A 223,038-nucleotide genomic window follows, 5' to 3' on the forward strand; every position below is an offset into this window, starting at 1 on the left:
CAAAGCGTCGCTCTAGCACTTGTTGCAATTGCCCAGCCTGCAGGGCCTCGCGCGCAATGCACAAGGCCACCCCAGGGCGCTGGCCAGCGTGCTGTGCGCAGACCTTGATACCGGGCGCCAGGGGCAGGTGAGCAGCAGCGCCACTCACCAGGTTGTCGAAAAATACCTGCCGTGGGGCGCCGGGCATATTCGGGGAACTCATCGTTCCAATGACACCGTCTGGTAGTCCGCCCGCTCACCGGAGGGGGCGGGCTCGACGCGCATCTGCGGCGGCCACCAGATCACCATCTTGTCCTTGCTCGATTGCGGGCGTGAGCACGAATCACCTTTGCACGTGGGCGTACAGCCGGTGAAGAGTATCGCTGCGCCAATCAGGATGACGCACAACAGTCGGTTTTTCATGGCGTGGCCTTCTGAGCTGGAGTGATCATGGAGGGGCGGGGCACGCTGAGGTGTTCATCTCTCACTACCGGGCGCATGGCGATGAATACTTCGGCTTCTTCACCCGGCTTGAGCCAGGCACGTGGCCACACGGTGACTGCCAGGGTCTGCGAGTTGCTGCATTCCTTTTCATCGATACGCACATTGCGTTTGAACTGGTTGCGCAACACCACCACCGCCACGTTGTATTCCGGGCCGGCGTACCACTGACTGCGGTCGGTGTTCAGCGCCAGCAAATCACGGGTGCTGCACAAGGTGTTCAGCGCCAGAGGCATCGGTGCCGCGCTGAAAGCCTTGGGGACTTCTCCACTGACCAAGCGCGCCAGCGTGGTGATGATGTCACTGCGTTTGATCACCGGCTGATGCGGTGAGTAGCGCCTGGCCAGTGGTGCAAGGGCGGCTTGCAACTCGGCCTGGTCGTCTTGTGGCAAGTAGCGCGACGGGTCGTCCTGGTCCCCGATGACGCGGGGTGTCAGGATAAACAAACGCTCACGGCGATTGTTGTGGCGTTCTGTCGAAGAGAACAGCGCCTTGCCCAGTAACGGAATATCCCCCAGCAGCGGGATTTTCTTTTGCTGGTCGGAACTGTCAGTGACATGAAAGCCGCCAACCACCAGCGAGCGCTTTTCCTGCATCACGGCCTGCGTGCTGACCTTGCCCCGGCGCACATCAGGGTGATTGGGGTCTCTGTCGGGATTGGTCTCGTCGAAATTACCGTCTTCTATATCGACCGCCAAATGGATCTGGTGAACACCACGTCCGGTCGTTACCCGAGGAACCACCTGAAGGCTGGTGCCTACGGTGACGGGCAGAATGGTTGCGTAATCTCTGCCGGGGGTGATGTATTGGGTACGGTTGAAGTCGATCACCGCTGGTTGGTTTTCCAGGGTGAGCACCGAGGGGTTCGAAACCATGGTAGCCAGCCCCTTGGCTTCCAGCGCGCGGATATCGGCGTAGAAACGGTCGCGGTTATCAATCGACAGCTGTGAGGAGGTGCCGGGCGCCATGTTGACGCCACCGCGGAAGCGGCTGTTCTGGAAACCCCAGTTCACCCCGAATTCACGCAATTGCGTACGTTCGATATCGAGAATGATCGCATCGATTTCGATCAACTTGCGCGCGACGTCGAGCTGGGTGATCAATTCGCGGTACATGGTTTGGCGTTCCGGCAAATCATAGATCAGCACGGCGTTATTGCGTACGTCGGCTTCGACTCGGATTCGGCTCGTGGATACCGGGGCCCGTGAGGTCAATGCAGGCATGGGAGCCATTTGACCTGTGGTGCCATTGGCGTCGAGCATTTGGCTCAGCAACGGATTGCCCAGCCGCGGCACATTGGGCGTAAGCGGCGCTGGCTGGGAGGCCGGACGTTGGGTCAAGCCTGTGAGCGCAGACGGGGAACGCGGTTCCAAAAGCCCTCGCAAGATGTTGGCGACGCCGGGAACGACGAGCTTTTCGCCGCGGTAATCCACTTGGCGGTCCGCCGCATTGGCGAACTTCAACGGGTAACTCAGTACGCTCTGTTTTTCATCCGGTGACCGGCGTTGGCTGCTGAATTGCTTGATCTGTTCGATATAGCGCTTGGGGCCGGAGACGAGCACGACACCGTCTTCCGGTAACTCACCCCAACCGAAACGGCTATCGAGCAGTCCGATATCGGTCAGCGCCTGCTTGAGGTCGGAAATCGTCTCTGACGAGACCTCCAGGCGCGCGGACTCCTGCTGGTCCAGCGTGCTGATGAACAGCGTGTTGTTGTAGAGAAACCACTGAAAACGATGCTCAACCCCGAGTCTGTCCAACAGTGACTGTGGGGTATTCGCGCGAATCTTGCCGTTGACGTCGCCTTCCAGCAGGCCTTCGATTTGCAGTTGCGTGCCGAATGTCTGGGCGAAGTCTTCGAGTACTTCCCGCAGCGGTTTGTGGTCGGCCTCATAGGCGTAGGCGGTGTTTTTCCATTCGGGGGGTATCGCGGCAAGGGCGTTGTGCGCCGGGGACAGCAAACAGGCGAGCGCTACCAGACTTGACCAGTTGAAACGTCTGGATGAAGTTTCACGCGAGTTAATGCGCAAGTCGCTGCGCTTGCAGATCGTGTTATGCATAGGTGTTTCCCTGTTTAGTGCAACAACGAACGTAGCCAGGTAGGTTTGAGTTGATGGATGGGTTTGTTCAGGCGCGCGACGGTGGCGCGCCAGGTATCGCGTTGGTTGAGCAGGCTCTCGATGCAGTGCAGCAGATGCTGTTCGTCGTGTGGGTTAGGCACGCAATGGATCAGCCAGAGGTCACCGCTGTCTGGTGACAGAGCGAGCGCACCTTGAAAGTGGGCCAGGCTGACGGCGCCCAGACGCATCCAGCTCACCAGCATTGATTCATTCCGGGAGTGTCGGGCCAGTTGAACGCTAAGCAGCAGGGTTCCCGAACAGTGACGCAGTACAACCGCTTCATCGTTCTCGAACAGCGTTAATTCCCCGGTGCCGTTCCTCAGGTATTCAGAAAACAGTTCTTTCAATTTACGGCACGCTATCCAGGCAGGACTTCAGTAGCATGTGCTTCACTCGGTTTTGCTCTTGGTAGACGTATTCGGAGGTGCGGTGTCGCTGTAAAAGATTGAAAAACAGCCCGATGTCTTCCTCCGAACCAGAGTTGTTTTCTGCTGCGTAGTTGTATTCCCTTTTAGTATGTCTGGCGTCGCTTAGAAGCCTGTCTTTGAAGCCGTCTAAATATTTCATAGAGGTATTCCATGAGGGGGTGTACCTCTTCTTGGTTTTTATTTCGAAATAGTTCCAGTTGTATTAAATTATTTTTAGGAACGCGTCTGCCTGCTTCTATCGTGCGAAAGGGGGGGATCCTGTCTGACGAGAGCACTGATCAAGGCTGTCCAGTCAATACGAAAGTCGCCCTCTTCGGTATTCAATATGAGGTTTTGAGGTTCAATCGTATTTTCCGCGCGCAACGTCCAGCAATTACCGCTGTCACTGTCTAGGCATTGCCTGACTGTCTCAAGCTCATGTGGGTTGCATAAAAGCGTTGCCTTAATTGCAGGCACATGGCACGCCAGCAGTTGCCTGATCAGAGCCTTAATACGTTGGGGGGCGGGTGTTTCTTCAAGTAGAAGGGAGATAGCCTGGTTGGCAATTGAGGTTGCGTATTGCTCGAGGTTGTCACACAAGGCTTGGCGCTCGGCTTCCCAGCGTTTGAGCTGTGCATCGGCACGTTGCCATATTTCCAGACTCGCTTTTTCCAGAAGCTGCTCACGTTGTTCATTGGCCTCCTGTAGTAACTGTCTGGCTCCCGCTTTTGCCTGCTCAACCACATTGTCGGCTTGGGTGTAACTTGCCAGGGTTTCGCAGGAGAGAAGGCTCCCCGGGAGCGCACGTGTTCCGCCAGGCGAGTTGATGATGCGGCGACATAACATCGTTATTCTCCATGCTCCCATGAATCAACAGGATTGCGGGTGCCATCCATGGCGCCAATACGCCACACGACAGCATGCCAGAGCGTATCAAGGCGGCTGTGCGAACCCTTGAGCGCCAATGGCATTTGCTCTAGATCAAGTACACGGTGGCGAGGAAAGCGCAGGCGGATTCGTTGCCAGGTCGCCGGAGGAATCCAGGCGCGTAGCAATTGCAATGGGTCGTTATCAGGCTGCACGATATCAAGTGGCAGAGCCTTGGATAGGCTGTTACACCACAGGTGATGATGCTCATCCAATGCTGTCGCATAGGCCGGGCGGCAAATGCCCTCAATCAACCCAATCGCCAGATCAAGTTGCTCCGCAGAAGCAGTCGCCAGTTGAATTAATGCAGGGTCAGGCATCGGAGGTAGGCATGGAGCAATACCGAAATGTGTCCCCGTAGCCACCTGCCCGCTGCGATGGAGTTGTATAAGTGCCGCGTAGTTATCGATGCTTTTCCAGTCTTCATGCGCATATAACCAGGGGGCGGCCCACCATTGGGCCCAGGCGAGATTACTCATTGCTGGAATGAGCAGTCATGCTGGAAGACACTTCATGTGTTTGAGCGCGCACGTCAGGCGTCGGCATAACTCGTTGCTTTCGCTTTTGCCAGAACATACCTCCCGATACCATGAACACCACTGCGAGCAGCGAAACAGTCACACAGATTCTCCAGAAACCGAGGTCATCTTCGGGAACCAGGAACGGCCCGAAGTAAGCCAAACGCTGTTGCTCCAGATAAGCTGTCGCCGGCACGAACACGACGGTCAATTTCTGCGAGTTGTCGACCGCTGTGGCCATGCCCGGTAAGCTGCTAGCAACCATCCTGCGAACACGCGCCCTGATGCTGTCTGGGTCAAGCCTAGGATCATGTTTGATGAACACTGACGCAGAGGCAGGTTGCACAGGCTCTCCAGGCGCGACGCGCTCAGGCAATACCACATGGACCCGGGCGACGATAACGCCGTCAATGTTCGATAAAGTTGTTTCAAGTTCTTGAGACAATGCATAGATATAGCGCGCTCTTTCTTCCAGCGGCGTTGAGATCACACCTTCTTTACGAAAGGTGTTACCCAGCGTAGTGCGTGCTGCCCGAGGGAGCCCTACGGCCTCCAGCGTTCGTACCGCACGCGCAATCTCGGTGGCGTTGACAACAACGATAACGCCATCTTTTGCCGGAACTTTAGTGGCGCGGATATGTTTGTCAGCCAGCTCCGCTACTACCTCGTTAGCCTCTTGCTCAGTTAGCTGACGATGAAGCTCGACCCGTTCACTACAGGCCTGCAGCAGGAGAGAGAGACATATAACCAATACAAACGGTAGCAGGTGATTCATTTTAACCTACTGAAGACTGCTGATTTTATCAATGCATTGTGCGGTTTTACCGACGGATTTTGACAGCATCTGCTGAAGTAGGAGCGCGTCGGAAAGTTGGCCCGGATATTTTCGAGCTTCATCCAGCTTATTCGGGCTGCTCAAGGCACGCAGGCTTCTAGTCATACGGTCCGTCACAGAACTTAGCTTGCCTGCTGCCTCGGAAAGTAAGTTTTGCGTAACGGTGCTACCCGTGGCGTGTTTCGAAAATGATGAAGCGGTTACGGCGGCGTTAAAAAAGTCAATATCCGTACTCAAGTCCGTTAATTTATGGTCTGTGAGGGACTCGGATAGAGAGTTGCGTTCAGTCTGCTTAATAATGCCTATCATAGTAGGATCCTGTAACGTCGAAACTAACGTTGAGGGGGCTTATCTCCGTGTTTGCTTAAAAAGCCTTCCCCGCCGGGGCCGTAGGAAGGCTTTTGTAAGTTGAAGCTATTAAACGTTGAGTTTGTCGGATGCTGCCTTGATACCCGAGGTATTTTGGTTTTCTGCACCCTTAAATGCGTTTTTTACACCATCTGCGCGTTTTTTTGCTTCTGCAGCTTCCAAGCCTTGGTCAGCATCTTGAGCAGACATTTGGCCACCGCCGTAGCCGCCCGAATAAGGTGAGTAGGATGATCCGCTAGGAATAGCCATAGTGTTCTCCGTAATTAATATGTGTAAGTGAAACAGCACGCCTTAAGAAAAAACTCTCCATCCGTAGTGCCGTTCCATCAATTATGTGGTTCAAGAAATGTATGCGTTCCACGCATCGCTGGAGGCTATGTTTCAATAAATGTATTGGTTTGTTTCCGGTGCGCTCAACCCAGTGACACTCCCAAGTGCTTTATGCGGTGATACAGGGTTCTTTTGGGAACGCCCAGTTCGGTTGCCGCACTGTCCACACAATGGCTATTTTGGCGCAGGCACTCTTCAATCAACGATTTTTCCATCTGATGCATGCGCGCCTTCAGGCCCATCTCTATTTCCTGTCGGGTGATCACGGTTGCTGAAAGCGGAGGCAGGCCCAATACAAAGCGCTTCGCCGTAGATCGAAGCTCGCGGACATTGCCCTTCCAGGGGTGGCACAGCAACTGCTGCAACAATTGGCTATCGGGAGGGGGAGGGTAGGCGAGTTTGAAATGATCAGCTTCTTGCTGAATCATGTGGAGGAACATAGGGATTATTCGCGCTCGTCGATCCCGCAAGGCTGGAAGGTGAATGCTGACGACATTCAAGCGGAAGTAGAGATCGCGTCGAAAAGTGCCTTGTTCGACCATCTCGTGCAAGACGCGTTGGGCAGATGCGATCACGCGCATATCCACCGGGATAAATCGGGTCGAGCCCAGACGCTCGACTCCACGGGATTCCAGCACGCGTAACAGCTTGGCTTGTAGCGTCAGTGGCATGCTATCGATTTCATCGAGGTATAAGGTGCCCAGATGGGCTGCTTCAACGAATCCAGCCCGGGACTGCATGGCCCCCGTATAGGCGCCGCTGTTTACGCCGAACAGCTGGCTCTCGGCAAGACTTTCCGGAATGGCGGCGCAGTTGACGGCAACGAAGTTTCCCTTACGCTGGGATAGGTAATGAATATGTTGTGCCAACGTATCTTTACCCGTCCCTGTTTCTCCCAATAGCAGAATATCTATATCCAAAGCGGCTGTGTTTTTTATAGTCGTTTCGATGCTCGGGCAATCAGAGAAAGTTATATCTTCTATAAGACTATTCTGATTGAGCGTCGACATATTATTTTGCTCCAGTGCGGTGGCCGCATGATGAGGGCTATCTCCATATGAACGCAGTTAAACAGGATTTTTTTATGTTGTCATGAACTGGCCAGAGCGATGGATGACGTGAAAGTTATACGTTTCAGCGAATAAAAAAGTTTCAAGTCTTGATGGGCGAGTTTCGCCATTTCAGGTGTAGGGAAAGTCTTAACGTTGCAAGGAAATATTCTAAAGAGGTGTTTTTGCAATGAGGCTTTTTATCGGGTGTCTTGCGTTTCGCTTTTAAAATTTATGAGCAAATGTATCACGTCATGACGTTTTTAATTTTTTCGTTAGCGAAATTCAAACGCCCACAAAAAAGCCGATGCAATGCATCGGCTTTTTATTCGCGGTATAAACCGCAGGTAACGCTTACACGTTGAAGCGGAAGTGCATCACATCGCCATCTTTTACGATGTATTCCTTGCCTTCCAAGCGCCACTTGCCCGCTTCCTTGGCACCGGCTTCACCCTTGAACTGAATGAAGTCGTTGTAGGCGATTACCTCGGCACGGATAAAACCTTTTTCGAAGTCGGTATGGATCACACCGGCAGCCTGCGGTGCGGTAGCACCGACCTTGACGGTCCAGGCGCGAACTTCTTCGACACCGGCGGTGAAGTAGGTCTGCAGGTTGAGCATCTCGTAGCCGGCGCGGATTACGCGGTTCAGGCCAGGCTCTTCCAGGCCCAGGGCCTCAAGGAACATGTCTTTTTCTTCGCCGTCGTCGAGTTCGGCTATTTCTGCTTCGATCTTGTTGCACACCGGAACAACGATGGCGCCTTCTTCGTCGGCAATGGCCTTGACCACATCAAGCAGTGGGTTGTTCTCGAAGCCATCTTCGGCGACGTTGGCAATGTACATCACTGGCTTGGTGGTCAGCAGGTGGAAGCCTTTGATTACGGCCTTCTCGTCAGCGCCCATGGTCTTCATCAGGCTGCGTGCCGGCTTGCCCAGGGTGAAGTGCGCGATCAACTGCTCCAGCAGGCCTTTCTGGACTACGGCGTCCTTGTCACCACCCTTGGCGTTGCGCGCGACTTTCTGCAGTTGCTTCTCGCAGCTGTCGAGGTCGGCAAAGATCAGTTCCAGGTCGATGATCTCGATGTCGCGTTTCGGGTCGACGCTGTTGGAGACGTGAATCACGTTCTCGTCTTCAAAGCAGCGGACCACGTGGGCGATGGCATCGGTTTCACGGATGTTGGCCAGGAACTTGTTGCCCAGGCCTTCACCTTTCGACGCGCCTGCGACCAGGCCGGCGATGTCGACGAATTCCATGGTGGTCGGCAGGATGCGCTTTGGATTGACGATGGCCGCCAGGGCGTCCAGGCGTGGATCCGGCATCGGCACGATACCGCTGTTGGGCTCGATGGTGCAGAAGGGGAAGTTCTCCGCTGCAATACCGGACTTGGTCAGGGCGTTGAACAGGGTGGATTTGCCGACGTTGGGCAAGCCGACGATGCCGCAATTGAATCCCATGGTGTTTCCCCTCGGTAAGAGTCAGGCCTTCTGGCTGTGCAGGTTTTTCATCGCGCGGTTCCATTCACCGGCGAAGATATCCGGCAGCACGCCGAGGGCAAAGTCGATGCTGGCATCGAGTTTTTCCTGTTCGGCGCGTGGCGCACGACCCAGGACGAAATTTGAAACCATACTGGCAACGCCTGGGTGGCCAATGCCGAGCCGCAGGCGGTAGAAATTATTCTGATTACCCAGCTGCGCGATGATGTCGCGCAGGCCGTTGTGCCCGCCGTGCCCACCGCCGAGCTTGAGCTTGGCGACACCGGGCGGCAGGTCCAATTCGTCATGGGCCACCAGGATTTCCTCGGGTTTGATCCGGAAGAACCCCGCAAGCGCCGCGACAGCCTGGCCGCTGCGGTTCATGTAGGTGGTGGGAATCAGCAGACGAACATCCTGACCCTGGTGCGAGAAGCGCCCGGTCAGGCCAAAATATTTGCGATCGGCCACCAGGTTCACACCTTGGGCGTGGGCGATGCGCTCAACAAAAAGGGCCCCCGCGTTATGCCGGGTCTGTTCGTATTCGGCGCCTGGATTTCCCAGGCCAACGATCAGTTTAATGGCAGTCACGACAGGGGCCCTTCCTTTGGAGTTGTGGATAACATCGCCGCAACCTGTGTGCGGCGAAAGTGGACGACAGAAGCTATTTACTCAAGAGTAAACGCCGCGTTATCGCCCGCTTTCTCGCTACGTTTCGGTCCGCGATGTTTCCTCAAGCTCCGGCAATACAGAGTGAATTACTCTGCAGCGCCTTCTTCAGCTTCTGGAGCAACGCGTGGAGCGTGAACGTTGGCAACAGCTTTGTCATCACCGTGAGCCAGTGCGACAAACTCAACGCCTTTAGGGGCTTTGAGGTCGGACAGGTGAACGATTGCGCCGACTTCCAGAGCCGACAGGTCGACTTCGATGAACTCAGGCAGGTCTTTCGGCAGGCAGGTCACTTCGATTTCGTTCAGGACGTGCGAGATCTCGCCGCCTTTCTTGACCGGAGCTTCTTCGCCAACAAAGTGCACAGGCACGATAGCGGTCAGTTTCTGGCCAGCTACAACGCGAACGAAGTCAGCGTGCATGATGAACTGCTTGGACGGGTGACGCTGCATCGCTTTAACGATGACGTTCTGCTTGGCGCCGTCGACGTTCAGTTCGATAACGTGGCTGTAGGCAGCTTCGTTTTCGAACAGCTTGGCGATTTCCTTGGCCAGGATGGTCACGGATTCAGCAGGCTTGTTGCCACCGTATACAACGGCTGGGATGTTGGCGGCGTGACGCAGGCGGCGGCTCGCACCTTTCCCCAGGTCAGTACGCGCTTGAGCGTTCAGAGTAAAGTCAGTCATTTTGTATCTCCAAAATAGCCATCATCGAGGGGCGTTTGCGACCAGCGCCGTACTCGACATGGGCAAAAAAGCCCCGCCCCAACAGAATGTCAGGGCGGGGCGCTTTTCGTCAGTGGGATGTGCCGAAGGTTTGACCCTTAGCGGAACATCGCGCTGATCGATTCTTCATTGCTGATGCGGCGGACCGCCTCGGCAACGACCGGTGCGATATCCAGTTGACGGATACGCGCACAGGCTTGAGCTGCGGCGGACAACGGGATGGTGTTAGTCACCACCAGTTCGTCCAACACGGAGTTCTCGATGTTCTCGATCGCTCGGCCCGACAGCACAGGGTGTGTGCAGTAGGCGAAGACTTTAGCCGCACCGTGCTCTTTCAAGGCTTTCGCCGCGTGGCACAGGGTGCCGGCGGTGTCGACCATGTCATCAACCAGAATACAGGTACGCCCTTCGACATCACCGATGATATGCATCACTTCAGAGTGATTGGCTTTCTCGCGGCGTTTGTCGATGATCCCGAGGTCCACGCCCAGGGATTTGGCAACAGCCCGTGCACGCACGACGCCACCAATGTCCGGGGACACGATCATCAGGTTTTCAAAGCGCTGGTCTTCGATGTCATCCACCAATACTGGGGAGCCGTAGATGTTATCTACCGGAATATCGAAGAACCCCTGGATTTGGTCAGCGTGCAGGTCAACCGTGAGCACACGGTCGATACCTACCACGGTGAGCATGTCAGCAACGACTTTCGCGCTGATAGCCACACGTGCGGAACGCGGACGGCGATCCTGACGGGCATAACCAAAGTAAGGGATTACAGCTGTGATTCGAGTCGCTGAGGAGCGGCGGAAGGCATCAGCCATCACGACGAGTTCCATCAGGTTATCGTTGGTCGGAGCGCAAGTCGGCTGAATAATGAAGACGTCTTTACCGCGGACGTTTTCATTGATCTCGGCTGTAATTTCGCCGTCGGAAAACTTACCGACAGAGATGTCACCGAGAGGGATATGCAGCTGACGTACGACACGTCGAGCCAGATCGGGGTTAGCATTCCCCGTAAAGACCATCATCTTGGACACGCGCAGTACCTAGAGGCTGAGGGTAACCTGGATGAGTATAGAAATGGCAGGGGCGGCTGGATTCGAACCAACGCATGGCAGGATCAAAACCTGCTGCCTTACCGCTTGGCGACGCCCCTGTATCTGTTGCAACGAGTGCCTAACACTCGGTTCCTTTAGAGCAGACTTTGCAGCTTGCGATGCAACATCGAAACGTTGCTTCCCTTTGCTACAAACCCTGTAAGGGTCTCTGTAAGAAGGGCCGAGACTTTATCAGCTTCAGCTTTGCTTGGGAAGCCCCCAAACACACAACTTCCAGTTCCGGTTAATTTTGCTTCGGTAAATTTACCTAGCAAATTCAAAGCGTTACGTACTTCTGGATAACGCCTTGCTACAACCGGTAAGCAGTCATTTCGACTGTTTCCCTTGGGAACGGGGCGCACTTTAATGGGAGGAGAGTTACGTGTCAACAGTGGATCTGAAAAAATTTCTGCTGTACTTACAGATACTTGCGGAACAAGCACGACATACCACGGCTCTTCGGGGTATTCGGGGGTGAGTTTTTCCCCTACGCCCTCGGCGAAAGCCGCGTGCCCACGCACGAAAACCGGGACGTCGGCGCCCAGCGTCAGGCCCAGCGCTGCCAGGCGATCATCGTCCCAGCCCAGTTGCCATAAATGATTCAGACCCAGCAATGTGGTGGCGGCATTCGAGCTGCCGCCACCGATTCCACCGCCCATGGGCAAAATTTTATCGATCCAGATATCGATGCCGAGCCGGCAACCGGATTGCTCCTGAAGTTTTTTCGCCGCCTTCACGATCAAGTTGCTGTCGTGAGGGACGCCTTCGAATTCGGTATGCAGCTTGATCACGCCATCGTCGCGCACGGCGAAGGTCAGTTCATCGCCGTAGTCGAGAAATTGAAACAGTGTCTGCAACTCGTGATAGCCGTCTTTGCGGCGACCGAGAATGTGCAGCATCAGATTGAGCTTGGCCGGGGAGGGCAGGGTCAATGTTTGTCCGGTCACGTTATTGCCCCAGCTTGCGCGGTTGCCAGTCCTTGATCACCAGCGTGACGTCAAGGTCGGTGCCGTGCAGCTTGATGCGCTCGGGCAGCCAATAGCCGCTTTGTTCCACATAGCTCAAATACTCCACCTGCCAGCCATCTTGTTCCAGCGTTGCCAGGCGGCTGTCGCCATTGAGGCTCAGGCGACTCTTGCTGTCAGGCGCGGGCAGACCGCGTACCCACCAGACCAGGTGAGACACCGGCAGCTTCCAGCCAATCTGTTCTTCCAGCAGCGCTTCCGGCGAGGTCGCTTCATAACGCCCCTGGTTGGCCACCTCGAGGCTGACTTGCCCCGGTCGACCCGTCAGGCGCGCCGCGCCACGTCCCAGCGGGCCGGACAGGCGAATATCGTAGTAATCCTGGCGTTGCAGCCAGAACAAGGTGCCGCTGCCGGAGTCCTTCGGCGCGCGAACCCCCACTTTGCCTTCGATCTGCCAGCCATCGATGCTGCTGAGCTGGTCCTTGTGCTGTTTCCACTGCGCCGGGTTGCCCTGGCCTTCAACGGATTCACGGGCGCCGAAACCCGCGCAACCGGCGAGCAGGGCGATAAAGCTGAAAACAACAATGTGGCGCAAGAACATAAGCTTAAAGGGTCTCGGATCCGGTCAGGCGTTTGATGGTGCCGCGCAGGATGGGGCTTTCGGGTTGTTCCTTGAGGAATTTTTCCCAGATCTGGCGGGCTTCGCGTTGTTTGCCATTGGCCCACAGCACTTCGCCCAGGTGAGCGGCGACTTCCTGATCGGGGAAGCGCTCCAGCGCCTGGCGCAGCAGGCGTTCGGCTTCGTCCAGGTTGCCCAGGCGGTAATTCACCCAGCCCAGGCTGTCGAGCACGGCCGGGTCTTCCGGGTTGAGCTTGTGAGCCTGTTCGATCAACACCTTGGCTTCGGCGTAACGCGTGGTGCGATCGGACAGCGTGTAGCCCAGCGCGTTGAGGGCCATGGCATTGTCCGGGTCGCGTTTGATGATCAGGCGCAGGTCTTTTTCCATCTGTGCCAGGTCATTGCGTTTTTCCGCCTGCATGGCGCGGGTATACAGCAGGTTCAAATCGTCGGGGAATTGCAACAAGGCTTGTTGCAGCAGTTTCCAGGCGCGCTCGCTCTGATTGTTGGCCGACAAGGTCTCGGCCTGGATCAGGTACAGCTGGATCGCATAGTCCGGCTCGGCATCGCGCGCAGCCGCCAGGCGCTTTTCCGCCTCGTCGGTGCGGCCGTTGCTCATCAGGATGTCGGCCTGGCGCAACTGGGCCGGGAGGTAGTCATTGCCGGGGCCGACTTGGGCGTATTCGAGCAGGGCAGCCTGCGGGTCGTTGCGCTCCTCGGCGATACGGCCGAGGTTCAGGTGCGCCGAGTCCACATGGCTTTCGCGCTGGATCAGCTCTTCCAGATAACCCTTGGCCTCGTCCCAGGCCTTGGCTTCCAGGCACACCAGTGCCAGGGAGTAGCGCAGTTCGTCATCGTCCGGGTATTGCTGGACCAGGCTGGCGAACTGCACTTTGGCGTCCTCCATGCGGTCCTGCTCTACCAGCATGCGCGCATAGGTCAGGCGCAGGCGCTTGTCTTCGGGATACTTCTTGATGCTTTTTTCCAGCAACGGAATCGCTTCCTTGCCGCGATTGAGGTTCTGCAGCAGGCGCGCGCGCAACAGGATCGGGGCGATTTCGCCTTCTTCCGGCGGATTCTGCTCCAGAAGTTTCAGCGCCGCGTCGGCTTCGTCATCCTGTTGCAGCAGCAAGGCCTTGCCGAAAATCAGCTGGCTGTTCTTCGGGTGTTTTTGCAGCAGGCGGTCGAAGCTCTTCATCAGGCCATCGCGCGTGTCCTGGTCAGTGTCGGCCGCCGACAGCGCGAGGAAGTCGAAATGGGTATCGCCCTTGCCCTGCAGCACCTTCTCCATATAGATCATGGAGTCGTCATAGCGCCCGGCGCGTGCCAGTTGAACGGCTGCCGCCCGCTGGGCTTCCAGATCGTCCGGTGCGTTTTTCGCCCAGATCAACGACGTATCCAGCGCAGCCTGGTCGGCACCCAAGTACTCGGCGATGCGGAACGCGCGCTCGGAAATCCCCGGATCCTGGGTGTTGATGGCCTGGGTCACGTAGTTATCCAGCGCAATATCGAAACGATTGCGCTGGCCGGCCAGCTCCGCGCTCAGCAGGCTGAACACCGTTTCTTCACTGAACGAGGAATAAACCTTAGGCTTTTCAGGGGCGGGGGTGCTGTCTTCCACCGGCGGCGTACCGTCCGGCGACACGGGTGCCATGGCCTGGCAGCCGCTGAGGAAGACAAAAGCAAGGAGCAACGCGGAAGATCTATTCATATAGGAAGAGGACGACTAACCTGCGGTCGGATCATCATGACACAAGCCTTCGGCCAAACATAACCGAGACTCAGCGGACGCCTTTCATAGGCACAACATATAGGGACAATAGACGACGGTGGTTGTTCTGAATCTATCGAAGTAGGACAATTGTCGGCTTCCCGACATCATCAGCGATATTGAATGGCCTTCCTCGCACTCGGTATTAACCACAAGACTGCCTCCGTAGACGTGCGCGAGCGCGTGGCGTTTACGCCGGAGCAGTTGGTTGAGGCCCTGCAGCAGCTCTGCCGGCTCACCGACAGTCGCGAAGCTGCGATCCTTTCGACCTGCAATCGCAGCGAGCTCTATATAGAGCAGGAACATCTTTCAGCGGATGTCGTACTGCGCTGGCTGGCCGATTTTCACCATTTGAGCCTCGATGACCTGCGTGCGTGTGCTTATGTGCACGAAGAAGATGCGGCAGTTCGTCACATGATGCGTGTGGCAGCCGGTCTCGATTCGCTGGTGCTGGGCGAACCGCAGATTCTCGGCCAGATGAAGTCCGCCTACGCCGTGGCGCGTGAGGCAGGCACCGTCGGCCCGCTGCTGGGCCGGTTGTTCCAGGCCACGTTCAACTCCGCCAAGCAAGTACGCACCGATACAGCCATCGGTGAAAACCCGGTGTCCGTGGCGTTTGCTGCCGTCAGCCTGGCCAAACAGATTTTCAGTGACTTGCAACGCAGCCAGGCGCTGCTGATCGGCGCCGGCGAGACCATCACCCTGGTCGCCCGTCACCTGCATGACCTGGGCGTGAAGCGCATCGTGGTCGCCAACCGTACCCTGGAGCGCGCAAGCATCCTCGCCGAGCAGTTCGGCGCCCATGCTGTGTTGCTATCGGATATCCCGGCCGAACTGGTGCGCAGCGATATCGTCATCAGCTCCACCGCCAGCCAGTTGCCGATTCTTGGCAAGGGCGCGGTCGAGAGCGCGTTGAAGCTGCGCAAGCACAAGCCGATCTTTATGGTGGATATCGCCGTTCCCCGCGATATCGAACCCGAAGTCGGCGAGTTGGACGACGTTTACCTCTATAGCGTCGACGATTTGCACGAAGTGGTCGCCGAAAACCTCAAGAGCCGCCAGGGCGCCGCCCAGGCCGCTGAAGAGATGGTCAGCACGGGCGCCGAAGATTTCATGGTGCGCCTGCGTGAATTGGCGGCGGTGGATGTGCTCAAGGCGTATCGTCAGCAGGGCGAGCGCTTGCGCGACGAGGAGCTGATCAAGGCTCAGCGTTTGTTGGCCAACGGCAGCAGCGCCGAAGAAGTGCTGATGCAACTGGCTCGCGGTCTCACCAACAAGCTGCTCCACGCACCCAGCGTACAATTGAAAAAGCTTACTGCCGAAGGCCGCCTCGATGCGCTGGCCATGGCCCAGGAACTCTTTGCCCTCGGTGAGGGCGCGTCAGATAGCTCTTCGGATAAAAAATCGCAATGAAAGCGTCACTGCTCAATAAACTGGACGTGCTCCAGGACCGTTTCGAAGAACTGACCGCTTTGCTCGGCGATGGCGAAGTCATCTCCGATCAAACCAAGTTCCGTGCCTATTCCAAGGAGTACGCCGACGTTGAGCCGGTGGTGGCTACCTACAAGAACCTGCTCAAAGTGCAGGCCGACCTTGAAGGCGCCCAGGCACTGCTTAAGGACAGCGACCCGGACATGCGCGAGATGGCCGTGGAAGAAGTTCGCGAAGCCAAGGAAAAACTCGCCGCGCTGGAAGGCGATCTGCAACGCATGCTGCTGCCCAAGGACCCGAACGACGGGCGTAATGTCTTCCTCGAAATCCGCGCCGGCACTGGCGGCGACGAGGCGGCGATCTTCTCCGGCGACCTGTTCCGCATGTATTCGCGTTACGCCGAGCGTCGCGGCTGGCGGGTGGAAATCCTGTCCGAGAACGAGGGCGAACACGGCGGCTATAAAGAAGTCATCGCGCGGGTTGAAGGCGATAACGTTTACGGCAAGCTCAAGTTCGAGTCTGGCGCGCACCGCGTACAACGCGTGCCGGCGACCGAGTCCCAAGGTCGTATCCACACTTCCGCGTGCACTGTCGCCGTGCTGCCCGAGCCGGACGAACAGGAGGCCATCGAGATCAATCCGGCGGACTTGCGCATCGATACCTACCGCTCGTCGGGCGCGGGTGGTCAGCACGTCAACAAGACCGACTCCGCCATCCGCATCACCCACTTGCCCTCGGGCATCGTGGTGGAGTGCCAGGAAGAACGTTCCCAGCACAAGAACCGCGCGCGGGCGATGTCGTGGCTGTCGGCCAAGCTCAACGACCAGCAGACCAGCGCCGCCGCCAACGCGATTGCCAGCGAGCGTAAGCTGTTGGTGGGTTCGGGCGATCGCTCCGAACGAATCCGTACCTACAACTTTGCCCAGGGCCGGGTCACCGACCATCGGGTCAACCTCACGCTTTACTCCCTGGACGAGATTCTTGCCGGTGGTGTCGACGCGGTGATCGAGCCGTTGCTCGCCGAATACCAGGCAGATCAACTCGCGGCGATAGGTGAATAAATGACCATCATCGCCAGCCTGCTGCGCGCCGCCGACCTGCCGGACTCGCCCACTGCGCGTCTGGATGCCGAATTGTTGCTGGCGGCGGCGTTGGGCAAGTCGCGCAGTTACCTGCACACCTGGCCGGAAAAAATCGTCACCAGCGAAGACGCGCTGACCTTTGCCGGTTTCCTGCAACGCCGTCGTGGCGGTGAGCCGGTGGCCTATATCCTTGGCCAGCAAGGCTTCTGGAAGTTGGACCTGGAGGTCGCGCCCCACACGCTGATCCCGCGCCCGGACACTGAATTGCTGGTGGAAGCCGCCCTGGAATTGTTAGCGGCCACACCCGCCAAGGTCCTCGACCTGGGCACCGGCAGCGGCGCCATCGCTTTGGCCCTGGCCAGCGAACGCCCGGCCTGGCAGGTCACCGCCGTCGACCGCGTGCTGGAAGCCGTGGCCTTGGCCGAGCGCAATCGCCAGCGGCTGCACCTCACTAACGCCACGGTGCTGAACAGCCATTGGTTCAGCGCGTTGCAAGGTCATACCTATGACCTGATCATCAGCAACCCGCCTTACATCGCCGCCAATGATCCGCACCTTGTGGCGGGCGATGTGCGCTTTGAACCGGCCAGTGCACTGGTGGCCGGCCATGATGGTTTGGACGACTTGCGCCTGATCATCAAACACGCTCCCGCTCACCTGAATGCCGGTGGGCGATTGCTGCTGGAGCATGGTTACGACCAGGCCCCCGCCGTGCGCGACCTGCTATTGAGTGAAGGTTTCGAAGACGTGCACAGCCGTATCGATCTCGGCGGTCACGAGCGCATTACCCTGGGACGCCGTCCGTGCTGACCGATCAGGAGCTGTTGCGCTATAGCCGACAGATTCTGTTGCAGCATGTCGACATTGACGGCCAATTGCGCCTGAAAAACAGCCGGGCGCTGATCATCGGCCTCGGTGGCCTGGGCGCACCCGTTGCGCTTTACCTGGCGGCAGCCGGTGTGGGCGAGTTGCACCTGGCGGACTTCGACACCGTCGACCTGACCAACCTGCAACGCCAGATCATCCATGACACCGACAGCGTCGGGCAGACCAAGGTTGATTCGGCCTTGCGCCGCCTGACGGCTATCAACCCCGAGATCAAGCTGATCGCCCACCGCACCGCCCTGGATGTTGATTCACTGGCAGCCGCGGTCGAAGCGGTGGACGTGGTGCTCGATTGCAGCGATAACTTCTCCACCCGCGAAGCGGTCAACGCGGCTTGCGTCGCGGCGGCTAAACCCTTGATCAGCGGTGCAGCCATTCGCCTTGAAGGGCAGCTGTCGGTATTCGACCCGCGTCGCGCCGAAAGCCCGTGCTACCACTGTTTATACGGGCACGGCAGCGATACCGAACTCACTTGCAGCGAAGCCGGCGTGGTCGGCCCGCTGGTGGGGCTGGTCGGCAGCCTGCAAGCGCTGGAAGCCTTGAAACTGCTGGCCGGGTTCGGTGAGCCGTTGGTGGGCCGCCTGTTGCTCATCGATGCCTTGACCACGCGCTTTCGCGAATTGCGCGTCAAGCGTGACCCCGGTTGTAGCGTCTGCGGGACTCAGCATGGTTAAGGGCGCGCCTATTGGTGTGTTCGACTCCGGTGTCGGCGGTTTGTCGGTATTGGACGAAATCCAGCAATTGTTGCCCCATGAGTCGTTGCTGTACGTGGCCGACTGCGGGCATATCCCCTATGGAGAGAAAACGCCCGCGTTCATTCGCGAGCGATCGCGGTTGGTTGCCGAGTTTTTCCGCGAAAAGGGCGCCAAGGCCTTTGTGATCGCTTGCAATACCGCGACGGTCGCGGCGGTTGCTGACTTGCGCCAGGATTATCCCGACTGGCCACTGGTGGGCATGGAGCCGGCCGTCAAACCGGCCGCCGCAGCGACCCGTAGTGGCGTGGTCGGCGTGCTTGCCACCACCGGTACCCTGCAAAGCGCCAAATTCGCGGCATTACTCGACCGTTTCGCGACGGATGTGCGGGTCATTACCCAACCCTGCCCAGGGCTGGTGGAACTGATTGAAACCGGCGACCTGAACAGCCCCGCCCTGCGCAAGATGTTGCAGGGATACATAGAGCCGCTGCTCAGCGCCGGCTGTGACACCATCATCCTTGGCTGCACCCACTACCCCTTCCTCAAGCCACTCCTGGCGCAGATGTTGCCTCCCAGCATCATCCTCATCGACACCGGCGCTGCCGTGGCCCGCCAGCTCAAGCGTTTGCTGGGCGAGCGCGACCTGTTGGCCGACGGCAAGCCTGAACCTGCACAGTTCTGGACCAGTGGCGATGTGTATCAGCTAAGAAATATCCTACCGACACTATGGAAATATCCGGGCGTTGTGCGAAGCTTTGGTGCGTGAAAATTTCGTGAAATTCCGGTGTTATCCACTGGAACTTCTGACTACACGCCAGCTTCTATAGCGAGATAGCCTGTACAAAACCATATAACTTCGTTCGGAAAGGATGTTTCTTATGAAGCGCTTGTTCTGTTTGGCTGCGATTGCGGCCGCAGTAGTGGGGCACTCTGTTTCAGCGCAGGCCGCTGGCCTGGAGTTGGGTGTGGGGGGCACCAGCGATTCGACCATGACCTATCGGCTGGGGCTGACATCGGACTGGGATAAAAGCTGGTGGCAGAGCGATACCGGTCGATTGACCGGTTACTGGAGCGGCGCCTACACCTATTGGGACGGAGACAAGCGCGCCAGCGTCAGCAGCCTGTCGTTCTCGCCGGTGTTCGTGTACGAGTTTGCCGGGGAAAAGATCAAGCCTTATATCGAAGCCGGGATTGGTGTTGCGGTGTTCTCGCGCACCAAAGTGGAAGACAACAACATCGGCCAGGCTTTCCAGTTCGAAGACCGTCTGGGTTTCGGCCTGCGCTTCGCGGGTGGGCATGAAGTGGGCATTCGTGCCACGCATTATTCCAACGCCGGCATCAGCAGCAATAACGATGGTGTAGAGAGTTACGCGCTGCATTACACCATGCCGCTGTAACCTTCAGGCCGTTGAGGATCCCCTGTGGGAGCGGGCTTGCTCGCGAAAGCGGTGTGTCAGTTGATACACCGCTTTCGCGAGCAAGCCCGCTCCCACATTTAGATCCCCGCTCATTTCATGATCAGCGATACGCCGTCGCAATCCCTTCGCGTTCGGTCAGGCACTCCGGCGCTCCCATCTCGAATTCCCGGCAGATCAGCGGCCGTCGCTCGTAGATCGTACACATCATCGTGTCCCGATCCAGCGCCGCGCACCAGCCGTCGTCCAGGCGCAGCATCACTTCGCCGCCCCAGTCATCGGTGTCGATATAGCGCTCCGGCACGCCGGTGTCGGTGATCAGCATGACCTCCAACTGACAGCAGCAAGCCGCGCAGGTCGAGCAGGTGACCGCGGGTTCGGTGATTTGGGTGTGGGGGATGTTCGTCATAGGGGGCAGTGTAAGGCAAGCGGGTGATACAGGTGTGAAACGACTGACAGGCGTCAGCGTGCCAATCGGTGCAACCCTACAAACACCACCGCCCACAGCAGCGCCAGGACAACCATCGTCGGCGCGAGGGCGAAGCCAAATTTCACCCCCGCCAATTGGCTGCCTGCAAAGTAGGAAAGCGGGCCGCCCACTGCGCCCAATATTGCCGCACGCCACCAGGGACGGGCGCTCCAGGCCAGGCAATGGCGCAATGTCGTCGCGAGCAACGCCCACAACAGGATCAACCAGAAGGGAATCAGCGGCCCCGGTTCCGTGAACTGGAACACGCCCAGCGCACGCAACGTGGTATCCAATAACGTGCCTACGACCGTTACGGCCAGGATCAGCTTGCCGTCGGCGGCCCACGAACTTATCCACAGCAGATGAATGGCAAGTACGGCCAGCCCGACCAGTAGCCACACGCTGTCACCGCCAAGCACACAAGCAAACCAGCCGCATTGAAACAGCACGGCATTGGACAGTGTCTTAAGCACTGAAACGACCGAGCAGCGGCGGGTTGATCGCGGATGGTTTGGCCAACAGCAATTGCGCGGTGCCGATGGTGCGTTCCATAAAACCGCCTTCGCAGTAGCACAGGTAAAACTCCCACAACCGCAGGAAGTATTCGTCGTAGCCCAATTCTGCCAGGCGGCCGTGCGCGCGGCGAAAATTCTCATGCCACAGGCGCAAGGTGCGCGCGTAGTGCAGGCCGAAATCTTCCATGTGCAGCAGGTTCATATCGGTGTCGCGGCTGACGATCTGCAGCATTTTTTGCACGCAGGGCAGGGCGCCGCCCGGGAAGATATAGCGCTGGATAAAGTCGACGTTGGTTTTGGCCTGCTCGTAGCGTTGGTCGCGAATGGTGATGGCTTGCAGCAACATCAGGCCGTCGCTCTTGAGCAGGTGCGCGCACTGTTTGAAGTAGGTTGGCAGGAAGCGATGACCCACCGCCTCGATCATCTCGATCGACACGAGCTTGTCGTACTGGCCCGTAAGGTCGCGGTAATCCTGTAACAGCAGCGTGACTTGATCCTGCAGCCCCAGGGCGACGATGCGTTTTTCAGTGTAGGCAAACTGCTCTTTGGACAAGGTCGTGGTGGTGACCTTGCAGCCATACTGCTGCGCCGCATACAGCGCCATGCTGCCCCAGCCGGTGCCGATTTCCAGCAGGTGGTCGCTGGGCTTGAGGGCGAGCTTCTGGCAGATGCGCTCCAGTTTATTCAGTTGCGCCTGTTCCAGGGTGTCGTCGGCGGTCAGGAATTGCGCCGCCGAGTACATCATGGTCGGGTCGAGGAACTCTTCGAACAGGTCATTGCCCAGGTCATAGTGGGCGGCAATGTTTTTCTGCGAGCCCTTGCGCGTATTGCGGTTGAGCCAGTGCAGGCCCTGGGTGAACGGACGTGTCAGGCGTGCCAGGCCACCTTCCATTGCATCGAGTACGTCGAGGTTACTGACCATCACGCGCACCACCGCCGTGAGGTCCGGGCTGCTCCAGTAACCGTGGATAAAGGCTTCTCCGGCACCGATGGAACCGTTGGCCGCCACCAGGCCCCACACGGCCGAATCCAGGATCTGGATCTCCCCCAACAGATGCGCTTCCCGTGCACCGAATACCTGGCGCTCGCCGTCCTCGATCACCACCAACTGACCATGGCGCAACTGGCTGAGTTGCCGCAGCACGGCCTTGCGCAGCAGCGCGGCGGTCATGCCGTTGACGTTCAGGCGATGGGTTTTGACCGATAAGCTAGGGGATTTCATGGCGGCGATCCTTGGTGTACCCGACTGCGGTGCGAGAGGCGCCATCGGCGGCCCGGTGGGAAAAAATCGGTGTGCGTTTGAGCAACAGGCGCAGGGCCTGCCAATAGATCGCGAGGCAGGTCTTGGCGGTCATCCAGGGAAAGCGCCACAAGTAGCGGTGCAGGCTGGTGCGGTTCAGCGTCTCTTTCTGCAGGCTCAAGGTGGCGTCGAAGACTTTCAATTCGCCCTGCCAATCGGCCATGTGCACGCCGAGTTTGGCGGCGGGCGGGCTGAAGCTCATGCGGTATTCCAGGTCGCGCGGCAAGAATGGTGACACATGGAAGGCCTTGGCGACGGCGAAGTGCTGGTGCTCATTCGCGTTCAGTGCCTGGGCCGGCAGCACGTAGTGATAACGCTCGCGCCACGGGGTGTTGGTCACTTCACACAGGATCGCGGCCAGACGTCCGTCGGCCTCGAAGCAGTAGAAGAAACTCACGGGATTAAAAGCCAGGCCCCAACTGCGGGCCTGGGTCAGTAGGCAGATAACGCCCTGGGGTGTACGCCCCAGTGCCTTGCCGACTTCCTGGCGCACGGCATCGCTCAAGCTCATGCCGGTGCGCGTCAATTCACGCAGGTAGTCCTGCTGGCGAAAACCGAAAGGCGCCAGGCGGCTGCGCCCGGCCAGGGGCGTAAGCCCGAGCACTTCGTGTTCCTCGCTCAGGTCCAGGTACAGCAGGCCGATGCGGTACCGAAAGGCGTGGGCCTTGGGCGCAAACCGGCGATGGGCAATCCAGCCGCTGTACAGGGCGCTGTTCACAGGGCTTCTCCAAACGCCTGGGCCACGTGCAGGGCGCTGACCACGCCGTCTTCGTGGAAACCGTTGGCCCAGTAGGCACCGCAGTAGAAGGTGTTGCGCACGCCGGATATTTCTTCCCGGCGTCCCTGGGCCGCCACTGCCGCCAGACTGTATTGCGGGTGGGCGTAGGTGTAGCGGGCAAGAATCTTCAGCGGGTTGATCATCGGCGTCTGGTTGAGGCTGACGCAAAACGTGGTGTCGCTGTCGATGCCTTGCAGGATGTTCATGTCATAGGTGACCGCCGCCTGCGTCTGACGGTTGGGGGTGAGCCGGTAGTTCCAGCTGGCCCAGGCCAATTGGCGGTCGGGTAACAGGCGCGTGTCGGTGTGCAGCACGACATCATTGTCGGCATAGGGCAGTGCGCCCAATATTTGCAGCTCGGACTCGCTGGGGTCGCCGAGCAACGCCAGCGCTTGGTCGCTGTGGCAGGCAAACACCACCTTGTCGAAGGCTTCGGTGCCGGCGGCACTGTGGACCACCACGCCCTCTTCATTGCGCTCCACCAGATGCACCGGGCAATCGAGGCGGATATGTTCGCGAAAGTTGCGGGTCAGGGGGTCGATATAGCTGCTTGAGCCACCCTCGATCACACACCACTGTGGCCGGTTGTTCACCGAGAGCAGCCCGTGATTCTTGAAAAAGCGCACAAAGAACTGCAGCGGAAATTTCAGCATGTCCACCAGCGACATCGACCAGATCGCGGCACCCATCGGCACGATGTAATGCAGGATGAACCGCGGGCCATAGCCTTTCGCTTCGAGGTAATCCCCCAGCGTCATGTCGGCGCTTATGCGTTGCTCTTGCAGGTCCAGCGGTGCCTCGCGATTGAAACGCAGGATGTCGCGCAACATGCCCCAGAACCCGGGCGACAGGATGTTGCTGCGCTGGGCAAACAGGCTGTTGATGTTGTTGCCGTTGTACTCGAACCGGGTGTTTTCGTCGCACACCGAAAAGCTCATTTCAGTGGGTTTGAACTTCACCCCGATCTGCCCTAACAGGCGGATGAAGTTCGGGTAGGTCCAGTCGTTGAACACGATAAAACCGGTGTCTATCGCGTAGCTTTTATCGTCGACGGTGACGTTGACCGTGTGGGTATGCCCGCCGATGCGGTTGCCCGCTTCGAACAGCGTGATTTCATGACGACGGCCGAGCAGGTAGGCACTGGTCAGCCCCGCGATGCCGCTGCCGATGATGGCGATCTTCATAGGTCGTCCTTCTTCGGCGGCGGGCTGCGCAACATGCGTTTACCGATGATCAGTTGTGCGCGGTTTGGCAGTTTCGACAGCGGCCACAGGGTGGCGATAAACAGGGCGGGAAAGGCAATTTCCAGCGGGCGTTTTTCCAGCTTGGCGAAGATGTGCCGCGCGGCTTTGTCCGCCGACCAACTGAGCGGCATGGGGAAGTCATTGCGTTCGGTCAGTGGCGTATCGACAAAGCCCGGACTGATCACGGTCACGTCGATATTTTCCGGCGACAGGCTGATGCGCAGGGACTCGAACAGGTAGCGCAAGCCAGCCTTGGAGGCGCCATAGGCTTCGGCGCGCGGCATTGGCAAGTAGGTCACGGCGCTGGCGACACCCACCAAGTGTGGCGTCTGCCCGGCGCGCAACAGCGGCAGGGCGGCTTCGATGCAATAACTGCTCGCCAGCAGGTTGGTACGAACCACGTGCTCGATGATCGATGAGTCGAACTGACGTGCGTCCACGTACTCGCAGGTGCCGGCATTGAGGATCACCGTGTCCAGCGAACCCCAGACCACGCCGATATGCTCGCCGATCTCGCGCACGGTCTGGCTGTTGGTCAGGTCGCCCGCCACCACCAGCACTTGGCCGGGGTAGCGTTGCGCGAGCGCTTCCAAAGGCCCTTTGGTGCGGGAACTGAGCGCCACATGGGCGCCGCTGTTGAGCAACTCCACGGCCAGTGCGGCACCGATACCACTGCTGGCGCCAGTCAGCCAATAACGGCGGGGCGGTGTCAGGCTCATCCCATTCTCCTTTTAAGCCAGCTGATGACGCTGCCCAGCACGGGCAAGTGTTCGTACAGCATGGCGCCGGCATCGAAATAGTCCCGGTGGCGGTACACCTTGTCGCGCCACATCAAGTGCGAGCAACCTTCCACCCGGATCACTTTGCCGTTGGCCAGGCGAGGGTGGCAAAAACTCATTTTCCAGCGCAAGTAACCTTCGCCTTCGGCGACCTGGTCGAAACTGTGGAAGTCAAAGCGCAGCTGGCTGACGTTGCTGTACAGATCGGCGAAGTAGCGGTGCAGGGCTGGCAAGCCATGGACTTCGTGCAGCGGGTCGGCGAAAGCAATGTCCTGGCTGTACAGGCTGTCGAGCAGGTGCAAGTTGTGCTTGTCCAGCGCGGTGAAGGCCTGGGCGAAGCGGCGCAGGAAGTCACTCATAGTCGCCCCCTGCGGCTTGGCGCGAGGGCAGGTTGCGGAAAGCGGCCAGCGCACGTTCACGGGATTTTTTCAGGTCGACGATCGAGCGCGGGTAGTCAGCCACGCCGAACAGGCCGCCGGCGGCTTCGGGGTTGTGCACGTCCTTTTTATTCAGCGCGGCCAGTTCCGGCAGCCAGTGCTTGATGAACACGCCTTCAGCGTCGAATTTCTCCGATTGGCTCAACGGGCTGAAAATCCGAAAGTATGGCGCGGAGTCGGTGCCGGTGGATGAACTCCACTGCCAGCCGCCGTTGTTCGCCGCCAGGTCGCCGTCGATCAGGTGGCGCATGAAAAAACGCTCGCCTTCGCGCCAGTCAATCAGCAGGTTCTTGGTCAGGAACATCGCCACCACCATGCGCAGGCGGTTATGCATCCAGCCGGTTTCCAGCAGTTGGCGCATGGCCGCATCGATGATCGGCAAGCCGGTGCGCGCTTCCTGCCAGGCGGCGAGGTCCTTGGGCGCGTTGCGCCAGGCCACGGCTTCGGTTTCCGGGCGGAACGCGCGGTGGCGCGACACCCGTGGGTAACCGACCAGGATGTGTTTGTAGAACTCGCGCCACAGCAATTCATTGATCCAGGTGATGGCGCCCAGGTCGCCACTTTCGAACTCGCCGCCGTTGGTTTGCAGCGCGGCATGCAGGCACTGTCGCGGCGAAACGACGCCCGCTGCAAGGTAGGCAGACAACTGGCTGGTACCGGGTTTCGCGGGGAAGTCGCGTTCGTCTTTGTAGTAGCTGATTTGCTGATCGGCGAAGGCATCGAGGCGCCGCCGGGCTTCGTCTTCACCGGCTGGCCAGAGGGCGCGCAGGCTGTCGCTGGGTGGGGCGAAACCTTCGACTGTGTTCGGGACGGGATCGCTTTTCAGCTTGAGCGGCGCCTGGGCCTTTGGCGCTGCAACCATGCGCGGCAGGGCGCTGTGCAGGCGGGTGTAGCAGACTTTACGGAACTGGCTGAACACCTGGAAATAAGTGCCGGTCTTGGTCAGTACACTGCCGGGTTGGAAGAACAGTTGATCGAGGTAGCGGTGGAACGTCACGCCATCGGCTTCCAAAGCCTTGTACACGGCAGCATCACGACGACTTTCGTGAATGCCATATTCTTCGTTGACGTGCACCGACTCCGCCGACAGCTCGCGGCACAGCTTGCTCAGTACGTCGGGCGCTTGGTCCCAAGTGGCTGCGGTGCGGATCAGCAGGGGAATATTCAGCGCGCCCAGCGTTTTGCTCAGGTCTTGCAGGTTGCGCAGCCAGAAGTCCACTTTGCACGGCGCATCATCGTGGGACTGCCATTGCTGCGGCGTGATCAGGTACACGGCCGCAATCGGGCCCCGCTGGCTCGCGGCGGCCAGAGCAGTGTTGTCGTGCAGGCGCAGGTCGGTGCGCAGCCAGATCAAATGCATTTAAACAAGTCCACGCTGGATCAGCAGTTGGTGGGCCGACAACGGATCTTCGGCGACGAACAATTCGGGGAGGTCATGGGGTAATACGGACAACTCGGCCTGGTGGATGCATACCGTTGGTCCGACAATCAACTTTGGGCAACTGACGCCACCCAGAAGTTTTGCGAACGCCGACAGATGGAGCGACTTGCTCGAATAGAGCAGCACCGCACGCGGTTGCAGGTGTTCCACCGCCAGGGCCAGCTCACCGGCGGGCAGCGGCCAGTCGAACACTTCCACCGGGCAGTCGGCGCTGCTGGCGAGCCAGGCGCTGAGCCACAGGTGCGGCTCCAGGGGCAGGTCGGATTGGTTGACCAACAGCAGCGGCGCACCATGCAGCTGACGATTATTGTGGTAGATGCGCGCGCCAAATTTGCTGCGCAGCCAGGACAGGAAAAACACCCGTTCCATCTGCGCGCCGAACTGGCCTTGCCAGCGTTGTTCCAGCTCCTGCAGCAACGGCAGCAGCAGTTGCTCGCACAGGGTGCGGGGCGGGTAGAGCGCCATGGCCTGGTTGAAGGCGTCATCCACCCGGCGCTCGGTCAATTCGCTGATGGCTTGCACCAGGTTCTGGCGCAGGCTGTGCCATTCGTTTTCGACGGCATCGGGAATGGCCTGGGCGGAGTCGATCAGGCCTTTGACCTGGCTGACCGGTACGCCGCGATTGAGCCAGGTGAGGATGGTGTGGATACGTTGTACATGCTCGGCGCTGAACAGCCGATGCCCCTTGGGTGTGCGCTGGGGCACGATGAGGCCGTAACGACGTTCCCAGGCGCGCAGGGTCACGGCGTTGACACCGGTCTGGCGCGCCACTTCGCGGATCGGCAGCCAGCCATCTTCGAGGGCTTGGGCGAAGTCTTCGCCGGGTTCGTCTAGCAGGGCAACTTTCATGGTCTAGATCGCATTTCGCAGGCTGAGGTTTTCCGGGTGCGGTTGCAGATAGGCCTGCTGCGCGATGTAGCGGTCCGGGTGTTGACGAAAGTGGTGCTTGAGCAGGGTCATCGGCACCACCAAAGGCACGATGCCGTGGCGGTATTGGCCGATGACGGTTTGCATTTCCTGCTTGTCGTCGGCGCTGATGGCCTGCTTGAGGTAACCGCTGATGTGTTGCAGCACATTGGTGTGGGTGCCACGGGTGGCGCACTTGGTCAGGCCGGTCATCAGCTCGCTGAAATAACCGCTGGCCAATTCATCCAGGTTGGCGTCCTTGGTCATGCTGCCCAGCAGGTGGCCGAGGCTTTTGTAATGCGCCGGACTGTGGGCCATCAACAAGTATTTGTAGCGCGAATGAAAGGCCAGCAGGCGGTGACGGGTCAGGCCTTCGGCCAGCAGTTGCTGCCAACTGGCGTACACGAATACGCGAGTCAGGAAGTTTTCACGCAGCACCGGGTCATTCAGCCGACCGTCTTCTTCCACCGGCAGATTGGGATGGCGGGCACAAAAGGCCTGGGCGTAGATACCGCGCCCGCCGCCGTCCACCGGAGTGCCATTTTCGCGGTACACCTTGACCCGCTCCAGGCCACAGGACGGCGACTTCTGCATGAAAATGTAGCCGCACAGGTCGGTGTGTTCCGCCGCCATCTGCTGGCCATAGTCGTCCAGCGGCTGGGTGACGTTCAGCTCGCGGTTCACCGTGCCGACGGCTTGCGGGTGAGCAGGGTCGCCCACCAGGCGGATGGGTTCGCGGGGAATGCCCAGGCCAATGGCGACTTCGGGGCACAGCGGCACAAAGTCGAAATAATCGGCGAGAGTCTGGCTGCACAGCAGGGATTGTTTATGGCCACCGTTGAAGCGCACGTTTTCGCCCAGCAGGCAGGCGCTGATGGCGATCTTCGGTTTGGTGATGCTGGACATAAACGAACCCTCGCAAGATTCCTGTACAAGGTTTTAATCTTGTACAACTAAATCCCATCATAGATTCGATGCTGTACAAGTCAAACTATTTGTACAAGTTTTGCGCGTTGGCTATTTCCAGCCGATTTTCCAGGCGTCGATATCCTGCAGGGTTTGCCAGGGCAGGCGTTCGCTGCGGTGGGTCATGACCGCTTGCAGTTCGATTTCCAGCACGGTGCCTTCATCATCACGAAACAATTCGGTGACCAGGAAGTGTTTTTCCTTGTTTCGGGGGCGCGCTGCTGTCCATTTTGACAGCAGCAGTTTTGCGGGATTGATGCGGTTCATTGCAGGTGTTCCATCAAGCGTCGCGCGGCTTCCTGGCCACTGAGCCATGCACCTTCTACCCGGCCCGACAGGCACCAGTCGCCACACACGTACAGGCCCAGATCGGCGTCGGCCAGTACGCCGAATTCATGACTGCTGGACGGTCGCGCATAGAGCCAGCGGTGCGCCAGGCTGAACGACGGCGCGGGCATGGCGCTGTGCAGCAGTTCGGCGAAAGCGCCGTGCAGGTGCTCGATCACCGCCTCCTTCGACAGGTCCAGATGGGCCCTGCTCCATGCGCTGGTGGCATGCAATACCCACGTGTCGAGGTGGGTGTCGCGCCCCGGTTTGCTGCGGTTGCGCGCGAGCCAATCGAGGGGGCTGTCCTGGACGAAGCAGCCCTCCATCGGCGTATCCAGGGGCTTGTCGAACGCCAGGGCGATGGCCCAGGTAGGGTCCATCTTCACGCCAGCGGCGGCACTGGCCAACTTGGGTGCGGCAGCCAGCAGGGCGGTGGCCTGGGGCGCTGGAGTGGCGATGATCACGTGACTGAACGGGCCGTGGTTTTCGCCGTCGGCATCCAGCAGGTTCCAGTGTTGTTTGCCCTGGAACACCTCGGTGATGCGGCAACCGAACTCCACCGGCAGGTCGTCGAGCAGCGCACGGGTGATCGCGCTCATGCGCGGCGTGCCGACCCAGCGGATCTGTTCATCGGGAGAGGGCGTGAGTTGGCCGGACTTGAAGTTGTACAGCTGGGGCTTCCATTGCTCGGCCCAGCCATTGCTTTGCCAGCGTTGCACTTCGTTGACGAAGCGCCGGTCACGGGCGGTGAAGTATTGCGCCCCCATGTCCAGAGAGCCGGCATCGCTGCGCTTGCTGGACATGCGGCCACCACTGCCGCGGCTTTTATCGAAGAGTTGTACGACGTGCCCCGCGTCTCGTAACGCTCGGGCGGCGGAGAGACCGGCGATGCCGGTGCCGATGATCGCGATGGGAACAGTCATGGGAGGCCTCGTTTTACCGTTGGTACAGACTACGCCGACACCAATAGCTGTACAATATTGTTTTTTGGTATAAGTTTTGGCTTACCTGTTCTTACGGCGTGACCTATGGTTAAAGCACAGGCTTAATCCAACGTTACGCCCGTTCAAATTGATCCCTGCTTATAAAATAGACCAGTGCGGGGCGGCGAACGTTACATGAGGAAGATCCCATGCACATTTTGCTGACCGGCGGTACTGGCCTGATCGGCCGCCAACTCTGCCAACACTGGCTTGCTCAAGGGCATCGACTGACGGTGTGGAGTCGTCATCCGGAACAGGTTGCCAAGCTGTGCGGCGCACAGGTAGCAGGCGTTGAACACCTGCAACAGGTTATCGGCCCGGTGGATGCCGTCATTAACCTGGCCGGCGCGCCCATTGCTGATCGTCCCTGGACCCACAAGCGCAAGGCGCTGCTGTGGAGCAGCCGCATCAGTCTGACTGAAACCTTGCTGGCGTGGCTTGAGGGGCTGGAGCAAAAACCTGCGGTGTTGATTTCCGGTTCAGCGGTGGGTTGGTACGGCGACGGCGGTGAGCGTGAGTTGACCGAAGCCAGCGGCCCGGTGCAGGACGATTTCCCCAGCCAGCTGTGCATTGCCTGGGAAGAAACTGCCCAGCGCGCCGAAGCCTTGGGGATTCGCGTCGTGTTGGTACGGACCGGTTTGGTGTTGTCGGCCGAGGGCGGCTTTTTGTCGCGGCTGTTGCTGCCGTTCAAACTGGCGCTGGGCGGGCCTATCGGCACTGGTCGGCAGTGGATGCCGTGGGTACATATCAAGGATCAAATCGCCCTGATTGATTTTCTTCTGCACAAGGCTGATGCCAGTGGTCCTTATAATGCCTGCGCGCCACACCCGGTACGCAATCGCGAGTTTGCGAAAACCCTGGGCCGGGTGCTGCACCGTCCGGCGTTCATGCCGATGCCGGCCTTTGCATTGAAGGTCGGCCTGGGTGAGTTGTCCGGCCTGTTGCTGGGTGGGCAGAAGGCAGTGCCCGAGCGCTTGTTGGCCGCCGGTTTCACCTTCCAGTTTACTGAGTTGCACGCGGCCCTGGATGACGTGTCCAGCCGCCTCTAAAGATAGGATGTTGCATGACGGATCACGCGTTGTTACTGGTCAATCTGGGTTCACCGGCGTCCACCTCGGTGGCCGATGTGCGCAGCTACCTCAATCAGTTCTTGATGGACCCTTATGTGATCGACCTGCCGTGGCCGGTGCGGCGCTTGCTGGTGTCACTGATCTTGATCAAGCGCCCCGAGCAGTCGGCCCACGCCTACGCGTCCATCTGGTGGGACGAGGGCTCGCCGCTGGTGGTGCTCAGTCGTCGCCTGCAACAGCAGATGACCGCACAGTGGACTCAAGGCCCGGTGGAATTGGCGATGCGCTACGGTGAGCCGTCCATTGAAACGGTGCTGACCCGCCTCGCCGCCCAGGGCATCCGTAAAGTCACCCTGGCGCCGCTGTACCCGCAGTTCGCGGACAGCACCGTGACCACGGTGATTGAGGAAGCCAAGCGCGTGGTGCGCGACAAAAAGCTCGATGTGCAATTCTCCATCCTGCAACCGTTCTACGATCAGCCCGAATACCTCGATGCCCTGGTAGCAAGCGCGCGGCCATACGTGGAACAGAATTACGACCACCTGCTGCTGAGTTTCCACGGCTTGCCTGAGCGCCACCTGACCAAGCTCGACCCTACCGGCCAGCATTGCTTCAAGGATGCCGACTGCTGCAAGAACGCGTCCGACGAGGTGCTTAAGACCTGCTATCGCGCGCAATGCTTCAGCGTCGCCCGTGATTTTGCCGCGCGACTGGGCTTGCCGGAAGATAAATGGTCGGTGTCGTTCCAATCGCGCCTGGGCCGCGCGAAGTGGATCGAACCCTACACCGAAGCGCGCCTGGAGGCATTGGCCCAGCAAGGCGTGAAAAAGCTGCTGGTGATGTGCCCGGCGTTCGTGGCCGATTGCATCGAGACGCTGGAGGAAATCGGCGATCGTGGGCTTGAGCAGTTCCGCGAAGCTGGGGGCGAGGAGTTGGTGCTGGTGCCGTGCCTCAATGATGATCCGCAATGGGCTAAGGCGCTGAATACTTTGTGCGAAAGAGCGCCAACGCAGCTATAACTCAAGCCGAGTGAAGATCGAAATGTGGGAGCGGGCTTGCTCGCGAATGCGGTGGATCAGTCAAATAATCAGTGACTGACAGACCGCACTCGCGAGCAAGCCCGCTCCCACATGGTTTACCGTGTTTACAGGTTAAGCGTCAGGCTGACCGTGAGATTGCGCGGCTCACCCGGATTGATCCAGTAATTGCTGTAGGACCGCTCGTAGTACTTCTCATCAAACAGGTTGTTCAAGTTCAAACCCACGGTGACATTCTCCGTGGCTTTGTAATGGGCCAGCAGATCAACCGTGTGGTACGCCGGCAGCTCGAAACCCGTGCCGGCCTCACCGGAGCGATCACCGACGTAGGTGATCGCTGCACCCAGGTCGGAGCCGCGCAACGCGCCGTCCTGGAATTCATACACCCCCAACAGACTGCCGCTGCGCTTGGCGACCCCGAGAATCCGGCTGCCGGCGGGAATGGTTTTATCGCCCTTGGTCACTTCGGCGTCGATGTAGGCAAACGCGCCGATCACCCTTATGGCATCGCTTACTTGCCCGCTCACTTGCAGGTCCAGACCCTGGCTGCGCGCTTTGCCCACGGCGCGGTTGAGATTGGTGGCCGGGTCCAGCGTCAATACGTTTTCCTTTTCGATATGGAACGCGGCGAGGGTTGCGCTGAGGCGGTCGTCGAACAGCTCGCTCTTGATCCCCACTTCATAGCCCACGCCTTCTTCCGGCTTGAAGGATTTGTTGTTGGCGTCCAGGCCACTGTTGGGCTTGAACGACGTGGAGGCGTTGGCGAACACCCCAACCTGCGGCGTGAGCTGATAGAGCAGGCCGGCGCGTTGAGTAAAGGCGTCGTGAGTCTGCTTGCTCTTGGCGTGGTTGCGGGTGAAGTCGTCGATGCTCTGCTCGAAATGCTCGAAGCGCACACCGACCATGCCGCGCAAGCGATCTGTGAAGATGATCTGGTCTTGCAGGTTCAGCGCGTGGCTTTTGGTCTGTTCGAAGAAGTCGGTGCCGGAGCGCGTGCCGTTGGGTTTGGGCTGGCCGTAAACCGGGTTGTAGATGTCAATGGCGTAGTCACGGCCGCCGATAGCTGTCACGCGTTCTTTCTTGCGGTAGTCCTCGTACTCGGTGCCGACCAGCAGTTCATGCTGCCAACTGCCAATGTCGAACAGCCCACGCAGCTCCAGCTGGGTAATGCTGTCGTGCCAACCCGTCGAGCGTTCGCGATAACGGCGGTTGATAGTGTGGCCGTCGGGGTTCAGTGCACGGTTTTCCGAAGCGTCGCCCCACAGGCTGCCTTGCTTGTAATGGCTGGCCAGGCGCAGTTTCCAGGCGTCGTTGAGGTGGTGTTCGAGGGTGGCCTGGAGGCGGTTGTTGTGGTTGTCGATATCGCCGTCGTTGGGTTCACCGAGGAAGGTGGAACGGGATAGGCCGGGGGCGTCGACGATGCCTCGGTCGAAGGTGGAGCTGTGACGGACGAATTCGCTTTCCACCAGCAGGCTGGTATCCGGGTCCAACTGCCAGCTGAACGAAGGCGCGACGAATACCCGCTTGCTCTGCACGTGGTCACGGAAGCTGTGGTTGTCTTCCACCGCCAGGTTGACCCGAGTCAGCACCTTGCCTTCGCTGTCCAGCGGGGTGTTCACGTCCACGGCGGTGCGATAGCGGTCCCAACTGCCCGCGCTGGTTTGCAAGGTAGTGAAGGCTTCAGGCTGAGGCTTCTTGGTGACGATGTTCACGGTGCCGCCGGGATCGCCACGCCCGTACAGGCTGGCGGCAGGGCCCTTGAGCACTTCGATGCGTTCAATGTTGGCCGCGTCCGGTGTGCTCGGGTAGCCACGGTTGGCGCTGAAGCCGTCCTGATAGAACTCCGACGTGGTGAAGCCGCGCACGCTGTATTCGTAGAGGGTCAGGCCGCCGAAGTTGTTCTGCTTGGACACGCCGCCGGCAAATTCCAGGGCGCGTTCCACGTTGGTGCTGCCCAGGTCTTTGAGCACCGTGGCGGGAATCACGCTGATGGATTGTGGGATGTCACGAATCGCCGTGTCGGTTTTTGTCGCACTGGCGGAACGGGTGGCGCGGTAACCTTTGACTGGGCTGGAGGCGGACTCGTAGGCGTCAGTGGTGACGCTGATGGTGTCGAGTTCCAGGGTATTTTCTTCGGCGTAGGCGGGGTCGAGCAGCAAACCCAAGGCCAGGCCAGCCAAGGGGGCGATTTTTCGAGACGGCATGATAGAGCATTCCAATAGCGATATTGAAACAATATAACATGACCGATGAGAATGGATCGCTCTGAAATATCAGCTTACAGGTGCCCTCGAATGGGCACCTGGGCAGCGAATTATTCCTCTTCCTTGACCGGCGCCGGCGGTGGGCGCAAACCGATTTCCGCCAGCAACTTGATCTCTTTGCCGTTGCGCATCACCTGTATTGCGACCTTGTCCGTGGGCTTGATCCGCGCCACCTGGTTCATCGACTTGCGGCCATCACCTGCCGGTTCGCCATTGATGCTGAGGATCACATCGCCCAATTGCAGGCCGGCTTTCTGCGCCGGACCATCGCGGAAGATTCCGGCGACCACGATGCCTGGGCGTCCGGTCAAGCCAAACGACTCGGCCAATTCCTTGGTCAACGGTTGCACTTCAATCCCCAGCCAGCCACGAATCACCTGACCGTGCTCGATGATCGACTTCATCACCTCCATCGCCAGCTTCACCGGAATCGCAAAACCGATGCCCTGTGAGCCGCCGGACTTGGAGAAAATCGCCGTGTTGATACCGGTCAGATTGCCATTGGCGTCCACCAGCGCACCGCCGGAGTTGCCGGGGTTGATCGCCGCGTCGGTCTGGATGAAATCTTCGTAGCTGTTCAGGCCCAACTGATTACGCCCAGTGGCGCTGATGATGCCCATGGTCACGGTCTGCCCGACGCCAAACGGGTTGCCGATGGCCAGCGCCACATCACCGACGCGCAAGCCATCGGAACGGCCGAGGGTAATGGCTGGCAGGCTTTTCAGGTCGATCTTCAGTACCGCGAGGTCGGTTTCCGGGTCGCTGCCCACCACGCGGGCCAAGGTTTCACGGCCGTCACGCAGGGCCACCACGATCTGGTCGGCGCCGGTGGTCACGTGGTTGTTGGTGAGAATGTAGCCTTCGGGGCTCATGATCACGCCCGAACCCAGGCTGGATTCCATGCGCCTCTGCTTGGGCCCGTTGTCGCCGAAATAGCGGCGGAACTGCGGGTCTTCAAACAGCGGGTGCGCCGGCTTGTTGATGACCTTGGTCGTGTACAGGTTGACCACCGCAGGGGCGGCGATGGTGACCGCATCGGCGTAAGTCACCGGGCCTTGTACCACCGCGCTGGTCTGCGGTGCCTGTTGCAGGTTCACATCCAGGCTGGGTAGGCCCACCAGCTCGGGGTAACGCTGAATAATCAGCATCGCGATCAGCACGCCAGCCAACAATGGCCATCCAAAAAAACGCAGCGCCTTGAGCATCAAGTTAGTCCTGACAGGTTGCAGGGGGCGAGAGAGCGCCCATAATGTCGCGCATTATACGAGGCTGTGACGCCTGCGAACGGGATATTTAGGAGTCTTTTATGGCCGTGCCCCTTACCACCCTCGTCGAGGAAGCGGACCGCTACCTCGGCAGTGCAAAAATTGCCGATTATTGCCCCAACGGCCTGCAGGTCGAGGGCCGCCCGCAGGTGATGCGCATCGTCAGTGGCGTGACCGCCAGCCAGGCCCTGCTGGACGCGGCCGTCGAGGCCCAGGCCGATCTGATCCTGGTGCACCACGGCTACTTCTGGAAAGGCGAAAACCCCTGCGTCACCGGCATGAAACAGCGCCGCCTCAAGACCCTGCTCAAGCACGACATCAGCCTGCTCGCCTACCACTTGCCGCTGGACCTGCACCCCGAGGTCGGCAATAACGTGCAACTCGCCCGTCAGCTGGATATCACGGTAGAAGGCCCGCTTGACCCGAGCAACCCCAAGGTCGTCGGTCTGGTCGGCTCCCTTGCCGAGCCCTTGTCGCCCCGCGATTTTGCCCGCCGCGTGCAGGAAGTCATGGGCCGCGAACCGCTATTGATCGAAGGCGGCGAGATGATCCGTCGCGTCGGCTGGTGCACGGGCGGTGGCCAGGGCTACATCGACCAGGCGATTGCCGCCGGCGTCGACCTGTACCTGAGCGGCGAAGCCTCCGAGCAGACCTTTCACAGCGCCCGCGAAAACGACGTCAGCTTCATCGCCGCCGGCCACCATGCCACTGAGCGCTATGGTGTACAGGCGCTGGGTGATTACCTGGCGCGGCGCTTCGCGTTGGAACATCTCTTCATCGATTGCCCCAATCCGATCTGAGCCTCACCACAGAAAGCCCAAACTTGGGGGCATATTCATATACCGTTTCGATCTAGTCCGCTCCCTGAATAGAAGCAGGTGCTGTGCTAGCATGCCTCGCTCGAACACGGCCCGCTGGCCGTCCATAAGATCGTTTTTCCGTGAGTAACCATGGTCGACAAACTGACGCATCTGAAACAGCTGGAGGCGGAAAGCATCCACATCATCCGCGAGGTCGCCGCCGAGTTCGACAACCCGGTGATGCTCTACTCAATCGGTAAAGACTCCGCCGTGATGCTGCACCTGGCACGCAAGGCCTTCTTCCCGGGCAAACTGCCGTTCCCTGTGATGCACGTCGACACCCGCTGGAAATTCCAGGAGATGTACCGGTTCCGCGACAAGATGGTCGAAGAACTGGGCCTGGACTTGATCACCCACGTGAACCCGGACGGCGTGGCGCAGGGCATTAACCCCTTCACCCACGGCAGCGCCAAGCACACCGACATCATGAAGACCGAAGGCCTCAAGCAGGCCCTGGACAAGCATGGTTTCGACGCAGCCTTCGGCGGTGCCCGTCGCGATGAAGAGAAATCCCGCGCCAAAGAGCGCGTGTACTCGTTCCGCGACAGCAAGCACCGCTGGGACCCGAAAAACCAGCGTCCCGAGCTGTGGAACGTCTACAACGGCAACGTCAACAAGGGTGAGTCCATCCGTGTGTTCCCGCTGTCCAACTGGACCGAGCTGGACATCTGGCAGTACATCTACCTGGAAGGCATCCCGATCGTGCCGCTGTACTTCGCCGCCGAACGCGAAGTGATCGAGAAGAACGGCACGTTGATCATGATCGACGACGACCGCATCCTTGAGCACTTGTCTGACGAAGACAAAGCCCGAATCGTCAAAAAGAAAGTACGTTTCCGTACCCTTGGCTGCTACCCGTTGACGGGCGCGGTGGAGTCCGAAGCCGAGACGCTGACGGACATCATTCAGGAAATGCTCCTGACGCGAACTTCCGAGCGCCAGGGCCGTGTCATCGACCACGATGGTGCCGGCTCGATGGAAGATAAAAAACGTCAAGGCTATTTCTAAGGGGCTGTCATGTCGCATCAATCTGATTTGATCAGCGAGGACATCCTCGCCTACCTGGGCCAGCACGAGCGCAAGGAAATGTTGCGCTTCCTGACCTGTGGCAACGTCGACGACGGCAAGAGCACCCTGATCGGGCGCCTGCTGCACGACTCCAAGATGATCTACGAAGATCACCTGGAAGCCATCACCCGCGATTCGAAGAAGTCCGGTACCACTGGCGACGATATCGACCTGGCGTTGCTCGTCGACGGCCTGCAGGCCGAGCGTGAGCAAGGCATCACCATCGACGTTGCTTACCGCTACTTCTCCACCGCCAAGCGCAAATTCATCATCGCCGACACCCCCGGCCATGAGCAGTACACCCGCAACATGGCCACCGGTGCGTCCACCTGTGACCTGGCGATCATCCTGATCGACGCCCGCTACGGCGTGCAGACCCAGACCCGTCGTCACAGCTTTATCGCCTCGTTGCTGGGCATCAAGCACATCGTGGTGGCCGTCAACAAGATGGACATCAATGGCTTTGACCAAAGCGTATTCGAGCAGATCAAGGCTGATTACCTGAAGTTCGCCGACGGTATCGCCTTCAAGCCAAGCACCCTGGCCTTTGTGCCGATGTCGGCGCTCAAGGGCGACAACGTGGTGAACAAGAGTGAGCGTTCGCCTTGGTACACCGGCCAGTCGCTGATGGAAATCCTCGAAACCGTCGAGATTGCCAACGACCGCAACTACACCGACCTACGTTTCCCGGTGCAGTACGTCAATCGCCCGAACCTGAACTTCCGCGGTTTTGCCGGCACCCTGGCCAGCGGCATCGTGCACAAGGGCGACGAAGTCGTGGTATTGCCGTCGGGCAAGAGCAGCCGGGTCAAGTCCATTGTCACCTTTGAGGGTGAGCTGGAGCACGCAGGCCCAGGCCAGGCCGTGACCCTGACCATGGAAGACGAGATCGACATCTCCCGTGGCGACTTGCTGGTGCACGCCGATAACGTGCCGCAAGTGACCGACGCCTTCGACGCCATGCTGGTGTGGATGGCTGAAGAACCGATGCTGCCGGGCAAGAAATACGACATCAAGCGCGCCACCAGCTACGTGCCGGGCTCCATCACCAGCATCGTGCACCGCGTGGATGTGAACACCCTGGCCGAAGGTCCGGCGAGTTCGCTGCAACTGAACGAAATTGGCCGAGTCAAGGTCAGCCTTGATGCCGCCATCGCCCTGGACGGCTACGACAGCAACCGCACCACCGGTGCGTTTATCGTCATCGACCGTTTGACCAACGGCACCGTGGCAGCCGGCATGATCATCGCGCCGCCTATCACCCACGGCAGCTCGGCGCAGCACGGCAATTTGGCTCACGTAGCCACCGAAGAACGCGCGCTGCGCTTCGGCCAGCAACCGGCCACCGTGCTGTTCACCGGCCTGTCGGGCGCCGGCAAGAGCACCTTGGCCTACGCGGTTGAGCGCAAGCTCTTCGACATGGGCCGTGCGGTGTTCGTACTGGATGGCCAGAACCTGCGTCACGACCTGAACAAGGGCTTGCCGCATGACCGTGCCGGCCGTACCGAGAACTGGCGTCGTGCCGCGCATGTGGCGCGTCAGTTCAACGAAGCGGGCCTGCTGACCCTGGCCGCGTTTGTGGCCCCGGATGCCGAAGGCCGCGAACAGGCTAAGGCGCTGATCGGCAGCGATCGCCTGCTGACGGTCTACGTGCAAGCGTCGCCGCTGGTGTGCGCCGAGCGTGATCCGCAAGGCTTGTACGCCGCCGGTGGGGATAACATCCCGGGCGAGTCCTTCCCGTATGACGTGCCGTTGAACGCCGACCTGGTGATCGACACCCAGGCACTGTCGCTGGAAGAAAGCGTCAAGCAAGTGCTGGAGCTGTTGCGTCAGCGCGGCGCGATCTAACCCTCGCGGCCATAAAAAAGCCCGCCACCGAGTGATCGGTGGCGGGCTTTTTTCATTCTCAAGATCAGACTCGGTCAAAAATGTGGGAGCGGGCTTGCTCGCGAATGCGGTGGATCAGCCAATACATCTGGCGACTGACAAACCGCCTTCGCGAGCAAGCCCGCTCCCACATGTTGATTACTGTTTGCCTGGGAAATCTTTGTGCAGTTTTTCCAGCAGGAGGTCCTTGTCTTCCCAAAGCTGGTTGATCCAGCCCTGAAACGCCAACCGATACGCCCCATCCTGCTCATAATTCTTGCCAATGAACTCGGCCGGAATCTGCACCTCTTCAAACTGCACAACCACGTCTTTCACATTCCCGCACAGTAAATCCCAGTAACCTGGGCGGCCAGCAGGGTAGTGGATGGTCACGTTGACCAGCGACTTCAACTGCTCACCCATCGCATCCAGCACAAACGCGATACCACCCGCTTTGGGCTTTAGCAGGTAGCGAAACGGCGAGTTCTGCTGGGCATGCTTGCCCGGCGTAAACCGCGTACCTTCGGCAAAGTTGAATATGCCCACCGGGTTGTCGCGAAATTTCGCACAGGTCTTGCGGGTGGTTTCCAGGTCCTTGCCTTTCTTCTCCGGGTGCTTTTCCAGGTAGGCCTTGGTGTAGCGCTTCATGAACGGAAAGCCCAGCGCCCACCATGCCAGGCCAATCACCGGCACCCAGATCAGCTCCTGCTTGAGGAAGAACTTCAGCGGACGGATCCGCCGGTTCAGCACGTATTGCAACACCATGATGTCGACCCAGCTCTGGTGGTTGCTGGTCACCAGATACGAGTGCTGATAGTCCAGCCCTTCGAGCCCGGTCAGGTGCCAGCGCGTGCGGCGTACCAGGTTCATCCAGCCCTTGTTGTTGGTGACCCAGGCTTCATGGGTGTGGTTCATCAGCCATTCGCTGAAGCGCTTGGCAAACGGCAGCGCCTTGAACAACGCGACGATAAACAGGAACGAACACAACAGGATCGTGTTGAGCGCCAACAACAGCGACGCAATCACCCCGCGCACGGCGGCAGGTAGGAAAGCCAGCATTTAAATATCCATAGGTCGGTTGGCGGCTTGGATCGCAGTGAGCGCGATGGTGTACACAATGTCATCCACCTGGGCGCCGCGTGGAAGGTCGTTGACCGGCTTGCGCAGGCCCTGGAGCATGGGCCCCAGGCTCACGCAATCAGCGCTGCGCTGCACGGCCTTGTGCGTGGTGTTGCCGGTGTTGAGGTCGGGGAACACAAATACGGTGGCCTTGCCGGCGACCTGGCTGTTGGGGGCCAGTTGTCGGGCTACGTTTTCGTTGGCGGCAGCGTCGTATTGCAGCGGGCCGTCGATCAACAGCGAGCTTTGCTGTTCGTGGGCGAGCAGGGTGGCTTCGCGGACTTTTTCCACTTCTTCACCGCTGGCCGAGTCACCACTGGAGTAGCTGATCATCGCCACACGCGGGGTGATGCCGAATGCAGCCGCTGAATCGGCGCTTTGCAGGGCAATTTCCGCCAATTCGGCCGCGCTGGGGTGCGGATTCATCACGCAGTCGCCGTACACCAGCACCTGCTCGGGGAACAGCATGAAGAACACCGACGACACCAGGGTGCAGCCCGGTGCCGTCTTGATCAACTGCAAGGCAGGGCGGATGGTGTTGGCGGTGGAGTGAATAACCCCGGAGACCAGGCCGTCCACTTCGTCCAGCGCAAGCATCATGGTGGCGATCACCACCGTGTCTTCCAGTTGCTGCTCGGCCATCGGCGCATTGAGGCTCTTGCTCTTGCGCAGGGCCACCATCGGTTCGACGTAGCGTTGGCGGATCAGGTCCGGATCGAGAATCTCCAGGCCTTCGGGCAGTTCGATACCCTGGGCGCGGGCGACCGCTTCCACGTCTGCCGGCTTGGCCAGCAGCACGCAACGGGCAATCCCCCGCGCTTGGCAGATGGCGGCCGCTTGCACGGTCAGCGGCTCGCTGCCTTCGGGCAGCACGATGCGCTTGTTGGCGGCCTGGGCGCGCTGGATCAACTGGTAGCGGAACACCGCCGGTGACAGGCGCATTTCCCGGGGTGTGCCGCAGCGTTGGTGCAACCAGCGCGCATCCAGGTGGCTGGCGACGAAATCGGTGATGATCTCCGCACGCTCGCGGTCATCGATGGGGATTTCTTTGTTCAGGCTATTGAGCTGGTTGGCGGTGTCGTAGGAGCCGGTGCTCACTGACAGCACCGGCAGCCCGGCCTGGAAGGCACCTCGGCACAACTCCATGATGCGCGGGTCGGGCAAGGTGTCACTGGTGAGCAACAGGCCGGCCAGCGGCACGCCGTTGATCGCCGCGAGGCTGACGGCGAGAATGATGTCGTCGCGGTCGCCGGGCGTCACCACCAGCACGCCGGGCTTGAGCAGCTCCACGGTGTTACGCATGGTGCGGGCGCAGATGATGATCTTGGTCATGCGCCGGGTTTCGTAGTCGCCAGCGTTGAGGATCTGCGCGCCCATCAGGTCGGCCACGTCGCGGGTGCGTGGCGCGTTGAGTTCCGGCTGATAGGGAATGCAGCCGAGCAGGCGGAAATCGCCGCTGCGTAACAGGGGTGAGTGTTCCTTGAGGCGCGCCGAGAAGGCTTCCATGCTTTCGTCGGTGCGCACCTTGTTGAGGATCACGCCGAGTACTTTCGGGTCTTTCGGGCCGCCGAACAGTTGGGCCTGCAATTCCACGCGGCCGGAGAGCTCGGTGAGCACTTCATTTTCCGGTGCTGAGACCAGGATCACTTCCGCATCCAGGCTCTTGGCCAGGTGCAGGTTGACCCGCGCCGCATAGCTGGCGCTGCGGGTCGGCACCATGCCTTCGACGATCAGCACGTCCTTGCCCACGGCGGCTTGCTGGTACAGCGTGATGATTTCTTCGAGCAGTTCATCGAGCTGGCCGTCGCCGAGCATGCGCTCCACGTGAGCCAGGCCCAGGGGCTGTGGCGGCTTGAGGCCGTGGGTGCGCGCCACCAGTTCGGTGGAACGCTCGGGGCCCGTATCGCCTGGGTGCGGTTGGGCAATCGGCTTGAAAAAGCCGACTTTCAGTCCGGCCCGCTCAAGGGTACGCACCAGCCCGAGGCTGATGGAGGTCAGACCCACACCAAAATCGGTGGGCGCGATAAAAAAAGTCTGCATGCGAATTCTCTGAAGGTGCATGGCTTCGGTGAGGTTCTATGATTGAACGTCTACCGGGAATCAGGCGCCAAGGTTATCGTTATTCGTGCGCTTGCGCACACCAGCCGCAGGCAAAGGGCTGGCCTATTTTTTCAAGGCGTTGCGCGGGGTCGAGCACCCAGGCGCGGGACTGCCAGGGTGGCTGGTGGCGCAGGTGCTGGGTGTGGCCGCAGGACAGCTCGGCGACCCAGTGCTGGTCGTCGTCCTGATGGAACCCGATGATGAAGGAAGCCGTTGATCGGCCCCGTCTGTCCGGGTTCTGTTCGCTTTCGGGCAAATCCTTGTTTAGACTTGTCCGTTCTTCATTCTTATGCAAAAGGTCTCGCCCCATGACGATCGCCGCTAACAAGGCTGTCTCCATCGACTATACCCTGACCAACGACGCTGGTGAGGTCATCGACAGCTCCGCCGGCGGCGCGCCGCTGGTCTACCTGCAAGGCGCAGGTAACATCATCCCAGGCCTGGAAAAGGCACTGGAAGGCAAGAGCGTCGGTGATGAGCTGACCGTTGCCGTAGAACCTGAAGATGCCTACGGCGAGTACTCGGCCGAACTGGTCAGCACCCTGAGCCGCAGCATGTTCGAAGGCGTTGACGAGCTGGAAGTGGGCATGCAGTTCCACGCTTCCGCGCCGGACGGCCAAATGCAGATCGTGACCATCCGTGATCTGGACGGCGACGATGTGACCGTCGACGGCAACCACCCGCTGGCTGGCCAGCGCCTGAACTTCCAAGTGAAGATCGTTGCCATCCGCGATGCTTCCCAGGAAGAAGTGGCGCACGGTCATGTTCACGGTGAAGGTGGTCATCACCATTGATCGTGGTTTGATCAATAGGTAGCAAAAACGCCCCGACTGGTTCGGGGCGTTTTTTTTGTCTTGAAAATACACTGCGGTCGAAATGTGGGAGCGGGCTTGCTCGCGAATGCAGTGGATCAGTCAATACATCTGGTAACTGACACTCCGCATTCGCGAGCAAGCCCGCTCCCACACAAACAAAAATGCCCCGGACCTTTCGGTACGGGGCATTTCTTAACTGTTTCGCAACCTGGGTTGCGTTGCAGTTGTTACCACTTAGGCTGCAGCAGGAACGCTCAGAGCCTTGATGTGGCCATTCAGGCGGCTCTTATGACGAGCGGCCTTGTTCTTGTGGATGATGCCTTTATCGGCCATGCGGTCGATAACTGGCACAGCCAGAACGTAAGCTGCTTGAGCTTTTTCAGCGTCTTTGGTGTCGATGGCTTTAACTACATTCTTGATGTAGGTACGAACCATGGAACGCAGGCTGGCGTTGTGGCTGCGACGCTTCTCAGCCTGTTTTGCACGTTTTTTGGCGGAAGGTGTGTTGGCCACCGTCGAGCTCCTCGAAAGACTTTTTAGGAAATAGCAAACAAAATAGGCCGCGAATCATGCCGATGACTTGATGGGTTGTCAAGAGCGGCTGATGCGAACTGCTGAGTGGTCGATCTGAAGAGGCGGGTGATTTATTTCCGGCGCTTGACCTGTAAACTCGCGAGCTTTGGCTCTGTGCTGTTGCAGGCGCGCAGTATCGCATAAGTGGGCGCTTTGTTCGCCTGCTCTTTATCTAAAGGCGCAAACTCTTTCAATGAATCTGCTCAAATCGCTGGCCGCTGTCAGCTCTATCACGATGATCTCCCGTGTTCTGGGGTTTGTGCGTGACACGTTGCTGGCGCGCATTTTTGGCGCGAGCATGGCCACGGACGCCTTCTTTATTGCGTTCAAATTGCCTAATCTGCTCCGACGGATCTTCGCCGAAGGCGCGTTTTCCCAGGCATTCGTGCCGATCCTGGCCGAATACAAGACCCAGCAGGGCGAGGAAGCCACCCGCACGTTCATTGCCTATGTCTCGGGCCTGTTGACCCTGGTACTGATGCTGGTGACCCTCCTCGGCATGCTCGCCGCGCCCTGGGTGATCTGGGCCACGGCCCCCGGCTTTGCCAATACCCCGGAAAAGTTCGCGCTGACCACGGATCTGCTGCGGGTGACCTTTCCTTATATATTGCTGATCTCCCTGTCATCCCTGGCCGGAGCGATCCTCAATACCTGGAACCGTTTCTCGGTGCCGGCCTTCGTGCCGACCCTGCTGAACGTCAGCATGATCATCTTCGCGCTGTTTCTTACCCCGTATTTCGATCCGCCGGTAATGGCCCTCGGTTGGGCCGTATTGGCGGGCGGCCTGGCGCAACTGCTCTATCAGCTGCCGCACCTGAAAAAGATCGGCATGCTCGTGTTGCCGCGCCTGAACCTCAAGGACACCGGCGTGTGGCGCGTGATGCGCAATATGTTGCCGGCGATCCTGGGCGTGTCGGTCAGTCAGATTTCGCTGATCATCAACACGGCGTTCGCCTCGTTGCTGGTGTCCGGCTCGGTGTCGTGGATGTACTACGCCGACCGCCTGATGGAGTTGCCGTCCGGCGTGCTGGGCGTGGCGCTGGGCACGATCCTGCTGCCGACCCTGGCGCGCACCTATGCCAGCAAGGATCGCCAGGAATACTCGCGTATCCTCGATTGGGGCCTGCGCCTGTGCTTTGTGCTGGTGCTGCCGTGTGCCCTGGCGCTGGGGATCCTGGCCGAGCCGTTGACCGTGGCGCTGTTCCAATACGGCCAGTTCGATGCCCATGACGCCTTGATGACGCAGCATGCGCTGATCGCCTACTCCGTCGGCCTGCTCGGCATTATCGTGATCAAAGTGCTGGCCCCCGGCTTCTATGCCCAGCAAAACATCCGTACGCCGGTCAAGATCGCGATTTTCACGCTGATCGTCACGCAATTGCTCAACCTGGTGTTCATCGGGCCGCTGGCGCACGCTGGCCTGGCCCTGGCCATCAGTGCCGGCGCATGCATCAATGCCGGATTGTTGTTTTACCAACTGCGTAAACAGCAAATGTTCCAGCCACAGCCAGGCTGGGGCCTGTTTGCCCTCAAGCTGCTGGTGGCGGTGGGGGTGATGTCGGCCGTGCTGCTGGGTTTGATGCACTTCATGCCGGCCTGGGACGAAGGCCATATGCTGGAGCGCTTCCTGCGCCTTGGCGTGCTGGTCGTTGCGGGCGTGGTGGTGTACTTCGGGATGTTGCTGGTGCAGGGCTTCCGCCTGCGGGATTTCAATCGCAAGTCCCTGGGTTAGAGAGTTTGCCGCGATAAAACCGTTGTTTTATCGATTCGATCCATTTGGCCTGTGCTGTTGCCTGTCGTCCGGGGCCGGGTGTGGTTATAATCGACCACTTTATGAGCAAGAAGCGCGTTATGCAGCTGGTTCGAGGTCTCCACAACCTGCGCCCCGAGCATCGGGGCTGCGTCGCCACTATTGGCAACTTTGACGGTGTTCACCGTGGCCACCAGGCTATCCTGGCTCGGCTGCGCGAGCGTGCGGTCGAGTTGGGCGTGCCCAGCTGCGTGGTGATTTTCGAGCCACAGCCGCGGGAATACTTCACCCCCGAGACTGCGCCAGCCCGGCTGGCCCGCCTGCGGGACAAGCTGCAATTGCTGGCGGAAGAGGGCGTGGACCGTGTCCTCTGCCTGGCTTTCAACCAGCGTTTGCAAAGCCTGAGCGCCGCCGAGTTTGTCGACCGTATCCTGGTCGATGGCCTGGGCGTGCAGCATTTGGAGGTGGGTGACGACTTCCGCTTTGGTTGCGACCGCGTCGGGGATTTCGATTTTCTGCAGCATGCGGGCGTCAACCAGGGTTTTACCGTCGAAGCCGCGCAAACCGTCGAACTGGACGGCCTGCGCGTGAGCAGTACCCAGGTGCGTAACGCCCTGGCCGCTGCCGACTTCGCCTTGGCCGAGCGTTTGCTCGGTCGCCCGTTCCGCATTGCCGGACGGGTCCTGCACGGCCAGAAGCTGGCGCGCCAATTGGGCACGCCAACCGCCAACGTGCAACTCAAGCGCCGTCGTGTGCCGCTGACCGGGGTTTACCTGGTGAGCGTCGACATCGACGGCCAATCGTGGCCGGGAGTCGCCAATATAGGTGTCAGGCCCACGGTTGCAGGTGATGGCAAGGCCCACCTGGAAGTACACCTGCTGGATTTTGCCGGTGATCTGTATGACCGGCGTTTGACGGTGGTTTTCCACCAAAAGCTGCGTGAAGAGCAGCGTTTCGCCTCCCTTGAGGCGTTGAAAACGGCGATCAATGCGGATGTCGCCGCCGCCCGTGCACTAGCCGCACCTAGCGCCCATCGCTAACCGAAGAGCCTTAAATGACCGACTATAAAGCCACGCTAAACCTTCCGGACACCGCCTTCCCAATGAAGGCCGGCCTGCCACAGCGCGAACCGCAGATCCTGCAGCGCTGGGACAGTATTGGCCTGTACGGAAAGTTGCGCGAAATTGGCAAGGATCGTCCGAAATTCGTCCTGCACGACGGCCCTCCTTATGCCAACGGCACGATTCACATCGGTCATGCGCTGAACAAGATTCTCAAGGACATGATCCTGCGCTCGAAGACCCTGTCGGGTTTCGACGCGCCGTATGTCCCGGGCTGGGACTGCCACGGCCTGCCAATCGAACACAAAGTCGAAGTGACCTACGGCAAGAACCTGGGCGCGGATAAAACCCGCGAACTGTGCCGCGCCTATGCTACCGAGCAGATCGAAGGGCAGAAGTCCGAATTCATCCGCCTGGGCGTGCTCGGCGAATGGGACAACCCGTACAAGACCATGAACTTCAAGAACGAGGCCGGTGAAATCCGTGCCTTGGCCGAGATCGTCAAGGGCGGTTTCGTGTTCAAGGGCCTCAAGCCCGTGAACTGGTGCTTCGACTGCGGTTCGGCCCTGGCCGAAGCGGAAGTCGAGTACGAAGACAAGAAGTCCTCGACCATCGACGTGGCTTTCCCGATCGCCGACGACACCAAGCTGGCCGAGGCCTTTGGCCTGGCAAGCCTGGGCAAGCCCGCGGCCATCGTGATCTGGACCACCACCCCGTGGACCATCCCGGCCAACCAGGCGTTGAACGTGCACCCGGAATTCACCTACGCCCTGGTGGACGTCGGTGATCGCCTGCTGGTGCTGGCCGAGGAAATGGTCGAGGCATGCCTTGCCCGCTACGAACTGCAAGGTTCGGTGATCGCGACCACCACCGGCTCTGCGCTGGAACTGATCAATTTCCGCCACCCGTTCTATGACCGTCTGTCGCCGGTGTACCTGGCTGACTACGTCGAACTGGGTTCGGGTACTGGCATTGTTCACTGCTCGCCGGCCTATGGCGTGGACGACTTTGTCATCTGCAAAAAATACGGCCTGGTCAACGACGACATCATCAACCCGGTGCAAAGCAACGGCGTCTACGTGCCTTCGCTGGAGTTCTTCGGCGGCCAGTTCATCTTCAAGGCCGACCAGCCGATCATCGACAAGCTGCGTGAAGTCGGTGCGCTGATGCAAACCGCCACCATCCAGCATAGTTACATGCACTGCTGGCGCCACAAGACCCCGCTGATCTACCGCGCCACCGCGCAGTGGTTCATCGGCATGGACAAAGAGCCGACCACCGGCGACACCTTGCGTGTACGCTCGCTCAAAGCCATCGAAGACACCCAGTTCGTCCCGGCCTGGGGCCAGGCACGCCTGCACTCGATGATCGCCAACCGCCCGGACTGGTGCATCTCCCGCCAGCGTAACTGGGGCGTGCCGATCCCGTTCTTCCTGAACAAGGAAAGCGGCGAGCTGCACCCACGCACCGTCGAACTGATGGAAGTCGTGGCCCAGCGTGTCGAACAGGAAGGCATCGAAGCCTGGTTCAAGCTGGACGCCGCCGAGCTGCTGGGCGATGAAGCGCCGCAGTACGACAAGATCAGCGACACCCTCGACGTCTGGTTCGACTCGGGTACCACCCACTGGCACGTGCTGCGCGGCTCGCACCCCATGGGTCACGAAACCGGCCCGCGTGCCGACCTGTACCTGGAAGGCTCGGACCAACACCGTGGCTGGTTCCACTCGTCGCTGCTGACCGGTTGCGCCATCGACAACCACGCGCCGTACCGCGAACTGCTGACCCACGGCTTCACCGTCGACGAGACGGGCCGCAAGATGTCCAAGTCGCTGAAGAACGTGATCGAGCCGAAAAAGATCAACGACACTCTGGGCGCCGACATCATGCGTCTTTGGGTCGCGTCGACCGACTATTCGGGCGAAATCGCCGTGTCGGACCAGATTCTGCAGCGCAGCGCCGATGCCTACCGCCGCATCCGTAACACCGCACGCTTCCTGCTGTCGAACCTGACCGGTTTCAACCCGGCCACCGACCTCCTGCCAGCCGAGGACATGCTCGCTCTGGACCGTTGGGCGGTGGACCGTACCCTGTTGCTGCAACGCGAGTTGCAGGAGCACTACGGCGAATACCGTTTCTGGAACGTCTACTCGAAGATCCACAACTTCTGCGTGCAGGAGCTGGGTGGCTTCTACCTCGACATCATCAAGGACCGCCAGTACACCACCGGCGCCAACAGCAAGGCCCGCCGTTCGGCGCAGACCGCGCTGTACCACATCTCCGAAGCGCTGGTGCGCTGGATCGCGCCGATCCTGGCCTTCACCGCCGACGAACTGTGGGAATACCTGCCGGGCGAGCGTAACGAGTCCGTGATGCTCAACACCTGGTACGAAGGCCTGACCGAACTGCCGGCCGACTTCGAACTGGGCCGCGAGTACTGGGAAGGTGTGATGGCCGTGAAGGTCGCGGTGAACAAGGAACTGGAAGTGCAGCGTGCGGCCAAGGCCGTCGGTGGCAACCTGCAAGCCGAAGTCACCTTGTTTGCCGAGGACGGCCTGACCGCGGACCTGGCCAAGCTGAGCAACGAACTGCGCTTCGTGCTGATTACTTCCACCGCAAGCCTGGCGCCATTCGCCCAGGCCCCGGCGGATGCGGTCGCCACCGAAGTACCTGGCCTCAAGCTCAAAGTGGTCAAGTCGGCCTTCCCTAAATGCGCCCGTTGCTGGCACTGCCGTGAAGACGTCGGCGTGAACCCTGAGCATCCGGAAATCTGTGGTCGCTGCGTCGACAACATCTCGGGTGCTGGTGAGGTTCGCCACTATGCCTAATGCAGCCAGTCGTTTTGGACGTCTGGGCTGGCTCGTATTGAGTGTGCTGGTCCTGGTCATCGACCAGGCCAGCAAGGCTCATTTCGAGGGCTCCCTGGAGATGTTCCAGCAGATCGTGGTGATCCCGGATTACTTCAGCTGGACCCTGGCCTACAACACCGGCGCCGCTTTCAGCTTCCTGGCGGATGGCGGCGGCTGGCAGCGCTGGCTGTTCGCCCTGATCGCCGTGGTGGTCAGTGCGGTGTTGGTGGTGTGGCTCAAGCGTCTCGGCCGCGATGACACCTGGCTGGCTATTGCGTTGGCCCTTGTGTTGGGCGGCGCGCTGGGCAACCTGTACGACCGCATTGCCCTGGGCCATGTGATCGACTTCATTCTGGTGCATTGGCAGAACCGCTGGTACTTCCCGGCGTTCAACTTTGCCGACAGCGCCATCACCGTCGGTGCGATCATGCTGGCGCTGGATATGTTCAAAAGCAAGAAAACCGGAGAGACCGTCAATGACTGATCAGGTATTGGCTGAGCAACGCATCGGCCAGAACACGGAAGTCACTTTGCATTTCGCATTGCGCCTGGAGAATGGCGACACGGTCGACAGCACATTCGACAAAGCACCGGCCACCTTCAAGGTCGGTGATGGCAACCTGCTGCCGGGCTTCGAAGCGGCCCTGTTCGGTTTCAAGGCTGGCGACAAGCGTACCCTGCAGATCCTGCCGGAAAACGCCTTTGGCCAGCCCAACCCGCAAAATGTGCAGATCATCCCGCGTTCGCAGTTCCAGGACATGGACCTGTCGGAAGGCTTGTTGGTGATCTTCAACGATGCGGCGAATACCGAACTGCCCGGTGTGGTGAAGACTTTCGATGACGCGCAAGTGACCATCGACTTCAACCACCCGTTGGCCGGTAAAACCTTGACCTTTGACGTTGAAATCATCGACGTTAAAGCGCTCTGACTGACTAAACCGGTTCCTGTGGGAGCTGGCATGCCTGTGATAGCGTCACCTCGGCGTACTTGATATACCGAGTCGTTTGCATCGCGGGCAAGCCCGGCTCCTACAGAGGCTTACTCTTACAGAGTTGAGTTGATCCAATTTCTTGCGCTGCAAGACACGAGGCACAGCATGCAAATCAAACTCGCCAACCCCCGTGGCTTCTGCGCCGGCGTGGACCGGGCGATCGAAATCGTCAACCGCGCCCTGGAAGTTTTCGGGCCGCCGATTTACGTGCGCCATGAAGTCGTCCACAACAAATTCGTGGTCGAAGACCTGCGCGCGCGTGGCGCCATCTTTGTCGAGGAACTGGACCAGGTGCCGGATGACGTGATCGTCATCTTCAGTGCCCACGGCGTTTCCCAGGCAGTACGTACCGAAGCGGCAGGCCGCGGCCTGAAAGTCTTCGATGCCACCTGCCCGCTGGTGACCAAGGTGCACATCGAAGTGGCGCGCTACAGCCGTGACGGACGAGAGTGCATCCTGATCGGCCATGCCGGTCACCCGGAAGTCGAAGGCACCATGGGTCAGTACGACGCCAGCAATGGCGGGGCAATTTACCTGGTGGAAGACGAAAAAGACGTCGCCAACCTGCAGGTACAGAACCCTGAGCGCCTGGCATTCGTGACCCAGACCACCTTGTCCATGGACGACACCAGCCGCGTGATCGACGCGCTGCGCGCGCGCTTCCCGGCCATCGGTGGGCCACGCAAGGACGACATCTGCTACGCCACCCAAAACCGACAGGACGCGGTCAAGCAACTGGCCGATGAATGCGATGTGGTCCTGGTTGTTGGCAGTCCTAACAGCTCCAACTCCAACCGCCTGCGTGAGTTGGCCGAGCGCATGGCAACCCCGGCGTACCTGATCGATGGCGCCGAAGACATGCAGCGCAGCTGGTTCGATGGCGTCGAGCGTATCGGTATCACGGCAGGCGCTTCCGCCCCGGAAGTGCTGGTGCGCGGCGTTATCCAGCAGTTGCATGCCTGGGGTGCCACCGGTGCGGATGAACTGGCTGGGCGTGAAGAGAACATCACCTTCTCCATGCCCAAGGAGCTACGGGTTCGCTCGCTGCTCTGAGTACCTGTGTGCCGGAGTCGCTCCGGCACAACGCCTGCTCGGCACGCTCGCTGCGCAGGCTGATGCGCCCGCTGGGTGCCAGTACCACCTGATACAGGCTCTGCGCCAGATCTGTGGCGCATACGTGCACGGTGCCAGCGCGAAAACCTCCGCCTGAAAAAACCGGTTCGCCCAATCCGCTGAAGCGCACCTGGTTTTTGACCGGCCCATTGCCGACGACCGTCACTCCACCATTGTCCTGATGCTCCAGCAGCACTGGGTTGTCGTCATCCAAATGGCCGCGCCCGCTCGCATCCACAATGACCCGCCAGCCCTGGCTCCAGCTGTTCTCACGCGCATGAATGACCACCGCCTGGTTACGGGCGATGGCTTCGGTGCGTGCGTAGCGCAGGCCTGCGGTCAAGGATTGCGCCGCGCCGTGTCGCTGCTGTGAGTCCAGCAACCCCTTGAAACCGGGGGTTGCCAGGCCGGCCAGGATGCCGCTCACGATCAACCCGAGCAGTAGTTCGATCAGGGTGAAACCTTGTTGGTGCATGTGTCGTCCCTCCTTGGGTTCAGGTGCAGTCCTAGGTATAGCGCCCAGTGCATTGCGCCGAATGATGGCCTTCATGTCCAAAGTATTTCCCTTTGTTCCAGGAGCAGCGCGAGCGAAAAACCGACGCTAGTCTTGGGCCGCACAGCAGGTTTCTCCTGCTTTTTTCGGACCTCGACATGGATGACGACGGTTATGCCTGCCTGCCCCAACACCGGTTTCCCCCAGGATCTGTCTCGGCACCAAATTGGCATGACGCTGATCGAGGTGCTGGTTGCCGTATTGATCCTCGCCATTGGCCTGTTGGGCACGGCGGTGATCCAGCTCAATGCGCTCAAGTACACCGACAGTTCCCGAATGACCAGCCAGGCCAGTTTCATTGCCTATGACATGCTTGACCGGATCCGCGCCAATTCTGCGGTCGACTACGCCTGGGGCCGGGCCGAGCGAGCCCCGGCCAGCAGCGCATCCGCCAGCGTGCGCGATCTGGACCTGCATGATTTCGAGGCCAATATCCTCGGCTTTGCCGGGGCCAGCGCCAAAGGCTCGGTGTCGGTCAGTGCGGGTGAGGTGACTGTCAGCATCAGTTGGGACGACAGCCGGGGCGCGAACAGGCCGGGCGCTCGGGAAACGTTCACCCTGACCAGCCGCATCAGCGATGAATCGAGGGGGGCGCAATGAGGCACCGTGTTCGGGGCTTCAGCCTGGTGGAAGTGCTGCTGGCGTTGGCTGTGGGCTTGGTATTGGTGCTTGGGGTCAGCCAGGTGGTGATTAGTTCCAGAGCCACCCATGCCAGCCAGCAGGCCGCAATGTTGCTGCAGGACGATGCGCGGTTCGTGCTGGGCAAGATCGTCCAGGACATTCGCCAGGCGGGCATGTTTGGCTGCCTGGCCACGGCGTTTATCGACGACGCTCCAGCAGCCTTTGATCAGCCTGTCAGTTGGAAGGCTGAGGCGGGTGTGAAGTCGCTGTCGCTGGTGACGGCGGATGTTGGTCAGCAGAGTGGCAAGCCTGACTGGACGGTGTTGTCCGATTGCACAGGAACCGCGCAGTCTTACGCCGGCAATGCGCCTGCGCCTGCCCCTGGACACATCAGGTTTGCGCTGCGCCAGATCACCTACACCTTCGAAGCGGGCCAATTGAGAGTGAGCACGCCTGCGGCGCCTGCCAAGGCGGTGTTGGTGGATAACGTGCAAGGGTTTGATATCAGCTTTGGCGTGGCCGCCAAACCGTCTTCCACGCAGGTGGCGCGCTACGACGCAAGCCCGGCGGACCTGTCCTTGATACGCAGCGTGCGCATCCTGATGACGCTGCGAGACCCGACCGAGCGCGTGAAGGATCAAACCTACAGCGTCGTGGCGGCACTTCGAAACCGTCTGGGGTAGGGCTGACATGATGCTTCAAAAGCCTATTCGTCTGCGGCAGGCCGGCATGGTGCTGCTGATCAGCCTGGTGGTGTTGTTGCTGTTGTCGCTGATCGGTCTGTCATCCATGCAAGGGGCGGTCAGCCAGCAAAAGGTCACCGCCAGTCTCTGGCACCGTAATCAATCGCTGCAAAGCGCCGAGAGTGGCTTGCGGCGTGGGGAGTCGGTGGTGCAGCGGTTATTTGCGACGCTGCCGCCGTGCCAGTCGATTGTCACCTGTGCACCGCCGGCCGCCGCCTATTCGGTGGTTGGGGCTGGGGTGGACCCTGTGTCGGGCATTACTTGGACTGCACTGGACGGCGGTCTATACGGCGTTCAAGCCCTGGGGGGCGCGGTGGGGCTGGCGCATTTACCACCACAAACCGTGGCCGACGTATATCGAGTGACGGCTGTCGGGTTGAGCGGCCAATTGCGCACGGTGCTGGAGAGCGTCTATGCGCATGTAGAAGAAGAGGGCGGCTCGCGTTTCCGGCGGGTGGCCTGGCGGCAACTTCAATAAGGAGCGTTGAAATGGGCATGGACAGGCGGGGTTTTACACTGATCGAGTTACTGATCGCCGTGGCCATCATCGCCGTGCTGGCCGGGATTGCTTACCCCGGCTATACCGGCCATATGAAAAAGGTCTATCGCGCTGAAATCGTCGCGTTATTGACCGACCAGGCTCAGCATCTGGAACGTTTTTATACGAGGAGCGGCACTTTTATTGATGCAAGCGGCGTCAGTGCGGGCAACGATCGCTATAGAATCACCGTAGCATTGAACCCTCAGGATTTCCAGCTGGTGGCTACGCCTGGCGTCGACTCGGTCATGACCGGCGACCTTTGCGGCGCGTTTAGCCTGACCAGCACCGGCGCGAGGACCAATCCGGGCGCTGCACCTGACATCTCGCGCAGGCAGTGCTGGGGGCAATGATGAGGGTGCGGGATGACTGGGCGCCAGGTGCGCTTGTTCCTATTTATCGGCTGGATCAAATGATGGCAGAGCAACAGCAGGTAGTGATTGTCGGTGGCGGGGTCATCGGCTTGTTGACGGCGTTCAACCTGGCGACCCAAGGGCAAGCAGTGGTGTTGCTGGAGCGCGCGGGGTTGGGGCAGGAGTCCTCCTGGGCGGGCGGCGGTATTGTCTCGCCGCTGTATCCGTGGCGCTACAGCCCCGCTGTCACTGCGCTGGCCCATTGGTCCCAGGACTTTTATCCACAGTTGGCGCAGCGCCTGTTTGCGCAGACCGGTGTTGACCCAGAGGTTCATACCACGGGCCTGTACTGGTTGGACCTGGACGATGAAGCCGAGGCCCTGGCCTGGGCTGCGCGCGAAGGCCGTCCATTGAGCAAAGTGGACGTGTCGGCCGCCCATGACGCCGTTCCGGTGTTGGGTGGCGGGTACGCCAATGCGATCTACATGGCTAACGTCGCCAATGTGCGCAACCCACGTCTGGTCAAATCCCTCAAGGCGGCATTGCTGACATTGCCCGGCGTGACCATTCACGAACAATGTGAAGTGACGGGGTTTTTGCTGGATGCGGGCAATGTAGTGGGGGTGAGCACTGCTGATGGGGCGATCTTCGGCGATCAGGTCGTACTGGCGGCCGGCGCCTGGAGCGGTGAACTGCTTGGTACGTTGGGCCTGTCGCTGCCGGTCGAACCGGTCAAGGGCCAGATGATCCTGTACAAATGCGCTTCGGATTTCCTGTCGAGCATGGTCCTGGCCAAGGGGCGTTACGCGATCCCCCGACGTGACGGGCACATCCTGATCGGCAGTACGCTGGAGCATGAAGGCTTCGATAAGACCCCCACTGAAACGGCGCTGGAAAGCCTCAAGGCCTCGGCGGTGGAGTTGATTCCCGCGCTGGCGGACGCCGAGGTGGTTGGGCATTGGGCCGGATTGCGCCCAGGTTCGCCGGAAGGTATTCCTTACATCGGCCAAGTGCCGGGCTTCAAGGGCTTGTGGCTCAACTGCGGCCATTACCGCAATGGCCTGGTGCTTGCGCCGGCGTCGTGCCAGTTGTTTACCGATCTGCTGCTGGAGCGTGCGCCGATCATCGACCCCGCGCCTTATGCGCCCGAAGGTCGGATCAACGCTGGATAGACTTCGGCCCTTGCTCCAAATGCGCCTGGGTGCAATACCACTCCTGGCGCGAGCTCAAGGCGCGATCCTGCGGCAGGTGCACGCCGCAGTGGGCGCAGCGCACCATCAGGGCAGCGTCAGGCTCGCTGGTGCGTTGCTGCTTGGCGGCCGGGCTTTTGAATTTGCGCCAGAACCATACTGCGGCGGCAATGACGGCAATCCAGAACAGTAGACGAAGCATGATGGGCAGTTTCTCGACAAGGAATGCGCCAGTTTAGCCAAGGACGTGCCAGGCGCACAGCGCAATAATACCGCCCACAAAAAAGGAGCCTCGAAAGGCTCCTTTTTGATGACGGCAGGTGCAATCAGTCGAACACACCGAAGGTCATGTAGCTGAACCACGAACGGTCCTGGTTGTTGCCCAGGGCCTGCGGTTCTTCCTCTTCGATCACGTCGCCGTTCTCGTCGTGGGGCTTGAGGTCCGAAGGAATGGCGTCCTTGGCGTCCTGGTACTGCTTGATCACGTCCTGGTTGGCGCGGGTTTCGCCCGGCGGCAGCGGTGGACGGGATTCGATCAGGCCCAGGGTGTACTTGCTCAGCCACGAACGGTTGTCGGCTTCGGCAACCTGAGGCACGAACTGGCCGTCCTTCAGGCTTGGGTGATCCGGGTAGTTGAGCTTCAAGGTTTCCAGGCTGGTGCTGGCCAGTTCGTCCAGGTGCAGACGCTGGTAAGCCTCGGTCATCACGGCCAGGCCGTCACCCACGGAGGGGGTTTCCTGGAAGTTCTCTACCACATAGCGACCACGGTTGGCGGCAGCTACGTAGGCCTGACGGGTCAGGTAGTAGTGAGCCACGTGGATCTCATAGGAAGCCAGCAGGTTGCGCAGGTAGATCATGCGCTGCTTGGCGTCGGGCGCGTAGCGGCTGTTCGGGTAGCGGCTGGTCAGCTGGGCGAACTCGTTGTAGGAGTCGCGGGCAGCGCCCGGGTCACGCTTGGTCATGTCCAGCGGCAGGAAGCGCGCCAGCAGGCCGACGTCCTGGTCGAACGAAGTCAGGCCCTTCATATAGTAGGCGTAGTCGACGTTCGGGTGCTGCGGATGCAGGCGAATGAAACGCTCGGCGGCGGACTTGGCAGCTTCCGGCTCGGCGTTCTTGTAGTTGGCGTAGATCAGCTCGAGCTGTGCCTGGTCGGCGTAGCGCCCGAACGGATAGCGCGACTCCAGTGCCTTCAGCTTGGCTGTGGCGCTGGTGAAGCTATTATTGTCCAGGTCTTTCTGAGCCAGTTGGTACAACTCGACTTCGCTCAGGTTTTCGTCGACGACTTCCTTTGTTGACGAGCAAGCAGCAGTCATGGCGAGGATGGCGATCAGCAGCAGGTGTTTCACTTGCATGGCGGCTTGCGTCCCTATGACGGCCGCTGTCTTGGGCGGGGCCGTCCTGTTATGATGAGCGCCCCGTTGAAAGCCTCGGGGCAAAAGACGCCGTATTTAACCACAAGCGCGCAGCCGAAACCAAAGGCTGTGCCACGCCTAGTCTGAGCATGTCCGATAAAATTGAACTTCGCGCAGAGGTGCCGTCCGAATTGGGCGGCCAACGCCTCGATCAAGTCGCCGCACAATTATTCGCTGAGCACTCGCGCTCGCGCCTTTCCGCCTGGATCAAAGACGGCCGCCTGACTGTGGATGGAGCGGTTATCCGCCCGCGAGACATAGTCCATGGCGGTGCGATTCTTGAGCTGACTGCCGAGCAGGAAGCCCAGGGAGAATGGGTCGCCCAGGACATCGAGCTGGATATCGTCTATGAAGACGACGACATCCTGGTCATCAACAAACCCGCAGGCCTGGTGGTTCACCCGGCCGCCGGGCACGCTGATGGCACTTTGCTCAATGCCTTGTTGCACCACGTGCCGGACATCATCAACGTCCCGCGCTGCGGCATCGTGCACCGTCTGGACAAGGACACCACCGGCTTGATGGTGGTGGCCAAGACCATTCAGGCGCAGACGCAGTTGGTCACACAATTGCAGAGCCGCAGCGTCAGCCGGATCTACGAGTGCATCGTGATCGGCGTGGTGGTGGCGGGCGGCAAGATCAACGCCCCGATCGGTCGCCATGGCCAGCAGCGCCAGCGTATGGCGGTAATGGAGGGCGGCAAGCAGGCCGTCAGCCACTACCGAGTGTTGGAGCGTTTCCGTTCCCACACCCATGTGCGGGTCAAGCTGGAAACCGGCCGTACTCACCAGATTCGCGTGCACATGGCGCACATCAACTTCCCGTTGGTCGGTGATCCTGCCTACGGTGGTCGCTTCCGTATTCCGCCGGCGGCCAGTGCAACCATGGTTGATTCGCTGAAAAACTTCCCACGCCAGGCACTGCATGCGCGCTTCCTGGAACTGGATCATCCGACGAGCGGTAAGCGGATGAGCTGGGAATCGCCTCTCCCGGACGACCTCGTCTGGTTGTTGTCGCTGCTCAAGCAGGATCGCGAGGCGTTTATCGGATGAGTGACTGGCTGATTCCTGACTGGCCTGCGCCGGCTCAGGTGAAAGCCTGCGTCACCACCCGTGCGGGCGGCGTCAGTCTGGCGCCGTTTGACAGCCTCAACCTGGGCGATCATGTCGAGGACAGCCTGGAGGCCGTCCTTGAGAATCGCCGTCGTCTGACTGAGGCCTTTTCTATTCAGCCGGCCTGGTTGCGCCAGGTTCATGGCGTGAACGTGGTCGAGGCTGATCCTGCGCGCATCGCCGAAGCCGATGGCAGTTGGACCAGCACCCCAGGCATCGCCTGCACCGCCATGACCGCCGATTGCCTGCCCGTGTTGTTCTGCAACCGCGCCGGCACTCGCGTGGCGGCGGCCCATGCCGGTTGGCGTGGCCTGGCGGCGGGTGTGCTGGAAGCCGCGTTCGAGAGCCTCGACACCGAACCAGACCAAGTATTGGTATGGCTGGGCCCGGCAATCGGTCCCCAAGCCTTTGAGGTCGGTCCGGAAGTGCGTGAAGCCTTCATGCTGCAGCTGCCGATCACCGCCGAAGCCTTTGTGCCCAGTCGTAACCCCGGCAAGTTCATGGCCGACATCTATAAGCTGGCCCGTCTGCGCCTGGCTGCACGCGGCGTCACGGCTGTTTATGGTGGAGGGTTGTGCACCGTGACCGACCCACGCTTCTTTTCCTACCGGCGCAGCCCTCGCACCGGTCGGTTTGCCTCCCTTATCTGGCTGGAACGCTAGACTCATCTGATCTGCGTCAACTCCCTGTCGCTTGAAACTCCCAGAATCCACCCCATCTATAAGGGTATCTGGCAGGTTTCTTCATTCAGGATGTTTTATAGCTCCGGCCTGCTCAAAAGGAAGGTGACTAATGCGTATTGATCGTTTAACCAGCAAATTACAGTTGGCACTGTCTGACTCTCAATCCCTGGCCGTGGGCCTCGACCACCCGGCCATCGAGCCTGCGCACTTGATGCAGGCGCTCCTGGAGCAGCAAGGTGGTTCTATCAAACCCTTGCTGATGCAGGTGGGCTTCGACGTCAACAGCCTGCGCAAGGAGTTGAGCAAAGAACTCGACCAACTGCCGAAAATCCAAAACCCGACCGGCGACGTGAATATGTCCCAGGACCTGGCGCGCCTGCTCAACCAGGCAGACCGTCTGGCCCAGCAGAAGGGCGACCAGTTCATCTCCAGCGAACTGGTGCTGCTCGCTGCCATGGACGAGAACAGCAAACTCGGCAAGTTGTTGCTGGGCCAGGGCGTGAGCAAGAAAGCCCTGGAAAATGCCATCAACAACCTGCGGGGCGGCGACGCGGTGAACGACCCCAACCATGAGGAGTCGCGCCAAGCCCTGGATAAATACACCGTCGACCTGACCAAGCGCGCCGAAGAGGGCAAGCTTGACCCGGTGATCGGCCGTGACGATGAAATCCGTCGCACCATCCAGGTGTTGCAGCGTCGTACCAAGAACAACCCGGTGCTGATCGGTGAGCCGGGCGTGGGTAAAACTGCGATTGCCGAAGGCCTGGCCCAGCGCATCATCAATGGTGAAGTGCCGGATGGCCTCAAAGGCAAGCGCCTGCTGTCCCTGGACATGGGGTCGCTGATTGCCGGTGCCAAGTTCCGAGGCGAGTTCGAAGAGCGCCTGAAATCCCTGCTCAATGAATTGTCGAAGCAGGAAGGGCAGATCATTCTGTTTATCGACGAGCTGCACACCATGGTCGGCGCCGGTAAAGGCGAGGGCTCCATGGACGCCGGCAACATGCTCAAGCCAGCCTTGGCGCGGGGTGAGCTGCACTGCGTCGGTGCTACCACGCTCAACGAATATCGCCAGTACATTGAAAAGGACGCGGCCCTTGAGCGTCGCTTCCAGAAAGTGCTGGTGGAAGAGCCGAGCGAAGAAGACACCATCGCGATCCTGCGTGGCCTGAAAGAGCGTTATGAGGTCCACCACAAGGTGGCCATCACCGACGGCGCGATCATTGCGGCGGCCAAATTGAGCCATCGCTACATCACTGACCGTCAGTTGCCTGACAAGGCCATCGACCTGATCGACGAGGCAGCCAGCCGCATCCGCATGGAGATCGACTCCAAGCCGGAAGTGCTCGACCGTCTGGATCGGCGCTTGATTCAACTGAAAGTCGAGTCCCAGGCCCTGAAGAAAGAAGAAGACGACGCGGCGAAGAAACGCCTGGAAAAACTCCAGGAAGAAATCGTCCGTCTGGAACGCGAGTATTCGGACCTGGAAGAAATCTGGACCTCGGAAAAAGCCGAAGTGCAGGGTTCGGCCCAGATCCAGCAAAAGATCGAGCAGTCCCGCCAGGAGCTGGAAGCCGCACGCCGTAAAGGCGACCTGAACCGTATGGCTGAGTTGCAGTACGGGGTGATCCCCGACCTGGAACGCAGCCTGCAAATGGTCGACCAGCACGGCAAGCCTGAGAACCAGTTGCTGCGCAGCAAGGTAACCGAGGAAGAAATTGCCGAAGTCGTTTCCAAATGGACCGGCATTCCCGTGTCGAAAATGCTCGAAGGCGAGCGCGACAAGTTGCTGAAGATGGAAAGCCTGTTGCACCAACGCGTAATCGGCCAGGAAGAGGCCGTGGTGGCGGTGTCCAACGCGGTACGGCGTTCGCGGGCCGGGTTGTCCGACCCGAACCGCCCGAGCGGCTCGTTCATGTTCCTCGGCCCGACCGGCGTGGGTAAGACCGAGCTGTGCAAGGCCTTGGCCGAATTCCTCTTTGATACTGAAGAGGCCATGGTGCGGATCGATATGTCCGAATTCATGGAGAAACATTCGGTGGCTCGCTTGATCGGCGCTCCACCAGGCTATGTGGGCTACGAGGAGGGCGGTTACCTGACCGAGGCTGTGCGGCGTAAGCCTTACTCGGTGATCCTGCTGGATGAGGTCGAGAAAGCGCACCCGGATGTGTTCAACATCCTGTTGCAAGTGCTGGAAGACGGCCGCCTGACGGACAGCCACGGGCGTACCGTGGACTTCCGCAACACGGTGATCGTGATGACGTCCAACCTGGGGTCGGCGCAGATCCAGGAGTTGGTGGGTGATCGTGAGGGCCAGCGCGCTGCCGTGATGGATGCGCTGACCAGCCACTTCCGCCCGGAATTCATCAACCGGGTCGACGAAGTGGTGATCTTTGAGCCGCTGGCACGTGATCAGATCGCGGGCATCACCGAGATCCAGTTGGGCCGCCTGCGTGGCCGCCTGGCCGAGCGCGAGCTGGACCTGGTATTGAGCAGCGAGGCGTTGGACAAGCTGATCGCGGTAGGTTACGACCCCGTGTATGGCGCACGGCCGCTGAAACGTGCGATCCAGCGGTGGATCGAAAACCCGCTGGCGCAGTTGATCCTGTCGGGCAGCTTCATGCCGGGCACCAGTGTCGAGGCGACCGTGGAAAACGACGAAATCGTCTTCCACTAAGCCCCGTCTGTTGGGTAATAAGAGAAGGCCCCGCATTGCGGGGCCTTTTTTTTCGATAGGGCGTTGAACTGTAAGGCAAAGGCTTGTAAAGTGCGCCCCGCAGCAACGTCAGCCCACGGGTTTCTTCTCCCCAAGAAGAAATCAGAAACAAGCGCAAATCATTGTCTTAAAAGCAATTTAAAGGGTTGACAGGGGTTTTTAAGATTGTAGAATAGCGCGCCTCAGACACATGAACGTAGCGATACGGACAAGTCGAAGAGAAGGTAGTAAGCAGTAACGTAGTACTTTGAAATATGTAGTTCCGTGATAGCTCAGTCGGTAGAGCAAATGACTGTTAATCATTGGGTCCCAGGTTCGAGTCCTGGTCACGGAGCCAATTTCAATATCGGGGTATAGCGCAGTCCGGTAGCGCGCCTGCTTTGGGAGCAGGATGTCGGGAGTTCGAATCCCCCTACCCCGACCATATTTGGGTCGTTAGCTCAGTTGGTAGAGCAGTTGGCTTTTAACCAATTGGTCGTAGGTTCGAATCCCACACGACCCACCATTTTTGAGACCAGTTAACGCTGGAATCGAATCTTAAGATCAGAGGCCAAAAGCGCTGATCGAAGAAGGCGACTGAAAGGTCGCCTTTTTATTACCGGGGTATAGCGCAGTCCGGTAGCGCGCCTGCTTTGGGAGCAGGATGTCAGGAGTTCGAATCCCCTTACCCCGACCATATTAAAAATCCTCGTATCGAAAGATACGGGGATTTTTTTTGTGCGCGAAAATCTTGACTCTCCGCCAGACAAATGTGGGAGCGGGCTTGCTCGCGAATGCAGTGGCTCAGTGTCAGATGTGCTGACTGATACACCGCATTCGCGAGCAAGCCCGCTCCCACATTTACCAGGTCCCACTCGGGACCGTGTTGTCAGTGGAGCTTGAGGCGTGGCTCGGTGCCTCGCCCGATCTTGCTCCCCAGCATCAGCATCGCCGTGCGAAAGAAGCCATACAGCGTCATCTGGTGCATGCGGTACAGCGACACATAGAACATCCGCGCCAGCCAACCTTCCAGCATCACGCTGCCGGTGAGGTTGCCCATCAAGTTACCCACCGCCGAGAAGCGCGACAGCGAGATCAGCGAGCCATAGTCGGTGTACTTGTAGCTCGGCAGGTCCTTGCCCTCGATGCGCAGCTTCAGCGACTTGGCCAGTAACGAGGCCTGCTGGTGAGCTGCCTGGGCCCGTGGTGGTACGTTGCGGTCGGTGCCCGGTTGCGGGCAGGCGGCGCAGTCGCCAAACGCGAAGATGTTCTCGTCGCGAGTGGTTTGCAGTGTCGGCAACACCTGCAGTTGATTGATGCGGTTGGTTTCCAGGCCATCGATATCCTTGAGGAAACCGGGTGCGCGAATACCGGCCGCCCATACCTTTAGGCTGGCCGGGATCACCTGGCCACTGGTGGTGATCAGTGCATCGGCCGTCACTTCACTGACCGCCGAATTGGTCAGCACGGTCACCCCGAGCTTCTCCAGGGTTTTGTGCACCGGCGCGCCGATACGCTCCGGCAGGGCAGGCAGCACTCGTGGGCCGGCTTCGATCAGGGTGATGTGCATGTTTTCCGGCTTGATGCGGTCCAGGCCATAGGCGGCCAGCTCATGGGCGGCGTTATGCAGTTCGGCGGCCAGTTCGACCCCGGTGGCACCTGCGCCGACGATGGCGACGCTGATTTTTTCTACCACGTCGGTCTGCCCGGCATGGGCGCGCAGGTAGTGGTTGAGCAACTGCTGGTGGAAGCGCTCGGCCTGCTTGCGGGTGTCGAGGAACAGGCAGTGCTGCGCGGCGCCCTCGGTACCGAAGTCATTGGTGGTGCTGCCGACCGCGATCACCAGGCTGTCATAGCCCAGCACGCGCGCAGGCACCAGCTCACGGCCTTCTTCGTCGAGGGTGGCGGCCAGCTGGATCTTCTTCTGTTCACGGTCGAGCCCGCTCATGCGCCCCAGTTGGAACTCGAAGTGGTTCCATTTGGCCTGGGCGACATAATTGAGTTCGTCTTCCGAAGAGTTCAGCGAACCGGCTGCCACTTCGTGCAGCAAGGGCTTCCAGATATGGGTCAGGTTGGTGTCCACCAGCGTGATGCTGGCAGTGCCGCGCTTACCCAGAGTCTTACCCAGGCGGGTAGCTAACTCCAGGCCGCCGGCGCCGCCGCCGACGATAATAATACGATGGGTCATGGGGATATCTCGCAAGGCTAAAAGAAATCGGAGCAGTTACCCCCGCGAGCGCCAGGCAGCTCATAGCGTCAGGTAACTCAAAAGTCGGCTCAGCAAGCCAAGGCCGATCACCACTATCAGCACCACACCCAGGAGCAGCCACGGCCGGAAAGGCTTGCGCTCGACTCGGTGTTGGGAGAGTTGGAGGTACTCTTCGACATGCTGTTGGTCATCGGGGTTCAGGCGGCTGGTCATAAAGGCCTCGTCAGGTAGACGTTGCAAAAGGGCGCCACGTTACAGTCCGGGGGCTCAGAGGCTGATGCCCACATCGAACACTATGCTGCGGCCCAGGTTGTTGCGCAAGAAATCCGGTGCATCCGGGTGGGCGAACAACACCCGTGCAAAGGTCGGCCCCACCAGCGACAGCGAGCGCCAGCCCTGGCGCAGGTATTCCGTCGGCGGCGGAAAATGACTGTTGAGGTCGAGCACTTCACGCTTGAGGCTGGTGAAGGCGACGATATCCAGCTCCCCCAGGTCCATCCCGCGCTCTTTGTAGTTATGGGCCTTCTTGCGCAGCGTGGGCGCCAGGCGCAGCAAGAACTCATGGGCCGGGATGCGTCGCGGCTTGGCCTCGCGCCGCACCAGTTGGCTCAGGGAGAACGCGCTGCGTCGGCGCAGCAATTCGTCGCGCCATTCGTCGTTCAGGCGGCGGCCCTCATCCAGTACAAAAAACACCTCGAAGCTGGCGTCGCGAAACAGCACGTCCGGCGGCTCTTGCCCGGCGGCGTGAAATTCTTCGGCACGGTAGGGCACGTTCAGGCCTTGCAGCAGGCGCTGGCAGACCCAACGCTCACGCTCCCATTTGCGGGCATTGGACAAGAATGCGTTGGCTTGTTCGGCCGCTACGGTCAGCAGGCGCAAGTAATCTGAGTCATCCATAGCTAGCAGCTTAGCGCCCAAATGATGACCGCAGGAAGTCCCGCTGCAAAAGCTCGGTGTAGACTGGGCACTCGAGCGTTCCACCGGGTAAGAGGAGTGTGCAGTGAAGATTCTAGCGGTGTTTTTGTTGGCTCTGTTGCCTGTGGGGGCCCAGGCGGTTGAAGTGGGCGAGCGCCTGGCCCCTTGGACCCTGCTGGATCAATTCGATCAGGCCTACACCCTGGATAACCAGGCGCAGGTCCTGCTCGTTGCGCGTGGCATGGACGCCGCCAAGCAGGTGGATGCAGCGCTGCAGGGCCAACCCAAAGGCTACCTTGAGGCACGACATGCCGTGTTTGTTGCCGATATCCAGCGCATGCCGCGCCTGATCGCCAAGCTGTTCGCGGTACCGGCCATGCAGTCCTACAACTACCGGGTCATGCTGGACCGTGACGCACGCATTGCGCCGCGTTATCCGGGGCCTGTGGATAAAGTGCTGTGGCTGCAACTGGATAACGGCAAGCTGGTCGCCGAGCACGCCTACAGTTCTGCCGCCGAACTGCGTCAGGCCCTGGAGCAGGTGAAGCCGTGATCAGCGCCGCGGTGTTGGCGCCGGCAACACTCGGGGCCGGCTGGCTGTTGTATGTGCCCCTGGTAGTCTGGGCCATCTTGCGTTCACCTTGGGTCGAACTGTTTGCCGACCGGCGGCGCCAGCATTTGCTGTTTGGCACTGTGTTCGCCTTGTTCATGCTGTGGCTGGTACGGCGGGATTTCGATACCGGCGTGTCCTACCACTTTATCGGCATGACCGCCGTGACCCTGTTGCTCGATTGGCCCCTGGCGATCGTGGGCGGTTTTGCCGCCCAGTTGGGCTTGATGGCGCTGGGACGCCAGGACCTCGCAGCCCTGGGCGTCAACGGCCTGCTGCTTATTGGGCTGCCGGTGCTGGTCACGGAAGCCTGCGCGTTGCTGGTCGAGCGGGCGCAACCGCGCAATCCCTTCGTGTATATCTTCTGCTCCGGTTTTTTCGCCGCCGCGCTGTCGGCTTTGCTCTGCCTGGTGGTCGGACTGGGGCTGTTGTGGTTCGACGGCCGTTTTGCCCTGCCGGAATGGCTGGAGGATTTTGTCGGCTACCTGTGGCTGATCATCTTTCCCGAAGCCTTCATCAACGGCATGGTTATCAGCGCGCTGGTGGTGTTTTGCCCGGAATGGCTGGAGACCTTCAACCGCACGCGCTACCTGTCCGCCCCCTGGAAGGACGACGATTCACAGCGTTGACCCAGATCAAATCCCACCCACCCAAGCAGGGCCATGCTCAGCGAAATTTTTCCAGGCAAGGCGGGAGCACGAATCATGAGTGTGTACGAGTGGGCACGGCAGGAATTGCGCAGAAGCCAGGACGCGGCACAGGAAATCGGTTTTGACCCGGGCCTGACCTTGCGTGCCATGCTCAGCGCGGTGGTGCAGCAGAGCAAGGGTGTGCGCAGTTTCGAAGACCTGGCCGACGAGCTGCAATACCTTGCAGAGAACCTCGACGACCAGCAGGAATACGCCTTTATGCGCCCTTAGTGGCGCGGTGGCAGGTCTTCGGAAAACAGCTCGTCTTCAGCGTCCGGGGCCACGGGGATCTTGTGTTCTTCAGCAGCCCAGGCGCCCAGGTCGATAAGCTTGCAGCGGTCCGAGCAGAACGGCCGGTTGAGGTTGGTCGCTTTCCATTCCACGGGTGCGCCGCAGGTTGGGCAGTCGACGGTCAAGGGTTGGCTCATGATCGGCCTCCACGCAAAGTAAGGTAAAAGTGGTGCAGTCGCTCGACCTCGCTGTGCAGCCAGGCAAGGTCCCGGTCATTGACCAGTACATCATCGGCATGGTTCAGGCGGTCTTCGCGGCTGGATTGAGCCTTGAGGATCGCCTGCACCTGTTGCTCGTTGATGCCGTCGCGCTGCAGGGTACGCTGAATCTGCAGCGACTGCGGCACATCGATCACCAGGATGCGCTGGGTCATGCTGTACTGGCCGGACTCGATCAGCAGCGGCGACACCAATATCGCGTAAGGCGACTTCGCGCGCGCCAGGTGGCTGCGAATCTCCTCGCCAATCAACGGGTGCAGCAAGGCTTCGAGCCAGCGGCGCTCTTCGGGTTCTTCAAAGATCAGCTTGCGCAGGGCGGCGCGGTTCAACTGGCCGTCGGGATGCAGCACGCCAGCACCGAAGTGCTCGGCGATGCGCGCCAGTGCCGGCCGTCCAGGCTCGACCACCCAGCGGGCGGCGTGATCGGCGTCCACCAGGTCGATGCCAAGGTCGATAAAGTGCTGGGCCGCGGCGCTTTTACCGCTGCCGATGCCACCAGTGAGGCCGAGAATCCAGGGTGTTGTAACAGGAGTGGTCATCTGAAACCGACAGACTGCAAATAGAAGTTGGTTATTTGACCACCCCAGAGCAATGCAATCCAGCCGGCAATCGCCAGATACGGACCAAATGGCATCGGTGCCGACGCGTGGGACTTGCGCAGGCGCATCAGGATCAAGCCCACGACCACACCCACCAGCGACGACATCAACAGGGTCATGGGCAGGATCTGCCAGCCCCCCCAGGCGCCGAGCAAGGCCAGCAGCTTGAAGTCGCCATGGCCCATGCCGTCCTTGCCGGTGACCAGCTTGAACAGCCAGAACACGCTCCACAGGCTCATGTACCCGATGACCGCACCCCACAAGGCCTCGGGCAGTGTCGTCAGCAGGCCGAACCCGTTGACGATCAGCCCCAGCCACAGCAGCGGCATCACTAGCACATCCGGCAACAGCTGATGGTCTGCATCGATCAGGCTCATCGCCAACAATCCCCAGCTCAGCACCAGCACTGCGCCCGCCTGCCAGCCAAAGCCGAAACGCCAGGCCACCCAGGCTGAGATCAATGCACACGCCAGTTCAGTGAGCGGATAACGGGCGCTGATCGCACCTTGGCAATGGGCGCAGCGGCCTCGCAGAAACAGGTAACTGAGCAGTGGGATATTTTCCCACGGACGTATCGGATGATTGCAGTGTGGGCAGCAGGAACTGGGGTGCATCAGGTTGTAGGTCGGGCCGGCAGGCTCAGCGGGCAAGCCGAGCACTTCGAGCGCCTGGGCCCGCCATTCCCGTTCGAGCATCGTTGGAAGGCGCCACACCAGCACGTTGAGAAAGCTGCCGACGATCAGGCCCAGCAGCGCCGCCAGCGCAACAAAAGCCCAGGGGGGGCCGGCCAACAGCAGGCTCAAAATGCGCTCCCCAACTGGAAGACTGGCAGGTACATGGCGATCACCAATGCGCCGACAATGCCTCCCAGGACCACCATGATCAGGGGCTCCATGAGGTGGGTGAGGTGATCGACCAGGTTGTCCACATCGGCCTCGTAATGGTTGGCGACCTTTTCCAGCATGCGGTCCAGTGTGCCCGACTCTTCGCCGATGGCTGTCATCTGGATCGCCATGCCGGGGAACAGGCCGCTGGTGAGCATGGATTGGTTCAATGGCATGCCAGTCGCTACATCGCGTCGCATCTGTTCGATTGCCCGTCTGAATGGCCCGGAACCGGCGGCACCGGCCACCGAATCCAGTGCCTGCAGTAACGGAACGCCGGCGGCAAACGTGGTGGACAGTGTGCGGGCGAAGCGGGCCACGGCGGATTTGCTCAGCAGTTTGCCTGCCACGGGCGCTTTCAACAAACAGCTGTCCAGCCATAGACGGAAATCCGCCAAGCGCCGATACGCTTCGCGCAGCCCCAGGCCTCCCGCAAGAAAGCCCAGCGCCACGGCCCACCAGGCTTTCTGCATGAACTCGGAAAGGCCGATGACCTGCAGGGTGAAACCCGGCAGCTTGCCGTCGACCCCGGCAAACAGGTTCTGGAACTGTGGCACGACGTGGACCAGCAGCACGCCGGTGACGAGGCTGGCGACCACCAGCACGGTGATCGGATAGGTCATGGCTTTTTTGATCCTCGTCTTTAGCTGCTCGCTCTTTTCCCGGTGGATCGCCACGCGCTCCAGCAAGGTTTCAAGTGCTCCGGCCTGTTCGCCGGCGGCCACCAGGTTGCAGTACAGCTCGTCGAAACAACGCGGCTGCTTGCGCAGCGCCTCGGCAAGGCTGGTGCCGGCTTCGATGGCCTGTTTCAACCCTTGCACAAGCTCACGCAAGGCGCGGTTGTCGAAGCCCTCAGCGATGATGTCGAAGGCCTGCAGCAGCGGAATACCGGCCTTCAGCAGGGTGGCCAGTTGGCGAGTGAACAGGGTGATGTCGGTTGATGTGATCGAGGCTGCCAGGCTCGACAGCACTGGGGATTTTTTGCGCACATGCCCTGGGCAGATGCCCTGTTTTCGCAACTGTGCCTTCACCAGGGCAGGGTTGTGTCCGGTGGTTTGCCCGGACACCCTGCGTCCTTTGCGGTTGATGCCTTCCCAGGCGTAGAGCGTTGAAGCGTTGTCCATGTCACGGTTCCGCACAGAGGTCGTCGAAGCTTTATAGCGTAGTCAGGTGACGGATTCTGACAGGCTGGCAGTGGCGGATAAAATGTCAGAATGTGCGTCTTGTGCGCGATTGAGCGCCTGCGGATGAGTACACTGGCGCCGCTGTACAACACGGGGCGCAGGACGCGCCTTGTCATGAGTTCTATCCTGGAGAGTGAATGTGAGACGTCAAAAAGGTTTTACCCTGATCGAGCTGTTGATCGTCGTGGCAATCATCGGCATTTTGGCCACCATCGGCCTGCCCATGTACACCACCCACCAAGCCAAGGCCAAGTTCACCGCCGGCCTGGCTGAAATTACCGCGTTGAAGCCTGGTTATGAAGACACCCTCAACCAGGGCACGGTCCCCACGCTGGCATTGATCGGCGGCACCAGCCCGACAGCCAACTGCAAGATTGACGTGACAGGGGACGTTGCCACGGGCGCGGGTTCCATCAGTTGCGAAATACTGGATGCCCCGGCACCGGTGCTCGGCAAGACCATCAGCCTGACACGCAATGCCACCACGGGTTGGACATGCACCACCACCGCTGACGCAAAATATGTCGCCAAAGGCTGCGGCGCCGACGGCGCTTAACTGCTAAACCCTCCACAGGGAAGTTGAGGTGACCGATGGGGTTATTCGTAGAGCAGCGTGGCAGTGTTTTTCTGGTCGCAGTGATGTGCCTGCTGTTTGTCGGAATTTGTGCTCCCTTCAGTGGGCATGATCTGCAACGGGTGATGCAGATCGGTATCGGGGCTTGCGCTGTGCTGTATGGGCTGTCGGTCGCCCGCGTTGAACGGCTGGTTGACCGGCCCACAGCCTTGGGTCTGGCGGCGATCATCGGGCTGGGCCTGATGTCGTCGATGCGGGCTCACCAGCCGCTGTGGGCATTTGCTGAAGTGGCGGTGTTTGTTGGCTGCGGCGCGATTGCCGTGGCATTTGCCCTGCTGCGACGCCAGGGCGGTGAGCCTTTGGACCGTGCCTTGATCCTGTTTGTGGTGCTGTTGTGCCTGATCAAGTCGATTCAATACACCTACGCCGGTGCCCTGGCGTTCATCAGCGCCGAGCGGGTGCTGGACCCTGACGCGTTGCTGTCCGGCTTTTCCAACAAGCGTTTCTACGGCCAGTTCCAGACATTCACCTTGCCGCTGCTGGCGCTTCCTTTGTTGATCCCCACGCTGTCTCGCCCACTCAAGGCCGCGACTTTTACGCTGCTGTGCGTGTGGTGGCTGATCGCAGTGGGGGGCGGCACGCGCGGCACCTGGCTGGGCATGGGCGTCGCGGCTGTGGTGTTGGCGGTGCTGGGACCATGGGGGCGGCGCTGGTTGGGTTGGCAGTTGGCCGCACTGCTGGGTGGATTGTTGCTGTACTGGCTGGTGTTTAAGGTGTTGGCGGATCATTTGGGAATCGAGATCGCGAATGCCGCCAGCGATCGCCTCACCACCTCCTTGTCGGGGCGTGGTCCGATCTGGTGGCAGGCCTGGCATATGCTCGTCGAGCGGCCTTGGCTGGGATTCGGGCCGATGCATTTCGCTGATATCCCCAACAGTATTGCCGCTCATCCCCACCAGGCCATCCTGCAATGGACCAGTGAGTGGGGGGTGCCATCGGCTTTGTGCGTTGCGGTGTTGGCTTGGCGAGGGGGCTGGGCAACGTTCGGTGTACTGCGTAAGCGCGCGCTGAGCGCCGAGCGTGCAGACCTGCTGCGGCTCTGCCTGTTTGCGGCGCTGGTGGGTGCGTTAGTGCAGTCCATGGTCGATGGTGTGATTGTGATGCCTAACTCCCAGGTCTGGCTGGCGCTGGTGGTGGGCTGGCTGATGGCGTTGCACGTATGGCGAGCTCCGGCAGCGGTCGAACGATCATGGGCCTGGGGGGCGTGGAAAGCACTGAGCGTGTTGGCCGTTGGTCTGCTGATTTTTATTGCGTTGCGCGATGTGCCGCACTTCAAACAGGCCCAGCAGCAGTACCTGGACGCCCATGGCGATTACCTGCAACCACGCTTCTGGGCCCAAGGTGTGATTGCCCGCTGACGGCGGCAAGTTGCCGGACTCTCGATGCGGTGCTAGCTTTAGCCCACCGCCCGTGTAGCTCAGCCGGTAGAGCAGCGCACTCGTAACGCGAAGGTCGCAGGTTCGATTCCTGTCTCGGGCAAAAAGGCAACAAAGGCAGTACTGTTTTCAGTTGATCCCAGAATGGTTCTGAAGGCCAGACGAGCTGGTATTTGCGCCCGCTCTTTTGTATCTGCGCAACCTTGATGACCCAGATGCATCCCCATTCCTCGATCTAAGAGAACAACATGACCACGACTGAAATGACCCAGGAAGTTCGGCACGAAGAAGCACTCAAGAAGTACCTTGAGGACACGCCGCAGCTGAAAGAAGAGATCAAGGACCTGAGCGCCGATGATCAGCGTGACCAGATCCAGTGGGCATTCGAGGATGAGGCCGAGAGCCAGGGCTATCAGCCCTGGGAGCTGACCCTCAAGTACACCTCGACACCGGAAGCGTTCGAAGCGGCGCGACTGGCCTTGCATAAAGAGGCGGCCGAAGTGCTGGGTGTCGAATGGGAAGAATATTGCGAGATGAATGACCTGGTGGTTTAGAAGCAGTCTGCAGGAGCGGGCAAGCTCGCTCCTGCAGTCAAGGCGCCTCAGATGCTAAGGCGCATCGACAAATCCACCGCCTTCACATCCTTGGTCATCGCGCCAATCGAGATGTAATCCACCCCGGTCTCGGCGATGGGTAGCAGGGTGCTTTCATTGATCCCGCCGCTGGCCTCCAGCTTCGCCTTACCGCCGTTCAGGCGCACGGCTTCACGCATATCGTCCAGGCTCAACTCATCGAGCATGATGATATCCGCGCCCGCCGCCAGGGCTTCGCGCAGCTCATCCAGGCTTTCAACTTCGATTTCCACCGGCTTGCCGGGGGCGATCTTGTGGGCGGCCGTGATTGCCTGGGCAATGCCGCCACAGGCCGCGATATGGTTTTCCTTGATCAGGAACGCGTCATACAAGCCGATGCGGTGGTTGTGGCAGCCACCGCAAGTCACTGCGTATTTCTGCGCCAGGCGCAGCCCCGGCAGGGTTTTGCGGGTGTCCAGCAGCTTGACCTGGGTGCTGGCGACAAAGTCCGCGAGAAATTGCGCGCGGGTGGCGACCCCGGACAGCAACTGCAGGAAATTCAGCGCACAGCGTTCGCCGCTGAGCAGCGAGCGTGCCGGGCCTTCAAGGCGGAACAGCACCTGATTGGGGCTGACGCGCTCACCGTCAGCCACTTGCCAATGCACGGCAACCCGAGGGTCCAGTTGGCGGAACACCGCATCCACCCAGGCCGTTCCGGCGATGACAGCGGTGTCGCGGGTAATGATGGTGGCCGTGGCCAGCCGTTCGGCCGGGATCAACTGCGCAGTGATGTCGCCGCTGCCGATGTCTTCCAGCAGTGCGCGGCGCACATTGGCTTCGATTTCGGCGGTGAGGTCGGCAAGACGGAGATTCGGCATAACAGGCTCCACAGACAAAGTGCCCCGATTATAGGGGCAGTGCGCGTTCGAACCCAGGCTCACCACTCATTTACCGTGCAAAGGCAGAGTTTGCTGGCGCACCTGCCCTCATTTGCCAGATAATCTAGCGCCTTGCAATTGGCGTCATAGCTTTGACGTTCAGAAAGATACCGCCGTTTCAGGAGGCCAGGATGCACAATGACGCAAAGGTGGTGCCTTTCAATAAGGCGTCCGCCACGCCATCGCCGCTCGCCAGACTGCCGGTAGTGTTGCTGCAGGTCCGCGACAAGGCGGCGCAACAGCTGCAGCAAGGGCTGCAGGACCTGTTCGATAACGCCGACGACACCTTGTTCGAAATGGCCGACAAGGCGCGCAACAACCTCGACCATCATATTTTCTTCGAGGCCATGCGCGACCTGCGCCTCAAGCGCAAGAATTTCGAGCGCGTGTTCATGGAGCGCCTGTTTGAAGCCTTCGCCAGCCTGGGTCAGGCAGGGCGGGGGGAATTGCAGTTGGTGCCAGTGGTTTCCTACGACGCGGCACCGGGCTCGTCCAGGGATGACCTGGAAAAAGCCGTTACGCTTGAAGCAATGCTGGATCGGGTGCGGCATCGTGACGGCCTGGCCTTGGGGCAACTCACGGCGCGCTTGAGCGCGTTGCTCGGCAACCAGCTGGATGATCGCGAGAACCCACTGGGGCCAGCGCTGCTGTGTGAGTGCTTCCTGCGGGCGGGACGCAGCCTGGGCGTGGAGATCCGCGTCAAACTGATCATGCTCAAGCTGTTTGAAAAATACGTACTCAGTGACGCCGACCAACTGTACGGCGAAGCCAATCAGTTGCTGGTCGCGACCGGTGTGTTGCCTGAACTCAAGGCCGTACCGTCCCGCCGGCGTGAGGCGCGTGAGGCCCGTGAGCTTGCGCGCGAAGAAACCTTGCCGCCTGTCGACGAAAATGGCCAGGAAGCCTTCGCTGCGCTGCAGCCGTTGCTCACCGCGGTACGCGGTAGCGTGGCGCCGACCCTTGAAGCCAGCGCCGAACCCTTGCCCATCTCCCCCCGTGACCTGCTGCGCCTGCTGTCCCACTTGCAGCAATATGTACCCGAGCCTGAGGTCGAGGATGATTTCGACCTGCGCAACCAGCTTGAACAGTTGCTCACCCGCGTCAGCGTCAAGAGCGGTAAGTCGCGGGTGGTGGAGGAGGCGGACGAAGATGTGATCAACCTGGTCGCGTTGCTGTTCGAATTCATCCTCAACGACCGGGCCGTGCCCGATGCCTACAAGGCCTTGATCGGTCGCCTGCAGATCCCGATGCTGAAAGTGGCGGTGCTGGACAAGAGCCTTTTCAGTCGAGCCAGCCACCCGGCGCGACGCCTGCTCAATGAAATCGCCACCGCTGCCATGGGCGCCAGCCAGCGCGACCCTCTGTACCTGCGCATCGAGCAGGTGGTGCAGCGCTTGCTCAATGAATTTGTCGAAGACCCGGTGATCTTTTCCCAATTGCTCGCCGAGTTCAGCGCCTTCACCGCTGATGAGCGACGGCGCAGCGACTTGCTTGAACAGCACACCCGTGATGCCGAAGCCGGGCGTGTGCGCACCGAAGCTGCGCGTCAGCGCGTGGCCGATGTGCTGAACAAACGCCTGCTTGGCAAGACGCTGCCGCGTCCGGTCGTGCAATTCCTGCAGCAGGCCTGGAGCCAGGTGCTGTTGCTGGCCAGCCTCAAGCATGGCGAGCAGTCGGTGCAATGGCAGGCGGGGCTGCGCACCATGGACGAACTGATCTGGAGCGTCGGCCTGCAGCAAGACACTGAAGCCGGGCGTCATTTGCTGGGGCAACTGCCGGGCTTGCTCAAGGCCCTGCGCGACGGATTGACCAGCGCCGCGTTCGACCCCTTCAGCACCCGCGAGTTTTTCGTGCGTTTGCAGGCCTTGCATGTCCAGGCCCCTGGCGGGGGCGACGAATGGATCGAAGTGCGTGAGCCGTTTGTACTGACCTCTGCGTTACCCGATCCGGTCCGCGATCTGCCGGACAACGACCCCGACCTGCTGAAAGCCCGACAGCTCAAGGTGGGTGATTGGGTGGTGTTCGAGGGAGACGAAGCGACTACGCTGCGCTGCCGGCTGACGGCGATCATGGCGCCGGCCGACACCTATGTCTTCACCAGCCGCACGGGGCTCAAGGTGTTAGAGAAAAGCGCGGGCCAACTGGCAGTGGCGTTCAAGCGGGGCGCGCTGCACACCCTGGACGCTGGCCCCTTGTTCGAGCGTGCCTTGACTGCCGTCGTGGGCAAACTGCGTCAACTCAATCGCGGCAAGTGATCGCAACCGAAGGGGCGAACGCGGCATACTGGTCACATGTTGTCTCGTTCAAGGAACCTGTATGCAGTTGGACCCCACCAGCGGTTGGTGCAAAGGCATCCGTCATTGCCCTTCGCCCAACTACAACGAGCGCCCCGCCGGCGAAATCTCACTGCTGGTGGTGCATAACATCAGCCTGCCGCCGGCGCAGTTCGCCACCGGCAAAGTGCAGGAATTCTTCCAGAACCGTCTGGATGTCACGGAACATCCCTACTTTGAAGGGATCGCCGACCTACGGGTGTCTGCGCATTTTCTGATTGAGCGTGATGGTGCGGTGACGCAGTTTGTGTCCTGTCTCGACCGGGCCTGGCATGCCGGGATCTCACAGTTCGAGGGTCGGGATACCTGCAATGACTTTTCCCTGGGGGTTGAGCTCGAAGGCACGGATGACCAGCCGTTCACTGACGCCCAATATGCGTCGTTGACCAACCTGACCCGCCAGTTGCTGGCGGCTTACCCCGACATCACGCCTCAGCGCATTTGTGGTCACAGCGATATCGCTCCGGGTCGCAAGACCGATCCCGGCCCGGCTTTTGATTGGACGCGCTTTCGCAGCGCCCTGCAGGATGGAGGACACGCACGATGAGTTTCCTGGTGTTGGTGCTGGCCGTATGGATCGAGAAGTTCTCGGCCCTGCGCCAGCGGTTACAGCGTGATGGTGGTTGGCTGCGTGAACTGGCCAAGCTGGAATCGAGCCCACGCATGGGCAAGCAGCCCTGGTTGATCCTGGCATTGCTGGTGTTATTACCGGTGGCCTTGCTGGCGTTGTTGCTGCTGGTGCTGGAACCGGTGGCCTACGGACTGTTAGCGCTGCCGGTGCACCTGCTGGTGGTGATCTACAGCCTGGGCCGTGGTGATCTGCTCGCCGGGCTGGGTCCCTTTCGCGACGCCTGGCGACGGGGCGACCTGCAAGCCGCCGAGCATGTCGCCGAGCGTGACCTGAATCTGAGCGCCGACAGTGGTGAACAGTTGCTCGAACGCGTCCAGGGCCATCTGTTGTGGCAGGCCTACCAGAGCTTTTTCGCGGTGATTTTCTGGTACTTCCTGTTGGGCCCGGTTGCCGCGCTGGCTTATCGCTTGCTCGCACTGGCCAGTGAATACAGCAAGAACCCTCTGGTGGCCGAGCGGGCCGGGCAACTGCGCCACGCATTTGACTGGCTGCCAGTGCGCCTGCTGGCAGCCAGTTTTGCCCTGGTGGGCAACTTCGTCGCCGTGGGCCGCGTGATGCTGCACGAACTGTTGAGCTGGGACATCAGCGCCGCCGAACTGGTGGAAAAAGTCGGCCTGGTCGCCGCTGAAATCCCGCCACCGGCGGTCGGTCCCGATGGCATCAACAGCCTGGACCGGCTCTGGGAACTGCTTTTGCGTGCGGCGGTGCTGTGGTATGCCGGGTTTGCGATCTGGACGGTGTTGCCTTAACGCCCTATCTCATTAACCTTAAGTTACAAAACTCCCTTTCAAATTGAGCTATACAGATGCTGGCTAACTGCCGCCCTGCGCCTCGATAAAAATAAAAGAAAGGGAGTTAACCTGTGAAGAGCTTGCTCTATCCCGCCGTCGCGCTGATGAACCGCCTGAGCTTCGGCATGAAGTTCAGCTTGATCAGCGTGTTGTTCCTGCTGCCGATGCTGGCGACCAACTATTACCTGGTGCGTGATTCGTGGCGCGAATACCAGGGCACGCGGGTGGAGCTGCAGAGCCTTGATTTGCTCGGTAGCAGCCTGGCCCTGCGCCGCGACCTGGAAACCCTCAACAACCAGGTGCAGATCAACGCCACGCTGGGCCAGTCCGGCAAGGCGGGCGATCTTGAGGGCAAGATCAGCGCCCTGGAACAAAGCGTGCTGAGCCGCCTGCAAAGCCTCAACGCCATGGCGACTGAGCCCGAGCAAATTGCCGCTTTTGACGCCAAGCGCGACGAGTTGATCGCAGCCTTCAAGGCCCAGCAACAGGAAACGTCGTTGCTGAGCAAAAGTGCTTTGATCGGCAAGTTGCTCAACAAGGCGCAGATGCTCAGCCAGATCATTGCCAGCCAAGCCGGTTTGAGCCGCGACCCCCAGAGCGACCTGCGCCAACTCAGTGAGCTGATCACCAGCGTGACCCCACTCGTCACCCAGACCCTGGGTGAAGGTCGAGCAATGGGCGCGTATTCCCTGGGGCAGGGTTTTCTCAACTCGTCGTCCAGCACACGGTTTGACGAGCTGTTGCAGCAATTGGAAAAAATCCAGGCCGAATATGGCCTGAAGTTGCAAGATGCCTTGGGCTCCAGCAAAGCCGCCCATGCGGCTCTCGACGGCCTGGCCAAGTCCAGCAACGCCAGCCTCAAGCAAGGCAGCGAGTTGTTTGAAGAACAGGTGGTGATGGCCGAAACCCTCGACGCGCCCTGGCAGGATTTCTACGACGGCGTCAGCCGATTGATGGCCCAGACGTACCAGTTGGATGACGCCACCCTGACGTTCCTCGGGCAGCAATTGGAGCAACGCCTGGCACAGAACCGTACGCATATGGTGGTGCTGGTCTCGGCCCTCAGCGCGGTGTTCCTGCTGATTTTCTACTTGTATGCAGGCTTCTACGCCTCCACGCGCACCACCTTGCGGCGCTTGGGCACGATGATGGATAAGGTCGCGGCCGGCGACATGACCGTCACCTTTGTCGCGCAAAGCCGCGATGAGCTGGGTGACCTCGGCCAGGTGTTCAATGGCACCGTGGCGAAGATCCATGACTTGATCGAGCGCGTCGGGCACACCGTCAGTCAGGTCGAGCTGCAGGCCGGGCAGGTGGAGACGGTCTCGGCCCAGAGCAACCAGGCCGTTTCCGGGCAGCGTATGCAGATCGAACAGGTGGCGACGGCCATGAACCAGATGTCGTCCACTGCCCAGGAAGTCGCGCGCAGTGCGGCGGCGGCGGTCAGCAGTGCCCACAGCGTCAACGACGAAACCGTCAGCGGCCGCAGCCTGGTGCAATCCCAGCAGGGCAGCATTGCGCGACTGGCGACGGAGATCGATCAGTCGGTGCAGGTAATCAACCAACTGGCCACCGACAGCCAGTCCATCAGCAGCGTGTTGGAAGTGATCAAAAGCATCGCCGAACAAACCAACTTGCTGGCGCTCAACGCGGCCATCGAAGCCGCACGCGCCGGCGAGCAAGGGCGTGGGTTTGCGGTGGTGGCCGATGAGGTGCGGACCCTGGCGCGCCGTACCCAGCACTCCACCGAGGAGATCGAGCAGATGATCAGCCGCTTGCAAAGCGGCGTGGCGGCGGCCGTGAAAGCCATGGGCAGCAGTCATGATATGGCCAGTGGCACCGTGGGGCAGTCGGAAAGGGTTCAGCAAGCCCTGGAAAATATCCTCGGCGCCGTCGGGATGATCGTCGATCAAAACCAGCAGATCGCCGCCGCTGTGGAGCAACAAACCGCCGTCGCCCACGATATTGACCAGAACATCGTTGAAATCAATCGGGCTGGTGAGCATGCCGCCGAGGGCGCGTATCAGACCGAAGCGGCGAGTCGACAGCTGTCGCTGCAGGTGATTGAGTTGAAACAATTGATCGGCGCGTTTCGGGTATGAGAATTGAATGTAGGATTTATCGTTTCATGGTGTGGCGCTTGTCCTGATTTTGCTGCGTCTCTTTTCTGAAGCCGTGAATGGGTGAAACTTGTTTCACTCGATTTCAAGTCCGGGGGAGGCACAGCGATGACCGCTGCGATCGGCATCAAAGGGCACTGCGCCCATTGTGATATCACCTTTAATCTCAAGCCTTGGCAACTCAACGCCATCGCCATCGAAGAACCGTTCGATTGCCCTTACTGCCAATGGATCTTGCAACTGAACTGCCCTCGACAGTTGCGCCAGTTCAGGTCCCTGGACCAGTGGGCGCTGGTGCGCCCGAGCATGGTGGTGTTGACCTGCATGGTGCTGATCGTGGCGTTGGTGGCGGAGTGGGTGGGGCTGATCAGTGTGATCGGCCAATTCAACATCTCGTTGGTGGTCTTACTGGTGCATTTGCTGGTGTTGCGATACGTCCGTCACCGCCAGCGCCTGATCTTGAATCTGCAACGGGTAACGCCCGCGCTACCAGTTGAACAGCTCGCACGCATTGCGTGTGCTCGCCTCAGCCAGCAATAGAGGGCTGATGCCCATGCGCTCGGCAAGCTCAGTGCAGATAGCCGGCAGGTGTTCGGGGCTGTTGCGCTGGCCGGGATACATGGCGGGCGCCATATCCGGTGAGTCGGTTTCCAGTACCACGGCGTCCAACGGCAGGTGGGCCAGCACCTTGTGCATGCGCAGGGCCTGAGGCCAAGTGGCGGCGCCCCCCAGCCCGAGTTTGAAGCCGAGCTTGATGTATTCGCGGGCTTCTTCGCGGCTACCGGCAAACGCATGGATGATGCCGCCACGGGGCAGGCGAATGCGCTTGAGGGTAGCGATGACGTCCGCGTGGCTGCGACGGACATGCAGCAGCGCCGGCAGCTGGAAGTCCACGGCCAGTTTCAGTTGGGCCTCAAACAGGCTTTGCTGGCGTTCGCGGTCCAACTGTTCGAGGAAGTAATCCAGCCCGATTTCGCCTACCGCACACAGTTGCCGGTGACCGTGCAGGCGAGTCAGCCAGTCGCCGAGCTCCGTCAGGTCGGCGGGGCGATGGTCATCGAGGTAGACCGGGTGCAGGCCAAACGCAGCGAACAAGCCTTCGTCCGTTTGCACCAGATCCCACAGCCGCTGCCAATTCTGCTGATACACCCCCAGCACCACCATGCGTCGCACGCCCAGCGCTCGGCTGTGAGCGAGGACTTCCCGGCGATCGCTGTCGAAATCCGGGAAGTCCAAATGGGTGTGGGTGTCGATCAGCTCCACGCTCAAGCCTCGCGAATACGCTGCTTGAACGTCCGGCCGATGGCATGCACGCCGGGTTGGTACTGCTCGTCTTCGACCGCGACCAGGGCCAGGCGCAGCGCGGTCTCGGCGATCAGTTGATGTTGCTGGGCCATGGCGTTGACCGGCAGCGGCAGGAAATCCAGCAACTGTGTATCACCAAAGGTGCCCAGGCGCAGCGGCCGCGATTTGAGTGGGAAGTCATGCAGCGCGTCGAACACGCCCTGCAGCAGCACGTAGGACGTGGTCACCAGTGCGTCAGGCAAGTGCCCCAGTTGCTGCAGAAGTTGCTCCATCAACTGTCGGCCACAGTCGCGGCTGAAGGCTTCGCCGTGTTCGACGATCACCTCGCCGGTGAACCCTTCCAGCGCTTCACGGAAACCGGCGGCACGCTCCTGGCTGATGCTCAGCTCGGGCCGCGCGCCGATCAGCACGATCTGCTTGGGCAGGGGCTGCAACAGGCTGCTGGTCAATTGCAGGCACGCTTGGCGGTCGTCGCTGACCACCGAGCAGAATTGATCTGCGCCCATCACCCGGTCGATGGCAATCACCGGCAAACCCTTGGCCTGCAGCTCGCGGTAACTGTCATCGCTGGCCGGCAGGCAACTGGCGACAAACAGCGCGTCACACCGCCGGGCGCGGAACAGTTGCAGCAATTGACGCTCGCTGTCGGCATCGTCGTCGGAACTGGCGATCAGCAGTTGATAGCCGCGCGCCCGGGCACCTTGCTCCAAAAGCTTGGCGATGCGTGCGTAACTGGGGTTTTCCAGGTCGGGCAGGATAAAGCCCAAGGTGCGCGTGTGCCGACTGCGCAGCCCGGCGGCCTGAGGGTTGGGGGTAAAACCATGGGCTTCGACCACAGCACGCACCCGTTCGACGGTGGCGTTGCTGATGCGTTGCTGTTCGGCCTTGCCGTTGATGACGTAGCTGGCGGTGGTTACGGACACACCGGCAAGACGGGCGATATCACTGAGTTTCAAACCGGGATTTCCTTGTTTTCTGGAGCGGGCCCCGACATTTTCTCCAATCGTAACCGATTCCTGTACACGACCAATGTCCTGGCTCAAGCGCCGAGTGGTTCTTCAAGGATGCGCAATTAACGCGTAGTCTTCCATAAGATCTAGATTAAACGTTTCAGCCAGCGTATTTTTACGACGTTCGCGACTGAGTGGCTACTGCCAATTGACTACTCAGTCAGTTAATCATGAACACCCTTTACACTGTTTGTTTAAAACAATACCTAGTGCGCCACCGCACTAACTAGGAGAACGGCATGCTTGAGCTCACTGTAGAGCAGATTTCCATGGGCCAGGTGGCCGTGGACAAATCTGCTGCCTTGCACCTGCTCGCTGAAAAACTGGTGGCCGACGGCCTGGTCGCCGAGGGATACCTCAGCGGTTTGCAAGCCCGTGAAGCCCAAGGCTCGACCTTCCTCGGTCAAGGCATTGCCATTCCCCACGGCACTCCCGAAACGCGCGATCAGGTGTTCTCCACCGGTGTGCGCCTGCTGCAGTTTCCCGAAGGGGTGGACTGGGGGGACGGCCAGATCGTGTACCTGGCCATCGGCATTGCCGCCAAATCCGACGAACACCTGCGCCTGTTGCAACTGCTCACCCGCGCCCTCGGTGAAACCGACCTGGGCCAGGCTCTGCGCCGTGCCGGTAGCGCCGAAGCGCTGTTGAAACTGCTGCAGGGTGCGCCGCAGGAACTGGCGCTGGATGCGCAGATGATCGGCCTGGGCGTGTCCGCTGACGACTTCGAAGAGCTGGTATGGCGCGGTGCACGGCTGTTGCGTCAGGCCGATTGTGTGAGCAATGGTTTCGCTGCCGTGTTGCAGCAGGTCGATGCGCTGCCCCTGGGCGATGGCCTGTGGTGGTTGCACAGCGAGCAGACCGTCAAGCGCCCGGGCCTGGCGTTTGTCACCCCGGACAAACCTATGCGCTACCTCGGCCAGCCGCTCAATGGCCTGTTCTGCCTGGCCAGCCTGGGGGAAGCCCACCAGACGCTGCTCGAACGCTTATGCGCCTTGCTGATAGAAGGTCGCGGCCAGGAACTCGGCCGCGCCACCAGCAGCCGCGCCGTGCTTGAAGTGCTCGGTGGAGAATTGCCACCAGACTGGCCTGCTGCGCGCATTACCCTGGCCAACGCCCACGGCCTGCACGCGCGCCCGGCGAAGATCCTTGCGCAGTTGGCGAAAAGTTTTGACGGCGATCTCCGTGTGCGCATCGTCGATGGCCCGGTGGGCGCCGTGTCGGTGAAAAGCCTGAGTAAATTGCTGAGCCTCGGCGCGCGTCGCGGCCAGGTGCTGGAATTTATCGCCGAACCGAGCATTGCTGGCGACGCGCTGCCCGCACTGCTGGCAGCGGTGGAAGAAGGCCTGGGTGAAGACGTCGAGCCGCTGCCGACCGTGAGCGTCCAGCCTGAAGTCCTCGATATCGAGCCGGAGCTCAGCGCACCCTTGGCCGGTAGCCAGGTTCAGGCCATCGCCGCTGCGCCGGGCATCGCTATCGGCCCTGCGCACATTCAGGTTCTGCAAGTCTTCGATTACCCACTGCGCGGCGAATCTTGCGCCATCGAGCGCGAGCGCCTGCACAGCGCCCTGGCCGATGTGCGCCGTGATATCCAGGGGCTGATCGAACGCAGCCAGTCCAAGGCGATCCGCGAGATTTTCGTCACCCACCAGGAAATGCTCGACGACCCTGAACTCACCGACGAAGTCGACACGCGCCTCAAGCAAGGCGAAAGCGCTGAGGCGGCATGGATGAGTGTGATCGAAGCGGCGGCCAAACAGCAGGAGTCGTTGCAGGATGCCTTGCTCGCCGAGCGTGCCGCCGACCTGCGTGACATTGGCCGTCGTGTGCTGGCGCAACTGTGTGGCGTCGAAACCGCCCAGGAACCGAGTGAGCCTTACATTCTGGTGATGGACGAAGTCGGTCCGTCTGATGTGGCCCGGCTTGATCCGGCGCGCGTCGCTGGCATCCTCACCGCCCGCGGCGGCGCGACGGCCCACAGTGCCATTGTCGCCCGCGCCCTCGGTATTCCCGCGCTGGTGGGCGCCGGTCCGGCGGTGTTGCTGTTGGCCGCCGGTACGCCGTTGTTGCTGGATGGCCAGCGCGGGCGCCTGCATGTGGATGCCGACGCCGCTACCCTGCAACGCGCCACGGTCGAGCGCGACACCCGCGAACAACGCCTGCAAGCGGCCTCGGCACAACGCCACGAACCCGCGTTGACCCGTGACGGTCATGCCGTGGAAGTGTTCGCCAACATCGGCGAAAGCGCTGGCGTCGCCAGCGCGGTGGAGCAGGGCGCCGAAGGCATCGGCTTGCTGCGCACCGAACTGATCTTCATGGCCCATCCGCAAGCGCCGGACGAGGCTACCCAGGAAGCCGAATACCGCCGCGTCCTCGATGGTCTCGCCGGTTGTCCGCTGGTCGTGCGCACCCTCGATGTGGGCGGCGACAAACCGCTGCCTTATTGGCCGATCGCCGAAGAGGAAAACCCCTTCCTCGGCGTGCGCGGCATTCGTCTCACCTTGCAACGCCCGCAGATCATGGAAGCCCAACTGAGGGCGCTGCTGCGCTCGGCGGACAACCGTCCGCTGCGCATCATGTTCCCCATGGTCGGCAGCGTCGATGAGTGGCGCGCCGCCCGTGACATGACCGAGCGCCTGCGTCTGGAAATCCCGGTGGCGGACCTGCAACTGGGCATCATGATCGAAGTGCCGTCGGCCGCGTTGCTCGCGCCGGTATTGGCCAAGGAAGTGGACTTCTTCAGTGTCGGCACCAACGATCTGACCCAGTACACCCTGGCCATCGACCGTGGCCACCCGACCCTGTCCGCTCAGGCCGATGGCCTGCACCCGGCAGTGTTGCAACTGATCGACATCACCGTGCGTGCAGCCCATGCCCATGGCAAATGGGTTGGCGTGTGCGGCGAGCTGGCGGCGGACCCGTTGGCAGTGCCGGTATTGGTCGGCCTGGGGGTGGATGAGTTGAGCGTGTCCGCCCGCAGCATTCCCGAAGTGAAGGCGCGCGTGCGCGAATTCAGTCTGAGCGAGGCCCAGGGCCTGGCGCAAAAAGCACTGGCGGTGGGCTCACCTGCCGAAGTGCGAGCCCTAGTGGAGGCCGTATAGATGGCAAGGATTCTGACCCTGACGCTGAACCCGGCGTTGGATCTGACGGTACGCCTGGCGCGCCTGGAACCGGGTGAAGTCAACCGCAGCGAAACCCTGCTGACCCATGCCGCCGGCAAGGGTGTGAACGTGGCGCAGGTGCTGGCCGACCTGGGCCATGAATTGACCGTGAGCGGCTTTCTCGGTGAAGGCAACCCCCAGGCCTTTGAAGCGCTCATTGCACAGCGTGGGTTTACCGACGCGTTTATCCGCGTGCCCGGTGAAACCCGCAGCAATATCAAGATTGCCGAGCAGGATGGCCGGGTCACCGACATCAATGCACCGGGGCCGCAGGTGACAGAACAGGCGCAGAACGCCTTGCTGGACAAACTGGCGCAGATTGCTCCCGGCTTTGATGCGGTGGTGGTGGCCGGCAGCTTGCCACGCGGCGTCAGCCCGCAGTGGTTCAAGGGGCTGTTGGAGCAGTTGAAACGCTATGGTTTGAAAGTCGCTTTGGACACCAGCGGCGAAGCACTGCGCGCGGGTTTGCTGGCCGGCCCATGGCTGGTCAAACCCAATACTGAAGAGCTGGCCGAAGCCCTGGATAACGCCACCGATGCGGTCAGCCAACTGCACCGGCAAGGTGTCGAACATGTGGTGGTCTCCGACGGTGCCGCCGGCGTGAGCTGGTACAGCCCAAATGCGGCGCTGCAGGCCACACCGCCCAAGGTCACGGTCGCCAGCACCGTAGGCGCCGGCGATTCGCTGCTGGCCGGTATGCTCCATGGTCTGCTCACCGGGGATACGCCGGAACAGACCTTGCGCCGCGCCACGGCGATTGCCGCGATGGCGGTGACGCAGATCGGTTTTGGCATCAGCGATCACGCGCAGTTGGCGCGTCTCGAAAGCGGCGTTCAAGTGCGCTCGCTGACAGAACAATAAGAGGGTTTGTGATGAAGTTAGCCATTGTTACCGCCTGCCCGAACGGCATGGTCACCAGTGTGCTGTGCGCCCGCTTGTTGGACGCCGCCGCACAGCGTCAGGGCTGGAGCACCAGCGTTGAAGTGGTGGATGTGCAGCGCCCGGAACGCCAGCTCTCCCAGGCCACGATCGACGATGCCGAATGGGTGTTGTTGGTCAGCAGTACCCCGGTGGATATGCAGCGGTTTGTCGGTAAGCGCGTGTTCCAGAGCACGCCGGCCCAGGCGCTGGCGGATGTCGACGCGGTATTGCGTCGCGGCGCTGAAGAAGCCCAGGTGTATGTCGCCACGCAGCAGGCGGCTGAAAATGCACCACGTATTGTGGCAATCACGGCTTGTCCGACGGGCGTGGCGCACACCTTCATGGCCGCCGAAGCCTTGCAGCAGACCGCCAAGCGGCTGGGCTACGACTTGCAGGTCGAGACCCAGGGCTCGGTCGGCGCACGCACGCCCTTGAGCCCGCAGGCTATCGCTGAGGCCGATGTGGTGCTGTTGGCGGCGGATATCGAAGTCGCTACCGAGCGCTTCGCCGGCAAGAAAATTTACCGCTGCGGCACCGGCATTGCCCTCAAGCAATCCGAAGCCACCCTCAACAAGGCCCTTGCTGAAGGCGCAGTGGAAAGTGCGGCCAGCGGTGCCGTGGCCAAGAAAGAAAAAACCGGCGTTTACAAACACCTGCTGACCGGTGTGTCGTTCATGTTGCCGATGGTGGTGGCGGGCGGGTTGTTGATTGCGTTGTCCTTCATGTTCGGCATCACTGCTTTTGAAGAGAAAGGCACACTGGCTGCTGCCTTGAAAACCGTCGGCGATCAGGCCTTCATGTTGATGGTGCCGCTGCTGGCGGGCTACATCGCTTATTCCATTGCCGACCGTCCTGCGTTGGCCCCCGGCATGATCGGCGGGTTGCTGGCGACCACCTTGGGTGCTGGTTTTATCGGCGGGATATTTGCCGGTTTCCTCGCCGGTTATTGCGTCAAGCTGATCACCCGCGCGGTGCAGTTGCCGCAAAGCCTGGATGCGCTCAAGCCGATCCTGATCATCCCGTTGCTGGCGAGCCTGTTCACCGGCCTGGCGATGATCTACCTGGTCGGGCCACCGGTGGCGCGCATGCTTGTGGGCCTGACGGAATTCCTCAACACCATGGGCACCACTAACGCCGTGCTGCTGGGCATTCTGTTGGGCGGCATGATGTGCGTCGACCTCGGTGGGCCGATCAACAAGGCAGCCTATGCGTTTTCCGTCGGCATGCTGGCGGCGCACAGTGGCGCGCCGATTGCCGCCACCATGGCGGCCGGCATGGTGCCGCCGATCGGCATGGGCATCGCTACGTTCCTGGCACGCCGCAAGTTTGCCCAAACAGAGCGTGAGGCCGGCAAGGCGGCGATCATTCTGGGGATGGTGTTTATCTCCGAAGGCGCGATTCCCTTTGCGGCCAAAGACCCGCTGCGCGTGATCCCGGCCAGCATCGCCGGTGGCGCGTTGGCCGGCGCGCTGTCGATGTACTTTGGTTGCAAGCTCGCGGCGCCCCACGGCGGCCTGGCGGTGCTGGTCATCCCGAATGCGATGAACCATGCGCTGCTGTACCTGCTGGCGATTGTCGCGGGCAGCTTGCTGACCGGTCTGGTGTACGCCTTGATCAAACGTCCGGAAGCGCAAGAGCTGACTGTCGCACCCGTGTCATAACCCCATGCTTTAGTGGCCCTTTTGATACTCAAGAGGGCACCTGCATGAGCCACTTCGATCTCGGCCGCCGCCGCGTGATGCAAGCCGTCGGCGCCGGCCTGTTGCTGCCGGGCCTGGCCCCGGCGGTGATCGCCTCTGTGAAGGACCGGCCGCAACTCACCGACGGCGTGCAGTCCGGCGATCTGCTCGGTGATCGCGCCATGATCTGGAGCCGCAGCGATCGCCTGGCGCGCATGGTGGTGGAGTGGGACACCCGCAGCGTGTTCAGCAACCCGCGCAAATTCATCTCGGCTCTGGCCGATAATCGGACCGACTTCACGGCCCGCGTCGAACTCACCGGGCTGCCCGCCGATCAGGCGATTTTCTACCGCGTGCATTTCGAAGATGCCCAAACCGGCGTCGCCAGCGAGCCGTGGTTCGGCCACCTGCGCAGTGTGCCGCAACAGCGCCGCGATATTCGTTTCGTGTGGAGCGGCGACACCGTCGGCCAAGGCTTCGGCATCAACCCGGACATTGGCGGCATGCGCATCTATGAAGCCATGCGCCTGCGTTTGCCGGACTTTTTTATCCACAGTGGCGACACCATCTATGCCGACGGCCCGGTGCCGGCGCAACTGACGACCGAAAACGGGCGTATCTGGCGCAATATCACCACCGAAGCCAAGAGCAAAGTCGCCGAAACCCTGGATGAATATCGCGGTAATTACCGCTACAACCTGATGGACGAAAATGTCCGTCGCTTCAACGCCGAAGTGCCGCAGATCTGGCAGTGGGACGACCATGAAGTGGTGAACAACTGGTCGCCGAGCAAGCAGTTGGATGAGCGTTACCAGGTCAAGGACATCAACACCTTGGTCGGTCGTGCACGCCAGGCGTGGCTGGAATATTCACCGATGCGCCGGCAGAGCGCCGATGGCGGCGGGCGGATTTATCGCAAGCTCAGCTATGGGCCGTTGCTGGAGGTGTTCGTGCTGGATATGCGCAGCTATCGCGGGCCGAACGATGACAACCTGGGCGCTGAAAAAACCTTCCTGGGCCGGGAGCAATTGGACTGGCTCAAGCGTGAACTCAAGGGGTCGCAGGCGCAGTGGAAAGTCATCGCGGCGGACATGCCTATTGGGCTGGGTGTACCCGACGGCGAAGTAAGCCCCGGCGTACCGCGCTGGGAAGCGATTGCCAACAACGACCCTGGCGCACCGCAAGGGCGTGAGTTGGAAATTGCCGAGCTGCTGGGGTTTTTAAGGGCGCAGAAGGTGCGCAACCACGTATGGCTGACGGCGGATGTGCATTACTGCGCGGCACATCACTATCACCCGGATCGTGCGGCGTTCCAGGATTTTGAGCCGTTCTGGGAGTTTGTGGCCGGGCCGTTGAACGCGGGGAGCTTCGGGCCTAACCCATTGGATAAGACCTTTGGGCCTGAAGTGGTGTTCGAGAAGGCACCACCGGCGCAAAACACGTCGCCATTTGCCGGGTTTCAGTTTTTTGGCGAGGTGCAGATAGATGGGCAGACGGCGGAGTTGACCGTCATCCTGCGGGACTTGGATGGGGTCTCAGTGTTCGAGCAAAAGCTGCAACCCGCCTGATTTGGAATGCAATCAAAACGGCGGGAGCTGGCTTGCCTGCGATAGCGCTAGTGAATTCACCCTCGCTGTCGCAGGCAAGCCAGCTCCCACCGTTGCCAATCAGTAGACGTCGCGACGATAACGGCCTTGTTCGATCAGCCGCTCCACGGCCTCACTGCCGAGTATGTCCACCAACGCCTGATCCACCCCGGCCGCCATGCCTTGCAGACTCCCGCACACATAAATCGCCGCGCCGTCGCTCAGCCACTTACGCAACACGTCGGCTGACTCCCGCAGGCGATCCTGCACGTAGATTTTCTCTTCCTGATCGCGAGAAAACGCCAGATCGAGCAACGCCAGGTCACCGCTGGCCAACCAGCCCTGCAACTCGTCCTGGCACAGGAAATCATGGGCGATATTGCGCTCGCCAAACAGCAGCCAGTTGCGCTGCTGGCCATCGGCAACACGCGCCTTGAGCAAGCTGCGCAGGCCGGCCAGGCCGGTGCCGTTGCCCAGCAGGATCAGTGGCACGGGGATGTCTGGTAGATGAAAACCACTGTTGCGGCGCAGGCGCAGGCTGATGCTTGAGCCGAGGGCGGCATGTTCGGTGAGCCAGCCTGACCCCAGGCCCAGGCTGCCATCGGGGTGGCGTTCCTGGCGGACGATCAATTCGAGTACGCCATCGCTGGGAATCGAGGCGATGGAATATTCGCGCATTCCCAGGGGCACCAGCGCGTCCACCAGCGCCTGGGCGTGCAGGCCGACCAGGTGAGCGCGATGCGTCGGCAATTGGCGAGTGGCCAAAGCCTGGTCGAGGGTGTGCGCCATGCCGTCGATCAACACGCCGTTGCTGCCGGCCAGACCCAGGCCTTCGAGGAAGTGCTCGATGGCCCAGGGGCAGTTGCGCGGCAGCACTTCCACCAGGTCACCGGCTTGCCAGCTGTGTGGCGAAGGCGAGGTGAGGCCCAGTAAATAGACACCGGAACCTGCGCTGTCGCGGTTGAGCAGGGTGCGCTGACACAGCGTCCAGTTTTCGTATTGGGCGGTCGGCCAAGCGGCCGCCGGGGCGTGACCGGTGAGCTGGCCGAGTTGTTGTTGCCAGTGCAGCAGGGCAGTGGTGTCGCCGCTGTCGACTTCCACCGGGGCAAACAGCGCGTTGCCGCCCTGGTTGGTCAGCCAGAAATGCAGGCGCCGCGCGAAGCCGCAGAAGTGTTCGTATTGACGATCACCCAGGGCCAGTACCGAGTAGTTCAAGCCCTTTAGGGACAGGTCCTGACCGAGCACACTGCGCTCGAAACCGCGGGCGCTGTCGGGCGCTTCGCCGTCGCCGAAGGTACTGACCACGAACAGCGCATTTGCCGACTGGCGCAGGTCATCCTGGCTGACACTGCCCAGGGACTGCACCTTCACCGGCAAGCCGGCCGCCTGCAATTGGCCGGCTGTCTGCCAGGCCAGTTGCTCGGCAAAACCGCTCTGGCTGGCAAAGCCGATCAACCATGGCGGAGCATCGCTGGTGTTGGCCGTGAGGCCTTTACGCGCGTCACGCACCTGGCGTTTCTTGCGACGCCGATCCAGGTACAACAGCCAGCCGGTAATGAAGAACAACGGCATCAGCACTGAACTGAGCGTGAGAATGATCCGCCCCACCAGGCCGAAGTAGCTTCCGGTGTGCAGCGCGTAGACGCTGGTCAGCAGTTGGGAACCGAGGGTTTTGCTGGCGTAGCGGTCGTGGGATTTGACCTCGCCAGTTGCCGGGTCCAGGTTGATCTGGTTCAGCGCACGGTCATGGGGCGAGTTGTCCAGCAGGTAGTAAACGATGGCAGGTTGCCCGGCGACGGCCGGCATGCGGATATTGTAGGCACTCAAGCCTGGGCCGGCGTTGCTGTAGATACTGCTCCAGATCGCATCGTAATTGGCCACGGGCGCCGGGCCTTCGGGGGCCGGTCCGCGTTTGCGCACGCGTTCATTCTGTGGGGCATCGGACAGCAGTTTGGTCAGGCCCTGGCTGTACCAGTCGTAGGACCAATACAACCCGGTCAGCGCCGACAGCAGGTAGGCCAACAGGCACCAGGTGCCGAATACCGAGTGCAGGTCCCAATTAAAGGCACGGCCCTTTTTGCGCCAATCCAAGGTCAGCCAGGCACGCCAGCTCGCCACCTGGCGCGGCCAGCGCAGGTACACACCGGAGAGGCAGAAGAACACCAGGATCAGCGTGCACGCGCCGGTGATGTTGCGCCCGATATCGCCCATCACCAGGAAGCGGTGGAACTGCAGCAGGAACCCGAAGACCTCCTGGCCGACCACATCGCCCAGGTAGTTGCCGGTGTAGGGATCGAAATAGCGCAACTGGCCACGGCGTTCACCGGGCGGCGGGGTGAAGAACACGCGGGCGGCGTTGCCGCTTTCGCTCTCCACGAACAGCATGGCCACGGTCTTGCCTTCGGTCGCTTCCAGTTTGCGCACCAGCTCGGCGGGCGGCAGTACGCCGGCTTCGCGTGTTTGCACGGTCAGTACGCTGGGGTTGAGCGCCCGCAGTATTTCATCCTGAAACGAGACCGCAGCCCCGGTGATCCCCATCAAGGCCAGCACCAGCCCGGCGGTAATGCCGAAGAACCAGTGCAACTGGAACAGGGTTTTCTTCAACACGTCTGACCGCCTCGTCTATCCGGATATGTAGGGCACGGCGCGCATTATGCCGTGCCATGTCGAGAAACATTCTGTTTAACACGCAAAAGCCCCACGCATCCGATGCGTGGGGCTTTTTGCTGCGTGGTAGTGCTGTTTAGAAGTGGAAACTGGTGGTCAACAGCGCCGTACGACCGGCCGCCTGATTGGCGAAGTGCGTCGAGAAGGCTTTGTCGTAATACAGCTTGTCCGTCAGGTTTTGCACGTTCAATTGCAGGTCGACGTTCTTGGTCAGTTTGTAGCTGGCCATGGCGTCGTAGCGGGTGTAGGACGGTACGTAAACGGTGTTGCCTGCATCGCCATAAACCTGGTCGACGTAGAACGCGCCACCGCCGATGGTGAGCTTGGAGGTGACGTCGTAGGTGGTCCACAGGCTGAAGGTGTTCTTCGGCGTATTGGGCATTTGATTGCCTTTGTTCGACCCCGAGCTGACCACACCGTTGCGGCCGTTCAGGCCGGATTTGACCAGCTCGCTGTCGAGGTAGCTGTAGCCGGCGAACACCTGCCATTGGTCGGTGATCTTGCCGCTGGCGGACAATTCCACGCCGTCGACTTGGGACTCACCTGCGTTCTGATAGGTCAGGGCGTCGACCAGGATGCGCGTGTTTTTCTTCTCGGTACGGAACACCGCAGCGGTCAGAGACAGGCGATCGTGGAACAGGTCCCACTTGGTGCCCAACTCGTAGTTGACGGTCTCTTCCGGCTGCAGGTCGCTGCTGGCGGCACCGGCAGACAGCGGGTTGCCGTCCGAACCTTCACCGACCAGGCCACCGGCAGGCGTCGCCGACGTGGCGTAGGAGGCATAGATGCTGGCGTTTTCCACCGGTTTCCAGACCAGGCCGGCTTGCCAGTTGAAGAATTGGCTGTCTTCTTTGATTTTGCTGCGGCCGGTCGCGGAGTCGGTGTTGGCAACGGTGTCGAAGGTGTCGTAGCGCAGGCCGACGTTCAGCAACCATTTCGGGTCCAGCTCGATGGTGTCGAACACATAGGCGCCACGGCTGGTGGCCTTGGTGGCGGTGCCGTAATAGTTGCGCGCGATGCTGCCGGTCCAGGCGTCATCCGGGTTCGGGTTGCTCAGGGAGGTGCACTGGCCGCCCAGGCTGCCTTTGGCCACGGTGCAGACCGGGTTGGTGTTGGGGCTGATGGTGTAGTTGCTCACGCGGGTTTCTTCGCCGGTGAACTCCAGGCCGGTGGAGTAGCTGTGCTTGAAGCCCAAAGCCTGGAAGCTGCCAAACAAGTCCGTCTGGTTGGTGGTGGTGGTTGTGGTCGAGACCCGGCTGTTGGCGCGGCGCCACACGGTGCCGAACCGGTTGACGTTGAATTTGCTGTCGTCCGGCTGCGTCAGGATGTAATCCTGGCCAGTGCTGCCATGGCGCAGGGTGTTTTTCAGCGTCATGTTGTCGTTCAGGTCGTGCTCGATGGAGAACGTGCTGATATCGGCGCGGGTCTTGCGGAAATCGCGATCCTTGAGGCCGTAGAAATTGTTGCTGTCGCCGCCATCGTTGGGTTTGTCATGCACGTGGGCAGTGGCGGTCGATGAGCCGTAGCCATAAGGAATCCCCGAATCCGGCAGGTCGTCGCTTTCCATGTGGTAGTAGCTGAGGTTGACGCGGGTAGGGGTGCCCAGGCCGAACGTCAGCGACGGCGCTACGCCCCAACGGTCGTAATTCACTGCGTCGCGGCCGGCGACGTTCTGTTCGTGGCTCATCAGGTTCAGGCGGAACGCGGCGCTGTCGTCGAGGAACTGACGGTTCACGTCGAGCACGTAGCGGCGGGTCTGGTCGGAACCATAGGTGAAGCCGCCGTTGGTGAAGTCCCGCGCTTGTGGGGTTTTGCTCACCAGGTTGAGGCTGCCACCGGCCGAGCCACGACCGCCGAACGAAGAGTTCGGGCCTTTGCTGACTTCGATCGATTCGATGTCGAAAATCTCACGGCTCTGGCCGCCGGTATCGCGCACGCCGTCCAGGTAAGTGTCGCCCTGGGCGTCAAAACCGCGGATGAACGGGCGGTCGCCCTGAGGGTTGCCGCCTTCACCGGCACCGAACGTGATGCCCGGTACGGTGCGCAAGGCATCCTGCAACGACGTGGCGGCGGTGTCCTTGAGCACTTGTTGCGGCACCACGGTGACCGAGCGCGGTGTGTCCACCAAGGGCGCGGTGTATTTCTGCGACGAGGCTTTTTCCACTTGGTAGGAGGTGTTGTCCTGTTCTTCCCCGGTGATGCTGGTGGCGCCGAGGGAGATGCTGTTGCGCTGGCCTTTTTGTTCAGTGTCTTCAGCCGCCTGCGCCTGATGGGCGATAGCGCTGGCGCTGAGGGCAACGCCGATGGCCGAGGCCAGCATGCGAGGTGAACTGGCAGGTATTTTTGTAATGGTGCGCGACATGACGTGTCCCTTCCCCAAGGATGTGAGGCGGCGGAATATAGGGTGAACACGACTTTCTATCAATTGCGATACATTGCTAATTGCACTAAATTTACATTCTTTACACTTTTTCCTTACGGTTTTTACGGACTCGTTCGTCCCGGCGTTTTACAGGGCGGATAAGAATCAATACCATTGGCGCCTTTCCGAATTCAGGTATTGCCCATGCTGCTGCACATTCCCGGCCTGTTCTCTCGTGAGGAAGTGCAGCGCATTCGCCAAGCCCTGGAAAACGCCGATTGGGCCGACGGTAAAATCACCGCCGGGCACCAGTCCGCCAAAGCCAAGCACAACCTGCAATTGCCTGAAGGCCACCCTCTGGCCAAGGAAATCGGTGCGGCGATGCTGGAGCGCTTGTGGCAGAACCCGTTGTTTATGTCGGCGGCGTTACCGCACAAGGTCTTCCCGCCGTTGCTCAACTGCTACACCGCAGGCGGCAGTTTTGATTTCCACATCGACAACGCCGTGCGCCAGCCCAAAGGCAGCCACGAACGCGTGCGCACCGATTTGTCGTCCACCTTGTTTTTCAGCGACCCCGATGAATACGACGGCGGCGAGCTGGAGATCCAGGACACCTTCGGCCTGCAGCGTGTGAAGCTGCCGGCCGGCGACATGGTGCTGTATCCCGGTTCCAGCCTGCATAAAGTCAACGCCGTGACCCGCGGTGCGCGCTATGCCTCGTTCTTCTGGACCCAAAGCCTGGTGCGCGAAGACAGCCAGCGCACCCTGCTGTTCGAGATGGACGGCGCGATCCAGCAACTGAGCGCCGATGTGCCCGACCACCCTGCGTTGATCCAACTCACCGGCACCTATCACAACTTGCTGCGCCGCTGGGTCGAGGTCTGAGCATGGGCTTTTTATTGCGCCGCGAAGAAGTGCTCAACGTTGAGCAGCTGCAGAGCATGCTTGACGATTCGCCCGTCCGTGCCGCCCAGGCGATCCTGATCGCGGCGAAGGAGGGCGTGGTGGATGCCCAGGCGCTGCTCGGGCAGATCCTGCTGGAAGGGCGTGGCATTGCGCGCGATGAAGCGCTTGCCTTGCGCTGGTTCCGGATTGCAGCCCAAAGCGGGCACTTGATGGCACGCAATATGGCAGGCCGTTGCCAGGAGCATGGCTGGGGGTGTGCCGTCGATGAGGTGGCGGCTGCGAGGGAATACCGGATGGCAGCAAAGGCCGGCCTGGATTGGGGTCAATACAACTATGCCAATCTGCTGGCGACCGGACGCGGCGTCGCTGAAGACCAACAACAGGCACTGGCCTTCTACCGTCAGGCGGCGGAGCAGGGGCATGCCAAGTCGATGAACTTGGTGGGGCGTTATCTGGAAGAGGGCCTGTTCTGCCCACGGGACCTGGACGCTGCCGTGGATTGGTATCGACGCTCAGCCGAAGCCGGGGATTTTCGCGGGCAGTTCAGCTATGCGGCGGTGTTGGCTGACAGCGGTCAAATCGAGGCGGCGCTGGCGTGGCTGCGCAAGGCATTGGCGGGCGGGAATCTGAAGTTCCTGCGCACGGCGCACAAGGCACTGGCAGCAGCGAATGATCCGCAGATTCGGGCGATGGCCGAGGCTTACAAAGAGCGCGCCACACACCTGAACCTGTAGGAGCCGGCAGCCGGCTCCTACAGCGGTTGATCGTTCCCGGGAGGGACGATCAGACGTAGAACGATTTCAACGGCGGAAAGCCATTGAACTCAACCGCGCTGTAGCTGGTGGTGTACGCACCGGTCGACAACCAGTACAGACGATCACCAATCGCCAGGTTCAGCGGCAGGCCGTACTTGTAGTTCTCGTACATGATGTCGGCGCTGTCACAGGTCGGGCCGGCGATGACCACTTCTTCCATCTCGCCTTTCTTCTCGGTCCAGATCGGGAACTTGATGGCTTCGTCCATGGTTTCGATCAGGCCGGAGAACTTGCCCACATCCGTGTACACCCAACGCTCGACGGCGGTACGGGATTTACGCGCCACCAGCACCACTTCGCTGACCAGGATACCGGCGTTGGCGATCAACGAACGGCCTGGCTCCAGGATGATTTCCGGCAGGTCGTCGCCGAAATCCTCCTTGAGGAAGCGGATGATTTCTTCGGCGTAGGTTTCCAGGCTGTTGGTGCGGGTGATGTAGTTGGCCGGGAAGCCGCCACCCATGTTGATCAGCTTGAGGTGAATGCCGTCTTCTTCCTTCAGGCGTTCGAAGATCACTTTGACCTTGGCGATCGCCGCGTCCCACACGCTGATGTCGCGCTGTTGCGAGCCGACGTGGAACGAGATGCCGTAAGGCACCAGGCCCAGGTCACGGGCGAGGATCAGCAGGTCCATGGCCATGTCGGTCTGGCAGCCGAATTTGCGCGACAAAGGCCAGTCAGCCGTGGTCGAGCCTTCGGTGAGGATACGCACATACACTTTCGAGCCCGGTGCGGCCTTGGCGATGTTGCGCAGGTCGGCTTCGGAGTCGGTGGAGAACAGACGCACGCCCTTCTCGTAGAAGTAGCGGATGTCCTTGGATTTCTTGATGGTGTTGCCGTAGCTGATACGGTCGGCGCTGACGCCGCGATCCATCACTTTATCCAGCTCGTAGATCGAGGCGATGTCGAAGCTCGAACCCTTCTCTTTGAGCAGGTCGATGATCTCGACGGCTGGGTTGGCCTTGACCGCGTAATAGACCTTGGCGAATTCGAAACCGGCGCGCAGGTCATCGTAGGCCTGGCTGATCATCGCGGTGTCGATCACCACGAATGGGGTTTCTTGCTTGTCGGCGAACGCCTTCATTTTGTCAAAAGTGGCGCGCGCGAAATAGTCTTCGACGTTGATCGACATGCTGGGAACTCCTAAGGGCAAACTGTAGTAATCAATGGGTGCAACTGAACGTCCTCCGTATCCCCACTTTGGTTCGCCTACTTCCCAAGGCATGTCGCCGAAAGCAAAAAGGCCATGGGACTAACCGCTTCCCTTGGCCTTGCTGTCTCGTCGTCAGTACTTGAGCCGGATGGATCGTTTCCAGCATGGACGTTCGGCGCGAACTTTAGGACGTGAGAGGCCATAGATCAACTAAAAATGTCGCGTTTTTGCACGCGTTCGTCGCGGGAACCGGTGCAGCTACTTATGTAACCGACAGGTATGACGGAATGATGTTCCCCGGAAGGGGCAATTCGCTGGAATTTCCCTGGCACACCTCAGACCAAATGTGGGAGCGGGCTTGCTCGCGAAAGCGCTGCATCAGTCACTCTATTCAGTGACTGACACTCCGTATTCGCGAGCAAGCCCGCTCCCACATGTTTTAACCGAGTCGAGTCAGATCAGGCCAGGGCGGTCTCGGCAGGCGACACAATACTGGTCTTGCCCCCACGGGACTTACCGGAACTCAGGTACTCGGCAATCGACTCCTGGGTGACTTCGCCGAGGAATACCCGCTCCGCATCCATCACCGGCAGCCACGACCGGTTGAACTCATACATGCGCGACAACAGGATGCGCAGATGCTCGTCATACGCCGCCGTGGCGTTGAACTCGCGCAGGTACTGGCCGCAAGTCCCGGTCTGACGGTGCAGGTCGCGACGTCGTACATACCCCAGTGCCTTGTTCTCGGCACAGGTGACCACCATGTAGCGGCGGTCATGCTCATCCATCAATTCCAATGCATCGGCCACCGGCGTCTCGGGGCTCACCGACGGCGCGTTGTCCGCCGCATCTTCGGCCTTCACCAGCAACAGGCGCTTGAGGGTACTGTCCTGGCCCACGAAGTTACTGACGAATTCGTCGGCCGGGTGGGCGAGCAGGGTGTCCGGATGATCGATCTGCAACAGCTTGCCGGCGCGGAAGATGGCGATCTTGTCGCCCAGCTTGATGGCTTCGTCGATGTCGTGGCTGACCATGATCACGGTCTTGTTCAGCGCGCGCTGCATCTCGAAGAACTCGTTCTGGATCATCTCGCGGTTGATCGGGTCGACCGCGCCGAACGGTTCGTCCATCAGCAGCAGTGGCGCATCGGCCGCCAGGGCACGGATCACGCCGATGCGCTGTTGCTGGCCACCCGACAGCTCACGCGGGTAGCGGTGCAGGTATTGCTTGGGCTCCAGCTTGATCATGCTCATCAACTCGCGAGCGCGGTCATGGCATTTCTGCTTGTCCCAGCCGAGTAATTTAGGCACGACCACGATGTTTTCCTCGATGGTCATGTTGGGGAACAGACCGATCTGCTGGATCACATAACCGATGTTGCGACGCAGGGTCACTTCGTCGAGGTCGGTGGTGTCTTCGCCATTGATCAGGATCTTGCCCGAGGTGGGCTTGATCAGGCGGTTGATCATTTTCAGCGTGGTGCTCTTGCCGCAGCCCGACGGGCCGAGAAAGACGCAAATCTCGCCTTCATTGACGGTCAGGCTTACATCGTTCACGGCCGTCACAGTCTTGCCGTTGCTTTGGAAGGTCTTGGACAGGTTTTGAAGTTCGATCATTTGAGCAATCCTTTTGGAGTCAGCGAGCGTTGCAGCCATTGCAGAAGCAGGTCGGCGAAGATGGCCAGGAGACTGACCAGCACGGCGCCAACGATCAGCATCGACATGTCGCTGCGGCTGATGGAAGCCAGAATAAGTACACCCAGGCCACCGGCGCCGATGGTGGCGGCGATGGTCATGACACCAATGTTCATCACCACGGCGGTGCGCACACCGGCGAGGATCACCGGCACGGCGATGGGCAGCTCGACCATGCGCAGGCGCTGGCCGAAGGTCATGCCGATGCCGCGTGCGGCTTCGCGAATGCCCGGTTCCACCCCGGTGAGGGCCAGGTAGGTGTTACGCATGATCGGCAGCAGGGAGTAGAGGAACACGGCGGTGATCGCCGGCATCGGCCCCAGGCCCTGGCCGAACTTGGAATAGAACGGCAGCAGCAGACCGAACAGCGCGATGGACGGTACAGTCAGCAACACGGTGGCGCTGGCTTGCAGCGGACCGGCCAGGGTCGGAAAGCGTGTCATCAGAATGCCCAGGGGCACGCCGATCAGGATCGCGAGGATCACGGCGATGCCGACCAAGGTGATGTGCTGTCCGGTCAGTTGTAGGACTTGGGCCCAATCAAGATGGGAAAAGGCGTTCAGGAATTCCATGTCTTCTCCTCTTATTGATTGATGGGATGTTGGCGCAGGAAGTCGGCGGCAACAGCGGATGGGCTTTCATGGTCGACGTCGACCCGCGCGTTCAACTGGCGCATGGTTTCGTCGTCGAACAGATCGGCCAGCGGCTTGAGTTCAGCCGCGAGGGTTGGATGCTGGTCGAGATACGCCTGACGGATCACCGGTGCGGCGGTGTAGTCCGGGAAGTAATGCTTGTCGTCTTCCAGCAGCTTCAGTTTGAAGGCGTTCAGGCGACCATCGGTGGTGTAGACCAAACCGGCAAACACTTGACCGTTACGCAGGGCGGTGTAGACCAGGCCGGCGTCCATCTGCCGGGTGTTTTTACGCGTGAGGTTCATGTCATACAGCTTGACCATGCCGCCCATGCCGTCGGACCGGTTGGCGAACTCGGTGTCCAGCGCCACCAGGCGCGTGCCTTTGGTTTTTTCCGCCAGGGCGTGGGTCAGGTCGCTGATGCTGTTGATCTGCGGGAACTCCTTGGCCACGTTCTCGGGCAGGGCCAGGGCGTAGGTATTGCTGAAGCGCGACGGCGAGAGCCAGATCAGGCCTTTTTTAGCGTCGAGTTCTTTGACTCGAGCGTAGGACTGTTCGCTGTCGAGTTTCTCGTCGACATGGTTGTAGGCCACCAGCGACACGCCGGTGTACTCCCAGATCAGGTCCAGTTGCCCGCTTTCCTGGGCACTGCGCGCCAGGTTGCTGCCCAGGCCGCCAGTCACACGGGCGTCGTAGCCCTTGGTACGCAGGTACTGGGAAGTGATTTCGGCGAGCAGGGTCTGTTCGGTGAACACCCGGGCGCCGATGCGGATCACCGGTTTTTCGGCGGCTTGCGCAATGCCTGCAAACAGCAGGACGCAGCTCAATATCAGGGTCAGTCTTTTCATGTGATTTCCTTTGCCAAGCCTTAAGACGGACGCAACCCGCGTTCCAACCAGAGGCGGCTGGCCATGGTCACCAGACCGTCAAGCAACAACGCCAGCAGCGCGGTGCACGCGGCGCCGAGTAGCAATTGCGGCTGGTTGTTCAGGGCGATGCCGGGGAAGATCAGGCTGCCCAGGCTGTTGGCGCCGATCAGGAAGGCCAGCGGTGCGGTACCGACGTTGATTGCCAGCGCCACGCGCACGCCACCGATGATGATCGGCACGGCGTTGGGCAATTCGACGCGAAACAGCACTTGGCGCGGTGTCATACCGATGCCGACGGCAGCTTCCTTCAAAGAACCCTGCACGTTTTTCAGGCCTTCGTAGGTATTGCGCACAATGGGCAGCAAGGAGGCGAGGAACAGGGCGAAGATCGCAGGGCCGCTGCCGATGCCGAGGACGCCGAGGGCGATGGCCAGTACGGCCAGGGGAGGGACGGTGTTGCCGATGTTGAAGATCTGCATGAAGCGTTCTGCACGCCCGACCATGTTCGGTCGACTGAGCAGGATACCGGCGGGGATCCCCACAATCAGGGCGGCCAGCATGGAGACAAGAACCAGGATCAGATGAGCTTGCAGGTAAAACAACAAATCGTCGCGGTACAGTTCGATCGTGTTGATGCCGATCCAGTGGACCAGCAGGGCCAAGAGGGCGACGACAACCGCTCCTCCTATCAGCCCTTTGCCATAGCGAATAGCCACAGGCGGACTCCTTTTTTCTTCTGTCGGCGAACACATTCCTTCGTGGCATGCCATGCCTGGCTGCCTCTGAATGTGGTCGCGAAATGCAGCTCGCCGATACCGGCAACGCGGTATGCGATCGAGCCATGAGCGCAGCCTCGTCAGGCTAACTTGCTGATTTATCAGCCCCTGTTCCGAGTGCGGTAGCAGGGGAGTGGACGTCTCTACCTTTTAAAAGGTTCCATACTTGGCAGCATTTAGCCACCCCCAATGGGCTGAACGGTGGTCTGGCTGCCTGGGTTTGCGCTATACTCGCCGCCCTTTTTTGACTCACCTGCCAGGCGATTTCCCATGACCCACCAGGCCGCCGAAGTCGCGAAACGCCGCACTTTCGCCATTATTTCCCACCCCGATGCCGGTAAAACCACCATCACCGAGAAGCTGTTGCTGATGGGCAAGGCAATCGCGGTGGCCGGCACGGTGAAATCCCGCAAATCCGACCGCCATGCCACCTCTGACTGGATGGAAATGGAAAAACAACGGGGTATTTCCATTACCACGTCGGTCATGCAGTTCCCGTATCGCGACCACATGGTCAACCTGCTCGACACCCCGGGCCACGAAGACTTCTCCGAAGACACCTACCGCACCCTGACCGCGGTGGACTCGGCACTGATGGTCCTCGACGGCGGTAAGGGCGTCGAGCCGCGCACCATCGCGCTGATGGACGTGTGCCGTCTGCGTGACACTCCGATCGTCAGCTTCATCAACAAACTCGACCGCGACATCCGCGACCCGATCGAGCTGCTCGATGAAATCGAAGCCGTCCTGAAGATCAAGGCCGCACCGATCACCTGGCCGATCGGTTGCTACCGCGACTTCAAGGGCGTTTACCACCTGGCCGACGACTACATCATTGTCTACACCGCCGGCCATGGTCACGAGCGCACCGAAACCAAGATCATCGAGAAACTCGACTCCGACGAAGCCCGCGCCCACCTGGGTGACGAGTACGACCGCTTTGTCGACCAGTTGGAACTGGTGCAGGGCGCCTGCCATGAGTTCAACCAGCAGGAATTCCTCGACGGCCAGTTGACCCCGGTGTTCTTCGGTACCGCCCTAGGCAACTTCGGTGTCGACCATGTGCTCGACGCTGTAGTGGATTGGGCCCCGCGCCCGTTGGCACGTGTCGCCAACGAACGCACCGTAGAGCCGGTCGAAGAGAAGTTCACCGGATTCGTGTTCAAGATCCAGGCGAACATGGACCCTAAACACCGCGACCGTATTGCCTTCATGCGCATCTGCTCCGGTAAATACGAAAAAGGCATGAAGATGCGCCACGTGCGCACCGGCAAGGACGTACGCATCGGCGACGCCCTGACGTTCTTCTCCTCCGAGCGTGAACAGCTCGAGGAAGCCTACGCGGGCGACATCATCGGCCTGCACAACCACGGCACCATCCAGATCGGCGACACCTTCACCGAAGGCGAAGCGCTGGGGTTCACCGGTATCCCGCACTTCGCACCGGAACTGTTCCGCCGCGTCCGCCTGCGTGACCCGCTGAAATCCAAGCAACTGCGCCAAGGCTTGCAGCAATTGGCGGAAGAGGGCGCCACCCAGGTGTTCTTCCCCGAGCGCAGCAACGACATCATCCTCGGCGCCGTCGGCGTGCTGCAGTTCGATGTGGTCGCCAGCCGCCTGAAAGAGGAATACAAGGTTGAGTGCTCGTATGAGCCGATCACTGTGTACTCCGCGCGCTGGATCGATTGCAGCGATAAGAAGAAGTTGGAAGAGTTCTCCAACAAGGCCGTGGAAAACCTGGCGGTGGATGGCGGTGGTCACCTGACCTACCTGGCCCCGACCCGAGTCAACCTGGCGCTGATGGAAGAGCGCTGGCCAGATGTGAAATTCCGCGCAACCCGTGAGCACCATTAAGGTCTGAGCGGTTTATAAAAGGGCGAGGCTGTCATGGCTTCGCCCTTTTTTGTGGGCGCTGAACACCACATTTTGATCTGCGCATGGCGATCGATTGGCAAGAAGCCCGCATCGGGTCTAGCGTATTCAACTACTTCACCCACTCACCGACGGATCAGGAGGCGACCTTGCGTATAACTCAACGTGCCGTTCAGCTGATGTTGCTGGCGGCTCTGGGGCTGGCCGGCAATTGGGCGCTGGCGGGCGCTGGAACGCCCCAATGGAAAGACACCGGCCCTGTCACCAAGAAAAAGCAGCAAGAGGTCAACTCCGGCAGCTGGAAACCGCAAGCCCAGCCCGCCCCGAAGGAAGATCAGGAAAATCCCTACAACGATGGCGAGGACAGTGAAACCTACGACGACGGCGAAACCTGATACCTGGCGCTATCCCGGCATCGCGACTAGCGTCAACGATGGCGGCGGTAAACGGCTGTCGCGTGGGATCTACCTACTGACTGGACGGAATCAACCATGAGTATTTTTCAACGAGTCGTGCTGTTGATAAAGGTGCTGGTGCTGTTGTCGTTGGGGATGTCGTCGGCCTGGGCGCATAACCCGCTGCAGAGCAGTGTTGGGTCTTCTGGGCATCGCCAGGATCTGCAATTGGCGAAGTCTGAGGCGGAGCCTGGCGACAAGGACCAGGGTGGCAGTGAGGGCGATGATGATTCCACCACCGACGAACCGGACAGTGATGATCCGGACGATGAAGGCGACAGCCAGACGTAGGCATCGCCCAAAAGAAAGCCCCTCCCACCCGGCTGATGCGCAACCTGATGGGAAGGGCTGTAGAACACTTGCAATGCCTTGGGCTGATCACCCAGGGCATTTTTGTTGCGATGTCACGCGACGAACTGCTCCGCGTAGTGGCAAGCCACCTGACGGTTATCCAACGGCCGCAGTTGCGGCTCCTCGGTGCTGCATCGCGCGGTCGCATACGGGCAGCGCTTGTGGAAGGCGCAGCCTGGCGGCGGGTTCAGCGGGTTGGGCAGCTCGCCGACGATTTTGATCTTCGGCTTGTTCGGGTCTGGATGGATGGTCGGGGTCGCCGACAGCAGCGCCTGCGTATACGGGTGCAGCGGGCGTGCGTAGATGTCTTCCTTGGGACCGACCTCCACTGGGCGACCGAGGTACATCACCATCACGTCGTCGGCAACGTGTTGCACCACTGCCAGGTTGTGGGAAATGAACACGTAGGCGGTGTTGAATTCCTGCTGCAGGTCCATGAACAGGTTGAGCACCTGGGCCTGGATCGACACGTCCAGCGCGGAAGTCGGTTCATCCGCCACCAGCACTTTCGGTTGCAGCATCATGGCGCGGGCCAGGGCGATCCGTTGGCGCTGGCCGCCGGAGAACATGTGCGGGTAGCGCTGATAATGCTCAGGGCGCAGGCCCACTTGCTTCATCATTGCCTGTACCTTCTCGCGGCGTTCGGCGGCAGACAGGTTGGTGTTGATCAGCAGCGGCTCGGCCAGTTGATCACCGACTTTCTGCCGTGGGTTCAGCGAGGCGTACGGGCTCTGGAACACCATCTGCACGTCTTTGCGCAGTTGCTTGCGCTGGGCCTTGTCGGCGCCCGCGACTTCTTGTCCGGCGATTTTCAGGGACCCGGAAGACGGCTCTTCAATCAATGTGAGCGCGCGGGCCAGGGTGGATTTGCCGCAACCCGACTCGCCTACAACCGCAAGGGTCTTGCCGGCTTCGAGCTCGAAGGACACGCCATTGAGGGCACGCACCGTGGCGTGGCCCTTGAACAGGCCACGGGACACTTCGTAGTGACGGGTAAGGTCGCGGGCGGTAAGAACGACGGCCATTACGCCACCTCCTGGTTCAAGGGGTAGAAGCAGCGCGCGAGGCTGTTGGTTTTCGGGTCAAGGTCGGGACGCTGGGTACGGCAGTTTTCCTGCACGTAAGGGCAACGCGGCGACAGCAGGCAGCCCTGCGGACGGTCATAGCGGCCGGGTACGATACCGGGCAGCGTGGCCAGGCGCGTGGCGCCGAGGCTGTGCTCCGGGATCGCCTTGAGCAGCGCTTCGCTGTAAGGGTGCGCTGGAATGTCGAACAGTTGCGGTACCTGGCCGACTTCCACGGCTTGGCCGGCGTACATCACGCACACGCGCTGGGCGGTTTCCGCCACGACCGCGAGGTCGTGGGTGATCAGCACCAGGCCCATGTTCTGTTCTTTCTGCAGGGCCAGCAGCAGTTCCATGATCTGCGCCTGGATGGTCACGTCCAGTGCAGTCGTCGGCTCATCCGCAATCAGCAGTTTCGGCTCGCCGGCAATCGCCATGGCGATTGCGACACGCTGGCTCATACCGCCGGACAGTTGATGCGGGTAGGCATCCATACGGCTGGCAGCGCCTGGAATTTCGACTTTTTCCAACAACTCGATGGCACGCTTGCGCGCTTGTTTGCCGGACATTTTCAGGTGCAGGCGCAGCACTTCTTCAATCTGGAAACCCACGGTGTAGCTGGGGTTCAGTGCAGTCATCGGGTCCTGGAATACCATCGCCAGGTCTTTGCCGACGATCTGACGGCGCTGGCGGTTGCTCAGCTTGAGCATGTCCTTGCCGTCGAAGTTCAGCGCGTCGGCGGTGACGATGCCGGGGTGTTCGATCAGGCCCATCAGCGCCATCATGGTCACGGATTTACCCGAACCCGACTCACCAACGATCGCCAGTACTTCACCTTTGTCGACGGAGATGTCGAGGCCATCGACCACCGGCACGGCGGTCTTGTCGCCGAAGCGGACGTTGAGATTCTTGATTTCTAACAGTGACATGGGAATCTCCTCAGGCGGCGTTCTTGAGTTTCGGGTCCAGCGCATCGCGCAGGCCGTCGCCCATCAAGTTGATTGCCAGCACGCTGAGCAAAATGGTCAAACCAGGCAGGCTCACCACCCACCAGGCGCGTTCGATGTAGTCACGGGCCGAAGCCAGCATGGTGCCCCACTCCGGGGTTGGCGGTTGTACGCCAAGGCCAAGGAAGCCCAGAGCCGCGGCATCGAGGATCGCCGAGGAAAAGCTCAAGGTGGCCTGAACGATCAGCGGCGCCATGCAGTTGGGCAGCACGGTGATGAACATCAGACGTGGCAGGCCGGCGCCGGCGAGGCGGGCGGCGGTCACGTAGTCACGGTTCAGCTCGCCCATTACCGCAGCGCGGGTCAGGCGAACATAGGACGGCAACGACACGATCGCGATGGCGATCACGGTGTTGATCAGGCCAGGGCCGAGGATCGCGACAATGGCTACAGCCAGCAGCAGCGACGGCAGGGCCAGCATGATGTCCATCAAGCGCATGATGGTCGGGCCGAGCAAGCGCGGGAAGAACCCGGCGAACAGACCCAGCAGGATCCCCGGGATCAGCGACATTACCACCGACGACAAACCGATCAGCAAGGACAGGCGCGAGCCCTGGATCAGGCGCGAGAGCAAATCACGGCCCAGTTCGTCGGTGCCCAGCAGGAATTGCATCTGCCCACCTTCCAGCCAGGCTGGCGGGGTCAGCAGGAAGTCGCGGTATTGCTCGCTCGGGTTATGCGGCGCAACCCACGGGGCAAAGATCGCGCAGAACACGATCAGCAACATGAACAGCAGGCCGGCAACCGCGCCTTTGTTCTTGGAAAAGGCTTGCCAGAATTCTTTGTACGGAGACGGGTACAGCAGGCTTTGATCGACTGCTGACACTGGAGTAGGTGTGGTCATGGTCATGATCTCAGCGCTGGTGACGGATGCGTGGGTTGGCGAAGCCGTAGAGGATATCCACCACGAAGTTCACCAGGATCACCAGGCAGGCGATCAACAGGATGCCGTTCTGCACCACCGGGTAGTCCCGCGCGCCAATGGCTTCGATCAGCCATTTGCCGATGCCGGGCCAGGAGAAGATGGTTTCGGTCAAAACCGCACCGGCCAACAGCGTGCCGACTTGCAGGCCGACCACGGTCAATACCGGGATCAGTGCGTTACGCAGGCCGTGCACGAACACCACGCGCGCCGGCGACAGGCCTTTGGCCTTGGCGGTGCGGATGTAGTCTTCGCGCAGCACTTCGAGCATCGACGAACGGGTCATCCGTGCGATCACCGCCAGCGGAATGGTACCGAGCACGATGGCCGGCAGGATCAGGTGGTGCAGGGCATCCCAGAACGCGTCCGGCTCGTCAGCCAGCAGGGTGTCGATCAGCATGAAGCCGGTGCGCGGCTCGATGTCGTAAAGCAGGTCGATACGCCCGGACACCGGGGTCCAGCCCAGGCTGACCGAGAAGAACATGATCAGGATCAGGCCCCACCAGAAGATCGGCATCGAGTATCCCGCGAGGGAGATGCCCATCACCCCATGGTCGAACAGGGATCCTCGTTTAAGCGCCGCGATCACCCCGGCCAACAGGCCCAGGATACCGGCGAACAACAGGGCGGCCATGGACAGTTCCAGGGTCGCCGGGAAGAGGGCGGTGAATTCAGTCCACACGCTGGTGCGGGTACGCAGCGATTCGCCAAGGTCACCCTGGGCCAGTTTGCCGACGTAATCCAGGTATTGCGCATACAGCGGCTTGTTAAGACCAAGGCGTTCCATTGCCTGTGCGTGCATCTCGGGGTCGACGCGCCGCTCGCCCATCATGACTTCGACGGGGTCGCCAGGGATCATGCGAATCAACGCAAACGTGAGCAACGTTATGCCGAAAAACGTGGGGATCAATAACCCCAGTCGGCGGGCAATAAAACTAAACATCTTGTCGTGTACCTCAATCAGCCGGTTAGGCAGGTCCGGCGCCGTCAATAGCGACGGCGCCGAGCGTTTTTCTTATTTACTTCACCTGGGTGGTGGCGAAGTTATTTGTACCCAGAGGGCTTTGGGTGAAGCCTTCTACGTTCTTGCGCATGGCGGTGAACAGTTTCGGGTAAGCCATGGGAAGCCATGGTTGGTCCTTATCGAAAACGTCCTGTGCTTGTTCATAGAGTGCAGCGCGCTGGGCGGGTTCAGCGATGGCGCGAGCTTTGTCGATCAAGTCTTGAAACTCTTTGTTACACCAGCGGGCGTAGTTTTCGCCGTTTTTCGCTGCATCGCAACTCAGGTTCGGGGTCAGGAAATTGTCCGGGTCGCCGTTATCACCCACCCACCCAGCCGAAACCATGTCGTGCTCGCCGTTTTTAGCACGCTTGAGCATTTCGCCCCATTCCATGACTTTGATATTCACCTTCAGGCCGATCTGCGCCAGGTCCGCCTGCATGCGCTGTGCGCCGAGCATCGGGTTAGGGTTGGTCGGGCCGCCGCCGTTGCGGGTGAACAGGGTGAACTCGGTGCCTTCCGGTACGCCGGCTTCCTTGAGCAGCGCGCGGGCTTTGTCCAGATCGCGGGGCGGGTTCTTCAGTTTTTCGTTGAAACCCAGCAAGGTCGGCGGATAAGGGCCGGTGCCCACCACCGCATTGCCTTTGCCGAACAGGGCTTCGGTATAGCCGGCCTTGTCGAACGCAATGTTGATCGCGTGACGGACCCGCGCATCGCTCATGTATTTGTGCGTGGTGTTCAACGCGGTGTAGCTGGTGGTCATCGCCGCCAGTTCGTCGACTTTCAGGTTCGGGTCTTTCTTGATGCTTGGAATGTCATCGGGCTTGGGAAACAACGCGATCTGACATTCGTTGGCCTTGAGCTTCTGCAGGCGCACGTTGTTATCGGTGCTGATCGCCAGGATCAACGGGTCGACTGCCGGTTTGCCACGGAAGTAGTCGGGGTTGGCCTTGAACCGCGCCTGGGCGTCTTTCTGGTAGCGGGTGAAGACGAACGGGCCCGTGCCGATGGGCTTGGCGTTGAGGTCTTCGGTCTTGCCGGATTTGAGCAACTGGTCGGCGTATTCCTTCGAATGGATTGAAGAGAATGCCATGCCCAGGTCGGCCAGGAACGGTGCTTCAGGACGGGTCAGGGTAAAGACGACGGTGTGATCGTCAGTCTTTTCTACGCTCTTGAGCAGTTCCTTGAAGCCCATGCTTTCGAAGTACGGGTAACCCACGAGGGACTTTTTATGCCACGGGTGATTCGGGTCCAGCTGACGCTGGAAACTCCAAAGCACGTCGTCGGCGTTCATGTTGCGCGTGGGTTTGAAGTAATCGGTGGTGTGGAACTTGATATCGTCACGCAGGTGAAAGGTGTAGGTCAGGCCATCGGCGCTGATCTCGGGCAAGTCTTTGGCCAGCGCGGGAACCACTTCGGTAGTGCCGGGCTTGAAGTCCACCAGGCGGTTGAACATGGTTTCAGCCGCGGCGTCAGCGGTCACGGCCGTGGTGTACAAGACCGGGTCAAAACCTTCCGGGCTGGCTTCGGTGCAGACCACCAGTGGTTTGGCCGAAACGCCGATCGCCACGCTCAACAGCGCGGCAGCCATAGCGGCTTGTAGCGGGAGCATTTTCATTCAGAGCCCTCTGCAATCGATGGGACCAGACAAGCGTAGACGGCGGGCTCGTCCTGAGCCCGCCGTCTACCTGGCGCTAATTAAAGAATGTTGAATGGGATGGTAGTAACCAGGCGGAATTCGCGCAGGTTGCCGTCAGACTGGTTTTCGCTGGCGCGGTGCGTCACGTAGGTGGCGCGAACAGTAGTCGCTTTCAGAGGACCGCTCTGGATCGCATAGGAAGAACCAATGCCGTATTCCTGGTGGTGTTCGCCGTTCTGGGCCTGGATGCCGTTGTAGGCGAAGTCTTTCACGCCGTTGTCGCCACGGTAGTGAGTCCCGTCAATGCCCCAGCCGCGTGCCGAGTAGATGTTGAACTTCAGGCCTGGAACGCCGTATTCGGCCATGTTGATGGCGTAGGCAACCTGGAAGGACTTCTCGTTTGGACCGTTGAAGTCAGAGGTCAGGGAGTTGGCCAGGTAGATGCCGTTGGTTTCGTGCAGGTAGTCGAAGTACTCGTTACCGTTCACTTCCTGGTACGAGAAGGTCAGGCTATGAGCTTGGTGAGTCAGGCCGAGCGACAGCGAGTAGGTATCGTTGTCGATTTCGCCCATCAACTTTTTGCCTTCGTCGACGGTCTTGTAGTAGTTCAGGCCTGTGGTCAGGCTCAGTACCTGGCTGTCACCCAGTTCATGGGTAGCGCCGAAGTAGTACTGGTTCCAGAAGTCTTTGACGTTAGCGGCGAAGACGCTGGTTTTCAGGCTTTTCAGCGGCTGGTAGTTGAAGCCCAGGGTGTAGACCTTGTCGGTCTCAACGCCGCTGCTGCTGTACTCACTGCGGAATTTCGACAGGCTTTGTTCGGTACGTGGCGAAACGCGGTCAAACACGCCACCTTGGAACGACAGGTTGCTGAATTCTTCGCTGTTGAAGCTCACACCTTCAAAGCTCGAAGGCAGCGCACGGTTGCCGATGGTGTCCATGATGCCGCTGCTGAAGTTCTGGCGACCGGCGGTCAAGGTCGTGTTCGAAACACGGAACTTGACGTTGGCCAGGCCCAGTTTGCTCCATTGGCCTACGGCGTCACCGTAAGTGTGGGCCAGGGTGCGGTTGGAGCCGCCAGCGATATCTTTTTGATCATCGATCAACGCGATGTAGTTATAGGCCGCCACTTCGGTGGCCACGCCAACGGTGCCCTGGGTGAAGCCCGAGGAGTAGTTGAGGATGGTGCCTTGGGCCCAGTTGTAACGGCGGGAAACGTTGGTTTTTACATCTGCGGCTTTATCGGCGGCATTTTTGTAGTAACCGAATTTCTGACCACGAAATTTCATTTCGTTGGAGTACCAGTTACGCGTGGTACCGCCCAGGCTTTGACCGTCGATAAAGCCTTTGGCCTCACTTTGGGCGCTGGTGCCGGCCAAAGTGGTCGGAACGAAGTCCTGGCTGGTGGTTTCAGCGTAGGCGGTAGCCGTGATGCTGCTGATGGCCAGGGCCAGAAGCGCTTTGCTGCTCAGTTTCATGAATGAAGCTCCTTTGGTTCTCTTTTTAATGCCGGTCTTTTTTGGTGATCCGGCTATTGGGTGTGTAACTCGTTCAAGCTCATGCAAACGTTTGGCGTAGGAAAAATCCCAACAAAAGGCCGCGCGTTTGCAGCAAGGCGGGGCCCGCCCTGCGCAATCCGGTTAATTTCTTATGGGGTGATACTGACGCCCGAGAACACGTTGCGGCCGAAGGGGCTCACTTTGAAACCTTCGACTTTGGCGCTTAACGGCTGGTTGACCGTCGAGTGGGCGACTGGCGTGATGGGCACCTGCTGCTTGAGCAGTTGCTGCGCCTGTTTGTACAGAACAGTCCTTTGTTCGCGGTCGGTCACGACCTTGGCTTGCTTGATCAGCTTGTCGTACGCCGGGTCACACCACATGGAGTAGTTGTTCCCGCCGATGGCGTCGCAGCTGTAGAGAGTGCCCAGCCAGTTGTCCGGGTCACCGTTGTCACCGGTCCAGCCGATCAGGCTGACATCGTGCTCACCGTTCTTGGTGCGCTTGATGTACTCGCCCCATTCGTAGCTGACGATCTTGACCTTGAGGCCGATCTTGGCCCAGTCGCTTTGCAGCATCTCGGCCATCAGCTTGGCGTTGGGGTTGTACGGACGTTGCACCGGCATCGCCCACAGGGTGATCTCGGTACCTTCCTTCACCCCGGCAGCCTTGAGCAGTTCCTTGGCTTTTTCCGGGTTGTAGGCGGCGTCCTTGATGCTGTCGTCGTAGGACCACTGCGTCGGTGGCATGGCGTTGACCGCCAATTGCCCCGCGCCCTGGTACACGGCGTTGAGAATGCTCTGCTTGTTCACCGCCATGTCCAGCGCCTGGCGCACTTCGAGCTGGTCGAACGGCTTGTGGCGCACGTTGTAGGCAATGTAGCCGAGGTTGAAGCCGGGCTTGGTCAGCAGTTTCAGGTTCGGGTCGGCCTTGAGGGCGTCGACATCAGCTGGGCGCGGATGCAGGGTGACCTGGCATTCGCCGGCCTTGAGTTTCTGCACCCGCACCGAAGCGTCGGTGTTGATGGCGAAGATCAGTTGGTCCAGCTTGACCCGGCTCGGGTCCCAGTACTGTTTGTTGGCCACATAGCGGATCTGCGAGTCTTTCTGATACCGCTGGAACACAAAGGGGCCAGTGCCGATCGGCTTCTGGTTGATGTCGCTGGGCTTGCCGGCCTTGAGCAATTGCTCGGCATATTCAGCCGACAGGATCGCGGCGAAACTCATGGCGATGTTTTGGATGAACGCGGCGTCGACCGTATTCAGGGTCATCACCACGGTGTGCGGGTCGGTTTTTTCGACCTTGGCAATGTTCTTGTTCAGGCTCATCCCGTTGAAGTAGGGGAACTCGGTGGGGTAGGCCTTGCGAAACGGATGGTCGGGGTCAAGCATGCGGTTGAAGGTAAACAGCACGTCGTCGGCGTTGAAGTCCCGCGTCGGCTTGAATTCCTTGTTGCTGTGGAATTTCACCCCTTCACGCAGGTGAAAAGTATAGGTCATGCCATCTGGCGAAATATCCCACTTGGTTGCCAACGCAGGTACGACACCGGTCTCGCCCTTTTCAAACTCAACCAGGCGGTTGTACAGCGGCTCGGCCGCGTCGTTGTCGGTGGCGGTGGTGTATTGCGCAGTATCAAAGCCTGCCGGGCTGCCTTCCGAGCAGAACACCAGGCTCCGCTTGTCGGCGGCGTGGCCCATCGTGGCCACAGCCAGCAGGCTGGTGGCAAACATTGCGGATAGAACGGTGGTATGGCGCATGACGATCCCGATCCTTGTTTGTAGTTGTCATCAGCGAGCAACCACCCGGGCGTTCGGCCAAGGTGACATCGCTGATCCCATACGCAGCAAGTGCCTTTCCGCATTTGGAGACTCTGCTGTCCTACGACGTTATGGGTCGCGGAGCTGGCAGTAAATGCACCAAATCGGATTGACCTTGTAGGCAACGGCGTCACGCATCGCAATTCGTTGCTGTAGGACGCAACGATTGCGAGCGTGGTCTGTTTCCTACGGTCCAGGCGGATGCAATAACGGCGACGTTAAGAAACGTCGCCGTCAATGATCCTTACTTGCCGCTGACGCTCACGCCGTAGAAGGAGTTCAAGCCAAACGGGCTGATCTTGAAGTCCTGCACGGTGGAACGCATGGGTTGATACACCGTCGAGTGCGCGATAGGTGTCATCGGGACAGCATCTTTGAGGATATGTTGCGCCTGCTTATACAGCTCGGTGCGTTTGGCGACGTCCGACGTAGCCTTGGCTTCTTTCACGATGCCGTCGAATTTCTTGTCGCACCATTTGGAGAAGTTGTTACCGGACAGCGAGTCGCAGCCGAACAGCACGTTCAGCCAGTTGTCCGGGTCACCATTGTCACCGCTCCAACCAATGATCATGGCCTGGTTCTCGCCACCTTTGGAGCGCTTGATGTACTCGCCCCACTCGTAGCTGGTGATCTTCACGTTGAGACCGATCTTCTTCCAGTCGTTCTGCAGCATTTCAGCCATCAGCTTGGCGTTCGGGTTGTACGGACGCTGAACCGGCATGGCCCACAGAACGATTTCGGTACCTTCCTTGATGCCCGCTTCCTTGAGCAGCGACTTGGCTTTCTCAGGGTCGTACTTGGCATCCTTGATGGTGGTGTCGTACGACCATTGGGTCGGTGGCATGGCGTTGACAGCCAGCTGGCCGGCGCCCTGGTAGACGGAGTCGATGATCTGCTGCTTGTTCACCGACATGTCCAGCGCCTGGCGTACGCGCAGGTCGGCCAGTGGGTTTGGCTGGTCGCTGCCCTTGACCTTGTCCATGACGTTGTAAGCGATGTAGCCCAGGTTGAAACCGGCCTGGTGCGGCAGTTTCAGGTCCTTGTCATCGCCCAGCGCCTTGAGGTCGGCCGGACGTGGGAACAGGGTGATCTGGCATTCGTTTTTCTTGAGTTTCTGGATACGCACCGACGGGTCGGTAGTGATAGCGAAGATCAGGTTGTCGATCTTCACGTCTTCAGGTTTCCAGTAGTCCTTGTTGCCGGTGTAACGGATGTTCGAGTCTTTCTGGTAGCTCTTGAACACGAACGGGCCAGTGCCGATCGGCTTCTGGTTGATGTCCGCAGGCTTGCCTTCCTTGAGCAGTTGAGCGGCGTATTCAGCCGACTGGATCGAGGCGAAGCTCATTGCCAGGTTCTGGATGAAAGCGGCGTCCACGGTGCCAAGGGTGAACTTGACAGTGTGCTCGTCGACTTTCTCGATGTTCTTGATGTTGGTGTCCATCCCCATGTCCGTGAAGTACGGGAACTCGGTGGGGTAGGCTTTGCGGAACGGATCGTCCTTGTTGATCATGCGATTGAACGTGAACAGTACGTCATCGGCATTGAAGGTACGGGTCGGCTTGAAGTACGAAGTGGTGTGGAACTTGACGCCATCACGCAGGTGAAAGGTGTAGGTCAAGCCATCCGGGGACACGTCCCAGCTGGTGGCGAGCCCAGGAATCACAGCGGTACCGCCGCGTTCGAACTGGGTCAGGCGGTTGAACATGGTTTCGGCCGAGGCATCGAAGTCTGTTCCGGTGGTGTACTGGCCTGGGTCGAAACCGGCCGGGCTCCCTTCGGAGCAGAACACCAGGTTAGTCGCCGCTTGGGCGAAAGGAGCTGCGGCCATAAGGCCAGCGCTAACAATTAACGGAATGACTGCGTGTTTAAGCATGTTGGCCTCATGATTTGTTGTCATTTTTGGTGGTGAGGGCGACCTCGTGAGTCGGCCTGCGGATACTTATGCAGGCGCCATACCCATTGCAAGATGCTGAACCGTCGCGAGGCTGAAACAGTGGTACGAACGTACAGGAATGTCGCAATTATGAAAGTTTGTACATATTTGCGCATATTTTGAGGGTTTTTTCGGTGCAGGAGGTGCACCAAAAATGACCAACCGAGGCGTCTAGCGCACTCGGTTGGGGCGTTGCTGTTACTTATCTAGACTCACGCCATAGAACGGCGTCAGCCCAAAGGGGCTGATCTTGAAGTCTTTGACTTCCTTGCGCAGCGGCTGGAAAACCGTCGAGTTCGCAATAGGCGTTATAGGTACTTGTTCCTTAAGGATTTTCTGTGCCTGTTGATACCACTTGATGCGCTGTTCGCGGTCGTTGCTGACCTTGGCCTGCTGCACGAGTTTGTCGTAGGCCGGGTTACACCATTTGGCGTAGTTGCTGCCCTTGACCGCAGCACAACTGTAGAGCACGCCGAGCCAGTTATCCGGGTCACCGTTGTCGCCGGTCCAGCCATAAATCATCGCGTCATGCTCGCCATTTTTGGCGCGTTTGATGTATTCGCCCCACTCATAACTGACGATATTGGCCTTGATGCCGACCTTTTCCCAATCCTGCTGGATCATTTGTGCCGACATGCGCGCGTTCGGGTTGGACGCGCGTTGTACGGTCATTGCCCACAGGTTGACGGTGGTACCGGGTGCAACCCCTGCTTCTTTTAGTAGCGCCTTGGCCTTGGTCGGGTCATAGGGTGCATCCTTGATGGTGGGGTCATAAGACCACTGCGCCGGAGGGAGGGCATTCTGCGCCAATTGTCCGGCGCTCTGGTACACGGCCTTGATGATCGCCGGCTTGTCGATGGCCATGTCCAGGGCCTGACGCACCTTGAGCTGATCAAGTGGTGGGTGGGTCACGTTATAGGCCAGGAAACCCAGGTTGAAACCGGCTTGTTGCAGCACATGCAGGTTCGGGTCCTGCTTCATCACCTCGATATCTGCAGGGCGCGGGTAACCGCTGACCTGGCATTCGCCGGCCTTGAGCTTCTGCAGGCGCGACGCCGCATCCGGGGTGATGGCAAACACCAGGTTGTCGAGCTTCACGTCCTCGGGTTTCCAATACTGTTTATTGGCCACGTAACGGATCTGCGAATCCTTCTGGTAGCGCTTGAACACGAACGGCCCGGTGCCCACCGGTTTCTGGTTGATCTCTTCGGCCTTGCCTTGCTTGAGCAGTTGCGCGGCGTACTCGGCGGACTGCACCGAGGCGAAGCTCATGGCCAGGTTCTGGACGAACGACGCATCGACGTTGTTCAGGTTGAACCGCACGGTGTGGTCATCGAGTTTGTCGACGCTCTTGATCGTGGTGTTCAACCCCATGTCGGTGAAGTACGGCGACTCGGAGGGGTAGGCCTGGCGAAATGGGCTTTGCGCATCGAGCAGGCGATTGAAGGTAAACAGCACATCATCCGCGTTGAAATCGCGGGTAGGGCTGAAGAAATCGGTGGTGTGGAACTTGACGCCATCGCGCAGGTGGAAGGTGTAGGTCAGGCCGTCTTGGGAGATATCCCAGCTTGTCGCCAGGCCAGGTTCGACTTCGGTGCCGCCGCGCTTGAACTGGGTCAGGCGGTTGAACACGGTTTCGGCGGACGCATCGAAATCGGTGCCGCTGGTGTACTGGCTGGGGTCGAAACCGGCGGGGCTGGCTTCGGAACAGTAGACCAGGGTACTGGCCGCCTGGGCCAGCGGCATGCAGGCCAGCAGGCCGGCAGCGAGGAGGAGCGGTTTTAAGGCGATTCTTTCCATGGAGACCCCTGAAGTGGCAGGCATATGTAAGCTGCCCAAACGAAAACGGCGCTACCGAGGGTAACGCCGTTCAGGTTTATCAGGTAGGGGTCACGGCATCTGCACTTCAATCACGCCATCGGCGCTCATGTTGACTTGGCTGGTGCCGGCTTCCACTTCTGGCGTAGGTGCCGAATCGGCCATGGCGGCTTTCATCATCATGCCGCCACGGGCATAGGGCATCGGGTAGCCGTTGGTGTTGAAGTTCAGGTTGACGATCTTGTAACCCTTGCCACCCAACGCATCGGTGGCCAATTGTGCGCGTGCTTTGAACGCGGCGACCGCATCTTTGAGCAGCGCATCTTCGCTGGACTTACGCGTAGCGTCGGCGATGGAGAACTCCATGTTGTCCATTTTCAGGGTGCTCTGCAGTTCGCCGGTGAGCTTGGACAGCGCCGGGAAGTCTGCGCTTTCCAGGCGCAGTTCGGCGCGTTCACGCCAGCCGGTGATTTTCTGGTTCTTGCTGTCGTAGATCGGGTAGCTGTTGCGGCTGCCCTGGCGCAGGGTCACGCCTTTGACTTCACGGGCCTGGCCCAGGGCCTTGTTCATGGTGGTGGTGATTTCGGCGGCGAGCTTGGCCGGGTCGCTGTTCTGGGATTCGGTGTACAGGGTCACGATCATCTTGTCGCGGGCCACCTCCTGGCTGACCTCGGCGCGCAGGGAAATCTGGTTGTAGTTCAGTGCGTCAGCGGCCAGTGCTGGCAGGCTGACCAGAGTGCCGACGCTGAGGGTGAGGGCGGCTGCACTGCGAGTGAAACGAGACATGGAAGCTCCTTGAGATAGTCGTGTTCGGTATGACTGTAGACGGTGACATCGGGTTCTTCGGGTTTACACATTCGCTACAAGTTGTGGTGATGCCGACGAACGGTCATTTGCCTGGCCTGCGGCAAAGAGCCACACGCGCCGTGCCAGCTTGCCTGCTTCGTTTATACTCCTGCCGATCCGCCTGCAGCGCTCACCGGGAGAGCACATGCTCGCCGCCGTAAAACTGACTTCCGCCACTCGCCAGAACCTCTGGCGCCTGACGTTCATCCGTACCTTGGTACTGGCCGCACAGGCCGGCTCCGTTGGGCTCGCCTATTGGTTCGACTTGCTGCCGCTGCCGTGGCTGCAACTGGGTGTGACCCTGGGTTTCTCCACCGTGCTCTGTGCGTTTACCGCGATCCGGTTGCGCACCACCTGGCCGGTGACCGAGCTGGAATACGCCCTGCAACTGGCCTGCGACCTGTTTATCCACAGTGTGTTGCTGTATTTCTCCGGCGGTTCCACCAATCCGTTTGTTTCGTATTACCTGGTGCCCCTGACCATCGCCGCGGTGACGTTGCCGTGGCGCTACTCGGTGGTGCTGTCGGGCATCGCCTTGACGCTTTACACCTTGCTGCTGGCACGGTTCTACCCGCTGCAAACCTTTCCGATTGCCCGGGAAAACCTGCAGATCTACGGCATGTGGCTGAGTTTTGCCCTGTCCGCCGCAGTGATCACGTTCTTCGCCGCGCGCATGGCCGAAGAACTGCGCCGCCAGGAAGAATTGCGCGCCATTCGCCGTGAAGAAGGCCTGCGCGACCAGCAGTTGCTGGCCGTTGCCACCCAGGCTGCCGGCGCCGCCCATGAACTGGGCACACCTTTGGCCACCATGAGCGTGCTGCTCAACGAAATGACCCAGGACCATCACGACCCGGCGCTGCAGGAAGATCTCGGCGTGCTGCGCGAACAGGTCAAGCAATGCAAGCAGACGTTGCAGCAACTGGTACGCGCCGCCGAAGCCAATCGCCGCCTGGCAGTGGAGATGCAGGACGTGACCCTGTGGCTCGACGAAGCCCTGAACCGCTGGCACCTGATGCGTCCCGAAGCCAGTTACCGTTTCCACCTGCTGGGCCAGGGCAGCGTGCCGCGCATGGCGCCGCCACCGGATCTGACCCAGGCGCTGCTCAACCTGCTGAACAATGCGGCCGACGCCTGCCCCGACGGCCTGGGCGTGCAATTGGACTGGGACGCCGAAGACGTGACCATCAGCATTCGCGACCACGGCGCGGGTGTGCCGCTGGCCATTGCCGAGCAGATCGGCAAACCCTTCTTTACCACCAAGGGCAAAGGCTTCGGCCTCGGCCTGTTTTTGAGCAAGGCCAGCGTGACCCGCGCGGGCGGCTCAGTGAAGCTCTATAGTCATGAGGAAGGTGGCACGCTCACCGAGCTGCGCCTGCCCCGTGTCGCACGAGGAGATATCGATGAGTGACGAGATCCAAGTCGAAGGCGAAGAACTGCCGCACCTGTTGCTGGTAGATGACGACGCCACCTTTACCCGCGTGATGGCGCGCGCCATGAGCCGTCGCGGTTTCCGTGTCAGCACTGCAGGGTCTGCCGAGGAGGGCTTCACCATCGCCCAGGCCGACCTGCCGGACTACGCGGCGCTCGACCTGAAAATGGACGGCGACTCCGGCCTGGTGCTGCTGCCCAAGCTGCTGGAGCTCGACCCGGAAATGCGCGTGGTGATCCTCACCGGTTACTCCAGCATTGCCACGGCCGTCGAGGCGATCAAGCGCGGCGCCTGCAACTACCTGTGCAAACCGGCGGACGCCGACGACGTACTGGCGGCCTTGCTCTCCGAGCACGCCGACCTGGACACCCTGGTGCCGGAAAACCCGATGTCGGTGGACCGCCTGCAGTGGGAACACATCCAGCGCGTGCTGACCGAGCACGAAGGCAACATCTCCGCCACTGCCCGCGCCCTGGGCATGCACCGCCGTACCTTGCAGCGCAAGCTGCAGAAGCGCCCGGTCCGCCGCTGAGCCTGATCTGAACAACAGCTGAACAAGCTGCTTCAGGCCGCACGGAGTCCCGAACCGATCCACTATGATCGGTTCGAAAGCGTGTCATCTTTTTCCTACCGAGCCTGAACGATGAATCCGAACGCTGAGTACTCCGCGGTCAACGACGCGGTGCGTGGGCAATTCTTCCGCCGCACCTGGGCGATGATCACGCCCTATTGGCGCAGTGAAGAGAAGGGCAAGGCCTGGTTGTTGCTGGCGGTGGTGATCGGTTTGTCGCTGTTCAGCGTGGCGATCTCCGTGTGGCTCAACCACTGGTACAAGGATTTTTACAACGCCCTGGAGAACAAGGACACCGCCGCCTTCTGGCAACAGATCGGCTATTTCTGCGGCATCGCCACCGTGGCGATTCTTGGCGCGGTGTACCGTCTCTATTTGACACAGATGCTGACCATTCGCTGGCGGGCGTGGTTGACCGAAAAGTATTTTGCACGGTGGCTGGGCCACAAGAATTACTACCAGCTGGAGCAGGGCGGCTACACCGATAACCCTGACCAGCGGATTTCCGAAGACCTCAATAGCTTTACCTCGAACACCTTGAGCCTTGGCCTAGGCCTGCTGCGCAATGTGGTGAGCCTGGTGTCGTTCTCGATCATCCTGTGGGGCGTGTCGGGCAGCATCGACGTCTTCGGTATCACTATTCCAGGCTACATGTTCTGGTGTGCCTTGGTTTACGCGGCAGTCGGCAGCTGGTTGACCCATCTGATCGGTCGCCGTTTGATCGGCTTGAGCAACCAACAACAACGTTTCGAAGCAGACCTGCGTTTTTCGATGGTGCGGGTGCGGGAGAACGCCGAAAGTATCGCCCTGTACAACGGCGAGCCCAACGAGAATCAACGCTTGAGTGCTCGCTTCGGGAAGGTCTGGCATAACTACTGGGACATCATGAAGGTGTCCAAGCGCCTGACGTTTTTCACTGCCGGTTACGAACAGATTGCCACCGTGTTTGCGTTTATCGTGGCAGCACCGCGCTATTTCTCCGGCAAGATCGAGTTGGGTGAGCTGATGCAAATCAACTCGGCGTTCGGCAACGTGCAAGGCAACTTCAGCTGGTTTATCAGCGCGTACTCGGACCTGGCCGGCTGGCGCGCGACCAGTGACCGTCTGCTGAGCTTTCAGCAGGCCATGCGTGACAACGAGCAACGTCCAGCGGCCATCGATGTATGCGTCGAGGGCGAACGCCTGGTGGTGCAGGGGCTGGGCATGGATCTGGTCGATGGCCGCCACCTGCTGACCGACGCCCATATGATCGTTGAGCCGGGGCAGCGTGTGATGCTCAGTGGCCGTTCCGGCAGCGGCAAAAGTACCTTGTTGCGCGCGATGGGGCATCTCTGGCCCGCCGGCCACGGCAGCATTCGTCTACCGGCCAAGCGTTACCTGTTCCTGCCACAAAAGCCCTACTTGCCGATCGGCACGCTGAAGGCCGTATTGAGTTATCCACAGGACGACAGCGTCTACCCGGCAGAACGTTATGCACAGGTCCTGGAAACCTGCCGCCTGCCTCATCTGGTCGGCCGGCTGGAGGAAGCCAACCACTGGCAGCGCATGCTCTCGCCGGGCGAGCAGCAACGCCTGGCTTTTGCCCGTGCCTTGTTGTTCGCGCCGCAATGGCTGTACATGGACGAAGCCACGTCGGCGATGGATGAAGAGGATGAAGCGACGCTGTATCAGGCGTTGATCGATGAGTTGCCGGGGCTGAGCATCGTCAGCGTCGGCCATCGCAGCAGCCTCAAGCGCTTCCATGGGCGGCATGTGCGCATCGAGGGTGGGCGCTTGCAAGAACAGCAATTGGCGTAAGGTCAAACTCGGTCAATGCGGGGGCGGGCTTGCTCGCGAATAGGGTCTATCAGTTACCGATGTGCTGACTGACCCACCGCTTTCGCAAGCAAGCCCGCTCCCCCATTTGATTGATGTTGTTTGTGAGACTCACAAAAAAGCCCGGCTGATCATCGATCAGCCGGGCTTTTTAGTGTTTGAGAATCAGGTTACTTCTTCAAACCGTAATGCTCATCCAGCATGCCTGGAGCGTTCGGCGTTTTTGGCGCGTAGTCCCGTGGTGGCTCCTGGTTTTCCCGTGGCGGGGTCAGGCGTTCCCGTGGGGTTTGCGGTGCATCGGAATGCAGCGCGGCCAGCAGGCGCTGACGGGTGATGTCGTCGAGGGCCAGGCGGTTGGCGCCATCGGCGAGGTGATCCTGTACTTCCTGGTAGCTCTGGGTGAGCTTCTTGACCAGGGTCGCGGTGCTGTTGAAGTGGGTAACAACCTCGTTCTGATAACTGTCAAAACGTTCCTGAATGTCATCCAACTGACGCTGCGTGCGGTTAGGCGCGGCATTCGGCAGCAAGCGAGCAACCAGGAAACCAATGGCGACACCGGCAACCAGGGCAAGAGTCGGCAACAACCAAACTAAGAGCGAGTGTTCCACGAGTCCTTCCTCTATAAACGGCTTTGCTTTACGTTAACGGCTCAAACCTGCGCTGTATACCGCGATTAAGCTCGCAATGATGCCATGCACAGACTTTTAGCTAGACGAGTCGACCCTTTGTGAGGTCACGGAGTTCATCTCTTGCTCATGCGTGAAACCCCCGTTTTGATCGATGGCCCGGTAGGCCAATTGGAAGCCTTGTACCTGGATCACCCCGAGCCACGTGGCCTGGCGCTGATCTGCCACCCCAACCCGGTGCAAGGCGGGACCATGCTCAATAAAGTTGTATCGACCCTGCAACGCACCGCTCGCGATGCCGGTTTGATTACCTTGCGTTTCAATTACCGTGGCGTTGGCGCGAGCGCCGGCACCCACGATATGAGCACCGGCGAAGTGGATGACGCCGAAGCGGCCGCCACTTGGCTGCGGGAAAAACACCCGGACCTGCCGATCACCTTGCTCGGTTTTTCCTTCGGTGGCTACGTCGCTGCCAGCCTCGGCGGGCGCTTGGAAGCCAAGGGTGAAAAACTGTCACATTTGTTCATGGTTGCGGCGGCGGTGATGCGTCTTCGCGATACCGATGCGCTTCCCCAGGGCTGCCCATTGACGCTGATCCAGCCGGAAACCGACGAAGTGGTCGACCCGCAGACCGTCTACGCTTGGTCCGCCGCCTTGAATCGCCCCCATGAGCTGCTGAAAGTGGCAGAATGCGGACACTTTTTTCACGGCAAGCTCACCGATCTGAAGGATCTGGTGCTGCCGCGACTTTCGAATTGATAGCAGTCTGATAAGCGATTACCCATGACGACTCGTACCCGTATCCTCACCGGCATCACCACCACCGGCACGCCGCACCTGGGCAACTACGCCGGTGCGATCCGCCCGGCGATCCTTGCCAGCCAGGACGCCAATGCCGACTCCTTTTACTTCCTGGCCGACTACCACGCCCTGATCAAATGCGATGACCCGCAGCGCATCCAGCGTTCGCGCATGGAAATCGCCGCGACCTGGCTGGCCGGTGGCCTGGACGTGAACCGGGTGACCTTCTACCGCCAGTCCGACATCCCGGAAATCCCCGAGCTGACCTGGCTGCTCACTTGCGTTGCCGCCAAGGGCCTGCTCAACCGCGCCCATGCGTACAAGGCCTCGGTAGACAAGAACGTGGAAGCCGGCGAAGACCCGGATGCGGGCATCAGCATGGGCCTCTACAGCTACCCGGTGCTGATGGCGGCGGACATCCTGATGTTCAACGCGCACAAGGTGCCGGTGGGTCGCGACCAGATCCAGCACGTGGAAATGGCCCGCGACATCGGCCAGCGCTTCAACCACCTGTTCGGTAACGGTAAAGAATTCTTCACCATGCCCGAGGCGTTGATCGAAGAAAGCGTCGCCACCTTGCCGGGCCTGGATGGTCGCAAGATGTCCAAGAGCTATGACAACACCATTCCGTTGTTCACCAGCGCCAAGGACATGAAGGACGCGATCTCGCGCATCGTCACCGACTCCCGCGCGCCGGGCGAAGCCAAGGACCCGGACAATTCGCACCTGTTCACCCTGTACCAGGCGTTTGCCAGCAAGGCCCAGGAAGAAGAGTTCCGTGCCGAACTGCTGCAAGGGCTGGGCTGGGGCGAGGCGAAGAATCGTCTGTTCCAACTGCTGGACGGCCAGCTTGGCGAAGCCCGCGAGCGTTACCATCAATTGATGTCGCGCCCGTCGGACATGGAAGACCTGCTGCTGGTCGGCGCCAACAAGGCCCGTGCCGTGGCGGCACCTTTCCTGGCCGAGCTGCGCGAGGCGGTAGGCCTGCGTTCGTTCGTCAACCCGATCGCAGCGCCGGTCGCGACCAAGAAGAAAGCTGCAAAAGCCGCGCGCTTCGTGAGCTTCCGTGAAGACGACGGCAGCTTCCGCTTCCGCCTGCTGGCGGCCGAGGGTGAGCAACTGCTGCTGTCGCGAAACTTTGCTGACGGTAAAGCGGCGGGCGCGGTGACCAAGCAACTGCAAAGCGGCGATGGGCTGGACGTACGCACCGAGGCCCTGAGCTTCAGTGTATGGCTGGACGGCGCCGCAGTGGCCGACAGCGCCGAGTTCGCCGACGAAGCGTCCCGTGATGCTGCCATCGCCGCTCTGCGCGTTGCGTTGACCCCCCTCGAGGATTAACCCGACCAAGGGTTGATTGCCATTATCCGGGGCCGTCGTTACAGTGACGGCCCGTTTTTGTTGCCTTGCTAACGAAATTATGACGCCCCTAGAACGATATCAAGCTGATCTGAAACGCCCTGAATTCTTCCATGACGCGGCCCAGGAAACGGCGGTGCGTCATTTGCAGCGCCTGTACGACGACCTGGTTGCGGCCTCGCAAAGCAAGCCGGGGATGCTCAGCAAGCTGTTTGGCAAGAAAGACCATACGCCGGTCAAGGGCCTGTATTTCTGGGGCGGCGTGGGGCGGGGCAAGACTTACCTGGTCGACACGTTCTTCGAAGCGTTGCCGTTCAAGGAAAAAGTACGGACGCACTTCCACCGCTTCATGAAGCGCGTGCACGAAGAGATGAAGACCCTGCCGGGCGAGAAAAACCCGCTGACCATCATCGCCAAGCGCTTCTCCGAAGAAGCCCGGGTGATCTGCTTCGATGAGTTCTTCGTCTCCGACATCACCGATGCCATGATCCTCGGCACCCTGATGGAAGAGCTGTTCAAGAACGGCGTGACCCTGGTCGCCACCTCGAACATCGTGCCCGACGGCTTGTACAAGGACGGCCTGCAGCGCGCGCGCTTCCTGCCGGCCATTGCGCTGATCAAGCAGAACACCGAAATCGTCAACGTCGACAGCGGCGTCGACTACCGCCTGCGTCACCTGGAGCAAGCGGAGCTGTTCCACTTCCCGCTGAACGAAGCGGCGCACGAAAGCCTGAAGAAGAGCTTCCGCGCCCTCACGCCGGAATGCACCCAGGCGGTGGAAAACGACAAGCTGATGATCGAGAACCGCGAAATCATCGCGCTGCGTACTTGCGATGACGTGGCTTGGTTCGAATTCCGCCAGCTGTGCGACGGCCCGCGTAGCCAGAACGACTACATCGAACTGGGCAAGATCTTCCATGCGGTGATCTTGAGCGGCGTGGAGCAGATGAGCGTGACCACCGACGACATCGCACGACGTTTTATCAACATGGTCGACGAGTTCTACGACCGTAACGTCAAGCTGATCATTTCGGCGGAAGTCGAGCTGAAGGATCTGTACACCGGCGGGCGCTTGAACTTCGAGTTCCAGCGCACGCTGAGTCGCTTGCTGGAAATGCAGTCCCACGAGTTCCTGTCGCGCGGGCACAAACCTTAGCAGCAACCCAACACAAATGTGGGAGGGGGCTTGCCCCCGATAGCGGTGGTTCAGTCAATATCTACAGTGACTGACACGCTGCCATCGGGGGCAAGCCCCCTCCCACATTTTGGTTTCTGTGCACCCTTGGTTACGCGGCTTGCTGGAGTTACGCGGCCTGCTGGAATTGCTGGCGGTACTGGTTTGGCGACAGTTCGGTGTGCTGTCGGAACAGCCTGGCAAAGAAACTCGCATCGTCATAACCCACTTCATAACTGATGGTCTTGATGCTCTTGCGGCTGCCCGAGAGCAATCCCTTGGCCGTCTCGATGCGCAGACGTTGCAGGTAATGCAGCGGCTTGTCGCCGGTAGCGGTCTGGAAGCGACGCATGAAATTGCGAATGCTCATGCCGTGTTCCCGGGCCACGTCTTCGAAGCGGAATTTGTCGGCGAAGTGCTCTTCGAGCCAATGCTGGATCTGCAGGATGATCACGTCCTGGTGTAACTTCTGCCCGCCAAACCCAATGCGTCCAGGCGAATAGCTGCGCTGCACTTCGTAGAGAATGTCGCGGGCCACCGCCTGGGCGATGTTGGCGCCGCAGAAGCGTTCGATCAGGTAGATATAGAGGTCGCACGCCGAGGTGGTGCCGCCGGCGCAATACAGGTTGTCGGCGTCGGTGAGGTGCTTGTCCTGGTTGAGCTGTACCTGGGGAAAGCGTTCGGTGAACGCGTTGAAGAAGCGCCAATAGGTGGTCGCTTCCTTGCCATCGAGCAGGCCGGCTTCGGCCAGCCAGAACACCCCGGTGGCTTCGCCGCACAACACGGCGCCGCGTGCGTGTTGCGCACGTAACCATGGCAGCACCTGGGGGTAGCGGGTGCAGAGGGCGTCGAAGTCATCCCAGAAAGCCGGTAGCACGATGATGTCGGCGTCTTCCAGGCCGCCGTCCACCGGCATGATCACATCGCTGAAGCTGCGCACCGATTGCCCGTCGGGGCTGACCAGGCGCGTTTCAAACGCGGGGGTCAGGCCCAGGCCTTGCTGTTTGCCGTACCGCAGGCTGGCGAGGTGGAAGAAATCCTTGGCTTGCATGAGGGTTGAAGCGAATACCCGATCAATGGCCAAAATGCTGACGCGCCGCAACGGCGTGGAGATTTGGTTAGACATAATTTCATTTATTCTTATAGGGGAAAGTGGTCACCAGACGGCTGGATCGTCTTATTTTTTGTCGCATGTGTCCAGTGTCCCGTGATGCCTTCGCGGCATAGTCTCTGTGGGCTCGTCCTTGTCCGACAATCCACGCAGGTGACCCATGATTCCCAGAACCTTGTTCAGCCCGGAACACGAACTCTTCCGCGAGAGCGTGCGCACCTTCCTCGAAAAAGATGCCGCGCCGTTTCATGGACACTGGGAGAAGCAGGGCTATATCGACCGTCGCTTATGGAACAAGGCCGGGGAGGCGGGCATGCTGTGTTCCCATCTGCCGGAGGAATATGGCGGGCTGGGTGCGGACTTTCTCTACAGCGCGGTGGTCATTGAAGAGATCAGCCGGCTGGGCCTGACCGGTATCGGTTTTTCCCTGCATTCGGACATTGTTGCGCCGTACATCCTGCATTACGGCAGTGAGGCGCTGAAGCACAAATATTTGCCCAAGCTGATCTCCGGCGAAATGGTCACGGCCATTGCCATGACCGAGCCGGGCGCCGGTTCCGACCTGCAAGGCGTGAAGACCACGGCGGTGCTGGACGGTGACGAATACGTGATCAATGGCTCCAAGACCTTCATTACCAATGGCTATCTCGCGGAGTTGGTGATTGTGGTAGCCAAGACCGATCCCAAGGCTGGCGCGAAGGGCACCAGCCTGTTTCTGGTGGAGGCCGACACGCCGGGCTTCGACAAAGGCAAGCGCCTGGAGAAAGTCGGCATGAAAGCCCAGGACACGTCGGAGCTGTTCTTCCAGGATGTGCGGGTGCCCAAGGAAAACCTGCTGGGCCAGGCCGGCATGGGCTTCGCGTATTTGATGCAGGAGTTGCCCCAGGAGCGACTGACGGTAGCGATTGGCGCGTTGTCATCCGCCGAGGCAGCGCTGGAGTGGACCCTGGAATACACCCGCGAGCGTAAGGCATTCGGCAAGGCGATTGCGGATTTCCAGAACACTCGCTTCAAGTTGGCGGAAATGGCCACCGAGATTCAGATTGGCCGTGTGTTCGTCGACAAATGCATGGCGCTGCACCTGGAAGGCAAGCTGGATGTGCCCACGGCGGCGATGGCCAAGTATTGGGCCACGGACTTGCAATGCAAGGTGCTCGATGAGTGCGTGCAGTTGCACGGCGGCTACGGCTTTATGTGGGAATACCCGATTGCACGGGCGTGGGCGGATGCGCGGGTGCAGCGGATCTACGCGGGGACCAACGAGATCATGAAGGAGATCATTGCGCGGGCGCTTTGACCTTTAGTCTTGTTGAAGGCCTCTTCGCGGGCAAGCCCGCTCCCACACTTTGATTTGTGAATACATTCAAATGTGGGAGCGGGCTTGCCCGCGAAGGCGGCTTAAGGGTCCATCAAGGCGCTGGGTTCGGATGATCCTTCTGAATCGCCTCAATCCCTTCCAAAACCTCTTTCGAGAGTTTCAGGTCGGCACTGGCAATGTTGCTGTCCAGTTGCTCCAGGCTGGTGGCGCCAATGATGTTGCTGGTCACGAACGGCTGCTGGGTCACGAACGCGAGCGCCATCTGCGCCGGGTCCAGGCCGTGTTCCCGTGCCAACGCCACATAACGGCTGCACGCCGCTTCCGACTGCGGGTTGAAGTAACGGCTGAAGCGGCTGTACTCGGTCAACCGGGCCTTGGCCGGGCGTGCGCCACCTTCGTATTTGCCACTGAGCATGCCAAACGCCAGCGGCGAATACGCCAGCAGGCCGCACTGTTCACGAATCGCGACTTCCGCCAAACCTACCTCAAAGCTACGGTTGAGCAGGTTGTAGGGATTCTGGATCGACACCGCACGGCTCCAGCCACGGGCTTCGGCCAGTGCCAGGAATTTCATGGTGCCCCATGGGGTTTCGTTGGACAGGCCGATGTGGCGAATCTTGCCCGCCTTGACTTGCTCGTCCAGCGCTTCGAGGGTTTCCTCCAGCGGGGTGAGATCGTCTTCGTCCTTGTGCTTGTAGCTCAGTTGGCCGAAGAAATTGGTGCTGCGTTCCGGCCAGTGCAACTGGTAGAGGTCGATCCAGTCGGTCTGCAAGCGTTTGAGGCTGGCATCCAGGGCGTCGACGATGTGCTTGCGGTTGTGGCGCAGGTGGCCATCGCGGATATAGTCGATGGTGTTGCCGGGGCCGGCGATCTTGCTCGCCAGGACCCAGTCGGCACGGTCGCCACGACTTTTGAAGTAATTGCCGATGTAACGCTCGGTGGTGGCATAGGTGTCGGCCTTGGGCGGCACCGGGTACATTTCCGCCGTGTCGAGGAAGTTGATCCCCGCGGCCTTGGCCCGCTCGATCTGTGCGAAGGCCTCTGCCTCGCTGTTCTGCTCGCCCCAGGTCATGGTGCCCAAGGCTATCGCGCTCACGTTCAGATCCGTACGGCCCAGCTGTCGATAATCCATCGGGTACTCCTTCAGGGAAAACAATCATAAAAGCAGGTTGAATTTTTTTTCGCAATCTGCATAATTGCCCACCTCTTTCTGCAGTGGAAGTGATGCGCCGCCTGCCGAAGAATCTTGCCGTTGAACGGACGCGCCGACCCGAGCCCCCGATAGCGTCTGTATCCGGCTGCCTTTGACTTGTCAAAGTACGCACTATTCAGTAAGATCCGCCGTCTAATTTACAGGGCGGCCCCTGAGGCTATTAAAGAATGACAACTTTTACTGCAAAACCGGAAACAGTTCAGCGCGACTGGTTTGTCGTCGACGCCGCTGGTCAGACCCTGGGTCGTCTGGCCACTGAAGTCGCCAGCCGTCTGCGTGGCAAGCACAAGCCTGAGTACACCCCTCACGTTGACACCGGTGACTACATCGTGATCATCAACGCTGAGCAGGTTCGTGTAACCGGCAACAAAGCAAGCGACAAAATGTACTACCGTCACTCCGGTTTCCCAGGCGGTATCAAGTCTTCCAACTTCGAAGGCCTGATTGCCAAGAAGCCTGAAGCCCCGATCGAAATCGCGGTCAAAGGCATGCTGCCTAAGGGCCCACTGGGTCGCGATATGTTTCGCAAGCTGAAAGTCTATGCGGGCGCTGTACACCCTCATGCTGCTCAGCAGCCCCAAGAACTGAAGTTTTAACGGAATAGTTCATTATGTCGGCGACTCAAAATTACGGCACTGGCCGTCGCAAAACCGCAACCGCTCGCGTTTTCCTGCGTCCGGGTACTGGTAACATCTCGATCAACAACCGCTCCCTGGACAACTTCTTCGGCCGCGAAACTGCCCGCATGGTAGTTCGTCAGCCGCTGGAATTGACCGAGACCGTTGAAAAGTTCGACATCTACGTCACCGTTATCGGTGGCGGTGTAAGTGGTCAAGCTGGCGCAATCCGCCACGGTATCACTCGCGCTCTGATGCAGTACGACGAAACCCTGCGTGGCGCTCTGCGCAAAGCTGGCTTCGTGACTCGCGATGCCCGTGAAGTTGAACGTAAGAAAGTCGGTCTGCGTAAAGCGCGTAAGCGTCCGCAGTACTCGAAGCGTTAATTCGCTTTACGTTCCACAGAAACGCCCAGCCCCTTCGCGGAGCTGGGCGTTTTTTATTGCCTGCGATTTATGCATAAATTTGTGCGTGACAACTTGCCACATCCGTAGACCCCCTATACTACAAGGCCTGGAGGCTGAGCTCCCGGCAATTCCCTTGTCATACGTGGGGCTTTTCATTACCATCCGTCAAAATTTTTATAAGTAAAGATTCAACACTTAGTAGACGCCTGATTTAACAGGCCAAAAAGCTGATGGGAGAGGACTGAATGAGCAATGACGGCGTGAATGCAGGCCGGCGTCGCTTCTTGGTAGCAGCCACATCCGTGGTGGGTGCTGCAGGAGCGGTGGGGGCTGCGGTCCCGTTCGTGGGGTCATGGTTTCCCAGTGCCAAGGCGAAAGCCGCAGGTGCACCGGTGAAGGTGAATATCAGCAAGATCGAGCCAGGGCAGCAGATGATTGCTGAATGGCGCGGCCAGCCGGTCTTCATTGTTCGTCGTACCGAGGAAATCCTGGGGAATCTCAAAAAGATCGAAGGCCAGTTGTCTGACCCTCAATCCGAGAAGTCCGACCAACCCGCCTACGCCAAGAATGAAGTGCGTTCGATCAAGCCGGAGATCCTGCTACTGGTCGGTCTCTGTACCCACCTGGGTTGCTCGCCTACCTTCCGCCCGGAAGTGGCCCCTGTCGACCTGGGCAAGGATTGGGTCGGCGGTTATTTCTGCCCCTGCCACGGCTCCCACTACGACCTCGCTGGCCGCGTCTACAAATCCCAGCCTGCTCCCTTGAACCTGCCGGTTCCTCCGCACACCTACGAAACTGACGACCTCATTGTCATTGGCCTCGATAAGGAGAACGCGTGATGAGCAAGTTCATGGATTGGGTGGATGCGCGCTTCCCCGCCACTAAAATGTGGGAAGACCATCTCAGCAAATATTACGCGCCAAAAAACTTCAACTTCTTTTACTTCTTCGGCTCCCTGGCACTGCTGGTGCTGGTCAACCAGATCGTCACCGGCGTCTGGCTGACGATGAGCTACACCCCGTCGGCGGAAGAGGCGTTTGCTTCGGTCGAGTACATCATGCGTGACGTCGAGTACGGCTCGATCCTGCGCCTGCTGCACTCCACGGGCGCGTCGGCGTTCTTTATCGTCGTCTACCTGCACATGTTCCGCGGCCTGCTCTATGGCTCGTACCAGAAGCCCCGCGAGCTGGTGTGGGTGTTCGGCATGCTGATCTACCTGGCGCTGATGGCTGAAGCCTTCATGGGCTACCTGCTGCCCTGGGGCCAGATGTCGTACTGGGGCGCCCAGGTGATCATCTCGCTGTTCGGTGCGATCCCGGTGATCGGCAACGACCTGACCCAGTGGATCCGGGGTGACTACCTGATCTCGGGCATCACCCTGAACCGCTTCTTTGCCCTGCACGTGGTGGCCTTGCCGATCGTGATCCTGGGCCTGGTGGTACTGCACATCCTGGCGCTGCACGAGGTGGGTTCCAACAACCCGGATGGCGTGGACATCAAGAAGCACAAGGACGAAAACGGCATCCCGCTGGATGGCATTCCGTTCCACCCTTACTACACCGTGAAAGACATTGTCGGCGTGGTGGTGTTCCTGTTCGTGTTCTGCTCGATCGTGTTCTTTTTCCCGGAGATGGGCGGTTATTTCCTGGAGAAACCTAACTTCGAACAGGCCAACGCCTTCAAGACACCTGAGCACATTGCCCCCGTCTGGTACTTCACACCGTTCTACGCGATCTTGCGGGCGATCCCCGACAAGCTCATGGGCGTGATTGCCATGGGCGCGGCCATTGCGGTGCTGTTCGTGTTGCCTTGGCTTGACCGCAGCCCGGTCAAATCCATGCGCTACAAGGGCTGGCTAAGCAAGATCTGGCTGTGGGTGTTCTGCATTGCATTCGTGATCCTGGGTGTACTCGGTGTCTTGGCGCCGACTCCAGAGCGTACGCTGCTGTCGCAGGTCTGCACCTTCCTGTACTTCGCCTACTTCATTCTGATGCCGTTCTATACCCGGCTCGAGAAGACCAAACCGGTTCCGGAAAGGGTGACTGGCTGATGAAAAAATTATTCGTTGCATTGATGCTTGCGGCACTGCCGCTACTGTCCTTCGCTGCCGAGCATGGCGGACCGGAGCTGGAAAAAGTCGATATTGACGTGTCTGACAAGGCTGCCATGCAGGATGGCGCGCGCACGTTCGCCAACTATTGCATGGGCTGCCACAGCGCCAAGTTCCAGCGTTACGAGCGTGTTGCCGATGACCTTGGCATCCCCCATGAAATGATGCTGGAAAAGCTGGTGTTCACGGGCGCCAAGATCGGCGACCACATGACCATCGGCATGAAGCCTGCAGACGCCAAGACCTGGTTCGGCGCAGCGCCGCCTGACTTGACCCTGGTAGCCCGTGTGCGGGGTACCGATTGGCTCTACGGCTACCTGAAATCCTTCTACGAAGACCCGGCACGTCCGTATGGCGTGAACAACCGTGTGTTCCCGAACGTCGGCATGCCTAACGTTCTGGTCGGCCTGCAAGGCAAGCAAGTGGTAGGATGCAAGCAGATCCAGGTCGTTGAAGACGGCAAGAAGCAATACGATCCGTTGACCGGCACACCTTTGACTCATGAAGCGTGCGATCAACTGAAGATAGAAACCCCAGGTTCGTTGACAGACGAGCAGTTCGACGAGAAGGTCAAGAACCTCGTGACCTTCCTGGCCTACTCGGCCAATCCGGTCAAACTGGAGCATCAGCGCATCGGTACGTATGTGTTGCTGTACCTGGCCTTCTTCTTCGTATTCGCCTATCTGCTCAAACGCGAATACTGGAAGGATGTGCATTGATCCAACTGTAAGCAATTGCTGTTAATCTTGCGCGCCCAGCGGCATCTCTGACGTAGCGATCGGTTGAACCGGACGTTACAGAGATGCTCTCTGGGCGCGCTCGTTTTTGAGCTTTCGATAATTTCAACAAGCGAGGAGGACCGCCATGGGCGTGACCAATCGGTTGGCCTGTTACTCCGACCCCGCCGACCACTATTCCCACCGAGTGCGCATCGTGCTCGCAGAGAAGGGTGTCAGCGCCGAGATCATCAGTGTGGAGGCGGGCCGTCAGCCGCCAAAACTGATCGAAGTGAACCCTTACGGCAGCTTGCCCACCCTGGTCGATCGTGACCTGGCGTTGTGGGAGTCGACCGTCGTGATGGAATACCTGGATGAGCGTTACCCGCATCCGCCTTTGCTGCCGGTGTACCCGGTGGCGCGTGCCAACAGCCGGCTGCTGATCCATCGGATCCAGCGTGACTGGTGTGGTCTGGTGGATGTGATTCTGGATACCCGCAGCAAAGAGGCGGCACGTGTACAGGCGCGTAAGGAATTGCGCGAAAGCCTGACCGGCGTTTCGCCGCTGTTCGCCGATAAACCTTTTTTCCTCAGTGAGGAACAAAGCTTGGTGGATTGCTGCCTATTACCGATACTCTGGCGTTTGCCGATACTTGGTATTGAACTGCCGCGGCCTGCCAAGCCGCTGCTTGATTACATGGAGCGCCAGTTTGCGCGTGAGGCTTTCCAGGCGAGTCTGTCTGGTGTCGAACGCGATATGCGCTAAGGCTTAAGGAGCCGCTGATGAACTCCAGTCGACCCTACCTGGTCCGCGCGCTCTATGAGTGGATTGTGGACAACGATTGCACCCCGCACATGCTGGTCAATTCCGAATTTCCTGCGGTTCAGGTACCGGAGGGTTTTGCCAGTGACGGGCAGATTGTGCTGAACGTATCGCCGAGTGCCGTGCGCCACCTGCACATGGACAATGAAGCCGTGAGCTTCGAAGGGCGTTTCGGCGGCGTGCCGCATACGCTGTTCGTGCCGATTGGCGCCATCCTCGGCATCTATGCCCGGGAGAACGGCCAAGGCATGGTGTTCGATCTGGAGTCGCCTTTCGAGGATGACGAAGCGATCGAAAACGAAGGCGGCGATGACTTGCCGCCACCGGATTCCGAGCCACCGCGCCCTAGTGGCCGGCCGAGCTTGAAAGTGGTGAAATAACGGGCGTTCCCTCAGGGGAGCACTGAGAAAATGCCTCGACGTGTGTCGGGGCATTTTTTTGCGCGAAGGATAGGGATGAAAGTCGCGCCTGGACGGTGATCGTACAACCACCATGGGCTATGATGCGTGCTCAAGCTCACCGAGAAAGATGATTCATCATGGAAAACGCCAACATCGCCCCTCGTCTTCCCCGCAAGCGCCGCAGCCTTGCCCAGGAACTGGTCACGGTGTTGTCCGAGCAGATCCGCGACGGCCAGCTCAAGCGGGGCGACAAATTGCCCACCGAGTCGGCGATCATGGACGCCCATGGGGTCAGCCGCACGGTGGTGCGTGAAGCCATCTCGCGCTTGCAGGCGGCGGGGCAGGTCGAAACCCGTCATGGTATCGGCACCTTTGTACTGGATACGCCCAGCCCGAGCGGTTTCCGCATCGACCCGGCCACGGTGGTGACCTTGCGGGATGTGCTGGCGATCTTGGAGCTGCGGATCAGCCTGGAGGTGGAATCCGCAGGCTTGGCCGCGTTACGTCGCAGCGACGAACAACTGGCCGCCATGCGCGCGGCGCTTGATGCCTTGAATGAAAGCGCGGCTCACGCCGGCGATGCGGTGGCGTCCGATTTTGCATTCCACCTGGAAATTGCACTGTCCACCGGCAACCGCTACTTCACCGACATCATGACCCACCTGGGCACCAGCATCATTCCGCGTACGCGCCTGAATTCGGCGCGCCTGGCCCATGATGACCAGCAGCACTACATGGGGCGTTTGAGTCGTGAGCATGAAGAGATTTATGAAGCGATCGCGCGTCAGGATTCGGACGCGGCGCGGGCGGCGATGCGGTTGCATTTGACCAATAGCCGGGAGCGGCTGCGCCATGCCCATGAAGAGGCGGAGGCGCAGCGGGGTTAAGCTGGCGTTCTCAGGCCAGGTCGAACTCGATTTCGGTCACGCTGCCATTGGCGTCGTAATGGAACGTCTTCTTGGTAACCTCCAATACCTGACCGTCCATATTGAGGTAATCGCCTTTATTGGGCAGTTCCTCAATTTTGACGTTCGAAGTGCTGTTTTTTTTGCCTTTGAATTTAACCTGAATGTTGTTAGCCATGATTAAGCCTCATTGAGCAGGAAGAAAGTTAGGTGAAGGCCCGCACATCATGTGCGGGCCTCATCACGTTAGGAGGGGTGGAAATGTGCTGATACTGTCAGAATTCACAGTTCTGACGAGCGGTATCAGGCACGCCTGGAGCGGACCCCGGCTCAAGGCCGCGGCGTATTTGGCTTGTAGTCCTTCAACAACAAATACGTACTCCACCCCCACCAATCATTCGTCCAGTGCTTGTCGTTCAAGTCATTCACCTCCTTACGACGCAGCACCTTGTCCCCCTCCATCTTGAACAGCGGCGAGAAGTTGTTCGCCGGGTTTTGCGCCGCATTCAGGTCTGGCACATACAGCGGCGCCTTGAAGTTGGCTGGAGAGGGCGCAATACCGCTGATGAAGGTTTCGAAAATTTCATCCGCCGAAGCCTGCACCGCACGTTTGACCTGCACCCGATTGTCCGCATCGATGGCGTCGAAGTAGCGTTTGTCTCCATACGCGTGCCACTGATCGCCCATGGCGTTACGCACCTTGAGTCCGAATTTGCTGTCTTCGTCGTGCATGAAGCGGCTGATCAGCGAACCCAGTTCACCGGGAGTGACCACGGCGGCGAGTTGTTTGCGTGGTACTCGCAGATGGCCAGCGGAGAACAGGTCGGTCAAAAAGTGATCAGCAAAACTGTTCATGGCATACGCCAGTTCCAGCGCTGGGTCGGTGCCGGTCTGGTGCGCCACGACGGCTTGTTGCAGCGCCGCCGTGTGCCCCGCCAGATAGGCCGACAGCGCCCATTCGCCGAAGTGGTCGGCATTGTCCGCCGCCAGTTTCAGGTAACGTCCCAACGGAATCAGCGCCGAAACTGCGCTGCCGCCGCCCGTGATGCGGTTCCATTCCTCGGACAACGTATCACCCAGCGCGTCGTAGGCTTCATGGGCTTGTTTGCCGTCCTTGATCGCCTGCTTGACCGCATTGATCTCCTTTTGCATCACCGCAAGGATCTTGTGCGCTTCTTCCCGCGAGGCGGGCAGCACGGCGAGCGTATTGAAGGCTGCGGTAAAGCGTTGTACGCGCTCGGCGGGGGAGGCGCCATCGCTGATCGGTTGGCCGGGGACGCCATAGAAGTCGCCCCCGAGGGCGATCACTTGGCCATAGGTCAGCGCCAGCCCATTGGGCAGGTGCAGCTCGACCTGGCGTGCGGGAATCGCCGGGGCATCCTTGACGAAGCGCAACAGGGTGTCATCGCCGATGGCAGTATGTTCACCGCCTTCGAAGCGCAATGTGGGTGGGTTCTTTTCGGGTGCGGCGAGTTCAAGACCTGACATGTTAGCTCCTTGCTATGTAGTAGGAATCTTCCGTGATAGCTGTATGTATATACAGCTAAATCGAGCATAGAGTAAAAATTTCCTACGTCAAGAAGGCGCGCATTCAACGCTCTCAGAACGAAGACTGATGAATTGCAGTTGACGAATTGTTTTATAGTTGTACGATGACGTACGACATCACCAAAACCAACAACAACCTTTCGATAGAAAGTCTTCGCCCAGGGTGTTCGAATAATGAATCCACAAGAACTGAAGTCCATCCTTTCCCACGGTCTGCTGTCTTTCCCGGTGACCGATTTCAACGCCCAGGGTGATTTCCACCAGGCGGGCTACATCAAGCGCCTTGAATGGCTGGCCCCTTACGGCGCCACGGCTTTGTTCGCTGCTGGCGGTACCGGTGAGTTCTTTTCCCTCGCGGCCAGCGAATATTCCCAGGTGGTGAAAACCGCAGTGGATACCTGCGCGACCAGTGTGCCGATCCTCGCCGGTGTGGGCGGTTCGACACGCCAGGCCATCGAGTACGCTCAGGAAGCCGAACGCCTCGGCGCCAAAGGTCTGCTGCTGCTGCCGCACTACCTCACCGAAGCCAGCCAGGATGGCGTTGCGGCCCACGTTGAGGCCGTGTGCAAGTCGGTCAAGATCGGTGTGGTGGTCTACAACCGTAACGTCTGCCGCCTGACCGCTCCGCTGCTGGAACGCCTGGCCGAGCGCTGCCCGAACCTGATCGGCTACAAGGATGGCCTGGGTGATATCGAGTTGATGGTGTCGATACGTCGCCGCCTCGGTGATCGTTTCAGCTACCTCGGCGGCCTGCCGACTGCAGAGGTTTACGCCGCTGCCTACAAGGCCCTGGGAGTTCCGGTGTACTCCTCGGCGGTGTTCAACTTCATCCCGAAAACCGCGATGGACTTCTACCACGCGATTGCCAAGGACGATCACGCCACCGTTTCCAAGATCATCGACGACTTCTTCCTGCCATACCTGGACATCCGTAACCGCAAGGCCGGGTATGCCGTCAGCATCGTCAAGGCGGGTGCAAAAATCGTCGGCTACGACGCAGGTACGGTACGCACGCCGCTGACCGACCTGTTGCCGGAAGAATATGAAGCCCTGGCCGCGCTGATCGACAAGCAAGGCGCGCAATAACTCATCTACAAGGCCGCTGAGCAATCAGCGGCCTTTTGCGTCAGGAGAAGATTCGTGTCCCAAGCCCAACGTTTTGACAACTACATCAATGGCCAGTGGGTGGCCGGCGCTGACTATTGCGTCAACCTCAACCCGTCGGAGTTGTCCGATGTCATTGGTGAATACGCCAAGGCGGATGTTACCCAGGTCAACGCCGCCATCGATGCGGCCCGCGCGGCATTCCCGGCCTGGTCCACTTCCGGGATCCAGGCGCGCCATGACGCTCTGGATAAAGTCGGCAGTGAAATCCTCGCGCGCCGCGAAGAGCTCGGCACCCTGTTGGCCCGTGAAGAGGGCAAGACCCTGCCCGAAGCCATCGGCGAAGTGACCCGCGCCGGTAATATTTTCAAGTTCTTCGCCGGTGAATGCCTGCGGCTGTCCGGCGACTACGTGCCGTCGGTTCGCCCGGGCGTCAATGTAGAAGTCACTCGCGAAGCCTTGGGAGTGGTCGGCCTGATCACGCCGTGGAACTTCCCGATCGCCATCCCCGCCTGGAAAATTGCCCCGGCCCTGGCCTACGGCAACTGCGTGGTGATCAAGCCTGCCGAGCTGGTACCGGGTTGCGCCTGGGCCCTGGCAGAGATCATTTCCCGCGCCGGTTTCCCCGCCGGTGTGTTCAATCTGGTGATGGGCAGCGGTCGCGTGGTCGGCGACGTGCTGGTCAATAGCCCGAAAGTCGATGGCATCAGCTTCACCGGTTCTGTCGGTGTTGGTCGTCAGATCGCCGTCAGTTGTGTGTCGCGCCAGGCCAAAGTGCAGTTGGAAATGGGCGGCAAGAACCCGCAGATCATCCTCGACGACGCCGACCTCAAGCAGGCCGTCGAGCTGTCCGTACAGAGCGCGTTCTACTCCACCGGCCAGCGTTGCACAGCGTCCAGTCGCCTGATCGTCACCGCCGGTATCCACGACCAGTTCGTCGCGGCCATGGCTGAGCGCATGAAGTCGATCAAGGTCGGCCACGCGCTGAAAAGCGGCACCGACATTGGCCCGGTGGTTTCCCAGGCCCAGTTGGACCAGGACCTCAAATACATCGACATCGGCCAAAGCGAAGGTGCGCGGCTGGTCAGCGGTGGTGGCCTGGTGACCTGCGATACCGAAGGTTACTACCTGGCACCGACGCTGTTTGCCGACAGCGAAGCCGCCATGCGTATCAGCCGTGAAGAGATCTTCGGCCCGGTCGCCAACGTCGTGCGCGTAGCGGACTACGAAGCAGCGCTGGCCATGGCCAATGACACCGAGTTCGGGCTGTCGGCGGGCATTGCCACCACATCGCTCAAGTACGCCAACCACTTCAAGCGTCATTCCCAGGCCGGGATGGTGATGGTCAATCTGCCGACGGCAGGTGTGGATTACCACGTTCCCTTCGGCGGCCGTAAAGGCTCGTCCTATGGCTCGCGGGAGCAAGGTCGCTATGCGCAAGAGTTCTACACCGTGGTGAAAACCAGCTACATCGGTTCGTAATACGCAACACCCAGTGGGGGCCGGATGCCTGTCGGCTCCCCACGGCAAAAACAGAAAACCATTACCCGCAAAAAAAATAATTAGTGGGAGTACTTCTTCATGCAAGCGACCAAGCCGACCCATGTCCGCTATTTGATCCTGCTCATGCTGTTCCTGGTGACCACGATCAACTATGCCGACCGGGCCACTATCGCCATCGCAGGCTCCAGCCTGCAAAAAGACCTCGGCATCGACGCGGTCACGCTCGGTTACATCTTCTCCGCATTCGGTTGGGCCTACGTGGCCGGGCAAATTCCCGGTGGCTGGCTGCTGGACCGGTTCGGCTCGAAAAAAGTCTATGCCCTGAGCATCTTCACCTGGTCTCTGTTCACCGTGCTGCAAGGCTATGTCGGTGAGTTTGGTGTCTCCACCGCCGTGGTTGCGCTGTTCATGCTGCGCTTCATGGTGGGCTTGGCCGAAGCGCCGTCGTTTCCCGGAAATGCCCGTATTGTGGCGGCGTGGTTTCCTACGGCAGAACGCGGTACGGCTTCAGCGATCTTTAACTCTGCGCAATACTTCGCCACGGTGCTGTTTGCGCCGCTGATGGGGTGGATCGTCTACAGCTTCGGCTGGCAGCACGTGTTTATCGTGATGGGCGTGATCGGCATCATTTTCTCGCTGATCTGGTTGAAAGTTATCCACAGCCCGCGCCAGCATCCGATGATCAACGAAGCCGAGTTCAACCATATCGCCGCCAATGGTGCGATGGTCGATATGGATCAGGACAAAGGCAAGGGTAAGAAAACCGACGGTCCGAAGTGGGACTACATCCGCCAACTGTTGACCAACCGCATGATGCTCGGCGTGTACCTGGGCCAGTACTGCATCAACGGCATCACCTACTTCTTCCTTACGTGGTTCCCGGTGTACCTGGTGCAGGACCGTGGCATGACGATCCTCAAGGCCGGTTTCATCGCCTCGTTGCCGGCGATCTGCGGGTTTATCGGCGGCGTGCTCGGCGGGGTGATTTCCGACTACCTGCTGCGCAAAGGCCACTCCCTGACCTTCGCCCGCAAGGCGCCGATCATTGGTGGCCTGCTGATCTCCAGCAGCATCGTGGCCTGCAACTATGTGGATATCGAATGGATGGTGGTGGGCTTCATGGCCTTGGCCTTCTTCGGCAAAGGCGTTGGCGCACTGGGTTGGGCGGTGGTATCCGACACCTCGCCGAAACAAATCGCCGGTCTCAGTGGTGGTTTGTTCAACACCTTCGGTAACCTTGCGTCGATTACCACGCCGATTGTGATCGGCTACATCATCAGCACCACCGGTTCGTTCAAATGGGCCTTGGTGTTCGTCGGCGCCAACGCGCTGGTGGCGGTGTTCAGCTACCTGGTCATCGTTGGCCCGATCAAGCGTGTAGTACTCAAAGAGCCGCCTACCCAGGGGCCTGAGTTGACCCGCCTAACCGAAGCGCATTCCTGAGGGGCCGTGTGATGCAGTTGATTGAACATGCCGACTCGCCGCGCTCGATTCGTTTGCACGAACGCGACAACGTGGTGATTGTGGTCAATGACCAGGGCGTACCGGCCGGGACCGAGTTCCCGGATGGCCTGGTGACCGTGGACTTCATCCCCCAGAGCCACAAGGTGACCCTGGAAGATATCCCCGAGGGCGGTCAGATTATTCGCTACGGCCAGACCATCGGTTACGCCCTGGCGCCGATTCCGCGCGGCAGTTGGGTGCAGGAGGATCAACTGCGCATGCCTACCGCGCCGCCGTTGGACAGCTTGCCGCTGTCCACCGAGGTGCCTGAGGCCCAGGCACCGCTGGAAGGGTTTACCTTCGAGGGCTACCGCAACGCGGATGGCACTGTGGGCACGCGCAATATCCTCGGCATCACCACCACGGTGCAGTGCGTCACCGGTGTGCTGGACCATGCGGTCAAGCGTATCAAGGACGAATTGCTGCCCAAGTACCCGCACGTCGACGACGTGGTGGCGCTGACCCACAGCTACGGCTGCGGCGTGGCGATCACTGCAACGGATGCCTACATTCCGATCCGCACCGTGCGCAACCTGGCGCGCAACCCGAACCTGGGCGGTGAAGCCCTGGTCATCAGTCTGGGCTGCGAGAAATTGCAGGCCGGGCAGGTGATGCACGACAACGACAGCTCGGTCGACCTGAGCGAGCCCTGGCTGTACCGGCTGCAGGATTCCAGCCACGGTTTTACCGAAATGATCGAGCAGATCATGGCACTGGCCGAGACGCGCTTGAAGAAACTCGACCAGCGCCGCCGCGAAACCGTGCCGGCGTCCGAGTTGATTCTGGGCATGCAGTGTGGCGGCAGTGATGCGTTTTCCGGCATCACCGCCAACCCGGCGCTGGGCTATGCCTCGGACTTGCTGCTACGGGCCGGGGCGACGGTGATGTTTTCCGAAGTCACCGAAGTGCGCGATGCCATTTACCTGCTGACGTCTCGCGCCGAAAACACGCAAGTCGCCCAGGAACTCGTCCGGGAAATGGATTGGTACGACCGTTACCTGGCCAAGGGCGAGGCGGACCGCAGCGCCAACACCACGCCGGGCAACAAGAAGGGCGGGTTGTCGAACATCGTCGAGAAGTCCCTGGGCTCCATCGTCAAATCCGGCAGCAGCGCGATCAACGGCGTGCTGGGCCCAGGCGAGCGTTTCAAGGGCAAGGGCCTGATCTTTTGCGCAACGCCGGCCAGTGACTTTGTGTGCGGCACCTTGCAATTGGCGGCGGGGATGAACTTGCACGTGTTCACCACCGGGCGTGGCACACCTTACGGATTGGCAATGGCGCCGGTGGTCAAGGTCTCGACCCGTACGGAGTTGGCGCAGCGGTGGCCGGACCTGATCGATATCGACGCCGGGCGCATTGCCACCGGGCGCGCGACCATCGAGGAGCTGGGTTGGGAGTTGTTCCATTTCTACCTGGATGTGGCCAGCGGCAGGAAGCAGACGTGGGCGGAGCATCACAAACTGCATAACGACATCACCTTGTTCAACCCTGCGCCCATTACCTGAGACCGGGTCGCCTGCCTTCGCAAGTAAATCCGCTCCCACACTTGACCGCATTCTCATGCTGGAACTCGGTCAAGTGTGGGAGCGGCGGTGCGACGATTCGACTTGCTCGCTAAGGCGTCCTACCAGACGCCGCAGGGCTGCATGGCTTATCATTAGCCACCTACCGACGCTCACCAAGGCTTTCCCGGCATGCTGGCAATTTTCCTCACCACCCTCACCATCACCGCGCCGGTGTTTGCCATGCTGTTCCTCGGTGTGCTGCTCAAGCGCGTCAATTGGATCAACGACAACTTTATCCACACGGCCTCGTCCCTGGTGTTCAACGTCACCATGCCGGCGCTGCTGTTCCTCGGCATCCTGCATGCCGACCTGCACTCGGCGCTCAAGCCGGGCTTGCTGATCTATTTTGCCGTCGCCACCTTGCTCAGCTTCGCGCTGGCCTGGGGTTGGGCGATCTTTCGGTGCCCGCGTGAAGACCGCGGCATCTATACCCAGGGTGCGTTTCGCGGCAATAACGGCGTGATCGGTCTGGCGCTGGCTGCCAGCATGTACGGCGACTACGGCATCTCCCTCGGCGCGATTCTCGCGGCACTGGTGATCCTGTTCTACAACACCCTGTCGACCATCGTGCTGGCGGTGTACAGCCCGGTGATCAAGTCCGATCCGTGGAGCATCTGCAAGAGCGTGGTGGCCAACCCGCTGATCATCAGTGTGATCGCAGCCACGCCGTTCGCGGTGTTCCAGATTGGCTTGCCGGGTTGGCTGGAGTCTTCGGGCCAGTACCTTGCGGACATGACCTTGCCGCTGGCGCTGATCTGTATCGGTGGCACCCTGTCGCTGGCGGCCCTGCGCAAAAGCGGGAGCATGGCCCTGAGCGCCAGCCTGGTGAAGATGATCGGTTTGCCGGTTGTCGCGACGCTGGGCGCCTGGCTGTTGGGTTTCCGGGGGCCGGAGCTGGGGATTCTGTTCCTGTACTTCGGTGCGCCGACCGCAGCCGCCAGTTTTGTGATGGCCAGGGCAGCCGAGGGTAATCATGAGCTGGCGGCAGCGATTATCGTGATCACCACCTTGATGGCGGCGGTGACCACCAATATCGGAATCTTTGTGTTGCAGGCGGGCGGCTGGATCTAGCCCTCTTTCTGATAGGTTTCGATCACTTCCTGCGCCGCACGAAACGCATCAATCGCCGCCGGCACACCGGCATACACCGCGCAATGCAGCAGTGCCTCGCGGATCTCTTCCACGGTACAGCCATTGTTCAGCGCACCGCGCACATGGCCCTTGAGTTCCTGCGGGCACTTGAGCGCGGTGAGGGCTGCGAGGGTGATCAGGCTGCGGGTCTTCAGCGGTAGACCTTCGCGGTTCCACACGCTGCCCCAGGCATGTTCATTGACGAAGTCCTGCAGCGGCTGGGTGAACTCGGTGGCGTTGCCCAAGGCGCGGTCGACGAACACATCGCCCATGACCTGGCGACGCATCTCAACCCCGGGCTTTTTCTGATCGGTCATTGCGGCTCCCTCTTGTGTTGGCGGCGCCAGGCTCGCAGCGTGCTGAACAACAGAAAAGCCACCAGCACTGGCAGGACGTAATACAGCATCAGTTGTTCAAGCTTGCTGGCCAGGGGCATGCCGGTGGTAAAGGCCATCACATGCAGGCCGTACGCCAGGTACAGGCCCAGCAGCACCAGGCCTTCGGCGCGGGTCACGCGGTAGCCGGTGTAAAACACCGGCAGGCACAGCACCACCACGCCGAGCATCACCGGCAGGTCGAAATCCAGGGCATTGGGCGATACCGACAGCGGCGAGGGCGCGAGCAGGGCGGTCAGGCCCAATACGCCCAGCAGGTTGAACAGGTTGCTGCCAATCACGTTGCCCACGGCGATTTCCCGTTCGCCACGCAGGGCGGCAATCAGCGAGGTCGCCAGGCATGGCAGCGAGGTGCCGACGCCGATCAAGGTCAGGCCGATCACACGTTCCGACAAGCCCAAGTCGCCCGCCACATCGACGGCTGCGCCCAACAGCAAATGGCCGGCCAGCACCAGAATCAGCAGCCCGCCAAGCATCAGCAGCACGCTGCTTAGCCAGGGCGCGCGGGCCACGGTGTCCAGCGTTCGCGGGCGGCGGGAATGACGGGTCTGGTAGTGCAGCACACCGAGGTAGGCGACCAGGGCAACGAGCAGCACCAGGCCGTCGAGTGGCGTGAGTGCTTCATTGGCGGCGAGGGTGAACACCAGCAGCCCGGCCAGGATCATTACCGGAATATCCAGGCGCACCAGCTGGCGCGAGACCCGCAGCGGAATGATCAGCGCCGACAGGCCCAGGGTGACCAGGATGTTGAAGATACTGCTGCCGATCACGCTGCCCACCGCGATATCGGTGTTGCCGGCCAGCGTGGCTTGCAGGCTGACGGTCATCTGCGGTGCGCTGCTGCCGAAGGCCACGATCGTCAGGCCGATGATCAGCGGCCGCACCTTGAGGCTCGCGGCCAGGCGCACGGCGGCGCGCACCAGGATTTCGGCGCCGATGATCAGCAGGACCAGGCCGCTGACCAATTCCAGCAGGCTCCAGGGCGAGAGGGCGGTTAATCCGAAAATGGTCAGGGCTCCGTCTTCAGTTGCTCAGGGCTTGCACGCGCACACGCGCGGTGCCGCTGCTGATCATACCCAGTTGCTGGGCAGCCTTGCGCGAAAGATCAATCAAGCGCCCACGGGTATGCGGGCCGCGATCATTGATGCGGACAACCACGGATTTGTCGTTGTCGAGATTGGTGACCTTGACCTGGGTGCCGAACGGCAATCGCCGGTGGGCGGCGGTCAGGGCGTTCTGATTGAAGGGTTCACCGCTGGCTGTCTTATTGCCATGGTGCTTGGCGCCGTAATAGGAGGCGGTGCCGGTTTCGTCGTAGCCGTTGGGGTTGATGATGCCGCTGGCGCAACCGGCCAGTAGGGAGAACAAGGCCAGGAGGCCGAGTAGACGCTTCATGTTCAAGATGCCCCATAACAAATGTGGGAGCTGGCTTGCCTGCGATGCAGATAACTCGGTGTCTCAAGAACATCGAGGGGATGCAATCGCAGGCAAGCCCGCTCCCACAGGGTATCCGGGTGGGAAGTGAAATTTCCGCCCGGACTGTCCATCGCTATCAGCCTTCGAGCTTGCTTTTCAGCAGTTCGTTCACCTGTTGCGGGTTGGCCTTGCCTTTGGAGGCTTTCATCGCCTGGCCGACAAAGAAGCCGAACATCTTGCCGCGCTTGGCTTCGTCCGCCGCACGGTACTGTTCGACCTGCTCGGCGTTGGCTGCGAGCATTTCATCCAGCACGGCCGAGATCGCGCCGCTGTCGGTGACTTGCTTGAGACCGCGTTTCTCGATGATTTCATCGGCGCTGCCTTCACCGCTGGCCATCGCTTCAAACACGGTCTTGGCGATTTTGCCGGAGATGGTGTTGTCCTTGATGCGCAGCAGCATGCCGCCCAATTGCTCGGCGGAGACTGGGGCTTCGTCGATTTCCAGGCCCTGTTTGTTCAACAGGCTGCCCAGTTCAACCATCACCCAGTTGGCCGCCAGCTTGGCGTCACCGGCAATGCTCACGACTTTTTCAAAGTAGTTGGCTTGCTCACGGCTGGAAGCCAACACGCTGGCGTCGTAGACCGACAGGCCGAACTGCGCCTGGAAGCGTTCGCGTTTCTGCTGCGGCAATTCCGGCAGGGTGGCCCGGATGTCGTTGAGGAACGAGTCCTCAAGCACCACCGGCAACAGGTCCGGATCGGGGAAGTAACGGTAGTCGTTGGCTTCCTCTTTGCTGCGCATGGCGCGGGTTTCATCTTTGTTCGGGTCGTACAGGCGGGTTTGCTGGATGACCTTGCCACCGTCTTCGATCAGCTCGATCTGGCGACGTACTTCGCTGTTGATCGCTTTCTCGATGAAGCGGAACGAGTTGACGTTCTTGATCTCGCAGCGAGTGCCGAACTCGACCTGGCCCTTTGGACGGATCGACACGTTGCAGTCGCAACGCAGCGAACCTTCAGCCATGTTGCCGTCGCAGATGCCCAGGTAGCGCACCAGCGCGTGGATAGTCTTGACGTAGGCTACGGCTTCCTTGGCACTGCGCATGTCCGGCTCGGACACGATTTCCAGCAGCGGCGTGCCGGCACGGTTCAGGTCGATACCGGTGGCGCCCGGGAATTCTTCGTGCAGGCTTTTACCGGCGTCTTCTTCCAAGTGCGCGCGGGTTACGCCGACGCGCTTGATGGTGCCGTCTTCCAGAGGAATGTCCAGGTGGCCCTTGCCGACGATCGGCAGTTCCATCTGGCTGATCTGGTAGCCTTTGGGCAGGTCCGGGTAGAAGTAGTTCTTGCGCGCGAACACGTTGTGCTGGCCGATCTCGGCGTCAATTGCCAGGCCGAACATCACCGCCATGCGCACCGCTTCCTGGTTCAGCACCGGCAGTACGCCGGGCATGCCCAGGTCGACCAGGCTGGCCTGGGTGTTGGGCTCGGAGCCGAACGTGGTGGCGCTACCGGAGAAAATCTTCGATTGGGTGGCGAGCTGGGTATGAATCTCCAGCCCGATCACAACTTCCCATTGCATAGTGTTCTCCTCAGAAGCCGGTAGGGGTGCGAGTGTGCCAGTCGGTGTTCAACTGGTACTGGTGCGCCACATTGAGCAGGCGGCCTTCCTGGAAATACGGGGCGAGCAATTGCACGCCGACCGGCAGGCCATCGACGAAACCGGCAGGCATGGACAAGCCCGGCAGGCCCGCGAGGTTGGCGGTGATGGTGTACAGGTCTTCCAGGTACTCGGCGATCGGGTCGCCGGTCTTGGCGCCGATCTTCCAGGCCGGGTTTGGCGTGGTTGGGCCGAGGATCACGTCGACTTCTTCAAAGGCGGCCATGAAGTCGTTCTTGATCAGGCGACGGATTTTCTGCGCCTTGAGGTAATACGCGTCGTAGTAACCGGCCGACAGGGCGTAGGCACCGACCATAATCCGGCGTTGCACTTCGGCACCGAAACCTTCGCCACGGGAGCGCTTATAAAGGTCGGTGAGGTCTTTCGGGTTTTCGCAGCGATAGCCGAAACGCACGCCGTCGAAGCGGGACAGGTTGGAAGAGGCTTCTGCCGGCGCGATCACGTAGTACGCAGGAATTGCGTGCTGGTTGTTCGGCAGGCTGATTTCCTTGATGACGGCACCCAGGCTTTCCAGCGTCTTCACGCTGTTGTGCACCAGCTCAGCAATGCGCGGGTCGAGACCGGCGCTGAAGTATTCCTTCGGCACACCGATACGCAGGCCCTTGAGCGACGTGTTCAGGCTGGCGCTGTAGTCCGGCACGGGCTCGTCGATGCTGGTGGAGTCCTGTTTATCGAAGCCTGCCATGCCTTGTAACAAAATTGCGCAGTCTTCAGCGGTGCGCGCCAGAGGGCCACCCTGATCGAGGCTGGAGGCGTAGGCGATCATGCCCCAACGGGAAACGCGACCGTAGGTCGGCTTCAGGCCGGTGAGGTTGGTAAAGGCCGCTGGCTGGCGGATCGAGCCGCCGGTATCGGTGGCCGTGGCGGCGGGCAGGAAGCGCGCAGCAACCGCGGCCGCCGAACCACCCGACGAACCGCCAGGCACGTGGTCCAGGTTCCACGGGTTTTTCACCGCGCCGTAGTAGCTCGACTCGTTGGCCGAACCCATGGCGAATTCGTCCATGTTGGTCTTGCCCAGGGTCACGGCCCCGGCGGCAGCCAGCTTGGACACCACAGTGGCGTCGTAGGGAGCCTTGAAGTTGTCGAGCATCTTCGAGCCGCAGCTGGTACGGATGCCCTGGGTGCAGAACAGGTCCTTGTGGGCGATCGGTGCGCCCAGCAGTGCGCCACTTTCACCGTTGGCGCGACGTGCGTCGGCGGCCTTGGCCTGGCTCAAGGCCAGCTCTTCGGTGAGGCTGATGAAGCTGTTGACCTTTGGATCGTGCTCGGCGATGCGCGCCAGCAGGGTCTTGGTCAGCTCTTCGGAAGAAAACGTTTTGTCGGCGAGACCGCGGGCGATCTCGGCCAGAGTCATATGATGCATTGCAGGCTCTTTCCCTTTAGTCGATGACTTTCGGAACCAGATACAGGCCGTTTTCGACCGCTGGCGCGATGGACTGGTAGGCCTCGCGATTATTACTCTCGGTCACGACGTCTGCGCGCAGGCGCTGGCTGGCTTCCAGCGGGTGAGCCAGGGGCTCGATACCGTCGGTATTTACGGCCTGCATTTGGTCGACCAGCCCGAGAATGCTGTTCAGGGCTGCGGTGGTCTGTGGAAGATCGGCATCATTGAGGCCAAGCGAGGCCAGGTGCGCGATTTTTTCCACGTCGGAGCGTTCAAGCGTCATGGGAATCTCCAGTGGAAAACAGAACGGAGGCTGTCCGTGTGTTAGATTGTCGGAACACTACCGCATTTCTACGGTCTTACGGCCGCGATTGTGGGGTTAGGTGCACAGAAAGTCGGCCAATTTAGCACATTGGCGCCTTGCCCAAAATCCCTGTCGTTGTTAGAGTTTGCCGCACTTTTTTACCCACGCGTTGCCTAGGGTCCCTTTCCCATGTTCAAGAAACTGCGTGGCATGTTTTCCAGCGATCTTTCCATTGACCTGGGCACTGCCAACACCCTTATTTACGTGCGCGAGCGCGGTATCGTCCTGAATGAGCCATCGGTTGTGGCCATTCGGACCCATGGTAATCAGAAAAGTGTCGTTGCCGTCGGCACCGAGGCCAAGCGCATGCTCGGCCGTACACCAGGCAATATTGCTGCCATTCGTCCGATGAAAGACGGCGTGATCGCCGACTTCAGTGTCTGCGAGAAGATGCTGCAATACTTCATCAACAAGGTTCACGAAAACAGTTTCCTGCAGCCCAGCCCTCGTGTGCTGATCTGCGTTCCATGCAAGTCCACCCAGGTTGAGCGTCGTGCCATCCGTGAATCGGCCCTTGGCGCCGGTGCCCGTGAAGTGTTCCTGATCGAAGAGCCAATGGCTGCTGCGATCGGTGCCGGCCTGCCGGTTGAAGAAGCCCGCGGTTCGATGGTGGTGGATATCGGTGGTGGTACCACTGAAATCGCCCTGATCTCCCTGAATGGTGTGGTGTATGCCGAATCCGTACGCGTAGGCGGCGACCGCTTCGACGAAGCGATCATCACTTATGTACGTCGTAACTACGGCAGCCTGATCGGTGAATCCACCGCTGAGCGCATCAAGCAGGAAATCGGCACCGCCTACCCAGGCGGCGAAGTGCGCGAAGTCGATGTGCGCGGTCGCAACCTGGCCGAAGGCGTTCCACGTGCCTTCACCCTGAACTCCAATGAAGTGCTGGAAGCTCTGCAAGAGTCCCTGGCCACCATCGTTCAGGCGGTGAAAAGCGCCCTGGAGCAATCGCCGCCGGAACTGGCTTCCGACATCGCCGAGCGTGGCCTGGTACTGACCGGTGGTGGCGCCTTGCTGCGCGACCTCGACAAGCTGCTGGCCCAAGAGACTGGGCTGCCGGTGATCGTCGCCGAAGACCCGCTGACTTGCGTTGCCCGTGGCGGTGGTCGTGCACTGGAAATGATGGATAAACACACCATGGACCTGCTCTCCAGCGAATAAGTCATTGCTGGTCAGCCCATGTTTCGCCCGCAGGCAGCACTTTGCAGTGCTGCCTGTTGGCGTTTATCTTCTTCAATCTGCATCCAGGCCGGTTAGATGCCGTATGAATAAAGAGAACATTTGCCTGGGAGGAGCGGCTTATTAAACCGCTTTTCGCCAAAGGCCCCTCATTGGGCGTGCGCCTGTTGGTGCTGGTCGTGCTTTCGGTCGCGCTGATGGTGGTCGATGCCCGCTTTGCACTGCTCAAACCCGTGCGCAGCCAGATGTCGCTGGTGTTGATGCAGACTTACTGGATCACCGACCTGCCGCAACGTCTGTACCAGGGCGTGGCCAGCCAATTCGGCAGCCGCACCGAGCTGGTCGCCGAGAACGAAAAACTCAAGACCGAAAACCTGCTGTTGCAGGGGCGCATGCAGAAGCTCGCGGCCCTCACCGAGCAGAACGTTCGGCTGCGCGAGTTGCTCAATTCCTCCGCACTGGTCAACGAAAAGGTCGAAGTGGCTGAGTTGATCGGCATGGACCCCAACCCCTTCACCCATCGCATCATCATCAACAAGGGTGAGCGCGACGGTGTGGTCCTCGGCCAGCCCGTGCTCGACGCCCGTGGCCTGATGGGCCAGGTGGTTGAGCTGATGCCCTACACCTCGCGGGTATTGCTGCTGACGGACACGACCCACAGCATTCCGGTGCAGGTCAACCGCAATGGCCTGCGCGCGATTGCCAGCGGCACCGGTAATCCGGAGCGTCTGGAATTGCGCCATGTGGCTGACACCGCTGACATCAAGGAAGGCGATCTGCTGGTCAGCTCCGGCCTGGGCCAGCGTTTCCCGGCGGGTTACCCGGTGGCGACGGTCAAGGAAGTAATCCACGATTCCGGTCAGCCGTTCGCCATTGTGCGTGCCGTGCCGACTGCCGCCCTGAACCGCAGCCGTTACCTGCTGCTGGTGTTCAGCGATAACCGTACGCCGGAAGAGCGCGCCAACGACGCTGCGCAGGCCCAGGAAGCGGAAGACAAGCAAAACGGTACAGCTGCGATCGTTCCGGCGACGGTGCCCAAGCCGGCATTCGTGGGGCCACCCGCACCGACGGCGGCTCCGGCAGCGCCCGTCGCCACCCCGGTCAAGCCGGCAGCCCATAGCACGCCTCCAGCCAAGCCGGCAGTGACTAAACCCGCAGCCGCGACACCGGCTGCCAAGCCTCCGGCAACTGCCCCGGCAACCACGCGGCAGAGGGAGGAATAATGGCCAATACTCATTCGCGCAACGGCTGGATCGTCTGGCTGACCTTTGCTATCGGTATGCTGCTTAGCGTTTCGCCATTGCCGCAATTCATGGAAATCCTGCGCCCGCTCTGGCTGGCACTGCTGCTGGCCTTCTGGTCGCTGAACCTGCCGCATAAAGTCGGCATGGTCACGGCGATGTTCCTGGGCTTGGCGGAAGATGTGCTCTATGGCACCTTGCTGGGTCAGAACGCGTTGATCCTGACCCTGATCACCTTCCTGGTGTTGTCGTTGCAGCAACGCCTGCGCATGTTCCCGATGTGGCAGCAGTGCCTGGTGATCCTGGTGATCTTCGGCCTGGCGCAGCTGGTTCAGCTGTGGCTGAGCGCCTTGACCGGCAACCGCCAGCCAACCCTGGCGCTGGTATTGCCGGCGCTGGTCAGTGCCTTGCTCTGGCCATGGATCAGCTTCGGTCTGCGTGGGTTGCGTCGTCGCTATAAAATCAATTGAATGGATTGCGAGGCTCTGCCTGGTTATCGAACCCTACAGGGAGAGTCTGCAATGAATTCGCTTTACCTGGCCTCGGGCTCCCCGAGGCGGCGTGAACTGCTGGTCCAGATCGGTGTGCCTTTCACCGTGGTCAGCGCCGCTATCGATGAAACTCCTCTTACAAACGAATCCGCCGTTTCCTACGTCGAGCGCCTTGCGCGCGGCAAGGCGGCGGCGGGTTTTGCTGTGCTCGAAAGCACTGACGACGTGTGTGTGCTGGGTGCCGATACCGCCGTGATCGTCGATGGCCAGATACTCGGTAAGCCCGTGGATCAGGCCGATGCCCTGGCAATGCTGATGGCGCTGGCGGGGCGTGAACATGACGTGCTGACCGCTATTGCCCTCACCGATGGCCAGCGTTGCGAGACTGTTTGTGTAAGCAGTCGTGTACGGTTTCGCGGGATTTCCGTCGAGGAAGCGACCACCTACTGGCAGAGTGGCGAACCCCAGGACAAGGCGGGCGGCTATGCTATTCAAGGGTTGGGCTCAGTATTTGTCGCCGGACTCAATGGCAGTTATTCCGCTGTGGTAGGCCTGCCGGTGTGCGAAACCGCACAACTGCTCGCCCAATTCGGCATACCCTGTTGGCAAAACCTTACCGCGCGCTGAACGCCGTATTCCAGCGCCCAGCCTTAAGCGACCGGTCACTATTGTGAAAACGCCTGAACGAGACCCAGCCATGAGTGAAGAGATTCTGATCAATATCACGCCGATGGAATCGCGCGTGGCGGTGGTAGAGAACGGTGTTCTGCAAGAAGTGCACGTTGAGCGCACCCAGAAACGCGGGATCGTCGGCAATATCTACAAAGGCAAAGTCGTGCGGGTATTGCCGGGAATGCAGGCGGCGTTCGTCGACATCGGCCTGGACCGAGCCGCGTTTATCCATGCTTCGGAAATTTCCCTGCGCGAAGGGCCGGCGGTAGAAAGCATCAGCGCCTTGGTGCACGAAGGGCAGAGCCTGGTGGTGCAAGTCACCAAGGACCCCATCGGTTCCAAAGGCGCGCGCCTGACCACTCAGCTGTCGATTCCGTCGCGTTACCTGGTGTACATGCCGCGCACCGCGCATGTCGGTATTTCCCTGAAGATCGAAGACGAAGCCGAGCGCGAGCGTCTCAAAAAGGTGGTCAGCGACTGCGTGGCTGCCGAAGGCATCAAGGAAGCGGGCGGCTTCATCCTGCGCACTGCCGCTGAAGGTGCGGGTGCCGATGAGATCCTCATGGATATCCGTTATCTACGGCGGCTATGGGACCAGATCGGCGCACAGATCAAGACCATCGGCGCACCCAGTGTGATCTACGAAGACCTCGGCCTGGCCCTGCGTACGTTGCGCGACCTGGTCAGCCCGAAGATTGAGAAAATTCGCATCGACTCGCGGGAAACATTCCAGCGCACCACGCAATTTGTGGCCGAGCTGATGCCGGAAATTGCCGACCGCCTGGAACACTACCCCGGCGAGCGACCGATCTTCGACCTGTATGGCGTCGAAGACGAAATCCAGAAAGCCCTGGAACGCAAGGTGCCACTCAAGTCCGGAGGCTACCTGGTGGTGGACCCGGCGGAAGCCATGACCACTATCGACGTCAACACCGGCGCGTTCGTGGGCCATCGCAACCTCGAAGAAACCATCTTCAAGACCAACCTCGAAGCCGCCACCGCGATCGCGCGCCAACTGCGCCTGCGCAACCTCGGCGGCATCATCATCATCGACTTCATCGACATGGAAGATGAAGAGCACCAGCGCCAAGTACTGCGTACCCTGGAGAAACAGCTGGAGCGCGATCACGCCAAGACCAACATTATCGGCATCACCGAGCTGGGCCTGGTGCAGATGACGCGCAAGCGCACCCGCGAAAGCCTGGAGCAGGTATTGTGCGAGCCGTGCAGCAGTTGCCAGGGGCGCGGTAAATTGAAGACGCCGGAAACCGTTTGCTACGAGATTTTCCGCGAAATCCTGCGAGAAGCGCGAGCCTACCAGGCCGAAGGTTACAGAGTGCTCGCCAACCAGAAAGTGGTCGACCGGTTGCTGGATGAAGAGTCCGGTAACGTTGCTGAGCTGGAAGGGTTTATCGGGCGCACGATACGCTTCCAGGTCGAAACCATGTATTCCCAGGAACAATACGACGTGGTGCTGCTCTGATCCCCATTCGCTTACCTTTTATGAGACAGGCAGGCCTTGATCTGCCGTCCGACTACTGCCTTGAGGGTCGCCTGACATGGAGCGTCTGATACGCTTTTTTGCCGCTTTGACCCGTTGGAGCCTGGGCCTCTGTGCCTTGTTGCTGGTATTGGCGGCGGTGTATGTGAGCCTGGGGCGTGAATTGACGCCGCTGGTGGCCGAGTACCGTGCGGAGATCGAAGCCAAGGCCCAGGCCGCGGTGGACATGCCGCTGCACATTGGCAGCGTTGAAGGCCGCTGGAGCGGGTTCGCACCGGTATTGCGGGCCCACGATGTGATGCTGGGCGAGGGCAGCAGTGCCTTGCGTCTGGATCAGGTCGAAGTGGTGCCGGATATGTGGGCCAGCCTGATGGCCCGCGAGGTGCGCATTGCCCACCTGCAGGTCGGCGGTCTGCAGCTCAGTGCCAAGGAAGACAAGGATGGCAAGTGGGCGCTGCAAGGTCTGCCGGTGCAGGACGATCAGCCCGTGGACCCTGAGCAGCTGCTCAAGAACATGCAAAAGGTCGAGCGCGTGTCGTTGCTCGACAGCCAGGTGACCTTGCAGCCATTTGACCAGGCGCCGGTGACCCTGACGTATGTCGGCCTGAGCCTGCACACTGGCGTCACCCGCCAACGCCTGGATGCACGCCTGACCTTGCCCGACGGCCAGCCATTGGCGGTGAGCCTGCGCACGCGTATTCGCGCCAGTCAATGGAAGGACGGTGAAGTCCAGGCCTACCTGAGCCTGCCGCAAAGCGACTGGGCCAAGTGGATTCCGGCCAAACTGACCCAGCAGTGGAAGCTCACCCAATTCAAGGCCGGTGGTGAATTCTGGCTGACCTGGGCCCAAGGCACCGTGCAGAGCGCGGTGGTGCGCCTCAATTCGCCGCAGGTGAAGGGCAGCTACGCCGACCGCAAACCTGTGCATATCGAGAATCTGGCGCTCACCGCTTACCTGCAACGCAGCGAAACCGGTCTCAAGGTCCTGTTCGACTCACTGGCGATGAACCTGGGGGACACCCGCTGGGAATCGCGCCTGCAACTGCAACAGCGCCTGGCCACCGACAAGGACCTGGAAGCCTGGAAGCTCCAGGCCGACCGCCTGGACCTGACCCCGATCACGCCGCTGCTCAATGCCCTGGCGCCGCTGCCGGAAGGTTTTGCCAAGACTATCCAGCACCTTAAGGCCACAGGCCTGCTACGTAACGTGCTGGTGGACTTTCGCCCTGAAGATACGACCGATCAAAAAGTCAGCTTCGCCGCCAACCTCGAACGCATCGGGTTTGATGCCTACATGGGGGCGCCCGCCGCGCGTAACGTATCCGGCAGCATCAGCGGCGATCTGGGCCATGGCGAGTTACGCATGGACAGCAAGGACTTTTCCCTGCACCTCGATCCGATCTTTGCCAAGCCGTGGCAGTACATCCAGGCCAATGCACGTCTGACGTGGAAGCTCGACAAGGAAGGCTTCACCCTGATTGCCCCATACATCAAGGTGCTGGGTGAGGAGGGCAACGTCGCTGCCGATTTCCTGATTCGCCTGCATTTCGACCACAGCCAGGAAGACTACATGGACCTGCGGGTCGGCATGGTCGATGGTGATGGGCGATTCACCCCCAAGTACCTGCCTGCGGTGTTGAGCCCGGCGCTGGATGAGTGGCTGCGCACCGCGATTCTCAAGGGCGCAGTGGACCAGGGCTTCTTCCAGTATCAGGGGTCGCTGAACCACGACGCGCTACCGGCGTCGCGTAATATCAGCCTGTTCTTCAAGGTGCATGACGCCGAATTGGCGTTTCAGCCAGGCTGGCCTCATGTGAGCAAGGTCAGCGGCGAAGTGTTTGTCGAGGAGAGCGGCGTACGCATCCTCGCCAGCAAGGGCCAGTTGCTCGACACCAAGGTCAAGGACGTCTACGTCAATATTCCCCACGCCCCGGAGGGCAAGGACAGTCATCTGTTGTTGACGGGTGGGTTTGCCGGTGGCTTGGGCGATGGTTTGAAAATCCTCCAGGAAGCGCCGATCGGCACCGCTTCGACCTTTGCCGGCTGGAAAGGTGACGGTGACCTGCAAGGCAGCCTTGACCTGGATATACCACTGGCGAAAGGCACCGAGCCGAAGATCGTGGTGGACTTCAAGACGGATAAATCGCGCCTGCAATTGGCAGAGCCGACCCTGGACTTGACCCAGCTCAAGGGCGATTTCCGTTTCGACAGCGCCAAGGGCCTCAGTGGCCAGAACATCACGGCCCAGGCGTTCGACCGGCCGATCACTGCGCAGATTGTTGCCGATGGCAAGCCGGGGAATATCAGCACGCGTGTGACTGCCAAAGGCCAAGTGACGGTCAAGCGGCTGACGGACTGGTTGAATATCAGCCAACCGTTGCCAGTGTCCGGCGATGTGCCTTACCAACTGCAACTGACCCTGGATGGCGCCGATAGCCAATTGATGGTCAGCTCCAATCTGAAGGGCGTTGCCGTGGACCTGCCGGCACCGTTCGGCATGCCCGCCAGCCAAGGACGTGACAGTGTGTTCCGCATGACCTTGCAGGGCGCCGAGCGTCGTTATTGGTTTGACTACGGCGAACTGGCCAACTTCACGTTTGCCGCGCCGCCGGACAAATTCAACGACGGGCGTGGCGAACTTTTCCTCGGCGATGGCGATGCAGTGTTGCCAGGGGCCAAGGGTTTGCGTATTCGCGGCGTGCTGTCTGAACTCGATATCGACCCGTGGAAGAAACTGGTAGACCGCTACGCGGGCAATGATCCGGGCGGTAGCGCGAAGCAGTTGCTCAGTGGCGCCGACTTCAAGGTAGGCAAGCTGACCGGCTTTGGCACTCAGTTTGATCAGGTCAATCTGCAACTGGACCGCAAGCCTGCGGCCTGGGGCCTGCAGCTCGACAGTCAGCAAGCCAAGGGCACGGTCAACCTGCCGGACGCCAAAGGCGCGCCGATTGCGATCAACCTGCAGTATGTGAAGCTGCCGGCAGTGGACCCGACGGTGCAGGCTGACGAAAACGCGCCAGACCCCTTGGCCGATGTCGATCCAAAAAATATCCCTGCATTGGATATCGCCATCGACCAGCTGTTCCAGGGCCCGGACCTGATAGGCACCTGGTCGCTGAAAATCCGCCCGACGGCCAAAGGCATGGCCTTCAATAACCTGGACCTTGGCCTCAAGGGCATGCAGCTCAAGGGCGCCGGTGGTTGGGAAGGGACGGCGGGCGACAGCAGCAGTTGGTACAAAGGCCGCCTGGATGGCAAGAATATCGGTGATGTGCTCAAGGGTTGGGGTTATGCGCCCACTGTCACTAGTCAGGATTTCCATCTGGATGTGGACGGTCGCTGGCCCGGCTCGCCAGCCTACGTCGGGCCCAAGCGTTTCTCCGGTAGTCTGGATGCATCGTTCCGCAACGGCCAGTTCGTAGAAGTGGAAGGCGGCGCCCAGGCGCTGCGGGTGTTTGGCCTGCTGAACTTCAACTCCATTGGACGCCGTCTGCGGCTGGACTTCTCGGACTTGCTCGGCAAGGGTTTGAGCTATGACCGGGTCAAAGGCTTGTTGGCGGCCAGTAATGGCGTGTTCGTGACCCGGGAGCCGATCACCATGACCGGGCCTTCCACTAACCTGGAGCTCAACGGCACCCTGGACCTGGTCGCAGACCGTGTCGACGCCAAGCTGCTGGTCACCCTGCCAGTGACCAATAACCTGCCGATCGCCGCGCTGATCGTGGGCGCGCCCGCCATTGGTGGCGCGTTGTTCCTGATCGACAAACTGATCGGTGACCGTGTTGCGCGCTTCGCCAGCGTGCAATACAAGGTCGAAGGCCCGTGGAAGGACCCGAAAATCACCTTCGATAAGCCATTTGAAAAGCCAAACTGAGAGCCTGTGGAGTAGCATGGCGGCCTATCCATTACGGAGGGTCGGTCCATGTCCTTTGCGGTAATTCAAATGGTCAGCCAGAGCGATGTGCTGGCCAATCTGGCCCAGGCCCGGCGTCTGCTGGAACACGCCGCGGCGGGTGGCGCGAAGCTGGCGGTATTACCGGAAAACTTCGCCGCCATGGGCCGCCGCGACGTGGCCGACATCGGTCGCGCCGAAGCGCTGGGCGAAGGCCCGATCCTGCCGTGGTTGAAACAGACTGCCCGCGACCTCACCTTATGGATAGTGGCCGGTACTTTGCCGCTGCCGCCCAAGGATCGGCCGAACGCCAAGTCCAATGCCTGCTCGCTGCTGGTCGATGATCAGGGCGAAATCGTTGCCCGTTACGACAAGCTGCACCTGTTCGATGTGGATGTCGCCGATGCTCGCGGTCGCTATCGCGAATCCGACGACTATGCTTTCGGAGATCATGTGGTGGTGGCGGACACGCCCGTCGGCCGGTTGGGCCTGACGGTGTGTTATGACCTGCGCTTCCCCGAGCTGTACAGTGAGCTGCGCGCGGCGGGGGCTGAATTGATCACCGCGCCTTCAGCGTTTACGGCGGTGACCGGCGCCGCGCACTGGGATGTGCTGATCCGTGCACGTGCCATCGAGACCCAGTGTTACCTGCTGGCGGCGGCTCAAGGCGGGGTGCATCCGGGGCCACGGGAAACCTATGGCCACGCGGCGATTGTCGACCCTTGGGGCCGTGTGCTGGCACAACAGGATAAAGGCGAAGCGGTGTTGCTGGCCGAACGCGATAGCAGTGAACAGGCGTCGATACGGGCGCGCATGCCGGTGGTCAACCATCGGCGCTTTTTCTCGCAGGGCGCACAGCGACCTGCTTCGGAACGATGAATTTAAGGCCATACCTATGAGCGAGTTGTTGTCCTCAGTCAGTGATCACCTCCTGGCCCCCGGTGGCGTGACCATCGAAAGCTTGCAAACCGTGCTTGGCGATCTGGCCGGGCCGGGCATCGACGCGGCCGACCTGTATTTCCAGGGGCAGATTTCCGAGTCCTGGGCTCTGGAAGACGGCATCGTCAAGGAAGGCAGTTTCAACCTCGATCAGGGTGTGGGTGTGCGTGCGCAGTCCGGTGAGAAAACCGGTTTTGCCTACAGCAACGCGATCACCCTGGAAGCCTTGGGCCTGGCCGCGCGTGCCGCGCGCTCGATCTCCCGTGCGGGCCAAAATGGCACGGTGCAGGCGTTCAGCACCCAGGACGTGGCGCAGTTGTACGCGCCGGATAACCCCCTGGAAGTGATCAGTCGTGCGGAAAAGGTCGAGCTGCTCAAGCGTATCGACGCTGCAACCCGCGCCCTCGACCCGCGTATCCAGCAAGTCACCGTGAGCATGGCCGGTGTGTGGGAGCGCATTCTGGTGGCGTCCACCGACGGCGGCCTGGCGGCGGATGTGCGGCCGCTGGTGCGCTTCAACGTCAGTGTGATCGTCGAACAGAACGGTCGCCGCGAACGCGGTGGCCATGGCGGCGGCGGGCGTACGGACTACCGTTATTTCCTCACCGACGACCGTGCCATGGGGTATGCCCGTGAAGCGTTGCGCCAGGCGCTGGTCAATCTGGAAGCCATCCCGGCGCCGGCTGGTACATTGCCGGTGGTGTTGGGTTCGGGCTGGTCCGGCGTGCTGCTGCACGAAGCGGTCGGCCATGGCCTGGAAGGTGACTTCAACCGCAAGGGCAGTTCGGCCTATAGCGGGCGCATGGGCGAGATGGTTGCGTCCAAGCTCTGCACCATCGTCGATGATGGCACCCTGGCCGGGCGCCGTGGCTCGCTGAGCGTCGACGACGAAGGCACGCCAACCGAATGCACCACCCTGATCGAAAACGGCGTGCTCAAGGGCTACATGCAAGACAAGCTTAACGCCCGCCTGATGGGCGTGGCGCGCACCGGTAACGGTCGGCGTGAATCCTACGCGCACCTGCCGATGCCGCGGATGACCAACACCTACATGCTCGGTGGCGAAAGCGATCCGGCGGAAATCATTGCTTCGGTGAAACGCGGCATCTACTGCGCCAACCTCGGCGGCGGTCAGGTGGACATCACCAGCGGCAAGTTCGTGTTCTCCACCAGCGAGGCGTACCTGATCGAAGACGGCAAGATCACCGCGCCGGTCAAAGGCGCAACGTTGATTGGTAACGGTCCTGAAGCGATGAGCAAGGTGTCGATGGTCGGTAACGACCTGTCGCTGGACAGCGGCGTGGGTACCTGCGGGAAGGATGGGCAGTCGGTGCCGGTGGGTGTCGGCCAGCCAACGCTGAAGATTGATGCGATCACCGTGGGTGGCACGGGGTCGTAAGGGGTGGAGCTTCGGGTGGCGCAGAACGCCACCCGGGGAAGAGGATCAACGCAGGCCGCGTTGAGTCTCGTCCAGCTCACGGATGTACTTGAAGATTTTACGGCTGGTGGCGGGCGCCTTGTTATGCGCCAGTTCGTGCTGGGCCTGACGGATCAGGGAGCGCAGTTGCTGGCGGTCCGCATCCGGGTAGTCCATCACGAATTTCTCCAGCACCGCGTCATCGCCCGAGATCAGGCGGTCACGCCAGCGTTCCAGGTTATGGAAGCGTTCGTTGTACTGGCGAGTCGAGGCATCGGTTTGATCGAGCAAAGTCAAAATGGCGTCGATGTCCTGATCGCGCATGAGCTTGCCGATAAACGAGATGTGCCGTTTACGCGCGATATTCGCGGTGTGCTTGGGCGCATCGGCCAGGGCACGACGCATTTCGTCGGTCAGTGGCAGTTTTGCAATCAAGTCTTTTTTGAGCGTTGTAAGGCGCTCGCCGAGGTCGACCAGAGCATGCAGCTCACGTTTGACCTGGGTTTTGCTTTTCTCCCCATCGAGGGAGTCGTCGTAAGAATCAACCATGGTGGCAGTCCGCAAAGAAACGCCGCCATGATAACCAGTCGGGGGCCGCTTGTCCGGCCCGGTCGCTCGATGGCCTTAACCGAAAGCAGAATTTGAGTGGAGATAACCATGAGTGCAGCCCAAAGCGTCGGTCCGCAAGCGTTACCGGCACTGCAGGAACAAGTCGAGCAGATCCTTGCCGAGGCCAAGCGCCAGGGGGCCAGTGCCTGTGAAGTGGCGGTGTCGCTGGAGCAGGGGCTGTCGACGTCGGTCCGTCAGCGGGAAGTGGAGACTGTTGAGTTCAACCGCGACCAGGGTTTCGGCATCACGCTGTACATGGGGCAGCGCAAAGGTTCGGCCAGCACCTCGGCCAGCGGTCCGGACGCGATCCGCGAGACGGTGGCCGCAGCGTTGGCAATCGCCAAGCACACCTCCGAGGATGAAAGCTCTGGCCTGGCCGATAAAGCGCTGATGGCCAAGGACCTGCAGGATTTCGATCTGTTTCACGCCTGGGATATCACACCCGAACAGGCCATTGAAAAGGCGCTGATCTGCGAAGCGGCCGCGTTCGACGCCGATCCCCGCATCAAGAATGCGGATGGCACCACGTTGAGCACGCACCAGGGGTGCCGCGTGTATGGCAACAGCCATGGCTTTATCGGTGGTTATGCATCCACCCGTCATAGCTTGAGCTGCGTGATGATCGCCGAAGCCGATGGCCAGATGCAGCGTGATTACTGGTATGACGTGAACCGTCAGGGCGAGTTGCTGGCGGACGCGGTCAGCATTGGTCAGCGCGCCGCGCAGCGTGCGGCGAGCCGTCTGGGTGCGCGCCCGGTGCCGACCTGTGAAGTGCCGGTGCTGTTCTCGGCGGAACTGGCCGGTGGGTTGTTTGGCAGCTTCCTGGGGGCGATTTCCGGTGGCAACTTGTACCGCAAATCCTCGTTCCTGGAAGGCTCGATTGGCCAGAAACTGTTCCCGGAGTGGCTGACCATCGATGAACGTCCGCACTTGATGCGCGCCATGGGCAGTACGTCGTTCGACGGTGATGGCCTGGCGACTTATGCCAAGCCGTTCGTCGAGAAGGGCGAGTTGGTGTCTTACGTGCTGGGCACATACGCCGGTCGCAAGCTGGGCCTGCCCAGCACCGCCAACTCCGGCGGCGTGCATAACCTGTTCGTCACCCACGGCGATGAAGACCAGGCGGCGCTGCTGCGGCGAATGGGGCGTGGCCTGCTGGTGACTGAGTTGATGGGCCATGGCCTGAACATGGTCACCGGTGATTACTCCCGCGGGGCGGCGGGTTTCTGGGTGGAAAATGGCGAAATTCAGTTTGCCGTCCAGGAGGTGACCATCGCCGGCAATATGCGCGACATGTTCAAGCAGATCGTTGCTGTGGGTAATGATCTGGAACTGCGCAGCAACATTCGCACAGGTTCGGTGTTGATCGAGCGGATGACTGTCGCTGGCAGCTGATCCTTCCGACGCTTCACCCAATAAAGGCGCGCCCTCCTCAAGACGGCGCGCCTTTTTTTGTGCGTGCATTGCAGGTGGCTAGTTTGTTGTACTTGTTTTGATTCTCAATATCATTTAATAATAAATATCATTACCGAATGAGTGTGGATCATGAGTTCTGTCCTGCATGAGGATCCTTACCTGGAGAGCTGGCGCTGGATGAGTCGCCAGATTCGCTGCGGCCTCGACCCCAACGAACCGCGCCTGATCGAACATTACCTCAATGAGGGGCGATACCTGGCGTGCTGCACGGCGACCCATCCGTGGACGATCGCAGAAACTTCATTCCACCTGCTGCTCGATACCGCCAGCGACATCGCACTGCCCTGGCATTGGCGCTCTCTGTGCCTGGATCAAGCCTGGCGCCCCCTGCGCGACCTGGAAAAACTCTCCCACTGCGCATGCCGCCTCAAGCGCTGGCAGTCCTTTGCGTGGCGATTGGCGACCTGCGAGCTGCTGCCCTCGATTTCTGTTTCTGACCTGGTGCAAGGATCTTCCGATGAGTAACACCCGTATCGAACGCGACAGCATGGGCGAACTGCAAGTGCCGGCCGAGGCCTTGTATGGCGCGCAAACCCAGCGCGCGGTGAACAACTTCCCGATCAGTCATCAACGCATGCCGGCGCAATTCATCCGCGCCCTGATCCTGGCCAAGACCGCCGCCGCCAAGGTCAACGTCGACCTCAAGCAAATCAGCGAAGGCCAGGGCAAGGCCATCGTCGACGCCGCCCAAGGCTTGCTGGAAGGCGACTTCATGCGTCACTTCCCGGTGGATGTCTTCCAGACGGGCTCCGGCACTAGCTCCAACATGAACGCCAATGAAGTGATTGCCACCCTCGCTACCCGGTTGCTCGGCGAATCGGTCAACCCCAACGACCACGTGAACTGCGGCCAAAGCAGCAACGACATCATTCCGACCACCATCCATGTCAGTGCCGCACTGGTCCTGCATGAGCAAACGCTGCCGGCCCTGCTGCATTTGGTGCAAGTCATTGAACAGAAAGCCGAGGAGGTTCACCCGTTCATCAAAACCGGCCGAACGCACCTGATGGATGCCATGCCTGTGCGCATGAGCCAGGTGCTCAACGGTTGGTCGCAGCAGCTCAAGGCCAATATCGGCCACTTGCAGGATCTATTGCCGAGCCTGCAAGCGCTGGCCCAAGGCGGTACGGCGGTTGGCACCGGGATCAACGCACACCCGGAATTCGCTGTGCGTTTCAGTCAGCAACTGAGCAGCCTGACCGGCGTGAAATTCACGCCCGGCAAGAACCTGTTCGCGCTGATTGGCTCCCAGGACACCGCCGTCGCGGTCTCCGGCCAGTTAAAAGCCATTGCCGTGTCGCTGATGAAAATCGCTAACGACCTGCGCTGGATGAACTCCGGTCCGCTCGCGGGCCTGGGTGAAATCGAACTGGAAGGCCTGCAGCCTGGCTCGTCGATCATGCCTGGCAAGGTCAATCCGGTGATCCCGGAAGCGACGGCGATGGTTGCCGCCCAGGTTATCGGTAATGACGCGGTGATCACCGTCGCAGGCCAGTCCGGCAACTTCGAGTTGAACGTGATGCTGCCGATCATCGCGCAGAACCTGCTCAGCAGCCTCGAATTGCTGGCCAATGCCAGCCGTTTGCTGGCCGATAAAGCCATCGCCAGTTTCAAGGTCAACGAAGCCAAGCTCAAGGAAGCGCTGTCGCGCAACCCGATCCTGGTGACCGCGCTCAACCCGATCATCGGTTACCAAAAGGCCGCTGAAATTGCCAAGAAGGCCTATCAGCAAGGCCGTCCGGTGATTGACGTCGCCCTTGAACACACCGACTTACCGCGCAGCCAACTGGAAGTTCTGCTGGATCCGGAAAAACTCACGGCCGGCGGCGTGTAATCACCGACCCTGCTTTGGAGGCTCACCATGGAGCACTGGAAACGCACGATCGAACGGGCCAATCGCTGCTTTATGGCAGGCGAGTTGGTGGACGCTCGCGAGGCCTATTTGCAAGCCCTCGCCTTGGCCCAAGTGTTGTTCGAACGCTGGGCGGACGCCGACGAAGCAGTGGCGGCTTGCGTCATTTCCCATCACAACCTGGCGGACCTGCACCTGCGCCTGAATCAGCCGGAGGAAAGCGCGGAATACCTTTGCGCCATCCACCAGCGCCTGCTGCAGACCCTGCAGGATCCGCGGCTGAACCCGCAATTGCGGGAAGCGGCGCTGCGCCAGAGCAGCAAGACCTACGTCGAGCTCTTGAATTTCATCAGCGATCACGGCGAGTACCCTCGCACTCATCGCCTGTTGGGTGGCGCAGCGGCGCAACCCACCCCTCCTCAATACGGAGCACATTGATATGACTTATACCTTGCCTGCATTGCCTTACGCCTACGACGCCCTGGAACCGCATATCGATGCGCAAACCATGGAGATCCACTACACCAAGCACCATCAGACCTACATCAACAACCTCAACGCTGCCGTCGACGGCACCGAGTTCGCCGGCTGGCCGGTGGAGAAGCTGGTCTCCAGCGTGCAGCAACTGCCGGAAAAGCTGCGCGCAGCCGTGATCAATCAGGGCGGCGGCCATGCCAACCACTCGCTGTTCTGGGCAGTGATGTCGCCCAAAGGTGGCGGTAAACCCGACGGCGCATTGGGAAAAGCCATCGAGGAGCAGTTGGGCGGTTTCGACAGCTTCAAGGAGGCTTTCACCAAGGCTGCGCTGACCCGTTTTGGCAGCGGCTGGGCCTGGCTGAGCGTCAATCCACAAAAGACCCTGGTGGTGGAAAGCAGCGGTAACCAAGACAGTCCGCTGATGAGCGGCAACACGCCGATCCTAGGTCTAGACGTCTGGGAACACGCCTACTATTTGCTGTACCAGAACCGCCGCCCGGAATACATCAATGCCTTCTACAGTGTTATCAACTGGCCAGAAGTCGCCGCACGCTATCAGGCCGCCGTGGCCTGACATTCACCTTCATAACAAGATCTAAGGCCGACTATGGGCACTGAAACACTGGCGATCAGCAGCGGGCGAATGTTTCGTTATGCGTTTGGCTCGCTGCTGCTATTGGCAGGTACTGCATTGCTGGTGGCCCACGGGCTGGCGTGGCTGAACCTGGAGCCGCGCATTCTGCGCGCCCTGCAGGGCGGATCCATCTGTGCGCTCGGGACGGCGCTCGGCGCGGTGCCGGTGCTGGTTATCCGGCGCATGCCGGTGGCATTGAGCGATACGCTGCTGGGCTTTGGGGCTGGGGTGATGTTGGCGGCGACCGCGTTTTCGCTGATCGTGCCGGGCATCGCTGCGGCTGAAGGCCTGGGGCTCTCGCCCTGGGGGGCCAGTGGATTGATCAGTTTTGGCATTATGTTGGGCGCCTTCGGGCTGTATCTGGTTGACCGCAAAGTCTCCGGCGCCAGCCCGGAAATGCTGGTGGGCACGCCGGACAAACCGGTGATCCCGCCGCGTATCTGGCTGTTTGTGTTTGCCATCATTGCCCACAATATCCCGGAAGGCATGGCTGTGGGTGTCTCGGCGGGCGGCGGCATGCCGGATGCTGACAGCCTGGCCATGGGCATCGCCTTGCAGGACGTGCCGGAAGGGCTGGTGATTGCGTTGGTGTTGGCCGGGGCGGGGATGTCGCGGGGCAAGGCGTTCTTGATCGGTGCGGCGTCAGGTCTGGTGGAGCCGGTGTTTGCGGTGCTTTGTGCCTGGTTGGTCAGCCTTGCCGAAGTAGTGTTGCCACTGGGTTTGGCGCTTGCCGCTGGCGCGATGCTGCTGGTGGTGACTCACGAGGTCATCCCCGAGTCGCGACGCAATGGTCATGAAAAGCTCGCCAGCCTTGGGTTGTGCATCGGATTTTGCTTGATGATGGTGATGGACACGGCTTTGGGATAATACCCGCTCCCTTGTAGGCGCCGGCTCGCCGGCGATCAGTCGCGAGTCGTGGATGCTATCGCCGGTCAGCCAGACTTCTACAGGAGGGTTATTCGCCTTCGTCGAAGTAGTTATTGATCAGTGCCACCAGTGCGGCCATCGCTTCGTCTTCCTGCTCGCCCTCTGTCTTCAAGTGAATCTTGGTGCCCTTGCCGGCAGCCAGCATCATCATGGCCATGATGCTTTTGCCATCGACCATGGATTCCGGCGTACGACCGGCGCGGATCTGGCAGGGAAACTGCCCGGCGACACCGACAAATTTGGCCGAGGCACGGGCGTGCAGGCCCAGTTTGTTGATGATTTCAATTTCCAGAGCGGGCATCGCGAAGGTGTTCCTTTCAGCTAAGGTCGCGGTGGCGGACCTGGACATTCTTGAGGGTTTGTTGCAACACCTGGCCCAGGCGCTCGGTCAGGTAGACGGAGCGGTGGTGCCCGCCGGTGCAGCCGATGGCAATGGTGACATAGGCGCGATTGCTGGCGGCAAAACGCGGCAGCCATTTGAGCAGGTAACTGGAAATGTCCTGGAACATTTCCTCCACATCCGGTTGCGCGGCCAGGTAATCGGCCACGGCCTGGTCCAGCCCGGATTGCTCACGCAGCTCCGGCTTCCAGTAGGGGTTGGGCAGGCAGCGCACGTCGAACACCAGGTCGGCGTCCACCGGCATGCCACGCTTGAACCCAAACGACTCGACCAGAAAGGCGGTGCCTGGCTCCGGCTGGTTCAGCAGGCGCAGCTTGATGGCGTCGCGCAACTGGTACAGGTTGAGGCTGGTGGTGTTGATCTTGAGGTCGGCGAGGTCAATGATCGGCCCCAGCAGCTTGGTTTCGTCTTCAATGGCTTCCGCCAGGGAACGGTGAGGGCTGCTGAGGGGGTGGCGCCGACGGGTTTCGGAGAAACGCTTGAGCAGAGTCTCTTCGTCGGCATCCAGGTAGAGCACATCGCAATGGATATGCTTGGCCCGCACTTCCTCGAGCAATTGCGGGAATCGCTCAAGGTGGCTGGGCAGGTTGCGTGCATCAATCGAAACGGCAACCAGAGGCTGAGCCAGTTCGGTGTGGATCAACGCGCGTTCCGCCAATTCCGGCAGCAGGCCGGCGGGCAGGTTGTCGATGCAATAGAAACCGCTGTCCTCAAGAACGTTGAGGGCGGTGCTTTTACCCGAGCCGGAGCGGCCGCTGACGATGATCAAGCGCATGATTACTGCCCGTTCTGTTCATCCAGGACAACCTGGTAAAGCGCCTCGTTGCTTTTGGCGCTGCGCAGTTTGTCGCGTACGTCCTTGCGGTCGAGCATGCTGGCGATCTGCCGAAGCAGTTCCAGGTGCGCATCGGTGGCAGCCTGCGGGACCAGCAGTACAAACAGCAGGTCGACCGGGGCACCGTCGATAGCGTCGAAATCGATGGGAGCGTCCAGGTGAAGCAGGGCGCTGACTGGGGTCTCGCAGCCTTTGAGGCGGCAGTGGGGAATGGCGATGCCGTTGCCAAAACCGGTGGAACCGAGTTTCTCACGGGCAATCAGAGCCTCGTAGACATCTTGCATTTCCAGTTCAGGCACTTCGCGGCTGATCAGGTTGGCAATTTGCTCAAGGGCTTTCTTCTTGCTGCCGCCCGGCGCGTTCACAAGGGAACGGCCGGGGGTCAGGATGGTTTCAAGTCGGATCATGGGGGGAGAGTTAACGACCTGTGCCCTGAAGCAGGCTCAGATTCTTTTCCTTATGCTTTTTAAGTTGGCGGTCAAGCTTGTCTGTGAGCAAGTCGATTGATGCATACATGTCTTCATGCTCGGCATTGGCGACTACTTCGCCACCGGGTATCTGGAGAGTCGCCTCAATTTTCTGCTGAAGCTTGTCGACCTTCATGATGACTTGCACATTGGTGATCTTGTCGAAATGACCCTCAAGCCGTTTCAGCTTCTGCTCGACGTATTCGCGCAATGGAGGGGTGACTTCTACATGGTGTCCACTGATGTTGACTTGCATACAGCTTCTCCTTCGTTGCCAGTGCATAAAGCGGCAGGTAGGACTACCTGCCACTGGAACGCTGTGGCCCGCCCGTCACATCAAACGCTTACGCTCGCTGGAAGGCGCGATCCCAAGGGATTCGCGGTACTTGGCGACGGTTCGACGGGCGACCTGAATGCCTTGTGCCTCCAGTAAACCAGCGATCTTACTGTCACTCAATGGCTTTTTCTGATTTTCCGCAGCAACCAGTTTTTTGATGATCGCGCGAATCGCCGTGGACGAGCATTCACCGCCTTCGGAGGTGCTGACATGGCTGGAGAAAAAGTATTTCAGTTCATAAATACCCCGTGGGGTATGCATGAATTTCTGGGTGGTCACCCGGGAAATCGTCGATTCATGCATGCCAACCGCTTCGGCGATGTCATGCAGTACCAGCGGTTTCATCGCCTCGTCGCCGTATTCCAGGAAGCCGCGCTGGTGCTCGACGATCTGAGTGGCCACTTTCATCAGGGTTTCGTTGCGGCTTTGCAGGCTCTTGATGAACCAGCGCGCTTCCTGCAACTGGTTGCGCATGAAGGTGTTGTCGGCGCTGGTATCGGCGCGACGTACGAAACCGGCGTATTGCGGGTTGACGCGCAGGCGCGGCACCGACTCCTGGTTCAGCTCTACCAGCCAGCGCTCGTTGTCCTTGCGTACGATGACGTCGGGGACTACGTATTCGGCTTCGCTCGACTCGATTTGCGAGCCTGGGCGCGGGTTGAGGCTCTGTACCAGCTCGATGACCTGGCGCAGGTCGTCTTCCTTGAGCTTCATGCGGCGCATCAACTGGCTGTAGTCGCGGCTGCCGAGCAAGTCGATGTAGTCGGTGACCAGGCGCTGGGCCTCGGTGAGCCAGGCCGTCTTGGCCGGCAGTTGGCGCAATTGCAGCAACAGGCATTCGCTGAGGGTGCGTGCGCCGATGCCGGCGGGCTCGAACTGCTGGATGCGGTGCAGGACGGCTTCAATCTCGTCCAGCTCGATATCCAGTTCCGGGTCGAAGGCTTCAAGAATTTCTTCAAGCGTCTCGTCCAGATAACCCTGGTTGTTGATGCAGTCGATCAGGGTCACGGCGATCAAGCGATCGGTGTCCGACATCGGCGCCAGGTTCAGTTGCCAGAGCAGATGGCTCTGCAGGCTCTCGCCAACGGAGGTGCGGGTGGTGAAGTCCCACTCGTCATCGTCATTGCTGGGCAGGCTGCTGGCGCTGGTCTGGTAGACGTCTTCCCAGGCCGTGTCGACGGGAAGCTCGTTGGGGATGCGTTCGTTCCAATCGCCTTCCTCAAGGTTATCCACCGTAGGGGCGGTTTCCTGATAGGAGGGTTCCTGCACGTCGGAATTGGGTTTTTGCTCGATGTTATCGGCCAGCGGGTCTGCATTATCGAAGTCGTCGCCTTCTTCCTGGCGTTCGAGCATCGGGTTGGACTCCAAGGCCTCCTGGATTTCCTGTTGCAGGTCCAGGGTCGACAATTGGAGCAGGCGGATGGCCTGTTGCAGCTGCGGTGTCATCGTCAGCTGCTGGCCCATTCTCAGGACTAGCGATGGTTTCATGGCAGGGGCTTAACACCTTATTCGCCGGCGCAATGCGCCATCCACGACAGGGCGCGTGAGCGCCAAACATAAGCAAATTATATGCCTGATGTCGGGGGCTTTGCCTAGAGCGCGGTAACAATAAAAATCCGGAGGTTTTCATTGACTCCCGCGCACCTCGGCAAACGGCCGTGACACCACGGTGTTTACAGGCGGAACTCGTGACCCAGGTACACTTCCTTGACCAGATCGTTGGCCAGGATGGTGGCCGAGTCACCTTCGGCGATCAGTTGGCCATCGTTGACGATATACGCGGTTTCGCAGATATCGAGGGTCTCACGGACGTTGTGGTCAGTGATCAGCACGCCAATGCCCTTGGCCTTGAGGTGATGGATGATCTGCTTGATGTCGCCGACCGAGATCGGGTCGACGCCGGCAAACGGTTCGTCCAGCAGAATGAACTTGGGGGCAGTGGCCAGGGCGCGGGCGATTTCCACACGACGACGCTCACCACCGGACAGGCTCATGCCGAGGTTGTCGCGAATGTGGTTGATGTGGAATTCCTGCAGCAGGCTTTCCAGTTCCTTGCGGCGGCCGTCACGGTCGAGTTCCTTGCGGGTCTCGAGGATCGCCATGATGTTATCGGCGACCGACAGTTTGCGGAAGATCGACGCTTCCTGCGGGAGATAGCCGATACCGGCGCGTGCACGGCCGTGCATCGGCTGGTGGCTCACGTCCAGGTCGTCGATCAGCACGCGACCCTGGTCCGCCTGGACCAGGCCGACGATCATGTAGAAGCAGGTGGTCTTGCCGGCACCGTTGGGGCCGAGCAAGCCGACGATCTGGCCGCTGTCGATCGACAGGCTGACGTCGCGCACGACCTGACGGCTTTTATAGGCCTTGGCCAGATGCTGGGCTTTCAGGGTTGCCATTACTCGGCCTTCTTCTTCGGCTGGATAACCATGTCGATGCGTGGGCGTGGTGCAGTGACCTTGCTGCCATTGGCACGACCGGCGTTAGCGATCTGTTTCACGGTGTCGTAGGTGATTTTCTCGCCTTCCGTGGAGTTGCCATCGGGGCTGAGCACCTTGGCCTGATCGATCAGCACGATGCGGTTCTGCTGGGCGTGGTACTGGATGGTCTTGCCGTAGCCTTTCATCGGGCCGGTGTCGGTAGGCGACTGCTTCTGTTCGAAGTAAGCCAGGTTGCCCACGGAAGTCACCACGTCGATGTCGCCGGCAGCGGTGCGAGTCAGGGTCACCGTATTACCGGTGATCTTCATCGAACCCTGGGTAATGATCACGCCACCGGTGTAGGTGGCGACACCTTGCTTGTCATCCAGCTGCGCATCGTCAGCCGAGATGTGGATCGGCTGCTGGCTATCGTTCGGCAGAGCCCAGGCGCTCACGCTTCCCAGTGCTGCGCCCAGACCGAGCAAAATAGGGAGAGTTTTAACGAGCCTCATACTGTCCTCTTACGTTCGATAGCAGGTGTATCCTGCTTTCTTTCAAATACGCTTTCATTCCCTTGCCAGTCGATACACCGCCAGCGCCGTCGATTCTAACGTCTTGCTCGGTCTGCGCATATTGCTTCTGCGGGAATACGGTCATGCGACTGCTGGTAATCACGGTATCGCGGTTCTGCGCGTCAGTGCGGGCGACGCGTACCGAGTCGATCAATTCAACCTCGGTACCGTCCGGGTTGACCTCGCCACGCTTGCTGGTGACGTGCCAGGGGAATTCGGTGCCGCGGTACAGATTCAGGTCGGGGTTGGTCAGCAGGGTGACTTCGGACGCCTTCAAGTGTTCGACTTTGTCCGATGTCATTTCGTACTGCACTTTGCCGTCAGGTAGGAACTGTACGCTGTAGGCATTGGTGGCGTAATAGTCGATAGCGCCTTGGTCAGCCTGCGCAACAGGCTGGTCGAGAAAGCGCTCCGGGCTGATATTCCAGTAGCCCACCGCCAGGAGCAGCGCGGCGATAACCCCGAATAACAGGAAGTTGCGAATCTTTTTGCTCAGCATAAAACGCTCTATAAGTAGGCGGCGTGGGCCGCTTCAAGGCTGCCCTGGGCACGCAGGATCAGCTCGCAGAACTCGCGGGCGGCACCTTCGCCGCCACGGGCGGTGGTGATGCCGTGGGCATGCTCGCGAACAAATGCCGCTGCATTGGCGACCGCCATGCCCAAGCCCACCCGGCGGATCACCGGCAGGTCTGGCAGGTCATCGCCCAAGTAGGCGACCTGCTCATAGCTTAGGTTGAGTTGGCCAAGAAGCTCGTCCAGAACCACCAGTTTATCCTCGCGGCCCTGATACAGGTGAGGAATCCCCAGATTTTGTGCGCGGCGTTCCACAACCGGAGTTTTCCGGCCACTGATGATTGCCGTTTGCACGCCTGACGCCATCAGCATTTTGATGCCCTGGCCGTCGAGGGTGTTGAACGTCTTGAATTCGCTGCCGTCTTCGAGGAAGTACAGGCGGCCATCGGTCAGCACGCCATCGACGTCGAAAATCGCCAACTTGATGTTTTTACCGCGTTGCAACAGGTCGCTGGTCATTTACATCACTCCCGCACGCAGCAAGTCGTGCATGTTCAGGGCGCCGATCGGGTGGTCATTGGCATCGACCACCACCAGCGCACCGATCTTGTGGTCTTCCATGATCTTCAAGGCTTCGGCGGCCAGCATTTCAGGGCGGGCGGTCTTGCCATGGGGGGTCATCACCGCATCGATGGTGGCGGTGTGGATATCAATGGTGCGGTCCAGGGTGCGGCGCAGGTCGCCGTCGGTAAAGACCCCGGCCAGGCGGCCGTTGTCTTCCAGGATCACGGTCATGCCCAGGCCTTTGCGGGTCATTTCCATCAGCGCGTCCTTCAACAAGGTGCCGCGCTGGACGTGGGGCAGTTCATCACCGGAATGCATGACGTTTTCCACTTTCAACAGCAGGCGGCGGCCCAGGGCGCCACCGGGATGGGAAAAAGCGAAGTCTTCAGCGGTAAACCCACGGGCTTCCAGCAGCGCCACAGCCAGGGCGTCACCCATGACCAGCGCCGCGGTGGTGGAGGAGGTGGGCGCGAGGTTCAGCGGGCAGGCCTCGTGGGCCACGTGAACATTCAGGTTTACGTCGGCGGCCTTGGCCAGGGTCGATTCCGGGTTGCCGGTGAGGCTGATCATCTGTATGCCCAGGCGCTTGATCAGTGGCAGCAGGGTCACGATTTCGTTGGTGGTGCCGGAGTTGGACAGCGCCAGGATGATGTCATCCTTGGTGATCATGCCCATATCGCCGTGGCTGGCCTCGGCCGGGTGCACGAAAAACGCAGTGGTCCCGGTGCTGGCCAGGGTGGCGGCGATCTTGTTGCCGACGTGACCCGACTTGCCCATGCCGACCACGACAACCCGGCCCTTGCTGGCCAGAATCATCTCGCACGCGCGTACGAAATCTGCGTCGATATGCGCCAGCAAGCCTTCTACGGCTTCAAGCTCGAGGCGAATGGTGCGTTGTGCGGATTGAATAAGGTCGCTGGATTGGCTCATGTCTGAAATCGTATAGCCTGACGAAAAGTCGGCGATTATAGCGGTAATGATCAATTCCCTCACGCTAGTTCGTCAGGGTTTGTTCGCAATGCGCCTGAGATTCATCCCAAGCAATGATTTTTCCCTGTCCCCAATCTGAACAAGCGCTGTTCCGGCCTTGGGCGCCCTGTACCAGCAGTGATATAGTTCGCCGCCAGTTCGGTCCGCCCAGCCCACGTGGCCAACTATTGCACAACGGTTGCAAACGTTTGTCGCAAGCGTGGTGTCTGAGTGAGAGGCTGCATCCCAAGGAGTTTAGATGAGTGCCGATAACGCCTACGCGGTCGAGCTGAAGGGACTGACCTTCAAGCGCGGGACGCGCAGCATCTTCAATAACGTCGATATCCGCATTCCGCGCGGCAAGGTCACGGGCATCATGGGGCCTTCCGGTTGCGGCAAGACCACCCTGTTGCGCCTGATGGGCATGCAATTGCGCCCCAGTGCCGGCGAAGTGTGGGTCAATGGCCAGAACCTGCCGACGCTGTCGCGCAGTGATCTGTTCGATGCGCGCAAGCATATGGGTGTGCTGTTCCAGAGCGGTGCGCTGTTCACCGACCTCGATGTTTTCGAGAACGTGGCCTTTCCGCTGCGGGTGCATACCCAGCTGTCCGATGAAATGATTCGTGACATTGTGTTGCTGAAACTGCAGGCCGTAGGCCTTCGCGGTGCCATCGACCTGATGCCTGACGAGCTGTCCGGCGGCATGAAGCGCCGTGTGGCCCTGGCGCGTGCCATTGCCCTCGACCCGCAGATCCTCATGTATGACGAGCCTTTTGTCGGTCAGGACCCCATCGCCATGGGCGTGCTGGTGCGTTTGATCCGCTTGCTGAACGATGCGTTGGGCATCACCAGCATTGTGGTCTCCCACGATTTGGCAGAAACCGCGAGCATTGCCGATTACCTCTATGTCGTCGGCGATGGCCAGGTGCTGGGGCAGGGCACGCCCGAAGAACTGATGAACGCCGACAACCCGCGCATTCGCCAATTCATGACCGGCGATCCTGATGGCCCGGTGCCTTTTCACTTTCCGGCAGCGGATTACCGCTCAGATCTTCTGGGGAAGCGCTGATGCGCAAGACATCTCTCATCGAGAAGGTTCGCCTTTTCGGTCGTTCGGGTATCGACATTGTCGAAGTGCTCGGTCGTTCGACGATTTTCCTGTTCCACGCCCTGCTCGGTCGCGGCGGCATTGGCGGCGGCTTCGGCCTGTTGATCAAGCAGCTGCATTCGGTAGGCGTGATGTCCCTGGTGATCATCGTGGTCTCCGGGGTATTCATCGGCATGGTGCTGGCGTTGCAGGGCTTCAATATTCTTTCCAGCTACGGTTCGGAGCAGGCGGTGGGGCAGATGGTCGCCCTGACGCTGTTGCGTGAACTGGGGCCGGTGGTGACTGCCTTGTTGTTCGCCGGGCGTGCGGGTTCCGCGCTGACCGCCGAAATCGGCAACATGAAGTCCACTGAACAGCTGTCCAGCCTCGAAATGATCGGCGTGGATCCGCTCAAGTACATTGTTGCCCCGCGCCTGTGGGCCGGCTTCATTTCCCTGCCACTGCTGGCGATGATCTTCAGCGTGGTCGGTATCTGGGGCGGTTCGTGGGTGGCGGTGGACTGGCTGGGCGTCTACGACGGCTCCTACTGGGCCAACATGCAAAACAGCGTGACCTTCAGCGGTGACGTGCTCAACGGCATCATAAAGAGCATTGTCTTCGCCTTTGTCGTCACCTGGATCGCCGTATTCCAAGGCTACGACTGTGAGCCCACTTCAGAAGGGATCAGTCGCGCCACCACCAAGACCGTTGTGTACGCCTCGCTGGCGGTACTGGGCCTTGACTTCATTTTGACCGCCTTGATGTTTGGAGATTTCTGATGCAAAACCGCACTGTGGAAATCGGTGTCGGCCTTTTCTTGCTGGCTGGCATCCTGGCTTTACTCTTGTTGGCCCTGCGAGTCAGTGGCCTGTCGGCCAGCCCCACCGCCGATACATATAAACTTTACGCGTACTTCGATAATCTCGCCGGTTTGACTGTCAGAGCTAAAGTGACCATGGCCGGTGTGACCATCGGCAAGGTCACGGCAATCGATCTGGACCGCGACAGCTTCACCGGGCGAGTGACCCTGCAACTGGACAAGAAGGTAGATAATCTGCCGACCGACTCCACTGCATCTATCCTCACTGCGGGTCTGCTGGGCGAAAAATACATCGGTATCAGCGTGGGTGGGGAAACAGCCCTGCTCAAGGATGGCTCGACAATCCACGACACACAGTCGTCGCTGGTGCTTGAAGACCTGATCGGTAAATTCCTGCTTAATACGGTCAATAAAGACGCCAAATGAGGAATCTGTTCATGATCTCTACCTTGCGACGTGGCCTGCTGGTGTTGTTGGCAGCGCTGCCGCTGATGGCTAACGCTGCAGGTTCTGCGCACGAGCTGGTGCAGGACACGACCAGCAAGATGCTGGCTGACCTGACTGCCAATAAAGAGCAGTACAAGCAAGACCCGAGTAAGTTCTACGACGCGCTCAACACCATTGTCGGCCCGGTGGTCGATGCCGAAGGCATTTCCCGCAGCATCATGACGGTCAAGTATTCGCGCAAGGCAACTCCCGCGCAGATGCAGACTTTCCAGGAAAACTTCAAGAAAGGCCTGTTCCAGTTCTACGGCAACGCTTTGCTTGAGTACAACAACCAGGGGATTACCGTCGCTCCAGCCGGTGACGAGTCCGGTGATCGCACCAGCGTCAACATGAGCGTCAAGGGCAATAACGGCGCCGTCTACCCGGTGCAGTACACCCTGGAAAAGATCAACGGCGAGTGGAAGCTGCGTAATGTGATCATCAACGGGATCAACATCGGCAAGCTGTTCCGTGACCAGTTCGCCGACGCCATGCAACGCAATGGCAATGACCTGGACAAGACCATCAATGGTTGGGCCGGCGAAGTCGCCAAGGCCAAGGAAGAAACCGACAAACAAGCTTCCGGGAAGCCTGCGCAATGACTGAAGCGGCTGTTCGTCTAGGCGATGCCGGCGAGCTGTTCATCAGCGGCGTGCTGGATTACCTCACCGGGCCTGACCTGCGCAAGCAGGGCCAGGCACTGATCAAGACCAGTTCCGCGCCCGCGTTGGTGCTGGATTGTTCGGCGGTGACCAAGTCCAGCAGCGTCGGTTTATCGTTGTTGCTGTGCTTCATGCGTGATGCCCAAGCGGCGAAAAAGCCCGTCAGCATCCGCGCAATGCCCGAAGACATGCGTGAAATTGCCGAAGTTTCCGGTCTGACCGAACTGCTGGCCCATCCTTAATACACATCATTAAAGAGGCCCCCCGTCAGAGTCCTGCTATGCGGGGTTCGCAGGCGCGGGGCTTTTTTGTATGATGTGCGACCCGCGCGCACTGGGCGCCGATAGAGGTTGAGCATGCAGGCCCTAGAAGTTAAGAGCTTTCTTGAAGGAAAGCTGCCGGAAACGACCGTAGAAGTTGAAGGCGAAGGCTGCAACTTCCAGCTGAACGTGATTAGCGATGAACTGGCGGCACTCAGCCCGGTCAAGCGTCAGCAGCAGATCTATGCCCATTTGAACCCGTGGATCACCGATGGCAGCATCCATGCGGTCACTATGAAATTTTTCAGCCGCGCGGCCTGGGCCGAGCGCACCTGAGCCCCCAAGGCGTCGAGATTCTTATGGATAAATTGATTATTACCGGCGGTGCCCGCCTTGATGGCGAAATTCGCATCTCCGGTGCAAAAAACTCCGCCTTGCCGATCCTGGCAGCGACCCTGCTGTGCGATGGCCCGGTTACCGTGGCTAACCTGCCGCACCTGCACGACATCACCACCATGATCGAGTTGTTCGGTCGTATGGGTATCGAGCCGGTGATCGACGAGAAACTGGCCGTCGAAATCGATCCGCGCACCATCAAGACCTTGATCGCCCCGTACGAATTGGTGAAAACCATGCGTGCGTCGATCCTGGTGCTGGGCCCGATGGTTGCCCGTTTTGGTGAGGCCGAAGTCGCCCTGCCTGGCGGTTGCGCCATCGGTTCGCGTCCGGTGGACCTGCACATCCGTGGCCTCGAAGCCATGGGCGCAGTCATCGACGTTGAAGGCGGCTACATCAAGGCCAAGGCGCCGGAAGGCGGCCTGCGTGGCGCGAACTTCTTCTTTGATACCGTCAGCGTGACCGGTACCGAGAACATCATGATGGCTGCTGCCCTGGCCAAAGGCCGCAGCGTGCTGCAGAACGCCGCGCGCGAGCCGGAAGTGGTCGATCTGGCCAACTTCCTGAACGCCATGGGTGCCAAGGTTTCCGGTGCCGGCACCGACACCATCACCATCGATGGTGTAGAGCGCCTGCACACTGCAACCTACAAGGTCATGCCCGACCGTATCGAGACCGGCACCTACCTGGTTGCTGCTGCCGTGACCGGTGGCCGCGTCAAGGTCAAGGACACCGATCCGACCATCCTGGAAGCGGTCCTGGAAAAACTGCGCGAAGCCGGTGCCGAAATCACCACCGGTGAAGACTGGATCGAGCTGAACATGCACGGCAAGCGTCCTAAAGCCGTCAACGTGCGTACCGCGCCGTACCCGGCGTTTCCGACCGACATGCAGGCGCAGTTCATCTCCTTGAACGCCATTGCCGAAGGCACCGGCGCCGTGATCGAGACCATCTTCGAAAACCGCTTCATGCACGTGTATGAACTGCACCGCATGGGCGCGAAGATCCAGGTCGAAGGCAATACCGCCATCGTGACTGGCACCGAGAAACTCAAGGGTGCGCCAGTGATGGCTACCGACCTGCGGGCTTCGGCCAGCCTGGTGATCTCGGCACTGATCGCCGAAGGCGACACGTTGATCGACCGCATCTACCACATAGATCGTGGCTACGAGTGCATCGAAGAGAAACTGCAGATGCTCGGCGCGAAAATCCGCCGCGTACCGGGCTAGTCCCTGCTGCACTGTAGGAGCAAGCTTGCTCGCGAAAGACCTCAACGATAACGTGTTTATCCAGAATCAACGCGGTGTCCATGAGTTCTTCGCGAGCAAGCTCGCTGCTACAAACACTGATTTGTTTCAAATCGAGGCTGTAATGGCCTCGATCTGTGTCCGGCGCCGTTTGCGATCGGACAGCAATAGCCTGATGAAGGACTGACGTTTCCCATGTTGACCATCGCACTGTCAAAGGGCCGCATCCTTGACGACACGTTGCCGCTTCTGGCTGAAGCGGGCATCGTGCCGACCGAGAATCCGGACAAGAGCCGCAAGCTGATCATCCCCACGACCCAGGACGACGTTCGCCTGTTGATCGTGCGGGCCACCGACGTGCCGACCTACGTTGAGCATGGCGCGGCTGACCTCGGTGTCGCCGGTAAGGACGTGCTGATGGAATACGGCGGCCAGGGCCTGTACGAGCCATTGGACCTGCGTATCGCCCTGTGCAAGCTGATGACCGCCGGCCGCGTCGGCGACGTCGAGCCTAAGGGCCGTTTGCGCGTGGCGACCAAATTCGTCAACGTTGCCAAGCGCTACTACGCCGAACAAGGCCGTCAGGTCGATATCATCAAGCTCTACGGTTCGATGGAGCTGGCACCGTTGATCGGCCTGGCCGACAAGATCATCGACGTGGTCGACACCGGCAACACCCTGCGTGCCAACGGTCTTGAGCCGCAAGAATTCATTGCCGACATCAGCTCCCGCCTGATCGTCAACAAAGCATCAATGAAGATGCAGCACGCCCGTATCCAGGCGTTGATCGACACCCTGCGCAAGGCAGTGGAGTCGCGACACCGCGGTTGACTTACCCGCGTAGCCGGAAGGCTGCGCCCGTCTATCCGCCTCATAGCCAGAATTCTCAGGTGCCCAAGCGGAAACGACTGCTAATTTAGGGCGCCTGAGTTTTTGCCAATTCTATTGAGGCCCTCGCTATGACCACGTCCACTGCAATTGCCCGACTCAACGCTGCCGACCCGGATTTCGCCCATCATCTGGATCATCTGCTGAGCTGGGAAAGCGTGTCCGACGATTCGGTCAACGGGCGAGTACTCGACATCATCAAGGCCGTGCGCGAGCGCGGTGATGCGGCGTTGGTGGACTTTACCCGCCAGTTCGATGGCCTGGACGTCGCGTCGATGTCCGACCTGATCCTGCCGCGCGAACGCCTGGAGCTGGCCCTGACGCGCATCACTGCACCTCAGCGCGAAGCTCTGGAAGTCGCGGCGGCGCGGGTGCGCAGCTACCACGAAAAGCAGAAGCAGGATTCCTGGAGCTACACCGAGGCCGACGGCACCGTGCTGGGCCAGAAGGTCACGCCGCTGGACCGTGCCGGCCTGTACGTGCCGGGTGGCAAGGCGTCTTACCCGTCGTCGGTGCTGATGAACGCGATCCCGGCCAAAGTGGCAGGCGTGACCGAAGTGGTCATGGTGGTGCCGACCCCGCGCGGTGAAATCAACGAGCTGGTGCTGGCGGCCGCCTGCATCGCCGGCGTCGACCGTGTGTTCACCATCGGCGGCGCCCAAGCCGTCGCGGCCCTGGCGTATGGCACCGAAAGCGTGCCGAAGGTCGACAAGGTGGTGGGGCCCGGCAACATCTACGTCGCCACCGCCAAGCGTCATGTGTTTGGGCAGGTCGGTATCGACATGATCGCCGGCCCTTCGGAAATTCTCGTGGTGTGCGATGGCCAGACCGATCCGGACTGGATCGCCATGGACCTGTTTTCCCAGGCCGAACACGACGAAGACGCCCAGGCGATTCTGGTCAGCCCGGACGCCGAGTTCCTCGACAAGGTTGCGGCCAGCATCAATAAGTTGCTGCCGACCATGGACCGCGCCGAAATCATCGAGAAGTCGATCAATGGCCGGGGCGCGTTGATCCTGGTGCGCGACATGGAGCAGGCCATCGAAGTGGCCAACCGCATCGCGCCAGAGCACTTGGAACTGTCCGTTGCCGATCCACAAGCCTGGCTGCCGTCGATTCGCCACGCCGGCGCGATCTTCATGGGCCGTCACACCAGTGAAGCCCTGGGCGACTACTGCGCAGGCCCGAACCACGTGCTGCCGACGTCCGGCACCGCGCGTTTCTCGTCGCCGCTGGGGGTGTATGACTTCCAGAAGCGTTCATCGATCATCTTCTGTTCGCCGCAGGGCGCCTCCGAGCTGGGCAAGACTGCCTCGGTGCTGGCCCGTGGTGAATCCCTGAGCGCCCACGCCCGTAGCGCCGAATACCGCATCCTTGATGAGAAGGGGAACTGAGACATGAGTAAATTCTGGAGCCCTTTCGTCAAGGACCTGGTGCCTTACGTGCCCGGCGAACAACCCAAGCTGACCAAGCTGGTCAAGCTCAACACCAATGAAAACCCCTACGGCCCATCGCCCAAGGCGTTGGCAGCGATGCAGGCGGAGTTGAACGATAACCTGCGCCTGTACCCGGATCCGAACAGCGACCTGCTCAAGCAGGCGGTCGCCAAGTATTACGGGATCGACGCCGGCAAAGTGTTCCTCGGCAACGGTTCCGACGAAGTCCTGGCGCACATCTTTCACGGGCTGTTCCAGCACGACCTGCCGCTGCTGTTCCCGGATATCAGCTACAGCTTCTACCCGGTGTACTGCGGCCTTTATGGCATCCAGTCGGATCCGGTGCCGCTGGATGAACAGTTCCAGATTCGTGTGGCGGATTACGCCAAGCCCAACGGTGGGATCATCTTCCCCAACCCGAACGCGCCGACTGGCACAGTACTGGCGCTGGACGCGGTGGAGCAGATCCTCAAGGCCAGCCCGGATTCGGTGGTGGTGGTCGACGAAGCCTATATCGACTTCGGTGGTGAAACCGCTATCAGCCTGGTGGACCGTTACCCGAACCTGCTGGTGACCCAGACCCTGTCCAAATCGCGCTCACTGGCCGGTTTGCGTGTAGGCCTGGCCGTGGGCCATCCGGACCTGATCGAGGCGCTGGAGCGGGTCAAGAACAGCTTCAACTCCTATCCGCTGGATCGCCTGGCGATTGTCGGCGCGGCGGCGGCGTTCGAGGACCGTGAGTACTTCGAGAAGACCTGCCAATGGGTCATCGATAGCCGTAACACGCTCGTCGCTCAATTGGAGGAGAAGGGTTTTGAGGTGTTGCCGTCGGCAGCCAACTTCATCTTTGCTCGCCATCCTGAGTATGACGCTGCTGGCCTGGCGGCCAAGTTGCGTGAGCAAGGGGTGATCGTGCGGCACTTCAAGCAGGAGCGGATTGCCCAGTTCCTGCGGATCAGCATCGGTACGCCTGAACAGAACCAGGCGCTGATTGATGGCCTTGGCGAGCTCTAACAGCCGCTGAAAACACATGTGGGAGCGGGCTTGCTCGCGAAAGCGGAGTGTCAGTCGAAAGGTATGCGACTGATACACTGCCTTCGCGAGCAAGCCCGCTCCCACATTCGGTTTTGCGGTGTTAATTAGAGCAGCGGCTCATCCGGCTTCTTGTTCTTCCAGCCATCATTGCCCGGCAGCAGCAGGTTCAAACCAATCGCTACCACCGCACACAGGGCGATGCCCTTGAGGCCGAAATCATCCGGGCCGGTGCCGGTACCCACCAGCACACCGCCAATCCCGAACACCAACGTCACCGAGACGATCACCAGGTTGCGCGCTTCGCCCAGGTCGATCCTGTGGCGGATCAGCGTGTTCATGCCCACGGCGGCGATAGAGCCGAACAGCAGACACAGAATCCCGCCCATCACTGGCACCGGGATACTTTGCAGCAGCGCGCCGAACTTACCGATAAACGCCAGGCTGATGGCGAACACCGCCGCCCAGGTCATGATTTTCGGGTTGTAGTTCTTGGTCAGCATCACCGCGCCAGTCACCTCGGCGTAGGTGGTGTTGGGCGGGCCGCCAAACAGGCCGGCTGCCGTGGTGGCAATGCCGTCGCCCAGCAGGGTGCGGTGCAGGCCGGGCTTCTTCAAGTAGTCGCGACCGGTCACGCTACCCACCGCAATCACACCGCCGATATGCTCGATCGCCGGGGCCAGGGCCACCGGCACGATGAACAGAATCGCCTGCCAGTTGAATTCCGGCGCGGTGAAGTGGGGCAGGGCGAACCATGGCGCGGCGGCGATCTTCGCTGTGTCGACCACGCCAAAGTAGAACGACATGGCAAACCCCACCAGCACGCCGGAGATGATCGGCACCAGGCGGAAAATGCCTTTGCCGAACACCGCCACGATCAGCGTGGTCAGCAGCGCCGGCATCGAGATCATCATCGCCGTCTGGTAATGGATCAGCTCGGCGCCATCGCCTGACTTGCCCATCGCCATATTGGCGGCGATCGGCGCCATGGCCAGGCCAATGGAAATAATCACCGGCCCGATAACCACCGGCGGTAACAGCCGATCGATGAACCCGGTGCCTTTGATCTTCACCGCCAGACCGAGGAAGGTATACACGAACCCGGCCGCCATCACCCCGCCCATGGTCGCCGCGAGGCCGAACTGGCCCTTGGCGAGAATGATCGGGGTGATAAAGGCAAAGCTCGACGCCAGGAAAACCGGCACCTGCCGCCCTGTCACCAGCTGGAACAACAGCGTGCCCAGGCCCGCGGTGAACAGGGCAACGTTTGGATCAAGACCTGTGATCAGCGGCATCAACACCAACGCGCCAAATGCTACGAAGAGCATCTGTGCGCCAGACAGGATCTGGCGCCAAAGCGGGTCGTTGAATTCATCCTGCATGCTCAAGCGTCCTTCTGCTTGGTGCCGAAGATCTTGTCACCGGCATCGCCCAGGCCTGGGATGATGTAGCCGTGTTCGTTCAGGCGCTCATCGATGGACGCGGTGTAGATCTGCACGTCCGGATGGGCCTTCTCGACGGCCGCGATGCCTTCGGGGGCAGCGACGAGGACCATGGCGCGGATGTCCCGGCAACCGGCCTTTTTCAGCAGGTCGATGGTGGCAACCATGGAGCTGCCGGTGGCCAGCATCGGGTCGATGATCATCGCCAGGCGTTCGTTGATTTCCGGAACGAGTTTTTCCAGGTAGGTGTGGGCTTCCAGCGTCTCTTCGTTGCGGGCTACGCCCACAGCGCTGACCTTGGCGCCCGGGATCAGGCTGAGTACGCCTTCGAGCATGCCGATACCGGCGCGCAGGATCGGGACCACAGTGATTTTCTTACCAGCGATTTTCTCCACCTGGACGGGACCGGCCCAACCGGGGATCTCGTAGGTTTCCAGGGGCAAATCCTTGGTGGCTTCGTAAGTGAGCAACGCTCCGACTTCCTGAGCAAGCTCACGGAAGTTCTTCGTGCTAATGTCGGCGCGGCGCATAAGGCCGAGCTTGTGTCGGATCAGCGGGTGGCGGATCTCGCGAGTGGGCATGGGAAAGGCTCCGGCGGCGGGCAAAAAAACCGGCCTAGATTAATCTATCCGAGGGTGTTGTCCTATAGACATCTAGTACGTTAGTCCATTAAGGCTTGCTCGGAGCGCACGAGAAGCGTACCTTCGCCCGCTTTTCTTGCCACAGCACCCCCTTGGAGAGCGCCATGTCCGCTGATCTCGAGCATATCCGTCAAATCATGCGCGAGGCTGACTGCCTGTACACCGAAGCGCAAGTCGAAGAGGCGATCGCCAAGGTTGGCGCGCACATCACCCGCGAAATGGCCGACACCAACCCGGTGGTCTTCTGCGTGATGAACGGTGGCCTGATCTTCGCCGGAAAATTGCTGACTCATCTGCAATTCCCGCTGGAAGCGTCCTACCTGCACGCCACCCGCTATCGCAACGAAACCAGCGGCGGCGATCTGTTCTGGAAAGCCAAGCCGGAAGTCTCGTTCATCGATCGCGACGTGCTGATCATCGACGACATCCTTGATGAAGGTCACACCCTGGGCGCGATCATCGACTTCTGCAAACACGCCGGCGCGCGCAAAGTGCACACCGCTGTGCTGATCGACAAAGACCATGATCGCAAGGCCCGCCCAGATCTGAAGGCCGATTACGTCGGCCTGCCGTGCATCGACCGCTACATCTTCGGTTACGGCATGGATTACAAAGGCTACTGGCGCAATGCCAATGGCATTTACGCCGTCAAAGGGATGTAAGCCATGGCCCGTTTTCTTGATCAGACGCTGTTTGCCGAACTGGCCGAGAAAGCGGGCGCCAGCCCTCGTGGCCGGCACCATCATAATTTCCATCAAATGGAAGAGCCGTGTCACCGTCTCGCTGTGGGGTTGCAGCCTGACACTTATGTGCCGCCTCATCGGCACCTGAGCGCGGACAAGGCGGAAACCTTGCTCGTGCTGCAGGGCCGCCTGGGTGTGCTGGTGTTCAGCGAAACCGGCGAAGTGCTCGCCAGACGCGTGATGCAGGCGGGTGGCGAATGCGCTGGCGTTGATCTTCCTCCCGGCGTGTTCCACGGTTTGGTGGTGCTGGAGCCCAACACGGTGATGTTCGAGTGCAAGGCCGGCCCGTATCGTCCGGTGGGCGAAGGCGAGCTGGCCGATTGGGCGCCCCGCGAAGGCGATGCCGGCGTGGCCGAGTATCAACGCTGGATGCTTGCCCAGTTCGATTGAGCTACAGTGCTGGGCCCATCTTGCCGGAGCGGCCCATGAGCCTGTTGATACGCACCTGCGCCGTCCTGGCGCTGACCCTCAGCCTGCCGCTGGCCGCGGCGCCTGCACCGATGCACAGCCAGTTCCTGCCCTCGGACGACCTGACCCTGCGCGCGGAAACCCCGGACCAGCAGCAACTGCTGCAAGTTAATGAGTACGCTGTGGTGGTGGGTAATCAACGCCAATCCAGCCAGCAACCGATTCCGGTGACCTCGCCGCTGATGATCCGCCTCAAGGGCAAATCCCTGAACAAAGGCGCGACCATCAGCCAGGTGGTGCTCAACTTCGATGCCGAAAGCAAAAGCCTGAAAAAACCGGTGTACGACGATAAGAGCAAGACCCTCACCTTGTCCTACCCGGTGGCTCAGTACAGAGTGATCGTCGACTTGCTGCGCAATGACACGGTGTATGTACAGTTTCTCAGTTATGCCAATGGGCATATCTGGGCCGACTTACACACCGGTGCTGTTCGCGCACGGTAGTGAGAACCCAGCATTACCACATGTGGGAGCGGGCTTGCTCGTGAAAGCGGAGTATCAGTTAAAGGTAAGTTGACTGACCCACCGCATTCGCGGGCAAGCCCGCTCCCACATTGGTTCTGCGTCGCTTCCGAAGCTGGCGTGCCGCAGGTAAACTGCTTTTCCCGTGTAATGTCTGCAGGCTGGAGTCGGTAATGCGTAAAGATAAGAAACAGGTGATTGGCGACGAGATCGGCGACGATCAGATCAAGTTGTTCCTGGACTTCGAGCCGGTCGATGCGACTTCACCGTCCCTGCACAAACTGATCAAGGCCTACCGTGGCCTGCGTATCGACGACTTCGAACGGTTCCTGGGCTTTTTCAAGGAAGCTGGCCTGGACCTCGACGGCAAGGATGAGCATGGGCAGACCTTCGTGGACCTGATCAAGGACCAGCGTAATGCCGCCGAGTATATCGAGCTGATCGATAACGCCCGCGGCTGATTATTCGAGGCACACAAAAACGCCCCGTTCTCATCACGAGAGCGGGGCGTTTTTTATGGCGTCACGACTTCAAGCGTAGCTTTCAGTCTCGGCGGCAGGTGCAACCAGTTCCAGGCTGATGTTGTTCTGCGTGTTGATCTTGCGATACAGCTCCGCGTCCGTTTCCAGAACCTTTTCCCGCGCCGGGAAAATTTCCTGCAACTTGGCGGCCCATTCACCTGCGGCTTTGCTTGGGAAGCACTTCTCGATCAGCTCCAGCATGATCGAAACGGTCACCGAAGCACCCGGAGACGCGCCCAGCAGGGCGGCCAGCGAGCCGTCTTTGGCCGCGACCAGTTCGGTACCGAATTGCAGCACGCCGCCTTTCTTCGGGTCTTTCTTGATGATCTGCACCCGTTGACCGGCCACTTCCAGGCGCCAGTCCTCGGCTTTCGCCTCCGGATAGAAGCGACGCAGGGACTCCAGGCGCTGCTCCATGGATTGGCGCACTTCGCTGACCAGGTACTTGGTCAGGTCCATGTTGTCGCGGGCCACAGCCAGCATCGGGCCGATGTTGCCGGCGCGAATCGACATCGGCAGGTCGAGGAACGAGCCGTGCTTGAGGAACTTGGTGGTGAAGCCGGCGTATGGCCCGAACAGCAGGGATTTCTTGCCATCCACCACACGGGTGTCCAGGTGCGGCACGGACATCGGCGGCGAACCTACGGCAGCCTGGCTGTAGACCTTGGCCTGGTGGTGCTTGACCACTTCCGGGTTGTCGCAACGCAGCCATTGGCCGCTGACCGGGAAGCCGCCAAAGCCTTTGCTTTCTTCGATGCCCGAGGCTTGCAGCAGCGGCAGGGCTGCGCCACCGGCGCCGAGGAACACGAACTTGGCGTCCACGTCACGGCTGTTGCCGCTGTTCACATCCTTGATGCTCACGGTCCAGCCTGTGCCGTTGCGCTTGAGGCCGGTCACACGCTTGCTGTACTTGACCTGGGCGTCTGGCGAACTGGTCAGGTGGCTGAGCAGTTGGTTGGTCAGTGCGCCGAAGTTGACGTCGGTACCGTTCATGACGCGGGTGGCTGCGATTTTTTCGTCGAGCGAGCGGCCCGGCATCATCAGCGGCATCCACTCGGCCATTTCGCTACGGTCTTCGGTGTAGTGCATGTCCGAAAACGCGTGGTGCTGGCTGAGGGTTTCAAAGCGCTTCTTGAGGAAGTCCACGCCTTTTTCGCCCTGCACGAAGCTCAGGTGCGGCACCGGGCTGATGAAGGACTTGGACGAGCCAAAGGTGCCCTTTTTGGTCAGGTACGCCCAGAACTGCTTCGACACCTCGAACTGGGTGTTGATGTGCACGGCTTTCTTGATGTCGATGGAGCCATCGGCGGCCTGGGGCGTGTAGTTCAGCTCACACAGCCCGGCGTGGCCGGTCCCGGCGTTGTTCCACGGGTTGGAACTTTCCGCGGCACCCGAATCCATCAGCTCAACGACTTCCAGCTTGAGGCCGGGGTCGAGCTCTTTGAGCAGTACGGCCAGGGTGGCACTCATGATGCCGGCCCCTACCAGTACTACGTCGACTGCTTCGTTATGCGCCATTTAACGCGTCTCCAAAATCTGCAGCACCAAATTGACGGCATGGCTGCCAGGAGTGACGGGGCGATTCACGTGTTGCCCCAGATTACCCATGGCCAGGATCGCCATGTCCGATTCGCAATTCTTTGCATGTTCAGCGCGCGCTTCCTGCCGGGCTAATCTGCCTATGAACGCATTCATGGGCGCCTGTGGCAATTCGACTTATGGTCAAAGCGTGCGATTCATGCAATCAATCCGTAGCGGACAGGCTCAAGCTCCGGTTTTTAAAACGTGCTCGGTCCTGTGTGGTTGGGCTGTTCCAGACGCTGATGGTGCTTGTACAAACGCCAAACTATTCATTTGCTCGCCACACTCTTGTGAAGTTGTGAAAACCCGTTTTTTCACGCTCTTTTGAAGACGTGAACCTCAAAAAAGGGCTGCCCCAGCCTGGCACCTGGCCCCTAGCCGACACGCGGCAAAACGGGCAAACAACTCAAGTGGCCGAGCGCAATGGCAGCTCTGGCAGATTCGGTAAAGGCGGAGGGTTTGCAGGGAAAACAGCAAGCACGCCAGCTTCACTCGATCTGTGTGGGCGGCTCTCTGTGGGCGATTTGGGGGTTAGTGCCGTGGCAATAACGATGCTGCGAGGCCCGATCAGGAGACGTCCTTATAATCGGGGGGAGATTGTAGCGAAGAACGCCAGGGAAATGGGCGTGTTTTATGACTTTTATTAGGCGTTCGGTCAGGCGGCCAACGGCTGGTGCCGGGGCGACCGCGCAGGACGCGGGCTGACGCGTGCGCGGGCCGGTAGCGGGTGGTGCATCCAGCTCAGGCGGATTTCATCGATTTCCACCCATCCGTCCCCTACCGGCGGCTGGCTGCATTCTTTGAAGGCCTGGCAACGACCTTGCGCATCGAGCAGGGCGAACTGACGAAGGGCGGGCTTGCGCGTAAACAATGACCAGAGAAAATGCATGGTGTCTGACCTCCTGAGATTGGGGCCTAGCATGTCGGTCGGGCATGACGAGCTTGTGTATCGGCCATGACATATCAGTGACACCGAACCGCGACAGGCCGCGCAGGTCTCAGGTTGTAACTGGCGCTAGTTCCTGGCACAGGCGCACCGCTATACTGCCCGCCTGTCGGTACCTGATTTCTGGAGAGAAGAGCATGTTGCAACGCCTGTTGTTCGGTTTGATCACTGTGACCAGTTTGACCCTGGTTGGCTGCGCCAACAGCCCGCAACAACTGACCCCGGAACCGAAAATCACCACGCAGCTGGCGCCTGTGGGCCACGGCCAGCCGGTGTCGGTGCGTGTGGTGGATGGTCGTCCGTCGCCGACCCTCGGCTCGCGCGGTGGCCTGTACCCGGAAACCGCCCTGGTCTCGGTGAATGCCCAGGACGTACTGCCCAAGCTGCAGGCCCAGGCTGAAGCCGCCGTGCGTCTGCTGGGGTTCACCCCAAGCGCCAACGCACCGGGTGCGCCGCAGTTGACCATCACCCTGGCCGAACTGAAGTATCAGTCGCCTAAAGATGGCCTGTACGTGACCGAAGCGTCCATCGGCGCGACCTTCAAGTCCGATGTCAACGCCGGCACCCGTCGCTACAGCGGTCGTTACGGTGCGTCCCTGAACCAGCGCTTCGGCATGTCACCTAACCAGGAAACCAACACCAAGCTGGTCAGCGACGTCCTCAGCGACGCCTTGACCCGCCTGTTCAAGGACCCAAGCATCGGTTCGTTGCTCAGCTCGCAATAACCGATTCAGCAAAAAGCCGGGCCCAGTGATGAGCCCGGCTTTTTTTCGCCTCCAGTTTCACGCGGCGGTGTCGATACAGAAATCCAGCATGCTCACCCCCGTCAGCAGATCGGTCTCCGGCAGGTCTGCATGCTGGTGTCCGCCGAGGGCGCAATACACCAGCCAGTGGCGATCCTGGACGTTGAAGGCCAGGCTGCCAACCAGTGCTTCTTGCTCATCACTTTGGGTGATCAGGTACAGCCGATCCTGGTTTTGTGCGTGCAGCATGACAAGCTCCTAAGCGTCGAAGGGCAACAGAGTGGCTTGTTAAGGTGACGTTCAGGTGACGGCGTAAATTACTGGATACATTAGCCGTTAACGGGGGAGGGAGCATTTACGGCGCGGGAGGCCACTATCGTTCAGGTTTGTATCTGAACCGATACCAAGACACTGTCTTACTGAGGTTTGCGATGGCGCTGCCCGCACTACTGATCAATGTTCTGGCTTTACTAGTGGCCTGCACGGGGGCGGCGCTGCTGTTCATTACCCGCCTGCGCGAGCAGCGCGCGATGGCCGACCTGACCGCGCAAGGCGAAGATCGCGCGATCGACCAGCCGATGTTGTTTCTGGATGTACGCACCGAACGGGCGCATCGTCTGGCTTACCGCATTGGGTTTGCCTGCCTGGGGTTGGCGTTGGTCACTTCCTGGCTCAGCACCCACCTCTGAAAACATCGCGAAACGAATGTGTGCGGGCTAGTGTGGGAGCTGGCTTGCCTGCGATAGCATCACCTCGGTGCGATTGATATACCGAGGTGCCTGCATCGCGGGCAAGCCCGGCTCCCCACACAAGCCAGATCCCACATGTTTGATCGGCGTTTAAAGAGGGATTCCAGCTTTTACGCGATACTGGTTGCGCACCGGCGTCGCATATTGCACCACCAGGAACGGTCGGTGTTCGGCCGGGCATTCGTTCAAGCGCCGCTCCCATTCCGTCTTCGCCTTGGCCAGCTCATCGGCCGGGAACACCTCGGCCGCTGTCGGCACCTGCAATTGCGGGTCCGCCTCGCTCCATTGAGCATAAGCCAGGTAATGCACCGGGAATAACCGATAACCACCGAGAATCTGCCGGTCCATTTCTGCGGCCAACACCTTGGTATCTTCGAAACGCTCAGTGATCGGCGGCGCGAAGTTGATGTGGACCCGGCCCTTGTAGCCTGTAATGCCAAGGGCAATGCTCACGTCATCCTCGCCCGGCGCCTTGCTGTAGGTGCCGGTGGTGGCGCGGATGTACAGCTCGCGGGCCTTGGCTGAGTCGCACGGGTCGTATTCGTAGCTGATGGACACCGGCGTCAGGTTCAACGACTGGATCACCTCGGCAAACGGCTCATCCTTGCGGCTGACATGGAACATCTTGAGGATCGCCGACTCGGTGCGATCATCCCCATCCTTGGCGCGCCCTTCGGCCTGGGCAATCCAGATCGACGCACCGTCGTTGCGGATCGAATGGTTGATATACGCCGACAGCAGCTGATACGCCGCCATCTTCTCCTTTCGCCCGGTGATCGAGCGGTGCACGATGAAGCTCTTGTTCAGGCGCATCAGGTCGCTGACGAACGGCTTTTGCAGCAGGTTGTCACCGATGGCGATGCGTGGCGTCGGCAGGCCGGCGTGGTACACGGCGTAATTGACGAAGGCCGGGTCCATCACGATATCGCGGTGGTTGGCCAGGAACAGGTAGGCCGTGCCGGACTTGAGCTGCTCGACGCCGGTGTAGGTCACGCCGTCGGTCGCCCGGTCGATGGTGTGGTCGACGTAGTACTCGACTTTGTCCTGCAGCGTAGCCACGGTGGTGACGCCGGCGAACTCACGGCGTAGTTTGCGGGCGATCATTGGCTTGAGCAGCCAGCCCAGGGCGCCGGCAAAGCGCGGGAAGCGGAAGTGGGTCAGGATGTCCAGAAAGGCCTTGTCACTGAACAGACGCGCCAGCACTGCCGGGACTTCGCTGTCGTTGTAAGGTCGGATGGTATCGAATTCGCCCATCATGCTCTCTTGTTAGAAACGGCTAGGGTAAGTAAAGGAAATACCAGGGTGCGGCCTGAGTAATGGGCTCAGCCGAAATATAACCCTGTAAATAGACCGGCGATTATACGCACAAGTCACCTTGGAGGCTGCGATGCTGGAAAACGCGACGTACGATTGTCCTTATTGTGGTGAAGTGGTTGAGACAACGGTGGACTTGTCCGGTGGTGACCAGACCTATATAGAAGACTGCCAGGTGTGTTGCCGGCCGATCATTTTCGATCTGCAGGTGCATGGGGAAGAGTGGATGCTCGAAACCCGAAGCGAAAACGAATAACGGATACATCCATGCAGCGAATCTACGAACCGGAAAACCTGATGGAAGGCGAGCTGCTGCAACAGATGCTCGCCAGTGAGGGTATCGAGTCGCATCTGGTGGGCCGTCATTTGCTCGGCGGCACTGGCGAATTGCCCATTTTCGGCCTGTTGGGTCTGGAGGTGGACAATGACCGGGCCATGGAGGCCCGCGAGCTGATTACCGCCTATATCGGTGCTCAGCCGGTGCCGGGTGACGAACCCGACAGCTTCCCCGACGTGCTGGTCTGTTAGGCTGTCGGTCGGTTTATCCAAGAGTCGTGTTGCCCCATGTGTGGACGTTATGCCCTGTTTCGCTGGAATCCCGCCTTTGCTGCCTTACCGGGCTTCCCGGCCGATCAGCAGGCGCAGTGGAACATCTCCCCGAATGATTCGGTGCTGATCCAGCGCGCCACCGCCGGCCAGCGCACCCTGGCCCGCGCCCGCTGGGGCCTTACGCCGCCGTGGTTGACCGATCTTTCGCGCACACCCGCCCATGCCCGCGCCGAAACCCTGGCCGAACAGCCTATGTTTCGCGAAGCGTTCCGCCAGCGCCGCTGCCTGCTGCCCGCGAATGGGTTCTACGAGTGGCGCGGTACGCAGCGCAAACGCCCGTACTGGCTGACGCCGGGGGAGGGTTCCACATTGTTTTTCGCCGCGATCTGGGAAGCGTATCCGGTGCAGGAGCAAGTGTGGCTGAGTACGGCGGTGGTGACCCAGGCTGCCCAGGCTCAGCGTCGCCCGCTGATTCTGGATGAGGCCGGGCAGGAGGCCTGGCTCAACCCCGAGACACCGTTGCATGTGTTGCAAGGTCTATTGGCCAGTGAACCCACCGCGTTGCGCGAGCGGGTCCTGGCCAACATGGTCAATGATCCCAAGCTCAATGGGCCGGAGTGCCTGACCCCGGCTTGAGCCTATTGGCTGTCTGTGGTCTTCACTGGCCTCTTCGCGAGCAAGCCCGCTCCCACATTTGGAATAGTGAATACAGTTAAATGTGGGAGCGGGCATGCTCGCGAAGGCGGCCTCAATACCGCCGCAAATCCCTAAACCTTGAACTGATTGATCAACCGCCGCTGCTGCTCCGCCAGCTTGGTCAAATCCGCACTGGCCGCGCTGGATTCATCCGCGCCGCCTGCCACTTCATTGGCCACCTGGCCGATATTGATCACATTGCGATTGATGTCCTCGGCCACCGCGCTCTGTTCCTCGGCGGCACTGGCGATCTGGGTGTTCATGTCGTTGATCACCGACACTGCCTGGGTGATCGTTTCCAGCGCTTCAGCCGCCTTGGCCGCGTGTTGCACGCTTTCATCGGTGCGGCTCTGGCTGTCCTCCATCACCCGCACCACGTCCCGGGTGCCTTGCTGCAACTGCTGGATCATGGTCTGGATTTCTTCGGTGGCCTTCTGGGTCTTCTGCGCCAGGTTGCGCACTTCGTCGGCGACCACGGCAAACCCACGGCCTTGCTCGCCGGCCCGCGCCGCCTCGATGGCGGCGTTGAGCGCCAGCAGGTTGGTCTGTTCGGCAATCCCGCGAATCGCGGTGAGGATGGCGTTGATGTTCTCGCTGTCCTTGGCCAGGGTTTGCACCACGCTCACCGCTTTGCCGATTTCTTCAGCCAGTGCGCCGATGGACGTGGAGGTGTCGCGCACAATGCGCATGCCTTGGCTCGCGGCTTGGTCGGCATGGCTGGCGGCTTGGGCGGCCTGGGTGGCGTTGCGTGCAACGTCTTGCGCAGTGGCGGTCATCTCATGCACGGCGGTGGCCACCTGATCGATTTCAACCATCTGCTTATGCACGCCCTGGTTGGTGCGGATCGCAATGTCGGCGGTGTGTTCCGATGAGTCGCTGACCTTCTGCACCGAACTCACCACCTGGGTGATCATGCCTTGCAGCTTGATCAAGAAGGTGTTGAAGCCGTTGGCGATCGCGCCCAGTTCATCGGCGCGGTCACTGGTCAGGCGCCGCGTCAGGTCGCCTTCGCCTTGGGCGATGTCATTGAGCATCGCGACCATTTGCTTGAGCGGGCGGGCGATGCCGTGGCCGACCAGCCAGATCACCAGCAAGCCGATACCGGCGATCAGCAGACCGGCGATGGTCATGCCGAAAATGTCGGTCTTGCGCTGGGCCTCCAGGTCGCTTTGCAGCTTCTGGGAATCGGCCATCACTGCGCTGAGCGGCAGTTGCAGCATCAGCGTCCAGCGTGCGTCGGCCTGGCCAATAGTGAACGGCAGGAACAGTTCGATATGCCCGTGTTCCTTGTCGATGTCGTAACGTACTTCACCGGCTTTCAACTGGTTGAGGTTGGTCAATTCGTTGCTGTCGAGCAGGTCACTGGCTTTTTCGCCGAGTTTGCTGGCGTCCTTGGTATAGGCCACCAGGCGGCCATTGCTGGAGATCAGCGCCATTTCACCGGCACCGTTGTAGAGCTTTTGATCGGCGCTGGTGAGCATGTCCTGGATGAAGTTCACCGACAGGTCGGCGCCGACGATGCCCTGGAACGCGCCGTCGATCATGATCGGCTCAATGAACGAAGCCAGCATCACCATTGCATTGCCCACCTTGTAAGGGGCGGGATCGATGGCGCAGGCTTTTTTGTTTTCCTTCGAGCACAGGTAGTACTCGCTGGCGCGCACGCCGGTGGAGAGGATGTTCTGGTCGTTGACGTCGGCGAGCTTGTCCAGGCCCAGGCTGCCATCGGCGTTGCGGTACCACCAAGGTAGGAAGCGTCCGTCGGCGGCCATGCCGACAATGGGGCTGTTCACGTAGGCCGCGTCGTTGTGGTCGATCGCGTTGGGCTCCCAGCCGATGTAGGCGCCGAGGATCTTCGGGTTGCGCACCACGGTTTCATGCAGCAGGTTGATCAGTTGCTCGCGGCTGACTTGCAGGGCCGGCTCGCCCTTGGCGTCTTTCATGCCGAGCAGGGCGTTGGCGGTGGCCAGGCTCTTGGCGGTCACCAGTGGTGCTTCCAGTTCGCGCTGGATCAAGGTGGCCTGGGTCTGCGCCAGGGCGGTCAGGCGCTGTTCGATAATCTGTTCGAATTGCACCTGGGTGCGATCCTGCACCATCTCTTGGGTCCGCGCTCCCGCAAACAATGCGTACAGCACCAGCACCGCGACCACGCTCAGGACAATGGCCCCGGCCAATGCCGCGACAGAAAATTGGATCGACTTGAATTTCATGAAGGCTCCGGGCGCAGGGGAGATAGTCCGCCTTTTTGTATCGGCCACGGGTGTGCAGGGCATTAGGGGGGTGTCCTGCAAAAATCTTCGGGGTGTCGCAAATGGAATGCCCGCCGCCGTTGTTGGGGCAGGTAGGGTGTATCCGAAATTCTTCGGTTACACGTCTGGTGTATCTGGCGCGGATACAAATGTGCGCCTACGATACGCGCCATGTTTTAAGGGCGTCTTTCAGGGAGAGTGTTGATGAAGAAATCATTGGTGGTAAGTGGGTTGGTGGCAGCGATGCTGCTGGCTGGGTGTCAGTCGGTCAACACCACCAGCGGCGGCGCCGTTGGGGTAGAGCGCAAGCAGTACATGTTCAGCATGCTGTCGAGCCAGGAAGTCGACCAGATGTATGCCCAGTCCTACCAACAGACGTTGGGCGAAGCCAGTAGCAAGGGCCAATTGGACAAGACCAGCGCCAACGCCAAGCGCGTGCAGGCCATCGCCAACCGCTTGATTGCCCAGGCGCCGACCTTTCGTGCGGATGCCGCACAGTGGAAGTGGGAAGTGAACCTGATCAAGAGCGACGAGATGAACGCCAACTGCGGGCCTGGCGGCAAGATCTTCGTGTACAGCGCGTTGATCGACAACCTCAAGCTCACCGATGACGAACTGGCTGCCGTGATGGGCCATGAAATCGCCCACGCCTTGCGTGAACACGGCCGTGAAGCCATGTCCAAGGCCTACGGGATCGAGATGGCGAAGCAGGGCGCTGGTGCATTGTTCGGCCTCGGCCAGGACAGTCTGGCACTGGCCGATACCGTGGCAAACTACGGCATGACCTTGCCCAACAGCCGCAGCAACGAAAACGAGGCAGACCTGATCGGCCTGGAACTGTCGGCCCGCGCCGGCTATAACCCGAACGCCGCCATTACGTTGTGGAACAAGATGGCTAAAGCCTCGGAAGGTGCACCGCCGGAGTTCATGAGTACTCACCCGGCCTCCGACAGCCGAATCGCCTCGTTGCAGGCGGCGATTCCGAAGGTGATGCCGCTGTACCAACAGGCCAAGAAATCCTGAGCCTAAAGATCTGGTGAAGGTCTAAATGGGGGAGCGGGCTTGCTCGCGAAGGCGTTGGATCAGTCAAATAATCAGTGACTGACACTCCGTATTCGCGAGCAAGCCCGCTCCCGCATTTGATTGGGTTTACAGATTTAGATCCAGCCACTGCTCTGCATGGCCCTGTACACCGCCACGATCGCCAGGATGAAGAACGCTGTTGCCGCCAGTCGACGAATCAAGGTCAACGGTAGTTTTTCCGCCGCAAAATTCCCCGCCAAGACCACCGGCACGTTGGCAATCAGCATGCCCAGGGTGGTGCCGATAATCACCAGCCACAACTCCGGATACTGCGCCGCCAGCATCACCGTGGCGATCTGCGTCTTGTCACCGATTTCCGCAAGGAAGAACGCGATCAGCGTGGTCAGGAACGGGCCGAATTTGCGCGTGGTGCTGGCTTCGTCATCGTCGAGTTTGTCCGGCACCAGGGTCCACAGCGCCGTGGCGCAGAAGCTCGCCGCGAGGATCCAGTGCAACACCGCATCCGAGAAGAAACTCCCAAACCAGGCCCCCACGGCACCGGCGGCCGCGTGGTTGGCCAGGGTCGCGGCAACGATGCCGGCGATGATCGGCCAGGGTTTGCGAAAGCGTGCGGCAAGGATGAGCGCGAGCAGTTGCGTCTTGTCGCCGATTTCGGCCAAGGCAACGATTGCGGTAGGAACGAGCAATGAATCCAGCATCAGGTAGGTTTCCAGGGGCGGGTCGACACGGCTATGACACGTACAGCCTTCCCGCCCCGGGTAAGGTGTGCGTGTCATAGGTCTTGTCAAACCCCGGTCCGTCTGTGCGGACTCCTGGGTCGCATACGCCATGGTCTGCTGACCAAGTATGTTGACGTATGCCGGACGAGCGTGGCGCTCGTGGGAGACTACTCCCCTAGGACGGAGCGGATTCTGCCTAGGCAAAATCCATTCGGCAAGCCTTCTTTTTCAAACGCCCGTCAGCCGCGCTTTGCACGGTAGATGCGGAAACCGTTGCCCTCGGCCTTGATCGCGCACACGCCCAAGTGCTCTTCGATCAGCGGTTGGTACTTCAGGAAACTGTTAGCGACCAAGCGCAGTTCGCCGCCTTTTGCCAGGTGTTTCGCCGCTTTTCGCAGCAAGTTTTCGGTGGCGAAATAGTCGGTGTGCACCCCGACATGGAACGGCGGGTTGCTTAAAATCGCGTTCAACCCCATCGGGGCCGCATCGATGCCATCACCGGTCAGCACCTCGGCTTCCAAGCCGTTAGCGGCCAGGGTCAGGCGGCTGCTGGCAGCGGCAAAGGCGTCCACATCTAGCATCGTCACTGTGTTGTGCGGGTAGCGACGTTTGACCGCCGCCCCCAGCACGCCAGCGCCGCAACCGAAATCCAACAGATGGCCGCTTGGCAGCTTGTCCAGGTGCTCCAGCAACAACTCGGTGCCGCGATCCAGTCGACCGTGGCTGAACACGCCCGGCAGGCTCAACACCTTCAGCGGACCTTCAGCCAGCGGCACCTCGAAGACCTGTGCCAGGCTTTCCAGCTCGACGGCTTGGGGCGCGTTGGCCACGGTGACCTGCCACAGCTGGCAATGCCGCGCGTTGTCGAGCTTGCGCGGTTTGCCGAAAGGGATCATCTGCTTGGCGGCGCTTTCGATGCCGGCTTTTTTCTCGCCGACCAGAAACAATTCGGCGGCGGGCAAGCGTGCAGCCACGGCGTTGAGCAGGTAGTCGGTGAGGTCCTTGGACTTGGGCAGGAAGATCACCGCCGCATCAAATGCGCGCTCCGGCACGTTCACACCAAAGTGGCTGCGCTCGGCGAAGCGTGCATCTAGCGCCGCCTGGTCGCCGGCATGCCAGCTCCAGCCGTGGGCGTTGGGCAGTCGGCCGAGCAGGTCGTCGGCAGGCAAGCCCACCAACAGCAGGTTGCCTTGAAAAAGTTCGGCCTGACGAAGCAGTACTTCACTGCGCGGATCCATGGTCTGCTCCTTGAAAAGGGGCGCAGTTTATCAACTGACGACGCGCAGCGGGGCCCCGTTGAAAAAGCCACGGGCGTTTTCCGCCAGTTGGCCGACGATGCGTTGGCGCGCTTCGCGGCTGCCCCAGGCGTTGTGCGGGGTGACGATCAGCCGCGGGATATCGCCGGCCAGCAGTGGGTTGCCATGCACCGGCGGTTCTACGCTCAGTACATCTGTCGCCGCGCCACCCAGGTGACCGCTGCGCAATGCATCGGCCAGGGCCTGTTCGTTGATCAAACCACCGCGTGCGGTGTTGACCACAAACGCGCCGGGCTTGAGCAGCGCCAGTTCACGGGCGCCGATAAAGTCGCGGGTGTGTTCGTTGAGTGGGCAGTGCAGGGTCAGCGCGTCCACCTGCGCCAGCAGTTCATCCAGCGGCACGCGGTCAGCGCGGGCCGGGCGTCCCGGAATAGCGCCGAGCAGGACACGCATGCCGAAGGCTTCAGCCAGTCGCGCGACTGCGCCGCCCAATTCACCGTGGCCGAGCAGGCCGAGGGTCTTGCCTTCCAGCTCGACAATCGGGTGGTCCAACAGGCAGAACTGTTTGGCCTCCTGCCACTTGCCGGCGCTGACATCCCGTTGATAATCCTTCAAGCGCGTCGCCAGGTTGAGCAACAGCATGATCGTGTGCTGCGCCACCGAAGGCGTGCCATAGCCCTGGCAGTTGCTCACGGTGATGCCATGGGCGCGGGCGGCTTCGAGGTCGACGTTATTGGTGCCGGTGGCTGACACCAGGATCAGCTTGAGCTCCGGGCAGGCCGCCAAGGTTGCTGTGTTGAGGGCGATTTTGTTGCTGATCACGACGTGGGCGCCTTGCACGCGTTCGATCACGTTCTGCGGCGTGGTGTCTGCAAACAATTGCAACTCGCTGAAGCTGTCTCGCAGCTCGCTGAGGTCGAGGTCCCCCAGGTCCAGGGAAGGGTGATCAAGAAAGACGGCGCGGCGATTGTTCGTCATCAACTGTACCTTTTGCGACAGGGTTCGAAGGCGTAATCTCCCGAGCCTATCAGATGAAATAATCAGTTACTTAATGGGAGTGAGCATGTACGCCGCCGAGTTTTTGACCGTAGCCCTGATTCACTTACTGGCGGTGGCCAGCCCCGGCCCGGATTTCGCGGTGGTGGTGCGTGAAAGTGTGACCCACGGCCGTCGCGCCGGGACCTGGACTGCACTGGGCGTCGGTTCGGCGATTTTCCTGCACGTGGGTTATTCGTTGCTCGGTATCGGCTTGATCGTGTCCCAGTCCATCGTGTTGTTCAACGCCCTGAAATGGGCCGCGGCCGCCTACCTGCTGTACATCGGCTTCAAGGCCCTGCGCGCGCAGCCGGCCAAGCCTGCCGCCGAGGGCGAGTTGCACCGCGAAGCGGGCGAACGCACCCCGCGAGGTGCCTTCACTGCCGGTTTCGTGACCAACGGCTTGAACCCCAAGGCCACGCTGTTCTTCCTGTCGTTGTTCACCGTGGTGATCAACCCGCACACACCGCTGGCGATCCAGGCTGGTTACGGCGTGTACCTGGCAGTGGCGACGGCGCTGTGGTTCTGTCTGGTGGCGATGCTGTTCAGCCAGCAGCGCGTGCGCGCTGGGTTTGCGCGGATGGGCCACTGGTTCGACCGCACCATGGGCGCTGTGCTGATTGCGATTGGCGTAAAACTGGCCTTCACCAGCATGAAGTAAACTCGAGTGAGCACCGCACAAATGTGGGAGCGGGCTTGCTCGCGAATGCGCTGTGACAGTCAACACATGCGTGACTGATCCACCGCATTCGCGAGCAAGCCCGCTCCCAAATTGGAGCTCGGTAAGGCTTCAATGCTGGCGCAAAGCTAGCATTCATTGGGGCTGCAAATCATTCCTTTGGCTGATTTGGTTGAAACATAAGGTCTCTACAGTGCAGATCTTGAAGCCAAGACCGTGCAGTCATAAAAGGGATTCGTATGTTGCAGACCCGTGTTATCCCGCCCGCCGAAGGTGCGTACCAATATCCGCTGTTGATCAAACGCCTGTTGATGTCCGGCGCCCGTTACGAGAAGACCCGGGAAATCGTCTACCGCGACAAGCTGCGCTACACCTACCCGACCCTGATCGAACGCGTTGCCCGCCTGGCTAATGTGCTGACCGAGGCCGGCGTCAAGGCCGGTGATACCGTCGCGGTGATGGACTGGGACAGCCATCGCTACCTGGAATGCATGTTCGCCATCCCGATGATCGGCGCGGTGATCCACACCATCAACGTGCGCCTGTCGCCGGAACAGATCCTGTACACCATGAACCATGCCGAGGACCGCTTCGTGCTGGTCAACAGTGAGTTCGTGGGGCTTTACCAGGCGATTGCCGGGCACCTGACGACGGTCGACAAGACCCTGCTGCTCACCGACGGCGATTCCAAGACTGCCGAGCTGCCCAACCTGGTGGGCGAGTACGAAAGCCTGCTCGCCGCCGCCAGCCCGAAGTATGACTTCCAGGATTTCGACGAAAACTCCGTCGCCACCACCTTCTACACCACCGGCACCACCGGTAACCCCAAGGGTGTGTATTTCACCCACCGCCAGTTGGTGCTGCACACCATAGGTGTGGCGACCATCATGGGCAGCGTCGACAGCGTGCGATTGCTCGGCACCAACGACGTGTACATGCCGATCACGCCGATGTTCCACGTGCACGCCTGGGGCTTGCCGTATGTGGCGACCATGCTCGGCCTGAAGCAGGTCTACCCCGGTCGCTACGACCCGGAATACCTGGTGGAGCTATGGCGTAAGGAAAAGGTCACTTTCTCCCACTGCGTACCGACCATCCTGCAGATGGTGCTCAACGCCAAGGCCGCCCAAGGCGTGGATTTTGGCGGTTGGAAAATCGTCATCGGTGGCAGTGCCCTCAACCGTACGCTGTATGAGGCGGCAAAGGCCCGTGGGATTCAACTGACCGCCGCGTACGGCATGTCCGAGACAGGCCCGCTGGTGTCCTGCGCCCACCTCAACGAAGAACTGATGGCCGGCACCGAGGACGAGCGCATCACCTACCGCATCAAGGCCGGTGTGCCTGGGCCATTGGTGGAAGCGGCGATCATGGACGCTGAGGGTAACTTCCTGCCCGCCGACGGCGAGTCCCAGGGCGAGTTGGTCCTGCGCGCGCCGTGGCTGACCGAGGGTTATTACAACGAGCCGCAGAAGGGCGCCGAGCTGTGGGCGGGCGGCTGGATGCACACGGGCGACGTGGCCACCCTCGATGCATTTGGCGTGATCGATATTCGCGACCGCATCAAGGATGTGATCAAGACCGGCGGCGAGTGGATCTCCTCCCTGGCCCTCGAAGACCTGGTCAGCCGTCACCCGGCGGTACGCGAAGTAGCGGTGGTGGGCATTGCCGATCCGCAGTGGGGCGAGCGCCCGTTTGCCTTGCTGGTGGTGCGTGATGGCCATGTGATAGGCGCCCGCGAGCTCAAGGAACACCTCAAGCCGTTCGTGGAATTGGGCCATTTGAGCAAATGGGCGATTCCTAGCCAAATCGCCGTTGTTACGGAAATTCCCAAGACGAGTGTAGGAAAACTCGACAAAAAACGTATCCGTATCGACATCATTGAATGGCAGGCGAACAACAGCACCTTCCTGTCCACCCTCTGACCCTCCTCGCCGTGCCCGCTCGGGCACGGCAATGCTCTATCTGGCACCTTTACTTGTGATTTGCCGATTTTCAGCCATCCTTGCCGCGTCGGCCCTCGCCGACATGGCGAAAGGACTGTGGCAGACGGGTTGGTGATGCAAATCACACTTTAGAGGGATCAAGCAGTACCCCCTGCTGGCTATAGTCCCACTCAGAGTTTTTCAAGGATGTTCCGCTTCGGGCCATGAGGGCTCGGCTGCCGAGCGGCATTGGAATCGTTGTATTCCGGCTGTTACACGCATCAACAGAAAGAACTCACTGCCATAACAATAATGCACATGGAGTAGCGTCGATGACCTCAGTAAACCAGTTCTGGCGCCGGGCAAGACTGCCCCTGGCCGTCAGTCTCGCTTCTACGCTCGCCGGGCCCGCATTCGGCGTCAGTTTCAATATCGGTGAAATCGAAGGGAGTTTTGACTCGTCGCTTTCCGTGGGGGCGAGCTGGTCGACAGCCAAGCCCAACAAGGATCTGATTGGCGTCAACAACGGTGGTCGTGGCTTATCCCAAACTTCCGACGACGGTCACCTCAACTTTAAGCGCGGTGAAACGTTCTCGAAGATCTTCAAGGGTATTCATGACCTGGAACTGAAGTACGGCGATACCGGTGTGTTTGTGCGTGGCAAGTACTGGTATGACTTTGAGCTCAAGGACGAAAGCCGTCCGTTCAAGGACATCAGCGACAACAACCGTAAAGAGGGCGCCAAGTCCTCTGGCGGGCAGATTCTCGATGCGTTCATCTACCACAACTACAACATTGCCGATTTGCCGGGGTCGGTACGTTTTGGCAAGCAGGTGGTGAGCTGGGGTGAAAGTACCTTCATTGGCGGCGGCATCAACTCGATCAACCCGATCGACGTGTCCGCGTTCCGTCGTCCGGGGGCTGAGATCAAGGAAGGCTTGATTCCGGTCAATATGTTCTATGTGTCGCAGACACTGACCGATAACCTGTCGGCGGAAGCGTTCTATCAGTTGGAATGGGACCAGACCGTTACCGATAACTGCGGCACTTTCTTCTCTCAGCCTGATGTTATTTCCGACGGCTGCAGTGACAATTTGCGCGTGTTGAACAGTCGTCGCTTCCTGCCTGCCGCAGTACTGCCAGGGCTTGCCGCCAATGGCGTCGACGTCAATAACGAAGGCGTATTGGTGCGTCGTGGTCCAGATCGTGATGCGCGCGACAGTGGTCAGTTCGGTGTCGCGTTCCATTACAACTTCGAGCCGCTGGATACAGAGTTCGGCGCTTACTTCATGAACTACCACAGTCGTGCGCCGATCTTCAGTGCCCAGGGCGCACCGCAATCGAAATACACCGGTGCAACGCCTGGTGTGCCAGCCCAGCTGCGTCCGTTGGTGGTCGCGGGTAACTCCAATTATTTCGTTGAATACCCGGAAGATATTCGTCTGTATGGCTTGAGTTTCTCCACTACCCTGCCTACGGGGACTGCATGGAGCGGCGAGTTGAGCTATCGCCCAAATGCACCGGTACAACTGAGCACCACAGACATTCTTTTCGCCGGCGTAACGCCACTTCCGCCCTTCAACAATGCGTCTGTGTTGAAAGGGACGCCGGGTCAGGACCTGCATGGTTATAACCGCAAGGAAGTCACCCAGTTCCAAACCACCTTCACGCACTTCTTCGATCAAGTCATGGGCGCCAGCCGCTTGACCACTGTCGGTGAAATCGGCGTGACCCATGTCGGTGGGCTGGAAAGCAAATCCGAGGCACGTTATGGCCGTGACCCAGTCTTTGGTCCGGGTTCGCTACCAGGGGGGTTCTGCAACGCGCTCAACAACTCCACAGCACAAGGCGGTGGTTTGCCTAATGCCGCCAGCCTGAATACCAACTGCAACAACGACGGTTACACCACCGCCACCTCCTGGGGCTACCGCGCTCGCGCCATCTGGGAATACCCGGACGTGTTCGCCGGCGTCAACCTCAAGCCAAACGTGGCGTGGTCCCATGACGTCAAAGGTTATTCGCCAGGCCCTGGCGGTAACTTCGAAGAAGGTCGCAAGGCAGTCAGCCTGGGCCTGGATGCCGAGTATCAGAACACCTACACCGCCAGCCTGGCCTACACCAACTTCTTTGGTGGCAAGTTCAGCACGGTGGATGACCGCGACTTCGTCGCTTTGAGCTTCGGCGCCAACTTCTAAGCACACGCATTTCAGGAAGACCAGAACATGAAAATAACCAAAAGTCTGTTGCACGTGGGTGTGCTTGGGCTGTCGATCCTGGCGAGCAACGTCATGGCGGCGGTGTCGGCGGATGAAGCTGCCAAGCTGGGCACGACCCTGACGCCGATGGGCGCCGAAATGGCCGGTAACGCGGCGGGCACCATTCCTAAGTGGTCGCCGCTGCCGACCAACGCGGGTGCCGTCGACGCCCGTGGGTTCCTGGCCAACCCTTACGCCAATGAACAACCGCAATTCACCATCACCGCAGCGAACGTGGAGCAATACAAGGACAAGCTGGCGCCGGGGCAGTACGCGATGTTCAAGCGCTATCCGGAAACCTTCAAGATGCCGGTCTATCCGACCCATCGCGGTGCCACAGTGCCGGCTGATGTGTTTGCCTCCATCAAGAAGAACGCCACCACGACCAACCTGGTGTCTGGCGGTAACGGCCTGGAAAACTTCGAAACCGCCGTACCGTTCCCGATTCCGAAAAGCGGCGTAGAGGTGATCTGGAACCACATCACCCGTTATCGCGGTGGCAGCGTGACCCGTCTGGTGACCCAGGCCACGCCGCAAACCAACGGTTCCTACAGCCTGGTGTACTTCCGTGACCAGTTTGTATTCCGCGACAAGATGAAGGACTACGACCCGAAAAACCCAGGCAACGTGCTGTTTTACTTCAAGCAGCAAGTGACCGCGCCGGCACGTCTGGCCGGTGGTGTGCTGCTGGTGCACGAAACCCTGGACCAGGTGAAGGAACCGCGTTCGGCCTGGGTCTACAACGCCGGCCAGCGCCGTGTGCGCCGGGCGCCGCAAGTGTCCTATGACGGGCCAGGTACCGCAGCCGACGGCCTGCGTACCTCCGACAACCTCGACATGTATAACGGCGCACCGGATCGCTACGACTGGAAGCTGGAGGGCAAGAAAGAAATCTACATCGCCTCCAACAGCTACAAGATCGACGATCCGAAGCTCAAATACGCCGACATCATCAAAGCCGGCCACATCAACCAGGACCTGGCCCGCTACGAGCTACGCCGCGTCTGGCACGTGGTCGCGACCTTGAAGGAAGGCCAGCGTCACATCTACGCCAAGCGTGACTTCTTCATTGACGAAGACACCTGGCAAGCAGCCGTGATCGACCACTACGACGGTCGTGGCCAGCTGTGGCGCGTGGCGGAAGCCCATGCCGAGAACTACTACGACAAGCAAGTGCCGTGGTACGCCCTGGAAACCCTCTACGACCTGCAGTCCGGCCGCTACCTGGCGCTGGGCATGAAGAACGAAGAGAAGCAGGCGTATGACTTTGGCTTCACCGCCACCACCAGCGACTTCACCCCGGCGGCCCTACGCCAGGATGGTGTTCGCTAACCTGCGTTAGCTTGCAAATGTGGGAGGGGGCTTGCCCCCGATAGCGGTGGGACAGTCAAAAAGCGCATTGACTGATCCGCCGCCATCGGGGGCAAGCCCCCTCCCACATTTTTTGTCGCAGTTCTTTTTCAGGCAAATGTTGCAAAGATCTACAAACCCGCCGCTTTTACCGCTAGTCTGCGGACATCTGCAATGCCGACAACAGCCTTCTACAAGAGCCCGGCGATGACTGATCTGTCCCGAATCCAAGGGCCTGCCAGCACGGTCATTCCGACCCTGGAAGGTCGCTTCTACAGGCCACCTCTGCCTGACGGCTACGTGCTGCGCCCTCGCCTGTGCGAACGCCTGAGCGCTGGTCTGGAAGGGCGCTTGCTGCTGGTCAGCGCACCGGCTGGGTTTGGCAAGAGTTCGTTGGCGGTGGAGTTTTGCCAGAGCCTGCCGGCCCATTGGCAAAGCCTGTGGCTGGGCCTGAGCCCACGGGACAACGACCCCGGGCGTTTCCTCGAACGCCTGCTCGACGGCTTGCAGCAATTCTTTCCGCAACTCGGCGCCCAATCCCTGGGCCTGCTGAAAATGCGTCAGCGTCACCAACCCTTTGCCTTTGAAGAGTGGCTGGATGGCCTGCTCGATGAACTGGCTGTCCACCTGTCCACCCGTGCGCCGCTGTTGCTGGTGCTGGATGATTACCATCTGGCCCAAGGGCCGGTGCTCGACCGCTGCCTGCAGTTTTTCCTCAATCATTTGCCTGACGGCTTGGTGGTGTTGGTTACCAGTCGCCAGCGTCCGGACTGGCATCTGGCGCGGCTACGGTTGTCGCGTCATCTGCTGGAGCTGCATGAACAGGACTTGCGCCTGACTCACGACGAATCACTGGCAGTGCTGGATCGCCACAGCAATTCCCTACAAGGTGAAGCCCTCGATAACCTGATCCGCCGCAGCGAAGGCTGGGTCGCCGGCCTGCGTTTCTGGCTGTTGGCCGCCTCTGAAGCCGGTAGCGACGGCGCCTTGCCGCAGAGCCTGCACGGCGGCGAAGGGCTCATCCGCGATTACCTGCTGGAAGAAGTCATCGACTGCCTGCCGGCCGACGTGCAGGCGTTTTTGTACGACACCGCCCCTCAGGATCGATTTTGCAGCGAACTCTGCGACGCGGTGCGTGAAGCCCACGACAGTGCCGAAATCCTGCGTTACCTGCAGGCGCACCAAGTGTTTCTGGTGCCACTGGACGACCAAGGGCATTGGTACCGTTATCACCATCTTTTTTCTGATTTGCTGCGCACACGGCGCGCCAGCAGTCACGTTCTGCCGGCGGCCAGCCTGCACCTGCGTGCGTGTCGCTGGTTCAATGCCCAAGGCTTGATCGATGAAGCGGTGGAGCAGGCGCTGCGCGCCGGCCATCTGGACGTGGCGGCCAACCTGGTACAGAACCTGTCTGAAGAACAACTGCTGGCTGAGCAGAATGTCGGCATGCTACTGCGCTGGAAAATGGACTTGCCCGACAGCCTGCTGATCAGCACGCCGCGCTTGATCGTGCTCTACAGCTGGGCCTTGGGCCTGGCCTGCCAGTTGGATGCAGCGGAAGAACTGTCCAGCTACCTCAGCCGCTTCCTGCCGGCGCCGTCGGCTACCGCGCAGAAATCGATGTTGGCCCAGTGGCTGGCCCTGAGCGGGATCATCGCCCGCGGCCGGGGCGATCGCGAGCTGACCCAGCGCTATTGCAGCGAGGCCCTGGAGAGCTTGCCACAACGGCGTTACGGCCAGCGGTTGATGTGCTTGTCGACCCTGTCCAACCTGGCCATTGTCGATGCCGACCTCTGGCGTGCACGTGGCTTGAACCGTGAATCCCTGGAGCTGGCACAGCGCGTCGGCAACCCATTGTTCGAAGCCCTGGCCCACTACGACCGCGCGCGAGTGTTGCAAGCGCGCGGTGAGATCCTGCGTTCCCTGGATGAAGTCCGCCAGGGCTTGCAACGCCTGCACGGCTTGGCGCCGCAGCGCTTGTATGCAGTGCGTGCGCGGTTGTCGCTCTACGAAGGTTTTCTGCTGCTGGTGCGGCTCCAGCCCGACGCCGGCCTCGCCCGTTTGCGTGCCGGCCTCGCCGAAGCCCGAGCTTGTCGCGATATCAGCGTGTTGATCGGCCATTGTGTGATCGCCAATTTCGAAGGGCGTCGTGGTGACTTCCCCAAAGCCTTTGCCGAACTCGCCGAGGCTGAGCGCCTGATGCATATCTGGGATGTGCCGCCGATCTACTACCTGGCGATGATCACCCTGATCAAGTGCGAGCTGTGGCTGGCCCAGGGCCGCACCGACTTGGCCGACGCCTGGCTGACGCGCCTGGGGCAAACTTACCATGGCGAACACGCCGCTGCCGCGCCGGAGTTTCACCCGCACCTGCCGCAGCATATCGGGCTGCAACAGGCTGCGTTGGACGCCACTCGCCACCAACCTGCGGCGGCGTTGCAGCGTCTCGAAGAGCTGGCGCTGCAGGCGCATAACAGCGGGCGTCAGATGATCGCGTTAATGGCCCTGACCCAACGGGTGCAACTGTTGCTGGAGGAGGGGCAGGAGACAAAGGCGCGTTCAGTGTTTACCCAGGCCCTTGAGGCCGGCATAGGCGGGGCTTTGCAACCCTTCCAGCGATTGCTGGAAACCCACCCGGACTGGATGCGTGAGCAGCTGGCCAAAGATCCTCACGGCCTGCTGAGCCAGAGTCTGCTGGCGCTGTTACCGGCGGTAGTCGTGGTGGAAGCGGCTTCTACCCATGAGACCTTGAGCGCGCGGGAGCTGGCGGTGCTGCAATTGATCGCTCAAGGTTGCTCCAATCAGGAAATCAGCAATCGACTGTTTATCTCCCTGCACACGGTCAAGACTCACGCGAGCCACATCAACAGCAAGCTGGGTGTAGAGCGTCGTACGCAAGCAGTGGCGAGGGCCCAAGAGCTGAGGTTGATCGGCTAGGGATACTCCAGTCTGTTTTAATAGTGCACTTATTCCGGCGATGTTCGCCCGGAAACGTTATTTCATTTGCACGACAGGACCCAGAATGGAAACCGCCAAGCCGACCCTCATCCGCGAAACCTTCCCCGTCGGCCCCCTGCAGTGCAACTGCACCATCATCGGCGACCCCGTCAGCAAAAAGGCCATCGTGGTCGACCCAGGCGGCAACCATGAGCTGATCCTGGCGCGGCTCGATGCCCTGGGACTGAAAGTGGTGAGCATCATCCACACCCATGCCCATCTGGATCACTTCCTGGCGTCCGGCCAGTTGAAGGAGAAGACCGGTGCCACCTTGCACCTGCACAAAGAAGATCAATTCCTTTGGGACAATCTGGAAATGCAATGCCAGATGTTTCGCGTGCCCTATACCCCTGTACCTTCGCCGGATCGTTGGCTGGAACATGATGAAGAGTTGGCCTGTGGCTGTGGCGTGGCGTTGCACACACCCGGCCATACGCCTGGGTCGATGAGCTTCTGGTTTGCCGACGCCAAGCTGCTGATTGCCGGCGACACACTGTTCCGTCGCGGTATCGGGCGCACCGATTTGTGGGGCGGCGACCAGGCGACCATCGTGCGCTCGATCAAGCAGCGCCTGTATACCTTGGACGAGGGCGCGACGGTAGTGACCGGCCACGGGCCGGATACCCGGCTGGGCGATGAAATGCGTGAGAACCCATTTGTGCGGGCGTGAAGGGTTCATTGCCGGGCAGAGCGCGTTCTATAACAAGCAAACCTTGTAGCAAAAACTCAGGTCGTGTTCAGTGAGCGTCTGCTACGGTTTCTGTAGTCACGGAATTTTTGCCGTTTGTCGCGTTCCAAACTCGGCACAGGTCCATTGCCAATGTCCTTTGCACCATAGAATGCAAAAGTAGGAGCTCCCCCCATGTTCACTTCGCGTCGTCTGCTTGTTGTCGCTACCTGCGTAGCTTTGTTGTCCGGCTGCGCATCCCCTAACCCTTATGACGGCAGCAGCCAGGGACAGGCGAGTAATGAATCCGGCGGTATGAGCAAGACTGCCAAGTACGGTGGCCTGGGTGCCCTGGCCGGCGCATTGGCCGGTGCGGCCATCGATCACAACAACCGTGGCAAGGGCGCGCTGATCGGCGCCGTCGTTGCGGGTGCCGGTGCCGCGGGTTACGGCTACTATGCCGATCAGCAGGAAAAGAAACTGCGTGAAAGCATGGCCAACACCGGTGTTGAAGTTCAGCGCCAGGGTGACCAGATCAAGCTGATCATGCCAGGCAACATCACCTTCGCGACCAACTCGGACGCGATTTCCAGCAGCTTCTACCAGCCGCTGAACAACCTGGCCAACTCGCTCAAGCAGTTCAATCAGAACACTATCCAGATCGTCGGTTATACCGACAGCACCGGTAGCCGCCAGTTGAACATGGACCTGTCCCAGCGCCGTGCTCAGAGCGTAGCCAACTACCTGACTTCCCAAGGCGTCAACGGCGCCAACCTGAGCGCCCGCGGTGCCGGCCCGGATAACCCGATTGCCAGCAACGCCGACGTCAACGGCCGTGCCCAGAACCGTCGTGTGGAAGTGAACCTCGGCCCGATTCCTGGCCAACAGTACGGACAGCCAGGTGCCCAGCAACAGGCGCCACAACAGAACAACCAGTTCCAGGGCAATCCGTACTCGCAGTACCAGTAAACATTCGTGAATAAAAAAGGGCGCCTGAGTAAGGCGCCCTTTTTTGTGGCTGTCGGTTACATCAATCGATGTACTCGAAGACCTTGACGATTTTCTGCACACCGGAAACACCCTGCACCAGGTTGGCTGCGCGAGTGGCTTCGGCCTGGGTGAGCAGGCCCATCAGGTAGACGATGCCGTTGTCGGTGACGACCTTGATGCGCGAGCCAGGGATCGCGTTATCGGTGAGCATCTGCGCTTTGATCTTGGTGGTCAGCAGCGCGTCGTTGCTGATGGCCAGCAGGGTGATCGGGTTCATCACTTGCAGCTCGTTGTGTACCTTCTTCACGCGCTGTACGGCGGCGGCGGCTTGCTCGGCCTGGGCCTTGAGGTCGGCGCGTGGCGTCTGGCCAGCGAGCAGCACGACGCCGTTAAAGCTGGTCACGACGATGCGCGAAGCACCATTGCCCAGGTCCGGTGCGGCCTTGGCAACGTTGACTTCAACCTTGGTTTCGATCAGCGAGTCATCGATCTTGCTGCCGAAAGTGCGGGTGCCCTTGTCATCCTGAATAGGGGTGTCGCGTGTTGCAGTGATGGCCGTGCTGCAGCCGCTGATAGCGAGGCACAGGGTGATGGCTAAAAGGCTGAGGCGGTTAACGGTCATTCTTCACTCCCAAACAGTTGGCTGTCGATCAGATCGCACAGGCAGTGGATCGTCAGCAGGTGGACTTCCTGGATACGTGCGGTGACTGTGGCCGGGACGCGAATCTCCACGTCTTCAGGCAGCAGCAGTGAGGCCATGCCGCCGCCATCGCGTCCGGTCAATGCTACGACAATCATTTCGCGATCATGTGCGGCCTGGATCGCTTGAATAATATTCGCCGAGTTGCCGCTGGTGGAAATCGCCAGCAACACGTCGCCCGGTTGGCCCAGGGCGCGGATCTGCTTGGAGAAGATTTCGTTGTAGCTGTAGTCGTTAGCGATCGAGGTGATCGTCGACGAGTCGGTGGTCAAGGCAATAGCCGGCAGGCTCGGACGCTCACGCTCGAAGCGGTTGAGCAGCTCGGACGAGAAATGCTGGGCATCGCCGGCCGAACCGCCGTTGCCGCACGAAAGCATTTTGCCCTCATTGAGCAAGGCGTTGACCATGACCTGACTGGCTTGCTCGATGTGCGGTGCAAGTACGTCCATCGCCTGTTGCTTGGTGTCGATACTGGCCTGGAAAAGCTGGCGAATTCTGGATTGCATGTCCATCTGTGTGACCTTAAGTAGCGCGGCTGTTTGGCACAGGAATGTGCAGCCCGCAAAGCAAAGAGCAAAAGTGTGTGGTGAAGATGTCCGGCGAATCAGCTGTCGAAGGCATCTTTGAGCCAGTTCAGATCAGCTTGACCAGACGGTGTGCTTTCTATGGCAACCACATCGAAACGGCAGGGGGCGTCGGCCCAGCGATGCTCTTTCTGCAGGAAAAACTGCGCGGCCAGTATCAGCTTTTGACGCTTGCGCCCGTCGATACTGGCGAGTGCGCCACCCCATTGTGCGTGTTTTCTGTAGCGGACTTCGACGAATACTACTGTATCGCCGTCAAGCATGACCAGATCAAGCTCGCCACGTTTACATAACCAGTTCTGCGCCAGCAGGCGCAGACCCTGTTGTTGCAAGTGCTTCAGAGCTTGTAGTTCGGCATCCTTGCCACTTTGTGCGCTGGACCGCTCGGGCATCAGCGCGGGGTGTCCGGCAGACGCTGGATCTCACCGCCGACGAACTTGGCCCATGGCATCTGGCGATCAACGCGCTGGGTGGTGCTGATGCCCAGGCTGCCCGACAAGCCGTCAACTCGGGTGTCCGGCAATGCCTTGAGTTGCCCCAGGCGTGGCGCCAGGCGGTAGGCATCGACGCCCATGGCGTACAGGCGACCCAGGCTGCCATTGGCTTGCGGCCATTGAGCGGCAACCTGATTGCGCAGCGGGTCGGTGGTGTTGAGCAGCCAAGGGGTTTCGCAGAACATCACATTGGTCATGTCCAGGTACTGGTTCTTGTCGCCGCTGGCGCTGAACACGTGGGACGTGGCGTACACCGGCACATCGCCGGCGTATTGGAAGTTCAGGGTCGGCTTGATCTGCTGGGCCAGTTGCGGGGTCACGGCCAGGAAGATGAACTCGATGTCCTGGCGACGCGATGGTTGCGCCGCGACGTCGGTGCCAACGGTGCTTTGCAGGCTCTTGGCGCGACCTTCGCTTTTACGCAGTTGGAACAGATCGGCAATTTGCTGGGCGAGGGCGACCGGCTGGTCGACGTACTCAACCCCCATGACCTGGCCGCCATTGGCTTCCCAGTCCTGGCGGAAGGCTTTGTAGACACGCTCGCCCCACTCGCCACGGGGCACCATTGCTGCAGCGCGGTGCAGGCCGTCGGCACGCGCACGACGCGATACTTCGCGAGCTTCGTCTTCTGCGGCCAGGCCGAACTGGAACAGTTGCGCCGGGCTGCGATCGCTCTCGCTGTAATTCAGTGCCAGGGTGGTGATCGGCAGTTGTGGGCGCGCGCTGAGCTGTTTGACCAGCGGTTTCTCCAGCGGGCCGACTACCAGTTGTACGCCTGCAGCCTGGGCCTTGGCGTAAAAGTCGTCGAGGGAGGTGAGGCGCGAGCTGTCATAGAACTCGATCACTGGTGGCTTCTGCCCGGCTTGTTCAGCCTGGTAGTGCGCAGCCATGAAGCCTTCACGCAGTGCCTTGCCGACGGAGGCCAGCGGGCCATCCTGTGGCAGCAGCAGGGCGATCTTGGTCAGGGGCTGGCTGGCCAGTTCCTTGAGCTTGGTCAGTGGCGTTGGCAGTTGCACGGCAGCCGGGTGGCCCGGGTTCTGCGCACGCCAGGTGTCGATGGCAGCCTGTTGCTGCTCCAGCGTACCGGCGCCCTTGACTGCCTGGGCCAGGGTAATCCAGCCGTCGAGCGTCGGGTTGCCGCTGGCCTGCAACTGTTCCGCCGGCAGGGCGGCAATCAATACCCAGATAGCTTCGTGGTTGCTTTTGGCGGCATCGCCCGTGAGCAGTGGGGCCATGGCGACACGTTCACGGGCGGCGGCCAGGGTCTGGCCATCGGCTTCATAAGCACGGGCGTGTACGCTGGCGGTGCGGATCTGCTGCTCGGGCGGCAGGTCCTTCAGGCTTTGCAGGCTTGGGTGGTTCAGGGCGGTCAACGCGGCCTTGGGCTGGTTGCGCGCCATGGCAAGTTCAGCGGCCAGGGTGCTGGCAAAAACTTGCGCGGCTGGCTTGAGGACATCCAGGGACACCTGCGCAAGAATCTGCGACGAGCGGCCAGGGTTGTTCTGCTTGTAGGCCATGTCTGCCGCACTCAGGCGCAGTAATGCGGCCTTTTCTGGCGTCTTGGCGGTGGTGGCCTGTTCGAGCAGTTGCTCGATACTGGCGTCCGGGGTCCGTGGAAGGTCGCCAAGGCTGGACGAGGGCGAGCTGGCGCAGGCGGCCAGCAAGGCAGCGAGGCAGAGGGCGGAGAGCAGCCGCAGGCAAGCGATCATGTAAGTGTTCCTGATACCGATCAAATTAGCGTGGAATTGTACCCAAGCACTGGCCCAGGCGCGATGTTACTGGCGTGAAACCGTCGATTTAGGTCGTGCAAATGTTGCAACGGGCGTAAAACGGCTGAAAAGGCATCGGCCGTGATGGCATATTTTCAAGGCGCCTACGCGCTACAATGTCGCTTTTGCCAACCATCGAGGTGTGCGTTTTGACTGCTCCAGGTCCTTTGAATTCCACTGCAGGCTCGCTTTTTGTCGTGGCGACGCCCATTGGCAACCTGGACGACATCAGTGCTCGGGCACTGAAAGTGTTGCGCGAGGTTAAATTGATCGCGGCTGAAGACACTCGTCACTCCCAGCGCTTGATGCAGCATTTTGGTATCAGCACGCCATTAGCGGCGTGCCATGAGCACAACGAGCGCGAGGAGGGCAGTCGCTTTATCGTACGCCTGCTGGCCGGCGACGATGTGGCGCTGATCTCTGACGCAGGCACGCCGCTGATCTCCGACCCTGGCTACCATCTGGTGCGCCAGGCGCGGGCCGCTGGTATCAATGTAGTGCCTGTTCCGGGCGCGTGCGCGCTGATCGCTGCGTTATCGGCGGCGGGCCTGCCGTCGGACCGTTTCATCTTTGAAGGTTTTCTGCCAGCCAAAGCTGTAGGGCGTCGTGCGCGCCTTCAAGCACTGAAGGAAGAACCGCGCACGTTGATCTTTTATGAAGCCCCCCACCGAATCCTTGAATGCCTGCAGGATATGGAGCTGGTGTTTGGCGGCGAACGCCTGGCGCTGCTGGCGCGTGAGCTGACCAAGACCTTTGAAACCCTCAAGGGCCTGCCTTTGGAAGCGCTGCGTGCGTTCGTCGAGGGCGACAGTAATCAGCAGCGCGGCGAGTGTGTGGTGCTGGTGGCGGGCTGGACGGCGCCAGAGGACGAGGACGCCGTGGGCAGCGAGCCGATGCGTATTCTGGATCTACTGCTCAAGGAGATGCCACTCAAGCGTGCAGCAGCCCTGGCGGCGGAGATTACCGGCGTGCGCAAGAACCTCTTGTATCAAGCGGCACTGGATAAGCAGAAGGCCGAATAGTTCCGGTGTCAAACCTGTATTCCGTCTGAACGTGATGGCAATTCTGAACTTTTATTACTTGTCCTAAGTCCGCCGTGCCGTTAACCTTCGCGGCGGAGAGTCGATTGGACAGTCGCTGCCCTCTATGAAAATTAGGGGGGGGAGGAAAGTCCGGGCTCCATAGGGCGAAGTGCCAGGTAATGCCTGGGAGGCGTGAGCCTACGGAAAGTGCCACAGAAAATAACCGCCTAAGCACTTCGGTGCCGGTAAGGGTGAAAAGGTGCGGTAAGAGCGCACCGCACGTCTGGCAACAGTTCGTGGCTAGGTAAACCCCACTTGGAGCAAGACCAAATAGGGTCCCAAGGCGTGGCCCGCGCTGGGACCGGGTAGGTTGCTAAAGATGTCCAGTGATGGCCATCGTAGACGAATGACTGTTCAAGACAGAACCCGGCTTACAGATCGACTCTCCACCTTTTTCCTTTTGTCCGAATCTCGGGCAGAAAACCGGTAGTAACGCAAGAATCCCTCCCTGCCGAATGATTGGCAGATGCATCTTCGTAATACCAAAAAAATCTTACTCTTAATAAATTACTTTAACTTCGAGCTATAGCTCTTTGAGCTATCTGTGCTTGTTGGGCCAAAAACATCGTCGAACTCGGTTTTCTCCTCCGTTTACGCTCCTAAATCTCCGTTCTGTAAGGCTTTTCCTTGAATCCGCGCCTTGACGGTGTGGTGGGCGCATTCCTATAGTGTGCGCAAGTGGCGGAAAGTGGCACAAAGTGGGTTTTTTGAACGTAAAACGCTAAAATTTGGAGAAACGCATCTGTGTTTCGCGGAGCTAACGCTATCAGTCTCGATGCAAAAGGCCGTCTCGCCATGCCGAGCCGGTATCGTGACGAGCTCATTTCGCGAAGTTCCGGACAGTTGATCATCACTATCGATGCCGTTGACCCTTGTTTATGTGTTTACCCCCTCGATGAGTGGGAGTTGATTGAAACCAAATTGCGCGCGCTGCCTTCATTGCGTGAAGAAAACCGCCGCCTGCAGCGTTTGCTGATTGGTAATGCCGTCGACCTCGAGTTGGATGGCAGCGGTCGTTTCCTGGTGCCTCCGCGTCTGCGCGAGTACGCCAAGCTGGATAAGCGCGCAATGCTGGTCGGCCAACTGAACAAGTTCCAATTGTGGGACGAAGATGCCTGGGATGCTGTTTCTGCAGCTGACCTGGCTGCTATTCAACAACCGGGCGCCATGCCTGATGAACTGCGTGATTTGATCCTGTGACTATTGATAGCGGCTTTAACCACATCACCGTACTGCTTGACGAAGCCGTTGAGGCTCTCGCCGTACGCGCGGATGGCTGCTATCTGGATGGCACATTCGGCAGAGGCGGGCATAGCCGGTTGATACTCAGCCAGCTCGGGCCTGACGGCAAACTCCTCGGGTTCGACAAAGACCCTCAAGCGATTGCCACCGGGCAAGCGCTAGCGGCCGAAGACGGCCGCTTTGTCGTTGTGCAGCGCAGCTTTGCCGAGCTGGGCGCCGAAGTGGCGGAGCGCGGCATGGCGGGCAAGGTGGCCGGGGTTTTGCTCGACCTGGGTGTGTCCTCGCCACAGCTCGACGACCCCGAACGCGGCTTCAGCTTCATGAACGATGGCCCGCTCGACATGCGCATGGACCCGACCCGTGGCGTCAGCGCCGCGCAGTTCATCGCGACCGCGCCAGTGGAAGAAATCGCCCGTGTGTTCAAGGAATACGGTGAAGAACGTTTCGCTGGCCGCATGGCCCGTGCCGTGGTTGAGCGCCGTGAAATCCAGCCGTTCGAACGCACAGCCGACCTGGCCGAAGTACTGAAAGTCGCCAACCCTGCCTGGGAAAAGGGCAAGAACCCGGCAACCCGAGCCTTCCAGGGCCTGCGTATTCACGTCAACAACGAATTGGGCGACCTGGAGGCCGGCCTCGAGGCTGCGCTCGAGGCGTTGGAAGTGGGCGGTCGCCTGGTGGTGATCAGCTTCCACTCCCTGGAAGACCGTATCGTCAAACTGTTCATGCGTCGCCTGGTCAAGGGTGAGTCCGACAACCTGCCGCGCAACCTGCCGGTACGTTTCGAGGCCTTTGTGCCGAAAATCAAAATCCATGGCAAAGCGCAGTTCGCTTCCGAAGCCGAACTCAAGGCCAACCCACGCTCCCGCAGCGCCGTTATGCGCGTCGCGGAGAAGTTGCGGTGAGCAAGCTTTTCGCCAAGCCCCTCCCGGGCGGCAGCTTCTTCATGTTGCTGCTGTTTGTCGGCGTGCTGATTTCCGCGATTGCGGTGTCGTACAGCGCCCACTACAACCGTCAGTTGCTGAATACCCTGTATGGGGAATTGAGTGTGCGTGACAAGGCGCAAGCGGAGTGGGGCCGGTTGATCCTCGAACAAAGCACCTGGACGGCCCATAGCCGTATCGAAGTGCTGGCCACCGAACAGCTGAAAATGCATATTCCTGGCGCGGCTGAAGTCCGCATGGTGGCGCCATGATGAAACTCGAGGGCGCACTCTACCCATGGCGCTTCCGCCTGATGCTCGGCTTGCTGGCATTGATGGTGGGTGCGATTGCCTGGCGGATCATTGACCTGCAAGTGGTCGACCGGGACTTCCTGATCGGCCAGGGCGACGCCCGTAGCCTGCGACACATCCCGATTCCTGCACACCGCGGCCTGATCACCGACCGTAACGGCGAGCCTCTGGCCGTCAGTACGCCGGTGACCACCCTGTGGGCCAACGCCAAGGAACTGCAGGTGGCCAAGGACCGTTGGCCGGCGCTTGCTGCTGCCTTGGGCCAGGACCCGAAAGCCTTGGCCGAGCGCCTCGAAGCCCAGGCCAATAAAGAATTCATCTACCTTGTTCGTGGCTTGACGCCTGAACAAGGTCAGCAGGTGCTCGACCTTAAAGTCCCCGGTGTCTACGGCATCGAGGAATTCCGTCGTTTTTACCCGGCCGGTGAAACCACCGCGCACATGGTGGGCTTTACCGACATCGATGACCACGGCCGTGAAGGCGTGGAACTCGCCTACGATGAATGGCTTGCCGGTGTTCCTGGCAAACGCCAAGTCATCAAGGATCGGCGCGGCAGACTGATCAAGGACGTCCAAGTCACCAAGAACGCCAAGGCCGGTAAGCCCTTGGCGTTGTCCATTGACCTGCGCCTGCAATACCTGGCCAACCGCGAGCTGCGTAACGCGATCATCGAGAATGGCGCCAAGGCCGGCAGCCTGGTGATCATGGACGTGAAGACCGGCGAGATCCTCGCCATGGTCAACCAGCCGACCTACAACCCTAATAACCGTCGCAATCTGCAGCCGGCGATGATGCGCAACCGCGCCATGATCGACGTGTTCGAGCCGGGCTCGACCATGAAAGCGATCTCCATGAGTGCCGCCCTCGAAACCGGGCGCTGGAAACCCAGCGACAAGGTCGAGGTGTACCCAGGTACCTTGCAACTGGGCAAATACACCATTCGTGACGTGTCCCGTACCGAAGGCCCGGTGTTGGATTTGACAGGTATCCTGATCAACTCCAGTAACGTGGGCATGAGTAAGGTCGCTTTCGATATCGGCGGCGAGACCATCTATCACTTGGCGCAGAAAATCGGTTTGGGCCAACCCACCGGCCTCGATTTTCCAGGCGAGCGCGTGGGCAACCTGCCCAACTATCGCGACTGGAAAAAGGCCGAGACCGCCACGCTTTCCTACGGCTACGGCCTGTCCGTGACCGCGATCCAACTGGCTCACGCTTTCTCTGTATTGGCGAATAATGGCCGGATGGTTCCGCTGAGCCTGATCCATGTCGACGAAGCGCCGAAAGCCACCCAGGTGATTCCGGAAAACGTCGCCAAGACCATGCAAGGCATGCTGCAACAAGTGATCGAGGCACCGCGCGGCGTATTCCGTGCCCAGGTGCCGGCGTATCACGTGGCGGGCAAGTCGGGTACCGCTCGTAAAACGTCGGTGGGCACAAAAGGCTACGCCGAAAACTCTTACCGTTCGCTGTTCGCCGGCTTCGGCCCGATGAGCGACCCACGCTACGCCATCGTCGTGGTGATCGATGAGCCGAGCAAAGCCGGTTACTTCGGTGGCCTGGTATCGGCGCCGGTGTTCAGCAAAGTGATGTCCGGCACCCTGCGCCTGATGAACATCACGCCGGACAACCTGCCGCCGACCCAACAAGCGAACGCCGGTCCACCGGCCGCTGCTGTAAAAGCCAATGGAGGGCGCGGCTGATGTCTCTTAGCCTGAACAAGATTTTTGCCCATGCCGGACGCGATCTGTTGATCCGCGAGCTGAGCCTGGACAGTCGTAATGTACGTGCCGGTGACCTGTTCCTGGCCGTGCCGGGTGGTAAGTTCGATGGCCGTGCGCACATCGCGGATGCCTTGCAACGCGGTGCGGCTGCCGTGGCTTATGAAGTGGAAGGCGCCACCGTGCTGCCGATCACTGACGTGCCATTGATTCCGGTCAAAGGCCTGGCTGCGCAGCTGTCTGACATTGCCGGACGCTTTTATGGCGACCCGAGCCGCCAGGTCAACCTGATCGGCGTCACCGGCACCAACGGCAAGACCAGCGTGACCCAATTGATTGCGCAGGCGCTTGACCTGCTGGGCCAGCATTGCGGCATCGTCGGCACCTTGGGCACCGGTTTCTATGGCGCGCTGCAAAGCGGCCTGCACACCACGCCGAATCCGATCGCTGTGCAAGCGACCCTGGCCGACCTGAAAAAGGCCGGCGCCAAGGCGGTTGCCATGGAAGTGTCGTCGCACGGTTTGCACCAGGGCCGCGTTGCTGCGCTGGCGTTTGATGTGGCGGTGATGACCAACCTGTCCCGCGATCACCTCGATTACCACGGCACCATGGAAGCCTACGCTGCCGAGAAGGCCAAGCTGTTTGCCTGGAACGACCTCAAGTGCCGCGTGGTAAACCTGGATGACGCATTCGGCCGCCAGCTGGCTGCCGAAGACCGTGAATCGCGCTTGATCAGCTACAGCCTGGAAGACGCCAGCGCGTACCTGTATTGCCGCGAAGCCCAATTCAATGATGAAGGTGTGCGCGCCACGCTGGTGACGCCTCAGGGCGAGCATCATTTGCGCAGCAGCCTGCTCGGTCGCTTCAACCTGAGTAACACTTTGGCGGCCGTCGGCGCGTTGCTCGGCCTGGAGTACGCCCTCGACGAAATCCTGCGTGTACTGCCGAAGCTGGAAGGCCCGGTCGGTCGCATGCAGCGCCTGGGTGGCGGCAAACAGCCGTTGGTCGTGGTCGATTACGCCCACACGCCCGATGCCCTGGAAAAAGTCCTGGTGGCGCTGCGTCCACACGCCAAGGGCAAGCTGCTGTGCCTGTTCGGTTGCGGTGGCGATCGCGATCGCGGCAAACGTCCGTTGATGGCCGAGATCGTCGAGCGTCTGGCCGATGGCGTGCTTGTCACCGACGACAACCCTCGCAGCGAAGATCCGGGCCAGATTTTCGACGACATCCGTGTCGGCTTCAAAGACGTGTCCAAGGCCACGTTTGTCGCCGGGCGCGGTGTAGCCATCGCCCAATTGATCGCCAGCGCCGGTGCTGACGACGTGGTGGTGCTGGCCGGTAAAGGTCATGAGGACTATCAGGAAATCAACGGCGAGCGCCACGCCTTCTCCGATCTGGTCGAGGCCGATCACGCCTTGACCGCCTGGGAGATCGCCCATGCTTAAAGCGATGAAATTCAGCGAACTGACCCAGGCCCTGTCGGCCCGCGTGCTGTCGAGCGATTGCAGCTTCGACGGCGTCAGTATCGACAGCCGCAACATCAAGCCGGGGCAACTGTTTGTCGCACTGACGGGCCCGCGCTTCGATGGTCACGACTACCTGAATGAAGTCGCCGCCAAAGGTGCCGTCGGCGCCTTGGTGCAGCGCGCAGTGGCGGACTCCACACTGCCGCAACTGTTGGTCGCCGACACCCGTTTGGCCCTCGGCCAGCTGGGTGCGTTGAACCGTGCCGCATTTACCAATCCCGTTGCGGCCATTACCGGCTCCAGCGGCAAGACCACGGTCAAGGAGCTGCTTGCCGGCGTGTTGCGCACGCGCGGCCCGGTGCACGCCACCCGTGGCAACCTGAACAATGATTTCGGTGCCCCGTTGACCCTGCTTGAACTGGCCCCGGAACACACGGCGGCGGTTATCGAGTTGGGCGCGTCGCGCGTCGGCGAAATTGCCTACACCGTGGCGCTGACCAAGCCTCACGTGGTGGTCATCAACAACGCCGGTACCGCCCATGTCGGCGAGTTCGGCGGCCCGGAAAAAATCGTCGAGGCCAAGGGTGAAATCCTCGAAGGCCTCGATGCCTCGGGCATCGCTGTGCTGAATCTCGACGACAAGGCCTTCGAAACCTGGCGTGTACGCGCCGCCGGTCGCAAGGTCCTGACGTTTGCCGTGCTCAACGCCGCGGCGGATTTCCATGCGTCCAACATCACCGTTGATGCGCGTGGCTGCCCGTCCTTTACCTTGCACACCCCGCAAGGCAACGAACATGTGCAACTGAACCTGCTGGGCAACCACAACGTCGCCAATGCATTGGCCGCCGCTGCAGCCGCCTACGCCCTCGGCGTGTCGCTGTTCGGGATCGCCACGGGCCTGGGTGCGGTGCAGCCGGTCAAGGGGCGCACCGTAGCGCAGTTGGCCACCAACGGCATGCGCGTGATCGATGACACCTACAACGCCAACCAGTCCTCTATCTGCGCTGCCATTGACCTGCTCAAAAGCTTCGAAGGCCGCAAGGTGCTGGTGCTGGGCGACATCGCCGAACTGGGCGACTGGGCCGAACAGTCCCATCGCGAGGTCGGCGCTTACGCCGCCGGCAAAGTCGACGCGCTTTATGCCGTCGGCCCGAACATGGCCCACGCCGTCAGAGTATTCGGCCCTGGTGCCCGACATTTTGTGACCCAGGCCGAGCTGATTCAGGCGCTGACCGCGGCTGAACATGACAAACATACAACCATTTTGATCAAGGGATCGCGCAGCGCGGTGATGGAAAACGTCGTCGCGGCCTTGTGTGGCTCAAGTACGGAGAAACATTAATGCTGCTGCTGCTGGCTGAGTATCTGCAACAGTTCCACAAAGGCTTCGCGGTCTTTCAGTACCTGACCCTGCGCGGGATCCTGGGTGTGCTGACTGCGTTGTGTTTGTCGCTGTTCCTGGGGCCGTGGATGATCCGCACCCTGCAGAACCTGCAAATTGGTCAATCGGTTCGTAATGACGGCCCGCAGTCGCACCTGTCCAAATCCGGCACCCCGACCATGGGCGGTGCGTTGATCCTGTCGTCCATCGGCATCAGCACCTTGCTGTGGGCCGACTTGCACAACCGCTACGTGTGGACCGTGTTGCTGGTCACGCTGCTGTTCGGCGCCATCGGCTGGGTAGATGACTACCGCAAGGTGATCGAGAAGAATTCGAAGGGGCTGCCAAGCCGCTGGAAGTATTTCTGGCAATCGGTGTTCGGCCTGGGCGCAGCGGTGTTCCTGTTCATGACCGCGCCAAGCGCGGTGGAAACCACCCTGATCATCCCGATGCTCAAGGACGCCAGCATTCCACTGGGCATTGGCTTCGTGGTGCTGACCTACTTCGTGATCGTCGGCTCCAGCAACGCGGTCAACCTGACTGACGGCCTCGACGGCCTGGCGATCATGCCGACAGTGATGGTGGGCGGCGCGCTCGGCATCTTCTGCTACCTGTCGGGTAACGTGAAATTCGCCGAGTACCTGCTGATCCCTTATGTACCGGGTGCAGGCGAGCTGATCGTGTTCTGTGGCGCGCTGATCGGTGCCGGCCTCGGTTTCCTGTGGTTCAACACCTATCCCGCACAAGTCTTCATGGGCGACGTCGGCGCACTGGCGCTGGGCGCGGCCCTGGGCACCATCGCGGTGATCGTTCGCCAGGAAATCGTACTGTTCATCATGGGCGGTGTGTTCGTGATGGAAACCCTGTCGGTGGTCATCCAGGTGGCTTCCTTCAAATTGACCGGACGCCGCGTGTTCCGCATGGCGCCGATTCACCACCACTTTGAACTCAAGGGCTGGCCTGAGCCACGTGTGATCGTCCGTTTTTGGATCATCACCGTGATCTTGGTGTTGATCGGCCTTGCCACCCTGAAACTGAGGTAGAAACGAGTGTCCCTGATCGCTTCAGACCACTTCCGCATCGTTGTCGGCCTCGGCAAGAGCGGCATGTCCCTGGTTCGCTTCCTGGCGAGCCGGGGCAAGCCGTTTGCCGTGGCCGACACGCGGGAAAATCCACCGGAGCTGGTCACGCTGCGCCGTGACTACCCGCACGTGGAAGTGCGTTGTGGCGAGCTGGATGTCGAGTTTCTGTGCCGTGCCGATGAGCTCTACGTGAGCCCCGGCCTCGCCATCGCGACCCCGGCCCTGCAAGCCGCCGCCGCCCGTGGTGTGAAACTGTCCGGCGACATCGATCTGTTCGCACGTAACGCGCAGGCGCCGATCGTGGCTATCAGCGGTTCCAACGCGAAAAGCACCGTGACCACCCTGGTCGGCGAGATGGCGGCTGCGGCCGGTAAACGTGTGGCCGTAGGCGGCAACTTGGGCACGCCGGCACTCGACCTGCTCAGCGACGACGTCGAGCTGTACGTGATGGAGCTGTCGAGCTTCCAGCTGGAAACCACCCACGACCTCGGCGCCGAAGTGGCCACCGTGTTGAACGTGAGTGAAGACCACATGGACCGCTACAGCGGCCTGCCGGCCTATCACTTGGCCAAGCACCGGATCTTCCGTGGCGCCAAGCAGGTGGTGGTCAACCGTCAAGATGCGTTGAGCCGTCCGTTGATGGGCGAGGGCCTGCCGTGCTGGACCTTCGGCCTGGGCAAACCTGATTTCAAGGCCTTCGGTATTCGCGAAGAGAACGGCGAGAAATACCTGGCCTTCGAATTCCAGAACCTGATGCCGGTGCGCGAGCTGAAAATCCGTGGCGCCCATAACCAGTCCAACGCCCTGGCGGCCTTGGCACTGGGTCATGCCGTTGGGCTGCCGTTCGACGCCATGTTGTCGGCCCTGCGTACCTTCGGTGGCCTGGAACATCGTTGCCAATGGGTGCGCGATCTTGACGGCGTCAGCTATTACAACGACTCCAAGGCCACCAATGTCGGTGCGGCCCTGGCGGCCATCGAAGGCCTCGGCGCCGACATCGAAGGCAAGCTGGTGCTGATCGCCGGTGGCGACGGCAAGGGTGCCGACTTCAAGGACCTTAAAGGCCCGGTTGCCGAACATTGCCGTGCCGTGGTGCTGATGGGGCGCGACTCCGATTTGATCGCCGCCGCCCTCGGCGACGCGGTGCCGCAAGTGCGCGCCACGTCCCTGGACGACGCCATCGCTCAGTGCAAGGCCCTGGCCCAGCCAGGTGATGCGGTGCTGCTGTCGCCGGCGTGCGCCAGCTTCGACATGTTCAAGAACTACGAAGAGCGCGGCCAGCTGTTCGCCCGCGCCGTGGAGGCCTTGGCATGAGTATCGACTTTCGGAACATCATCAAGCCCTACCCGTCGCCGATCATCACGGGGCGCGGTATCGACCTCGATTTCCCAATGCTCGCCGGTTGCCTGGCGCTGTTGGGCCTGGGCCTGGTGATGATCACTTCGGCGTCTTCCGAAGTGGCCGCCGTGCAGTCGGGCAACACCCTGTACATGATGATCCGTCACCTGGTGTACCTGGTGATCGGTCTCGGCGCGTGCATCGTCACTATGATGATCCCTATCGCCACCTGGCAGCGCCTGGGTTGGATGATGCTGATCGGTGCGTTCGGCTTGCTGATCATGGTGATCCTGCCCGGCATCGGACGCGAGGTGAACGGTTCGATGCGCTGGATCGGCTTCGGTGCGTTCAACGTGCAACCGTCGGAAATCGCCAAGGTGTTTGTGGTGATCTACCTCGCCGGTTACCTCGTACGTCGCCAGAAAGAAGTACGCGAAAGCTGGATGGGCTTCTTCAAGCCGTTCATCGTACTGCTGCCCATGGCCGGCCTGTTGCTGATGGAGCCCGACTTCGGGGCCACCGTGGTGATGATGGGCGCGGCCGCAGCGATGCTATTCCTGGGGGGCGTCGGTCTGTTCCGTTTCACCTTGATGGTGGTGCTGGCCGTGGCCGCTGTGACGGTGCTGGTGCAGGCGCAACCTTACCGGATGGCCCGTCTGATTACCTTTACCGACCCGTGGGCCGACCAGTTCGGTTCCGGCTACCAGTTGACCCAGGCGCTGATCGCCTTCGGTCGCGGCGAATGGCTGGGCGTGGGCCTGGGCAACAGCGTGCAGAAGCAGTTCTACCTGCC

At 60.2% G+C, this 223,038-nt stretch carries 219 protein-coding genes, 6 tRNA genes, 1 other RNA gene, 1 pseudogene and 1 riboswitch (2 of these 228 running past the window's edge); of the genes and pseudogenes, 123 read left to right on the forward strand and 104 right to left on the reverse strand.

Features of this window, described 5'->3' with window-relative positions:
• The 19 genes from BMZ57_RS06190 to BMZ57_RS06275 all read right to left on the reverse strand — a co-directional run.
• Nucleotides 1–187, reverse strand: partial view of a hypothetical protein gene (locus tag BMZ57_RS06190; RefSeq protein ID WP_021491940.1) — the 5' portion only. The gene continues 152 nt to the left of window position 1, outside the view; 187 of the gene's 339 nt are visible here — the first part of the coding sequence; it begins with the start codon at nt 185–187; its stop codon lies beyond the left edge, outside the window.
• 11 nt (nt 188–198) lie between these two features.
• Nucleotides 199–402 carry an HrpT family type III secretion system protein gene (gene hrpT / locus BMZ57_RS06195; protein ID WP_010213331.1) on the reverse strand — a complete coding sequence of 68 codons (204 nt, stop codon included), beginning with the start codon at nt 400–402 and terminating at the stop codon, nt 199–201.
• Nucleotides 399–2,540 (reverse strand): type III secretion system outer membrane ring subunit SctC, encoded by a 2,142-nt coding sequence (sctC, locus tag BMZ57_RS06200; protein WP_010213330.1) that lies wholly within the window; start codon nt 2,538–2,540, stop codon nt 399–401. Before sctC ends, hrpT begins: the two co-directional genes overlap by 4 nt.
• 14 nt (nt 2,541–2,554) lie before the next feature.
• Nucleotides 2,555–2,947 (reverse strand): CesT family type III secretion system chaperone, encoded by a 393-nt coding sequence (locus tag BMZ57_RS30330; protein ID WP_029529247.1) that lies wholly within the window; start codon nt 2,945–2,947, stop codon nt 2,555–2,557.
• 1 nt (nt 2,948) lies between these two features.
• On the reverse strand, nt 2,949–3,167 hold the full coding sequence (locus BMZ57_RS06210) for a hypothetical protein (RefSeq protein ID WP_010213328.1): 219 nt from the start codon (nt 3,165–3,167) through the stop codon (nt 2,949–2,951).
• A 74-nt stretch (nt 3,168–3,241) separates the two neighbouring features.
• On the reverse strand, nt 3,242–3,853 hold the full coding sequence (gene sctL, locus BMZ57_RS06215; RefSeq protein WP_021491937.1) for a type III secretion system stator protein SctL: 612 nt from the start codon (nt 3,851–3,853) through the stop codon (nt 3,242–3,244).
• Nucleotides 3,854–3,855: 2 nt separating this feature from the next.
• Nucleotides 3,856–4,413, reverse strand: coding sequence for a hypothetical protein (locus BMZ57_RS06220; RefSeq protein WP_010213326.1), 558 nt, complete (start codon nt 4,411–4,413; stop codon nt 3,856–3,858).
• Nucleotides 4,406–5,227: a type III secretion system inner membrane ring lipoprotein SctJ gene (gene sctJ, locus BMZ57_RS06225; RefSeq protein WP_010213325.1), complete on the reverse strand. Its 822-nt coding sequence runs from the start codon at nt 5,225–5,227 to the stop codon at nt 4,406–4,408. The genes BMZ57_RS06220 and sctJ overlap by 8 nt, the downstream gene beginning before the upstream one ends.
• Before the next feature lie 6 nt (nt 5,228–5,233).
• Nucleotides 5,234–5,596: a hypothetical protein gene (locus BMZ57_RS29735; protein ID WP_021491935.1), complete on the reverse strand. Its 363-nt coding sequence runs from the start codon at nt 5,594–5,596 to the stop codon at nt 5,234–5,236.
• A gap of 108 nt (nt 5,597–5,704) precedes the next feature.
• Nucleotides 5,705–5,905 carry a hypothetical protein gene (locus BMZ57_RS29100; protein ID WP_137205936.1) on the reverse strand — a complete coding sequence of 67 codons (201 nt, stop codon included), beginning with the start codon at nt 5,903–5,905 and terminating at the stop codon, nt 5,705–5,707.
• A 164-nt stretch (nt 5,906–6,069) separates the two neighbouring features.
• Complete coding sequence (locus BMZ57_RS06235; protein WP_069673373.1) at nt 6,070–6,996, reverse strand: sigma 54-interacting transcriptional regulator; 927 nt, start codon at nt 6,994–6,996, stop codon at nt 6,070–6,072.
• Between the two features lie 393 nt (nt 6,997–7,389).
• Nucleotides 7,390–8,490, reverse strand: a complete 1,101-nt coding sequence (gene ychF / locus BMZ57_RS06240) for a redox-regulated ATPase YchF (protein WP_010213320.1) — start codon at nt 8,488–8,490, stop codon at nt 7,390–7,392.
• 21 nt (nt 8,491–8,511) lie between these two features.
• The gene (pth, locus tag BMZ57_RS06245) at nt 8,512–9,096 is read right to left on the reverse strand and encodes an aminoacyl-tRNA hydrolase (protein WP_010213318.1); all 585 of its coding nucleotides are present in this window, start codon (nt 9,094–9,096) and stop codon (nt 8,512–8,514) included.
• Nucleotides 9,097–9,263: 167 nt separating this feature from the next.
• Nucleotides 9,264–9,860 (reverse strand): 50S ribosomal protein L25/general stress protein Ctc, encoded by a 597-nt coding sequence (locus tag BMZ57_RS06250; RefSeq protein ID WP_010213317.1) that lies wholly within the window; start codon nt 9,858–9,860, stop codon nt 9,264–9,266.
• A gap of 137 nt (nt 9,861–9,997) precedes the next feature.
• Nucleotides 9,998–10,939 (reverse strand): ribose-phosphate pyrophosphokinase, encoded by a 942-nt coding sequence (locus tag BMZ57_RS06255; protein ID WP_003171603.1) that lies wholly within the window; start codon nt 10,937–10,939, stop codon nt 9,998–10,000.
• Between the two features lie 44 nt (nt 10,940–10,983).
• Nucleotides 10,984–11,058: transfer RNA gene (locus BMZ57_RS06260), tRNA-Gln, on the reverse strand.
• Between the two features lie 36 nt (nt 11,059–11,094).
• Nucleotides 11,095–11,898: a 4-(cytidine 5'-diphospho)-2-C-methyl-D-erythritol kinase gene (gene ispE / locus BMZ57_RS06265; protein WP_254668498.1), complete on the reverse strand. Its 804-nt coding sequence runs from the start codon at nt 11,896–11,898 to the stop codon at nt 11,095–11,097.
• A 49-nt stretch (nt 11,899–11,947) separates the two neighbouring features.
• The gene (lolB, locus tag BMZ57_RS06270) at nt 11,948–12,565 is read right to left on the reverse strand and encodes a lipoprotein insertase outer membrane protein LolB (RefSeq protein ID WP_069673371.1); all 618 of its coding nucleotides are present in this window, start codon (nt 12,563–12,565) and stop codon (nt 11,948–11,950) included.
• Between the two features lie 4 nt (nt 12,566–12,569).
• Nucleotides 12,570–14,294, reverse strand: coding sequence for a tetratricopeptide repeat protein (locus BMZ57_RS06275; protein ID WP_010213313.1), 1,725 nt, complete (start codon nt 14,292–14,294; stop codon nt 12,570–12,572).
• 183 nt (nt 14,295–14,477) lie between these two features.
• On the opposite strand from BMZ57_RS06275, the gene hemA reads away from it, so the two are divergent.
• The 6 genes from hemA to BMZ57_RS06305 all read left to right on the forward strand — a co-directional run bounded on the left by hemA (nt 14,478) and on the right by BMZ57_RS06305 (nt 19,844).
• Nucleotides 14,478–15,767: a glutamyl-tRNA reductase gene (gene hemA, locus BMZ57_RS06280; RefSeq protein ID WP_010213311.1), complete on the forward strand. Its 1,290-nt coding sequence runs from the start codon at nt 14,478–14,480 to the stop codon at nt 15,765–15,767.
• Nucleotides 15,764–16,846, forward strand: a complete 1,083-nt coding sequence (gene prfA, locus BMZ57_RS06285) for a peptide chain release factor 1 (protein ID WP_010213310.1) — start codon at nt 15,764–15,766, stop codon at nt 16,844–16,846. The genes hemA and prfA overlap by 4 nt, the downstream gene beginning before the upstream one ends.
• The gene (gene prmC, locus BMZ57_RS06290) at nt 16,847–17,677 is read left to right on the forward strand and encodes a peptide chain release factor N(5)-glutamine methyltransferase (RefSeq protein ID WP_010213309.1); all 831 of its coding nucleotides are present in this window, start codon (nt 16,847–16,849) and stop codon (nt 17,675–17,677) included.
• Entirely contained in the window at nt 17,671–18,426 is a 756-nt protein-coding gene (locus BMZ57_RS06295; protein WP_010213308.1) for a molybdopterin-synthase adenylyltransferase MoeB, read from the forward strand. The genes prmC and BMZ57_RS06295 overlap by 7 nt, the downstream gene beginning before the upstream one ends.
• Nucleotides 18,419–19,213 carry a glutamate racemase gene (murI, locus tag BMZ57_RS06300; protein WP_010213307.1) on the forward strand — a complete coding sequence of 265 codons (795 nt, stop codon included), beginning with the start codon at nt 18,419–18,421 and terminating at the stop codon, nt 19,211–19,213. The genes BMZ57_RS06295 and murI overlap by 8 nt, the downstream gene beginning before the upstream one ends.
• Before the next feature lie 112 nt (nt 19,214–19,325).
• Nucleotides 19,326–19,844 (forward strand): acyloxyacyl hydrolase, encoded by a 519-nt coding sequence (locus BMZ57_RS06305; RefSeq protein WP_069673370.1) that lies wholly within the window; start codon nt 19,326–19,328, stop codon nt 19,842–19,844.
• 121 nt (nt 19,845–19,965) lie between these two features.
• On the opposite strand, the gene BMZ57_RS06310 is transcribed toward BMZ57_RS06305, so the two are convergent.
• From BMZ57_RS06310 to BMZ57_RS06365, 12 genes are all read right to left on the reverse strand, one after another.
• Nucleotides 19,966–20,271: a YkgJ family cysteine cluster protein gene (locus BMZ57_RS06310; protein ID WP_016977069.1), complete on the reverse strand. Its 306-nt coding sequence runs from the start codon at nt 20,269–20,271 to the stop codon at nt 19,966–19,968.
• 53 nt (nt 20,272–20,324) lie between these two features.
• Entirely contained in the window at nt 20,325–20,804 is a 480-nt protein-coding gene (locus BMZ57_RS06315) for a DUF2878 domain-containing protein (protein WP_069673369.1), read from the reverse strand.
• Nucleotides 20,797–22,068: an SAM-dependent methyltransferase gene (locus tag BMZ57_RS06320; protein ID WP_010213303.1), complete on the reverse strand. Its 1,272-nt coding sequence runs from the start codon at nt 22,066–22,068 to the stop codon at nt 20,797–20,799. The genes BMZ57_RS06315 and BMZ57_RS06320 overlap by 8 nt, the downstream gene beginning before the upstream one ends.
• The gene (locus BMZ57_RS06325; protein WP_010213302.1) at nt 22,055–22,864 is read right to left on the reverse strand and encodes a DUF1365 domain-containing protein; all 810 of its coding nucleotides are present in this window, start codon (nt 22,862–22,864) and stop codon (nt 22,055–22,057) included. Before BMZ57_RS06325 ends, BMZ57_RS06320 begins: the two co-directional genes overlap by 14 nt.
• Nucleotides 22,861–24,108, reverse strand: coding sequence for an NAD(P)/FAD-dependent oxidoreductase (locus tag BMZ57_RS06330; protein ID WP_069673368.1), 1,248 nt, complete (start codon nt 24,106–24,108; stop codon nt 22,861–22,863). The genes BMZ57_RS06325 and BMZ57_RS06330 overlap by 4 nt, the downstream gene beginning before the upstream one ends.
• Nucleotides 24,105–24,887, reverse strand: coding sequence for an SDR family NAD(P)-dependent oxidoreductase (locus BMZ57_RS06335; RefSeq protein WP_010213299.1), 783 nt, complete (start codon nt 24,885–24,887; stop codon nt 24,105–24,107). Before BMZ57_RS06335 ends, BMZ57_RS06330 begins: the two co-directional genes overlap by 4 nt.
• Nucleotides 24,884–25,306, reverse strand: a complete 423-nt coding sequence (locus tag BMZ57_RS06340) for a nuclear transport factor 2 family protein (RefSeq protein ID WP_010213297.1) — start codon at nt 25,304–25,306, stop codon at nt 24,884–24,886. Before BMZ57_RS06340 ends, BMZ57_RS06335 begins: the two co-directional genes overlap by 4 nt.
• Entirely contained in the window at nt 25,299–26,744 is a 1,446-nt protein-coding gene (phrB, locus tag BMZ57_RS06345; RefSeq protein ID WP_044286615.1) for a deoxyribodipyrimidine photo-lyase, read from the reverse strand. The genes BMZ57_RS06340 and phrB overlap by 8 nt, the downstream gene beginning before the upstream one ends.
• Nucleotides 26,745–27,674 (reverse strand): MerR family transcriptional regulator, encoded by a 930-nt coding sequence (locus tag BMZ57_RS06350; protein ID WP_069673367.1) that lies wholly within the window; start codon nt 27,672–27,674, stop codon nt 26,745–26,747.
• A 3-nt stretch (nt 27,675–27,677) separates the two neighbouring features.
• On the reverse strand, nt 27,678–28,637 hold the full coding sequence (locus BMZ57_RS06355; protein WP_010213292.1) for a YbgA family protein: 960 nt from the start codon (nt 28,635–28,637) through the stop codon (nt 27,678–27,680).
• 111 nt (nt 28,638–28,748) lie between these two features.
• Complete coding sequence (locus BMZ57_RS06360) at nt 28,749–28,964, reverse strand: TIGR02450 family Trp-rich protein (protein WP_010213290.1); 216 nt, start codon at nt 28,962–28,964, stop codon at nt 28,749–28,751.
• Nucleotides 28,961–29,947 carry an NAD(P)/FAD-dependent oxidoreductase gene (locus BMZ57_RS06365; protein ID WP_010213289.1) on the reverse strand — a complete coding sequence of 329 codons (987 nt, stop codon included), beginning with the start codon at nt 29,945–29,947 and terminating at the stop codon, nt 28,961–28,963. Before BMZ57_RS06365 ends, BMZ57_RS06360 begins: the two co-directional genes overlap by 4 nt.
• Before the next feature lie 209 nt (nt 29,948–30,156).
• Between BMZ57_RS06365 and BMZ57_RS06370 the strand changes: the two genes are divergently transcribed.
• The gene (locus tag BMZ57_RS06370; RefSeq protein WP_010213288.1) at nt 30,157–31,056 is read left to right on the forward strand and encodes a TIGR01777 family oxidoreductase; all 900 of its coding nucleotides are present in this window, start codon (nt 30,157–30,159) and stop codon (nt 31,054–31,056) included.
• Nucleotides 31,057–31,070: 14 nt separating this feature from the next.
• Nucleotides 31,071–32,096: a ferrochelatase gene (gene hemH / locus BMZ57_RS06375; protein ID WP_044286618.1), complete on the forward strand. Its 1,026-nt coding sequence runs from the start codon at nt 31,071–31,073 to the stop codon at nt 32,094–32,096.
• Between the two features lie 125 nt (nt 32,097–32,221).
• Here the strand turns inward: hemH and BMZ57_RS06380 are convergent, their stop codons facing one another.
• Nucleotides 32,222–34,318 carry a TonB-dependent siderophore receptor gene (locus BMZ57_RS06380; protein ID WP_044286620.1) on the reverse strand — a complete coding sequence of 699 codons (2,097 nt, stop codon included), beginning with the start codon at nt 34,316–34,318 and terminating at the stop codon, nt 32,222–32,224.
• Nucleotides 34,319–34,428: 110 nt separating this feature from the next.
• The gene (gene algW / locus BMZ57_RS06385) at nt 34,429–35,583 is read right to left on the reverse strand and encodes a Do family serine endopeptidase AlgW (protein WP_010213284.1); all 1,155 of its coding nucleotides are present in this window, start codon (nt 35,581–35,583) and stop codon (nt 34,429–34,431) included.
• 101 nt (nt 35,584–35,684) lie between these two features.
• Between algW and BMZ57_RS06390 the strand changes: the two genes are divergently transcribed.
• The 3 genes from BMZ57_RS06390 (at nt 35,685) to cysN (ending at nt 39,419) form a co-directional block, all read left to right on the forward strand.
• The gene (locus tag BMZ57_RS06390) at nt 35,685–36,443 is read left to right on the forward strand and encodes a Nif3-like dinuclear metal center hexameric protein (RefSeq protein ID WP_044286621.1); all 759 of its coding nucleotides are present in this window, start codon (nt 35,685–35,687) and stop codon (nt 36,441–36,443) included.
• Between the two features lie 150 nt (nt 36,444–36,593).
• Nucleotides 36,594–37,511: a sulfate adenylyltransferase subunit CysD gene (cysD, locus tag BMZ57_RS06395; RefSeq protein ID WP_010213282.1), complete on the forward strand. Its 918-nt coding sequence runs from the start codon at nt 36,594–36,596 to the stop codon at nt 37,509–37,511.
• 9 nt (nt 37,512–37,520) lie between these two features.
• Entirely contained in the window at nt 37,521–39,419 is a 1,899-nt protein-coding gene (gene cysN, locus BMZ57_RS06400; RefSeq protein ID WP_010213281.1) for a sulfate adenylyltransferase subunit CysN, read from the forward strand.
• A 177-nt stretch (nt 39,420–39,596) separates the two neighbouring features.
• On the opposite strand, the gene yihG is transcribed toward cysN, so the two are convergent.
• From yihG to BMZ57_RS06415, 3 genes are all read right to left on the reverse strand, one after another.
• Nucleotides 39,597–40,496, reverse strand: coding sequence for a 1-acylglycerol-3-phosphate O-acyltransferase, YihG family (gene yihG / locus BMZ57_RS06405; protein WP_010213280.1), 900 nt, complete (start codon nt 40,494–40,496; stop codon nt 39,597–39,599).
• On the reverse strand, nt 40,497–42,596 hold the full coding sequence (gene pta / locus BMZ57_RS06410) for a phosphate acetyltransferase (protein WP_025856577.1): 2,100 nt from the start codon (nt 42,594–42,596) through the stop codon (nt 40,497–40,499).
• A gap of 79 nt (nt 42,597–42,675) precedes the next feature.
• Nucleotides 42,676–42,966 carry a DUF3565 domain-containing protein gene (locus BMZ57_RS06415; protein ID WP_038452681.1) on the reverse strand — a complete coding sequence of 97 codons (291 nt, stop codon included), beginning with the start codon at nt 42,964–42,966 and terminating at the stop codon, nt 42,676–42,678.
• Here BMZ57_RS06415 and BMZ57_RS06420 point away from each other — a divergent pair.
• Nucleotides 42,965–43,450, forward strand: coding sequence for an FKBP-type peptidyl-prolyl cis-trans isomerase (locus BMZ57_RS06420; RefSeq protein ID WP_027606858.1), 486 nt, complete (start codon nt 42,965–42,967; stop codon nt 43,448–43,450). The two genes, BMZ57_RS06415 and BMZ57_RS06420, sit on opposite strands and share 2 nt — an antisense overlap.
• Nucleotides 43,451–43,705: 255 nt before the next feature.
• On the opposite strand, the gene rpsT is transcribed toward BMZ57_RS06420, so the two are convergent.
• A complete protein-coding gene (rpsT, locus tag BMZ57_RS06425) occupies nt 43,706–43,984 on the reverse strand; it encodes a 30S ribosomal protein S20 (protein ID WP_003188401.1) in 279 nt (92 codons plus the stop codon).
• A gap of 253 nt (nt 43,985–44,237) precedes the next feature.
• Here rpsT and murJ point away from each other — a divergent pair, with 253 nt between their 5' ends.
• From murJ to ispH, 6 genes are all read left to right on the forward strand, one after another.
• Entirely contained in the window at nt 44,238–45,776 is a 1,539-nt protein-coding gene (murJ, locus tag BMZ57_RS06435) for a murein biosynthesis integral membrane protein MurJ (RefSeq protein ID WP_042571053.1), read from the forward strand.
• Nucleotides 45,777–45,895: 119 nt separating this feature from the next.
• Nucleotides 45,896–46,834: a bifunctional riboflavin kinase/FAD synthetase gene (ribF, locus tag BMZ57_RS06440; RefSeq protein WP_010213269.1), complete on the forward strand. Its 939-nt coding sequence runs from the start codon at nt 45,896–45,898 to the stop codon at nt 46,832–46,834.
• Nucleotides 46,835–46,848: 14 nt separating this feature from the next.
• Complete coding sequence (ileS, locus tag BMZ57_RS06445; protein ID WP_010213267.1) at nt 46,849–49,680, forward strand: isoleucine--tRNA ligase; 2,832 nt, start codon at nt 46,849–46,851, stop codon at nt 49,678–49,680.
• Complete coding sequence (gene lspA, locus BMZ57_RS06450; protein ID WP_010213265.1) at nt 49,673–50,185, forward strand: signal peptidase II; 513 nt, start codon at nt 49,673–49,675, stop codon at nt 50,183–50,185. The genes ileS and lspA overlap by 8 nt, the downstream gene beginning before the upstream one ends.
• Before the next feature lie 7 nt (nt 50,186–50,192).
• Nucleotides 50,193–50,630 carry an FKBP-type peptidyl-prolyl cis-trans isomerase gene (gene fkpB, locus BMZ57_RS06455; RefSeq protein WP_010213263.1) on the forward strand — a complete coding sequence of 146 codons (438 nt, stop codon included), beginning with the start codon at nt 50,193–50,195 and terminating at the stop codon, nt 50,628–50,630.
• Between the two features lie 168 nt (nt 50,631–50,798).
• Nucleotides 50,799–51,746, forward strand: coding sequence for a 4-hydroxy-3-methylbut-2-enyl diphosphate reductase (gene ispH, locus BMZ57_RS06460; protein WP_010213261.1), 948 nt, complete (start codon nt 50,799–50,801; stop codon nt 51,744–51,746).
• Here ispH and BMZ57_RS06465 read toward each other — a convergent pair.
• Entirely contained in the window at nt 51,700–52,281 is a 582-nt protein-coding gene (locus BMZ57_RS06465; RefSeq protein ID WP_069673366.1) for a GspH/FimT family pseudopilin, read from the reverse strand. The two genes, ispH and BMZ57_RS06465, sit on opposite strands and share 47 nt — an antisense overlap.
• A gap of 192 nt (nt 52,282–52,473) precedes the next feature.
• Here BMZ57_RS06465 and pilV point away from each other — a divergent pair, with 192 nt between their 5' ends.
• From pilV to thiO, 5 genes are all read left to right on the forward strand, one after another.
• Complete coding sequence (pilV, locus tag BMZ57_RS06470; RefSeq protein ID WP_010213257.1) at nt 52,474–52,959, forward strand: type IV pilus modification protein PilV; 486 nt, start codon at nt 52,474–52,476, stop codon at nt 52,957–52,959.
• Complete coding sequence (locus BMZ57_RS06475) at nt 52,956–53,663, forward strand: PilW family protein (protein ID WP_069673365.1); 708 nt, start codon at nt 52,956–52,958, stop codon at nt 53,661–53,663. The genes pilV and BMZ57_RS06475 overlap by 4 nt, the downstream gene beginning before the upstream one ends.
• Before the next feature lie 7 nt (nt 53,664–53,670).
• Nucleotides 53,671–54,201 (forward strand): pilus assembly PilX family protein, encoded by a 531-nt coding sequence (locus BMZ57_RS06480; RefSeq protein WP_021491921.1) that lies wholly within the window; start codon nt 53,671–53,673, stop codon nt 54,199–54,201.
• Nucleotides 54,202–54,212: 11 nt separating this feature from the next.
• Entirely contained in the window at nt 54,213–54,614 is a 402-nt protein-coding gene (locus BMZ57_RS06485; protein ID WP_069673364.1) for a type IV pilin protein, read from the forward strand.
• A gap of 62 nt (nt 54,615–54,676) precedes the next feature.
• Nucleotides 54,677–55,786, forward strand: coding sequence for a glycine oxidase ThiO (gene thiO, locus BMZ57_RS06490; protein ID WP_010213251.1), 1,110 nt, complete (start codon nt 54,677–54,679; stop codon nt 55,784–55,786).
• Here the strand turns inward: thiO and BMZ57_RS06495 are convergent.
• Both BMZ57_RS06495 and BMZ57_RS06500 read right to left on the reverse strand, forming a co-directional pair.
• Nucleotides 55,773–56,006 carry a PP0621 family protein gene (locus tag BMZ57_RS06495; RefSeq protein ID WP_028618786.1) on the reverse strand — a complete coding sequence of 78 codons (234 nt, stop codon included), beginning with the start codon at nt 56,004–56,006 and terminating at the stop codon, nt 55,773–55,775. The genes thiO and BMZ57_RS06495 overlap by 14 nt on opposite strands.
• 124 nt (nt 56,007–56,130) lie before the next feature.
• Nucleotides 56,131–57,156 carry an outer membrane protein assembly factor BamD gene (locus BMZ57_RS06500; protein WP_010213249.1) on the reverse strand — a complete coding sequence of 342 codons (1,026 nt, stop codon included), beginning with the start codon at nt 57,154–57,156 and terminating at the stop codon, nt 56,131–56,133.
• 149 nt (nt 57,157–57,305) lie between these two features.
• Here BMZ57_RS06500 and rluD point away from each other — a divergent pair, with 149 nt between their 5' ends.
• From rluD to BMZ57_RS06535, 7 genes are all read left to right on the forward strand, one after another.
• Nucleotides 57,306–58,268 (forward strand): 23S rRNA pseudouridine(1911/1915/1917) synthase RluD, encoded by a 963-nt coding sequence (gene rluD / locus BMZ57_RS06505; protein ID WP_010213248.1) that lies wholly within the window; start codon nt 57,306–57,308, stop codon nt 58,266–58,268.
• Nucleotides 58,265–58,990, forward strand: coding sequence for a peptidoglycan editing factor PgeF (pgeF, locus tag BMZ57_RS06510; protein WP_021491919.1), 726 nt, complete (start codon nt 58,265–58,267; stop codon nt 58,988–58,990). Before rluD ends, pgeF begins: the two co-directional genes overlap by 4 nt.
• 130 nt (nt 58,991–59,120) lie before the next feature.
• Complete coding sequence (gene clpB, locus BMZ57_RS06515; RefSeq protein ID WP_010213245.1) at nt 59,121–61,685, forward strand: ATP-dependent chaperone ClpB; 2,565 nt, start codon at nt 59,121–59,123, stop codon at nt 61,683–61,685.
• Between the two features lie 300 nt (nt 61,686–61,985).
• Nucleotides 61,986–62,061 (forward strand) — tRNA-Asn (locus BMZ57_RS06520).
• 10 nt (nt 62,062–62,071) lie between these two features.
• Nucleotides 62,072–62,148 (forward strand) — tRNA-Pro (locus tag BMZ57_RS06525).
• Between the two features lie 5 nt (nt 62,149–62,153).
• Nucleotides 62,154–62,229, forward strand: a tRNA-Lys gene (locus BMZ57_RS06530).
• Nucleotides 62,230–62,323: 94 nt separating this feature from the next.
• Nucleotides 62,324–62,400: transfer RNA gene (locus BMZ57_RS06535), tRNA-Pro, on the forward strand.
• A gap of 192 nt (nt 62,401–62,592) precedes the next feature.
• On the opposite strand, the gene BMZ57_RS06540 is transcribed toward BMZ57_RS06535, so the two are convergent.
• From BMZ57_RS06540 to BMZ57_RS06550, 3 genes are read right to left on the reverse strand one after another with little or no spacing between them, the layout of a single operon-like run.
• Nucleotides 62,593–63,891: an NAD(P)/FAD-dependent oxidoreductase gene (locus BMZ57_RS06540; protein ID WP_069673363.1), complete on the reverse strand. Its 1,299-nt coding sequence runs from the start codon at nt 63,889–63,891 to the stop codon at nt 62,593–62,595.
• 60 nt (nt 63,892–63,951) lie between these two features.
• A complete protein-coding gene (locus tag BMZ57_RS06545) occupies nt 63,952–64,125 on the reverse strand; it encodes a DUF3094 family protein (RefSeq protein ID WP_010213243.1) in 174 nt (57 codons plus the stop codon).
• A gap of 54 nt (nt 64,126–64,179) precedes the next feature.
• Entirely contained in the window at nt 64,180–64,809 is a 630-nt protein-coding gene (locus tag BMZ57_RS06550; protein ID WP_010213242.1) for a DUF1780 domain-containing protein, read from the reverse strand.
• Between the two features lie 103 nt (nt 64,810–64,912).
• Here BMZ57_RS06550 and BMZ57_RS06555 point away from each other — a divergent pair, with 103 nt between their 5' ends.
• The 3 genes from BMZ57_RS06555 (at nt 64,913) to BMZ57_RS06565 (ending at nt 66,357) form a co-directional block, all read left to right on the forward strand.
• On the forward strand, nt 64,913–65,380 hold the full coding sequence (locus tag BMZ57_RS06555) for a hypothetical protein (protein WP_010213240.1): 468 nt from the start codon (nt 64,913–64,915) through the stop codon (nt 65,378–65,380).
• Nucleotides 65,377–66,066 carry an energy-coupling factor ABC transporter permease gene (locus tag BMZ57_RS06560; protein WP_069673362.1) on the forward strand — a complete coding sequence of 230 codons (690 nt, stop codon included), beginning with the start codon at nt 65,377–65,379 and terminating at the stop codon, nt 66,064–66,066. The genes BMZ57_RS06555 and BMZ57_RS06560 overlap by 4 nt, the downstream gene beginning before the upstream one ends.
• A gap of 75 nt (nt 66,067–66,141) precedes the next feature.
• Nucleotides 66,142–66,357, forward strand: coding sequence for a hypothetical protein (locus BMZ57_RS06565; RefSeq protein ID WP_003171680.1), 216 nt, complete (start codon nt 66,142–66,144; stop codon nt 66,355–66,357).
• On the opposite strand, the gene yacG is transcribed toward BMZ57_RS06565, so the two are convergent.
• From yacG to BMZ57_RS06585, 4 genes are read right to left on the reverse strand one after another with little or no spacing between them, the layout of a single operon-like run.
• A complete protein-coding gene (yacG, locus tag BMZ57_RS06570) occupies nt 66,354–66,554 on the reverse strand; it encodes a DNA gyrase inhibitor YacG (protein WP_003188437.1) in 201 nt (66 codons plus the stop codon). The genes BMZ57_RS06565 and yacG overlap by 4 nt on opposite strands.
• The gene (gene coaE, locus BMZ57_RS06575) at nt 66,551–67,174 is read right to left on the reverse strand and encodes a dephospho-CoA kinase (RefSeq protein ID WP_010213235.1); all 624 of its coding nucleotides are present in this window, start codon (nt 67,172–67,174) and stop codon (nt 66,551–66,553) included. Before coaE ends, yacG begins: the two co-directional genes overlap by 4 nt.
• On the reverse strand, nt 67,171–68,037 hold the full coding sequence (locus tag BMZ57_RS06580; RefSeq protein ID WP_069673361.1) for a prepilin peptidase: 867 nt from the start codon (nt 68,035–68,037) through the stop codon (nt 67,171–67,173). The genes coaE and BMZ57_RS06580 overlap by 4 nt, the downstream gene beginning before the upstream one ends.
• The gene (locus BMZ57_RS06585) at nt 68,034–69,242 is read right to left on the reverse strand and encodes a type II secretion system F family protein (protein WP_069673360.1); all 1,209 of its coding nucleotides are present in this window, start codon (nt 69,240–69,242) and stop codon (nt 68,034–68,036) included. The genes BMZ57_RS06580 and BMZ57_RS06585 overlap by 4 nt, the downstream gene beginning before the upstream one ends.
• A 193-nt stretch (nt 69,243–69,435) precedes the next feature.
• On the opposite strand from BMZ57_RS06585, the gene BMZ57_RS06590 reads away from it, so the two are divergent.
• The 4 genes from BMZ57_RS06590 (at nt 69,436) to BMZ57_RS06605 (ending at nt 71,866) form a co-directional block, all read left to right on the forward strand.
• Nucleotides 69,436–69,858 (forward strand): pilin, encoded by a 423-nt coding sequence (locus BMZ57_RS06590; RefSeq protein ID WP_083266273.1) that lies wholly within the window; start codon nt 69,436–69,438, stop codon nt 69,856–69,858.
• A 35-nt stretch (nt 69,859–69,893) separates the two neighbouring features.
• Complete coding sequence (locus BMZ57_RS06595) at nt 69,894–71,294, forward strand: O-antigen ligase family protein (protein WP_069673358.1); 1,401 nt, start codon at nt 69,894–69,896, stop codon at nt 71,292–71,294.
• A gap of 48 nt (nt 71,295–71,342) precedes the next feature.
• Nucleotides 71,343–71,415 (forward strand) — tRNA-Thr (locus BMZ57_RS06600).
• Nucleotides 71,416–71,560: 145 nt separating this feature from the next.
• Nucleotides 71,561–71,866: a DUF6388 family protein gene (locus tag BMZ57_RS06605; protein WP_010213230.1), complete on the forward strand. Its 306-nt coding sequence runs from the start codon at nt 71,561–71,563 to the stop codon at nt 71,864–71,866.
• A gap of 47 nt (nt 71,867–71,913) precedes the next feature.
• Here the strand turns inward: BMZ57_RS06605 and nadC are convergent, their stop codons facing one another.
• Complete coding sequence (gene nadC / locus BMZ57_RS06610) at nt 71,914–72,762, reverse strand: carboxylating nicotinate-nucleotide diphosphorylase (protein ID WP_010213228.1); 849 nt, start codon at nt 72,760–72,762, stop codon at nt 71,914–71,916.
• 191 nt (nt 72,763–72,953) lie between these two features.
• Between nadC and BMZ57_RS06615 the strand changes: the two genes are divergently transcribed.
• The 5 genes from BMZ57_RS06615 to BMZ57_RS06635 all read left to right on the forward strand — a co-directional run bounded on the left by BMZ57_RS06615 (nt 72,954) and on the right by BMZ57_RS06635 (nt 79,237).
• Entirely contained in the window at nt 72,954–75,077 is a 2,124-nt protein-coding gene (locus BMZ57_RS06615) for a DUF1631 domain-containing protein (protein WP_069673357.1), read from the forward strand.
• Between the two features lie 61 nt (nt 75,078–75,138).
• Nucleotides 75,139–75,702 carry a 1,6-anhydro-N-acetylmuramyl-L-alanine amidase AmpD gene (ampD, locus tag BMZ57_RS06620; RefSeq protein WP_010213226.1) on the forward strand — a complete coding sequence of 188 codons (564 nt, stop codon included), beginning with the start codon at nt 75,139–75,141 and terminating at the stop codon, nt 75,700–75,702.
• The gene (gene ampE / locus BMZ57_RS06625; protein WP_010213224.1) at nt 75,699–76,535 is read left to right on the forward strand and encodes a regulatory signaling modulator protein AmpE; all 837 of its coding nucleotides are present in this window, start codon (nt 75,699–75,701) and stop codon (nt 76,533–76,535) included. Before ampD ends, ampE begins: the two co-directional genes overlap by 4 nt.
• 1,439 nt (nt 76,536–77,974) lie before the next feature.
• The gene (locus tag BMZ57_RS30120) at nt 77,975–78,679 is read left to right on the forward strand and encodes a methyl-accepting chemotaxis protein (RefSeq protein WP_392397730.1); all 705 of its coding nucleotides are present in this window, start codon (nt 77,975–77,977) and stop codon (nt 78,677–78,679) included.
• A 126-nt stretch (nt 78,680–78,805) separates the two neighbouring features.
• A complete protein-coding gene (locus tag BMZ57_RS06635) occupies nt 78,806–79,237 on the forward strand; it encodes a hypothetical protein (protein WP_069673355.1) in 432 nt (143 codons plus the stop codon).
• Here the strand turns inward: BMZ57_RS06635 and BMZ57_RS06640 are convergent.
• Nucleotides 79,184–79,960, reverse strand: a complete 777-nt coding sequence (locus BMZ57_RS06640; RefSeq protein WP_021491907.1) for a TatD family hydrolase — start codon at nt 79,958–79,960, stop codon at nt 79,184–79,186. The genes BMZ57_RS06635 and BMZ57_RS06640 overlap by 54 nt on opposite strands.
• Before the next feature lie 2 nt (nt 79,961–79,962).
• Nucleotides 79,963–80,958, reverse strand: coding sequence for a catabolite repressor/activator (cra, locus tag BMZ57_RS06645; RefSeq protein ID WP_010213216.1), 996 nt, complete (start codon nt 80,956–80,958; stop codon nt 79,963–79,965).
• A gap of 293 nt (nt 80,959–81,251) precedes the next feature.
• On the opposite strand from cra, the gene ptsP reads away from it, so the two are divergent.
• Genes ptsP through BMZ57_RS06665 form a run of 4 tightly spaced genes read left to right on the forward strand, consistent with a single transcriptional unit; the run spans nt 81,252 to nt 88,338 of the window.
• Nucleotides 81,252–84,110 carry a phosphoenolpyruvate--protein phosphotransferase gene (gene ptsP, locus BMZ57_RS06650; RefSeq protein WP_069673354.1) on the forward strand — a complete coding sequence of 953 codons (2,859 nt, stop codon included), beginning with the start codon at nt 81,252–81,254 and terminating at the stop codon, nt 84,108–84,110.
• Complete coding sequence (gene pfkB / locus BMZ57_RS06655; protein WP_010213213.1) at nt 84,111–85,031, forward strand: 1-phosphofructokinase; 921 nt, start codon at nt 84,111–84,113, stop codon at nt 85,029–85,031.
• An 11-nt stretch (nt 85,032–85,042) separates the two neighbouring features.
• The gene (locus BMZ57_RS06660) at nt 85,043–86,752 is read left to right on the forward strand and encodes a PTS fructose-like transporter subunit IIB (protein WP_010213212.1); all 1,710 of its coding nucleotides are present in this window, start codon (nt 85,043–85,045) and stop codon (nt 86,750–86,752) included.
• A 44-nt stretch (nt 86,753–86,796) separates the two neighbouring features.
• Nucleotides 86,797–88,338 carry an alkaline phosphatase D family protein gene (locus BMZ57_RS06665; RefSeq protein ID WP_069673353.1) on the forward strand — a complete coding sequence of 514 codons (1,542 nt, stop codon included), beginning with the start codon at nt 86,797–86,799 and terminating at the stop codon, nt 88,336–88,338.
• 99 nt (nt 88,339–88,437) lie between these two features.
• Here BMZ57_RS06665 and BMZ57_RS06670 read toward each other — a convergent pair whose 3' ends face one another.
• A complete protein-coding gene (locus BMZ57_RS06670) occupies nt 88,438–90,963 on the reverse strand; it encodes a PepSY domain-containing protein (protein WP_021491902.1) in 2,526 nt (841 codons plus the stop codon).
• A 136-nt stretch (nt 90,964–91,099) separates the two neighbouring features.
• Nucleotides 91,100–93,385 (reverse strand): TonB-dependent receptor, encoded by a 2,286-nt coding sequence (locus BMZ57_RS06675; RefSeq protein ID WP_038452691.1) that lies wholly within the window; start codon nt 93,383–93,385, stop codon nt 91,100–91,102.
• A 204-nt stretch (nt 93,386–93,589) separates the two neighbouring features.
• On the opposite strand from BMZ57_RS06675, the gene BMZ57_RS06680 reads away from it, so the two are divergent.
• Together BMZ57_RS06680 and BMZ57_RS06685 are read left to right on the forward strand one after the other, a co-directional pair.
• Nucleotides 93,590–94,270 carry a Fe2+-dependent dioxygenase gene (locus BMZ57_RS06680; protein WP_010213205.1) on the forward strand — a complete coding sequence of 227 codons (681 nt, stop codon included), beginning with the start codon at nt 93,590–93,592 and terminating at the stop codon, nt 94,268–94,270.
• 2 nt (nt 94,271–94,272) lie between these two features.
• Entirely contained in the window at nt 94,273–95,025 is a 753-nt protein-coding gene (locus BMZ57_RS06685; protein ID WP_010213204.1) for a tetratricopeptide repeat protein, read from the forward strand.
• 49 nt (nt 95,026–95,074) lie between these two features.
• Here the strand turns inward: BMZ57_RS06685 and BMZ57_RS06690 are convergent, their stop codons facing one another.
• From BMZ57_RS06690 to BMZ57_RS06710, 5 genes are all read right to left on the reverse strand, one after another.
• Nucleotides 95,075–96,238, reverse strand: coding sequence for a type III PLP-dependent enzyme (locus BMZ57_RS06690; protein WP_010213203.1), 1,164 nt, complete (start codon nt 96,236–96,238; stop codon nt 95,075–95,077).
• Nucleotides 96,239–96,717: 479 nt separating this feature from the next.
• Nucleotides 96,718–97,875 (reverse strand): osmoprotectant ABC transporter ATP-binding protein OsmV, encoded by a 1,158-nt coding sequence (locus BMZ57_RS06695; protein WP_010213202.1) that lies wholly within the window; start codon nt 97,873–97,875, stop codon nt 96,718–96,720.
• Nucleotides 97,872–98,525, reverse strand: coding sequence for an ABC transporter permease (locus BMZ57_RS06700; RefSeq protein ID WP_010213201.1), 654 nt, complete (start codon nt 98,523–98,525; stop codon nt 97,872–97,874). The genes BMZ57_RS06695 and BMZ57_RS06700 overlap by 4 nt, the downstream gene beginning before the upstream one ends.
• Nucleotides 98,526–98,536: 11 nt before the next feature.
• On the reverse strand, nt 98,537–99,433 hold the full coding sequence (locus BMZ57_RS06705) for a glycine betaine ABC transporter substrate-binding protein (RefSeq protein ID WP_010213199.1): 897 nt from the start codon (nt 99,431–99,433) through the stop codon (nt 98,537–98,539).
• Between the two features lie 20 nt (nt 99,434–99,453).
• Nucleotides 99,454–100,170, reverse strand: coding sequence for an ABC transporter permease (locus BMZ57_RS06710; RefSeq protein WP_003215977.1), 717 nt, complete (start codon nt 100,168–100,170; stop codon nt 99,454–99,456).
• A gap of 330 nt (nt 100,171–100,500) precedes the next feature.
• On the opposite strand from BMZ57_RS06710, the gene BMZ57_RS06715 reads away from it, so the two are divergent.
• From BMZ57_RS06715 to BMZ57_RS06725, 3 genes are all read left to right on the forward strand, one after another.
• On the forward strand, nt 100,501–102,084 hold the full coding sequence (locus BMZ57_RS06715) for a peptide chain release factor 3 (protein ID WP_010213196.1): 1,584 nt from the start codon (nt 100,501–100,503) through the stop codon (nt 102,082–102,084).
• 83 nt (nt 102,085–102,167) lie between these two features.
• Nucleotides 102,168–102,497, forward strand: coding sequence for a hypothetical protein (locus tag BMZ57_RS06720; RefSeq protein WP_021491899.1), 330 nt, complete (start codon nt 102,168–102,170; stop codon nt 102,495–102,497).
• Nucleotides 102,498–102,593: 96 nt separating this feature from the next.
• Entirely contained in the window at nt 102,594–102,848 is a 255-nt protein-coding gene (locus BMZ57_RS06725) for a hypothetical protein (protein WP_010213194.1), read from the forward strand.
• A gap of 113 nt (nt 102,849–102,961) precedes the next feature.
• Here the strand turns inward: BMZ57_RS06725 and BMZ57_RS06730 are convergent, their stop codons facing one another.
• From BMZ57_RS06730 to BMZ57_RS06775, 10 genes are all read right to left on the reverse strand, one after another.
• On the reverse strand, nt 102,962–103,933 hold the full coding sequence (locus BMZ57_RS06730) for a peptide ABC transporter ATP-binding protein (RefSeq protein ID WP_010213193.1): 972 nt from the start codon (nt 103,931–103,933) through the stop codon (nt 102,962–102,964).
• Nucleotides 103,933–104,901 carry an ABC transporter ATP-binding protein gene (locus tag BMZ57_RS06735; protein ID WP_010213192.1) on the reverse strand — a complete coding sequence of 323 codons (969 nt, stop codon included), beginning with the start codon at nt 104,899–104,901 and terminating at the stop codon, nt 103,933–103,935. The genes BMZ57_RS06730 and BMZ57_RS06735 overlap by 1 nt, the downstream gene beginning before the upstream one ends.
• A 10-nt stretch (nt 104,902–104,911) precedes the next feature.
• Nucleotides 104,912–105,823: an ABC transporter permease subunit gene (locus BMZ57_RS06740; protein WP_010213191.1), complete on the reverse strand. Its 912-nt coding sequence runs from the start codon at nt 105,821–105,823 to the stop codon at nt 104,912–104,914.
• Between the two features lie 10 nt (nt 105,824–105,833).
• Nucleotides 105,834–106,844 (reverse strand): ABC transporter permease subunit, encoded by a 1,011-nt coding sequence (locus tag BMZ57_RS06745; RefSeq protein ID WP_003171721.1) that lies wholly within the window; start codon nt 106,842–106,844, stop codon nt 105,834–105,836.
• Nucleotides 106,845–106,920: 76 nt separating this feature from the next.
• The gene (locus BMZ57_RS06750) at nt 106,921–108,519 is read right to left on the reverse strand and encodes an ABC transporter substrate-binding protein (protein WP_010213190.1); all 1,599 of its coding nucleotides are present in this window, start codon (nt 108,517–108,519) and stop codon (nt 106,921–106,923) included.
• 80 nt (nt 108,520–108,599) lie between these two features.
• Nucleotides 108,600–110,015: an OprD family outer membrane porin gene (locus BMZ57_RS06755; protein ID WP_010213189.1), complete on the reverse strand. Its 1,416-nt coding sequence runs from the start codon at nt 110,013–110,015 to the stop codon at nt 108,600–108,602.
• 170 nt (nt 110,016–110,185) lie between these two features.
• Nucleotides 110,186–111,763, reverse strand: coding sequence for an ABC transporter substrate-binding protein (locus BMZ57_RS06760; RefSeq protein ID WP_370737437.1), 1,578 nt, complete (start codon nt 111,761–111,763; stop codon nt 110,186–110,188).
• Between the two features lie 331 nt (nt 111,764–112,094).
• A complete protein-coding gene (locus BMZ57_RS06765; protein ID WP_010213186.1) occupies nt 112,095–113,723 on the reverse strand; it encodes an ABC transporter substrate-binding protein in 1,629 nt (542 codons plus the stop codon).
• Between the two features lie 258 nt (nt 113,724–113,981).
• Nucleotides 113,982–115,583 carry an ABC transporter substrate-binding protein gene (locus tag BMZ57_RS06770; RefSeq protein ID WP_010213185.1) on the reverse strand — a complete coding sequence of 534 codons (1,602 nt, stop codon included), beginning with the start codon at nt 115,581–115,583 and terminating at the stop codon, nt 113,982–113,984.
• Between the two features lie 90 nt (nt 115,584–115,673).
• Nucleotides 115,674–116,387, reverse strand: a complete 714-nt coding sequence (locus BMZ57_RS06775) for an SIMPL domain-containing protein (RefSeq protein WP_010213182.1) — start codon at nt 116,385–116,387, stop codon at nt 115,674–115,676.
• Between the two features lie 205 nt (nt 116,388–116,592).
• Here BMZ57_RS06775 and BMZ57_RS06780 point away from each other — a divergent pair, with 205 nt between their 5' ends.
• The 3 genes from BMZ57_RS06780 to BMZ57_RS06790 all read left to right on the forward strand — a co-directional run bounded on the left by BMZ57_RS06780 (nt 116,593) and on the right by BMZ57_RS06790 (nt 120,244).
• A complete protein-coding gene (locus BMZ57_RS06780; RefSeq protein ID WP_021491896.1) occupies nt 116,593–117,855 on the forward strand; it encodes an ATP-binding protein in 1,263 nt (420 codons plus the stop codon).
• Nucleotides 117,848–118,408 carry a response regulator transcription factor gene (locus BMZ57_RS06785; protein WP_010213178.1) on the forward strand — a complete coding sequence of 187 codons (561 nt, stop codon included), beginning with the start codon at nt 117,848–117,850 and terminating at the stop codon, nt 118,406–118,408. The genes BMZ57_RS06780 and BMZ57_RS06785 overlap by 8 nt, the downstream gene beginning before the upstream one ends.
• 111 nt (nt 118,409–118,519) lie before the next feature.
• On the forward strand, nt 118,520–120,244 hold the full coding sequence (locus BMZ57_RS06790) for an ABC transporter ATP-binding protein/permease (protein ID WP_021491895.1): 1,725 nt from the start codon (nt 118,520–118,522) through the stop codon (nt 120,242–120,244).
• 188 nt (nt 120,245–120,432) lie between these two features.
• Here BMZ57_RS06790 and BMZ57_RS06795 read toward each other — a convergent pair whose 3' ends face one another.
• Entirely contained in the window at nt 120,433–120,870 is a 438-nt protein-coding gene (locus tag BMZ57_RS06795; RefSeq protein WP_003171734.1) for a Z-ring associated ZapG family protein, read from the reverse strand.
• A 147-nt stretch (nt 120,871–121,017) separates the two neighbouring features.
• On the opposite strand from BMZ57_RS06795, the gene BMZ57_RS06800 reads away from it, so the two are divergent.
• The 3 genes from BMZ57_RS06800 (at nt 121,018) to zapE (ending at nt 124,201) form a co-directional block, all read left to right on the forward strand.
• Nucleotides 121,018–121,647, forward strand: a complete 630-nt coding sequence (locus BMZ57_RS06800) for an alpha/beta hydrolase (RefSeq protein WP_021491894.1) — start codon at nt 121,018–121,020, stop codon at nt 121,645–121,647.
• Nucleotides 121,648–121,671: 24 nt separating this feature from the next.
• Complete coding sequence (locus BMZ57_RS06805; protein ID WP_010213173.1) at nt 121,672–123,027, forward strand: tryptophan--tRNA ligase; 1,356 nt, start codon at nt 121,672–121,674, stop codon at nt 123,025–123,027.
• Nucleotides 123,028–123,106: 79 nt separating this feature from the next.
• On the forward strand, nt 123,107–124,201 hold the full coding sequence (gene zapE, locus BMZ57_RS06810) for a cell division protein ZapE (RefSeq protein WP_010213172.1): 1,095 nt from the start codon (nt 123,107–123,109) through the stop codon (nt 124,199–124,201).
• A 148-nt stretch (nt 124,202–124,349) separates the two neighbouring features.
• Here the strand turns inward: zapE and BMZ57_RS06815 are convergent, their stop codons facing one another.
• Nucleotides 124,350–125,270 carry a GlxA family transcriptional regulator gene (locus tag BMZ57_RS06815; RefSeq protein WP_175439681.1) on the reverse strand — a complete coding sequence of 307 codons (921 nt, stop codon included), beginning with the start codon at nt 125,268–125,270 and terminating at the stop codon, nt 124,350–124,352.
• Between the two features lie 220 nt (nt 125,271–125,490).
• Here BMZ57_RS06815 and BMZ57_RS06820 point away from each other — a divergent pair, with 220 nt between their 5' ends.
• Nucleotides 125,491–126,627, forward strand: coding sequence for an acyl-CoA dehydrogenase family protein (locus tag BMZ57_RS06820; protein WP_010213169.1), 1,137 nt, complete (start codon nt 125,491–125,493; stop codon nt 126,625–126,627).
• A 112-nt stretch (nt 126,628–126,739) separates the two neighbouring features.
• Here BMZ57_RS06820 and BMZ57_RS06825 read toward each other — a convergent pair whose 3' ends face one another.
• The gene (locus tag BMZ57_RS06825; protein ID WP_021491892.1) at nt 126,740–127,780 is read right to left on the reverse strand and encodes an NADP(H)-dependent aldo-keto reductase; all 1,041 of its coding nucleotides are present in this window, start codon (nt 127,778–127,780) and stop codon (nt 126,740–126,742) included.
• Nucleotides 127,781–128,028: 248 nt separating this feature from the next.
• Here BMZ57_RS06825 and rplM point away from each other — a divergent pair, with 248 nt between their 5' ends.
• The 8 genes from rplM to BMZ57_RS06865 all read left to right on the forward strand — a co-directional run bounded on the left by rplM (nt 128,029) and on the right by BMZ57_RS06865 (nt 133,822).
• On the forward strand, nt 128,029–128,457 hold the full coding sequence (gene rplM / locus BMZ57_RS06830; protein WP_003188508.1) for a 50S ribosomal protein L13: 429 nt from the start codon (nt 128,029–128,031) through the stop codon (nt 128,455–128,457).
• A gap of 14 nt (nt 128,458–128,471) precedes the next feature.
• Nucleotides 128,472–128,864 carry a 30S ribosomal protein S9 gene (rpsI, locus tag BMZ57_RS06835; RefSeq protein ID WP_002555064.1) on the forward strand — a complete coding sequence of 131 codons (393 nt, stop codon included), beginning with the start codon at nt 128,472–128,474 and terminating at the stop codon, nt 128,862–128,864.
• A gap of 266 nt (nt 128,865–129,130) precedes the next feature.
• On the forward strand, nt 129,131–129,724 hold the full coding sequence (petA, locus tag BMZ57_RS06840; protein ID WP_010213167.1) for a ubiquinol-cytochrome c reductase iron-sulfur subunit: 594 nt from the start codon (nt 129,131–129,133) through the stop codon (nt 129,722–129,724).
• Nucleotides 129,724–130,935, forward strand: a complete 1,212-nt coding sequence (locus BMZ57_RS06845) for a cytochrome b (protein ID WP_003171746.1) — start codon at nt 129,724–129,726, stop codon at nt 130,933–130,935. The genes petA and BMZ57_RS06845 overlap by 1 nt, the downstream gene beginning before the upstream one ends.
• Nucleotides 130,935–131,714 carry a cytochrome c1 gene (locus tag BMZ57_RS06850; RefSeq protein ID WP_010213166.1) on the forward strand — a complete coding sequence of 260 codons (780 nt, stop codon included), beginning with the start codon at nt 130,935–130,937 and terminating at the stop codon, nt 131,712–131,714. Before BMZ57_RS06845 ends, BMZ57_RS06850 begins: the two co-directional genes overlap by 1 nt.
• A 145-nt stretch (nt 131,715–131,859) precedes the next feature.
• Nucleotides 131,860–132,477 carry a glutathione S-transferase N-terminal domain-containing protein gene (locus BMZ57_RS06855; RefSeq protein WP_010213164.1) on the forward strand — a complete coding sequence of 206 codons (618 nt, stop codon included), beginning with the start codon at nt 131,860–131,862 and terminating at the stop codon, nt 132,475–132,477.
• Nucleotides 132,478–132,494: 17 nt separating this feature from the next.
• Entirely contained in the window at nt 132,495–132,914 is a 420-nt protein-coding gene (locus BMZ57_RS06860; protein WP_021491891.1) for a ClpXP protease specificity-enhancing factor, read from the forward strand.
• A 158-nt stretch (nt 132,915–133,072) separates the two neighbouring features.
• On the forward strand, nt 133,073–133,822 hold the full coding sequence (locus tag BMZ57_RS06865; protein ID WP_010213160.1) for a FadR/GntR family transcriptional regulator: 750 nt from the start codon (nt 133,073–133,075) through the stop codon (nt 133,820–133,822).
• A 10-nt stretch (nt 133,823–133,832) separates the two neighbouring features.
• On the opposite strand, the gene BMZ57_RS06870 is transcribed toward BMZ57_RS06865, so the two are convergent.
• Together BMZ57_RS06870 and BMZ57_RS06875 are read right to left on the reverse strand one after the other, a co-directional pair.
• Nucleotides 133,833–134,018: a hypothetical protein gene (locus BMZ57_RS06870; protein WP_010213158.1), complete on the reverse strand. Its 186-nt coding sequence runs from the start codon at nt 134,016–134,018 to the stop codon at nt 133,833–133,835.
• 152 nt (nt 134,019–134,170) lie between these two features.
• Entirely contained in the window at nt 134,171–135,328 is a 1,158-nt protein-coding gene (locus BMZ57_RS06875) for a phosphatidylcholine-hydrolyzing phospholipase C (protein WP_010213157.1), read from the reverse strand.
• Between the two features lie 234 nt (nt 135,329–135,562).
• Here BMZ57_RS06875 and kdgD point away from each other — a divergent pair, with 234 nt between their 5' ends.
• The 5 genes from kdgD to BMZ57_RS06900 all read left to right on the forward strand — a co-directional run bounded on the left by kdgD (nt 135,563) and on the right by BMZ57_RS06900 (nt 142,134).
• Nucleotides 135,563–136,474 (forward strand): 5-dehydro-4-deoxyglucarate dehydratase, encoded by a 912-nt coding sequence (kdgD, locus tag BMZ57_RS06880; RefSeq protein WP_069673352.1) that lies wholly within the window; start codon nt 135,563–135,565, stop codon nt 136,472–136,474.
• Between the two features lie 54 nt (nt 136,475–136,528).
• Complete coding sequence (locus tag BMZ57_RS06885; protein ID WP_010213153.1) at nt 136,529–137,974, forward strand: aldehyde dehydrogenase family protein; 1,446 nt, start codon at nt 136,529–136,531, stop codon at nt 137,972–137,974.
• Nucleotides 137,975–138,073: 99 nt separating this feature from the next.
• Nucleotides 138,074–139,438: an MFS transporter gene (locus tag BMZ57_RS06890; protein WP_010213152.1), complete on the forward strand. Its 1,365-nt coding sequence runs from the start codon at nt 138,074–138,076 to the stop codon at nt 139,436–139,438.
• A gap of 11 nt (nt 139,439–139,449) precedes the next feature.
• A complete protein-coding gene (gene garD / locus BMZ57_RS06895; protein ID WP_010213151.1) occupies nt 139,450–141,003 on the forward strand; it encodes a galactarate dehydratase in 1,554 nt (517 codons plus the stop codon).
• Nucleotides 141,004–141,192: 189 nt separating this feature from the next.
• Nucleotides 141,193–142,134 carry an AEC family transporter gene (locus tag BMZ57_RS06900; protein ID WP_021491890.1) on the forward strand — a complete coding sequence of 314 codons (942 nt, stop codon included), beginning with the start codon at nt 141,193–141,195 and terminating at the stop codon, nt 142,132–142,134.
• Here BMZ57_RS06900 and BMZ57_RS06905 read toward each other — a convergent pair.
• The 6 genes from BMZ57_RS06905 to gatC form a co-directional block, all read right to left on the reverse strand.
• Nucleotides 142,131–142,511, reverse strand: coding sequence for a carboxymuconolactone decarboxylase family protein (locus BMZ57_RS06905; protein ID WP_010213149.1), 381 nt, complete (start codon nt 142,509–142,511; stop codon nt 142,131–142,133). The genes BMZ57_RS06900 and BMZ57_RS06905 overlap by 4 nt on opposite strands.
• A complete protein-coding gene (locus tag BMZ57_RS06910; RefSeq protein WP_010213148.1) occupies nt 142,508–143,554 on the reverse strand; it encodes a calcium/sodium antiporter in 1,047 nt (348 codons plus the stop codon). Before BMZ57_RS06910 ends, BMZ57_RS06905 begins: the two co-directional genes overlap by 4 nt.
• 58 nt (nt 143,555–143,612) lie before the next feature.
• Nucleotides 143,613–143,984 (reverse strand): septal ring lytic transglycosylase RlpA family protein, encoded by a 372-nt coding sequence (locus BMZ57_RS06915; protein ID WP_010213146.1) that lies wholly within the window; start codon nt 143,982–143,984, stop codon nt 143,613–143,615.
• A gap of 157 nt (nt 143,985–144,141) precedes the next feature.
• On the reverse strand, nt 144,142–145,587 hold the full coding sequence (gene gatB / locus BMZ57_RS06920; protein WP_010213144.1) for an Asp-tRNA(Asn)/Glu-tRNA(Gln) amidotransferase subunit GatB: 1,446 nt from the start codon (nt 145,585–145,587) through the stop codon (nt 144,142–144,144).
• Nucleotides 145,588–145,597: 10 nt separating this feature from the next.
• Complete coding sequence (gatA, locus tag BMZ57_RS06925) at nt 145,598–147,049, reverse strand: Asp-tRNA(Asn)/Glu-tRNA(Gln) amidotransferase subunit GatA (RefSeq protein WP_010213143.1); 1,452 nt, start codon at nt 147,047–147,049, stop codon at nt 145,598–145,600.
• Nucleotides 147,050–147,065: 16 nt separating this feature from the next.
• Nucleotides 147,066–147,353 (reverse strand): Asp-tRNA(Asn)/Glu-tRNA(Gln) amidotransferase subunit GatC, encoded by a 288-nt coding sequence (gatC, locus tag BMZ57_RS06930; RefSeq protein ID WP_010213142.1) that lies wholly within the window; start codon nt 147,351–147,353, stop codon nt 147,066–147,068.
• A 210-nt stretch (nt 147,354–147,563) separates the two neighbouring features.
• Here gatC and mreB point away from each other — a divergent pair, with 210 nt between their 5' ends.
• The 8 genes from mreB to tldD all read left to right on the forward strand — a co-directional run bounded on the left by mreB (nt 147,564) and on the right by tldD (nt 158,754).
• Nucleotides 147,564–148,601 (forward strand): rod shape-determining protein MreB, encoded by a 1,038-nt coding sequence (gene mreB, locus BMZ57_RS06935; protein WP_002555108.1) that lies wholly within the window; start codon nt 147,564–147,566, stop codon nt 148,599–148,601.
• Between the two features lie 188 nt (nt 148,602–148,789).
• On the forward strand, nt 148,790–149,842 hold the full coding sequence (gene mreC / locus BMZ57_RS06940) for a rod shape-determining protein MreC (RefSeq protein WP_370737436.1): 1,053 nt from the start codon (nt 148,790–148,792) through the stop codon (nt 149,840–149,842).
• Nucleotides 149,842–150,330, forward strand: a complete 489-nt coding sequence (mreD, locus tag BMZ57_RS06945) for a rod shape-determining protein MreD (RefSeq protein WP_010213138.1) — start codon at nt 149,842–149,844, stop codon at nt 150,328–150,330. Before mreC ends, mreD begins: the two co-directional genes overlap by 1 nt.
• A 51-nt stretch (nt 150,331–150,381) precedes the next feature.
• Nucleotides 150,382–150,978, forward strand: coding sequence for a Maf family protein (locus tag BMZ57_RS06950; protein ID WP_010213136.1), 597 nt, complete (start codon nt 150,382–150,384; stop codon nt 150,976–150,978).
• A 70-nt stretch (nt 150,979–151,048) separates the two neighbouring features.
• Complete coding sequence (rng, locus tag BMZ57_RS06955) at nt 151,049–152,506, forward strand: ribonuclease G (protein WP_010213134.1); 1,458 nt, start codon at nt 151,049–151,051, stop codon at nt 152,504–152,506.
• A 76-nt stretch (nt 152,507–152,582) separates the two neighbouring features.
• Complete coding sequence (locus BMZ57_RS06960; protein ID WP_042571665.1) at nt 152,583–156,398, forward strand: YhdP family protein; 3,816 nt, start codon at nt 152,583–152,585, stop codon at nt 156,396–156,398.
• A 48-nt stretch (nt 156,399–156,446) separates the two neighbouring features.
• The gene (locus tag BMZ57_RS06965) at nt 156,447–157,295 is read left to right on the forward strand and encodes a carbon-nitrogen hydrolase family protein (protein ID WP_010213131.1); all 849 of its coding nucleotides are present in this window, start codon (nt 156,447–156,449) and stop codon (nt 157,293–157,295) included.
• Between the two features lie 16 nt (nt 157,296–157,311).
• Nucleotides 157,312–158,754 (forward strand): metalloprotease TldD, encoded by a 1,443-nt coding sequence (gene tldD, locus BMZ57_RS06970; RefSeq protein WP_010213129.1) that lies wholly within the window; start codon nt 157,312–157,314, stop codon nt 158,752–158,754.
• 45 nt (nt 158,755–158,799) lie between these two features.
• On the opposite strand, the gene yjgA is transcribed toward tldD, so the two are convergent.
• Complete coding sequence (gene yjgA, locus BMZ57_RS06975; protein WP_010213128.1) at nt 158,800–159,321, reverse strand: ribosome biogenesis factor YjgA; 522 nt, start codon at nt 159,319–159,321, stop codon at nt 158,800–158,802.
• 108 nt (nt 159,322–159,429) lie between these two features.
• Between yjgA and pmbA the strand changes: the two genes are divergently transcribed.
• From pmbA to BMZ57_RS07005, 6 genes are all read left to right on the forward strand, one after another.
• Nucleotides 159,430–160,776 (forward strand): metalloprotease PmbA, encoded by a 1,347-nt coding sequence (pmbA, locus tag BMZ57_RS06980; protein ID WP_010213126.1) that lies wholly within the window; start codon nt 159,430–159,432, stop codon nt 160,774–160,776.
• 150 nt (nt 160,777–160,926) lie between these two features.
• Nucleotides 160,927–161,322, forward strand: a complete 396-nt coding sequence (locus BMZ57_RS06985) for a hypothetical protein (RefSeq protein ID WP_021491886.1) — start codon at nt 160,927–160,929, stop codon at nt 161,320–161,322.
• On the forward strand, nt 161,315–162,691 hold the full coding sequence (locus BMZ57_RS06990; RefSeq protein WP_045791314.1) for a class II fumarate hydratase: 1,377 nt from the start codon (nt 161,315–161,317) through the stop codon (nt 162,689–162,691). The genes BMZ57_RS06985 and BMZ57_RS06990 overlap by 8 nt, the downstream gene beginning before the upstream one ends.
• 27 nt (nt 162,692–162,718) lie before the next feature.
• Nucleotides 162,719–163,147, forward strand: a complete 429-nt coding sequence (locus tag BMZ57_RS06995) for a DUF2753 family protein (RefSeq protein ID WP_021491884.1) — start codon at nt 162,719–162,721, stop codon at nt 163,145–163,147.
• A gap of 1 nt (nt 163,148) precedes the next feature.
• Nucleotides 163,149–163,760: a superoxide dismutase gene (locus BMZ57_RS07000; protein ID WP_010213122.1), complete on the forward strand. Its 612-nt coding sequence runs from the start codon at nt 163,149–163,151 to the stop codon at nt 163,758–163,760.
• Nucleotides 163,761–163,793: 33 nt separating this feature from the next.
• Nucleotides 163,794–164,687, forward strand: coding sequence for a ZIP family metal transporter (locus BMZ57_RS07005; protein ID WP_010213121.1), 894 nt, complete (start codon nt 163,794–163,796; stop codon nt 164,685–164,687).
• An 88-nt stretch (nt 164,688–164,775) separates the two neighbouring features.
• Here the strand turns inward: BMZ57_RS07005 and BMZ57_RS07010 are convergent, their stop codons facing one another.
• The 10 genes from BMZ57_RS07010 to BMZ57_RS07055 form a co-directional block, all read right to left on the reverse strand.
• On the reverse strand, nt 164,776–165,048 hold the full coding sequence (locus tag BMZ57_RS07010) for an HPr family phosphocarrier protein (protein WP_010213120.1): 273 nt from the start codon (nt 165,046–165,048) through the stop codon (nt 164,776–164,778).
• A gap of 16 nt (nt 165,049–165,064) precedes the next feature.
• Nucleotides 165,065–165,922: an RNase adapter RapZ gene (gene rapZ, locus BMZ57_RS07015; protein WP_010213119.1), complete on the reverse strand. Its 858-nt coding sequence runs from the start codon at nt 165,920–165,922 to the stop codon at nt 165,065–165,067.
• Between the two features lie 2 nt (nt 165,923–165,924).
• Nucleotides 165,925–166,389, reverse strand: a complete 465-nt coding sequence (ptsN, locus tag BMZ57_RS07020) for a PTS IIA-like nitrogen regulatory protein PtsN (protein WP_010213118.1) — start codon at nt 166,387–166,389, stop codon at nt 165,925–165,927.
• 10 nt (nt 166,390–166,399) lie between these two features.
• Entirely contained in the window at nt 166,400–166,705 is a 306-nt protein-coding gene (gene hpf / locus BMZ57_RS07025) for a ribosome hibernation-promoting factor, HPF/YfiA family (protein ID WP_010213116.1), read from the reverse strand.
• Between the two features lie 75 nt (nt 166,706–166,780).
• Nucleotides 166,781–168,274, reverse strand: a complete 1,494-nt coding sequence (locus tag BMZ57_RS07030) for an RNA polymerase factor sigma-54 (protein WP_010213115.1) — start codon at nt 168,272–168,274, stop codon at nt 166,781–166,783.
• 185 nt (nt 168,275–168,459) lie between these two features.
• The gene (gene lptB / locus BMZ57_RS07035) at nt 168,460–169,185 is read right to left on the reverse strand and encodes an LPS export ABC transporter ATP-binding protein (RefSeq protein ID WP_010213114.1); all 726 of its coding nucleotides are present in this window, start codon (nt 169,183–169,185) and stop codon (nt 168,460–168,462) included.
• Nucleotides 169,185–169,718: a lipopolysaccharide transport periplasmic protein LptA gene (lptA, locus tag BMZ57_RS07040; RefSeq protein ID WP_021491882.1), complete on the reverse strand. Its 534-nt coding sequence runs from the start codon at nt 169,716–169,718 to the stop codon at nt 169,185–169,187. Before lptA ends, lptB begins: the two co-directional genes overlap by 1 nt.
• Nucleotides 169,705–170,277: an LPS export ABC transporter periplasmic protein LptC gene (gene lptC / locus BMZ57_RS07045; RefSeq protein ID WP_010213110.1), complete on the reverse strand. Its 573-nt coding sequence runs from the start codon at nt 170,275–170,277 to the stop codon at nt 169,705–169,707. Before lptC ends, lptA begins: the two co-directional genes overlap by 14 nt.
• An 8-nt stretch (nt 170,278–170,285) precedes the next feature.
• Nucleotides 170,286–170,810, reverse strand: a complete 525-nt coding sequence (locus BMZ57_RS07050) for a KdsC family phosphatase (RefSeq protein ID WP_010213109.1) — start codon at nt 170,808–170,810, stop codon at nt 170,286–170,288.
• The gene (locus BMZ57_RS07055) at nt 170,811–171,785 is read right to left on the reverse strand and encodes a KpsF/GutQ family sugar-phosphate isomerase (protein ID WP_010213108.1); all 975 of its coding nucleotides are present in this window, start codon (nt 171,783–171,785) and stop codon (nt 170,811–170,813) included.
• 298 nt (nt 171,786–172,083) lie between these two features.
• Here BMZ57_RS07055 and BMZ57_RS07060 point away from each other — a divergent pair, with 298 nt between their 5' ends.
• From BMZ57_RS07060 to hisC, 10 genes are all read left to right on the forward strand, one after another.
• Nucleotides 172,084–172,893 (forward strand): ATP-binding cassette domain-containing protein, encoded by an 810-nt coding sequence (locus tag BMZ57_RS07060; protein ID WP_003171811.1) that lies wholly within the window; start codon nt 172,084–172,086, stop codon nt 172,891–172,893.
• Nucleotides 172,893–173,690 carry a lipid asymmetry maintenance ABC transporter permease subunit MlaE gene (gene mlaE / locus BMZ57_RS07065; RefSeq protein ID WP_010213107.1) on the forward strand — a complete coding sequence of 266 codons (798 nt, stop codon included), beginning with the start codon at nt 172,893–172,895 and terminating at the stop codon, nt 173,688–173,690. Before BMZ57_RS07060 ends, mlaE begins: the two co-directional genes overlap by 1 nt.
• Nucleotides 173,690–174,157 carry an outer membrane lipid asymmetry maintenance protein MlaD gene (mlaD, locus tag BMZ57_RS07070; protein WP_010213106.1) on the forward strand — a complete coding sequence of 156 codons (468 nt, stop codon included), beginning with the start codon at nt 173,690–173,692 and terminating at the stop codon, nt 174,155–174,157. Before mlaE ends, mlaD begins: the two co-directional genes overlap by 1 nt.
• An 11-nt stretch (nt 174,158–174,168) precedes the next feature.
• Nucleotides 174,169–174,819, forward strand: coding sequence for an MlaC/ttg2D family ABC transporter substrate-binding protein (locus BMZ57_RS07075; protein WP_010213105.1), 651 nt, complete (start codon nt 174,169–174,171; stop codon nt 174,817–174,819).
• Nucleotides 174,816–175,121 carry an STAS domain-containing protein gene (locus BMZ57_RS07080; protein WP_010213104.1) on the forward strand — a complete coding sequence of 102 codons (306 nt, stop codon included), beginning with the start codon at nt 174,816–174,818 and terminating at the stop codon, nt 175,119–175,121. Before BMZ57_RS07075 ends, BMZ57_RS07080 begins: the two co-directional genes overlap by 4 nt.
• A 114-nt stretch (nt 175,122–175,235) precedes the next feature.
• Complete coding sequence (locus BMZ57_RS07085) at nt 175,236–175,475, forward strand: BolA family protein (protein WP_003188597.1); 240 nt, start codon at nt 175,236–175,238, stop codon at nt 175,473–175,475.
• A 23-nt stretch (nt 175,476–175,498) separates the two neighbouring features.
• Nucleotides 175,499–176,764, forward strand: a complete 1,266-nt coding sequence (gene murA / locus BMZ57_RS07090; protein WP_010213103.1) for a UDP-N-acetylglucosamine 1-carboxyvinyltransferase — start codon at nt 175,499–175,501, stop codon at nt 176,762–176,764.
• Between the two features lie 213 nt (nt 176,765–176,977).
• On the forward strand, nt 176,978–177,613 hold the full coding sequence (gene hisG / locus BMZ57_RS07100) for an ATP phosphoribosyltransferase (RefSeq protein ID WP_010213102.1): 636 nt from the start codon (nt 176,978–176,980) through the stop codon (nt 177,611–177,613).
• A 128-nt stretch (nt 177,614–177,741) separates the two neighbouring features.
• On the forward strand, nt 177,742–179,064 hold the full coding sequence (hisD, locus tag BMZ57_RS07105; protein WP_010213100.1) for a histidinol dehydrogenase: 1,323 nt from the start codon (nt 177,742–177,744) through the stop codon (nt 179,062–179,064).
• A gap of 3 nt (nt 179,065–179,067) precedes the next feature.
• Nucleotides 179,068–180,120, forward strand: coding sequence for a histidinol-phosphate transaminase (gene hisC, locus BMZ57_RS07110; protein ID WP_010213097.1), 1,053 nt, complete (start codon nt 179,068–179,070; stop codon nt 180,118–180,120).
• Between the two features lie 125 nt (nt 180,121–180,245).
• Here the strand turns inward: hisC and BMZ57_RS07115 are convergent, their stop codons facing one another.
• Complete coding sequence (locus tag BMZ57_RS07115; RefSeq protein ID WP_010213095.1) at nt 180,246–181,520, reverse strand: uracil-xanthine permease family protein; 1,275 nt, start codon at nt 181,518–181,520, stop codon at nt 180,246–180,248.
• A 2-nt stretch (nt 181,521–181,522) separates the two neighbouring features.
• A complete protein-coding gene (gene upp, locus BMZ57_RS07120) occupies nt 181,523–182,161 on the reverse strand; it encodes a uracil phosphoribosyltransferase (protein ID WP_010213094.1) in 639 nt (212 codons plus the stop codon).
• Between the two features lie 164 nt (nt 182,162–182,325).
• Here upp and BMZ57_RS07125 point away from each other — a divergent pair, with 164 nt between their 5' ends.
• From BMZ57_RS07125 to BMZ57_RS07140, 4 genes are all read left to right on the forward strand, one after another.
• On the forward strand, nt 182,326–182,883 hold the full coding sequence (locus BMZ57_RS07125; protein WP_010213093.1) for a hypoxanthine-guanine phosphoribosyltransferase: 558 nt from the start codon (nt 182,326–182,328) through the stop codon (nt 182,881–182,883).
• 3 nt (nt 182,884–182,886) lie between these two features.
• The gene (locus tag BMZ57_RS07130) at nt 182,887–183,354 is read left to right on the forward strand and encodes a WbuC family cupin fold metalloprotein (RefSeq protein ID WP_021491878.1); all 468 of its coding nucleotides are present in this window, start codon (nt 182,887–182,889) and stop codon (nt 183,352–183,354) included.
• A 35-nt stretch (nt 183,355–183,389) separates the two neighbouring features.
• Nucleotides 183,390–183,875, forward strand: a complete 486-nt coding sequence (locus BMZ57_RS07135) for a hypothetical protein (RefSeq protein ID WP_010213090.1) — start codon at nt 183,390–183,392, stop codon at nt 183,873–183,875.
• 191 nt (nt 183,876–184,066) lie between these two features.
• The gene (locus BMZ57_RS07140; RefSeq protein WP_003188614.1) at nt 184,067–184,354 is read left to right on the forward strand and encodes a PA4642 family protein; all 288 of its coding nucleotides are present in this window, start codon (nt 184,067–184,069) and stop codon (nt 184,352–184,354) included.
• 69 nt (nt 184,355–184,423) lie between these two features.
• On the opposite strand, the gene mqo is transcribed toward BMZ57_RS07140, so the two are convergent.
• Together mqo and BMZ57_RS07150 are read right to left on the reverse strand one after the other, a co-directional pair.
• Nucleotides 184,424–185,932, reverse strand: a complete 1,509-nt coding sequence (gene mqo / locus BMZ57_RS07145) for a malate dehydrogenase (quinone) (RefSeq protein ID WP_021491877.1) — start codon at nt 185,930–185,932, stop codon at nt 184,424–184,426.
• 718 nt (nt 185,933–186,650) lie between these two features.
• Nucleotides 186,651–186,884, reverse strand: coding sequence for a hypothetical protein (locus BMZ57_RS07150; RefSeq protein WP_010213085.1), 234 nt, complete (start codon nt 186,882–186,884; stop codon nt 186,651–186,653).
• A 194-nt stretch (nt 186,885–187,078) separates the two neighbouring features.
• Here BMZ57_RS07150 and BMZ57_RS07155 point away from each other — a divergent pair, with 194 nt between their 5' ends.
• Entirely contained in the window at nt 187,079–187,666 is a 588-nt protein-coding gene (locus BMZ57_RS07155; protein WP_010213084.1) for a YajG family lipoprotein, read from the forward strand.
• Between the two features lie 57 nt (nt 187,667–187,723).
• Here BMZ57_RS07155 and BMZ57_RS07160 read toward each other — a convergent pair whose 3' ends face one another.
• A complete protein-coding gene (locus tag BMZ57_RS07160; protein ID WP_010213082.1) occupies nt 187,724–187,933 on the reverse strand; it encodes a hypothetical protein in 210 nt (69 codons plus the stop codon).
• A 182-nt stretch (nt 187,934–188,115) separates the two neighbouring features.
• Here BMZ57_RS07160 and BMZ57_RS07165 point away from each other — a divergent pair, with 182 nt between their 5' ends.
• The gene (locus BMZ57_RS07165) at nt 188,116–188,373 is read left to right on the forward strand and encodes a hypothetical protein (RefSeq protein WP_010213081.1); all 258 of its coding nucleotides are present in this window, start codon (nt 188,116–188,118) and stop codon (nt 188,371–188,373) included.
• A gap of 150 nt (nt 188,374–188,523) precedes the next feature.
• Here the strand turns inward: BMZ57_RS07165 and BMZ57_RS07170 are convergent, their stop codons facing one another.
• On the reverse strand, nt 188,524–189,687 hold the full coding sequence (locus tag BMZ57_RS07170) for a 1-acyl-sn-glycerol-3-phosphate acyltransferase (RefSeq protein WP_029529243.1): 1,164 nt from the start codon (nt 189,685–189,687) through the stop codon (nt 188,524–188,526).
• Between the two features lie 133 nt (nt 189,688–189,820).
• Between BMZ57_RS07170 and BMZ57_RS07175 the strand changes: the two genes are divergently transcribed.
• From BMZ57_RS07175 to BMZ57_RS07185, 3 genes are read left to right on the forward strand one after another with little or no spacing between them, the layout of a single operon-like run.
• A complete protein-coding gene (locus BMZ57_RS07175; RefSeq protein ID WP_010213079.1) occupies nt 189,821–190,003 on the forward strand; it encodes a CPXCG motif-containing cysteine-rich protein in 183 nt (60 codons plus the stop codon).
• Nucleotides 190,004–190,014: 11 nt separating this feature from the next.
• The gene (locus tag BMZ57_RS07180) at nt 190,015–190,275 is read left to right on the forward strand and encodes a putative signal transducing protein (protein ID WP_010213078.1); all 261 of its coding nucleotides are present in this window, start codon (nt 190,015–190,017) and stop codon (nt 190,273–190,275) included.
• Between the two features lie 36 nt (nt 190,276–190,311).
• A complete protein-coding gene (locus BMZ57_RS07185; RefSeq protein WP_010213077.1) occupies nt 190,312–190,932 on the forward strand; it encodes an SOS response-associated peptidase in 621 nt (206 codons plus the stop codon).
• A 131-nt stretch (nt 190,933–191,063) separates the two neighbouring features.
• Here BMZ57_RS07185 and BMZ57_RS30125 read toward each other — a convergent pair whose 3' ends face one another.
• Both BMZ57_RS30125 and BMZ57_RS30130 read right to left on the reverse strand, forming a co-directional pair.
• Nucleotides 191,064–191,906, reverse strand: coding sequence for a methyl-accepting chemotaxis protein (locus tag BMZ57_RS30125; protein WP_392397717.1), 843 nt, complete (start codon nt 191,904–191,906; stop codon nt 191,064–191,066).
• 15 nt (nt 191,907–191,921) lie between these two features.
• Nucleotides 191,922–193,265 (reverse strand): annotated as a pseudogene (locus BMZ57_RS30130) (methyl-accepting chemotaxis protein); the annotation flags it as partial.
• Nucleotides 193,266–193,445: 180 nt separating this feature from the next.
• Between BMZ57_RS30130 and BMZ57_RS07195 the strand changes: the two are divergent.
• Entirely contained in the window at nt 193,446–194,264 is an 819-nt protein-coding gene (locus BMZ57_RS07195; RefSeq protein ID WP_010213075.1) for a M48 family metallopeptidase, read from the forward strand.
• A 134-nt stretch (nt 194,265–194,398) separates the two neighbouring features.
• Here the strand turns inward: BMZ57_RS07195 and BMZ57_RS07200 are convergent, their stop codons facing one another.
• The 3 genes from BMZ57_RS07200 to BMZ57_RS07210 all read right to left on the reverse strand — a co-directional run bounded on the left by BMZ57_RS07200 (nt 194,399) and on the right by BMZ57_RS07210 (nt 197,238).
• Complete coding sequence (locus BMZ57_RS07200) at nt 194,399–194,983, reverse strand: TMEM165/GDT1 family protein (RefSeq protein WP_069673351.1); 585 nt, start codon at nt 194,981–194,983, stop codon at nt 194,399–194,401.
• 88 nt (nt 194,984–195,071) lie between these two features.
• A riboswitch (yybP-ykoY riboswitch) is annotated at nt 195,072–195,193 on the reverse strand.
• 50 nt (nt 195,194–195,243) lie between these two features.
• On the reverse strand, nt 195,244–196,242 hold the full coding sequence (locus BMZ57_RS07205; protein ID WP_010213070.1) for a methyltransferase: 999 nt from the start codon (nt 196,240–196,242) through the stop codon (nt 195,244–195,246).
• A gap of 30 nt (nt 196,243–196,272) precedes the next feature.
• Entirely contained in the window at nt 196,273–197,238 is a 966-nt protein-coding gene (locus BMZ57_RS07210) for a 2-hydroxyacid dehydrogenase (protein WP_010213068.1), read from the reverse strand.
• An 85-nt stretch (nt 197,239–197,323) separates the two neighbouring features.
• Between BMZ57_RS07210 and BMZ57_RS07215 the strand changes: the two genes are divergently transcribed.
• From BMZ57_RS07215 to BMZ57_RS07245, 7 genes are all read left to right on the forward strand, one after another.
• A complete protein-coding gene (locus BMZ57_RS07215) occupies nt 197,324–197,956 on the forward strand; it encodes a LysE family translocator (protein WP_010213066.1) in 633 nt (210 codons plus the stop codon).
• A 257-nt stretch (nt 197,957–198,213) separates the two neighbouring features.
• Nucleotides 198,214–199,896 carry a fatty acid--CoA ligase gene (locus BMZ57_RS07220; RefSeq protein ID WP_010213065.1) on the forward strand — a complete coding sequence of 561 codons (1,683 nt, stop codon included), beginning with the start codon at nt 198,214–198,216 and terminating at the stop codon, nt 199,894–199,896.
• 332 nt (nt 199,897–200,228) lie between these two features.
• Nucleotides 200,229–202,091 (forward strand): DUF1302 domain-containing protein, encoded by a 1,863-nt coding sequence (locus tag BMZ57_RS07225; RefSeq protein WP_010213063.1) that lies wholly within the window; start codon nt 200,229–200,231, stop codon nt 202,089–202,091.
• A 27-nt stretch (nt 202,092–202,118) separates the two neighbouring features.
• On the forward strand, nt 202,119–203,483 hold the full coding sequence (locus tag BMZ57_RS07230; protein WP_010213061.1) for a DUF1329 domain-containing protein: 1,365 nt from the start codon (nt 202,119–202,121) through the stop codon (nt 203,481–203,483).
• A 225-nt stretch (nt 203,484–203,708) separates the two neighbouring features.
• Nucleotides 203,709–206,438: a winged helix-turn-helix domain-containing protein gene (locus BMZ57_RS07235; RefSeq protein ID WP_042571671.1), complete on the forward strand. Its 2,730-nt coding sequence runs from the start codon at nt 203,709–203,711 to the stop codon at nt 206,436–206,438.
• A gap of 85 nt (nt 206,439–206,523) precedes the next feature.
• Entirely contained in the window at nt 206,524–207,168 is a 645-nt protein-coding gene (locus BMZ57_RS07240; RefSeq protein ID WP_010213059.1) for an MBL fold metallo-hydrolase, read from the forward strand.
• A gap of 192 nt (nt 207,169–207,360) precedes the next feature.
• The gene (locus tag BMZ57_RS07245; protein WP_021491873.1) at nt 207,361–208,134 is read left to right on the forward strand and encodes a YiaD family glycine zipper/OmpA-like lipoprotein; all 774 of its coding nucleotides are present in this window, start codon (nt 207,361–207,363) and stop codon (nt 208,132–208,134) included.
• Nucleotides 208,135–208,195: 61 nt separating this feature from the next.
• Here BMZ57_RS07245 and BMZ57_RS07250 read toward each other — a convergent pair whose 3' ends face one another.
• The 4 genes from BMZ57_RS07250 to BMZ57_RS07265 all read right to left on the reverse strand — a co-directional run bounded on the left by BMZ57_RS07250 (nt 208,196) and on the right by BMZ57_RS07265 (nt 211,642).
• Entirely contained in the window at nt 208,196–208,777 is a 582-nt protein-coding gene (locus tag BMZ57_RS07250; RefSeq protein ID WP_010213057.1) for a BON domain-containing protein, read from the reverse strand.
• Nucleotides 208,774–209,367, reverse strand: coding sequence for a phosphoheptose isomerase (locus tag BMZ57_RS07255; RefSeq protein ID WP_021491872.1), 594 nt, complete (start codon nt 209,365–209,367; stop codon nt 208,774–208,776). The genes BMZ57_RS07250 and BMZ57_RS07255 overlap by 4 nt, the downstream gene beginning before the upstream one ends.
• Nucleotides 209,368–209,459: 92 nt before the next feature.
• Nucleotides 209,460–209,831, reverse strand: coding sequence for a YraN family protein (locus tag BMZ57_RS07260; RefSeq protein ID WP_010213054.1), 372 nt, complete (start codon nt 209,829–209,831; stop codon nt 209,460–209,462).
• On the reverse strand, nt 209,831–211,642 hold the full coding sequence (locus BMZ57_RS07265; RefSeq protein WP_010213053.1) for a penicillin-binding protein activator: 1,812 nt from the start codon (nt 211,640–211,642) through the stop codon (nt 209,831–209,833). The genes BMZ57_RS07260 and BMZ57_RS07265 overlap by 1 nt, the downstream gene beginning before the upstream one ends.
• 176 nt (nt 211,643–211,818) lie before the next feature.
• Between BMZ57_RS07265 and rsmI the strand changes: the two genes are divergently transcribed.
• From rsmI to ftsW, 11 genes are all read left to right on the forward strand, one after another.
• A complete protein-coding gene (gene rsmI / locus BMZ57_RS07270) occupies nt 211,819–212,724 on the forward strand; it encodes a 16S rRNA (cytidine(1402)-2'-O)-methyltransferase (protein WP_162483033.1) in 906 nt (301 codons plus the stop codon).
• A 96-nt stretch (nt 212,725–212,820) separates the two neighbouring features.
• Nucleotides 212,821–213,174, forward strand: an RNA gene (rnpB, locus tag BMZ57_RS07275) — RNase P RNA component class A.
• Nucleotides 213,175–213,528: 354 nt separating this feature from the next.
• Nucleotides 213,529–213,984, forward strand: a complete 456-nt coding sequence (gene mraZ, locus BMZ57_RS07280; RefSeq protein ID WP_003171868.1) for a division/cell wall cluster transcriptional repressor MraZ — start codon at nt 213,529–213,531, stop codon at nt 213,982–213,984.
• Nucleotides 213,981–214,928 carry a 16S rRNA (cytosine(1402)-N(4))-methyltransferase RsmH gene (rsmH, locus tag BMZ57_RS07285; protein WP_010213048.1) on the forward strand — a complete coding sequence of 316 codons (948 nt, stop codon included), beginning with the start codon at nt 213,981–213,983 and terminating at the stop codon, nt 214,926–214,928. The genes mraZ and rsmH overlap by 4 nt, the downstream gene beginning before the upstream one ends.
• Nucleotides 214,925–215,218, forward strand: coding sequence for a cell division protein FtsL (gene ftsL, locus BMZ57_RS07290; protein ID WP_010213047.1), 294 nt, complete (start codon nt 214,925–214,927; stop codon nt 215,216–215,218). Before rsmH ends, ftsL begins: the two co-directional genes overlap by 4 nt.
• On the forward strand, nt 215,218–216,960 hold the full coding sequence (locus BMZ57_RS07295) for a peptidoglycan D,D-transpeptidase FtsI family protein (protein ID WP_165447909.1): 1,743 nt from the start codon (nt 215,218–215,220) through the stop codon (nt 216,958–216,960). Before ftsL ends, BMZ57_RS07295 begins: the two co-directional genes overlap by 1 nt.
• On the forward strand, nt 216,960–218,423 hold the full coding sequence (locus tag BMZ57_RS07300; RefSeq protein WP_021491870.1) for a UDP-N-acetylmuramoyl-L-alanyl-D-glutamate--2,6-diaminopimelate ligase: 1,464 nt from the start codon (nt 216,960–216,962) through the stop codon (nt 218,421–218,423). The genes BMZ57_RS07295 and BMZ57_RS07300 overlap by 1 nt, the downstream gene beginning before the upstream one ends.
• On the forward strand, nt 218,416–219,786 hold the full coding sequence (locus BMZ57_RS07305) for a UDP-N-acetylmuramoyl-tripeptide--D-alanyl-D-alanine ligase (RefSeq protein WP_044286652.1): 1,371 nt from the start codon (nt 218,416–218,418) through the stop codon (nt 219,784–219,786). The genes BMZ57_RS07300 and BMZ57_RS07305 overlap by 8 nt, the downstream gene beginning before the upstream one ends.
• Entirely contained in the window at nt 219,786–220,868 is a 1,083-nt protein-coding gene (mraY, locus tag BMZ57_RS07310) for a phospho-N-acetylmuramoyl-pentapeptide-transferase (RefSeq protein WP_010213039.1), read from the forward strand. Before BMZ57_RS07305 ends, mraY begins: the two co-directional genes overlap by 1 nt.
• 6 nt (nt 220,869–220,874) lie before the next feature.
• Complete coding sequence (murD, locus tag BMZ57_RS07315; RefSeq protein ID WP_010213038.1) at nt 220,875–222,221, forward strand: UDP-N-acetylmuramoyl-L-alanine--D-glutamate ligase; 1,347 nt, start codon at nt 220,875–220,877, stop codon at nt 222,219–222,221.
• Nucleotides 222,218–223,038, forward strand: partial view of a putative lipid II flippase FtsW gene (gene ftsW, locus BMZ57_RS07320; protein ID WP_010213037.1) — the 5' portion only. The gene runs 403 nt beyond the window's last position; the window shows 821 of its 1,224 coding nt (coding positions 1–821); it begins with the start codon at nt 222,218–222,220; its stop codon lies off the right edge, out of view. The genes murD and ftsW overlap by 4 nt, the downstream gene beginning before the upstream one ends.

Origin of the sequence: Pseudomonas simiae (assembly GCF_900111895.1) — a bacterium.
GTDB classification, from domain to species: domain Bacteria; phylum Pseudomonadota; class Gammaproteobacteria; order Pseudomonadales; family Pseudomonadaceae; genus Aquipseudomonas; species Aquipseudomonas simiae.

Excerpts from the sequence above, each read along its gene's own strand:
- BMZ57_RS06390 (WP_044286621.1), top strand. The coding sequence starts at position 35,685 with ATGGCCGTGCCCCTTACCACCCTCGTCGAGGAAGCGGACCGCTACCTC.
- sctJ (WP_010213325.1), bottom strand. The coding sequence starts at position 5,227 with ATGAATCACCTGCTACCGTTTGTATTGGTTATATGTCTCTCTCTCCTG.
- BMZ57_RS06905 (WP_010213149.1), bottom strand. The coding sequence starts at position 142,511 with ATGACCGATCAGAAAAAGCCCGGGGTTGAGATGCGTCGCCAGGTCATG.
- BMZ57_RS07205 (WP_010213070.1), bottom strand. The coding sequence starts at position 196,242 with ATGGATCCGCGCAGTGAAGTACTGCTTCGTCAGGCCGAACTTTTTCAA.
- algW (WP_010213284.1), bottom strand. The coding sequence starts at position 35,583 with ATGCTCAAGGCGCTGCGTTTTTTTGGATGGCCATTGTTGGCTGGCGTG.
- BMZ57_RS07305 (WP_044286652.1), top strand. The coding sequence starts at position 218,416 with ATGCTTAAAGCGATGAAATTCAGCGAACTGACCCAGGCCCTGTCGGCC.
- BMZ57_RS06380 (WP_044286620.1), bottom strand. The coding sequence starts at position 34,318 with ATGCCGTCTCGAAAAATCGCCCCCTTGGCTGGCCTGGCCTTGGGTTTG.
- BMZ57_RS07260 (WP_010213054.1), bottom strand. The coding sequence starts at position 209,831 with ATGCCCGAGCGGTCCAGCGCACAAAGTGGCAAGGATGCCGAACTACAA.
- yjgA (WP_010213128.1), bottom strand. The coding sequence starts at position 159,321 with ATGGTTGATTCTTACGACGACTCCCTCGATGGGGAGAAAAGCAAAACC.
- BMZ57_RS07125 (WP_010213093.1), top strand. The coding sequence starts at position 182,326 with ATGTCCGCTGATCTCGAGCATATCCGTCAAATCATGCGCGAGGCTGAC.
- hemH (WP_044286618.1), top strand. The coding sequence starts at position 31,071 with ATGACGGATCACGCGTTGTTACTGGTCAATCTGGGTTCACCGGCGTCC.
- BMZ57_RS06825 (WP_021491892.1), bottom strand. The coding sequence starts at position 127,780 with ATGGATTATCGACAGCTGGGCCGTACGGATCTGAACGTGAGCGCGATA.
- BMZ57_RS06550 (WP_010213242.1), bottom strand. The coding sequence starts at position 64,809 with ATGGATGACTCAGATTACTTGCGCCTGCTGACCGTAGCGGCCGAACAA.
- BMZ57_RS07160 (WP_010213082.1), bottom strand. The coding sequence starts at position 187,933 with ATGCTGCACGCACAAAACCAGGATCGGCTGTACCTGATCACCCAAAGT.
- murJ (WP_042571053.1), top strand. The coding sequence starts at position 44,238 with ATGAATCTGCTCAAATCGCTGGCCGCTGTCAGCTCTATCACGATGATC.
- murA (WP_010213103.1), top strand. The coding sequence starts at position 175,499 with ATGGATAAATTGATTATTACCGGCGGTGCCCGCCTTGATGGCGAAATT.
- zapE (WP_010213172.1), top strand. The coding sequence starts at position 123,107 with ATGACGCCCCTAGAACGATATCAAGCTGATCTGAAACGCCCTGAATTC.
- BMZ57_RS06960 (WP_042571665.1), top strand. The coding sequence starts at position 152,583 with ATGGAGCGTCTGATACGCTTTTTTGCCGCTTTGACCCGTTGGAGCCTG.
- coaE (WP_010213235.1), bottom strand. The coding sequence starts at position 67,174 with ATGACCACTCCTGTTACAACACCCTGGATTCTCGGCCTCACTGGTGGC.
- rng (WP_010213134.1), top strand. The coding sequence starts at position 151,049 with ATGAGTGAAGAGATTCTGATCAATATCACGCCGATGGAATCGCGCGTG.
- BMZ57_RS07165 (WP_010213081.1), top strand. The coding sequence starts at position 188,116 with ATGGCGCTGCCCGCACTACTGATCAATGTTCTGGCTTTACTAGTGGCC.
- BMZ57_RS07265 (WP_010213053.1), bottom strand. The coding sequence starts at position 211,642 with ATGATCGCTTGCCTGCGGCTGCTCTCCGCCCTCTGCCTCGCTGCCTTG.
- pgeF (WP_021491919.1), top strand. The coding sequence starts at position 58,265 with ATGAGTGACTGGCTGATTCCTGACTGGCCTGCGCCGGCTCAGGTGAAA.
- BMZ57_RS07250 (WP_010213057.1), bottom strand. The coding sequence starts at position 208,777 with ATGACCGTTAACCGCCTCAGCCTTTTAGCCATCACCCTGTGCCTCGCT.
- BMZ57_RS07150 (WP_010213085.1), bottom strand. The coding sequence starts at position 186,884 with ATGCATTTTCTCTGGTCATTGTTTACGCGCAAGCCCGCCCTTCGTCAG.
- BMZ57_RS06275 (WP_010213313.1), bottom strand. The coding sequence starts at position 14,294 with ATGAATAGATCTTCCGCGTTGCTCCTTGCTTTTGTCTTCCTCAGCGGC.
- hisG (WP_010213102.1), top strand. The coding sequence starts at position 176,978 with ATGTTGACCATCGCACTGTCAAAGGGCCGCATCCTTGACGACACGTTG.
- BMZ57_RS06845 (WP_003171746.1), top strand. The coding sequence starts at position 129,724 with ATGAGCAAGTTCATGGATTGGGTGGATGCGCGCTTCCCCGCCACTAAA.
- BMZ57_RS06890 (WP_010213152.1), top strand. The coding sequence starts at position 138,074 with ATGCAAGCGACCAAGCCGACCCATGTCCGCTATTTGATCCTGCTCATG.
- BMZ57_RS29735 (WP_021491935.1), bottom strand. The coding sequence starts at position 5,596 with ATGATAGGCATTATTAAGCAGACTGAACGCAACTCTCTATCCGAGTCC.
- BMZ57_RS07080 (WP_010213104.1), top strand. The coding sequence starts at position 174,816 with ATGACTGAAGCGGCTGTTCGTCTAGGCGATGCCGGCGAGCTGTTCATC.
- BMZ57_RS06660 (WP_010213212.1), top strand. The coding sequence starts at position 85,043 with ATGAAGTTAGCCATTGTTACCGCCTGCCCGAACGGCATGGTCACCAGT.
- BMZ57_RS06705 (WP_010213199.1), bottom strand. The coding sequence starts at position 99,433 with ATGAAAAGACTGACCCTGATATTGAGCTGCGTCCTGCTGTTTGCAGGC.
- BMZ57_RS06485 (WP_069673364.1), top strand. The coding sequence starts at position 54,213 with ATGGGCATGGACAGGCGGGGTTTTACACTGATCGAGTTACTGATCGCC.
- BMZ57_RS30125 (WP_392397717.1), bottom strand. The coding sequence starts at position 191,906 with ATGATCACCCAGGTGGTGAGTTCGGTGCAGAAGGTCAGCGACTCATCG.
- ampD (WP_010213226.1), top strand. The coding sequence starts at position 75,139 with ATGCAGTTGGACCCCACCAGCGGTTGGTGCAAAGGCATCCGTCATTGC.
- BMZ57_RS06990 (WP_045791314.1), top strand. The coding sequence starts at position 161,315 with ATGAGTAACACCCGTATCGAACGCGACAGCATGGGCGAACTGCAAGTG.
- mraY (WP_010213039.1), top strand. The coding sequence starts at position 219,786 with ATGCTGCTGCTGCTGGCTGAGTATCTGCAACAGTTCCACAAAGGCTTC.
- BMZ57_RS07085 (WP_003188597.1), top strand. The coding sequence starts at position 175,236 with ATGCAGGCCCTAGAAGTTAAGAGCTTTCTTGAAGGAAAGCTGCCGGAA.
- BMZ57_RS06685 (WP_010213204.1), top strand. The coding sequence starts at position 94,273 with ATGGGCTTTTTATTGCGCCGCGAAGAAGTGCTCAACGTTGAGCAGCTG.
- BMZ57_RS06355 (WP_010213292.1), bottom strand. The coding sequence starts at position 28,637 with ATGTCCAGCATCACCAAACCGAAGATCGCCATCAGCGCCTGCCTGCTG.
- pfkB (WP_010213213.1), top strand. The coding sequence starts at position 84,111 with ATGGCAAGGATTCTGACCCTGACGCTGAACCCGGCGTTGGATCTGACG.
- mqo (WP_021491877.1), bottom strand. The coding sequence starts at position 185,932 with ATGGCGCATAACGAAGCAGTCGACGTAGTACTGGTAGGGGCCGGCATC.
- BMZ57_RS06735 (WP_010213192.1), bottom strand. The coding sequence starts at position 104,901 with ATGTCACTGTTAGAAATCAAGAATCTCAACGTCCGCTTCGGCGACAAG.
- mlaE (WP_010213107.1), top strand. The coding sequence starts at position 172,893 with ATGCGCAAGACATCTCTCATCGAGAAGGTTCGCCTTTTCGGTCGTTCG.
- BMZ57_RS06680 (WP_010213205.1), top strand. The coding sequence starts at position 93,590 with ATGCTGCTGCACATTCCCGGCCTGTTCTCTCGTGAGGAAGTGCAGCGC.
- ribF (WP_010213269.1), top strand. The coding sequence starts at position 45,896 with ATGCAGCTGGTTCGAGGTCTCCACAACCTGCGCCCCGAGCATCGGGGC.
- BMZ57_RS06365 (WP_010213289.1), bottom strand. The coding sequence starts at position 29,947 with ATGACTGTTCCCATCGCGATCATCGGCACCGGCATCGCCGGTCTCTCC.
- BMZ57_RS06465 (WP_069673366.1), bottom strand. The coding sequence starts at position 52,281 with ATGCACCAACAAGGTTTCACCCTGATCGAACTACTGCTCGGGTTGATC.
- rapZ (WP_010213119.1), bottom strand. The coding sequence starts at position 165,922 with ATGCGCTTGATCATCGTCAGCGGCCGCTCCGGCTCGGGTAAAAGCACC.
- BMZ57_RS06210 (WP_010213328.1), bottom strand. The coding sequence starts at position 3,167 with ATGAAATATTTAGACGGCTTCAAAGACAGGCTTCTAAGCGACGCCAGA.
- kdgD (WP_069673352.1), top strand. The coding sequence starts at position 135,563 with ATGAATCCACAAGAACTGAAGTCCATCCTTTCCCACGGTCTGCTGTCT.
- BMZ57_RS06370 (WP_010213288.1), top strand. The coding sequence starts at position 30,157 with ATGCACATTTTGCTGACCGGCGGTACTGGCCTGATCGGCCGCCAACTC.
- BMZ57_RS06675 (WP_038452691.1), bottom strand. The coding sequence starts at position 93,385 with ATGTCGCGCACCATTACAAAAATACCTGCCAGTTCACCTCGCATGCTG.
- hisC (WP_010213097.1), top strand. The coding sequence starts at position 179,068 with ATGAGTAAATTCTGGAGCCCTTTCGTCAAGGACCTGGTGCCTTACGTG.
- ychF (WP_010213320.1), bottom strand. The coding sequence starts at position 8,490 with ATGGGATTCAATTGCGGCATCGTCGGCTTGCCCAACGTCGGCAAATCC.
- BMZ57_RS06875 (WP_010213157.1), bottom strand. The coding sequence starts at position 135,328 with ATGTCAGGTCTTGAACTCGCCGCACCCGAAAAGAACCCACCCACATTG.
- BMZ57_RS06565 (WP_003171680.1), top strand. The coding sequence starts at position 66,142 with ATGAGTGTGTACGAGTGGGCACGGCAGGAATTGCGCAGAAGCCAGGAC.
- BMZ57_RS06780 (WP_021491896.1), top strand. The coding sequence starts at position 116,593 with ATGCTCGCCGCCGTAAAACTGACTTCCGCCACTCGCCAGAACCTCTGG.
- BMZ57_RS06985 (WP_021491886.1), top strand. The coding sequence starts at position 160,927 with ATGAGTTCTGTCCTGCATGAGGATCCTTACCTGGAGAGCTGGCGCTGG.
- BMZ57_RS07255 (WP_021491872.1), bottom strand. The coding sequence starts at position 209,367 with ATGGACATGCAATCCAGAATTCGCCAGCTTTTCCAGGCCAGTATCGAC.
- BMZ57_RS06860 (WP_021491891.1), top strand. The coding sequence starts at position 132,495 with ATGAACTCCAGTCGACCCTACCTGGTCCGCGCGCTCTATGAGTGGATT.
- BMZ57_RS06340 (WP_010213297.1), bottom strand. The coding sequence starts at position 25,306 with ATGAGTGACTTCCTGCGCCGCTTCGCCCAGGCCTTCACCGCGCTGGAC.
- BMZ57_RS07245 (WP_021491873.1), top strand. The coding sequence starts at position 207,361 with ATGTTCACTTCGCGTCGTCTGCTTGTTGTCGCTACCTGCGTAGCTTTG.
- BMZ57_RS06790 (WP_021491895.1), top strand. The coding sequence starts at position 118,520 with ATGAATCCGAACGCTGAGTACTCCGCGGTCAACGACGCGGTGCGTGGG.
- BMZ57_RS06785 (WP_010213178.1), top strand. The coding sequence starts at position 117,848 with ATGAGTGACGAGATCCAAGTCGAAGGCGAAGAACTGCCGCACCTGTTG.
- hpf (WP_010213116.1), bottom strand. The coding sequence starts at position 166,705 with ATGCAAGTCAACATCAGTGGACACCATGTAGAAGTCACCCCTCCATTG.
- BMZ57_RS06690 (WP_010213203.1), bottom strand. The coding sequence starts at position 96,238 with ATGTCGATCAACGTCGAAGACTATTTCGCGCGCGCCACTTTTGACAAA.
- BMZ57_RS06335 (WP_010213299.1), bottom strand. The coding sequence starts at position 24,887 with ATGAGCCTGACACCGCCCCGCCGTTATTGGCTGACTGGCGCCAGCAGT.
- BMZ57_RS06415 (WP_038452681.1), bottom strand. The coding sequence starts at position 42,966 with ATGGGGCGAGACCTTTTGCATAAGAATGAAGAACGGACAAGTCTAAAC.
- BMZ57_RS07030 (WP_010213115.1), bottom strand. The coding sequence starts at position 168,274 with ATGAAACCATCGCTAGTCCTGAGAATGGGCCAGCAGCTGACGATGACA.
- BMZ57_RS06615 (WP_069673357.1), top strand. The coding sequence starts at position 72,954 with ATGCACAATGACGCAAAGGTGGTGCCTTTCAATAAGGCGTCCGCCACG.
- BMZ57_RS06995 (WP_021491884.1), top strand. The coding sequence starts at position 162,719 with ATGGAGCACTGGAAACGCACGATCGAACGGGCCAATCGCTGCTTTATG.
- BMZ57_RS07115 (WP_010213095.1), bottom strand. The coding sequence starts at position 181,520 with ATGCAGGATGAATTCAACGACCCGCTTTGGCGCCAGATCCTGTCTGGC.
- BMZ57_RS06475 (WP_069673365.1), top strand. The coding sequence starts at position 52,956 with ATGAGGCACCGTGTTCGGGGCTTCAGCCTGGTGGAAGTGCTGCTGGCG.
- clpB (WP_010213245.1), top strand. The coding sequence starts at position 59,121 with ATGCGTATTGATCGTTTAACCAGCAAATTACAGTTGGCACTGTCTGAC.
- BMZ57_RS06595 (WP_069673358.1), top strand. The coding sequence starts at position 69,894 with ATGGGGTTATTCGTAGAGCAGCGTGGCAGTGTTTTTCTGGTCGCAGTG.
- BMZ57_RS06330 (WP_069673368.1), bottom strand. The coding sequence starts at position 24,108 with ATGAAGATCGCCATCATCGGCAGCGGCATCGCGGGGCTGACCAGTGCC.
- ispE (WP_254668498.1), bottom strand. The coding sequence starts at position 11,898 with ATGCTGCACATTCTCGGTCGCCGCAAAGACGGCTATCACGAGTTGCAG.
- gatC (WP_010213142.1), bottom strand. The coding sequence starts at position 147,353 with ATGACGCTTGAACGCTCCGACGTGGAAAAAATCGCGCACCTGGCCTCG.
- hisD (WP_010213100.1), top strand. The coding sequence starts at position 177,742 with ATGACCACGTCCACTGCAATTGCCCGACTCAACGCTGCCGACCCGGAT.
- BMZ57_RS06305 (WP_069673370.1), top strand. The coding sequence starts at position 19,326 with ATGAAGCGCTTGTTCTGTTTGGCTGCGATTGCGGCCGCAGTAGTGGGG.
- hemA (WP_010213311.1), top strand. The coding sequence starts at position 14,478 with ATGGCCTTCCTCGCACTCGGTATTAACCACAAGACTGCCTCCGTAGAC.
- lptA (WP_021491882.1), bottom strand. The coding sequence starts at position 169,718 with ATGAGGCTCGTTAAAACTCTCCCTATTTTGCTCGGTCTGGGCGCAGCA.
- BMZ57_RS06725 (WP_010213194.1), top strand. The coding sequence starts at position 102,594 with ATGAGTATTTTTCAACGAGTCGTGCTGTTGATAAAGGTGCTGGTGCTG.
- BMZ57_RS06950 (WP_010213136.1), top strand. The coding sequence starts at position 150,382 with ATGAATTCGCTTTACCTGGCCTCGGGCTCCCCGAGGCGGCGTGAACTG.
- petA (WP_010213167.1), top strand. The coding sequence starts at position 129,131 with ATGAGCAATGACGGCGTGAATGCAGGCCGGCGTCGCTTCTTGGTAGCA.
- BMZ57_RS06320 (WP_010213303.1), bottom strand. The coding sequence starts at position 22,068 with ATGAAATCCCCTAGCTTATCGGTCAAAACCCATCGCCTGAACGTCAAC.
- garD (WP_010213151.1), top strand. The coding sequence starts at position 139,450 with ATGCAGTTGATTGAACATGCCGACTCGCCGCGCTCGATTCGTTTGCAC.
- BMZ57_RS06350 (WP_069673367.1), bottom strand. The coding sequence starts at position 27,674 with ATGAAAGTTGCCCTGCTAGACGAACCCGGCGAAGACTTCGCCCAAGCC.
- ispH (WP_010213261.1), top strand. The coding sequence starts at position 50,799 with ATGCAAATCAAACTCGCCAACCCCCGTGGCTTCTGCGCCGGCGTGGAC.
- mreB (WP_002555108.1), top strand. The coding sequence starts at position 147,564 with ATGTTCAAGAAACTGCGTGGCATGTTTTCCAGCGATCTTTCCATTGAC.
- rluD (WP_010213248.1), top strand. The coding sequence starts at position 57,306 with ATGTCCGATAAAATTGAACTTCGCGCAGAGGTGCCGTCCGAATTGGGC.
- BMZ57_RS30120 (WP_392397730.1), top strand. The coding sequence starts at position 77,975 with ATGTCGTCCACTGCCCAGGAAGTCGCGCGCAGTGCGGCGGCGGCGGTC.
- lptB (WP_010213114.1), bottom strand. The coding sequence starts at position 169,185 with ATGGCAACCCTGAAAGCCCAGCATCTGGCCAAGGCCTATAAAAGCCGT.
- rsmI (WP_162483033.1), top strand. The coding sequence starts at position 211,819 with ATGTCGCTTTTGCCAACCATCGAGGTGTGCGTTTTGACTGCTCCAGGT.
- BMZ57_RS06900 (WP_021491890.1), top strand. The coding sequence starts at position 141,193 with ATGCTGGCAATTTTCCTCACCACCCTCACCATCACCGCGCCGGTGTTT.
- BMZ57_RS07240 (WP_010213059.1), top strand. The coding sequence starts at position 206,524 with ATGGAAACCGCCAAGCCGACCCTCATCCGCGAAACCTTCCCCGTCGGC.
- ileS (WP_010213267.1), top strand. The coding sequence starts at position 46,849 with ATGACCGACTATAAAGCCACGCTAAACCTTCCGGACACCGCCTTCCCA.
- BMZ57_RS07185 (WP_010213077.1), top strand. The coding sequence starts at position 190,312 with ATGTGTGGACGTTATGCCCTGTTTCGCTGGAATCCCGCCTTTGCTGCC.
- BMZ57_RS06740 (WP_010213191.1), bottom strand. The coding sequence starts at position 105,823 with ATGACCACACCTACTCCAGTGTCAGCAGTCGATCAAAGCCTGCTGTAC.
- BMZ57_RS06495 (WP_028618786.1), bottom strand. The coding sequence starts at position 56,006 with ATGCTTCGTCTACTGTTCTGGATTGCCGTCATTGCCGCCGCAGTATGG.
- BMZ57_RS07210 (WP_010213068.1), bottom strand. The coding sequence starts at position 197,238 with ATGACGAACAATCGCCGCGCCGTCTTTCTTGATCACCCTTCCCTGGAC.
- BMZ57_RS06750 (WP_010213190.1), bottom strand. The coding sequence starts at position 108,519 with ATGAAAATGCTCCCGCTACAAGCCGCTATGGCTGCCGCGCTGTTGAGC.
- BMZ57_RS07060 (WP_003171811.1), top strand. The coding sequence starts at position 172,084 with ATGAGTGCCGATAACGCCTACGCGGTCGAGCTGAAGGGACTGACCTTC.
- phrB (WP_044286615.1), bottom strand. The coding sequence starts at position 26,744 with ATGCATTTGATCTGGCTGCGCACCGACCTGCGCCTGCACGACAACACT.
- BMZ57_RS06855 (WP_010213164.1), top strand. The coding sequence starts at position 131,860 with ATGGGCGTGACCAATCGGTTGGCCTGTTACTCCGACCCCGCCGACCAC.
- ptsN (WP_010213118.1), bottom strand. The coding sequence starts at position 166,389 with ATGATCCGACTTGAAACCATCCTGACCCCCGGCCGTTCCCTTGTGAAC.
- BMZ57_RS06250 (WP_010213317.1), bottom strand. The coding sequence starts at position 9,860 with ATGACTGACTTTACTCTGAACGCTCAAGCGCGTACTGACCTGGGGAAA.
- BMZ57_RS06870 (WP_010213158.1), bottom strand. The coding sequence starts at position 134,018 with ATGGCTAACAACATTCAGGTTAAATTCAAAGGCAAAAAAAACAGCACT.
- BMZ57_RS06715 (WP_010213196.1), top strand. The coding sequence starts at position 100,501 with ATGACCCACCAGGCCGCCGAAGTCGCGAAACGCCGCACTTTCGCCATT.
- BMZ57_RS07000 (WP_010213122.1), top strand. The coding sequence starts at position 163,149 with ATGACTTATACCTTGCCTGCATTGCCTTACGCCTACGACGCCCTGGAA.
- BMZ57_RS06770 (WP_010213185.1), bottom strand. The coding sequence starts at position 115,583 with ATGGAAAGAATCGCCTTAAAACCGCTCCTCCTCGCTGCCGGCCTGCTG.
- prmC (WP_010213309.1), top strand. The coding sequence starts at position 16,847 with ATGACCATCATCGCCAGCCTGCTGCGCGCCGCCGACCTGCCGGACTCG.
- BMZ57_RS06745 (WP_003171721.1), bottom strand. The coding sequence starts at position 106,844 with ATGTTTAGTTTTATTGCCCGCCGACTGGGGTTATTGATCCCCACGTTT.
- upp (WP_010213094.1), bottom strand. The coding sequence starts at position 182,161 with ATGCCCACTCGCGAGATCCGCCACCCGCTGATCCGACACAAGCTCGGC.
- BMZ57_RS07075 (WP_010213105.1), top strand. The coding sequence starts at position 174,169 with ATGATCTCTACCTTGCGACGTGGCCTGCTGGTGTTGTTGGCAGCGCTG.
- BMZ57_RS06420 (WP_027606858.1), top strand. The coding sequence starts at position 42,965 with ATGACGATCGCCGCTAACAAGGCTGTCTCCATCGACTATACCCTGACC.
- pmbA (WP_010213126.1), top strand. The coding sequence starts at position 159,430 with ATGAGTGCAGCCCAAAGCGTCGGTCCGCAAGCGTTACCGGCACTGCAG.
- BMZ57_RS06915 (WP_010213146.1), bottom strand. The coding sequence starts at position 143,984 with ATGAAGCGTCTACTCGGCCTCCTGGCCTTGTTCTCCCTACTGGCCGGT.
- BMZ57_RS06775 (WP_010213182.1), bottom strand. The coding sequence starts at position 116,387 with ATGTCTCGTTTCACTCGCAGTGCAGCCGCCCTCACCCTCAGCGTCGGC.
- BMZ57_RS07130 (WP_021491878.1), top strand. The coding sequence starts at position 182,887 with ATGGCCCGTTTTCTTGATCAGACGCTGTTTGCCGAACTGGCCGAGAAA.
- BMZ57_RS06695 (WP_010213202.1), bottom strand. The coding sequence starts at position 97,875 with ATGATCGAACTTCAAAACCTGTCCAAGACCTTCCAAAGCAACGGCAAG.
- BMZ57_RS06700 (WP_010213201.1), bottom strand. The coding sequence starts at position 98,525 with ATGGAATTCCTGAACGCCTTTTCCCATCTTGATTGGGCCCAAGTCCTA.
- thiO (WP_010213251.1), top strand. The coding sequence starts at position 54,677 with ATGGCAGAGCAACAGCAGGTAGTGATTGTCGGTGGCGGGGTCATCGGC.
- BMZ57_RS06235 (WP_069673373.1), bottom strand. The coding sequence starts at position 6,996 with ATGTCGACGCTCAATCAGAATAGTCTTATAGAAGATATAACTTTCTCT.
- pta (WP_025856577.1), bottom strand. The coding sequence starts at position 42,596 with ATGCAGACTTTTTTTATCGCGCCCACCGATTTTGGTGTGGGTCTGACC.
- BMZ57_RS06815 (WP_175439681.1), bottom strand. The coding sequence starts at position 125,270 with ATGCAAGCCAAGGATTTCTTCCACCTCGCCAGCCTGCGGTACGGCAAA.
- BMZ57_RS06820 (WP_010213169.1), top strand. The coding sequence starts at position 125,491 with ATGATTCCCAGAACCTTGTTCAGCCCGGAACACGAACTCTTCCGCGAG.
- BMZ57_RS06730 (WP_010213193.1), bottom strand. The coding sequence starts at position 103,933 with ATGGCCGTCGTTCTTACCGCCCGCGACCTTACCCGTCACTACGAAGTG.
- yacG (WP_003188437.1), bottom strand. The coding sequence starts at position 66,554 with ATGAGCCAACCCTTGACCGTCGACTGCCCAACCTGCGGCGCACCCGTG.
- BMZ57_RS06540 (WP_069673363.1), bottom strand. The coding sequence starts at position 63,891 with ATGACCCATCGTATTATTATCGTCGGCGGCGGCGCCGGCGGCCTGGAG.
- BMZ57_RS06965 (WP_010213131.1), top strand. The coding sequence starts at position 156,447 with ATGTCCTTTGCGGTAATTCAAATGGTCAGCCAGAGCGATGTGCTGGCC.
- BMZ57_RS06545 (WP_010213243.1), bottom strand. The coding sequence starts at position 64,125 with ATGACCAGCCGCCTGAACCCCGATGACCAACAGCATGTCGAAGAGTAC.
- gatA (WP_010213143.1), bottom strand. The coding sequence starts at position 147,049 with ATGCATCATATGACTCTGGCCGAGATCGCCCGCGGTCTCGCCGACAAA.
- rpsI (WP_002555064.1), top strand. The coding sequence starts at position 128,472 with ATGTCGGCGACTCAAAATTACGGCACTGGCCGTCGCAAAACCGCAACC.
- lptC (WP_010213110.1), bottom strand. The coding sequence starts at position 170,277 with ATGCTGAGCAAAAAGATTCGCAACTTCCTGTTATTCGGGGTTATCGCC.
- BMZ57_RS07175 (WP_010213079.1), top strand. The coding sequence starts at position 189,821 with ATGCTGGAAAACGCGACGTACGATTGTCCTTATTGTGGTGAAGTGGTT.
- sctC (WP_010213330.1), bottom strand. The coding sequence starts at position 2,540 with ATGCATAACACGATCTGCAAGCGCAGCGACTTGCGCATTAACTCGCGT.
- BMZ57_RS06310 (WP_016977069.1), bottom strand. The coding sequence starts at position 20,271 with ATGACGAACATCCCCCACACCCAAATCACCGAACCCGCGGTCACCTGC.
- BMZ57_RS07135 (WP_010213090.1), top strand. The coding sequence starts at position 183,390 with ATGAGCCTGTTGATACGCACCTGCGCCGTCCTGGCGCTGACCCTCAGC.
- cysD (WP_010213282.1), top strand. The coding sequence starts at position 36,594 with ATGGTCGACAAACTGACGCATCTGAAACAGCTGGAGGCGGAAAGCATC.
- BMZ57_RS06760 (WP_370737437.1), bottom strand. The coding sequence starts at position 111,763 with ATGTTTGCCACCAGCCTGCTGGCTGTGGCCACGATGGGCCACGCCGCC.
- lolB (WP_069673371.1), bottom strand. The coding sequence starts at position 12,565 with ATGTTCTTGCGCCACATTGTTGTTTTCAGCTTTATCGCCCTGCTCGCC.
- yihG (WP_010213280.1), bottom strand. The coding sequence starts at position 40,496 with ATGCTGGCTTTCCTACCTGCCGCCGTGCGCGGGGTGATTGCGTCGCTG.
- BMZ57_RS07180 (WP_010213078.1), top strand. The coding sequence starts at position 190,015 with ATGCAGCGAATCTACGAACCGGAAAACCTGATGGAAGGCGAGCTGCTG.
- BMZ57_RS07200 (WP_069673351.1), bottom strand. The coding sequence starts at position 194,983 with ATGCTGGATTCATTGCTCGTTCCTACCGCAATCGTTGCCTTGGCCGAA.
- mlaD (WP_010213106.1), top strand. The coding sequence starts at position 173,690 with ATGCAAAACCGCACTGTGGAAATCGGTGTCGGCCTTTTCTTGCTGGCT.
- BMZ57_RS06635 (WP_069673355.1), top strand. The coding sequence starts at position 78,806 with ATGACCGCTGCGATCGGCATCAAAGGGCACTGCGCCCATTGTGATATC.
- BMZ57_RS07010 (WP_010213120.1), bottom strand. The coding sequence starts at position 165,048 with ATGCCCGCTCTGGAAATTGAAATCATCAACAAACTGGGCCTGCACGCC.
- BMZ57_RS07050 (WP_010213109.1), bottom strand. The coding sequence starts at position 170,810 with ATGACCAGCGACCTGTTGCAACGCGGTAAAAACATCAAGTTGGCGATT.
- tldD (WP_010213129.1), top strand. The coding sequence starts at position 157,312 with ATGAGCGAGTTGTTGTCCTCAGTCAGTGATCACCTCCTGGCCCCCGGT.
- mreD (WP_010213138.1), top strand. The coding sequence starts at position 149,842 with ATGGCCAATACTCATTCGCGCAACGGCTGGATCGTCTGGCTGACCTTT.
- BMZ57_RS07220 (WP_010213065.1), top strand. The coding sequence starts at position 198,214 with ATGTTGCAGACCCGTGTTATCCCGCCCGCCGAAGGTGCGTACCAATAT.
- BMZ57_RS06850 (WP_010213166.1), top strand. The coding sequence starts at position 130,935 with ATGAAAAAATTATTCGTTGCATTGATGCTTGCGGCACTGCCGCTACTG.
- BMZ57_RS07170 (WP_029529243.1), bottom strand. The coding sequence starts at position 189,687 with ATGGGCGAATTCGATACCATCCGACCTTACAACGACAGCGAAGTCCCG.
- BMZ57_RS07300 (WP_021491870.1), top strand. The coding sequence starts at position 216,960 with ATGTCTCTTAGCCTGAACAAGATTTTTGCCCATGCCGGACGCGATCTG.
- BMZ57_RS07140 (WP_003188614.1), top strand. The coding sequence starts at position 184,067 with ATGCGTAAAGATAAGAAACAGGTGATTGGCGACGAGATCGGCGACGAT.
- BMZ57_RS06665 (WP_069673353.1), top strand. The coding sequence starts at position 86,797 with ATGAGCCACTTCGATCTCGGCCGCCGCCGCGTGATGCAAGCCGTCGGC.
- BMZ57_RS07195 (WP_010213075.1), top strand. The coding sequence starts at position 193,446 with ATGAAGAAATCATTGGTGGTAAGTGGGTTGGTGGCAGCGATGCTGCTG.
- BMZ57_RS06605 (WP_010213230.1), top strand. The coding sequence starts at position 71,561 with ATGACCACGACTGAAATGACCCAGGAAGTTCGGCACGAAGAAGCACTC.
- BMZ57_RS07295 (WP_165447909.1), top strand. The coding sequence starts at position 215,218 with ATGAAACTCGAGGGCGCACTCTACCCATGGCGCTTCCGCCTGATGCTC.
- BMZ57_RS07155 (WP_010213084.1), top strand. The coding sequence starts at position 187,079 with ATGTTGCAACGCCTGTTGTTCGGTTTGATCACTGTGACCAGTTTGACC.
- BMZ57_RS06480 (WP_021491921.1), top strand. The coding sequence starts at position 53,671 with ATGATGCTTCAAAAGCCTATTCGTCTGCGGCAGGCCGGCATGGTGCTG.
- BMZ57_RS06755 (WP_010213189.1), bottom strand. The coding sequence starts at position 110,015 with ATGAAACTGAGCAGCAAAGCGCTTCTGGCCCTGGCCATCAGCAGCATC.
- BMZ57_RS06220 (WP_010213326.1), bottom strand. The coding sequence starts at position 4,413 with ATGAGTAATCTCGCCTGGGCCCAATGGTGGGCCGCCCCCTGGTTATAT.
- BMZ57_RS06360 (WP_010213290.1), bottom strand. The coding sequence starts at position 28,964 with ATGAACCGCATCAATCCCGCAAAACTGCTGCTGTCAAAATGGACAGCA.
- BMZ57_RS06865 (WP_010213160.1), top strand. The coding sequence starts at position 133,073 with ATGGAAAACGCCAACATCGCCCCTCGTCTTCCCCGCAAGCGCCGCAGC.
- prfA (WP_010213310.1), top strand. The coding sequence starts at position 15,764 with ATGAAAGCGTCACTGCTCAATAAACTGGACGTGCTCCAGGACCGTTTC.
- ampE (WP_010213224.1), top strand. The coding sequence starts at position 75,699 with ATGAGTTTCCTGGTGTTGGTGCTGGCCGTATGGATCGAGAAGTTCTCG.
- BMZ57_RS06800 (WP_021491894.1), top strand. The coding sequence starts at position 121,018 with ATGCGTGAAACCCCCGTTTTGATCGATGGCCCGGTAGGCCAATTGGAA.
- BMZ57_RS06765 (WP_010213186.1), bottom strand. The coding sequence starts at position 113,723 with ATGCTTAAACACGCAGTCATTCCGTTAATTGTTAGCGCTGGCCTTATG.
- BMZ57_RS07055 (WP_010213108.1), bottom strand. The coding sequence starts at position 171,785 with ATGAGCCAATCCAGCGACCTTATTCAATCCGCACAACGCACCATTCGC.
- BMZ57_RS29100 (WP_137205936.1), bottom strand. The coding sequence starts at position 5,905 with ATGGCTATTCCTAGCGGATCATCCTACTCACCTTATTCGGGCGGCTAC.
- nadC (WP_010213228.1), bottom strand. The coding sequence starts at position 72,762 with ATGCCGAATCTCCGTCTTGCCGACCTCACCGCCGAAATCGAAGCCAAT.
- BMZ57_RS07235 (WP_042571671.1), top strand. The coding sequence starts at position 203,709 with ATGACTGATCTGTCCCGAATCCAAGGGCCTGCCAGCACGGTCATTCCG.
- rplM (WP_003188508.1), top strand. The coding sequence starts at position 128,029 with ATGACAACTTTTACTGCAAAACCGGAAACAGTTCAGCGCGACTGGTTT.
- BMZ57_RS07005 (WP_010213121.1), top strand. The coding sequence starts at position 163,794 with ATGGGCACTGAAACACTGGCGATCAGCAGCGGGCGAATGTTTCGTTAT.
- BMZ57_RS06585 (WP_069673360.1), bottom strand. The coding sequence starts at position 69,242 with ATGGACAACGCTTCAACGCTCTACGCCTGGGAAGGCATCAACCGCAAA.
- sctL (WP_021491937.1), bottom strand. The coding sequence starts at position 3,853 with ATGTTATGTCGCCGCATCATCAACTCGCCTGGCGGAACACGTGCGCTC.
- BMZ57_RS07225 (WP_010213063.1), top strand. The coding sequence starts at position 200,229 with ATGACCTCAGTAAACCAGTTCTGGCGCCGGGCAAGACTGCCCCTGGCC.
- hrpT (WP_010213331.1), bottom strand. The coding sequence starts at position 402 with ATGAAAAACCGACTGTTGTGCGTCATCCTGATTGGCGCAGCGATACTC.
- BMZ57_RS06720 (WP_021491899.1), top strand. The coding sequence starts at position 102,168 with ATGGCGATCGATTGGCAAGAAGCCCGCATCGGGTCTAGCGTATTCAAC.
- BMZ57_RS06500 (WP_010213249.1), bottom strand. The coding sequence starts at position 57,156 with ATGCAAGTGAAACACCTGCTGCTGATCGCCATCCTCGCCATGACTGCT.
- lspA (WP_010213265.1), top strand. The coding sequence starts at position 49,673 with ATGCCTAATGCAGCCAGTCGTTTTGGACGTCTGGGCTGGCTCGTATTG.
- gatB (WP_010213144.1), bottom strand. The coding sequence starts at position 145,587 with ATGCAATGGGAAGTTGTGATCGGGCTGGAGATTCATACCCAGCTCGCC.
- pilV (WP_010213257.1), top strand. The coding sequence starts at position 52,474 with ATGCCTGCCTGCCCCAACACCGGTTTCCCCCAGGATCTGTCTCGGCAC.
- cysN (WP_010213281.1), top strand. The coding sequence starts at position 37,521 with ATGTCGCATCAATCTGATTTGATCAGCGAGGACATCCTCGCCTACCTG.
- BMZ57_RS07215 (WP_010213066.1), top strand. The coding sequence starts at position 197,324 with ATGTACGCCGCCGAGTTTTTGACCGTAGCCCTGATTCACTTACTGGCG.
- ptsP (WP_069673354.1), top strand. The coding sequence starts at position 81,252 with ATGCTTGAGCTCACTGTAGAGCAGATTTCCATGGGCCAGGTGGCCGTG.
- BMZ57_RS06805 (WP_010213173.1), top strand. The coding sequence starts at position 121,672 with ATGACGACTCGTACCCGTATCCTCACCGGCATCACCACCACCGGCACG.
- murI (WP_010213307.1), top strand. The coding sequence starts at position 18,419 with ATGGTTAAGGGCGCGCCTATTGGTGTGTTCGACTCCGGTGTCGGCGGT.
- BMZ57_RS07230 (WP_010213061.1), top strand. The coding sequence starts at position 202,119 with ATGAAAATAACCAAAAGTCTGTTGCACGTGGGTGTGCTTGGGCTGTCG.